This window comes from Thalassotalea sp. 273M-4 (assembly GCF_041410465.1).
Classification (GTDB): Bacteria; Pseudomonadota; Gammaproteobacteria; order Enterobacterales; family Alteromonadaceae; genus Thalassotalea_A; species Thalassotalea_A aquiviva.
This window is the reverse complement of the sequence record NZ_CP166961.1, coordinates 3,054,038-3,284,723: the sequence shown is the minus strand read 5'-3', so window position 1 is coordinate 3,284,723 and position 230,686 is coordinate 3,054,038. Positions and strand designations below refer to the sequence as shown.

Below are 230,686 nucleotides of genomic sequence, written 5' to 3'. Positions count from 1 at the left end.
AACGTGTCGCACGATGTTATCAAATGATATAGGCACCAAAACGAAAACACATTCCTAGTGTTTTCAAACTAATTAATAATCTTTGATTATTGATTTTTTATACTCAAGACATTCTTATTGAATGCGTGAAAATGTCAGACTTTACAACTTTCTCAGAATTAGTCCTCTGAGTTTCAGTTGTTTTACGTAAAGTAAAACTTTTTGGGGTTGTATGGTTAAGTGACTAAGCGTATGTGGTGGATGCCTTGGCAGTTAGAGGCGATGAAGGACGTGTTAATCTGCGAAAAGCTGTGTTAAGCCGATAAAAGGCGTTATAGGCACAGATGTCCGAATGGGGAAACCCACTTGTCGTAAGGCAGGTATCATTAAGTGAATACATAGCTTAATGAGGCGAACCGGGAGAACTGAAACATCTAAGTACCCCGAGGAAAAGAAATCAACCGAGATTTCCTTAGTAGCGGCGAGCGAACGGGAATTAGCCCTTAAGCGGTTTGTAAATTAGTGGAATGCTCTGGAAAGAGCAGCGATACAGGGTGATAGCCCCGTACACGAAAATAAACTTACCGTGAAATCGAGTAGGTCGGGACACGAGAAATCTTGACTGAATATGGGGGGACCATCCTCCAAGGCTAAATACTCCTAACTGACCGATAGTGAACCAGTACCGTGAGGGAAAGGCGAAAAGAACCCCTGTGAGGGGAGTGAAATAGAACCTGAAACCGCATACGTACAAGCAGTGGAAGCCTACTTGTTAGGTGACTGCGTACCTTTTGTATAATGGGTCAGCGACTTATGTTCTGTAGCAAGGTTAACCGAATAGGGGAGCCGTAGCGAAAGCGAGTGTTAACTGCGCGTTTAGTTGCAGGGCATAGACCCGAAACCCGGCGATCTACCCATGGGCAGGTTGAAGGTTGAGTAACATCAACTGGAGGACCGAACACACGTATGTTGAAAAATGCGGTGATGACCTGTGGGTCGGAGTGAAAGGCTAATCAAGCCGGGAGATAGCTGGTTCTCCCCGAAATCTATTTAGGTAGAGCCTCGGACGAATACCATTGGGGGTAGAGCACTGTTAAGGCTAGGGGGTCATCCCGACTTACCAACCCTTTGCAAACTCCGAATACCAATGAGTACTATCCGGGAGACACACTGCGGGTGCTAACGTCCGTTGTGGAAAGGGAAACAACCCAGACCGCCAGCTAAGGTCCCAAAGTCATAGTTAAGTGGGAAACGATGTGGAAAGGCATAGACAGCTAGGAGGTTGGCTTAGAAGCAGCCACCCTTTAAAGAAAGCGTAATAGCTCACTAGTCGAGTCGGTCTGCGCGGAAGATGTAACGGGGCTAAACTATGCACCGAAGCTGCGGATTTGAACTTAGGTTCAAGTGGTAGGGGAGCGTTCTGTAAGCCGTTGAAGGTGTGTTGTAAAGCATGCTGGAGGTATCAGAAGTGCGAATGCTGACATGAGTAACGATAAGGGGAGTGAAAAACTCCCCCGCCGAAAGACCAAGGTTTCCTGTCCCATGTTAATCAGGGCAGGGTAAGTCGGCCCCTAAGGCGAGGCGGAAACGCGTAGTCGATGGGAAACAGATTAATATTTCTGTACTTCTTATAATTGCGAAGGAGGGACGGAGCAGGCTAGGCAAGCATGGCGTTGGTTGTCCATGTGAAAGTATGTAGGCTGAAGAATTAGGTAAATCCGGTTCTTCTTAAGGCTGAGATACGAGACGAGATTCTACGGAATTGAAGTTGTTGATGCCCTACTTCCAGGAAAAGCTTCTAAGCATCAGATTATAAGGAACCGTACCCCAAACCGACACAGGTGGTTAGGTAGAGAATACTAAGGCGCTTGAGAGAACTCGGGTGAAGGAACTAGGCAAAATAGTACCGTAACTTCGGGAGAAGGTACGCTGACTTTGGTGATGGGACTTGCTCCTTAAGCTGAGGTCAGTCGAAGTAACCAGGTGGCTGGAACTGTTTATTAAAAACACAGCACTGTGCAAAATCGAAAGATGACGTATACGGTGTGACGCCTGCCCGGTGCCGGAAGGTTAATTGATTGGGTTAGCGCAAGCGAAGCTCATGATCGAAGCCCCGGTAAACGGCGGCCGTAACTATAACGGTCCTAAGGTAGCGAAATTCCTTGTCGGGTAAGTTCCGACCTGCACGAATGGCGTAATCATGGCCACACTGTCTCCACCCGAGACTCAGTGAAATTGAATTTGCGGTTAAGATGCCGTATACCCGCGGCTAGACGGAAAGACCCCGTGAACCTTTACTATAGCTTGACAGTGAACATTGCTCCTACATGTGTAGGATAGGTGGGAGGCTTTGAAGCAACGTCGCCAGATGTTGTGGAGCCAATCTTGAAATACCACCCTTGTATGCGTGATGTTCTAACCTAGGTCTCTTATCGAGATTGGGGACACTGTCTGGTGGGTAGTTTGACTGGGGCGGTCTCCTCCCAAAGAGTAACGGAGGAGCACGAAGGTTGGCTAAGTACGGTCGGACATCGTACGGTTAGTGCAATGGCATAAGCCAGCTTAACTGCGAGACAGACACGTCGAGCAGGTACGAAAGTAGGTCATAGTGATCCGGTGGTTCTGTATGGAAGGGCCATCGCTCAACGGATAAAAGGTACTCCGGGGATAACAGGCTGATACCGCCCAAGAGTTCATATCGACGGCGGTGTTTGGCACCTCGATGTCGGCTCATCACATCCTGGGGCTGAAGTCGGTCCCAAGGGTATGGCTGTTCGCCATTTAAAGTGGTACGCGAGCTGGGTTTAGAACGTCGTGAGACAGTTCGGTCCCTATCTGCCGTGGGCGTTTGAGAATTGAAGAGGGCTGCTCCTAGTACGAGAGGACCGGAGTGGACGAACCGCTGGTGTTCGGGTTGTCATGCCAATGGCATTGCCCGGTAGCTATGTTCGGAACTGATAACCGCTGAAAGCATCTAAGCGGGAAGCAGGCTTTGAGATGAGTTCTCACTGGGACTTTGAGTCCCCTAAAGGGTCGTCGGAGACTACGACGTTGATAGGTCAGGTGTGTAAGGGTTGCGAGGCCTTGAGCTAACTGATACTAATTGCCCGTGAGGCTTAACCATACAACACCCAAGAGGTTTTGTAGGTTTGACATGAAAAATCGTCGATATAATGCGTTCATCCATGAAGCATATCGACATTTGTACATCCATGTACTTCACGCATTAAGTAAGAATTGAGTAGCGTTTAATATTAGATTTCAAATTGTTTAACAAGTTTTTGTCTAGCGACAATAGCGTTGTGGAACCACCTGATCCCATGCCGAACTCAGAAGTGAAACGCAACAGCGCCGATGGTAGTGTGGGAGTTCCCATGTGAGAGTAGGTCATCGCTAGGCTCCTATTTCTGGAGGGGTTCCCGAGTGGCCAAAGGGATCAGACTGTAAATCTGACGGCTCAGCCTTCGGTGGTTCGAATCCACCTCCCTCCACCATCATTATAAAGCCAGCTATTTAGCTGGTTTTTTTTACTCAATAATTTACATTATTCAACCTCGATTGCGTCTAGTACTGTAATCCCCCTTTTTTAGATCAGATCTCGCTAGAGTTTTCCTTTGATCGTTGTTCATAGATTTTAGCTGGTAGCTCATTGAGTGATTCATGTGCCTGCTCATAATTGTATTCATCAATCCAACTATCGGTTATTTCTCGAACCTGCGTCAAGGATTCAAACAACAAGGATTCAAACAAATAACGGTCTAATATTTCATTTCGAGAAGTACGATTAAATCGCTCTATGACAGCATTTTGTGTTGGCTTTCCGGTTTAATGAAATCAAGCTTAACACCATGCTCTTCTGCCTAGAACTCAAGATTTTAAGATACAAATTCCGCCCCGTTATCAATACGCACTCGCTTTGGGTAGCCTCGATATGCAGCAATTCGCTCAAGTACACGAACAGCATGTGCCGAAGGTATTGTTACCCAGGCATAAATCATATTATTATTAGTTCAAAAATTCTTGTTCACTTTGTTCGGTGACTGAGATTCTCATATTAAATAACTGTTTCCATAACTGGGAAATATCAATCGATGAGAGAATCTCTTTCATCTAAAGCTTAATATAATTCCTATTCGTATTTTCATACTTTTTAATTAGCTTTCTTTTGTGACGAGGTTCTGTCTTATGAAAAGAGATAGGGGCTTTTAGGAAGCTACCGTGGCCGTTGTATGAGGTGCTGGTCTACGCCTGACAGTGCCTCTGATTACAAATAGGGCGAGTAACCCTAGACTTCAGATATTGACCACATGTATCAATGATGAGGAAAACAAGAAAAAAGCTTATCTTAGGTTCTAAAAATTGGCCGCCAATTAATAGGTTTCTTAGTCTTAACTTAGTAAACCATCATATTTGATTTACTATATTTCACCTTTCTTACTCAAAGTGGATCATTTTTAGTAAAGTAATCCACTTTATAAATTTTAATTCATTGAATTATAATACATAAGTATTTTTCAGATCGCTCTGTGTTAGCTATAAAAGTTATTAATAGGTTAGGTGATTTTATGAAGAGTTCTATATTCTTAAAGCACGCAAATGCCTTGACGACTTTAAACTACAGACTAACTTTTTTAGTCTGGTATGGTAGTACTGAAGGTAACTACTCAACTCATCACCTTTCCGAATTGCTTACAATGTCGGCACCTCTTCACATTCTTACCGAGCTTATCAACACTAGTATTGCGCCAATCAGCTAACTCATCAGAGCAATCACAGTTAACTCTAGCTCTCATTTTGGTGGTATTTCTCTCATGCTTGGCAAGTTCCTCAGGTGGCAAGCTTAACCCTACAGCTATAAAACGCTTAACTACTTCTTTTTTGGGCATCCGTTGACGTTCTGACTGTTTGATGCCTTTGCAGGCCTCACAGCCTTTATCACCCCCTCTGAGATAGCTCCATCGAGAACTATGAATCACAGGATTATCCTTATCCCCAGTCCGCTTCGTACAATCGTCACACTGCCAATACACATACCATCGCGGGCCCTTCGTCTCGTTAGGGTCAAATTCGATTCCTATGTATTTGCCTTTAATTTTAGGGTGTTGCTCAACACACTCATGTGCCTTATCCGACATTTCCTTTAGCTTAAGAAAACAATCTTTGACTTTAGTCCAGTACCTGAACTCGTCGCCAACATTTTCGGATAAAATATTATGATAAACCCTAAATGGCTCGGTATACCCGCCGCGTATGAGTTCTTTCATTCGCCTTACTACATCTATTCCTTGACCCCTCATCCCCTTTTTTTCCCGGTGGGTCATAAAAATATTCCATGTCTTGTGCTGCAATTCTTCGGTAAACTCTTTTTTATCTGAAGAGCCTCCACCGGGAATGCTGTTCAGGTTTAGGACGGCCTCATCATATTGCTGCTTTAATTCCTCGGCGTTTTCCCAAGCATTTGCTTCGGAACGCGGAACTAATCCTGTACCAAGTTCTTCTATGACTATATCCACTGAATCAAAGCCGCCATTATTAAGCAAGAACAGAATTACAGCCCTCCCTTTCTTTTTACCGCGCGCTACCGCACTCATCTCTGCTTCGTACTGATTCCACCGATCTTCTTTCACTAGAGAGGTAACTCCACAGTACACTGGCCGTTTCCAGACTCCTTCTTCTAATACCAATTTTTTTCCGATAAAACGGTAACAGATACAGAGATTGCTCTCTTTACGTCGATAAGCATACAGGCTCACTAGTGCTTCAGTATTCAGTCTCATTGGCTGACCACTTTTTAGCTTACCTTCCTTAACTAAGCGGTTGTAGGCTTTTAATAGCCGATTTCCGAAGTCTTTACTCGAACAATCAATATCGTAACGGGGATTTTCCTTCAAAGCTTTAAGAGCATCGGCTGGCTTTGTGTACACAGTGCCGTCGACATCTAGCTCATAATTTTTATTTTCCGGTTTAACATTTGGCTTTGTAGCCATCTTCAAAAGTTCTTGTTCTGTTACCGAAAGGCAAAAGTCGTCTCGATTGGATTTGTGATAGCTCTTAGAGACCCTAGGATTAAACTGATCTAAAGTGCACAAAGAGAGTTCTGAAAAATTAGATAGTATTTTCAGCACCTCAGACTGGCTGTAAGTTTCGCAGTTGACAAAATGATTTGAACTTGATACCTGCAATACAATCGGTTTCGCTTTCTTAGAGGAGATGAGGGGTTGTAACTCATCTTCATCTCGGATGTTCAACAAGTCCTTTTTTTGCAAGCCGCGCTCTTGACGTAGTGCACTGCAATTAGCCTGAAAGGTTCTTTCGGAGGCTAAGTCCTCTCTCTGCGAGTTCAACGCTTCGTAAAACTGGGTCTGTGACGGGTAGCGTACACCATCGAACATCACTGGCGATTGATCTACAGTATTGTGCGACATTGCTATACCTCTTCCATTGCGCGTAGATCATTTTTTATCAAAGCAAAAAATTCATCTAAATCACAATCACCACCGATCTCAAGAAGACTTGTAATGTATTCACGCAATTGAGAACGATTGACTTGATAAATAGATCCGGTACGGCTATGGATAATCTGCAGAGCATACGTCACGCCAGCTTTTATTCGAGCGGATTTTAAGTCTTGAAGCTTTGCTTGTGTTTCTAATTTTTCGGAAAGCTGTTGGATTTTGTTGAACGTCATATATTTGCTCCTGCTATAAGTACAGATACAAATATACAACCGCAAACGAGGCGGGTCAATGGCAATTTAACATAAATAATCTTATACCAACATACATTAGATTGCAAGGGGTATCTAGGAAAAATTGGAAAAATATTTTAAGTGCGCATTTTTACTGGGCTGTAGAAGCGTGGGGGTAGCTAATTACGAATAAAAAATTAAAGCGAAGGCAGCAGAATAATGTTCCCGCAATAACACATTACCAAGCCTTGTCAAAATTGTTGCACCTAATCAAGTTTGGGCGGGGGGATGTCACCTATTTAAAAGCTGGTGTAGATTGGATGTATCCAGCCGTTGTGATGGACTTATATTCTCACCGTATTGTCATGACAACCGACTTGGTAAGTAAGGCAATGATTAAGGCATATAACTTACGTCAACCGCCTAATAGCCTGATGTTTCATAGTGACCGAGGCTCACAATATACGAGTAACAGACTATTGTAGGTTATTTAACAGCTATGGTATTCGAGCGAGCATGGACGATGTTGGCGCGTGTTGGAATAATGCTGTGGTCGAGCGGTTCTTCGATAACATATGAAAAATGATATCAGAGCGTGTATGAGGTATTACAACGTAAAAAGGCCTCATATCGCTAACTAATATATGTCACCAATTAAATATGAAATTTATTATGCAAATTCTTTAAGAAAAGTATTCTGATTCAGTTGCGAAGAACACATCTAACATGAATACAGCCTAGAAGTTTGTTACAACTCGTCTAAAGTCATTGTTAAAACGGAGAATAGTTTTATTGCTAATCATGTTTTACCTGGTAACAACTTAGCATGATTGAATTTTGTAAAGAATCTTTTGGATGATAATTAAATTTTAATTTGCCAAAATAAATCCCTTGGTAAAGTGATCTCGCTTGGTTTCTTTTTTGTTTGGCACTATTAAATACTTCGAAGTCAACAATACTCTGACGATTATCTATTAATGGCTGAATGAATGACTTAATGTCTAAGGGGTAGATTGCAGATAGCTTTTTCTTATAGGCTAACTCCGGCAAAACAACATCTGTAATCCGCTTTAGCTCAGTTAGATTAACACCTAATAATTCAGCGACATGCTTACTAAACATCACCATAGAATTAAGATTATTGCCTTCTTCAACCCGAGTTGTGGCAATACCTTTCAACTTATGGACTATTGGCCAGTTTTTATCATATAAATTTCGAACGAATAGGTTTATCGGAAACAACCGTATTGAATCCGGATAGCCGCAGTTTGATTGGATGATGTTGGTTAGTTCATCAAACCTACTTGGCTTGGATGGCAAGTTTTTCAGTAGCTCCAATCCAGCTCGCAGATTTCGATTGAAGTGATGTGGCTTAATTACTTTATCCCTCTTAATCAGAGCGATGCCTGGGTTCAATAAAAAATAGTGAGCTAATAAGCAATCAAGAGCCTGTTCAAAAGTTAAATTAACAAGTGTTAGTGGAATATTCCTGACTTGTAATCGTTTGCCGCAGTCGGGGTTGGTACAGTATCCGGTTATCAGTCTTTCGCCCCATTCAAGTTGCTTGTCGCAGCAGTGGCAGGTTCCTAGTAGTAAACATTGATGCTTACTACATATTAACACTTCCAAATATTGCCAAGATTGTTTGTAGTATCCGTATTCTTCGATGCATTTAGGACAAATTCTGGGTTGTGAGAATATAGGTACAGCGAACAATGGTGATAGATTGCCTTTATATAATCGAGTTTGTGTGTTGAGCTGGCAACCAGTTAAATTTTGTATGTATTTACTATTAGTTGCAGACAAATGCCCATGCGAAAGACTTGTTGCTATTGATCTTGGTAGCCATTGATATAAATTTTGAAATCCGTTGGCTAGTGAAAGCCGGTAGATATAACCGATCACATTTTCGTCATGTAATTGCTTTGGCCTTATTGAAAGCATCATGTTTTGTTCTTCCAACTATCTAGCAAATCTGTAACCTCTGTATTACTTAATTGCTGAACATCAAAAGGATTTATCGATTTTGAATTGATAGATAACCGGAAGCTATCGTATAGATCGGTAAGGTCTATCGTTGTTTTATCTGCGCGTAGAAAAGAAAATAGCTTATTTACTAGCCCAATCTTACCTTTAGTTGCTATGTATACTCGGTTGAGTAGCTGTTTATCATCTAAAGAGAAGGTTTTGAAAATATACTTACCACAAAAGTAATTAATACAGTCCAACCAAGCTTGGCAACGTTGGGGGATTGGCTCAATCATACGTTCAGCTATAAATCTTCGAGACAATTGTTCTTCGCCATATACTAAGTTGTCTTTGGTACCATACTTTAATGCGAGTAGTCTTGAAGACATTGGTGTGCCAAGCAAGATCATTGGAATCTTTGAGCAATCAATTAAGGCTGCAAATTGTTTTGCCATCCGTTGGGCCATGATACCGTCGATGTCTGGCAAACATTCTTGCACTTCATCAATAATAATTAACTCAACACGGTGCTCTCTAAGTAAGTGTATGAGTCTCTCTTGAATTAAGTACGCTTTGGAGTTTACTTTGTTGGGGATAGCACCGAGCGCTATTATTAATTGCTGCAATAGGTCACTTGCAGTTTTGGTTTGCACTAGTTTGCAATATAAAACAGGAAATATGGCCCTATCGCTTAGTTCGATAGGTGGATTTTGTTCAAAATAATGCTTAGCTAAGAAAGTCTTACCAACGCCTGACTCACCTATTATCAGTAAAGAATACTTTGAGGCTAAGCTTGAATGATGTATCTGTCTTATTACATTTAGGTGTTCTTGCAATCTAGGGTGGTTAAACATAGGTTAATCATCACTTTCAGGCTCGTTCCACTCAGTGTCGTCATAGTATTCATCAAGTTCTAACTGCTGACCTTTGAGGTTATAGGACTTCGATTTAACCGCGCTACTAGCTTTAGTTTCTGGAGCTTTGGTTTTGCTCTTAAGAGGCTCTCTTTTGTTATTTGCCTCAATCACACTTTGGACATCACCATACTTGCCGAACGCTTCCTTTAGATCTCCTGTTTTTAGGGTGCTAGTCCGTCTCGCAGTTTTTTGAGGACGTCGCGTAAAGTGTGCAATATCTGGTGATCTTCGTTTGGTTTCCACTCTGGCTCTGTTCAGCTCTTCAAATGAAATAGCTGTATCACTATCACCTATATCTTGGTGAGGCACTATAATCGGTCGGTAGCAGGAGTCCCCTGGTAATCTGTAAATAACGGTAATTTCGCGCGCATCATCAAGATCTCTTTTAACAATAACATCGGGACTTTTCTTATCGCCTACTAGGCGTAAATCGTTATATACAGCCTTTAATTCAGTGCTTGAGTATGTCTGATAATCAAGGCTTATGTTGCCTCGTTCGTTTAATGTTCTTACTGTTTCCTCCGTTCGGAAGTGGTGCTTAACGTTTTCATATCCAATATTTATTGACGGATGGGTAGACTCAGCATTATTCCAAACAGTTATTGGCGCAAGACCATTTAATTGAGAGTGCGGGCTGGTGACAAAAGTATGTAAATAGTCATTTAAAGCCAGCATAAATTCTGAAATGGTGATTTGAGCAGCCTTTTTGACGTTTTCAATCTCAGGCTTAAGTGAATCTGTATCCGTTCGCTTCCCTAGGTAGCCCAAAACACCTATGTGAATTTGGCCATTTTGGTCTTTACTTACTAGTCCTTCGAAAAACTCTTTTCTAAGGGTATTAAAGAAAGACTCAACAAAAGGCTTTTTCCATGGCTGACCGGTAGGTGTGCGGATATATTCTATTTTTAAATCTTCAGTCAGCTGGTGTGTCGTGGAAGAACTAAATCCAGGACCGTTATCGGCAATTAACTTTTCAGGTTTACCGTATGCATTAACATATTCTTTATTTGGAATGAATATTGATTTTATTAACTTGGCCACACCACGAGTATCTTCAGCGGTTCCAAATTCGACGGTGAGGCCAATGGGCAACCGAGTGAAACAGTCAATTGCAGCGTAAATACTCACACATCCAGTTGGCTGCAAAGTATCATCATCGAGAAGTGATAAATTAAAACTTGCTCTATCTAATTCTACTCGCTCTAATGGCCTTGATGTTTTAATCTTTCTGAGCAACGTACGGATAGCCTTCTGATACTGATTGTGGTTACCGGCCTTTGCTACTCTGTCTATTTCTTTATTAACTTTGATGCGTCGGCGGAAAGTTGATTCACTAGCAATTTTTATATCGTTACTTTGTTTCATATAAGCTTCTTGGGCGAATAGTTTGTATGCCTCATAGCCTCGCGCTATGTTAGGGGAGTTAGCTTTTAGCCAGGTTTCTGTAGCGAAGTGTTCAACGACATCATTGGATGCTTTATCTAGTCTTTTGGGAACTGATGGCGGCCTAGGAAGCGCCTTTTTGATATCATTCCCAGCATCTTTAAATGCTTTCCACCACTTGCCAATAGTTGATTTTCCGGGATGGCGACAAGTACCGTAATCTACCTCTACTTTTTTCTTCAAAAGTTTATAGGTTTCATCCGATGTCGGTTGATGTCCTTCACCTACAAGCCATAAAAGCGAATGCAAATATGGCGCTCTTCTTTCAAAATGTTTCTGCTGATAAGCGTCAAGGTTTTCGATATTTGCAGGTAAGTCAGATACGCGAGCTAATTTTTCTTCTTTTAGTTCGTTTACAAAGTCACTAATAGTAAATGCTAGGGGACTACCAGAGTGACCTTCAGGTTCACAAAAGACTGATGTATCCGAGCAAGTAACTACGCGGAAATGCTCTTCAGCGTTATTTACAAATACAGCGTTTTTGAAAATTTGAGGGTGCATGGTAGCCTTCAATAGCCGGTGCGAACTATTTCGGATTCGTAGCTTAAATTAGAGTATTCAACAGGCGCATATACTTTTTGGGCAACCATTGCCCATGCCTCATGAATCGAGCCCATCGCATTTTTTTCTAGATACATAGCCAGCTTGGCTATTGATGTGTACTCAGGGAAATCTTCATCAATATATATATGGCGAATATCGACATCTAGAAACCGGTACAGCTTATCTAAAGTCGATAGGTTTACTTTCCTTAAGTCTATGTCTGTTTTTAAGACTAAATTTAAGCGGAGCGCTTGCTTGATAGCAGAGTGGTTTAATTGAAATTTTCTAGTGAATTCGTCATCACCATCGATCACGCTGAACATTTTTACTTCGATAAATTCAGCTGGCTTAGATTTGTACATTACTAGAAAGTCTGGCGTATAGCTTCGGCCATGAACATTAATGGTTCCTGGTTGGGTCGTATAGCAAATCACATTACCATCAAACTCTAAGCTTAGGGCAAAGTTACGCTCTAAATTAGATTCACACCAAACATGGCAACCATTTTTTCGGCTGTAAAAATTTATTTGATGCTTCGATTTATGCTTTCTGTGCAGTTTACGTGTATTCACGCTTTAACCTTTCTAACTAGTACAAATTCTAAGAGATATTAATCTGAACTAGAAATTGTTACTAACGGGATCTTTTTCACATACTTAACTACTAAAATAGTATTATATGACTTTAGTAGGATTATAGTATTTAGCAAAGTTTTATATGGTGTGAGACAGTTATCTACTTATAGTAAGGGTAAGTAGATGAATGATTTTGCCAAAAAGCTTGGATTAACAATAAAGCTTGAAAGGACTCGCAGATCTATGAGTCAGGAAGAGCTATCTGATCTAACAGGTATGACACAAAGTCACCTAAGTAAAATTGAAATTGGTAAAGTAAATATTACCGTCATCAAATTAATGTTGATTGCTGAGGCATTTAACTTAAGTATTAGTGAGCTATTGGAACTGGTTGATTCATAAAAAATAATGATAGCCAAGGCTATATTGGACTGCATTTACCCAATGTTCAAAGGAGTTATGAATGGGAAATTACCACAACGATCAACCGATAAATGGAGGGTCTGAAGATCCTGATTTACTAAACAGGTCTGATTTTGCTAATCATTTAGCAAATATACTTCTGCTAAATCATGATGATGATTGTTTGACTGTTTCTTTAGAAGGTGAGTGGGGTTATGGAAAAACGTCAGTAATTAATCTCATAAAATGCGCCTTACATGAAAAAGAATCTGCACCAATCATTATTGAATATAATCCTTGGTTAGCTGGTAGACCTGAATCGCTAATTCAGGATTTTTTGCTCCAATTTTCTTCGCAACTTAATGTCCAGGACAACCCAAGTGTAGCTTCAAAAGCCGCGAAAGAGCTTATTGCTTATTCGAAGCTTTTCAGTGTTGCAAAGCTTATTCCTGGTGCAGAACCTTGGGCTTCAATAGTTGAAAACGTATTATCAACATCAGGAAAAGCAACCGAACAGCTTGCTAAATTAAAAGAACTGGACCTTTTAGGAAAAAAGAAACAGGTTGTAGATGCAATCAAAGAAGTTAAAAACCCTATAGTTGTAATTATTGATGATATTGATAGGTTAACCCCACCTGAAACATTTCAAGTTTTGCGCCTTGTTAAAGCTGTCGCTGATTTTTCAGGCACTTCATTTTTATTAGCTTTTGATGCAAATTACCTCACCTCTGTTTTAGATAATAATGGCATTGTAAATACGTCGGAATATATAAATAAGGTGGTTCAGCTTAGAGTACCTCTTCCTGTTATTTCCGAAAGGGGGATGAGTGAACTTGCTAATGTTGAATTGGAGCGTTTAAGTAATAAACACTTAAACGACAGATTTGAATCTGACCAAGATCGATTAAGCTGGGTTTATCATAAGTACTTCAAACACCTTATTAGAAATCCTAGAGAATTAAAACGGTTTTTCAATCACTTGAGGTTTGTATTAGAGCAAGTTGAAGGGCAAGTATGTTTTACAGATCTTTTTTCATTATCAATTATTTCAACAAAAGCTAACTCTATATATGAGCACATTAAGAGAGTACCAGAAGCATACATAGGAAAAAGATTTTCAAATGATGGGCTTTTAATTGATAAGCCTAAGGATGTTGTTGAATCGTATAATGATGAACGGCTGAAAATTTTACAAGAATTCGATGATAGAGATCGTTATTTATTGACGGGGCTTCTAGGAAGTATTTTTCCGCTTATAAAATCTGACGATATTACAATGTATCAAGTCTCCGAAGCAGATGCAGACTCTGCGGGAAGAGTGTCTGCGCCGCAAAGGCTTCATATTGCATTTCATTATAAAACACCAGTAGGATATATTTCAGATCAAGATATCTTAGGTTTTATTTCTGGAGATATTGATAGAGGTAGTTTTCTTTATCGAGTTACTTCGGAAGGTGCTGAAGAACGATTCTTTGAAATGATAATGAATTATGCAAAAGAATGCAGAACCAATAGCTTTGATATTTTGACATGTATTTATGATACGTTTCTTACATCTCCCAAATTAATAGAGCAGCTAAAAAGCAACTATGGTTTCATTTCTACAGAACTATACAGTCGAATGAACTGGGTTACAAATGCAGTTATAACTAAAAGTGATGATAAATTTACACTTATAAAACAGCTTGTTAATAGGCTAGAAAGTGCTCCATTGGCTGCAGATGTCTTGCGAAAAGTTCGATCTCAAATCTATGGAGAAACAAGTAGTGGCGAGGTTTGGATTTCTAAAAACCAACTTAAACAGCTTGAGGTTGACTATCAACATGTTGCTGTTAAATCATTGAAAGAAAAGAGACACACCGAACATGATTTTGATTCGCATATATTTTACGAGCTATGGAGATCGTCTAAAAACAAGGCTGCACAGTTCTTGTCTGAAACCCTGAATAATGATGATGGAATTATTAGGGTTGCTGAAATCATTGGACATTCAGGCAGAGATTCAACTAATGGCCCTTACTCTCTTATTGATGAAACTAGTTTTAATGGCGTTTTTGATATAGATACTCTTCGAGAACATGCAAGACAAGTAGATATTGCAAGCCAACCCATTCATATACAAGCAACTTTAAATAGTATTCTTGATGGAAAAAAATATTACTTAAGAGATGGTACGGAAGGTGAAAGGTGGTAGCTTTCGCAACCAATGCGATTATTAATTTATCTTTATCCTAAAGATAATGACTTGGTTACTAAAGTTTAAATAACCGAGGATGGAAGAGATTCTATTTTCGGGTGACATATCCCATAACCTTATTGTAACATTCCCATATACCCACCACTTTGTGAGACATTGACCATTGGTGTTGCTGTTAAAAGCTGAAAAAACACTAGCTAATAATCATTAACTCCTTTAATAACAATGGTTTATGCTTTATCGTCGATTTAATTTAAATTTTAAAAGTTTTTACTAATTGTAACAATCATTAACTCGCGTACAATTTGTTAACAGTTACAGGACGTAACTTAGAAATAAAATCAAAAAAAATCAGGATAGTTAGTACGGATGCTATAGGGATTATCAGGGATTGAAAAATTGCGATTAGGATGATCGAACAACATTGAAGTTGTACCCAATAGGGTTATGGACAGTGAATAAAGTGTCAGGATGACCGAAAAGAAAAAATAAGTATGGAAACGTGTCTAAAAGAAGGAACGCGAATTAGGAATTCAGGGCTGGAATACCAGACACTGGCAAAGGTTTGCCGAAAAGCGGTAGTTTATGACTACCGTTTTTTTTATCCATTTTTTACCTTTCACACGTTCAGCGTAAGATTAATTTTTAAGTGTTAGCACTTAGTTCAATAAATAACCCCCTCTTTTAAAGATAAAATTATTGTTTTAACCCCTAATGGCGTAAAATATAGCTATCGACAGACAGCTAGTATATTTAATTATGGCCAGAAGTAAGAAATCACGTAAAGAAGGCGCTTTAATGAAGAAGCTTAATCTAAAGCGCCCTGAAAAAATTGAAAAAGAAGCACGCAAGCGCAAATCGACCGGTAATAAGGCCGGCAGTCGTCAACAGGTTGTGCAATCTAAGACCGACCAAAATCAATCCTCACAGAGTAAAGATCCACGTATTGGTAGTAAAAAGCCAATTGACTTAGGTGTGCAGACGATTGTTGAAAAACCTAAAAACCAATCAAGCAAGGTGCAAACCAAGCAGTCTTCAGTTGCTAAGGTCTATGTTCAAGATAACACAGAAGCGCTAGAGCAAGAGTTATTAGCCATTGAAAATAATATGGAATTGCATGCCTTGTCTGAACGCTCTGAAGCAGGAGAAGAGCTTACTAATGACGAGAAAGATTATCTAGAGTCTAATTTAGCAAGATACCAGCAGCTTCTCGCTCAATTGAATCTTGAACAAGATGATGACGAGGATACCGATACCGACGTCGATTCTGAAGATGATATGTGGGACAAGCTAGACAGCTATAATTTTGATGACTACAAAGATCAATAAGGGTAATTAAGTGGTATACGGTGTTTATTGGCTCATTGCTGGTGTTATTGTGTTGCTTCTGGCTCTTTATGCTGGGCGATTGTTATGGCAATTAAGACAACAAACAATTGCCGAAAAGGCGCAAAAGCAAAAACTACAGGCGAAACAACTTCAACGCGATATTGATGTTCTTAATAGCGTGATTTTAATTGCGAAGGCGATGAATCAACAGCAATGCGATATTTCAGAAGGTTGTTGGCGCTTGTCAGTGCTTATTGAGTCCATGGAAAGTCATGCCGATAGGTTTATTGAGAAATTTCCTGCTATATTTAATTTATATAATGATATCAAACATATGCCTATACTTGACAAACGAAAGGCGCTGTCTAAAAAAGAGCGCTTAAAACTTGATTTAGAGCGCATGGGTATCGAAGAAAAGCTTGAACCTGAAGTCAATAGAAACGTTGAAGGATTGGAGCCTTATGCAATCGAACTTAAAGTAGAGTTGCAAGCGAGGCTAAGTCAAAATTAGATAATAAAAACTAGGATAATAATATGTCGGACCAACTGAAAGTAGCTTTTACCAAACGAATTGTCGATTTACAAAAACGGATCACGGCAATCCATGAGGAGTTTGCTGAGGGGCGTCCGGCTGACTGGTCTGAACAAGCTGGAGAGCGAGAAAACGACGAAGTGTTAAATGCCTTAGAGTCGGAAGCCAAAGTTGAAATCCAGCAGTTATCCGACGCAATCAGTCGTATCGAACAAGGTACCTATGGCTATTGTGTCGATTGCGGTGAAGAAATTGCCCGAGCTAGGTTAAATGTTCAGCCTGCGGCAATTAAGTGCATCGACTGCGCAGACTAAAAAACATTACTCGCTTATGAGTATTTAAGTTGTTAACTGGTTGTATTTTAAACTCTGGTTGTTGCAGATCAAAGTGACAAACAAACCTTTTTACTATAATTATTACAATTGTTTTAAAAAGGTTTATTAGAATGTCATTTAACGAGATGTTTTCTCCAGAGTTGCTTGCGAAATACAATGTCAGTGGTCCACGTTATACCTCCTATCCGACAGCCGTCGAGTTCTCAAACCAGTTTATTGAATCCGATTTGTTAAATGCCATTTCTTGCTCCGAACATAATGAGTTGTCTTTATACGTCCACATCCCATTTTGTCACAGCCTTTGCTATTACTGTGGTTGCAATAAAGTTGTAACCCGTCATTCTCATAAAGCCGATGAATACCTGGAGTATTTATTTAAAGAAATATCATTACGCGCACCGCAGTTTGCAAGCTATACCGTCAAACAACTGCATTGGGGTGGTGGTACGCCTACGTTTCTAACCAAATCACAAATTAGCCAACTGGTCGCCAAACTTAAAGAGACATTTCAGTTTGCTCAAGATATTGAAATGAGTATCGAGGTCGATCCGAGGGAAATTGAGTTAGACGTTGTCGATCACTTATTTTCAGAGGGTTTTAATCGTTTAAGCATTGGCGTTCAAGATACTGATGAAATCGTTCAACAAGCGATTAATCGTGAACAAAGTACTGAGTTTATAACTGCGCTGGTTCATAGAGCAAAGTCGGTTGGCTTTCGCTCTGTTAACCTAGATTTAATCTATGGCCTGCCACACCAAAGCTTAGCAACATTTGCAAAGACTCTCGATGCGGTAAAAATAATGGATCCTGATCGCATTTCATTATTCAGTTATGCTCATTTACCGTCTCGCTTTGCCTCTCAGCGTAAAATTCGTGACGAATGGCTGCCATCGGCCGATGATAAATTTGCGTTATTGCAATTTGCAATCGAAAGCTTTTTGGCTATGGGCTATGAGTTTATTGGGATGGATCACTTTGCGAAACCTAATGATGAATTGGCCATTGCCCAAAAAAGTGGTTCTTTGCACCGAAATTTCCAAGGCTATACCGTGTTAGATGACTGCGATTTACTTGGTCTTGGGGTTTCTTCTATTAGCTCTATTGGCCAAAGCTTTAGCCAGAATGTCAAAACATTGAAAGAATATTATGGATCTATTGATGCGGGTTTAACCCCGTTAGAGAAAGGCATTGTAACGAGCCGAGATGATGTGATTAGAGCGGTGGTTATTAAAGATTTAATGTGTAATTTTAAAATATCAAAAACCAAAATATCAGAGCAATTTGGGATTCATTTTGATCAATACTTTGGTCAGGATATCGCCAGTTTACAGACGTTTATTGATGACGGCCTGTTAACCAACAATGATGATGAAATTAAGGTGGTGCAAAAAGGGCGTTTGTTGATTCGAAATATTTGTATGTCGTTTGATGCTTACTTGCGAACCAAGTTGCATCAACAAAGATTTTCACGAGTTATTTAATCGCTTAGTTCACTGATCAGACATAACCGATAACAAAATCAAGGCCATTGCTTGTTAGATATAAGCAGTGGCCTTGTTGGTTTTTACCCTCTTTTGCTTGCTCTACCCATTGATAAAATACATTTCGATGTATCGATGCATACAAGTTTCTGCGCACGTTTGCTATAAGCTTGCCGTGTTCATCGAAACCTAAATCTTTGGGTTTGGTAATCCATATCTCGTCATCGAGATTGGTCAGTAATTTCAGCAATAATACGTTATTTTGGCTCATCCATTGCCACTGGGTGATAACAAATGGCCGATGTTGAACTCGAATTTTCATTTTCTCAACAGGAGTGACCAAGAAGTAATCCTCGGCTTCTTTGGTCAACACCGACGACAGCAATTTAACTAGGCGCTTGCGCTCAATTTTACTGCCTTGATAAAACCAGTCGCCATTCGCTTTTATCTCAATGTCTATCTCACCACAATAGGGCGGATCCCATTGCTCAACCTGAGGGATTTTAATTTGTTTACTGAATTTTTCTAATGACATATCAGGTTTATACCTACAACAATGAATGCCCGCTATATCTCGATATAGCGACGCCATCGCATGCTTGAGCGACGTGGTTTAAGCCGCATAGTTGGTCACTTTGTTTTTACCCGTGGTTTTAGAAAGGTACATTGCGATATCGGATTTTTTGATCACCGATTCTAAATCGTCATCACTGGTCACATTGGCAATACCCAAACTTATGGTCGTGGTAAATTCATGTCCATCGGCTTTTATCACCGTTTTCTCAATGGCCATCCTCAATCGTTCTGCTAATATTTCGGCATCATCTTTGTGATTATTGTGACACCCGATCATAAATTCTTCACCACCAATACGACCACAAAAATCACTGACCCGAATGATCTGTTTGGTTAATTCGCCAATTATTCGCAGGGTTTCATCACCGGCAGGATGTCCATAGTGGTCATTAATCTTTTTGAAGTTGTCGATATCAAAGGCGATGAAAGACAATGGTTTACCTTGACGCATCGATTGCGCAATCGCCATCGTTGCAAGGTTCATAAATGCACGCCTATTTGGCATTTGCGTAAGCATGTCCGTTCTGGCCTCAAATTCTGCTTGTTCTTTGGCAACTTTTAATTGTTGGTTTTGCTCTTTAACCTGTTCTTGTAAGGCATAGGCTTCTTTATACGCTGAAGCAATGGTATCTAAGTCTTCTTTTGAACCTTCGTAGTAATGTGCTTTGGCTTTGATGTACATGGCGAAAATCAAGCATAGCAATACCGACAATATGCCAATAGTGGGTAAAAACACCATACCCGCATAGGGGTCAACCCAACCCCAAGATTGCATGTTAATTAAGACTAATAAGCCAAATAATAACGTTTGGGCAATGAGCATCGCCGACATTTTTTTCTCACCTTGGCGCGCGGTTAATCCGGCGGCAATGAGAGCAAAGGGGAAAATAAAGACCGCCAGTTGTTGCACCTGCTGTGCTTTGTGATCAAAGCCTAAAATCGACAGAGGTACTGTTGTTAGGGTGAGTATTAACGTTATATAAATTAACTTATCTGTTTTTAACGAATGATAGGCAACATTGGAATAAACCCGCATAAATTGAATACCCGAGGCAATCATTACCGCAAAAGATAGAGTGCCTAAAGGATAAAAATCTAAATTTGGAATATAAAGGTTGATGATACCCGTGGTAAGCCCTAAAGCGGGCAAAGTGCTGATGGCAAATAGGCTATACCAAATAAAAAACTTTTCTTCGAGAAACTTATACGCCATCAAACTAAATAAAGCCGACACCAGTATGAGCGACATCACCATGCCAAAAATAATATGTTCAATATTAGAACTGTGAATTAATACCGGTAACGAGACCAGTTGAAAATTAAGGTATCTTGGTGTGGGCACATCACTAAAGCTTTCAATCAACACTTCACGAGTTTCATTGGGTTGTAATTTTAGTGGCAGTGAAACCCGAGCCGTAGGTAACGCCCTTTTGGTTAAATTATGACGGATGTCGTCGGTGATTTTTTCAAAGTCTAGATTGGAGCCTAAAGGACGGTGATATAGAGCCATAATCGATGGCGTCGTTGTCGGAGACTGTATTTGAATGTCGACAAATTCATCACTGACATTTTTTATTTCTAATTTGAGCCAAACAGAACCCGCAACATTACCGACAAACGCTTTGGTTAAATTGGCTTGCTTCAATGTTTTTAATTCGGTTGAGGCAGATACTTGTTTTGCTGATAATTCAGAGTCCTGGTCAATAATAAAAGAAACGTGGTTGGCTATGGAGGCGATCTTTTGATTGGGAAACAGCTCCAATTCTTCTGCCGATGTGCTTAAGCTAAATAAACATAAAAGGTTTATCAATAAAACGAGGGAAAATGTTTGTTGGTATTGTTTGTATCTCTTCATCGAGCTCGCTCCCTAAAACAGTCCTTGTACACGACGTCAGCAAAATCCATCTTGGGTGATTTTTTATTATCGTTAACTACAATTTAACAGATATTCCAGATTTTTATAGTTAATTGATTAAAAATAAAACGATAATTTGTTTTATGAGTCTTAAATTCGCTTCTTTAGTGTGGTGTTAATGTATTCATTTATATGGTTTTTTATTTTTCATCGAGTGCTAATGTAGGCTGATAAAACGTATTAAGCTTAAATCTTCGGCCAACCCGCTGTGAAACGAATCTGAAATAATGATGTTAATATCATCACGCCAGCGAAAAAATTACCACTTAACGGTAAAAAAGGGCGTTTGAACCTAAAACGCTTCCCTAACCATGTAAAATCCCGTATGTTTTTTTGTTATAAATTTGTTTTAAGGGAATAATAATGAAAAACATGATGTTGTCTTTGTTGGCATTTACCTCCATTTCAGCTGTCGCTAACACAGATCTGGAAATGGCTAATAAAATCCGTGCCGAAGGGTTTTATAATTCGCACGTCATGCATACCTTGCAATACTTAACCGATAATATTGGGCCTCGCCTATCGGGCTCTCCACAAATGTATAAGGCCAATGTATGGACCAAAGAACAATTAGCCGACTGGGGTCTTGAAAATGCCCATCTTGAGGCTTTTGATTTTGGTCGAGGTTGGTCACATGACGCCGCATCAATCGCTTTAACATCACCTCGAAATGTCTCTTTACACGGTATCCCTGTGGCTTGGACACCAGGGACAAATGGGATGATTACAGCACCAGCGGTACTGTTTGATGCAAGCTCCATCGCAGATCTAGAGCGTTATAAAGGTAAGCTAAAGGGTAAAATACTCCTGATGGGAGAGGGACGTACGATAGGCGAACCTAAAAACACCGTTTTTAAGCGCCATAGTGCATCCGATTTATCAAAAATCAAAGAGTTTGATGTAATGCGTGGACCAAGCCATCGCACCGAACGCGCACCGCATCGACATGAATCGACTATGCAGCGTTATTTGTTTAATAAAGAGCTTAATGCATTTCTAAAAGAAGAAGGGGCTCTGGCCGCCGTTTATCGCAGTTGGCGTCAAGGTGGCTTAGTTGGCATTTGGGGTAAATCACATAAAAAAGATAATACGTTCCCCATTCCAGCCATTGTTATTGAAGCTGAGCAATACAACCTCATCACTCGTTTAATGGATGATGGTGATGCTCCAAAGCTGTCGTTAGATGTGAAAGCAACGTTTTATGATAATGATCACAATGCTTATAACACCATCGCAGAAATTCCAGGCAATGCTGAAAATCCAAAAATTGTTATGTTAGGGGGCCATTTAGATTCATGGCATGCCAGCGACGGAGCGGTTGATAATGGCGCAGGGGTCGCTGTTGCAATGGAGGCCGTTCGCATTCTAAAGGCCTTAGACGTTAAACCTAAAAATACCATTCGCATAGCGTTGTGGTCTGGTGAAGAGCAAGGCTTATATGGCTCTAGGGCATATGTTGAAAAACACTTTGCCTCAAGACCAAAACCTGAAGATAAAGTTGAACGAGAACTGCCAAGTTACCTTTGGAAAACGCCGGGTTGGCCTATCAGCCAAAAAGCCGCTTACGATGACTTTTCCGTGTATTTTAATATGGATAACGGTAGTGGCATGTTCCGCGGTATCTATACCGAAGGTAACGTCGCGGTGAAGCCGTTATTTAGCAAATGGTTTGGCCCATATTCTGATCTAAGTACAGGAACGATAAGCAATAAAACAACCGGTGGAACCGATCATGAGTCTTTTGACGATGTTGGCCTACCTGGCTTTCAGTTTATTCAAGACCCTCTTGATTACTCATCACGATTGCATCATACCCACATTGATTCATTCGATCATGTGATTGAGGCAGACATGAAACAAGCCGCGGTGATTATGGCTGGCTTTGTATATCAAGCGGCAATGGCCGATGATGGTGTACCACGTAAGCCTATGCCAACCAAGCCGTCAAAATTACAATTGCAGAAGATGGCTGAGAAAAGTCAAAAAGAGCGTCGTAAACGTGAACGCGACGCCAACCGAGCTCTTGAAACTCAAAGCTTAATCAAAGACTAAGCTGTCACTTATTCATGGGCTAGGACCGCCAATGAAGTAATAGTTGAAGATAGAGGTTAGGTTAACCACATTGTGATAAGGATTGTCTGCTTTACTCCCAAGGATGATCTGTAAGCATAAGTCGGCTATGCAAATAGCCGGCTTTTTCTTTCCTACAACAGAAAATCGGCTGAAGTTGATAGAGCAGGTAGTACTAAGTCCATTAGGTTGTGCACAACAATGAGTGTTATCTGAGGTGCATTAACAAGATAAATCTTTTCGTATAGCCACACTATGGTAATGAAATAGGCATAAAACCATAAGATATGTTGAAATTATCATCAAAAGCAGCGTAAATCGTTTTTTTTAGAAAAATTTACTTGAAATATACGCCTAAAACCCTATAATTCGCGCACTGTTTCTAAGCAGTCGCGCAAAATACGATGGTGGCTATAGCTCAGTTGGTAGAGCCCCGGATTGTGATTCCGGTTGTCGTGGGTTCAAGTCCCATTAGCCACCCCATCTTTTTTATTATCCATGTCTTTAAACATTCGCACCGTAAAGGTGTTTTTTTATGCCCAAAATTTAGGTTTGGCTCTTTAGCCAATCGCGTTTTCCGTCCTTTATCGCGTTATAAAAAAGAATGGTCAAAGTAAGCCCCTAAGATTTAGTGCTAGCTTAAACTTTGACCATCGCAGAATGTGATTATGTCACTAAGCGCTTTTGTTAAAGCACAGGTTTAATGATCTCAGCCGCTTTTTCCACATTGTTTACTGCTTCAGTAATGGAGTCGGCCTTGTTTAAAATCACTCCCATACGGCGGTGACCATTGACTTGCGGTTTGCCAAATAATCTAATTTGGGTATTTGGCATGGCCAATACTTGATCAACTTGAGAAAAGGCGACTTGTTCAGATTTACCGGTCACCAAAATAGCTTTTGAGGCGGCAGGTGCGTACTGATTAATGGCTGGAATCGGTAAGCCCAAAATAGCCCTAGCATGTAAGGCAAACTCGGATAAGTCTTGTGAAATTAAGGTGACAAGCCCTGTATCATGGGGTCTGGGTGATACTTCATTAAAGATCACCTGATCTCCTTTTATAAATAACTCAACGCCAAAGATACCAAACCCACCAAGGGCCGTTGTGATTAACTCGCCAGCCTTTTGCGCATTTGCCAATGCTTGCTCCGACATCGCTTGTGGTTGCCATGACTCTTGATAGTCACCGCCTTCTTGGCGGTGACCAATAGGCGGACAGAAAGATGTGCCATTTTTATGACGCACCGTTAGTAAGGTGATCTCGTAATCAAAGTCGACAAAACCTTCAACAATGACTTTGTCACCCGAACCGCGAGCACCTTGCTGAGCGTATGTCCAGGCATCATCGAGTTGTTCAGGGGTTTTCACTACGCTTTGGCCTTTCCCTGATGAACTCATAATGGGCTTGATCACAAAAGGAAAGCCTATGCTGTCTACAGCTTCTAAGTACTGTTCTTTGGTTTCGGCAAATCGATAGTGACTGGTTTTTAACCCTAATGTTTCAGCCGCTAAACGGCGGATGGCCTCTCGGTTCATGGTTAATTGAGTGGCTTTGGCCGTTGGGATCACGTTGAATCCTTCGGTTTCAAGTTGCGCTAAGGTGTCGGTCGCAATCGCTTCAACTTCAGGCACAATGTAATCCGGTTGTTCTTGTTCAATCACTTGGCGTAAAGCGTTGCCATCGAGCATTGAAATAACGTGACTGCGGTGTGCAACTTGCATTGCGGGGGCGTTAGGGTAACTGTCTATTGCAATGACCTCTACGCCCAGCTGTTGCAGTTCTATTGTTAATTCTTTACCCAACTCACCAGAACCACATAAAAGCACTTTAGTGGCCGAAGGTGAAAGGGGGGTTCCTAAGATGGTCATAAGGTATTCCTTGTTATTAAGAGATATGCGCAATTATAAGTTGTTATAAGGTAACTAAAAACCTTGTTGGTTAATATCGATGTCATTACCTTGATCATTACTTATTTGAGTGTGGTTAAAAAATATCTAGATTTGTCAGACCCATTAATATTGTTTCATGACATTAACCAGATGATTTAACGGATAGTTTTGTTGGCTCGCGTAATAGTGCTGGCGAATTTGCTGCACGACTGACTTTGGGCGAGTCAAGCTCGAGCAATGGGGCGTAATGCTTATGTCAGGATGATGCCAAAATGGGTGTTCTGGTGCTAACGGCTCTTGCTGAAAAACATCAAGACAGGCGCCACTCAGTTTTTTTTGCGCAAGCGCTGTCAGTAAGTCCGCTTCATTTAAGTGATGGCCTCTGGCGACATTGATTAAGTAACAACCTGGTTTTACATGGTTGAACATCTTGGCATTTAATATGCCTATGGTTTTTTTGGTTAAAGGCAATAAACACACAAGAATGTCGGGTTTGGCAACAAAGTCATTGAGTTGATCTCTGGTGTATGAATGTACTCCCTGGATGTGTTTTTCAGACTGTGACCACCCCGAAACTTTGAAACCCAATGAGGCAAATTTTTGGGCGCAATAGGCGCCTATTTCCCCCAAACCCAAAAAGCCGATATGGCATTTGGCAAAAGGTGTTTGACGCTGCCATTGCCAAATGGCTTGGCGTTGTTGTGCTTGGTAAGCCGAGCGGACGCTAAGCCGTTCAGTAACCGCATACAACAAGTACTCGAACATCCCTTGAGACAAATCTTCATCCACAATACGGGTAATAGGAAGCTCAGGAGGCAGAAGTTTATCTTTGAGCAAATGATCTACCCCAGCGCCCATCGAACAAATCACTTTTAGGTTTTTAAACGCTAATAAACTGCCCTCTGGTTGTTGCCAGCAAAGGGCGAGGGTCACTTTTTCAGGAGAGTGGATGTTTGGCCAAACTTCAACGTTGATTTCTGGTGCCACTTGGGCAAAAGCCTTTAACCAAGGGCTTGGGTTTTTATCAGGGCAAATTAAGGCGATGGTCATCTAAATATGTTTTCGTTATTACTGATTATGCAAAAGTAAACGGAATCTATCCAAGTGTCTAGCTTCGGTGACTCGATAAAGCAATTAAGGCTTTATCGGGGCATCGGTGAAGGCGCCTTGTGCGCCGTTTTTATCTAAATCACGACAAATTTCGGTTAACGATGGCCATCTTAGTTGACACCAATCGGGGGCTAATAACATCGGCTTGTTTGCCGTCGCAGAAACGCGATGTAGCACAATGTGTTTGGGAATGTGACGTAACAGATTGCCGGCAATTGAGGCATATTCACACATACTTAAAACGTCTATCTTATTCGCTCGCCAAGCCTTGGCCATGATGCTTCCTTCTACAATATGCAGAGGGTGTAATTTAATGCCATCAACCGGATATTGCAGTACTTTGCTAAGTGTTAAAAGAGCGTCGTGTTCGGTTTCTTGTGGTAAGCCAATTATTAAGTGGGTACAAATTTTGATGCCATAGGATGAGGCACGATTGACCGCATCAACATACGTGGCAAAATTATGACCTCGGTTAATACGTTTTAGGGTGGCGTCGTTTGCGGTTTGTAAGCCTAATTCGAGCCAGACTTCATAACCTTGTTCAACATACTCACTTAACAGTATCAGTACCTCGTCTGGCACGCAATCTGGGCGAGTACCAACACACAAACCAATAACATCACCTTGTGTTAGGGCTTGTTGGTACTTAGTTTTTAAATACGCAACTTCACGATAGGTGCTGGTATAAGCTTGAAAGTAAGCCAAATATTTACGCGCTTTTTGACCATGGTTGACTTTGCCTTGTGCCATTTGTTGGGCGATTGGTTGGGTTTGGTTTTCGCCACTAAAAGAGTCGACGTTGCAAAAAGTACAACCACCACGACCTAAAGTACCGTCGCGGTTAGGACATGTAAAGGCTGCATCGATAGTGAGTTTTTTGACGCGCTCACCATATTTTCGTTTTAAATAGGCGCCAAAGGTATGGACATATTGGTCAAGTTGCATATAGGTTCACAGGCTATGGGTGAATTTTAATTAAGGTAGATTTTTTATGGGCGTGTTAATACGCTACCATAGTGCCATTTTATCATTCGGTAAAAAATGATGCCTAAATCGAAATCAATATATTCTGTAGTTACCTACGGTATATATGAGCAATGGGATAAGTCGAGTAAGGACTTGGCAAAGCTTTTGATGTTTAACACCGAAGTACCCGCGCTTATAGATATTGAGTTTGGCTTTGTGTTAAAAGCAGCAAAGGGCAAGGGTAAAGAACTGAGTTACTGTATTGAGCATTGCGGTATTATTTAAACCCATAAAGCTCGACCTGCGTCGAGCTTTAAGGTGTTACTTGGCACGGGGTTGGGCTTATTGCACCTGTGCTAACGCCGTTTCTGGTTTTAGGTGTTGCTGTAAAAAAACGTCAATCCGTTTCATTGCATCTCTGCGGTTAACCGCACCATCTAAGTTATGAGTGCCAAACTGAAATAGTTCCATTTCTACCGACTTGTTGGCTTCTTTTAATGCCTCGTACATCGCTTCAGATTCTCGATAACTCACCCTTGTGTCTGATTTACCATGAATAAGCAATACTGGCGCTTTGAACTGATGCGCAAAGTTCACTGGAGACAGCTGCTCTAGTTCGTCTTCATTACTGGTGATCGCATTTTCAACATAATTTTTAAATCCTTTCACTTTTAGGCTTTGAACGATTTTGTTCATGTCGGCAACTCCGGCAATCGACACAATACATTTAAATAGCTCAGGTGTTTTGTAACCTGCAGCAAGCGCCGCATAACCACCATAGCTGGCGCCCACAATGCAGGCATTCGAGGTGTTGGCAAGTTCGGTAGACTCAAGCCATTTGAGTGCATCAATAAGGTCAGTTTGCATTTTTTTGCCCCATTGATAATAACCCGCCGTTAAATAGTCGCCACCATAGCCCGTTGAACCACGATAATTCACTTGCAAAACAGCGTAACCTCGGTTGGCAAAAAGCTGAACAAAAGGGTCAAAATATTGGCTATCTCGGGCAAATGGCCCACCATGAGGAAACACCACAACCGGTGGCTTTTCGACATTGTTTGGAAGGGTTAAATAGCCGTATAACATCATTTCATCACGAGCCATAAATTCAAATGGCAACACACTGGCTAAGGTTGCTTGCTCTAAGTCGGGAAATTGTGGGTACCACAAACTGACTTTTTTCTTGTTATGGTCATAAGTAAAGAATTTGCCCGGAGAGCTGTCACTGATGGCATAAAGTAAAAAACGATTATTGCTTTTATCACCATCAAAAAGTGATGATTGTAAGCCATTTTTTGAAAATAAACCGCTGAGTTGCAGATCGAGATTATTGCTAGATTGAGCGAAATATTTGCGTTTAATAAAGTTATCATTGTAACTATAACCCACTAATTTTCTTTTATTATCTTTTAATCTAACAATCGCTGCAGTGATATCAAGAGTGCCAGGAGCTTCGGCAATGAGGTCAAACTTTTCGGATTCTATGTGATAGCGCCATAACGCATCTTTTTGTAATTTATAATCTGAAATGACAACAACAGAATTGCTACTCGGCTCATACATAACCGGATTAAATATGGCATCTTGGTAGGGCTCAAAGCTTCGAATTAATTGCCAATCAGATTGGGGATCTTTACGGGTATAAATGTATTTGGTATCGACATTTCGATCTTCATCTACCGCTATACCGAGTAAGACGTCACCATCGGGGTTTACGCCCCAACTGACAAATCTTTTATTGTTAACCACATATTTTTCAAAGTCACCGGTGTTAATATTGACCTTGAAAATAGAAGAGTAAAAGTTATCACGCTTATCAGATTGCGTAACCAAGATATGATCAGGGTCGCTGTGTAATAAGCTGAGTAAGCGCGGGCTGCTACGATAAGCGTCTAGCTGACTCTGTTTGCGATTGCGCGAGCGCAGTTCAAATACATTTTTGCCTTTAATATCTGACGAATATAGATGAGTGGAACGAACTCGACGCGAAATTTGTTCAAGGTATAAAGGCGATGAGATAGAGACCAATACTCGGTTGTCATTTGCCCATTGTAAGTCGTCAATACGATATTTTTCAGCGCCAAGTTGTAAGATCACCTCCATTTTACTTTTGTCTTCAAATGGAAATATCGCCACCTGGGTGAACTCTCCTTGGTTGATAACTGCCGCGATGTGTTTACCATCGGGAGATATGGTTGGTTGTTCCACCATCGGCATTTTATTAAAGTGCTCTATAGGGATTTGTTGAGGGACGAAAGCAAGACTAACACCACTAACGAGTAGCAAGGACAAAAAGCAAAGTATCTTCTTAAACACAATGAGCTCCTGATTTTATTATAAAATTCCTTTATTTAAATAACCGTACACGTTTTATTGGTTAATTTCTATTCGATTGTTAAATATATTTTTCGTTAATACAAATGTTTTTGGCCGTTGCAAACGAGAGGCCATAAGAACTTTCAATAAATTGATTTATATGCAGATACAAAAAAAGCAGCCGTAGCTGCTTTTTTTTAAATCCCGATTGGGTTTATTTTAACGATGACATGTATTGCGCTAGAGCTTCAATATCTTTATCCGTTAATTTGGCTGCGATACCACCCATCATTGAGTTCATATCGTTGTAACGAGTACCGTCTCGAAACATTGCCAATTGCGACTTTAAGTACTCGACATTTTGATTGCTTACAACAGGGAAACCAGCAAGCGCTGCACCCTTACCATTAACGCCGTGACATGCGATACACGCGGTAATACCACGCTCGGCATCACCACCTTTGTAAAGTTCTTCACCAGCTGCGTTGGCAACAACACCTGTTGCTTTTGGTGCTTGGCTGGCAAAGTAAGCCGCTAAATCTTGCATGTCGGTAGGAGAAAGGCCTGCCACCATACCAGACATCACTGGGTTGTTACGTCCTTCGCCAGCTTTAAAGTCAGCTAATTGTTTAGCAAGGTATTTTTCGTGTTGACCCGCTAAGCTTGGGTACGTAGGGACAAGTGAGTTACCGTCTGCGCCATGACACGATGCACACATTGCTGACTTAGCTTGGCCTGCTTCAACATCACCAATAAATGTTAATTTCGCCGCCGAAGGTTTTTTGATTTCCGCCGAAATAACCGCTGTTGTATCGGCAAAATAAGCACCGATGTCCATAATGTCTTGGTCAGTTAAGTTTTTAGCCACAACATTCATCGATGGATTAACGCGCGAGTTATCTTTAAAGGCGTGCAATTGCTTTTCAATGTATTCAGGGTGTTGGTCGGCAAGGTTTGGATTGATTAATACGTCAGAATTACCATCTTCACCATGACAACCGATACAAGAAGGAATCCCCTTAGCTGGATTACCATTGAGGTATAAGCCTTTACCTGCTTGAGCATCGCCTTTGGCAACAGGGGCAACCGGTGCAGATGCTGTTGTCGTCGTTGTTGCTGAAGCCGAATCTGATGCTGCGCTTAGGCTTTCACCTTGACGAGAGAATGATGCGAAGTATGCGGCTAAGTCGGCCATGTCTTGTTCGGATAAGTTTTTCGCCATTGGTGCCATTAAGGCATCACCACGATCACCAGACTTAAAAGCTTTTAGCTGTTTTACGATATAATCTGCGTGCTGACCTGCTAGGTTAGGGTAGTTATCAGCTAAACCGATACCATTGCTGCCGTGACAAGCGGCACATACTGCCGACTTCGTTTTACCTGCTGCGGCATCTCCGGCTGCAAAAGCGTTGCCCATTAAAGCGCAACCCAACAGAGTTGTTAAAATGATATTTTTCATAAAGTTCTTGCCTTTCATTACATCTGAAATTCAGCGTTTATTAATGATAATTCCACTCACTCGCTCTCTACCAATCGCCTTGTTATCGAGCTTCGCTGGTTTTTATTTATGCCAATTGATAAAGTATGGAAAAGTTTGTCGTATTCTACACAATTCCCACGAAAGTGTAATGGTTATTACTTAAAATTCGAACATTTTGTTCACATTACAAGGGCAAAGTTGGCAATATTCGAAAAAAGAATGCCTTAACGGCAACAAAAGGAGATATAATTGCATAAGATATTTACTCTATTTTCAATAAAGGCTCCTAAGTTTGACTACTTCATCGGTTAATTTACACATAGCAAAATTTCAACTTTCCGCACCTGATATTCGTCGTTTACCTGCCGATAGCGGGATCGAGGTTGCGTTTGCAGGTCGCTCGAATGCCGGAAAGTCAAGCGCCCTAAACACTTTGACCAATCAAAAATCATTAGCCAGAACCAGTAAAACCCCAGGTCGAACCCAGTTAATCAATGTTTTTGATATCGGTGACAATCGTCGCCTTGTCGACTTACCCGGTTATGGTTTTGCCAAAGTGCCTTTGGCAATGAAAGTAAAATGGCAAAAGGCGTTAGCTGAGTATCTTGAAAAACGGATGAGCTTAAAAGGTATCGTGATTTTAATGGACATTAGACACCCATTAAAAGACTTAGATGCCGACCTTATTCAGTGGGCCAATGATTGCCAATTACCTACGTTAGTTTTGCTGACTAAGGCGGATAAATTAAAACCGGGCAAACGCAACTCAGAGGTGCTGCAAGTTCGTAAAAAATGTAATGAAATGCACCCCAATATTAAGGTTCATGCTTTTTCATCATTAACCAAAGTGGGCCTAGAAACGGCTACTGGGGTGATCAGTGATTGGTTTACCAACCTAGAGCAACAAGTACTAGAAGACGCTTCAGAAAGTGATAGTGACGATAGCGCAGAATAATCGTTGATGAGATGAAGCGCTAGAGCTTTTTTAGCAGTAAAAAATAAGGAGAAAGCCCTTATCTTTGGTCGCTTTTCTGTATGATTTTACCGCAACAAATGATACTAAACTCTTAAAGTCCGCCAAAACTAAAAACGTTGGCGGATTTTTTTTTGCATGTTTTTAGGCAAAAAAAAACCGACGCCGCCATTTAGGCAGTGTCGGTAAGAAGCTTATGGGGAAGCTAGAAAACAAAAGTTATTACAACAAGAATTCCCTTAGGAATGATTTTATATTAGAGCCTTAACTCTAGTTTGTAAACCCTTATTTGAAAAAAAACTACAAAAAGCACCAGGTTTTCTGTTTGTTCGTAAGTTTGACCGTAATTCCTGTAATAAAAGTACGGTTATTTGCCCTAAAATGGTGATTCCGCCCCATATTGGGGCATTAATTGACCGTATATTTGTATAAAGGTTTCAGTATATTTACTTAAGTTGTGGGGGGGGCGCGAACGAAAAAGCCGTTGTAAACGGCATTAAGGTCTAGTTTTTTGCTTAAATTAAACAGCCAAACTGGCTTTAGGCTAACATTTTTGAATATGAAACCTGCACGGTATTAACGCCAATGTATAAACATTTAGATTAAGAAAACAATATTTAATATGAGCGGTTGAATGATCAAACTTACGAAATATTCAGTCGATTATGCAAAAAAACAATTGATTGTTAGAGGTTTAGGCAAAAAAAAAACCGATACCGCCATTAAGGCCGTATCGGTAAGAAGCTTATGGGGAAGCTAGAAAACAAAAGTTATTACAACAAGAATTCCCTTAGGAATGACTTTATATTAGAGCCTTAACTCTAAGTTGTAAACCCCTTTTTGAAAAATAATTACACAAAAAAGGGCTGTTTCTGCTATTTTTCGTTTTTTGGGCTTTTTTATGTAATAAAAAAACGTAAATTATTAGAGTTTTCTTTTAGAAATCTCGCCCAAAATATTATCAACTCAAATGTCTTAGCCAAACATAGCCTTAGTGAAAACAATACCCATAAAAAGGCAGTGGTTGCTATTTTTCTGACATTGCAGATAATACTTTTATCTTTCGTCATTTTTTGGGGTCGCCATGACCGACAATTTTCCGTGTATAAAGAGAGTCTGCCAGCCGCGTTTACTCGCGACTTTGGCTATCGTGGCTGCCTTGTTGGCCGGTTGCGCTAGCCCAAATAAATCACCATCGACTGTCGCCCCCGTCAAATATAAAAAATTAAACCATCAAACGGTAGAGCGAGAATTTAGAGCCGCGTGGATTGCCTCTGTTGCCAATATTAATTGGCCTTCCAAACCTGGTTTATCGACATCGGCGCAAAAAGAAGAAATTATTGCTTTACTTAACTTGGTTGAAAAAAACAATCTTAATGCGGTGATATTACAAGTTCGCCCCCAAGCCGATGCTTTTTACCCAAGTTATTTAGAACCTTGGTCTTATTTTTTAACCGGGGAGCAGGGGAAAGCCCCCCAACCTTATTATGATCCCTTAGCCTTTTGGATTGAGCAGGCACACATTCGAGGCATCAAATTACATGCTTGGATCAATCCTTATCGTGCGCACCATGTCACCGGCGGTTTAGTTACTGAAAAGTCGATAGTGAAGACCAAGCCAAATTTAACCGTTGGTTTGGAAAGTGGTTATTACTGGCTTGACCCCACCAACCCTAAAACCCAGCAACATACTCATAAAGTGGTGATGGATATTGTCAAAAGATATGATATTGATGGTATTCATATGGATGACTATTTTTACCCGTACCCGTCCTATAACAATAATAAAGACTTTCCGGACTCTGTTGCTTACTTGGCGTATCGAAAAGGCGGTGGTCAGCTGTCACAAGCAAATTGGCGACGAAAAGCGGTAAATGATTTCGTTAAAAAGCTTTATTTCAGTATTAAAAAAGAAAAACAACACGTTAAATTTGGTATCAGCCCCTTTGGTATTTACCGCCCTGAGCAGCCCAAGGGGATTCGGGGATTTGATCAATATGAAAAGCTATTTGCCGATGCTAAATATTGGCTAAATGAAGGCTGGATTGATTACTTTGCGCCACAGCTATATTGGCCGATAAACCAATTAGCTCAGAGTTACCCTGTGTTATTGGCATGGTGGCAACAGCAAAATCTCCAACAACGCCATTTATGGCCCGGCATGGATATAGCGAAAGTTAGTCAAGACGCTGGTATTGATGAAGCGCTTAATCAAGTAATGATTAACCGCGCTTTATTACCCTCAGCAGGGATGGTGTTTTGGAATATTGGCCATTTACAGCACCAAGGTGAGTTTCACCGAGCGTTAACTCAAAGCGTATTTGCCGATAAAGCACTAATACCGGCCTCGCCATGGCTTGATTCGGTAGCCCCAGAGCCACCCCAAGTGACGTTTAAAGCAAACAACCAAAAGATTGCAGTAAGATGGCAGCATCAACAAAGCGATGATGTTTTTCAATGGCTATTGTATTACCGATATAAAAATGAATGGCGATATAAGGTGCTTACTAAACATCAACGCTCGTTCAACTTACCAGCATTTATTTCAAATTCTGCGCGTGGTACTCAGGTTGATTTACTTAAGGATGTGGCAGTGATTGCGGTCGATAGAAATGGTAACGAAAGTAAACGGATCAATACCTCCATTGTGCCCAGCATCATTAAACAGGCTTTAATGTAACGACTTGGATTACCCAACAAGGGTACTGGATATAAGTACAGTTGTTCGATATACTGATAAAAAACGTAACGGCTGATTTAATGTGAAACTTTATATTGCTGAGAAACCCAGTTTAGGTAGAGCCATTGCCAATGCTTTACCTAAACCACATAAAAACCATAAAACCTATATAGAAGTCGGTAATGGTGATGTTGTGAGTTGGTGTATTGGTCATATTTTAGAGCAAGCCGAACCTCAAGATTATGATCAAAAGTACGCTAAGTGGCAACTTGAGCACTTACCTATTGTGCCAGAAACTTGGCAATTGAAACCCAAATATCAAACCCGTAGCCAACTTTCGACCCTTAAAAAATTAGTCAAACAAGCATCGCTCATTGTTCATGCTGGCGATCCCGACCGCGAAGGACAATTACTGGTCGACGAAGTGATTGATTACCTCAACGTTTCTGCAACCAAAAAAAACAAAATTCAACGCTTATTAATCAGTGATTTGAATATCAGTGCGGTGAAAAAAGCACTGAATTCGATGCAGCCCAATAAGGACTTTGTCCCGCTTTCGGTGTCGGCATTAGCCCGGGCGAGAGCCGATTGGCTGTATGGTTTGAATATGACCAGAGCCTATACCATTTTGGGTAAAAAATCTGGTTTTGAAGGCGTTTTATCGGTTGGACGAGTACAAACACCGGTGTTGGGATTAGTCGTACAACGCGACTTAGACATTGAGCAGTTTGTTAGTAAACCCTTTTATCAAGTACTTGCGACATTGGCCACCCAAGATGGGCAAGTATTCCACGCTAAGTGGCAGCCCAGTCAAGCATGTGCGCCTTATATGGATGAAGAAGGGCGTGTGGTGGTGAAAAAATTGGCTGAGAATGTGGTCGCTCGAATTACGCATCAACCCGCAACGGTTGCCGATGTAAGAGAAAACCTAAAAAAGCAAAATCCGCCTCTTCCTTATAACTTATCGGCGTTGCAAATTGATGCGGCTAAGCGATTTCATTTGAGTGCGAAAATTGTTCTTGATGGCTGTCAGAGTTTATATGAAAAGCATAAGCTGATCACTTACCCTCGATCGGATTGTCGTTATTTACCCAAAGATCAATGGGCTCAATCTAGCGCCATCATCGATATGTTGGCCTCTGGCGATCCGAGCTATGCGGAATCGGCAAAAAAAGCAGATAAGTCATTAAAAAGTAAAGCCTGGAATGATGCGAAAGTGGGCGCTCATCACGCCATTGTCCCCACATTGAAATCGGCAAAAAATATTAGTTTAAGCTCCACCGAGCAACGTATTTATCAATTAATAATACGGCAATATTTGGCGCAGTTTTATCCACCACATCAATATGCGCAAACGGATGTATTAATTAATATTGTTGAAGGTGAATTTAAGGCCAGTGCGAAGGTCGTTAAAGTTATCGGATGGAAGGCTTTATTTCAACACTCTGGCTCAAAAGACAGCAAAAGTTCTGAGGCAAAAGAAGATAATAGTATCAATAAGACATTACCACCGTTGGTAAAAGGGCAGGGATTACAAAGTTTAGAGCCTCAGTTACTGGAAAAACAGACCAAGCCCCCAGCCTCCTTTACCGATGCCAGTTTACTGGCGGCTATGACCGGTATTGCTCGTTTTGTACAAGCTGCTGAGATAAAAAGCATCTTAAGAGAAACCGATGGTTTAGGCACCGAAGCGACTCGGGCTGGGATTATTGAATTATTGTTTAAGCGTGGGTATTTAGAGCGTCAACATAAGCATATCCGAGCAACAGACATTGGCCGAAAGTTAATTCAGGCGTTGCCTTTAAGTGCTCGTTTGCCAGACATGACCGCTCAGTGGGAAGCCAGTTTAAATAACATCGCTGAGCGACAAACCAGCTATCAGCAATTTATGCAGCCATTAACCCAAACGTTAACTCAGTTAATGGGTTTTGCAACAGAAAACCCGCCAACGCAGTTTCAGGGCTTAAAAGCACCGGGAAAACCGGCTTATAGAAAACGGCGACGAAGAGCTGGCGCCAAAGCTGTGAAAAAGGCTTCTTGATATTAATATCATAGCTTGCTTAACACCTAAAGAGAGCCTCGACTCTCTTTAGGTTATGCAACGTTCCTTGCTCATTGACCATTAATGCGCTTGTTGCCAGTTATCACCATGACCCGCTTCTGAAATAAGGGGCACGTCTAATTGCACTGCATTGTCCATAATCGCCACCAACTTTTGCGTTGTTTCGGCCAAAATGTCTTCTGGAATTTCAAAAATCAGCTCATCGTGTACCTGCATGGTCATTTTAATGCGCGGGTCATTGTTTTCCTGTAACCATTGCGCAACAGCAATCATCGCTTTTTTTATGATATCCGCTGCCGTGCCTTGCATCGGTGCGTTAATGGCAGCACGTTCAGCGGCTTTTCGGCGAGCACCGTTGCGCGACTTTATTTCCGGTAGAAATAATCGACGACCAAATAAGGTTTCAACATAACCTTGCTCGTTAGCTAGAGCTCTGGTTTCTTCCATGTACTTTAATACCCCAGGATAGCGTTCAAAGTATTTATCCATATAGTCTTGGGCACGACCTCGAGGTATTTGCAATTGCTTTGCCAAGCCAAAAGCAGACATACCATAAATTAAACCAAAGTTAATGGCTTTGGCGCTACGTCGATGATCACTAGTGACTTCATCTAGCTCAATGTTAAAGATTTCAGCGGCAGTCGCCTGATGAATATCTCGACCTTCAGCAAAAGCACTTAATAAGCCTGGGTCTTGCGACAAATGGGCCATGATCCTTAATTCAATTTGCGAATAATCGATGGCAACAATCTTGTAGCCTTCTGGGGCAATAAAGGCTTGACGGATTTTTTTCCCTTCTTCACTTCGAATAGGAATATTCTGTAAATTAGGATCGGTTGAGGATAAACGTCCCGTTGCGGTGACCGCTTGTTGATAAGACGTGTGTACTCGGCCACTGTCTTTATCAATCATCAAAGGCAGTTTGTCCGTGTAGGTTGACTTTAACTTACTTAAGCCACGATGCTCTAAAATTAATTTTGGCAGTGGGTAATCTAACGCCAGCTCTTGCAACACTTCTTCGGCGGTTGAAGGGGCGCCTTTAGGGGTCTTTTTGATGACCGGAATATTAAGCTCTTCAAACAAAATCGTTTGCAGTTGTTTAGGTGAGCCTAAATTAAAATTTTTGCCAGCAAGTTCATGCGCTTTAATTTCAAGCTCGTCTAAACGTGTGGCAATGTATTGGCTTTGCTGAGCAAGCAAATCGGCATCAACAAGCACACCGGTACGTTCCATTTTTGCCAAAACACTCGATAATGGTAACTCTATTTCAGAGAATACTTTTTGGCGTTTGGGGCAATCGGCCAAAGATTGCCATAATTTATGGTGCAGGCGCAAAGTGATGTCGGCATCTTCGGCGGCATAATGGCCGGCCTTTTCGAGTTCGATTTGATTAAAGGTTAATTGCTTAGCGCCTTTGCCGGCAATATCTTCAAAGTGAACGGTGTCATAGTCGAGATATGTTTTCGCCAATGCATCCATATTATGGCGCGTTGCCACACTGTTAAAGCAATATGACTCTAGCATGGTGTCAAAGCCGATACCGTTTAAGTGAATGCCATAACGCTGTAAAACATTAGCATCGTACTTTAAATTTTGACCGATTTTTAAAATCTCTTGGCTTTCTAAAATCGGCTTCAATTGGTTTAAAACATATTCAAGCGACAGTTGCTCTGGTGCACCGTCGTAGTCGTGAGCGACTGGGACATAGGCCGCTTTGCCAGGTGCAATCGCAAATGAGACCCCCACTAAATTGGCTTGCATGTAGTTTAGGCTGTCAGTTTCGGTATCAAAGGCAAAAAGTTTGCTTATTTTAATTTTCTCAAGCCAGACACTAAGTGCATCTTTATCATAGATAACATCGTATTCTGGGGTTATATCTTCAGGCTTTTCTGTATTTTCACTGCGCTCGGCCGATTCTTTGTTGTTATTCGCGGGAGTGTCGGCTTTGTCTAATTCGGCTAGCAGTCGTTTGAGTTCAAATTTACTGTAGAACTCTCTTAAGGTCTCTACATCGGGGTCTGATTGGGTGATCTCTAACAGGTCTTGCTCTAATTCAACATCCAGTTTAATGGTCGCAAGTTCGTAGGACAGTGGTAATTGCTCGAGTGCCTCGCGCAGGTTTTCACCAATTTTGCCTTTCACTTGGTCCGCATTTTTAATCACATTATCTAGAGTCTGATGCTCTGTTAACCATTTGACCGCCGTTTTAGGGCCACATTTTTGCACGCCTGGAATGTTATCCACTTTGTCGCCAATTAAGGCAAGGTAATCGATGATTTGATCTGGTCTTACGCCAAACTTCTCGATCACACCTGAGACATCCGTAGTGGTATTGGTCATGGTGTTGATTAGTGTGACATGCTCGGTAACTAACTGAGCCATATCCTTATCGCCAGTTGAAATAATGGTTTCTAAGCCATAAGTCGAAGCTTGGTGCGCTAAGGTGCCAATTACGTCATCGGCTTCAACACCATCTATCACTAATAATGGTAATCCCATCGCCTTTATAATGTTATGTAAAGGTTCAATTTGACAGCGTAAATCATCTGGCATGGGAGGGCGGTTCGCTTTGTATTCAGCATAAAGATCGTTCCTAAAGGTCTTTCCTTTAGCATCGAATACCACAATGATTTTGCCGTTAGGGTACTCTTTTTGCAGGCTTTTGATCATGTTTAGTACACCGGTGATAGCCCCGGTAGGGTGCCCATCTTGGGTAGATAAAGCCTGTAAGTAAGGGACGTAATAGGCTCGAAATAGATAGGATGAACCGTCAACTAAGATATAAGGAGATGATTGAGTCATAGGAATGTTTATGTTGCTGAATGTTATCTAGCAATAGGATGCCACAGATGAGCTTAAGTGACCATTTAATTTGCTCTTATTACCTGTAAAGGTATCCACTTTGATTGTGGATAAGTCTGTTAACACAATAGCTAAAGCCACCGTCCATATAACAAATGGAGAGTGTACATTTTACGGAAGACGGGAACTGTTGTGGGATTGCGATATGTCTTTAAACCGTTTTTTATTATTCTTATATATTTTTAGATTGTGGATAAAAATTCATCATTATTGTATTTATGAACACAAAGCGTGGTTGTTTTTTGTCCAGCCATAAGATACTAGCAGAATGATTTTACAAAAAAAACATTTTTCCAACATTTTTTTAAGTTTTTGCTCAGTCGCTGTAATGATTGCCTAAAAAGGTTCATTTGTCCTAATCATTTACAATAAGAATCATTATGGCAAAAGTAGTGAAATAAAGCTTAATGACTCAGGTGCAGATAATAAGAACATAAAAACCGAATATGTTAATGAAAATGCAACATTAATTTTCTAATATAGACTCTCTTTAAATTTTTATATCATCCTAAACTAACAACAAGAGTCATAAAATGAATCGAAAACTATTTGCCTCCATCCACCTCTATTTAGCGACGTTTTTAACCCCAATTTTTTTGTTGATAAGCTTTTCAGGTGGGTTGTACTTGTTCGGTTATAAAGGCGAAACTGAAAAGGTGCCGGTGTATCAAGGCATAGTAAGTTTTAAGCCAACAAGCAGTGATTTAGAACGTCATGTTCGAACATTTTTGGCCGACAGAGGTTTGACTAATGAGTTTGAGTATTTGAAAATATCCGGTAACACCATCTATACCCGACCGATGTCAAAAGATTATTTTGTTTTTAACTTTAATGGCGAGCATCTTGAAGTCGTGCAAGAAAAGCCTGACTGGATTAAAACGATTGTCGAGTTACACAAAGGACATGGTCCAAGTTGGTTTAAAACCTTGCAAAAGTTTACTGCCATCGCGTTAGTCTTTATTGTCTTTTCAGGCTTGATGATGGCGTTGTTGAGCCCAAGGATGAGACCCACGGCCATTAAATTTGGCTTAGCAGGGGTTGTTGCAACTCTGATTGCGGCGATCAGCTAAATGATTACATCTGGTAGGACTTTCGGCCAACAGTGAGTCGCTAATAATATCAGCAACCGATCGATTTCTCGGCGGTTGCTTTTTCCAGTTTGTTCAACACGTTAGCGCATGGTCACAAACTCTTCGGCCGCTGTTGGGTGAATCGCAATGGTGTTGTCAAAATCGGCTTTGGTTGCGCCCATTTTTACCGCCACGGCAAAGCCTTGGAGCATTTCATCACTGCCCAAACCTATACAATGCATGCCGACAATTTTTTCATTCTTACCCTGACATACCAGTTTCATGCGACAGGGCTGACGATGTTGCGTAACCGCGGTATACATAGACGTAAATTGTGATGTATAGATGGTAATGTCGTCATCACCAAATGTTTCTATCGCTTGTTTTTCAGTTAAACCAATCGTACCTATGGTCGGGTGTGAAAAGACCACCGTTGGGATCAGGTTATAATCGAGGTGCTCGTCAGTTTTGCCATTAAATAAACGTTCACTTAAGCGTCGACCTGCAGCAACCGCAACAGGGGTGAGTTGAGCACGGCCGGTGTTATCACCAACAGCATAAATATTGTTCACCGGGGTGTTTTGATATTTATCGGTCTCGATAAAGCCTTTATCGTTTACCTTAAGATCTGCTGCTTCTAAGTTAATGTTATCGGTTGCGGGTTCTCGGCCAATCGCCCAAATGATGGTATCAACGGTGATCGCTTCTCCACTTTCAAGTTCTAGCGTTAAGCTGTTGTCGTCATTTTTAATCACGGCTTTTGGCGTGCATTGAGTTTTAAGGGTTGGACCTTCTTGGGCCATAATTTCAACCAAAGTATCACTGAGCATATCATCAAAGTCGCGTAATGGTTTATGTTTACGAACCAATAACGTGGTGTCGCTGCCAAGGGCGTTTAATACGCCTGCAATTTCAACCGCGATATAGCCGGCGCCGACAACTGCAACACGTTTGGGTTGTTCGGTTAAAGCGAAAAATCCATCAGAAGTTATGCCATGTTCGGCCCCTGGAATGTTGGGCACAGAAGGGCGTCCGCCGGTGGCAATGAGAATATGATCAGCGGTGTATACTTCACCATTCACGGCAATGCTGTTTTTATCGATAAATTGACCAAACCCTTTGATCACCGTAACATTATTTTTTGCTAACACGTTGTCATAAGAGTTATGAATACGAGAAATGTATGCTTGACGACTTTCGACTAATTTAGCCCAATTAAGTTTACCTGAGGTGAGATTAAAGCCGTAATCTTCGCTGTACGAGACCGCATCCGCGATTTGACCAGCATACCACATCACTTTTTTAGGCACACAGCCAACATTGACACAAGTACCACCTAAATCTTTGGCTTCAATAAGCGCGCATTTTTTACCATGCATGGCGGCACGGTTTATCGATGCAATACCACCACTGCCGGCGCCAAGAGCAATATAGTCAAAATGTTTGGTCATTAGATAATCCTTATAAAGTGTGTGAAAAAATAGCCATTATATTTAGGTTAATGAAGGTGATTGAGGCTATTTACAAGGGCTAAGCCCTTTTTTATTCTAGCTAAACTGTTGTTATCGATAATAGACGGTTTTTTGAGGCAAATCATATATTTTACAAACAACCGCAACATTGATCGCCTGAGTAACAATTTCAGCCAAGTTGATGTGCTAAAATGCACCGCCTTTTAAAGATGAGCCTGGGGAGTCTGGAGTCGTAATGTCAGTATCAAATTTAAAACATAACATTGGTTTTCAAGTTATCTTGGCCATGGTCATTGGCGGTGTTACCGGCATGGTTATGGGCGCTGATGCCAGTGTGTTTGCTCCTTTAGGTGCTATTTTTATTCACGCCATCACAATGTTAGTGGTGCCTTTAGTCGCGGTTTCTATTATCAGTGGGGCTGCTAACTTAGGCGCATCACCATCGGCAGGAAAAGTTGGCGTTGGCACTTTATTGTTTTTCTTAGTAACCTCTGCATTGGCTGTCGGTCTCGCCTTGTTACTCGGTGAGGTATTACGTCCTGGGATTGGTGTAGACACGTCTTCTGTTTCCGGTATGTTTGCCAATACATATCAAGACAAAGGTCAAGTTGCAGGTGTATTTGACACCATAGTTGCGATGATCCCAACCAATATATTTTCGTCGTTATCAAGCAGCAACATTCTGCAAATTATTGTTTTTTGTATGTTCTTTGGAATTGCATTGAGCAAAACCAAAGGCGACAAAGCGAAACCTATTTTAGCCAGTATTGATACCATCATTGACGCTTTTGTGTGGATGATTAATAAAGTGATGATCGTTGCGCCACTTGGAGTATTTGGCTTAATGGCCGATGCTGTCGGCACCTTTGGTTTTGATATATTAGGTATCGTGTTAAAACTGGTGATGGTCTTTTTAATCGCTATTTTAATCTTTGGCTACATTATTTACCCATTGTTGGTTCACTTTTTGTCAAATGTTTCCGCCAGTCACTTTATCTCGGTAATGAAAAAACCTCAGGCGGTTGCTTTATCAACAGCGTCATCAATGGCAACCTTGCCCGTTACGATGGAAGTGTGTGAACAAGAAATTGGTGTGAAAAATTCGGTTGCTGCGTTTGTATTACCCTTAGGGGCAACCATTAATATGAGCGGAAACGCGATTTATTATGGCTTAGTGGCAGTGTTCTTTGCGCAAATGTTTGGTATTGATTTAAGCTTAAGCGCCTACGCTGCGATTATTTTTACCTCGACTATTGGTGCGATAGGACAAGCAGGTGTACCCGGTCCTTCGTTTTTGGTGGTAGCTGTGTTGTTAGCCGCAGGCATTCCAATTGAAGGTTTGCCATTATTATTTGCCCTCGATCGCATTTTTGATATGGTCCGCACCGCATTAAATATAACCGGTGATGCGGTATGTGCGGTGATCATGGATAAAGTCGCCGAGCAATAAACACACTTATTATTAGATAAATGTTCAGATACCCTTGAATACTGCTTAAAAAGATCTTATCTCTTTAAGCAGTATTGAATAATAAAGGCGTACCATGAGCAATCCATTATTGAACCTTACTGGCCTACCAGTATTTTCAGAAATTCATCCCAAACACATTCAACCAGCCATCGAAAAACTGATTGCCAATAGTAAATCGGCAATCGAGTCGGTGGTTGCCCAAACCAAACCTCATACCTGGGAGTCGTTGATTACTCCAGTTGAACAAGCGGAAGATGAATTAGAACGAGCTTGGTCGGCGGTTTCTCACATTAATGCGGTAATAAACTCTGACGAGCTTCGAGAAGCACATGATGCCTGTTTGCCGATGCTGTCCGAATTTGGTACTTGGGTAGGTCAACATCAAGGCTTATTTGAAGCTTACGAGCAACTTGCACAAAGCCCTCTTTATCTTGCTTTAAATAATGCTCAGAAGAAAAGCATTGATAACGCATTAAGAGATTTTAAATTATCGGGTATCGCCTTAAATTCAGAAGATAAAAAACGTTACGGTGAAATCCAAACCAAGCTATCAGAACTGTCGTCTAAATTTAGTAATAACTTATTAGACGCTACCGGCGCATTCACGGTGCTTATAGAGCAAGAATCGGAACTGTCGGGGTTGCCTGAAAGCGCATTAGCAGGGGCGAAACAACTGGCGCAAGCGAATGAGCAAAACGGTTGGCTCTTTACCTTAGACATTCCGAGCTATCTACCGGTGATGATGTATGCAGACAATGCCGAATTACGGGAAAAAATGTATAAGGCATATGTTACCAGAGCATCAGATCAAGGTCCGAATGCTGGGGAATTTGATAACAGCGAAATTATGGCTCAAACCTTGGCATTACGCGATGAGTTGGCCAAATTACTGGGCTTTAGCAATTACGCCGAAGAGTCGTTAGCCACCAAGATGGCGGAAAACACAGAGCAAGTATTTGGCTTTTTGGAAGATCTGGCGGTTAAATCAAAAGCCCAAGGCGAGGAAGATCTTGCGCAATTAACCGAGTTTGCTAAGCAGCATTTTGGTAAAGACCAGCTGGCACCATGGGATTTGGCTTATTACAGTGAAAAGCTAAAGCAAGCTAAGTACGCCATATCAGATGAAGATTTACGACCATATTTTCCTGAAGATAAGGTAATTGCTGGGTTATTTGAAGTGGTACAGCGATTATATGGTCTGCAAATCAAACCACGAGATGGCGTGGATGTATGGCATAAAGATGTTAGCTTTTATGACGTTTTCGATGACACTGGCGTCTTACGCGGTAGCTTCTACTTTGATTTGTACGCGCGCGAGAAAAAGCGTGGCGGGGCTTGGATGGCAGACTGTGTTGGTCGTCGTCAATTGCCCAATGGTGAGATACAATTACCGGTCGCCTTTTTAACCTGTAATTTTACCAAGCCAGTAGGCGCTAAACCGGCTTTATTTACCCACGATGAAGTGGTGACTTTATTTCATGAGTTTGGTCATGGCTTACATCATATGTTAACGCAGGTAAATGAAAGCGCCGTGGCTGGTATTAATGGTGTGCCTTGGGATGCGGTTGAGCTCCCGAGTCAGTTCTTAGAAAACTGGTGCTGGGAACCGCAAGCGTTATCGTTTTTATCAAGCCACTTTGAAAGTGGTGAGCCGTTACCGCAAGAAATGCTAGATAAAATGTTAGCGGCGAAAAATTTCCAATCGGCGATGCAAATGCTAAGGCAGTTGGAGTTTAGTCTTTTTGATTTTACCATTCACGCACACTACGAACCTGAAAAAGGTGATCAAATTCAATCGGTGTTAAACGCGGTAAGAGCGAAATATGCGGTGGTTAAAGCACCGGAGTTTAATCGCTTTCAGCACAGTTTTGGCCATATTTTTGCTGGCGGTTATGCGGCCGGTTATTATTCTTATAAATGGGCTGAAGTATTATCGGCGGACGCCTTCTCGCGTTTTGAAGAAGAGGGGATTTTTAACCGCAAAACCGGTAAGGACTTTTTGCAAAACGTGCTCGAAAAAGGTGGTTCAGAGGAGCCGATGGAATTATTTAAAGCATTTCGAGGCCGAGAGCCAAATGTTGATGCTTTGCTGCGTCACAGTGGCATTGGTGTTTAGATAAAAAAAACGGCGCTTAAGGCGCCGTTTTGTTATTACCAACACTCAGTTGACTGCGCACCGTCTGAATTAGTGGCATATTTTTTACTTTGACTGTTAAGGTAAATTTTTGCGCAACTGGCATCGGTACCACCCGCATTAGTTGCCACTAACTCAAAGCTTGTGGTGATGGAGCCGGTAGGGCCTGCAGCAACGGTTAAGGTATAGTTTTGATTGTTGCTGTAGTTGCTTCCAAAATTTAAGCCACTGGCCGAGGTGACATCTTGCGTATAGGTGCCGTTTTTTATAAAGAACTTTTCTTGCTCAACCGCAGCTTCCATTAAAAACTGATTGGCTTCAGAGCGTTTGGCTTTATTTACCGAGTCCATATAACTGGGTACGGCAATCATCGCTATGATTGAAATAATCGCCACCGTAAACATCGCTTCAATGAGGGTAAAGCCCTGTGTTGTTATTGTTTTTTTATTGCCCATTATCTGGTTCCTTATTGTGTGCTGATATCAACCCAAGTGCGACGACCCGGAATAAAATTGGGGCCGACAGTAATGCCAATAGAGCTAATATCGGCTTCCATAATGGTTGGCTCTCCACCGGTTGAGTTTGAATCAATACTGTTTTCACTGGAAACCCCATCTGTTTGTAAAATAAAATCAGGGGTTTTCTCAATAAACTCTTTGAGTTTTTTCAGCTCTTTACCGTTTGCGTCTTTAATTTTTTCACAATCATCTACTTTAATGAGGTTGTCGATACAGTATTGTTCAACGTCCGAAATGTAGGTCAATAGCTCGGTGTAGTTGATGTAACCATACTCATTTTGAAGTTTGGTATAGTATTCTTGAGCCAAAAGTTGCTCCTCGGTCATAGACGCCTCAGCATTTTCGGCGGTAATTTGATCGCGTATGTTTTGCACATCTTGATCATAATTGTCGTTGCCGTAACAAGAACCTTTGTAGTGCCAAAATAGCGTTGACTCATATAAATATCCATTTGCTGGTGCATCGCTTCCTTCGGTACCAGCCGCTCTTAAACCGCCATATATATTTACCCCATCTTTAAGCACAACATCAACGCCATCGACGCTGATGGTGGTGGGTAAATCCTCGGGGACTTGTTGGTGCAACTGACTGATGTTTTTGACCACATTGGCGTCGATAAGCTGGGTGATTAAAGCACCATTGCGCCATCTGCCCTTGGTGATATTAATATCGCCTTTCACACAACCGGTTTGAGTTGGATGTAAGCCCCCTAAGACAATGGTGTACGAGTCAAATGAATTACGTAAGGTGCCACCATTGGCGATGAGTTCATCATAGGTAAAAACGAGCGGATTGCCGTTGTAGTCGAATAAGTTTGAATTGCCTTCAGCATCAAGAATATCTAAGCCTCTTGCTTGTAAGTCGAGTAATTGCACATGCAACATTTTTTGATATTCAACGATGTTATAAACGTGTTGTCCGATCGTGATATGACTAAAAGACGATAAGTCGGCATTCGAAACGGCAACAAAAAATTTGGTGGTTGGTGTTGTAACATCGGTAACTTTTACATGGCCAAAATCATCACCACCAAGGCCAATATTGATATAGTCGACAAAAGGTTGGTTAATTTTTTTGTCGTATTCATGGGTGTGATTGGCGGTGCCATCGCCAAAACCATTATTGACATAAGAGTCGGTGTCAACATCGATATGACCACTTAAGAAGTTACAGTCAAAGGTACAACCAACGGGGTCGGTAACCAATTTAGAATAATTAAAAAACTTGGTGTCGATGCCATTACTAAGTCGCGCCAATAATGGACCCGACATAACCCCTTGGTTTCGCTGCCAAGCAACCGCTATATTAGTGCGTAGTGGGCTACTGTCAACATTGTCGCTGACTTCAAATAAACCATTACCATCAATATCAAAAATGGTTTTGCTTGGCGCGCCACCATTTGAGTATTTTATTTCAAGTAACCAGTTCTCTTGTAAATCAGGATTTGGTTGCGCCAAGGTCATTTGCATTCGCCCATCACGTAAAGTGTGGTTGGTGATCACACGATAGCCGTCTACAAGAGGCACTTTCCAACCGGTGTGAACATCCCAGTCAATGGCATTGTCGGTCATTGTGCGCACGTTTTGTCCGACATGTGTTTTGCTTTCAGAGAGGGTTTGCAGCAACAGATTGTGGGTTGACGGTGTTGTGCCTTTATCCCAAATGCCGTATATGGCTTGTCGAGTTACGTCGTATAAATCGTCTTCGGTGAATATTTTACCGGTGGTAAAGTAAATCATTTTACCACCATTTGGGTGGGTGGCGACACTGGGTTTTACCGTAATCGGTTGGTTTAATTCGGCAGTAAACAATGGCTTAGAATAAACCACCGTTTTCGTCTTTAAATCAAACTTCCATAAATTGCCTTGTAGGTCGCCGGCATAAGCGTAATCGAAAACTTGGTCGCGATCGACGTCGACTAAAGCCGGTGTTGATAGGCCATTCGGACTGTCAACACCCCCTGAAAGTGTATTGATTTTTTGGATTATCCCAGTCTCAACATCAGTAATGGTGAGTATTGCTTGTCCATTAGTGCTGTTATAACCATTACCATTGACGATATAAAATTTATTATCGTCTAATTTAACAAACGACCCTTGACCGTAAGCATCGCCCAAGTCGCTGTCCAGTTCGGCGGTTTGCACCCAAAGCACCTTTTTGTCATTGCCTAGGTTGCTACTTTCTGCGGTTAAATTAGGGTCGGTAATATCTAAGGCAAATCGCTCTTTACCCCCCGCGCCAAGACCACCGTAAAGGACAGTGCGCCACTGATCATTTATTTTTACATCGCTTACTGATATTGAACCATCAACATAATATTCGTGAAAGTATGGATAGGCGACTAAGTTGTCGAGTTTTCGAATCACTGTGGGGGGAATAAACGCATACACTTCTTTACCTGTTGCGGCATCGAATACGTGTAACATGCCATCGTTTGCGCCGACATATATTCGAGGCGCACGATTAAGGTTATCTTGTTGAAATTGAACATAAGCTGAGTCGGTATAATTACGATTAGGCGCGCCAACATAGACCGGATTCGAATGAATAATATCGCCAAGAAGATTATAACGTTTGCGATAATTACCGTTGGGCGATTCATTACTACGATCACCGCGTATAAAATTTAAAATGGGGCTACTGGTAGCAAACGCTTGTGCTTGAGAGAGATCGATTTCATTTTTTTGTTCAGCACTTAAGTTATTCCAGCGAAATGCTACTTGATTGGTGCCATTGTAGGTAATGATTTTGCGCTCGGTATCCCAGTAATTTGGATTTAACGCTTCGGCAGCGTTGAACATTAAGCGTGCTGACCAATTGGTTCCATAATTCGTTGGGGTGGCAGTGCTTAAGTCAATACTGGTTGATACTTGACCAGAAGAAGATATGTCGTATTCGATTAAATCCCCTTGCCAGGCCCCATTTTCAAACCAAGGGCGATAGCCTTTGCCGCCATTTTTTAAATCAAAGGTGCTAAGCGCCATAGGCTGTAAATAGCCTACAGGCTGAGTATTTGGATTAAATGTTTCATAAGCGTTCGCTAGGTTATGCAATAATGCAATAATAGCTAGGCTCGTTGCTTTTATTATTTTCATATTATTGACCCTTACTAACTGTCGCTGCTATGGCATCTCATTGGTTATGTAAACGGACTGCACAACCCGTTGAGTACCTTTTAGGCTGGTGCTTCTGGCGGTGATAACAAAAGAATAAACATGAGAACCTGTGGTCACTAAGTGATCATTGGTTTGCACTTCGTTTTCACCAGGAATTTCTTGTTTACCTCGGTAATGGACTATGTACTTATCGCCTTCGGCGGTAGTCTCCACCTTGGTGTCATCATCCCAATCGATATTGTAGACATCGACCACATCATTTAAGTCATAGTAGCCATCGTTTTCGGTGTTTAAATCAAACAGGCCTGGCTCATTGACTTTGGTATCGATGGCTTCTTCAGCTTGTATGATAGCGGTTTCGGCATCATTGAAAGTGATAATCGCAAGTTGACTATTGGTTGACATTAAAGTTTGGGTAACCGACGTTCTAAAACTGGAAATACCAATAAGAGTGATTAGGACTAAGACAATAAGACTGATAGCCAGCACCGCACCTTGTTGGTTGCGGCGATAGTCATGTTGGTTTCGATGCTGTTTTATGGGCATTGTTGTTGTCATCGTTATGGCTCTATAAGTTGTTCAGCTTATTTCTTATCGCTATTGTTGACGTTAAAAAAAGTCGATAGTAGTTATCATTAGGGGTGAAATTGATGTCACCTAGCTTATACGTCGTCGAATTGGTGTAGGTGTTGTCAGGGCATTCATCTTTGATTAAAAGATAGATGCGAACCGTGCTGATGTTATTCCAATTGGTAACATCATTGGCTGACACATATCGATTTGGGGATAAGTCACCGGTTACGTCAATGCCATATTCAACTTGTAAATTTTCAACCCCCGGTAACAGCATTTCACTGGTTGGTACCCCATCTTTTAAATATTTCCAATACAAAGCGGGTATTACATCGCCTTTGCAGGTGTCACCCGAATCACCAATAAAAAAACTATGGGCGATTAATTGGTGGTTTGTTTGGCTGGCAATTGCAAGGTTGGTATTGCTTGGGTCGGCCTCGGCGTTCCCTAAAAAGATACGTCCTTCAAACAGTGATGAACGCAAATAAAGCTCAGAAGAATCAAACGTATTGACCAGCCAAGGAGAGGCATAGCGCAAGGTTAGAATATCGCCTCTAAGGTATTCTAAGTCGCTAATACAGGCATAACCCAGATTGGTATCATTAAGCCCGTAAATGTGTTGCTCCACCATGGTTGCCCACGAATTACCAAACGGATTACAGGTCCCGTTAGTTGGAGTGGTGATCCCCGCGGTGCCGGTAATATCTCGAATGTTGGCATTACCACCAAAGTAACCGGCTCGTTGAATATCTCTGGCAATGATATTAATGGCAAAACGTCCGGTTTCTTGGATGTTAGCAAGTCGGTTTGTTAAGCGGTTGGTTACCGTGCTGCTGATGTAAAAGCTATACAAGGTTCCGATGATCATGACACCAATGAGTAAGGCCACCATAATTTCTATAATGGTATAGCCTTGATTCTTTTTAGACTTATGAGATATTTTTTTTATCGTCATGCTACAGACCTAAGGTTAAACTTAAGCAATCTAAATCTTGATCCGACTCTACTGGACAGTTTGTTCCGGTTGAACCGCTCATATCTTGATCCCAACGAACTAAAATTGTAATGGTGTCAGTGGTCTGAGTGATTTCTCCAGCGCCAGACGGTAACGTGCCTTTGACCTCTTGTTGCCACTGATATAAGTCGAAAGTGACCATTTCTGCCGCGGTGCAAGCACTGGTTTTACAATCGACAACCGTTGGTAAAACACCATGACCGATAAGATAAAGAGTCCGGCTATCGATGTTTGCCCGAATACGTTCAGACATGTCGTTGATATAAATGGCGGCTATCGAGCCATCTTCTGACTGGTGAGTATTTTTTAGCTGAGTTAATTGCAATGAGGTTAAACCCAGTAAAGCAATGCCAATGATGACGGTGGTCACCAGTACTTCAATTAACGTAAATCCAAGAGACGTATTGTGTTTAGCCATCACTGGATACTCCACAGTTAATTGGGGTGTATCTGTCGGTATTTTTTACACTAACCTTGCCAAAGCGATTAATAAAAATTGATCTGGTAAATTGGCTAATTTGATTGTTTTTACATAGCACCAAATGGCCGGATGTACTTGCGGTACCACTGGGTGAAAAGGTTATTTGACTGTTTAAGCCAGTATGAGACCCTAACAGGGTATAGTTGTCTGTTAACGCTGGGTGTACGGATATAATAGATAGAGCACCATTGTTATTGGCTTCTTTTACTATCCAGCCTTGATCCCAACCTTTGGATAAATCACAATTGTCTTGGCTGGCGTTAATAGCGCAAACGGTAACGTCTTGACCTCGCTTTATTGCTTCACTGCGCGCAATGACGATAGAGCGATGAATTTCATTCGCTTGACTCGACATTTGATTTGACGAAATCATTTCTAAAAAAGAGGGCATGGCTACGCCAGATAAGATTGCGGCAATAGCAACAGTTACCATAGCTTCAATGAGGTTAAATCCCCTGATGTGGCGAGAACTCTTAAACATAAACAACTCGAAGAACCATCCATAAAGTATTCGAAAAACTCACACAAACCTTGCTTATAAAAATGTTGGTATTACAAGGGTTTGCCGATTAAAAGTGTTATCTACTTAAACAAAGCACAAGAATCTGATTTGGTCAAATAATCACCGGTGAAAAACTTATTCGAAAGTGAAAAAGATACGCTGGTCAAAAGCACCATAATCTTTAGTGCGCAGCCATTGTCAGAAGTTAGCGCTCAGCGATTGTCAGAGGTGCTTTTTGCGATGGTCGAAAAAGTTTTAATAGAGGTTTAATTGGTTGGTCATAATCGACTTAGGGTTACTATCCCCTTCTTTGTTTTAGTATACTTTTGCTATTAAATATTAGGTCGTGCAAAGTGGCTGTGTTTTGTCGCTAAGTTGCAAAGGTAGGGAATCGATAGTGGAACACATTCAATCAATTTATCAGCGGGCTGCTGAGCGCAAAGGTGGCAAGGTTCAGCTTGACATTTTGCTAGGGAATTTACCCACACAGCAACAGTCTTATCAGTACTTATCACAACTGGGAAGTGATCGCTATTTAGCCGAATTTAGCAAGAAAGTGTTTCAATCTGGCTTTGTTTGGCGCGTGGTTGAGAATAAGTGGCCAAACTTTGAAGAGCTTTTCTTTCAGTTTGATATTGAAAAAATCTTGATGATGCCGGAAGAGATGCTAGAGCGTAAAGCGCAAGACCCCAAGATTATTCGTAACTTTAAAAAGGTGAAAACCATTAAAGCCAATGCGCAAATGATTTATGACGTAGAGGTCGAGCAAGGTAGCTTTGCTGAGTTTATAGCGCATTGGCCAAGTGAAGATATTATTGGTCTGTGGAGCTATTTAAAAAAACATGGTCAAAGGCTCGGCGGTAACACAGGGCCTTATGCATTAAGAGCGTTAGGTAAAGATACCTTTCTATTGAGCCGTGATGTGGAAGCGTATTTTCGAGGTCATGATTTAATCTCTGGCGGCTTAACCAGTAAAACCAGTTTAACAACCATCCAGCATTGCTTTAATGAGTGGCAGCAACAATCAGGGTTCAGCTTGGCTAAAATCAGTCGCTTAATTGCGTTAAGTACGGGCGATAATTATCTCTTAGAAGAAGTTGACGAATAATCTTTGTTTTCGATCTAAATAAATAGGCAATAATACTCGCGCTAAGTTTCAATTCTGCTAGATTTTAAATTAAGACGAATTCAGGGATTGAATGTCTTAATTTATGCATTGGATAAGTTTTCGTTCAGTCTCAGTGAAAGCATAAAATGCTATCTTTAGCTTACCTTTTCTTCCCTATTCGTTGATATATCTGTTTGACAGAGTCTTGGATCGATTATCTTGATCCATCAAAATCGTTCATTGGCATATAGGTTTATGTTTTTGAACGAGTTATTTATTACATGGAGTGTAAATTTATGCGTGAATTAAACGTAAATGAAGTACAAAAAGTGAATGGCGGTATTGCTGCTGTAGGTTGGATTTTATATGGCGCTTATGTGCTTGTTAGAACCTATCCAAGAGCTTCTGCTATAGGTACTGGAATTGCCGCCGGTTGGTACTCAGAGGCGGAGGATGCTTAAAATGAAAGAGTTAACTCATAAAGAAGTATCAAAAGTTTCTGGTGGTATAGCCCATATCATTATTTTAGGTGATATTGCTGTAGGAATGGCAATTGGTAGTACACTCAAAAAATTAGTCAATAAATATTGGTAATTCTAGTTAGGAGGCAAATCATTTGCCTCCATTTGGAGCAACAATGATTTTAGATATTTTAACCGATTTAGAGATAATACTTGGACTTTTGACGGCAACCTTTATTTATTTTTTTATATTGGTATTTCACAATAAAAACCCCTTTTCATTAGTCACTTTCTTATCTGGGTTGGCTCGAATAGTATGTGCATTTTTATTCATGGCTATCATCATTTGGGTTTTAAAACCGTATTTGGATTCAAATTGGGAATCGGGCATTATTGTCGGTTTGCTAGGTGCTCTTGTTTTTATGGTTATTTACTCTAAGGACTATTATGATCAAGACAAGCGAGAAAAATAACATCGAAATTTATAATAAATGCTTCAGCCTTTTGTAATCTATTAAAAATATGAAATTATCTTTTCTAACAAGCGTTGCCGTTTGTATGTTAATGATTGCTTTAGGAAGTGGGGCGTTATTTTGCCAAGAATTAATCTCCTTTTGGCACACCAATTCACTTAATACGATAAAAGCATTCTTGTCATTTATTATCTTTTTATATTCAGGTTTTATTTTAAAGTTTTTTGCCAACAATAGTATAAAAGCCATTTATGGCTTTATGTCTTTGATGTTATTTATGGGCGGAACATTTTTTATGCGACGACTGCAAATGGTTGATAACATAGAGATCGTTGATTTGGTCATTGCGCTTTCTGTTATTATGCTGGTGGTGAGTGGCCTGTGTTTTGTAAAAACATCATCATCGAACAAGCTTTGGTAAAATAGATTGTTATTTCATCCACAGGTCACTGACGTTATACTTAGTCCACGATATAGCCCAAATAATACAGCCTTATGACCGCACAGCCCCATTGTCTAATTTTTGCCGAGCACTTTCAAAATATTATGCATGCCGAAGACATCGCATCAAGGTGGTCACTAACCTATGGTGGCGAGCTTAAAGACATCAATAAAGTCAAATCGCCGTTTTATTTATTGGTTACCGACGAACGTCTGCAATTACATAAAACAGATGAGCCTAAACTGGATGGCATTACGGTTGATTTTATTGATGGTGCCGTTGGGCATAGACGTAAATTTGGTGGTGGTCGTGGTCAAGATATTGCCAAAGCCGTTGGTCTTAAGCATGGCTTTAATCCGCATGTTCTCGATGCCACAGCGGGGTTAGGCCGTGATGCCTTTTTACTCGCCAGTCTTGGTTGTAAGGTGACCATGATGGAACGCCAAATTCCTGTTGCCGCCTTGTTATATGATGGCCTTGAGCGTGCTAAGCGTGATCCGGAAATAGGCCAGTGGATTGAACAGCGTATGCAGCTAATCAACACTTCATCCATTGAGGCGATGAATCAAGTTGATGACGTGGATGTGGTGTACCTTGACCCTATGTATCCACACAAGCAAAAGTCCGCAGCGGTTAAAAAAGAAATGCGTGTCTTTCAGACCTTAGTTGGTAGCGACCCCGATGCCGACGAATTGTTAGCGCAGGCGCTTGATATTGCCAAATATCGAGTTGTGGTAAAACGACCAAATTATGCTGAGCCATTAGCGGCTAAAGCACCTTCTACCAGCATCAAAATGAAAAAAAATCGTTTTGATGTCTATGTTAAACAAGCCATCCCTAAGTCTTAATAAAGTCTTAATAGCCCCTCAAGCCAACTTGATGTGGGCAATTTGGGCGCTTACATAAAAGACTGGGATGTACACAGTAGCCTCGGCTCGTAAAGTAAGCAGAGCATACTCCATTGCTTGAAAATACTGATCTTTTCATCGCCGAATTAGGTTAAATCAATGAGATTTGTTGATAAATAGCAACATAAAGACAGTAGCAACAAAGAAATTCAGACATCTGTTACTCATCAACTTATAATAGGGGATGAGTTAAACCGCAACAAGGACATAATAAATGATCAAAATAAACGACGCGATACCAGAAGCACAGTTACAACAGCTAACGCAAGACGGTATTAAAACGCATACCACCGAAGATTTATTTGCCAATAAGAAAGTGGTTTTATTTGCGGTTCCTGGCGCTTTTACCCCAACCTGTTCTGAGGCACACTTACCTGGTTACGTCGTTAACTACGACGAATTCAAGGCGAAAGGGGTTGATCAGATTATCTGCACCTCGGTAAACGATGCTTTTGTTATGCAAGCGTGGGGCAAAACACAAAATGCAGACAATATTATGATGTTAGGCGATGGCGATGCTAGCTTTGCAAAGGCTCTTGGACTAAGTATGGAAACCGGAAGTTTTGGTGGCATTCGTTCGCAACGATATGCGATGATTGTCGATAATGGTGTCGTAACCCATTTACATGTGGAAGCGCCGAAAGAATTTGAAGTAAGTAAAGCACAAAGCATACTTGCTGTACTTTAACGAAAGTGAGGAAACGATGTTAAAAGCGCAAATGGTGGAGCAACTAAATGCTCAAATAAACTTAGAATTTTTTTCTTCTAACTTGTACTTACAAATGAGTGCGTGGTGTGAAGACAAAGGCTTCGAAGGAGCGGCTTTATTCCTACGCAAGCATGCCATTGAAGAAATGCAACATATGAATCGTTTATTTAATTACGTAAGCGAAACCGGTGCGATGCCGATTATTGGCGCAATAGAAGCACCTGAGCATGAATTTGATTCGCTACGTTCGGTCTTTCAAGCAACGTATGAGCACGAATGTTTAATCACTGAAAAAATTAATGCATTGGCGCATACCGCTTTTACCACACAAGATTATTCTACGTTTAACTTTTTACAGTGGTTTGTTGCCGAACAACACGAAGAAGAAACCTTATTTAAATCCATTTTAGATAAAATTGCTCTAGTTGGTAGTGACGGTCATGCTCTGTTTTTCGTTGATAAAGACTTAGCCGAAATGGCTAAATCTGGTCCCACTTCGGTTGAGCCAGATCTGAGCGCTTAATTACTGTGTCGACTGAAAACATAGATGTCCTAATCATTGGGGCCGGCGCTGCCGGCCTTATGTGTTCCCTAAATGCAGGATATCGAGGCCGCAATGTGGTGGTGGTTGATATGGGAAAAAAACCGGGCAGAAAAATCATCATCAGTGGTGGTGGTCGATGTAACTTTACCAATCAAAACGCTACGCCTGCCAATTACCTTTGTAAAAACCCGCACTTTGTTAAATCGGCTTTAAGTCGTTACACCCAATACGACTTTATCGATATGGTTGAGCGTCATGGCATTGAGTACCATCACAAAACCTTAGGGCAGTTATTTTGCGACGATAGTGCTCATGATATTGTCGATATGTTAATGACTGAATGCGACTGGTCTGGTGTAAGTGTTCACTATCGTTCTGAAGTTTTAAACGTTGAAAAAAACGACACAGGTTATTTGGTTAGCACTTCTGGTAAAGACTACCAGTGTGAGTCTTTAGTCGTGGCTTCAGGTGGGTTAACCATGCCCAAATTGGGTGCTTCGCCAATTGGCTATAAAATTGCCGAGCAATTTGGATTAAAGGTATTGCCTACATGCGCGGCTTTGGTGCCTTTTACCTTGCATGATAAAGACAAACAGCGCTTTGATGGTTTATCTGGTATTAGCATCGATTGTGATGTCAGCAGTGAAGATGGCACTCAGTTTCGAGAAAATATTTTATTTACGCATCGCGGTTTATCTGGGCCAGCTATTTTGCAAATTTCGTCGTTTTGGCGAGCAGGGCAGGCCGTAACCATCAATCTTTTACCCGATATTGATTTGGCACAAACCCTCCAGCAAATGAAAGGCGAAAGCCCTCAACGTGCATTGAAAACAGCGTTGTCTCACTTATTGCCGAAACGGTTTATCGAAAGGCTTTATGCAAGTAATGACGTGCCCGATAAAGCATTAAATCAGCTTACTCATCAAGACTATCAGCAACTGGCAAACTACTTTCATCAATGGCAAATTAAACCAAATGGAACTGAAGGCTATCGCACCGCAGAAGTCACCTTAGGTGGGGTCGATACCGACGAGCTATCGTCAAAAACCATGGAAGCAAAAAAAGCCAAAGGCTTGTATTTTATTGGCGAAGTTACCGATGTAACGGGCTGGCTTGGAGGGTACAATTTCCAATGGGCTTGGTCGAGTGGTTGGGCTGCTGGGCAAGTCGTCTAATGTTGATTTCTTTAAATTAAATGCTCTATTTGCGTTAATTGTTGAATCTATAGCGTTGAGGTAGTATATATCTACCTCATATTTTGCTTATTTATGTCTCGGAATACGAAGCGAAACTGAATATATTAGGAACAATATAAATATTCCCTCTATGCCCAAAAGGAATACAAATAGTTCAGGGCTTTGATCAAAGTAAATTTCCTGCTGAGATCCTGTAAATCGAGTTATGACATGACCTTTATATAGGCAATAACTAAAATGTAATGAAAAAATACTGAGTAACAACAACCTGCTCAGTAAGGCTTTATAGTTAATGTTTTTCTTCATGCTTTTCATTCCTTGATTTTAAAGCTATTTTCTATAATGACATTGGAAAAGCCAAGTTTTCATTGACTAGGTATTCCATTTTTATCTCTTGGTACTTGTCTCTTTTACTATCCATCATCCTCATCCATCCTAAATAGTTCGGAAGATATTCGGTTCCAACACCATTAAATCTACGGATCCAGCTCCGTAAGCGGCTCATATAGCCATTTACATTTTGTATATGAAACTGGCCTCCGATCACACGCTCACCTTTACTTACAATTGTGCGATAGTGCTGAATATTCTCTTCCTTAGCAAAAGAGCGGTAGGCGTGTGCGCCATCACTACACAATATGCTGTCATGATTGACTATTGGCCTCATTGCCTTATGGATCTCGCTGCTAGAGTGTTCTGCTAGTACAAAGTCAGTCAAACCTCCATTTCTGTCAACTACGATCAATACGGGGATCTTATCATCTACAGTGCGTCTATCGCCCATGCCTCCACGCTTTCTAGGTTTTCGATCATAAATCGTGTGATTTCCTTTAAAGCTCTCCATAAAGAACATTTCATCGGCTTCAATTATTCCTGCTACCTCTGATGGTTTACGTTGAGCAGGAGCTTTAAGGAATCGGTGTCGCCAACGAAACGCTGTAGTCTCTGCAACTTCAAGTAATTCAGCAACTCGCCTTATAGGTAAGCCATCAAGCATATATTCCAAGTTTTTAGCCCACAACTCACGTTTTCTCAGTCGAGCAAGTGGAGTTTTGGTTAGCGCATTGAAAGTTTTGCCGCATGAAGAGCTTTTACATTTGAATCGCTGTAAACCAGCAGCCATACCCCATTTGCCAATTTCTTCATTGCCACAGTGAGGGCATATAACATCATCGCCTTTACATTCATTGATTAAGTTATCTGTATCACCACGTTTGAGGTCTTCAACAACATGATGATGTAGCAATCGCTTCTGGTTGTGTGTTAGCTTAGATAACGACTCAATAATTAATGTAAATTGATTCTTCTTCAATATCCCGACCTCTCTAGCTTTGGGACAATTATTTATAGTACAAATTCAGAGAACAACAATTAACGCAAATAGAACCAAATTAAAACAAGATAACCCTAAGTTAGAAAATAAAAAACCGCATGAGAGATCATGCGGTTTTTTGTTGCGCGGTTGTGGTTACTAGCGCTTTACCGGCACCATAATTTCTTTGCGTACTTGCAGCTCTATGCGGCGGTTAGCTTGATGGGCTTTTTCACTGTTACCTAAATCAACCAGTTGGCGTTCGCCCATAGCAACGGGTTCAACAATCGACTTATCTAGACCATATTCCTGGGCTAAAATATTGGCAATCGAATTTGCTCGTTTTTGTGATAGACGTAAGTTATATGCGTCACTACCAGGAGCGGATGTGTGGCCATAAACCGTAACTTTATCAATGTTGTGCTGGCGAATAAACTGAGCTAATTGCGCCACTTTATCGTGATACTGTTCGCTAATTTCTGCTTTATCGTTAGCGTAATAAATAACCAAGCTTAAAGTGACAGGTTGAGAGGTCATTACCGTACAACCGATCGAGTCTACAGCATAAGCAATGTTGCTATTTGGACATTGATCTTGGTTATCGGTTACGCCATCTTGATCGGTATCTAATAACGGCGCAGGGACAACAGGCGGAGCGACCACAGGTTGCACTGCTGGCTCATTGCTACCAAAGTAATAACGCACACCAATAGAAGCGAGGTTGGTGGTATCTCGGTCAAGCTTAAAGCGCGCAATGCTACCATATACTTGGACATTATCGGTCAGCTTATAGTCTAACTCTGCGCCAAGCCATAGGTCGTTGTCGCTTAGGCTATCTTTACCTACTTCGGTGCGACTATCTACCGAGGTGTAATCACCTTGCCAAGCAAAATAGCCCACTTTAGCCGCCACTTTAAAATTTTCGCTTATCGGCCAAGCCGCTAGGGCATTGATGGTCCAACCCTTGCCGCTTTGAGGGTAAATATGCTCGACATTATCATAAAAGGCTTGTACGTCGGTGGTGCGACCAGAAAAAGCAACAGAGCGATCGCCTAAATTTAAGTAGCCCGCCTCTAGGGCAAAATGGGTATTAAATTGGTAACCTAAAAATAAGCCGCCAGCGATGTCCGTTTTATCAATGTCGATGGCATTGGCTGAAACCCCCGATTGTTGATAAAAGCGATCGACATCGCTTTGTTCTAAACCTGTGTGCGCTAAGCCTAATTCACCACTGATATACCAGTTTACGTGACTATCACATTGTTGATAATTTTTGTCGGCATTTTGACATAAGACCTTAATACGGACATCGCTTTCTTGTGCATATAGCGAAGTCGATAACAAGCAACCCAGAACAACAGCAAACGAGCTTACTCGGGCATTATGATTAACTAGCATGACGAACTCCGTTATTATTAATTCGAACTACCGTGACCGCCAACAGTAGGATTAGTATCCATAAACCATTACTGCCACCAGATGTTTTGCCTTCGACGTGATGAACTTGGGTAATATTTACCTGCCACTGACCTAAGCTTTGGTTGCCTGCGCTATCGGTAACCGTGTAATGAATGATCACAACGCCATGCTGCTCGGGATTTGGCGTAAAGGTTGCCATTCCGTCGCTGGTGAAACTAACCTGATTGTTATCAACAGCCGTTAATGTCAGTTGGTCCTGCTCTGGGTCATTGTCATTTTCTAACAGGTTGGTAGAAATACGGTCACCTTGATTAATAACGCTTTCTTCACCCAATACAGTTGGGGCTGCATTTGGCATGATTTCAATGGTGATTTGAGCCTGATCGGTACCGCCGTTGTTGTCACTAACCCCATAGTTAATGGTGATAGTACCAACATAAGATGGTGGTGCTTCAAACACGATTTGATTGTCGACAATTGTTACCGTACCCATACTGGCATTAGCGGATGTTAGAATTAGCGTATCACCATCTTTATCGGTGGCGTTTTCTAATACATCGATTGTGGTTTCACCATTAACATAAATAGAATGATGTTCATCTTCGGCTTCAGGTAAACTATTGCCGTCGATTAAAACTGAAACGCCTCCTGGGTCAACAACCGTACCGTTAATCTCTGTATCGTCGTCATTTGGACCACCGTCTTCAATAATAAGTTGCACACACCAATGACCTTCGGTTAATCCTGGCGTCCACACGGTTTGCTCATGCTTAGAGTTTGGTGGCGGACAATAACCTGGCTCACCTTGGGTTGACCATAAACTGTTATTGGCATCTTCTACAAAGAAGCCCCATCCGGTTGTTGGATTAAATTTACGATAAACAGCATTGGCCGGAATCGGTTTAAGTTGCGGCAATGTGATTGCAAATGTCATCCCTTCATCCGGTAGTCCATACGCGATGTAGTCAAAAATACCACCGATGTTAATGGCATCTGGATCTGGGATCAGGGCATCGTTTGGATTATTTTCGATGTCGGTAGCGGTGATTTGGGCACCGCCGGTCTCGCCACCTATGGTAAAGTCACCTCGTCTTAAACAAACCCCAGCTTCACTTTCAACTAAGTAGCCATCTTGTCGTCTGGCATTTTCAGGTAGCACGTTACATTCGTTGATTCTGTCGAGGTAATTAGGAATGCCGTCGCCATCGGTATCTTGATAACCTTCTAAGTGATCAGGAATCAAATCGCCGTCACTGTCTTCGTCACCAAGCTGAGCCAAAGACTCTACTACTTCAATGTAAATAGAGGCAATATCTGATTTCTGCGTGGCCGCGCTGTCCGCGACATGCAACTGAATTTTATAAACGCCTACGGCTAAGTTCGCTGGATCAAAGCTAAATTCAGCCATAGAGTTGCTGATATTTACTAACTCAACGTCAGAGTTTGACCAATCGTAGCTAAAGGTATCGGTTAGATTTGGATCGTAAACCTGAGCACTAATCGCCACGATGTCACCATTTTTACTTACGATAAGACGAGTTTGCTGTTGTTGTTGCACATGCAAACTAATCTCTGGTGCAATATTGGACTCGGTAATGGTGCTGTAATGGACAGACTTATTACCTAAGTTTACGGTGTCGGCAAGTTCGATGATTAAGGTTTCATCATCTTCTGTTTGTGTATCCGCTAGAACATCAAAATAGATGTAACCTTCACTGCCCGAAGTTATCACAACCTCTGAGTCTACTAAGGTGTGATCGGTCATATCAGCTACGCCTCTAATACTGTAAGGCACAACCACAGGGTAAACGGGGGATTCGCCATTTAAGTAAACACCTACTTTCGCAGACTCACCTTCAAGCAGAGTTTGATCTTTACCTATAGAGATTAAAGGCATCACACATACGCGTTGCATGGCTGTAGAAGTATTGCCTTCACTGTCAGTCGCTTGCCAAAATGCTTGGTTAAGGCCGGGTGGGAATAACGTTTTACCATCTACCAGTGAAACAGGCACAGGGTTACCAAACCTATCAACTGCACTGGCCTGGCCTAAGTCAACACGAGTGTAGAGTGCATTTGCATTAACGGTTAACTCATCACATAAATCCGCAGGTAAGGTGATAATGGGGCCGTTGTTGATGTTTAATGAAAGATAGACGGTCGCCGTAGCACTGTTATTGTGCGTATCGCTAATGCTATAGCTAATGGTGTAGTCACCTTGAGTCGATGCATCTGGCGACAATACAAGCTTATTATTAACAATGTCTACTTTGCCAAAATCACTGGTGGCTTTGGTGATCGTCAGGTTATCGCCTTCCGGATCGGTATCATTGATTAATACATCAAGTTCTATGGTATCAGCGTAAGCTAAGTCAAAGCTATCATCAACGGCTACAGGCGCTTGATTATGTTTAGCGACTGTAATGACAATGGTTGCTGAAGCTGTTCCGCCATGACCGTCACTCACCACATACTCAATGGTTGTGGTACCCGTAAACCCTTGTTCAGGTGTGAAGCTTAAGCTACCGTCTGGGTTGATAACAACGCTACCATTATTGCTGGTTGCTGAAACAATGGTTAGTTCGTCGTTTTCGGCATCCGTGTCGTTAATCAAAGGGTAGAAAATGACAATATTGTCATTTTGATTGATGCTCACATGATCATCTAAAGGCTGAGGCGCATCGTTGACTTCATTGACGTTAATGCTGACCGTGGCAGCTGCAGAGTCTAGGCTTGAATCGTTCACCACAAAACTAAAGCTATCGACGCCATAAAAGTTACTGTTTGGGGTATAGGTTAGGTTAGGTGCTTCACCACTTAAGTTGCCGTGATTTGGCGATGTGATCACCCGATAAGTCAGTAAATCACCGTCGATGTCTGTTCCTGCTAACGTTATGGTAATAGCGGTATCTTCTGCTGTCGAAAGAGTTTGCTCAATCGCACTTGGCAAATCATTGCCAGGTAATACCGTTATCGTAATTGTTGCTGGCGCTGAATTGTCGCTACCATCATTGACGATAAAGCTGAAACGATCTTCACCAACATAATTTGGCGCAGGCATATAGGTAACAGAGCCACCAGAAATCGAAATAGAACCATGACTTGGGTTACTATCAATTTGATATGTTAACACGTCGCCATCAATATCTTGGCCACTTAAGTTAATCGTTACCGATGTATCTTCAGGTGTCTGCACAGCAGCACCGTTGGCGGTTGGAGCGTCGTTGGTTGGCGTAACATCAATGATGATTGTGGCAATATTCGAATCGGTAATGCCATCATTAACGGTAAAAGAAAAGCTGTCTTGACCCACGAAGTTAGCATCTGGAATATACGCAATATTTTGACCCGTACCCGAAAGGTTGCCGTTAAGCGGTTGACTTGTAATGGTATAGGTTAAAGTGTCTGCGTCTTTATCATCAGCCGTTAGAGAAATATTTAATTCGGTGTCTTCATTTACGGTTAACGATTGGTTGTTTGCCGTCGGTATGTCGTTGACGGCATTGACGATAATTGTAACCGTCGCAGGTTCAGAGCGACCACTTTCGTTATCGGCGACGGTATATTCGAAGCTATCAGTACCGTTAAAGTCTGCCTTAGGGGTGTATTGTACCGTACCATCATCATTAATGGTCAAGTCACCACTTACTGACGCACGAGTGATAACGATAGAACTAATGTCTAATGTGCCATCAATGTCGCGGTCATTGGCTAAAATGGGTAATGATGCACTGGTATCTTCATCCACGTTAAAGCGGTCTGAATTGGTAAACGGTAAATCGTTAACCAGCTCTACAGTGATCGAAACTACTGCGATATTAGAGCGAGCGTCTTGCTCATCGTTAACATAGTATTCAAAGCTATCTTCACCGTAAAAATTTTCATCAGGAACATAACTGATTTCACCTGATTTAGCATCCACACTAACTTGGCCATGTTCAGGCTGTTTGTTAATGGTGACGCTCGTTGCATCTAATCCTTGTTCGATATCGCTATCATTACCTAGAACATTAATTTTGTGAGTAGCGTCTTCTAACAAAATAACGGTGTCGTTTTTAGCGACAGGCGCGTCGTTTACCGGAGTTACAGATACCGTAACAGTCGCTTCATTAGATGTAGCATCATCAACGTCTTTAACGACATAACTAAAACTATCTTGACCGTTAAAGTTACTATTTGGCGTATAAGTAAGTTCACCGGTTAGATTATTTACCACCACTTTACCATCTGCTGGTAAAGCGATAATGCTGATCGAAGTTGGGTCGATATCACTATCAATATCACTGTCATTGATTAACACGTCGATGGTAACTGGCGTATCTTCGTTTACTTTGACGTTGTCATTTACAGCCGTTGGTCTGTCGTTACTACCTTTAACATTGATGGTAACGGTGGCGGCTAGGCCAAGAGCACCTTGATTATCCCCAGCTTGATATGTGAAGGTATCACTGCCGTTAAAGTTTAAATCAGGCGTGTATACAAATTTACCTTCTTCAATGACAACCTGACCTTTACTTGGCGCTGTGACCACAACAAGAGTTGATGCGTCTAAGCCATCGTTTTCATCAATATCAGAATCATTTCCTAAAACATCAATGGTAACTGCAGAGTCTTCATCGACTTCGACTAAATCATTCACTAAGGTAGGTGCATCGTTTTGCGGTTTAACATTAACAACAACGTTTGCTGGTTGTGATGTTTTACCTGCTAAATCCGATACCTGATAGCTAAAGCTGTCCTTGCCGTTAAAGTTATCTTTTGGTGTATAAGTGATCACACCATTACTGGTATTTACACTAACATCACCATGACTAGGCTCTGTAATAATTTCAACGGTGGCAGGGGCTAGCTTGTCTTCTGGGTCAATATCGTTTGCTAGTACATCAATGGCAACCTTGTTATCTTCATTTACTTCAATTGCGTCATCTTCAGCTATTGGTGCATCATTAAATGCTTCTACGGTAATGGTGACGCTTGCACTATTTGAGCGCAAACCATCGCTATCGGCGACGGTGTAAGAAAAGCTGTCACTGCCGTTAAAGTTTTCATTAGGGGTGTAGGTAATCACTCCAGTTGTAGCATTAACTTTCACACTACCTTTCATATCACTTGCATCTGTGATTATTGTCACTGAAGTGTTATCTAGTTGACCCTCAATATCTGAGTCATTATCAAGCACTGCAATGGTCACACTGTTGTCTTCATCAACCTCGGCTGTATCGTCTTTTGCTATTGGCGCATCGTTAATCGCGTTAACGGTAATGGTTACGTTTGCGCTATTTGAGCGAAGAGCATCGCTATCAGCGACGGTGTAAGAAAAGCTGTCACTGCCGTTAAAGTTTTCATTAGGGGTGTAGGTAATCACTCCAGTTGTAGCATTAACTTTCGCACTACCATTGCTTGGACCAGCAGCTATCTTAACTGAAGTGATATCCAGTTGATCGTCAAGATCTGAGTCATTGCTTAGAACGTCAATGTTAACCAAGCTATCTTCATCAACTTCTGCACTATCGTCTTGTGCCACCGGCGCATCATTGATGGGGTTAATGGTTATGTTCACCGTGGCATGAGAGATGGCACCACTTGGGTCTTTAAGGGTATAGGTAAAGCTGTCGGTGCCTGTCTCAGAACCTGTGGCGTTGGCGTTTGGTGTATAAACAACGTGCGCTTTTGTCGTATCCACAACCGCAGTACCGTAGGTAGCTTGGGTCTTGATGCTCACAAATGAGATATCTAACGTATCATCAAGATCTGAGTCATTGCTTAGAACGTCAATGTTAACCAAGCTATCTTCATCAACTTCTGCACTATCGTCTTGTGCCACCGGCGCATCATTGATTGGATTAACGGTAATGGTGATGGTTGCTTTATCAGAGTTTGTGGTACCGTCGTTAACGAGATAATCAAAGGTTAATGGCGCGTTTTCGGGGGTGAAGAAGTTATCAACGGGCGTAAAGTTAACTGACCCCGTTGTTTTATTTACACTCAGCGTGCCTTTTCCAGAAATAGTAACCGAGTTATCTGTGCCACCGACTAACTGATAGGTCAGCACATCATCATCGGCATCAGTGGCTACTAGGCTACCACTTACCGCAACATCTTCATTGGTGGTTAACGTTAAAGAGCTTGCTACTGGAGCGCGGTTACCGACTATCTTAATTGTCACCGTACCGGTCGCTAAGCCTTTTCCATCTGTCACCTGGTAATTAATGCTATCAGTATTACCCACTTGTGCATTGTCTGCGGGTTTGTAAATTAGTGCGTTCTTGTCTTGGCTAATTGTCACATTACCCGTGGTGGCAGAAGCCGTTGCAATCTTTAAGGTGTCACCGGTATCAATATCGGTAAATAGCTGCAGTACCTCGATTGTCTTACCTAAGCTTAATACATCAACATTTTCTGTGCTTGAAGCTGTCGCCTCACCTGATACTACCGTTGGCGCATCGTTAATCGCGTTAACGGTAATGGTCACGTTTGCGCTATTTGAGCGCAGAGCATCGCTATCAGCGACGGTGTAAGAAAAGCTGTCACTGCCGTTAAAATTGTCACTTGGCGTGTAGGTAATCACTCCAGTTGTAGCATTAACTTTCGCACTACCATTGCTTGGACCAGCAGCTATCTTAACTGAAGTGATATCCAGTTGATCGTCAAGATCTGAGTCATTGCTTAGAACGTCAATGTTAACCAAGCTATCTTCATCAACTTCTGCACTATCGTCTTGTGCCACCGGCGCATCATTGATGGGGTTAATGGTTATGTTCACCGTGGCATGAGAGATGGCACCACTTGGGTCTTTAAGGGTATAGGTAAAGCTGTCGGTGCCTGTCTCAGAACCTGTGGCGTTGGCGTTTGGTGTATAAACAACGTGCGCTTTTGTCGTATCCACAACCGCAGTACCGTAGGTAGCTTGGGTGTTGATGTTAACAAATGAGATATCTAACGTATCATCAAGATCTGAGTCATTGCTTAGAACGTCAATGTTAACCAAGCTATCTTCATCAACTTCTGCACTATCGTCTTGTGCCACCGGCGCATCATTGATTGGATTAACGGTAATGGTGATGGTTGCTTTATCAGAGTTTGTGGTACCGTCGTTAACGACATAATCAAAGGTTAATGGCGCGTTTTCGGGGGTGAAGAAGTTATCAACGGGCGTAAAGTTAACTGACCCTGTTGTTTGATTTACACTCAGCGTACCTTTTCCAGAAATAGTAAACGAGTTATCTGTGCCACCGACTAACTGATAGGTCAGCACATCATCATCGGCATCAGTGGCTACTAGGTTACCACTTACCGCAATATCTTCATTGGTGGTTAATGTTAAAGAGCTTGCTACTGGAGCGCGGTTACCGACTATATTAATTGTCACCGTACCGGTCGCTAAGCCTTTTCCATCTGTCACTTGGTAATTAATGCTATCAGTATTACCCACTTGTGCATTGTCTGCGGGTTTGTAAATTAGTGCGTTCTTGTCTTGGCTAATTGTCACATTACCCGTGGTGGCAGAAGCTGTTGCAATCTTTAAGGTGTCACCGGTATCAATATCGGTAAATAGCTGCAGTACCTCGATTGTCTCACCCGAGCTTAATACATCAACATTTTCAGTGCTAGAAGCTGTCGCCTCACCTGATACTACCGTTGGCGCATCATTGATGGGGTTAATGGTTATGTTCACCGTGGCATGAGAGATGGCACCACTTGGGTCTTTAAGGGTATAGGTAAAGCTGTCGGTGCCTGTCTCAGAACCTGTGGCGTTGGCGTTTGGAGTATAAACAACGTGCCCTTTTGTCGTATCCACAACCGCAGTACCGTAGGTAGCTTGGGTGTTGATGCTCACAAATGAGATATCTAACGTATCATCAAGATCTGAGTCATTGCTCAGAACGTCAATGTTAACCAAGCTATCTTCATCAACTTCTGCACTATCGTCTTGTGCCACCGGCGCATCATTGATTGGATTAACGGTAATGGTGATGGTTGCTTTATCAGAGTTTGTGGTACCGTCGTTAACGAGATAATCAAAGGTTAATGGCGCGTTTTCGGGGGTGAAGAAGTTATCAACGGGCGTAAAGTTAATCGCCCCCGTTGTTTGATTTACGCTCAGCGTGCCTTTTCCAGAAATAGTAACCGAGTTATCTGTGCCACCGACTAACTGATAGGTCAGCACATCATCATCGGCATCAGTGGCCACTAGGCTACCAGTTACCGCAACATCTTCATTGGTGGTTAACGTTAAAGAGCTTGCTACTGGAGCGCGGTTACCGACTATCTTAATTGTCACCGTACCAGTCGCTAAGCCTTTTCCATCTGTCACTTGGTAATTAATGCTATCAGTATTACCCACTTGTGCATTGTCTGCGGGTTTGTAAATTAGTGCGTTCTTGTCTTGGCTAATTGTCACGTTACCCGTGGTGGCAGAAGCCGTTGCAATCTTTAAGGTGTCACCGGTATCAATATCGGTAAATAGCTGCAGTACCTCGATTGTCTTACCTAAGCTTAATACATCAACATTTTCTGTGCTTGAAGCTGTCGCCTCACCTGATACTACCGTTGGCGCATCATTGATGGGGTTAATGGTTATGTTCACCGTGGCATGAGAGACGGCACCACTTGGGTCTTTAAGGGTATAGGTAAAGCTGTCGGTGCCTGTATCAGAACCTGTGGCGTTGGCGTTTGGTGTATAAACAACGTGCGCTTTTGTCGTATCCACAACCGCAGTACCGTAGGTAGCTTGGGTATTAATGCTAACAAATGAGATATCTAATATATCGTCAAGATCTGAGTCATTGCTTAGAACGTCAATGTTAACCAAGCTATCTTCATCAACTTCTGCACTATCGTCTTGTGCCACCGGCGCATCATTGATTGGATTAACGGTAATGGTGATGGTTGCTTTATCAGAGTTTGTGGTACCGTCGTTAACGAGATAATCAAAGGTTAATGGCGCGTTTTCGGGGGTGAAGAAGTTATCAACGGGCGTAAAGTTAACTGACCCTGTTGTTTGATTTACACTCAGCGTACCTTTTCCAGAAATAGTAAACGAGTTATCTGTGCCACCGACTAACTGATAGGTCAGCACATCATCATCGGCATCAGTGGCCACTAGGCTACCAGTTACCGCAACATCTTCATTGGTGGTTAATGTTAAAGAGCTTGCTACTGGAGCGCGGTTACCGACTATCTTAATTGTCACCGTACCGGTCGCTAAGCCATTTCCATCTGTCACCTGGTAATTAATGCTATCAGTATTACCCACTTGTGCATTGTCTGCGGGTTTGTAAATTAGTGCGTTCTTGTCTTGGCTAATTGTCACATTACCCGTGGTGGCAGAAGCTGTTGCAATCTTTAAGGTGTCACCGGTATCAATATCGGTAAATAGCTGCAGTACCTCGATTGTCTCACCCGAGCTTAATACATCAACATTTTCAGTGCTAGAAGCTGTCGCCTCACCTGATACTACCGTTGGCGCATCATTGATGGGGTTAATGGTTATGTTCACAGTGGCATGAGAGATGGCACCACTTGGGTCTTTAAGGGTATAGGTAAAGCTGTCGGTGCCTGTCTCAGAACCTGTGGCGTTGGCGTTTGGAGTATAAACAACGTGCCCTTTTGTCGTATCCACAACCGCAGTACCGTAGGTAGCTTGGGTGTTGATGCTCACAAATGAGATATCTAATGTATCGTCAAGATCTGAGTCATTGCTTAGAACGTCAATGTTAACCAAGCTATCTTCATCAACTTCTGCACTATCGTCTTGTGCCACCGGCGCATCGTTAACTGGGGTAACCGTAATAGATACCTCAGCAGAATCAGACGTATTTCCTAAACTGTCGGTTACCGTAAAGGTAAAACTGTCATTGCCGTTAAAGTTTTCATTCGGTTGATACGTTAGGGCCGATTTAATCTTTGTTGAGTCTTCCAATACAGGAGTTGTCGCAAGAGTACCGTTTTGAGGACCTGTAACAATGGTGAAGTGAGCAATGCTAGCATTAACGGCAGAACCGCTGAGAGTGATAGGTTTGGCAATATCTTCTGTTGTTTTGATGCCCTGACCATTGGCAGTGGGTGCTGTAATTGTTTTGGTAAATGCTACTGTGGTACTTTCAGAAATACTTACCCCATTTAAAGTGGCAGTAAGCAAGGCTTCTTCAGCTGTTGTAGAGGAAGTCAGGCTTGCTTGGTAGGTGTTGTTCGCACTATATGTTGTGCTACTGATTGTCCCCTTATCAGAAGCTATCACAACAGTATGACTATTATCTGTGATTAGGTTACCGTTTACATCTTTTAATTGTACAGAGATAAGGGAAGTACTATTACCATCGGCAGCGATACTTGTTGGGTTTGCGGTAATTGATGTTGTCAGAACAGAAGGGGTGTCCGATGGGTTTGAAGTTACACTTTCTAAATATTCATTTAACGCATCAAGCAGACCACTTTGAGCCGCATTACCACCCGATATTTCGCCCATGCTGTAGTCAAAATTACTTGTCGTAGGTTGAAGTAGGTAGGTGATCTTTTTGCTATTGTCTGATACAGGGTAGCCCGTACCATCATTGACTGGTGCATCAACAATCAAACCAATCCCATGTAAAGTATTTCCTTGGGTGTCACGCCAGTTTACCGCTGCATTAAAGCTTGTTACCCTACCGTCGGTAAAGCTAAAGGTGACGAGCACAGCGTAATCATTACCCTGAGTACCACCAAAAAGGCCATTATCAGATTCTTGAGAAATAACAATTTCTCTAACACCTAAGCTTGAGAAGGTTTTAATATTTATAGGTTGGTGAGCATTTTTTGAATATTCTCCAACAACTCCAGATTGAAAACCGACTGAAACTTTTTCTGCATAAGCTTGGGCTGAAATAAATAGACAGCTAACTATAAAAATAAAAGTTAACAAGTGCTTACTTACAAAGCTTGGGAATACAGAGCAAGGACTTTTTTTCATTAAACATCTACCGTTATTAAAGGATCTTGATTTGTAGCAACCTTAAACACTTTTTGGTTACTTATTGCGCGAAGATGTTATCACTATTTACATAAAAAGGGTAGCTGTTAACAAAGAAAGACATTTTTTTACCCCATATTGTAAAGTGAATTTTTGCCGACTGTTGTTACTAGGTTAGGGGAAAGTTAACAGGCGAAATTAGGTCTGAAATTTTAACTGCGAAGTGCCCATTGTCTTAAACAATGAGGCTAAAGAGAGCGGCTTAAAAGGAGCTAAAAATAAAAAGACCCCATCGAAATGAGGTCTTATATTTTGTAAACTATTGTTTACTTCGTTTTCTTAGCTCAAGAGAGAGTTATAAATTCTCACTAAGGTACTAGTGTAAAAGTTTGTCCATTTGAAAACGTCACACTGATGTTGTAGTCAGTAACGCTGTTGCCAGGATACTTCTCTTTAAACACAACTTCTAAACGTTTATGGTCTTCTTTTTTAAGCTTACGCTTGTTTGGATCACTTTCAAAGTCAGCAATGCTCAAGACCGATGGTGAAGTCAGCATTTTAGAGCTTGTACCGACTTTAGCAAAATCCTTCTCCAACTTAATTTTTTCAATAAAGTTATGCTCTGCTGGCCACACAACGGTGATATCGGTTAAGAATAAATCTTCTTTAGACGTATTTTCAAATGTCCAATATAACTTGTCTTCAGTAATCTCAAATTTAATGGCATTAATAACATCGCCATTACTTGGGCCCGCATCTGTTGGGGTAACTTCACCGCTATTCGCTAAATCACATGAGAAGCTACCGTTAACGCCGGTCATACCGTCAAGTAAGAATGAGTTAACTAACCCACTGTTATTGTCTTTACCATTACCTTGAGCGGTACCACAATCATTATTGCCGTCCATGTCAGCATCAGAGCAGCTCTTATGGAATCTTGATGTACCAGTAACTGCACCTGAGATAAATAAGTCGGTATCATTTTCAAGCACATCAAAAGTGATTTTGTTACCGTTTTGCACATTGCTAAATAATTGACCGTTTTCGGTTTCAATATCAACACCACTCGCGCCATTCCATATCATTGACAGGCTTGTAATATCTTTGATGTCACTACAGTCAATTGGTTGTGGAGCAGCTGTTGGTTCAACCACTCCGGTATTATCTAAGCCACAAGCGAAGCTGCCAGTTTCACCGGTCATACCGTCAAGTAAAAACAGATTGAGACGATCGCTATGGTTATCTTTACCATCACCTTGAGCCATACCACAGTCGTTATTGCCGTCCATTTCAGCATCAGAACAACTTCTGTGGAACCTTGATGTACCTGTTACGGCACCGGTTATAAATAGGTCAGTATCGTTTTCGAAGACATCAAAGGTAATTTGATTACCGTTTTGAACGTTGGTAAAGACTTGCCCATTTTCAGTTTCAATATCAACACCATCAGGACCATTCCAAATCATTGATAAGCTTGTAATGTCTTTGATATCACTACAGTCCACAGGTTCTTGTGGAGGTTCTACATTGATGGTCACAAATGAAGATGCTTCACACGTTGCAGCGCTACCTGACACATTAGCCAGTACCGATGAGGAAATAACCGAAGAACCACTAGCTACGGTAGTCGTTTCAGTACTGTATTTCTCATTTGGGGCTAGTAACACAGGCGGCATTTCTAGGATTTCTCCCTGAAGACTGTCAAATAAACTGGTAATTTCAATATTAGTTCCACCCGTGTTGGTAACGGTGTAGTAATTAATGACATCAACAGGAGTGCTTGAAATTACTTCACATGTACTACCTACAGGACCAGGCGTCCCCGTTAATTCCTCAACAAAAGCACCATCTTGGTCTAGGAAATTAACCACATGCCAATTTGGAGATGGGTCACCTTTATCACTGTTTGGTGGGTTTGGTGTGTTGGAATCTAATGGAGCAGGTTGACCCGCAACATAAACCGCCGAGCAACTGGTATGAATGATTTCTTCAACGCCATTAATGGTGATGAAGGTTTGTGAACCTAATGAATCATTCCCAGTTGTGGTTGAGTCAATGGTGTAATTATTTTGGTTAGCAGACGTTAAAGAAGTCACACCAGAGATTAAATCGACATTCGAATAAGTTTCACTGCCACCATCTTTACCAGCAATAGTTACCGTTGCTCCTGAAATTGATGGGCCAGTATATCTTAATGTGGTGGCTTGAATTCTTGCCTGACATAGCAAGTCATCTGATGGTGGCACTTCCACAATGGCACACTGACTGTTTAAAGACAGAGAACATTTTGGCGCCGTGACACAGTTCACATTTGCAGGATCGTCATCCGTCACTTGTTCATCTGTGAATACACCGTTAGCGGTAACCGTTGCGATATTTAATTTGTTGCCAATAGCATCGCATCGATCGATGACAAATAGTTGATCTAAAGTATAAATGGTATCTTTAAAGTCTACGATTACCTCACCGCCTGGTGCTAATTCAAGTCCTGAAAGAGCTTCATTAACTACAACAAGCGCAGGGTCATTTAAGACAATATTTTTTAGAGGTTCATCACCAATATTGCGAATAATATAGCGATAGGTAGCATCTGCACCAATTTGACCTACAGGGACATCTGGGTCAGTACTCTGATCGGCATCGAAAAACGGAGCCCCATCAGTAAGGCTGACTTGGTTTAATAGTTGAATAGCTGGCCCCAGAATACAGCGCACATTGGCAGGGTCATTATCACTAACAGGTGCCTTAGATTCTTCGCCAATGGCATTAACGCTTACAATGTTTAATTTATTTGATGCGTCAGTGCATAAGTTTTGGATAAATAAGCTTTCAAAGCCTTGATCAGTCGAATTTAGCGTTCTGCTTTCACCTACCGCTAAATCAGCAATGTTTACTGTAACTCCGAGGTTTGGATCATTTATCACCACATTAGTCAGGTTTTCGCTACCAATATTGGTAACTATATAGCGATAGTAGCCACTTGCTTGTGCAATAATACCAACAGGTACATCAGGGTCGGTACTTTGATCTGCATCGAAGAAGCTAACCCCATCAAGGCTAACTTGATTGATAATTTTTACTTGGGGTTGCTGGCAAACCACATTAGCAGGATCTGAGCTATTTACTGGAATTGCCGAAATTTCACCGTCAGCAGTCACTTCGGCAACATTTGTAAAGTTACCAATAGAATCACAGATGTTATCTACTGCTAGCTTGTTAAAGTCAGAAGTACCACTAGTGATGATAACTTCGTCATTGGGGCTTAAATTGCCAATGGATAGATTATCAATACCTAACTCTGAGTCGCTAATTAACACATTAATTAAAGTTTCATTACCGGTGTTTTGTACAATTAGGCGGTATTCTGCTTGTGAGCCTAAAACGCCAACAGCAGCCGAACTTTCAGTATTTGCATCGAGGAAAGGACCACCATCGATACTTACTTCTTTACGCAGTGAAATATCCGGTTGCGTGTTACATTTTACATTGGCAGGGTCGTCGTCAGTGACTAGCTGACCACTTGATTCGCCTGTTGCTTTGACTGTTCCAATATTTGGAACTAAACCAGCTACACCATTACAGCGATCGGCAACAAACAATTTATTGTTTGGGTTATTGGGATCAGAATCAAATGTGATTTCAACACTGTCACCTATATTAAGAAAACCAACAGGAACATCTATTGAGCCCAAATAGTCATCAGTAAGCGTTATATTCGTAAGAGCTTCTTGGCCAGTGTTGATAATGACATATTTGTAGGTCGCATCAAGCTCACCTAAAATACCTGCGGGGATAGTTTGTGGGTAAATATCGCATTCATCAGCAGATATATTATCGGCATCAAGGTAATCGACACCATTAATGCTAACTAAAGTACATAAGGCAACGTTAGGTTGTGGATCAAAGCGACCAAGGTTACCTTTAGCATCGCCACTAAAACTGCTGGTAAAGTCGCCGTCAAACGACGAAGCTTCTGAGGACATTGATATGGCGATGATACCACCTGGGTATTCTGTGGCCAATAAACCACCGGTAACACTAAAAGTCATATCATAGTTATCTGTAGTGCCGGAATTGTTGTAACCAAACCCTGTAATTTCACCGGTTAATAAAATGCCATCTTGTCCATTAACTGCGCCTTTTAGCACTAAATCGTCGTTAGGGCTTCCTCCGATAAGCTGACCACTTTCATCCACTTGGATATTAATGGATAGCTTCTTAGGGCCAAGAGAGCTAGTATCGGAAACCGATTTATAGGATCCAGAGATACTTAACACCAAGGGATCAGCTGAAATTCGAAATTCGTTGGTGGATTCGTTATAGGTGGTAGATTTAGTTACGGTGAGATCTTTATCAAAAAAGAATAAAGGTTGTTTGATCTCTACCTCTAATAGGCTGGCTTGGGCGCCGATAGCAAAAAACAAGCAGAGTAATAAAAGTTTGTTTTTAATTAAAGTAATGATTTTTTTGAATGAGTTATTCATAAGAGAAGTCCCTACCTCAAAAAGACAACACGTGATTTTCACGTGTTTCTTCTCCGGCGTTTTATTTGTTAGTTAGTTTTTTGCGAGTACCTAAAGCGATTAGGCCTATAAGCATTAATCCTATCGTGCCAGGTAAAGGCACTGCGAACGTATCTGCAGTAGCGAAGGCGCCGGAAAAATCACCAGTGAAACTGGATACACCATCAAATCCACTGCCACTCATAATTACCCCTGCAAATGCACCAATACCGCCATATAGAACAGCAGCATCACCACCTGTTATTTCAAAAAGAAAATTTAAGTTCATACTCGGACCACCAATCATGGCTAGAGTACCGGTGAGCAAATTACCAGAATTAAAACCTAGTGATGCTATGGTACCGCCAATTTCAAGAGAGCCACTGGCGGTGCCAGCGTTGGCCATTATGTCCGCAGTAATATTGAATGAACCGTCGGTAATGCTAGAACCAACGCCAAGATTAGTTAACCTAACCGCGAGACCACTAGCCGTGAGAGTGCCAGAGTCAGCATCTCCGACATAAGTCGTATTGATAAACGAAGAGGCGATATCTGGGTCTTCTGGGGTTTGGTCTAAAGTGCTATTGATGACACCCGCCTGAGCCTTAAAAGACATCAAAAGCACAACCAATAGTATTTTGAAACCAGTAGTAAATAGCTTGTGTATACCAGTCATGTGTTTAACCTTGTACCCTTTAATTGTAATTAATTTATAAACAGATCAAGGTAAGCAATAATAATGCCGTTTATTTTGTAAATATTAACACTTTGTATGTTGTTGTTTTATATGTGTTTTGTTGGTTTTTATGATGTGGCGTTAATTTGGTTATTTAAAGGCTGTAAAAAAAACTGACAATAAAGACGGCTTAATATCTAGCGCTTTAAGACATTACCAATGTTCGATTGCAGCTTTGGTCTAACGTGTTGATTTATTTTGTTTTATTTTGTCTTGTTAGAGCGGTTTATTGATGGTCTGAGCATTTTGGGCACAAGGTCTTCCTTGCTTATCCTTTATTAAGGTAAACGTAAGAATTTGATGTTTTTTAGGGAGTTTTGCGTATTCATCAAAGGCGCTTCGGTGGATAAAAACGCGTAAATTTTTGTCTAGGGTTTTTATAAAACCAAAGCCTTTATTCTGGTTCCAGTGAATTAATGTCCCTTCAAGCTTCATCTGCGTTTTCCTAACGGTTTTCTCTGATTGGTAGAGAAACTCGGTTAACAAGTGTACAAAAAATGAGTCTAGCTAATTTATTCTACCTAATCAACACTTTAAACCAGATCGATAGAGTAGAGCTATTTCATTAGCAAGTAAGGCTGAAACAAAGAACGCACATTAACTTTGGCTTGTAGTTTTGAGGCTAACATATATAAACCAGCAAGCTTTCGATGTACATAAATCGCATCCATTGGTGGGGTGTGCCACTCATTATGTTGTGATTGTATGGCTAAACCGGCATCTTTGATTTGGCTGGCAATATTGGTTCTACCAAAGTCAAACTCGCCTTCAAAGTGTAAAGGTGTGGTTGCCAATTTAAAAATATCAATAATGCTTTGCTTATGTTCTGTAGCAATGTTGTCTTTGAAAAAGCCAATTTTTTCAGCACTCAAGTGCATTTTTTGATTGTCCTTAATGGCGGCCGCAGACAATAGTTCCCGATAGCCTTGGCTAATATGGTCCGGAATATCTCGCGTTGCGCCAAAGTCTAGAAGAATCAGTTGCTGAGTCTTTGTTTGATATTGGTAATTGGCAAAATTTGGGTCAGACTGAATTAACTGAAATTCAAATAACTCTCTAAAAAATAACGCTATTAAGTCTTTGATAACGGTGTTTCTAATGGATTGCTCGAGCTCCAGTGTCTGTTCAATCTCAATGCCTTCAACAAAGCTCATGGATAAACATTTTTGGCTACTTAGTTGGGTAAATGCTGCTGGCACGATGTATTGGTTGTCATTTTTTAAGTGAGCACGATAACGCTGTAAGAAGGTGAGCTCTTGTTGATAATCGGCCTCAAGTAGCAACTGCCTTTTGGCTTCATCTAAAAAGGGTTTTAATTCAATGTGGTTGGGCACCAGTTTTGACATTTTAAGCAGGGTAGCTACGTTGTCGACATCACTTTCGACGGTTTTGCTTATGCCTGGGTATTGCACCTTAACCGCCAGTTTATCGCCATTAATCGCATGCGCTATGTGAACTTGACCGATTGATGCTGCGGCAAAGGGCTGAAGATCAAAATGACTGAATTTATCGAGCCAATCATCACCAAAATTTTGTTTTAATACCGCAAGTAATTGTTTGTGTGGCATTGGCGTTGCCTCGGATCTGAGTTTGGCCAGCAATTGTGCAAGCTCAGGTGGCAGCAGTTCGCCTGCATCCATAGAGAGTAACTGCCCCATTTTCATTGCCGCGCCACGCAGTTGTGAAAGTTTATCAGCCAGATTTTCAATATTTTTAGGTTGTAACATTAAGTCTTTTAAAGTCGGGCTTTGTCCTCGCCCGATTTGCTTTATGCCATCAACCAGCATATTGGAGGCGACACGAGTTGCCAGCGAACCAAGTTTACCCATACGAGAAAGTCGACTGGTCGGAATGGCTTTCTTAACAATATTGGTCATGGGGGTCTCGATGATATCTAGTGGGGGCGAAGTTGCATTGTTGGTGTAGAACAAACAACAGTTACTAAGGGTTTACGAAGCTGAATTGTCATCAGATCAGGCCGTTTTTGATACGCAAACCTAATCCCATGAAAAAAATAAGGTTATTTGTTATGAAACGGTGGAATATTCTCTTTCGCAAGGCTATCATGGCTAAAAGATGAACAGTTTAACCTTAGTGGTAAAATCAAGGTAGTCTTTAAACGTTGTTAAAATAAGACGATTAAAGATAGCAAAAAGCTCTTTAAGGGGGAGCTATGAATGAGAAGCCAAAGTGGAAGTCTTTATGGACGCCAAGTCATAAATGGTATTTGTTGTGGTTACCCGCAGGTGCCTTTGTTGCAATCTTAGTTGGAGTTATCGGAACCATTGCCTTTAATACCGTGATTCACGCAACCAATAGCAATGCCTTTTGCTACAGTTGCCATGTTGGCATGGATACGATTGTTGAAGAGTATCAAGCGTCAAGCCATTACGATCAGCGCCATGGCGTCGTAAAAGCAGAATGTCATGATTGCCATGTGCCCAAAGAGTTTTTCCCTAAAATGGTGGTCAAGGTGACCGCGATGAAAGATATCTACCACAAGTTGGTGGGAACGGTGAATCTCGATAATTTTGAGTCACTAAGAGGTCATCAAGCGGAAGCCGTATGGCAAGTTTACCGAGAAAATGACTCTAAATTTTGTCGTAATTGCCACAATGTTGAGACCTGGGATCTGAGTTTACAAGAAAAAAGAGCGCGCAAAAAACATGATCCGCAACGTTGGCAAGAGCGAGGAGAAACCTGTATCGATTGTCATAGCGGCATTGCACACAAACTCCCAGAAGATTAACCTTTAATCTTTCTATCTTGGTTTATAGCCACAAGCAGACTCTAGTTTGTGGCTAAACCTTGTTCGTAGTTTTGTAACCTCGAGCCTCGTGCATAACAATGTCGGTGTTATTAAATCGGCGCTTTAGCGATAAAACCATATTGTTAAAATCTTCAGCCTCAACCGATTTTACAGCCATCCGCCTTCGTAAATTCATTGTCGTCCTTTCCTCTTGCTTAACCGAGTCAATTTTTTGCTTTAGATAATAAGTTTCTATTGCGCTTAAGTTACGGTAAAGTTTACTACTTCGACATTTTTTCTAACAATCTAACGGGCCTTCTGATGAAGCTAAAACCATTTTTGATCACTCTGATCATGTTAACCGTGTGTGTGTCTGCTTTGTTTTATTTTAAACAACAACAAAACAAGAATTCAGCTCAGGCAACAATGCCAGAGCCTGTAATGGCAGTAACAGCAACCACTGTGCAGTTACAACCGTTTCAAAAAACAACAGGCTTAATCGGTCAGGGCATAGCAGTGCAACAAGCTGAAATAATGAATGAGCTGGCAGGTAAAATCTCTTACCTTAACGTTGGATCAGGCGACTTAGTAAAAGCTGGCCAAGTTTTATTTGAAATAAATCATAATGAAGAAGATGCCTTATTAAAATCCGCGAAAGCGCAAACAAAGCTCGACCAACAAACGCTCGAACGTTATTTGAGTTTACAAAAAAATGGGCGCATTAGTGATGAACAAGTCGACTTGGCCAGAGCTAAATTAGCCCAGTCGCAGGCAGAGCAGGAACGGATCTCAACCATCATTGACAAAAAGGTTATAAAAGCGCCTTTTGATGGTCATCTTGGCATTCACGATTTGGCGATTGGCCAATTTATAGAAAGTAATACACCTATTACCCGATTAATTGGTAACTCAGATTTTATTTGGGTAGATTTTAATGTGCCACAAACCTATCAGGAACTGGCAATCGGCGCTAACATAAAAATTTCGAGCCAAGCCGGTAAATATGTGGCGACCGCTACCATCGTGTCAAAGTCTCCTTTGCTTAATAGTGTTTCTAGACAACTTAAATACCGTGCCAAACTACCTCTTGCGATGATGAAGCTTAAGCCAAACCAAATTGTTAAAGTTCACTTTCCGGTTAAACCGATTGAAAACGTGGTGATTGTGTCATCATTAGCGGTAAAAAGAGATCAACTCGGTAACTATGTTTTTGCGTTGAAAAAGCATGATGATGGCTATCGCGCAGAAATGGTCAAGGTCACTTTGGGTCCCCGCGTTGACGATAATATCGTGATAGAATCTGGCCTTGAGCCGGGTACTCTTATTGCCTCAGAGGGAGCGTTTAAGTTGTGGCCTGGGGTGAAAACACAGTTTGAACAAGCTGTAGAGCAAGGTTTGTAAGATGAGTAGTCTAGGTCATTCAAATAAAGGTGTTATGGATGCCTTTGTGCAAAAGCCGGTTATTGCCATTGTTTTGTCGCTGTTTATTTGCTTAGCGGGTATATTAGCGGTGAATAAAATTTCAGTATTGCAGTTTCCATTAATGGAAAGTGCCTCGTTGTCGATTTCTACTCAATATACAGGAGCCTCTGCTGCTGTGGTCAAAGGTTTTGTTACGGACCCTATTGAGAAAGCGGCAGCGTCAGTACCCGGTGTAGAGTTTGTCGACTCTAATACCACCTCGGGCAGTAGTACGGTCACCGCTTGGCTTAAACTCAATCAAAACCCAACCGATGCCTTATCTGAGTTGAATACTCGATTGAGTCAAATTCGATACGAACTCCCGCAAGGAGCGGAAGACCCAACGGTCACGATAACCCGAACAGATCGCCCGTACGCAGTGTTTTACCTTAATGTCGAAGCTGAAAATGTGAGCCTTGAGCAACTTACTGATTTTCTGTCGCGTGAAGTCAACCCTCTGATCAGTAACATCGATGGGGTACAAAAAGCCGATATCGAAGGGAAACGGACACCGGCTATGCGAGTTTGGCTTGATTTGGAAAAAATGAACATCTTTGGTTTAAGTGCCGACCAAGTCTACCAAGCCATTAATGCCAATAACCGAATTTCTACTCTAGGTTTTAGTGAAAGCCGACAACAAAAAATTGATCTGGTGGCCAATACCCAGATGTCCTCGGTCAGTGATTTTGAACGTCTTATTGTAAAAAGTGATCATAATGGAACCATTTATCTGCAAGACATTGCCGACATTGCCTATGCTTCAGAACAAGCGTTTACCACTGCTCGATATAACAAGTCAGATACGGTCTATATTTCGGTTTGGGGACTACCCGGAGCCAATGAAATCGCCATTGGCGATGCTTTGTACAAGGTCATTGATCAGATAAACGCCAACAGTAACGGTCAGTTTAATATTAATGTTGCTTACGACGGCACCTTATACATGCGCGATGCTCTGCGTGAAATCGTTACGACCTTGTTAGAGACGGTGCTTTTAGTTGGTATCGTAGTGGTGATGCTAATGGGTTCATTTCGCACCGCGTTGGTTCCTCTGATCACAATTCCTATTTCCATTTTAGGCGCCATTGCGGTTATTTCTCTGATGGGCTTTACCCTAAATTTATTAACCGTTTTGGCCATCGTGTTATCGGTCGGGTTGGTCGTTGATGACGCGATTGTCGTTGTGGAAAATGTTGCCCGTCATATGCGCCAAGGTATGCCGAAAATTCAAGCGGCGTTATTAAGCTCAAGACAGTTGTTGGTGCCTATTATTTCAATGACCATTACTTTGGCGATGGTTTACGCGCCAATAGGGTTTTTATCGGGCTTAACTGGGGTATTGTTCAAGGAATTTGCCTTTACCTTGGCAATCGCAGTGGTTATCTCTGGTGTTGTCGCCACCACCTTATCTCCAATTATGAGCGCCTATGTTTGCCCTGAAGGAGGAACAGAATCGGCGCTTACAATGAAAGTAAATCATCTTTTTGATCGGGTACAAAAACAGTACGCAAAGTTGTTGACGCAGGTGATGAACAACCGAGCAAGTGTGCTTTTAATTGCCGTGGTCGTGGCGTTATTGATTGTGCCGTTTTATCAACAATCAGCAAAAGAGCTGGCGCCAATAGAAGATCAAAGCAGTGTCATTTTAGTGTTACAAGCCCCACCCGATGCGTCGTTATCATACAGTGAAGATAATATGCTCCCTCTGGTTGATAGCTTATTAGCGGTCGATGGTGCGAGAAAAATGTGGCAAATATTGATGCCCGGTGGTGGGTTTGGCGGCTTGGAGCTTGAAAGTGCGGATAAGCGCAGTCAAAGCATCGATCAAATGCTACCTCAGGTTTATGGCGAACTTGCGCGCTCTACTGCATTAAATATATTGCCAGTTCAGCCGTCACCATTACCAACAGCGGGTCAATTTGACGTTGAGTTGGTGGTCAAATCGGCGGCGCCGTTTTCACAAATGAAGCAATATGCTGACAAACTGATGGCGGCAGCCTATCAAAGTGGTATGTTTTTGTATGCCGATACCGATTTAAAAATCGACTTGCCACAAGTCGATTTGCAACTTGATAGAGACAAAATTGCCGATTTAGGACTCAGTGTCAGTGCGGTCAGCGATCAACTATCAACATATTTATCGAGTCATTATGTAAATCGATTTAACGATAATGGTAAAGCGTATCGGGTCATTCCTATGGTGAATGATTATGTCCATCAAAATCCAGAAAAAATACTCGATTTAACAATCAAACTGCCCAATAACGAGCTTATTCCAATCAGTGATTTTGCCCATATCGAGTGGAAAACAGTGCCTAGAGCATTGGGCTCTTTCAATCAATTGAACTCATTTCGTATCTATGGTGGGGTGCTACCTGGGGTGACTAAAGAGCAAGCCTTGTCGGTGCTAGAAAGTAAAGCGAAAGCGATTTTACCCAATAATTACAGCTTAGATTATGCTGGTGAGTCTCGACAAATTCGCCAAGAAGGAAATTCGCTGTTAATGGTGATGGCGATTTCTCTAGTGATTGTATTTTTAATACTAGCCTTACAATTTAACAGTTTCAGAGATCCGCTGGTGATTCTGATCGGGTGTGTGCCATTGGCGTTAAGCGGTGCCATGCTACTGCCATTTTTAGGGTTAACGACCATTAATATCTACTCGCAGATAGGGTTGGTAACCTTAATTGGTTTGATTGCTAAAAATGGTATTTTAATTGTCGAATTTGCCAATCATGTACAGATGCAAGGCAAGTCAAAATTTGATGCGGTTATTGAAGCAGCAACAACACGATTACGTCCGGTACTAATGACCACGGCGGCAACGGTCTTAGGTCACTTCCCATTGGTTTTGGTGACCGGCGCGGGTGCTGAAGCGCGTAACAGTATTGGTATCATTTTGGTGGCCGGAATGATTATTGGTACTTTTTTCACTTTGTTGGTGCTACCTATTTTCTACCTTTGGTTGGCAAAAGAAAAGGTCGCCACTGAGTCAAGTCAACATAGGCAGGCAGAATCACAAATCGCACTAAAATCAGCAAGTTAATTTGGCAAAGTGGCTGTGTTTATTGTTTTGATAATACGTTAAAAATGCAACATGATAATCGTAGAGTTAAAGCGCGGTTGTATCGAGCTTATTTAATAAATCAAACAACAGTTGTTGCTCTGATTCATTTAACTTTGCGACCACGCGCTGTTCATGTGCGAGCGCTATCGGAGTGAGCTTATTGTAAGTCTCACGTCCGGTGGCGGTTAACGCCAACTCAAAGCGGCGGTTGTCGCTTTCATCCATACACTTTTGGATCAGTCCTTTCTCTATTAATTTCTTTACCGCACGTGAAACTGCAACTTTATCCATGGCAATACGATTAGTAATGGCCACAGCCGAAAGCGTATTGGCCTCGCCCAATACCGCCAAAATTCGCCATTCTTGTACACTTAGACCAAATTGCGCTGAATATTGACTGGCCAACGATTGTGAAATCCGATTGGACAATGCTGAAAGGCGATAAGGTAAAAAGTCTTGTAAAGTTAATGTGCCAGTCGTCATAAAGTTTAAGTGACCTAATGGTGTTGATATTGGTTTCATTTGAAACTAATATGGTTGCAATTGAAACTAATAATAAAAAATAATAACAAAAAAAACCAGACAACAATGATTAAAGACCGTCTTTAAATCAATTTTTAGTCGGTTTTATCATCAATCGGTGGAGAGCAACGTGGCAGATTTATTTGAAAATCCAATGGGCCTAGATGGCTTTGAATTTGTGGAGTTTACCGCACCTGAGCGCGGTATCTTAGAACCTGTTTTCAGCTCAATGGGCTTTACCTTGGTTGCTAAACACAAGTCTAAAGCGGTTGAACTATGGCGCCAGGGCGACATTAATTTTATTACCAACTATGAGCCCAAAAGCCATGCATCTTACTATGCCGAGGAACACGGGCCTTCGGCCTGCGGGATGGCGTTTCGGGTTAAAGATGCGCATTTTGCGTACAACGCCTGTCTTGAAAAAGGCGCTCAACCGGTGCATGTTGATACTGGCCCGATGGAATTACGATTACCGGCGATAAAAGGCATTGGTGGTGCAACCTTATACCTTATCGATCGCTACCAAGGTTCTAACACCATTTATGATATTGACTTTGAGTGGATAGAGGGGGTCGACAAACACCCCAAAGGTTGTGGTTTTCACACCTTAGATCACCTAACTCATAACGTCTATCGAGGCCGAATGGCATATTGGGCAAAGTATTATGAAGATTTATTTAATTTTCGTGAAATCCGCTACTTTGACATTAAAGGGGAATACACAGGTTTAACCTCAAAAGCGATGACCGCGCCCGATGGTAAAATCCGTATTCCACTAAATGAAGAAGCGGGCGGTGGTGGCCAAATCGAAGAATATTTAATGCAATACAATGGGGAAGGTATTCAACATATCGCTTTTGCCTGTGATGACATTATTGCCTGTTGGGATAAATTAAAACAACAAGGCATCAAATTTATGACGCCACCCCCTGACACCTACTACGAGATGCTCGAAGCGCGTTTACCGGGTCATGGCGAGCCAGTAAAAGAGCTGCAAGCGCGTGGTATTTTACTCGATGGTACAACCGAAGGCGGACAACCTAAGCTGTTATTGCAAATTTTCTCTGATACTTTGCTGGGCCCTGTGTTCTTTGAGTTTATCCAACGAAAACAAGATGAAGGTTTTGGTGAAGGCAATTTTAAAGCTTTGTTCGAGTCGATTGAACGCGATCAAATAGAACGCGGTGTTATTAAAGCCGAAATCGAAAAAGCGTAGGTGCTCTATGGCTATTAAGCGAATTCATCATGTTGCATATCGTTGCAACGACGCCAAAGAAACGGTGGCGTTTTATCGCGATCTGTTGGGCATGGAATTTTTACTGGCGATTGCTGAAAACGAAGTTCCGTCAACGAAAGAGCCAGACCCTTATATGCATGTGTTTTTAGACGCAGGGCAGGGTAATGTGTTGGCGTTTTTTGAAATTCCCAATTCACCACAAATGGGACGAGATCAAAACACCCCATTATGGGTTCAACATATTGCTTTTGAAGTTGAGAGCATCGCGGAACTTGAAGATACCAAAGCTAAATTGGAAGCTGCAGGCGTTGAAGTTCTTGGGTTGACCGACCATACCATTTTTAAATCGATTTACTTTTTTGACCCCAATGGTCATCGTATTGAATTGGCTGCTAATACAGGTAAACCTGGGATGTTAGAGGAATTGAAACGGATTGCGCCTGACATGCTCGAAGAGTGGTCAAAAACCAAAAAGGCACCACAACATGCTGCTTGGTTACACAATGGTGAAAAATTTACAGGAAAATAATAATGAAACTTGCTTCGATAAAATCAGGTCGAGATGGTGCATTGCACCTTGTTAATAGCGACTTAACGCAAATGGTCAGCGTAAGTGATATCGCCCCTACCTTGCAACTGGCATTGGATAATTGGGGCCAGGTAGAGCAAAAATTAGCGCAAAGATATCAACAACTAGAAGCAGGAGAGCTAGACACTCTAGGGTTTGATCAAAACGCCTGTCACTCGCCATTACCAAGAGCATACCAATGGGCTGATGGCAGTGCTTATGTTAATCATGTTGAGCTGGTGCGAAAGGCCCGTAATGCCGAAATGCCAGCGTCATTTTGGACTGACCCGTTAATGTATCAAGGTGGTTCGGATAGCTTTTTAGCGCCTACCGATAATATTGTTATGCCCCAGAGCGAAGGTTTTGGCATTGACTTTGAAGCCGAAATTGCGGTGATCACCGATGACGTTCCGATGGGCGTTGACCCTAAGACAGCCTTGAATCATATAAAGCTAGTGATGATTGTAAATGACGTTTCATTACGAGGGTTGATCCCAGGTGAGCTTGCAAAAGGGTTTGGCTTTTTTCAGTCAAAACCATCCAGTGCCTTTAGTCCGGTGTGTGTCAGCGTGGATGAACTTGGCGAAGCATGGCAAGATGGTAAATTAGCCTTACCTTTGTATTCAAAATACAACGGCGAATTGTTTGGTAAGCCAGATGCTGGCGTTGACATGACGTTCGATTTTGGTCAGTTAATCGCACACGCTGCTAGAACTCGTCCTTTAGTCGCGGGTACCATTATTGGTTCTGGCACGGTATCGAATAAACTCAATGACGGACCAGGTAAACCGGTTAATGAAGGCGGCGTAGGTTACAGCTGTATTGCCGAAATAAGAATGATAGAAACCATTGAAAACGGTAGCCCGACAACCCCATTTATGGACTTTGGCGACACCATTGAGATGCAAATGTTGGATAAACAAGGCAACAGCATTTTTGGTGAGATTAAGCAACAAGTTGTAAAAACCAGTCACTAGGGAGTGAAAACAGAACCCGAAAAATATAATAAAAAAATGACACGATAAAATAACAATCAAATAAAAATAGGGTTCACCATTAAAACCGCTGGCGATTAACCAGCGGTTTTTTTTATTCGGCTTGTTCGGTTAGGTAATCCTGATAATTGGCCACCCCGAAATAGCGGATGGACTTTTTATGGGTCACTTTTTTGGCAATCAATTGCCCTCCCGCATAAATTTTGACGACTTGTTTGTCACCGTTTTTATCAACATCATAACTGTGCTGGTCATTAAGGCGTAAATTGTCAAACTCGGTTCGCATGATAAGTTTCATCGTGCACTAACGCTCCTCAAATCGGTATTTATTCGAGGATATGGTATCTGGGGTTCTTTGTCTACAATCTGGCTTTGCTGTTATATGCAATATCGCGGGCGCACCAGATAAGCTTGGCGCCACCGATAAACACAGTCGCTTGGCCATAAAAAAGGCCCTTGCAAGAAAGCGCCTTTGTAAATGTAAAGAGCAAAACAAATTTTAGAAATTAATCGTGGTGACGGTTTCCGCTTCGATCACGACATTTTGGCTGGGTTCAATAAAGCTCACATCGTTTGGTGCTAAGGTGTCATTGGAACAACTCATAACCGCGGTATATGTTATGCCCGCCATAATGTAGCCAATCTCATAGCTAAAATTATTGGCGCCATCAGAGAGTATATTGGCTGTTGCATACGGTGGGTTTGAGCCTTCTGGATCTGAAATGTCACTGATCTCGGTTATGGCAACATCAGCACCTTCATATAAGTAAACCGTACCAACGCTTTCACCCTCGGCCTGGCCGGTTGTACAGCCACTTGCTAAGGCGGCCTCTGAGTTTAAAAATTCAACCGAAACAGAACCTGATAATGTGCCGACTTCTGTGTTATTGACTAAGCGGATGCCTGTGGGCTTGAGTTTATAGCCTTCTTTACCCTTGGCATTTACCATGGATTTTTTTAAGTCAAATTCGAGGGTATAAGCCGCGTTTCCACCTTGAGCAAAGGTCAGGGTATTAACCAGCTTTAACTCATTAGAAGGCACCTCAACAGGGATTTCTTCGCCGGTAACGGCATCAATGGCATAAGATCCTGTGCTCATCACCACCCGCATTTTGTAGTCACCCGGTAGGATTTGCGCATCTTGAACCAAGGTTTGAGCGTCATCACCAATGAAATCCATAACATTGATTCCGCTCGTATTGGTTGCATCTGGGCAGATACTGTTGGCATTGATCATCTCTGAATTATCACCAACGGTTAAAACAACGTCTTCGCCTTCACCTGTAGGCTTAAGTTCGACAGAACTAAAACAAATAAATAAATCGCTGATTTCATCAACAGGCGCATCACTGACACCTAATGAAAAAGAAGCGAATTCAGTATTATCGCTATCATCGTCGCTTGAACACCCAAGCAACAGGGTTAAAGAAGAGGCTAAGGCTAGAGAAAGGTAGAGCTTATTGGTTTTAAGTGAACGCATAACAAAATCCCGCTAATTTTAATCACAATCCAATTATAGTCTAGTGTGATTAAACGCTGAATCATAGCGCTACTCTGTTTCTATATTGTTGCTTGCCTTAAATAACAAAAAGCAAGGTAAAGCCAAGCTACTTATTATTTTTTTTGTTCGAGCGGGTGTTGCTACTAATAAATGCACTAGGCAACAATTCAACTCCCACAGATGATGCAACTTTGATCAGAATGGGAATGGTTATGGGGGCGAACGGTAAAATTGCAAACACCCCTAATCCGACCCCTTTTAAGAGGTCAAAAAATTGCTGATTCGCGGCTTTAATTTCACTGTCGCTGGCTTGGCGCTGAGTATACTTGTGGTATATTTTCAGCATGTCTTTGGTTTCTTGTTTTTCTTGGTTTAACGCAAACTTCAGGGCGATCATTTGGCGCTTGAGTGTATACACACTGCGTTTTCGTTTAAGCCTGATGGTCCGAATTGGAGCTTTTAAAATGAACGCCCTGAGTTTCATATAATTACTTTTTCACTCGCGTAAAGGCTAATGTGAATAAGCCTGCCAATAGCCAAAAGTTAAGACTACCACCTGAAGAGTCTTTGTCTTCATTGGTATCACTGGTCATTGGTGGTAGCTCAGGTTGGGTATCAACATTACTATTAACCACAGTCACGGATTCAATCATCACTAAGTGCTCATTGGTGATCTTTTCATCTTCAGCCGGTTCGGTTTGCAATGGTAGCGCCGCTAATGCTCCGCCTAGGTTATAGGTTTTTAGGTTATTAATAGCGTCAATAATTTCCATACCTTGCTCATCAACTACGCCAAATACGGTAAAACCGCCATTTTGATAGTCTAAGTTACCACTGTTATCATCCATATTAAAAAACCACTGGTTGGTAGCGCTGTTTTCTTTTCCTCCCAGTTTCGCCATCGCAATGGTGCCTCTAACGTTAGAAAATACTGGCTCGTTAACCACAGGATCGTGAGATTCAACATTCTCTAGTTTATTGTCTTCTTGGTTAAAGACAAAACCACCACCTTGAGTGATAAAGCCATCCACTGAGCGATGAATTATGGTGTTGTTATAGGCTTGCTCATTGACATATTGAAGAAAGTTTTCAACTGTTTCTGGAGTATGGTTATCAAGCAGATTTACTTCAAAATCGCCTTGTGAAGTTTTAAATAATACAATGGTCGCTTGGGCTGAATGAGTCCAAGCAAAGGCTAAAAGCAATAACGAGGTTATTGCAGAGAATCGTGATAATTTCATTTTGTTTACTACCTTATGGATGAAATCTTAGATGTCATCCCGTTTTGCATGGGGCAAAAATAGGGGGTATGACAACTATTTATTAGTATCAGCACGGAGCTTATATGATATTGAATCTTGAATCTAGCTTGTTACCATCAGATTACACTTAATTACAGCTAACAAATGTAAAGACTATCATCCACAGATCTTTGGGTCTTATATGTATTGGCATCATGTTGGCTGTTAGCGCTATCCATTTTCAGCATCAACTAGGGTGCTTAATAGGTTGTTCTACACTTTGCACTCAGGCATAGTTAGGATGTTTTTTTCAATTGCTAATAGATAGGTGTTTCTAATGTCTTCAACTACTTATGTTCCAACTAGCCTCAAAGGCTTTGCTTTAAACCTGATCGAGGATATGGAAGCCGACATCGAGCAAAGATTAAATTTCACCACCAAGCCATTACCGGTACTCAAACCTGGCCAAGTTTTGGTGAAAATGTTGGCCTCACCGGTAAATCCATCCGATTTGGTTTACTTAATGGGGCAGTACGGCTTACCGTCACAACACGACAAGATTGCGGGTTTTGAAGGTTGTGGAGAAGTCATTGACGCCAATGCCGGGATCTATGGAAAATGGCTATTGGGTAAACGCGTCGCCCTCTCAGCAGAGCCTGGTGGCGATGGTCTGTGGAGTGACTATGCGATTACCCAAGCGAACTATTGCTTACCGGTACGCAAAGATATTTCAGATCAACAAGCATCGACGTTAATTGTCAATCCATGCACCTCCGTATGTTTGGTAGAAAAGGCAATTGAACTGGGTAGCCCAGCCATTGTGTTAAATGCCGCCGCGAGTCAAGTTGGCAAGGGGGTGATTCGTTATGCCAAAATGAGAGGGCTTAAAACTATTGCCACTGTTCGCTCGGAAAAAAATAAGCAGGTGTTAGAGCAATTGCAGGCTGATGTTGTTATTAATACCCAATACCCAGACACTGAACAGCAGTTATCAGAAGCCTGTCATCGCTTAAATGCGACCGTCTTTTTAGATGCTGTTGCCGATATAGATACCGCCAAGACATTATCTTGTATGCCGAAAAACTCAACGGCCATCGTATATGGTCGGTTAACCGAAACACTCAGCCCTTTTGGCGGTCAATATGGGGTCGGGGATTTGATTTTTAGAGGTCAACGAATTGAAGGTTTCTGGCTCGCCACACATATGCGAAATGCCAAGCCATGGCAAATATTAAGCCTGAGCCGCAAAGTGCAAAAGTTGTTTGCACAAGGCGTTTTTAAAACCGACATCTATGGGGTGTTTAATCAAGCGCAGTTTATCGAAGCACTCAGTCATTACAGTAAGCATAAAAGCGATGGTAAAGTTATTTTAAGGTTTGATTAAATCCTTTGAGCTTCACTGGCTAACTTTTGTAAAGTGATTTTTGCTTGTTAAAAATCACTTTGCACCTTTGCACCTTTGCACCTTTGTACTTTGTACCTTTGTACTAACGTTTTCATTTAAATTTGGCTGTCGTTCATTCAGTTACCTGTGTGAATGCTTATGCCATTAATTTGTCTTTCTATTCTTTTTTGGGTGTTGTTGTCGAGGCGCTAACACGCTATTAAGTAGCGAAGCAAACTTGAATTGTTGTCATAAATTTTTACATTATTTATTTTTCTTCACGTTAACCATACATTAGAGCCTGGTAGAACGGCAGTTGGCGTGGGTGGAATGATTTTTGCTTTCATCCGATTTGAACACGATTGTTCACGAGAAACTATTGAATAAAATAATAATACTTGGTGTTAGTGCTGAATAAATAATCATAAGTTATCATTAACATCGTTAGTTTAGCTCAGGGACTTGCCAGCATTTTTATTGGATTATCACAAAATTAACGACTTTAGCCTTCGTATTGTTATTTGCTGAATTTCTAATTTCTCGAAAACTTCAATTATTTCGGAGAATTTTAATGATAGGCAAACGACATCTCTTCACCACGATGAAGGGTATTAAACAGGTACCTATAATTAGTGCCACTTTAATTTGTTCACTAGCGTTTAATTTGGCCGCGGCCGATTTATCTGTATCAGAACATAAATTTAGCTCCCAAAGCGTACTGATCCCTAGTGAAAATATTGTAAAAGGACAACCCGTTACCTCAGGTGGTAAAGATACGTACATTGTCCGCCTTAAAGACCCTGCGATTGCCAGTTATCAAGGTGATATTGAGGGTTATGACGCCACTAATGCAAAAGCATCGGGTAATTTCTTTATAGATGGCAACGCCAAAGCCACTAAAAAATATCATAAATACTTAAAATCAAAACAAAAGAAGTTTCTCGAAAATAGTAAACAAGCTATTGGGCGAGAATTAAAAGTCAAATATACCTATCAGCATGCCTATAATGGCGTCGCTATGGAGCTTTCTGAAGTGGAAGCAAAACAATTAGCACATCAACCAGACGTCATTTCGGTTGTCAAAGAAAGAGTTGAGTATCCGACAACAGATGCCGGTCCAGCCTGGATAGGGGCGCCAACTCTGTGGAATTCCAACGATCCAAACCGCAAACAAAAAGGGCTTAAGGGCTATCAGCATAAACCCGATTTTCGCTTTGGTTCAAAAGGCGAAGGTAGCGTTATCGCTATCTTAGATTCGGGCATTAATCATGATCACCCGTCGTTTGCAGATATTGGTGGTGATGGTTATGACCATACCAATCCTTTAGGCAGTGGCAATTACATCCCTGATAGTTATTGTGATGTGGTTAATCCAGACTTTTGTAATGATAAATTAATCGGTGCATGGGACATGGTGCAGTCTCCTTTTGATCCTAATGCTCCTGAAGACAGTGATGGGCATGGCAGCCATACCGCCAGCACCGCGGCTGGTAACGTGCTAACCGATGCCACTATTTATGCACCTACAACCGAACTAGAAAGTGAAATTTCAGGGGTGGCACCACACGCCAATATTATTGCTTATGATGTCTGTATCGACTCCTGTCCAGGCTCTGCATTATTGGCTGCAATTAATCAGGTGGTGATTGATTCTTCATACTTACCCAATGGTATTCAAGCATTAAACTATTCGATTTCTGGCGGAGGCGATCCGTATTCAGATCCCATTGAATTGGGTTTTTTAAATGCCAGTGCTGCGGGAATTTATGTAGCCGCATCTGCGGGTAACTCTGGTCCAGCGGCCAATACCGTGGCTCACTTAGGTCCGTGGGTGAGTACGACAGGAGCAATGACCCATAATCGAGCTATCGTAAATGTCTTATCAGGTTTGATTGCTGATAACGGTAGCCTTGATGCCATTACGGGCGCAGGATTTACCAGTGCTTATGGTCCTGCCCCTATTGTCTATGCTGGTGATTATCCAACGACTAATGGAAGTGCTAATGATGTTGAGCCCGAGCAATGTCTTGAACCCTTTCCTGCAGGCACATTTTCCGGTGAAATAGTGGTTTGTGATCGCGGCTCTATTGCTCGGGTTGCTAAGGGTGCCAACGTACTCGCTGGTGGTGCTGGTGGCTTTATTCTAGCCAATGACCCAGGCAATGGAGAATCGGTTGTTGGCGATGCGCATTTTTTACCGGGTATCCATATTGGCCATACCGATGGTAGCGCGTTAAAAGACTGGATAGCGAATGCCGAAAACCCAATGGCTCAAATAGATGGCTTTTCAGTCAATTTAGATCCAAGCAATGGCGATATTATGGCTGGTTTTAGTTCCCGAGGTCCTAATACTAAAATCAGTGTACTAAAGCCTGATATCTCAGGTCCAGGAGTCGGTATTAAAGCCGCAATAAATACCAGCAATGAAGCTGAACCTGCTGAATTTGGCTTCTTGTCAGGCACTTCGATGTCGAGTCCTCATAATGCCGGCAGTGGGGCTTTAGTCAATAGTTTGACCGATTGGACACCTTTTGAAATTAAGTCCGCCTTAATGATGACATCTAAAAGCCAAGATACGTTTAAAGAAGATGGTGTTACGCCTGCCGATTGGTTTGATTTAGGCGCCGGTCGAATTGATTTAGAAAAAGTTTTAAATGCGGGTTTAGTTTTAGATGAAACCCCTGAAAACTTCCTTAATGCTGATCCGAGTATAGGCGGTGATCCAAGCACCTTAAATCTTGCAAGTATGCAGTCAAATTTGTGTGTTGGAGAGTGCACGTGGACACGAGTTGTAACAAATGCCACAGACAAGCATCAGGTCTGGCATTTAAATGGTCAAAGTGATTCTATGGACATTAGCGTTTATCCCAAGAAGCTAGCATTAAATCCAGGAGAAGATGCGACCATTACCATTACAGCCAATACACTGCAATCACCCGAAGGTTGGAATTTTGGCCAAATAAATTTAATCCCAGCAAGAAATCATCTGAGTGACTTACATATGCCAATAGCTGCAAATGTCGCAAGATCGACCAGCATCAATTTGGCTAAAACCGTCAGTAGCGAAAACACATTACAAGGTGATGTTGTTACTTATGAAATCAGTGTGACTAATGGTCAACTAGCCGATCCGATTGATATTTTTGATCAGTTACCTGAAGGCGTTGTCCCTGTGCCCGACAGTCTTTCAACCTCTATTTTAAATGGGGTTGAATTGTCTGCTGCTATGATGGCTGAAGATTCTGTCACCTGGCAGGTACAATTAGACACCGGCAATATGTCTTTGGTGCCCAGTCCTGCGCCATTTGGATTTTATCCATTAAGTTGGCTTGGTGTTGCACCGCTGAGTTTACCTGGGAATTGTGATGATGGGGGATCAATTTTTCAAGGACTGCCTAGCTTTGATTTTGCGGGTAACAGTTATTCATCCGTTATCATGTCGGTTAATGGTGGCATTGAAGTTGGAACAGCATCAAGTCAAGCGTTACCAGCATCACCGCAATTGTTACCAGATCCTGCGGTGCCAAATAACATCGTGGCGCCTTATTGGACGGATTTGAATCTATGTGATGGCGGTAACTGGTATGTCGCCGTGCTCAATGCGGGTCCTGCTCAATTTATTGTCTTCGAGTGGGAGAATGTGCCTTTTTATAACAACCCAAATACAGCCTCATTCCAAATTTGGATATTGGTGGGCTCTGAACAGATGTGGATTGCCTACGGTGATGTAGCATCAAGCCCTTACCCTGTTAGCGTTGGTGTAGAAAATGATAATGGTACTCTAGGCGGCTCTTATGAAGGGGAGCCTGGTTTAGAGGCGTTGGCTTTATCCCGAAGCATAGGGGGCACAGCCACATTAACGTTTGATGCCACCATCGAAAGTTGTGATAAAAAAGAACCGTTTAAAGTTAATAATGTCACGCTGACTAGCGCGGATGTGATTGAAAAAGCGTATGCAACATCTGGGTGTAGTGACACTGAACCAAAACAAAAATAAGGTGATCCTTAGTAGGTGCAATGCGTTTAACTAAAAAGGGCGCCTATATGGCATAAAAGAGGCTTGTGTTTATCCACAAGCCTCTTTTTTATTTAATAAAACGCCTGCAGACCCGTTTGCGCTCGGCCTAGAATCAAACCGTGAATATCGTAGGTACCTTCGTAGGTATTAACGGTTTCTAGGTTGATCATATGACGACAGACATGAAACTCATCACAAATTCCATTGCCTCCATGCATATCTCTGGCATGGCGTGCAATTTCAAGCGCTTTGCCACAGTTATTTCGTTTAATTAACGAGATCATACTGGGCTCAAATGTTTTATTATCAATTAATTGGCCTACTCTAAACGCGGCTTGTAGCCCTAGAGTGATTTCAGTTTGCATATTGGCCAGTTTGGTTTGAAAGAGTTGCGTTTGTGCTAATGGGCGACCAAATTGACTGCGCTCTAGACCATATTGGCGAGCTCGATGCCAACAATCTTCGGCAGCGCCCATAACCCCCCATGCAATACCATAACGCGCCATATTTAAACAGCTAAAAGGACCTGTTAATCCGCGTACATCTGGAAACATGTTCTGTTCAGGAACAAAAACATTATCTAATACGATTTCGCCGGTGATCGACGCTTTTAGTGACATTTTGCCGTTTATTTTTGGGGCAGATAAACCCGGCATGCCTTTTTCTAAAATAAAACCACAAATTTGATTATCGTGAGCTTCACTTTTTGCCCATACAACAAACACATCGGCGATGGGGGCATTGGTGATCCAGGTTTTATTGCCAGTTAATTGATAACCACCAGCAACCTTTTTGGCGCGAGTGGTCAAACTATTAGGATCAGAACCGGCATCGGGTTCGGTTAAACCAAAACAACCGATTAGCTCACCAGTAGCCAGCTTGGGGAGATATTTTTGCTTTTGATAGTCGCTGCCCCAAGTATAAATAGGGTGCATCACCAAGGAGGATTGCACACTTAAAGCGCTACGATAAGCGCTATCAACGCGTTCGACTTCACGCGCAATAAGGCCGTAGCTAATGTAAGAGACCCCCGCACAACCATAATCATCAATCGTTGCGCCGAGTAAGCCAAGTTCACCAAACTGACGCATTATCTGAGGGTCAAAGTGTTCGCGTCTGTTTGCTTCAATAACCTCTGGTTGCAGTTGCTGCTGGCAAAAGTCTCTGGCCATGTTTTGGATCATCCGCTCATCTTCAGTAAGCTGTTGGTCTAAAAGCAAAAGGTCTTGCCAATTTGACGTTACGACGTTCATCTTTAAGTCTCTTATTATTATTGTTTGGTCGATATTAGCGTATTGTTTTCGAGTTGTTAATTGAAAGTTGCACGCTGTTTGATGGTTATCAAATTTGTCTGTAAATGCGGGGAAATACTCATTAATGCTTTATCGAATAAACTGTATATTCACGCTTACTGAGCAAAAACTTAGTGGGATTGGTATTTGGCAAACGTTAGGTAAACAAAAGGGCGCTCAATAGCGCCCTTATTTATATAATACAGTCAGCTATGAGCTGTATTATTTTTTCAAGGTCTCAAAGACAAATTCTTTCGGTGGCGTCGCGCCCATTAAGTGTTTAACAAAATAATCCCAACGCTTGCGCATCATAAACGGCTCGCGGGCAAAACCATGACCACGATTTGGCAACATGATCATATCAAAGTCTTTATTGGCGGCGATTAGCGCTTCAACAACCACCAAGGTGTTATAAGGTGGTACATTGGTATCAGTGGTGCCATGAGCAATTAATAATTTACCTTTTAGGTTTTCAACGTCAAGTTGGTTGGCTTGGCTGTCGTAATTGGTGCTACCGTCTTCGTTGGTTTCTAATAAACCATGCCATTTTTCGCCCCATTCATCGGCGTAGTTGCGATTGTCATGGTTACCGGCTTGAGAGACCGCCACACTGTAAAAATCAGGGTAAGTTAATAAGGCTCGAGTAGAAGCGAAGCCACCACCAGAGTGTCCCCAAATCCCAACTTTGGTTGCATCAATGTAGTTGTGTTTTTTCGCCAATTGTTTAATCGTGGCAACCTGATCTGGAATACCACTATCGCCCATGTCACCATAATAAAATTCATGGAAGCTCTTGCTACGACCAGGGGTACCCAAGGCATCAATTTCAATTACTATAAAGCCCAGTTCCGCGATGGCTTGGTTATCACCACGAGCGGCTCTAAAGTGACGACCTCGGATTGAGCCTACTTGTGGCCCAGGGTATAAGTAATTAACGACGGGATATTTTTTGCTAGGGTCAAAGTTTGACGGTAAGTACATTAATCCATAAATGTCTTCTTGGTTATTTCTATCTTTAACCACAAATGGTGTTGGTGGTTGCCAACCTGTATTGGTTAATTTGCTGATATCCATCGTTTGCACAATAAAGCTGTGGTTATCTTCGATGCGACCAACAGAGCTAATTTCGGCTTCGTTGTAGGTGGATGCGCGATCCAAAAAGTACTTGCCATCTTTACTCAAACTGATTCGATGATGCTTTTTTTCAGGTGTTAATAAGGTGATTTTAGCGTCATCAAGATTTGCTTTATACAGGTAATGAAAATAAGGGTCTCCACCTTCACGGCCAGCGCCGATAAACGTGATATTGCCCGTGTTTTGATTAACATCGAGCAATTCAATAACAGTCCAATCGCCTTGCGTCAGTTGTTTTTTGACCTTACCTGTTTTGGCGTCAATCAAGTAGAAGTGGCCCCAATCCGAGCGTTGTGAAAACCATAATATTTCATTGCGTTGATCAAGGTAACGCCAACTGATGGCATTAACCCCAGACTCGAAAAATGTGGCTTCTGTTTCGGTAAAAACAGTGTTCACTTTACCGGTGCTGGCGTTGGCAAATTTAAGCGTTGCTTGTTTGTGATCGCGAGAAGATGAAACAAAAGCAAAGTGGCTACTATCTTCAGACCAGTCAATATCGAACAAGGTGCCATCCCAATCGGCGACATGGTCAGTGATGGTCGAGCGATGCTCGTCAGCAGGCATATCAAGCGGGATCACTTTCGCGTTGTCCACATCAATTACGACTCGATGAATTTTAAAAATGTGTTCATCGCCAGGTAATGGGTATTTCCAAACATCAATGTCTGGGTGACCAACAGATGTAGAGACAACGGCCATGTCTCCAACGTTGCGACCATCGTGCTTAAAGGTGGTGAGCTTTTTGCTATCTGGTGACCACTTTAATACTGGCTTATTGCTTCTGATCCAACCCGCATTGTTGGTGCCGTAGCCAAAATTTTCTTCCCCATCTGTGGTTAGCTGAGTAAGTTCTTGGTTGGTTAAGTTTTTCAGCCATAAGTTATTATCTTTGATAAAAACCGACTTGCTGCCATCGGGAGATACGAACTCATCGGCATTGACTTCGTGGCTATCTGGCTGACAGACATAGGCGCTTAAGTCACATAAAAAACGGTCTTTGTTGATTCGAACTTTCAGTTTGCCTTGTTTATCTAACATAACTTGGCGTAGTGGTAACTTATTTTGTGCAACCTCAGAGTTACTAATATCGGCAAGAGCGCTTGCAAGTTTGGCATGATCAAAGGCTAGTGATTGCTGCTGAGATTTTGCATCTACGCGATAAAACCGATAACCATCTTCAATATTGGTGCGATAGTATAATTGGTTATCTTGTGTCCAACGAGGGTAATCTAAGGTACCGGTAACCAATTTATTGGTATTGACGGCGAGTGTTTGTTCTGCTCGTTGATAGTCTTGTTCGGTTAATTGCTTAGCAAAGGCGCTACCACACAATAAGGCGTTTAGCGCTAATAAAGGCAATAATTGTTTCATTTTAGGAACCTTTTATTGTTGTCATTTTTTCTTCAAAGCTTATCAGATGCACTACTATGCAAGCATTGTGAAGAGTATGAGTTTGATGCTACCACAATTGGCGTAAAAAATAATGCAATGGTTACGTGGATGTTGCTAACTTGTTTTTTATTTAACGTCAAACTGGTTAAATCCTTATCAGCCATTGCCCAGCAAAGAACTTTAAGGGTAGTGAGCAATCGACGGGATAATTCATGGTAATAGGTAAACAAAGTATGGTAAGTCTATTACTCTAGTGCTCAATATGTATTAAAGCAGCAAAGAATATAAGCGCATCAGTTTAAAGACCGATTGGTGCGCGTTAAATCATCGCTTTGAAAAGGTTCAAATAAGAGAAAGGTAATGTTAAACAGACAACGAGAGATCACGTTAAGATTTTTAGCCGAGCCACAAGACGTTAATTTTGGTGGTAAAGTTCATGGTGGGGCGGTAATGAAATGGATTGATTTAGCCGCCTACGCATGCGCCGCAGGTTGGAGTGGTAAGTATTGCGTTACCGCTTACGCAGGTGGGATTCGGTTTATTGCTCCCATTCACGTCGGTAGCTTGGTTGAAGTCAACGCCAAGGTTATTTATACCGGTAACTCATCGATGCATATCGCGATTGAAGTAAGTGCAGGTGACCCAAAATCGGCGGCGCGTATTACCACCACCAACTGTATTGTGATTATGGTAGCGGTTGATGAGCAAGGTCAAAAAGCTCGAATCGAACAATGGATACCGGTTACCGAAGAAGATAAACAGCAACATCAAACCGCCATTAAACTGATGGAAATGCGCAAGCAAATCAGTGAAGAAATGCAAATATTTTCCTAATCGTCTGAGCACAACAAGTTTTTATGGTTTGCTACTTTTGCTCTTTGGTTAAAAAAACATAAACAATTCAATGGTGGATATAAGGTTTAAAAAAGCATGCAAAATAATGCAGTAAACCAAGTTTTGAGTTTTATAGCGCACATAACCAAAGAGCAGGGCAGCAATAGATAAAATCGCTAAAGTAGCAATATCGTATTGAATATGAATCATGGTGAACACCAAACTGGTGACAATAATGGTCCCTGTTACCCCAAGGCGTGTGTTAACCAAACGTCCGTACGCGAGTCCCCTAAAAATCAACTCCTCTACGATTGGGGCAATGATACATACCGCCAAGATGGTCGCGAATAAGTCAAAACCTGTATTAACCTGGGCCTTTAATTGCAACATGAAAGCCGGCATGTCTAGCGCGAATATATGATAGAGCGCACTTTCCAGCCCATAACAGACAACCCCAACCGCCAATACTTTCATTAAGGTGCGGCTATTGATCGGTTTTATCGCCAAAAACTGCAAGGGAAATGCTTTATTCGAAGGTCCCATGGCGACTTTTAAAAAAGGTAAAGTGCATAGCGCCGATAACACTCCAATTGACGCCATGAACGCTGGGCTGAACGTTACTTGTTCAATGTGCGGCGCACTAAATCCATAAACACTTAAGCCAATGGTAAATAGCAAGGTAAAAATAATTTGAATGCCAAAGACTAAAAATAGCACCCACAAGAGCGTGGTAAACGGGGAATACTGTTGGTGAGTTAAGTTGCTCATCTGATCGTCCTTATCTGAGTCACTATGTGTCATTACATTTTGTGTCCATTTAACTAATCTTTATGCTAAAACGATATAAAAGCAAGGCATTGAAAACTTTTAAATGAGAATAATGGCTTATAGCGCATCGATGATTTTAGCTCAATGTATCTTGAGACTAAAAACCGTTCAACTTTTCAGCGGACCTATTGAGCGCAATTTAGTATCAATTGAGTTAGGGGCATGGTACTTGATAAGAAGCAAAAAATGAAAGTTACAACAACACGAAATAATTAAAATAACCTTATAGGGAACGCTAGTGAAACGAATTAAATTAAGAACCATCGCCTCATGTGGCTTGGTTGCGGTGACTATCCCATTGCTCAATGCCTGTGGTGGCAGTAGCAGCAAAGAAGAGACGCCACAGCCTCCCACACCTGCTGTCGATACGCGAGCACCTGTTATTGAATTAAGTGGCGGGTCAGCAATAATGCACGAACAAGGGCATGACTTTCTTGACCCTGGAGCCAGTGCTATCGATGAAACCGATGGTGACGTTACAATAAGCGTCAGCGGTACGGTCGGCGTTGCGCCAGGTGATTACACCCTAACCTATACGGCAACGGATGCGGCAGGTAACACCAGTAGCATAACTCGGGTAGTGACGGTTGCTGATACCACCATGCCGGTGATTACGTTAACTGGTGCGGCGAGTATTGAAATCGCTCACGATCAAACCTTTGTTGACCCAGGCGCGAGCGCGACCGATAACATTAATGGTGACTTGTCAGTTACCATAACGGGGACTGTTGGTCGAGATGCTGGTGAATATGTATTAACCTACACTGCCGCCGATGCGGCGGGTAATCAGGTTGCGATTACCCGCACAGTTACCGTATTAGCTGCTCCTAGCGAGGTGATACCGCCACCGGCATCCGGTGATGATTATCAGGTACTAAGTGCAGGTCTTGTTGATGCAAAGTGGGATGCAGGCATCAAAGCGTTTGATTCTGTCTTAGACTGGAGTGATTGTGGCTTTAGCGGTGGCACACCATGTGAAAGCATCAGCTGGCAGGTGGTAGATGATGCTATACGTGGTCAAGTATTATCGGTTAAACACTCCGCTTCAGGAGATATGGCGGGGCTTTTTGTTGCCGCCACCGATGGTTTGGATTTAACTGATTACCGTTCAGGCGATTTAGAGTTTGACATCAAAGTGGTCTCTGGTGATAGCAACATCACCGTAAAACTTGATTGCCATTTTCCATGTACATCAGGTGAAAAGCAAATTGGCTCAATAGGGGCCAACGGTTGGCAAAGCGTAACATTACCTGTGGCGGACTTTATTGCTAGCGGCCTAGATATTCGCAAAGTAAATACTGGCATTGTAATTTGGGCAACAAATCACACCGACACCGAGTTTTTACTCGATAACGTGCGCTTTACCGGCTTTGTTGAAGGCGGTGGTGAGGTTGTTCGACCGCCAGTCAATGTAAATTATACCTTAATGCACTATGGTGCCGGTAATGTGTCGGACACCATCAACCCAGCAAGCTATCGCTGTGTAAATGATTATGGTAGCTGGATTTACAACGCCGGTGTTGTCGAACCCGGCATTGCTGCTTGTGATAGCAATACAGGTATTCCAACGGGCACACCAACACCTATCACCCCACAATTAACGGGCGCGGCGAAAGATAAACCAACACCAACGCACAAATGGTGGGGCTCTATTCCATTTATGGGTGAAATGCGGGTAGGTGATGCCAATACGGCATCTTACATTACCCCAGATCCTCTTATGGCACGTGTCACCGAGCGAGGTGTGCGCTTGATGGGTATTCCATCGGGGCTATCTGTGTTAGGTAACGAGTTTGGTTACCGCATCCCAGATCCATTTGAAGAAGTCTTTGACGGCGTAGCGATTGCCAACAGTGCCCACAGTAATATGGATGCAATGTTAAAAGACTACAGCGACGGCAGTGTGACGGTCGCCTGGTTTAGTGGCAATACTGAAGTAATGGAAGCGACCTTTGTTCATGGTTCTCCTTATGTTTACTTCAAATCATTTGATGGTGATATTGTATTAAAAACATTACGCCCAGATGGGGGTGAAAAAGGCATTTTCTACCAGCAAGACAATAGTCTTGGGGTGTGGACCAGTGTCGCTGGAAGCACCAATTATTACTTACTGACCGGTGAAGGTGAAACCCAATTTACTAACATCGAAGGCAATGAAATTATCATTGCTAATTCAGCTAAAGAGCTCACCCTAAGCTACTTACCTACGCAAGCGACACCAGCGGACGCTATGGTGCAATTTTTTGAGCGACATGCACGTAATGTGGTGGCAACAGTGAACATTGGTTATGATGTCAATCGTGATAACAATGAAGTGACGGTAAGCCACCAATACTTAGATACAAACGGTTTACCTGTGACCACAGTAACGGGTATGCACCCTCTGCATTGGAAACACGCTCAGCAAGTAACCTCAGCGTATCAAACGCGTTCTGCGCGTGGCATCATCAAGTATGTGGAGCAATCAGGTTTTGATTATCAAATTCCTTACATTGGTGTGTTGCCAAGCTTACCAACCATTGATCAAAGTTTTGACAATGCAAGCTTAACAGCGTTAGTTGATGACTTCATTGCGCAAGGTGAGGGCAACTGGAATACCCATACCGACACCTATTGGGCAGGTAAGAATTACGGTAAAGTGGCAGAGCTTATTGCTATTGCCGATCAAGTCGGCTTAACCGCGCAAGCAACGCAATTACGCAACTGGTTAAAAGCCGAGTTAGAAGATTGGTTTACCGCCGAAACGGATGCGCAATTAGACCAAGTGAAGTACTTTGTGTACGACGATACCTGGAACACTTTACTTGGACTAGAAGAATCGTTTATGAGCCACCAAATGCTCAATGATCATCACTTTCATTACGGTTATTTTGTTCGAGCTGCGGCTGAAATTTGTCGTGTTGACCCCCTATGGTGTGGCGATGATCAGTTTGGTCCCATGGTGGATTTATTAATTCGTGATTATGCCGGTAGTAAAGACGATGAGATGTTTCCATATTTACGTAACTTTGACCCAGCCAATGGTTTCTCATGGGCATCCGGGAAACTGAACTTTGCCCGAGGCAACAATAATGAGTCAACTTCAGAGGCGGCTAACGCTTACGGTGCGATTGTGTTATATGGGATGATTAAAGGCGACCAAGAATTGGTTGAAAAAGGCATGTACATGCACGCCTCAACGACGGCGACTTATTGGCAATACTGGAACGACATTGATGGTTATAAAACTAATGATGCCGAGATGCGTAATTTCCCTGCGGGTTATGACAAAATCACCACCTCCATTATTTGGGGCGACGGTGGGGTTTTCTCAACGTGGTTTAGTGGCGCACCTGCACACATTCTAGGTATTCAAGGTTTACCGATTAACTCATTAGTTTTCCATGTTGGCTTATATGAAGAGTACATGAAAGATTACGTCACCTTGGGACTGACCGATTCAAGCAATGGCAAACCATCTGGATTAGTTGAAGATCACTGGCGTGATATTTGGTGGAACTTATGGGCATTAAATGATGCTCCAGCAGCTCTAGCAGATTATCAGTCGATGGCGCATTACAATCCAGAAGCGGGCGAAACCAAAGCGCATACCTATCACTGGCTACATACCATGAACCAACTGGGTCATGTAAAAGCTTATGATGTCAGCGCCGATCACCCGGCTGCGGTAGTGTTTAGTAAAAACGGGGTAAAAACCTACGTCATTTACAATTACACCAATGATAACCTGGTGGTGAAATTCAGCGATGGCCACTCGGTTACCGCAAACCCTAACGGCTTTACGGTTGAATCAAAATAATGCGATAAGCTTTTAACGCATTTAGGCGCTGATTACGTCAGCGCCTTTTTTATTCGACACTGTTTAAAAGCGTTTCTATCTGCTCAAAAATATTTACCGAAAGTTGATCTTCAGGTTCTATCCAACAGCCATTGGCATAGCTTTCAAAATGTAAAATAAAGTGCCCTTGTTGAAAGCGAAAGCGAAAGTATTCTCTGTCCGCCCCTATCACATGCTCTGATATTTTAGCCGTTGGTAATTTGGCAAATATCTGTTGTGATAACGCCTCAATGTCTTCTTGTTGCCACCAACTTGAAAACCTAAGACCAATGACCTCGTTATCTTGGCGCTCTATTGACATTAACTGCTGCATGAAATTTCCATATGCTTGCCCCATTGTGGTGGCGGTTCGGCAAATCGTTGATCTTCAGGTCGTTGAGTATACGGTGTTTCCAAAACCGATAATAGGGTATTAAGTTCACTGTAATCGCCAGCTTCAGCGTGCTCTATAGCTTGTTGAGCAAGGTAATTTCTTAATACGTACAAGGGGTTACTTTGATTCATTTGTTGCCAACGTTGCTGGTCGGTTAAGGTCTCTTTACGAAGACGCCCGCGGTATAGCTTTAGCCATTCAAATATATCATTAGTGTTTGAAAATAAAGCTAAAAATTGTGGGCAGTGATGATTGTTGTGATCGTCAATGCGAATTTGATTCAAGTATCGAAAGGCAAGGGTATAATCGACTTTATCATTTCTTAACAAACGAAGAAATTCAGACAACAGCGGTCGGTCATCATAATTATGCTGAGCGAGACCAAATTTGGATTGCATCAAGGCAAGGTAGGTGCGAACTAAGGTCGGCTCGTAGCGGCTTAATGCGGTTTCGATCTGCTCTTTCTCTAACCAGCCTGAAAAAGTATAAGCCAGCGCATTGAGGTTCCATAACCCAATACCCGGTTGCTGATCAAAAGCATAACGACCGGTGTGGTCGCTGTGATTACAAACAAACTCAGGCTCATAATCGTCGATAAAAGCAAAGGGACCATAATCAAGTGTATGCCCTAAAATAGACATGTTGTCGGTGTTCATCACGCCATGACAAAAACCAACAGCTTGCCATTTTGCAATCATTATCGCAGTGGCGTTTATAATCTGCTCTAACAACGCAAGTTTTGGATGTTTCGCACTCTGACAATCCGGGTAATGGTGGCGAATGCAAAAATCCGCTAACGCATTGAGTTCATCTTGTTTATTCAAATAAAACCAGTGTTCAAAGTTACCAAAACGAATGTGCGATTGGGCTAAACGGGTCATGACGGCACCTGTTTCAACTTGCTCACGATAAACGGCTTGCGCACTACCTACAATACATAAAGCGCGTGTTGTCGGGATGTCTAATGCGGCCATGGCCTCACTGGCGAGAAACTCGCGAATGGTCGAACGTAATACCGCCCGCCCATCGCCCATGCGAGAATAAGGCGTTTGTCCAGCTCCCTTTAAGTGAATGTCATAGCCATTAACTTCGCCAATGAAAATACTGCGTCCATCACCTAATTGACCAGCCCAGTGACCAAATTGGTGCCCAGAATATACTTGGGCGATATGGTGCCCTTGAGCGGGAATCACTTGGCCACTAAAAACATTTAAAAAGTCATCGGTATGTTGAAAACCTTTGGGTAAGTTGAGTAATTTAGCCGCTTGTGAGCTAAAGGTAATGAGCTTGCTTTGGGTTAAAGGCGTGGCCTTAACCTTTTCATAATGATTAGGTAACTCATTGAAAAATTTATTATTAAATTCAAAAACAGGTTGTTTGTACATAAAGTAATCGATTTCTTGTTCAGTCCTGTATATTATAACAACAGGAACATATGGGAATGTACTCTAACGTTGTTGACGTGGATATGTTGGAGTCAGTACGATTGTATACGTGTTCACCTTAGTAGATGATCATAATCATTTGGTAATATTGAAAATAATCGCAGACAGTCTGTGCTTTTTTCCATATAATTACGATAAATTTATCCACAATTAAAGAGTAGGTACTATGAAAAAATTAACACTAGCTTTAGCTGTTAGTGCAGTGATGGCCGCTCCGGCTATGGCAGCAGATATTGACGCTGGTAAAGCAAAATCAACTATGTGTGCAGCATGTCACGGCGCTGAAGGCGTATCAGCGATACCAACATACCCAAATTTAGCTGGCCAAAAAGAGATGTATTTAGCCAAGCAACTTAAAGATTTTAGATCGGGTACTCGCAAAGATCCGGTTATGGCGCCTATGGCAATGCCATTAACAGATGAAGATATTGCAAACTTAGCGGCATACTACGCAAGTTTAAAATAACGATTACTCTTCTAAGAAAAGCGCTTTTCTAGCGCTTTTTTTTAACCTGATTTTACCTATCATGACCAAATATTCTATTGCCAGCTGCCTACTGTTAAGTTTGGCATCTTCGGTGTATGCAACCGAAACTCAAAATGCAGAACAAACAACACAACCCGCTAAGTCACCTTCAACAAACATTGAACAACAGGTGGTAACAAAAGCACAGACTGCAACGGACACGGTCGAGGCCGAAGCTCAAATCGACAGAGCTCAACTTGAAGCAATGAATCAGCGTCGTCAGACCTTAGTGGCTTTTTGTGCGCCTTGTCATGGAGCTGAGGGGATATCGCCATTTGCCATTTATCCAAATTTAGCGGGTCTTGAGCAACGCTATATTTACCAGCAGTTGCAGGACTATAAAGCGAAAAAACGTGAAAATGACATTATGCAAGGCATGGTGCAACGCCTGTCAGATCAGGATATGAGGTTATTAGCTCAATACTATGCACAAAAGCGCGCACCACAGCCTAAGCCCGAACCGGACAAGGGTGAGCCTAGCCAACACGATGTAGAGCATTAATGCCTAGTATCCACTCTATTTGGGTAAATTTTCGCGTCAGTTAAATTGCTCTTTGAATCAAAGTTTTGCTAGAGTATCCTATTAAACAAGTTATTTTTAATAAATTTTTCAAAGCATTATGGAAGTAGCGTGAACTTTTGTTGACCATTATGCCAACTTAAGATGACGACAGTGCAATGACAGATTACCAACAACAATTTTATCAATTACAGCAACAACATCGGCAATTGGAGTATATGCATTCAGCGCTGCATAAAATTACCGATCTTGCATACCATTGCCAATCGCTCAATGATTTTTATCACCAGCTTCATCAAACGGTTGCTTCACTGATTGATGCAAAAAACTTTTTTGTCGCTTTGATCAACCATGAAACCGAGCGATTAGACTTTGTTTTTCATCAAGATCAAAAAGATCAATGCCCTAGCAGTCAGACTCAAGAAGATATTGAGGGAAGTTTGTCGGCATTGGTGTTAAAGCGAAAAAAGCCACTTTTAGTGACACCGAAAAAAGACAAGAGGTTAATGGCTAAGGGTTTGGTTCAACTAAGAGGCTCTGCCGGTGTTGATTGGTTAGGCGTACCTTTACTCAAAGATGGTGAAGTTTTGGGTCTTATGGTGGTACAAAGTTACTCCAATAACGTGCGTTATCAAAAGCGCGACAGTGTCTTTCTTGAATTTGTCGCCAGTCATGTGATCACCGCGCTTGATCGCTTAAAAAGTAAAGATGCATTACAAAAAGCGGTACAACAGCGAACCCAAGAATTAGAACAAAAGTTAACGATCATTCGTCAAAATGAACGGTTAAAGCAAGTCTTATTTGATATTTCAGAACTCACCAGTACCCAACTAGACATGGGCCTGTTTTATCAAGGTCTGCATCAAATTATTGGGCAGTTGGTGTCTGTTGAAAACTTCTTTATAGCTCGTTTTGAGCAGAGCAAAAATCGGGTGCGATTTGAATATTATGTTGATTCAATGACCCCAGATTTAAATCAACATAAACGACAAACCAGCCACAAAGGCTTTACCGAGTATTTAATCGAACAAAACAAACCCTTGTTGTTAACGCGAGATCACATGCAAATGCTCGTGGCACAAGGCAAGGTCAACCACACACAGATTCAAGCCTACTCTTGGTTAGGGTTACCATTAAAACAGAACGATCAGATTGTTGGTGCGATGGTGGTTCAAAGTTATCAAGCTGATATTGTATACAGCGATAAAGAACTCGAGCTGTTAACCTTTGTCTCTCATCATGTGTCAACGGCGTTACTGCGCAAGGAAGCCGCCGATTATTTACAAAAGTCGCAAAACTGGCTAGAAGCGACGGTTAATCAGCGAACAGCCGCTTTGCGCGAAGAAATCGCTCAGCGCCAGCGCATCGAAGAAGAATTAAAATACTCCGCCACTCATGATGCCTTAACGGGGTTGCGTAACCGAAGTTTTTTTTACGAACAACTCAACAGTAAAATCGCCAAGCAGCACGTTGATGGGGCCTATGGCTTTGCCATTTTATTTATCGACCTTGATCATTTTAAAAAAGTGAATGATAGCCTAGGACACCATATTGGTGACCTGTTATTAAAGCAAGTGGCTGAGCATATTGAACCCTTTATTCAACAGCAAGATACGATAGCGCGCTTGGGTGGTGATGAATTTGCCATTATTTTGGATAACTTGGATGATTTTAACGCACCAATTAACGTCGCCAAACGCATCATCAAAGAGCTCGAACAAACCTTTTACATCAACACCAGTCGTATTCATATTGGTGCCAGTATCGGTATTTTATTCAGTGACAAACGTTATCAGGTTGCCGAAGAAATGCTGCGCGATGCCGATACTGCCATGTATCAAGCCAAAGACAAAGGCAAGGGGCGTTGTGAAATCTATGATGCGCATATGCATCAAGCTTTATTGGCTTCTATTCAGCTCGAAGCAGATATTATCGATGGGATTAACAAAGGCGAATTTTTGCCTGATTTTCAGCCGATATTTGATTTAACTTCCAATCAAATTATTGGTTATGAAGCCTTAGCGCGTTGGCACAATAAGCAAAAAATTATCATGCCAGATGATTTTATTGAGGTTGCGGAAGATACTTTGTTAATTGAAAAAATCGATTTGCAAATTCTTGATAAAGCCGCCCAAGCTGTTGGAACTTGGCGTCGATTAAACCCCGAAAGCGCCCTCTATGTGTGTTGTAATCTATTTAGCAGTCACTTTTTAAAGTCAGATATTGTTCCACAAATACAAGACATTATGTTAAGGCATCAACTGCCGTTAGGGGCGTTAGCGATAGAGTTGACCGAGCGCGTATTAATTGAAAATAACAGTACCGTGTTGGCCAATATGACAGCATTAAAAAACATCGGAGTACGCTTATTCTTGGATGACTTTGGTACGGGGTATTCATCTTTAAGTTACTTGTATCGTTACCCTTTTGATGTGCTGAAAATTGACAGCTCGTTTATTAATAACTTATGTCGCAGTAAAAAACACACGGTCATTGTAAAAACGATCATTGAAATGGCGAAAAATTTAGGTATGGAAACCGTGGCCGAAGGACTGGAATTCGAACATGAGTGCCAAATCCTCAAAGATATGCAATGCCCATATGGCCAAGGCTATTATTTATCGCCACCGCAAAGCTATCAACAAGTATTAACCTTCTTAAAAAGCAATACCATCGAGGCATAAAAGCCGTCAATACGCTGGCCGCTAAAGCCATGACAGGAGCCGAAGCAAAAGCATGGCTTAAGTCGAAAAACTATGTGTTACATCCGTTGTGAACAATGCCGGCTAGCAGGTAAACAAGAGGCTGAGCCTCAAGCCATTTACCAATTATGTTGGACAAATATCTATCCTACATAAAACTTGTTGCAGTAAGTATCGCGTTATTTGACTTTGCCTTCGATATCGTTGGGATAGACTTAAGCAAGCGGCAGATTAACTTCCGCTTTGAGCGATTTAGAGCCCTTTATGATATTAGAAAAATATATCCGTCATTGCGGCGCAGGCCGCAACCTAGTTTAGTAAAAGTGTGCCTCTTAATTCGTAACATTTATTTCTACAAAGTAAATATCCTCTATAATTGAAGCTCTCTTTTTGAAAAGGACTTCAATTATGAAACAACCCGCTATCTATATTCTTTCTAACACACGAAATACTGTTATGTATATTGGTGTGACTAGCAATTTAATTCAGCGAATTTATCAACATAAACAAAAAGTAATTAAAGGCTTTAGTGCCAAATACAACCTAACTAAATGAGTTTATTTTGAGATTTATAGTGATATGGAAAACGCTATTGTGAGAGAAAAAAGATTAAAGCAATGGCATAGACCATGGAAAGAGCGGTTGATAGGGGAAGTGAATCCCGATTGGCGAGATTTGTACTTTGATCTTATTTAATTATGCGATTTATAGAGGCACTGATGAATCAACGGGGTTGCGGCCTTCGCCGCAATGACGGTGCTCTTTTTCTGAAAATGTGAACAACTCTAAATTCGAGTCACTTCGAAACTGATAAAGATCCCACCCAAACACATGGTGGGATGACGTGCACGGATGCACTAACGCAGGAAGGCTCATGGATGAGCGTATTCTTTCTGTGACGTGCACGGATGCACTAATGCAGGAAGGCTCATGGATGAGCGTATTCTTTCTGTGACGGTGCACTGTTTTCGATAGTGTGCGTGCTTCTTTGGTGCTATTTTTCTAATTATGTGAATGATTCTGAATGGCACAAAGCGGTCATAAAAAGAAGGGCTATAAATTATTAATTCATAGCCCTTTCATTAATATTTACTCTTATATTTGCGCATCAAAAAATGCACACAAGAGGTTAATAGCTTGGCTGACCCTCTTTTTATCTTTGCCCGTTAGCCGAGCAATTGTCTTATCTATAGCTCAATCTGAGCACGGGCGCCTAAACCCGGACCGTAAATCATTGCATTTAATAACAATCTTGCGGTGCCTTTGGTTGCACCCCGAAATGTAGGGCTGTCGGCAAATAAGATAATTTGACCTTTGCCGCTGGCTTCACGGGTTAAGTAGGCCGTATTGGCAATGCGTTGGGCTGCTTCGGGCCAAACAAGACCACTCATTCGAACATACAAGTCTTTACCTTGGGGAATGGTGCTCCAGCCAATCATTTTCTCTTGAGCTTTTGGGTTATCGACTAAAACCCCATAACGAACCACGGCTTGTGCCCCTTGATTAACCATAAATAAAGGGCCATTAGAAGTTAACACGGGCAGTTGTTGCTCTACGCCAAAGGTTAGCCAATGTTGCTGATCTGTTCGGGTTGCAATCATCGCACCTGAGGGCATAAAGTTAGCAGACCATGCTTCCCATTGTTCAAGCTGTTCTTTGCTCATTGGTTTCAATTCATCATTACCAGCCCATGGAAACCAAACGTCATCTGGTACTTTATGATTTGCCACCAAGGTTTGATTTGAAATATTGTCTTGCTCGGCCAACCATTCACGATAAAGTGCAATATTAAACTCTTGGGCTTTTTCTAAGCTGGCTTTTAGTGGCTTAACTTTAGATATCCCCTCTTTAGCAATAAATTGATTTGCTGAGTTACCCATCACAATTAAGGTGCCACCTTGCTTAGTCCAAGTATCTAGGTTAGTTACAGATGCTTTCGATAAAGAGCCGTACCAACGACCCGGTATTACCAATACGTTATATTGACGTAAATCAGAGCGCGCTAATAAATCGTTAGCAAGATGAGAATGACGGATCCCCAGTTCGGTATCTATCATATGCCAAAGAGAGCCAAAATCACCCGGTGAAATACCATTTTGAGTGATCAAACCAAGTTGTGGTTTGGTCAGCAACCTGAAATGGCGCCCCCCAATATCAGGTAAATCGCCAGCGCCTAAACCTTGATTGATGGCTATGGCTTTGGTTTTGGTCTCTTGCGCTGTTGTTTCGACTAACCGAACCAAGGTTTGCTCATCCATTAAATTGTCATGGTGGGTCACAACCACGGTGCCTCGGTTAAACGATTGATTGTTAAAACGGGCTTCTTTATCCAATACGCGCACCTTTATGTCTTGCTCCATTAAGCGAGCCGCAAAGGCAACGGATTTATCGGATGCGCCGTCCACTAAATACGCAATCGCATTATCGGTATTGCTCAGACCAGGGTTGTAGCTTGGAGATTCTTTGGTTAAGTTATCACGGATGTGTTCATTCACTTCAAGGGCCGGTAAACCAAACATCATCGACAAATTCCAGGCTGTCGAGTCGTACATGATGGAACCACCATTGCGCAGAGTTTTTTGTCGCTCTTCTAATAATACGGCTTCGGATATTTCAGCATCAAACTCCATGATGGCAGCAATTAACGGCGCTTCAAATTGACGATTAGGGATCACCACAGACCCCTTCGGGATGTTGGTGTCTTTGATTTGACCTAGATGGTTTTTGGCATCATCCAGTTTCATCTCTTTAGTGGTAAAGAAATAATCAATATTTTGCAGACGCAATAAATCGAGTAAGTTAGCTAATCTGGCGTGATTATCGGTTGGTAAAATAACAAAACTCTTATTGGCATAAGGGCCATTGCTGGCGATGTTTGCTCGTCTGTTTTTAACAAAATCGGCGAAGATTTGCTGACGATTTTGTTGCAGTGTTTTTAAGTTTGCCAGCGAGCTAACAAATTGATGATCGGCAGATTGTTTGTATGAACGAATGCTCCCATTTGCCAAACGTACGCCATCTTCCGCGGTGCGAGCTTGTTCGTAAAGAATATGAATAGAACCTCGGTATTCGGCATAATTTGAATAACCAGGGTAGAGATTCTCAAACCATTCACCGGTGTAGTATGGCCATTGGTTTTGATCAAATTGTGCGGCTTGATCGGTGGCAAATTTATCACTCCAACGTTTGATGCTGCTAGCGATATGTTTGTTAATGGGTTCTCTTGGTGGACCAAATAAAAAGTTATCTAAGGCGCCCATTTCATGGCCATCAATCATTAAAAGGGGATACCATTGATTAATTGCTTTAATCCGGCCTCGTGATTCAGGGTTTACAGCGAAGTAGAAATCACGATTTAAATCAAACATGTAATGGTTTGTGCGACCGAAAGGCCAAATCCCTGAATGAAGCAAAGATTGGGTATCAAAATTAGGGGCAGTAGCGCGATGTTCTTGTAAGTTTTTACTAAATCTTGCCCGCCCATCTGGGTTCATAAGAGGATCGACGAGAACAATTAACTGGTCAAGCATTGCCACCACATCGGTATCGGTAGAGGCCAGCAGATGATAAATTAACGCTAAGGCCCCATCGGCCCCCGAAGTTTCATTACCATGAATACTATACGCCATCCAAGCGGTTGCTGGAGTTTGCTCAATGAGCGTTTTCGCTTGCGCATCAGAAAGCTTACTCGGATGACTAAGGCTTGCAATGTTATCTTTAATTTGCGCTAAATTGTTTAAATTCTCAGGTGCAGAAATCACCAAATAATGCAATGGGCGATCTTCGTACGAGCGGGCGTATTCGACAATGTGCGCGCGCTCACTTTCACTCGCCCATAGGGTAACTAACTCGGTTATTTGTTCAGGCGTTGCGGTTCTTTCACCCACCTCAAAACCTAAAATAGCTTCGGGCTTGGTGATGTTACTGTGGTAGTTGCCTTTTAAAATCGCTGGGTATTGAGCTTCCGGTAAAGGCGTAGGCTTCATAACCACAGCGGCCACAGCCCATGTACTGCTTAAAGAAAAGCAAGCAATTGAACACCATCGTAGGATGCGATTGCGCATATAGAATTCCTTTTTGTTGTTATTTTGTCCACTTACTATATGGATAATCTATTGAAAATGAAAGCAAATGTTAAATTCTAGCTAGACCAAAACGAGGTTGGTGTTTAATTAACACTTTTGCTTGAGCCCTTTAAAATTAAAGTCTATAGAGCAAATATCAAGTTATAAGCTAGGCTTTAGCTCTATACCCATATGCGGTTTGTAAACTTAATATGACCAAAGAAATTAGCCATACAAATGGGGCCGTTGGTGATTTAGCACCTTGGTTAATATTGTGTTTACGTTTGGGTGGATAACAACCAAGCCGACACCGGCTAAGGAGAAACACCATGAAAGTCGTTTTAAGCTCATTTGTTTTGTTTATTTTTACCTATATATTAAGCAGTCACATCAGCCAAGCAGCCGAAGTTGAAAATCAGAGTACGTATGTTTATGCGACTTACTTTAAATGCGATCCTGATGCCGAGCAGTCAGTCGACAAATTAGTAGAACAAAAATATGTCCCTATTTATCAACAAGCCGTAAAAGATAAAATCATCAGTGGTTATGGCTGGCTTAGTCATCACACCGGCGGTGAATGGCGAAGATTATTGGTGTTTTCTGCGCCAACGGTTGAACAACTCTTTAAATCTCAAATTCAAATTCAAGATCGCATGAGCAAAGCCTTTGGCGATGGCAGTGATGCATTATCATCTGGGTGTCGAAGCCATGAAGATTACGTTTGGCAAATGGTGGCCGGTAGTGCAATGGAAAAGGATGCGTTGCAAGCGCGAGGCGAGGCGACTATGTCGGTGTATATGGAATGCGATATCAGCATGGAAGATCAGGTCGATGAGATTGTGCAAAATGACTTTGCCCCGATTTATAATCGTTATGTAAAAGAGGGAAAATTGGCTTCGTGGGGCTTTTTAACCCATGTTATTGGCGGTAAATACCGAAAACTGTCAACCATGTCGGCATCAAGCTATGAGCAATTATTAAAAGCCAGAGCAAGCCTAATACAAGAAATTTTTTATCAAGGTAATAACTCGGCAGCGAGTCGTTTTAGTGAAATCTGTGGCGCTCATCGAGATTACTTATGGACCATTGAAAAGTCATCTTAAGCACCACCAATGTTGATTTTAGCTCTGTTTAATCTCTTTATTAACCCAGCGGGCAATATCGGATAAACAGAGCTAAATGAAATGCTAGGGTGTCTTATAAAAAGGCAAAAGCATCGGCGTACATATGGTCAACGTTGGCGCCTTGTTCAATAAACTCATTACGTAAAAAACCAACCATATCAAATCGGCCAGCCATATAGATATCGTAAGCAGATAAATCGTCAAACCTATCGAGAAGTGGTTGGTGTACTTTACCAACTTCCCCTTGCCAACTGCCATTGGCGGTTTCAACTACAGGAATAAAACTGCCCTGAGGTAATTGCGCCACCATTTTAGCGGTGTCTTCGAGTTGATAACACGCCGATACATCTCTAAGTCCCCAATATAAAAATACCTGTTGTGGTACTTGGCGACGGACTAAATCGCCAAGAATTGATTTTACATAAGAGAAGCCCGTCCCGCCGGCTAATAAGATGATCGGACGGGGGCTGTTGGCTCTAACTTGCGCATTACCAAGTGGGATTTCAATTTTGACGCTGTCATTTTGTCGCATATGATCAATCACTTGCATTGCCCAACTGTCGGCAGCAAAGGCACCAATTTGCAACTCGATTTGGGCACCGCCTGGACTTGATGCGATAGAAAATGGGCGCTTATCATCAGCGCTCATAACCACATTCAAATATTGACCTGCTTCATAGTCAACCGGTTCTGGAGTCTTTAACAGAATTTGATAAACCGTTTCTGTTAACGGGGTAATAGATTCTACCTTGCAATCAATGGTATTCATTATGTTGTCTTTTCGTTAAGGTTACTGCTTGTTAAAGATGTTGAGATCATCCCAAATATCATCAACTTGATCTTTTATTTCTTGTTTCATTACGATGGGTTCACCCCATTCGCGATCGGTCTCTCCGGGCCACTTATTGGTTGCATCCATGCCCATCTTTGAGCCTAAGCCAGATACTGGCGAAGCAAAATCAAGATAATCAATAGGGGTATTTTCCACCAAGGTGGTATCGCGAGCAGGGTCCATACGTGTGGTCATTGCCCAAATGACATCTTTCCAGTCACGTGCATTGACATCATCATCACAAACGATGACAAATTTGGTGTACATAAATTGGCGTAAGAATGACCAGACCCCCATCATGACTCTTTTCGCATGACCTGGGTATTGCTTTTTCATTGTCACCACCGCCATGCGATAAGAACAGCCTTCTGGTGGTAAATAAAAGTCAACAATCTCAGGGAATTGCTTTTGTATTATAGGCACAAATACTTCGTTTAATGCGACCCCTAAAATAGCCGGTTCATCAGGTGGACGGCCAGTATAGGTACTGTGATAAATTGGGTCTTTACGACACGTCATGTGAGTGACGGTAAAAACCGGAAAATCATCTACTTCATTATAGTAACCGGTGTGGTCACCATAGGGTCCTTCAGCAGCCATTTCTTCAGGGTCGATATACCCTTCAAGTACGATCTCAGCCGAGGCAGGTACCTCTAAGTCATTACTAATACATTGAACAACCTCGGTTTTACTACCACGTAATAAACCGGCAAAAGCGTATTCAGATAAAGAATCTGGAACCGGGGTAACGGCGCCTAATATAGTGGCAGGATCGGCTCCTAATGCCACCGTTACAGGGAACTTTTCACCAGGGTGTTTTTGCTTGAACTCTTGAAAGTCCAATGCGCCACCACGATGTGATAACCAACGCATTATAATTTTGTTTTTACCGAGCAATTGCTGACGATAAATACCTAAATTTTGACGCTCCTTTTCAGGACCTCGGGTAATGGTTAAACCCCATGTTATTAAAGGAGCGACATCGCCCGGCCAGCATGTTTGAATTGGCAGTGTGGTTAGATCCACCTCATCACCAGTAAACACTTGTTGTTGGCAAGGGGCTTTTTTCAGACGCTTGACGGGCATGTTAAGTACTTGCTTAAACACCGGAATTTTATCGATGGCGTCTTTAAATCCTTTTGGTGGCTCAGGTTCTTTTAATAACGCCAACAATTTACCGACTTCTCTTAATGCCGCCACATCTTGTTGCCCCATCGCTAAAGCTACGCGTTCAGGGGTACCAAATAAGTTGGTTAATACTGGAATGTCGTGACCAATCGGGTTTTCAAACAGTAATGCTGGGCCTTCTGCACGCAATGTCCGATCACTTATTTCGGTCATTGTCAGATCGCAGGAAATAGGCTGTGAGATCCGTTTTAATTGGCCAAGTTTTTCGAGTTGGTCAATAAAATCTCTTAAGTCGTTATATTTCATAGAAGGTTATGTTGTGTTGTTTGTGTGGATTATATACTCAATTGGTCTAATTATGCGAATTTGAGACCGCGTTTGCAGGCTAAAGCGAGGAAAAATGCCGTCTTGTCTTTTCATCGTCGTTTTATCTTATTGGACGACACACATTTTTAACGCTGGTGTTTTCTTTGATTAGCATAATATTTACGACCAGTAACCATGACTTTAACCATTGTGGTTGTTAGCATAATCTCGATTCTAAAATAAAAAACTTAAGAGATATCATGACTAAGAGAACGTTTAATAATGCTCTATTAACCTCTGTAAGCTTACTTGCTGTATCCATGTTAATGGCATGCGGTGGTAGTGAAGAGGCTAAGAAAGAGCGCGACCCGATGGTGGAGATTAATCCCGATCCGTTTCCCAGCACATACAAAGCCTTACCGAGCGAGCCGACATTAATTACCAATGTCACGTTAGTTGATGGTATTGGTGGGCTTCTTGAAAATGCGTCCATTTTATTGGCCGATGGGAAAATTCAAGCGATTGGTCAAAACCTTGATGCCAGTAATGCTAAGGTGATCGATGGTAAGGGCAAGTGGGTCACACCTGGTATTATAGATGTACACAGTCACTTGGGCGTCTACCCATCGCCGAGCACAGGTTCACACTCTGACGGCAATGAAATGACCAAACCGGTCACCGCGGCCGTGTGGGCTGAGCATTCTATTTGGCCACAAGATCCTGGCTTTCGTCGCGCGTTAGCCGGTGGTGTGACCTCGTTACAAATACTCCCAGGTTCTGCCAATCTTGTCGGTGGTCGTAGCGTAACCGTTAAGAATCTACCAAACCGGGTTATTCAAGATATGAAGTTTCCTGATGCACCTTACGGGTTAAAAATGGCCTGTGGTGAAAATCCAAAGCGGGTATACGGTAAAAAAGGTGGCCCATCAACGCGTATGGGGAATGTGGCTGGTTACCGCCAAGCTTGGGCCGATGCACAAGCGTACAAAGCCAGTTGGGAAAAGTACCAAGCCGATTATGAAGCCGGTAAAGACGTTACCCCCCCTAAGCGTGATTTAAACAAAGATACCTTAGCCGGGGTTTTAGACGGTGATATTTTAGTGCATATGCATTGCTACCGAGCGGATGATATGGGCACCATGATGGATGTGATGAAAGAGTTCGATTATCAAATCGCGTCATTTCAACATGCGGTTGAAGCCTATAAAATTGCTGACAAGTTAGCCGAAAACAATATTTGTTCGGCGATGTGGGCCGATTGGTGGGGTTTTAAAATGGAAGCTTTCGATGGTATCCGCGAAAATATCCCGATGGTCGCTAAGGCGAAAGCGTGCGCCATTGTTCATTCAGACAGCGCCACAGGTATTCAACGTTTAAATCAAGAAGCCGCCAAAGCATTATCCGACGGTCAACGTGCAGGGCTTGATTTTAGCAAAGCCGATGCGTGGACTTGGTTAACGGCAAATCCTGCCAAATCATTGGGTATTTTTAATCAAACCGGTTCGTTAGAAGTAGGGAAAAATGCCGATGTAGTGTTATGGACGACGGATCCGTTTTCAACCTATGCTCAAGCCGAATTGGTGTTCATTGACGGTGGTTTAGCGTATGACTTAAACAATCCGAAATCTTGGGCGATCAGTGATTATGAATTAGGGCAAACGGGTGAAGGAGATCACAAATGAGCAAGCTATCTTTGAGTGTTTTAGCCACTGCGATGGCGATATCTGTATCGGGCGTGGCTTTAGCCGAACAAATTGCGATAACAGGCGCCACTGTCCATACCATGGCTGAGCAAGGTACATTGGATAATGCCACGGTATTTATTCGCCATAATAAAATTGAAAAAGTCGTCGCTGGTGATGTCAAGGTTCCAACAGACTACCGGGTCATTGATGGCCGTGGCAAAGTGGTAACACCGGGGTTGATTGGTGCATATACATCACTTGGTTTGGTTGAAGTACCTTCTTGGGCTGGGATTAATGATTCAGGTGTGAGCAAAGCTGGGATCAGTGCTGCGCTTGATGCCAGTGATGCCATCACCCCAGACACCAGTTTACGTGATGTCACCCGCATTGAAGGTTTTACCAGTGCGGCTTCAGCGCTAAGCAGTGTTGATGCGATGTTTAAAGGCCGTGGCGCAATCATTACACTCGGTAATGATGATATGCCGGTGCGTAAAAAACATGCGTATATGGTGGTCGACTTGTCCAGCTCAGGTGCTCATTATAGTGGTGGTAGCAGAGCCGCAATGTGGGGGCAATTTAAAGCCGCTCTTGAGGAAGCAAAGTACGCGAGCAATTTTAACTTTACCCCACAAACCGAATGGCATGGTAGCCTTTCGAAAGCCGATGCGAAAGCGTTAGTACCAGTATTAAATGGCGACATGCCGTTATTGGTTAGCATTCATCGAGCGCCTGATATTCGTCGTTTAATCGAGTTAAAATCTGACTATCCAAAACTTGATATTACCCTAGTCGGTGCCACCGAAGCTTGGCGTGTTGCCGATGACATTGCTCGAGCTGGTTTTGAGGTGATCATCAACCCAGAGTTTAATTTGCCAAGTAGCTTTGATCAAAACGGCGCGACCTTAGCCAATGCTGCTCGCTTAGAGCAAGCAGGGGTTGATGTTGCCATAGGCATGGGCAGTCACAATATTCGTTTAGCAACGCAAAATGCGGGTAATGCCGTGACTCATGGCTTGTCATGGCAAGCGGGACTAGCGTCTTTAACTACCGTTCCAGCAAAAATTTATGGTATTGACGACCTGGTTGGCCGTTTAAAAGCGGGTATGCAAGCAGATATTGTTGTTTGGCAAGGCGATCCACTTGAAGTCATGGTGGCACCTGAGCATGTCATCATTAATGGGGAAGAAGTGCGATTAGAGTCACGTCAAACTAAGTTACGAGACCGATATCTTAATCTTGATAGCGATAAACCCATGCAATACACCCGGCCGTAACGGTTTCTCGCCATAAGCTTTGCCGAGCTTAGGTATAGGTGACATTAGAATAAGCCAGAACCTTAATTGATTGGGGTTCTGGCTTTTTTTTGATGAAGCAACGTTCTGTACTTAGCTATCTGTTTTGCTCTTTTTTAACCCAAGTTTGCCAGATAATCGATTGCCTGTAGCTTTGTTACGATTTACATTATTGCTGCTCGTTTTATAACTACCCGGTTTTTGCTCTTTGGGTCTGAAATCACGAATGATGCGCTTTTTACGCACCGGCTTTGTGGTGCTAGCACTGTCTTGTGTCTTTAAGTTTTCGCCATCATGGTTAACAGGTTCTAGCGGCTCACTGGCTACCTTGCTGCTTGCTGGAGTCTCATCGTTGGCCACGGCTGTTTTTCGCGAATAGGCAACAGCGGCATTAATTTCCTGCATTTCTTTACGGGATAAATTACGCCATTGGCCAGGTTTTAAACCATCAAGAGACACCGACATAATACGGGTGCGCTTGAGTTTGGTAACTTCATAACCGAGGTATTCACACATCCGGCGGATTTGGCGGTTTAAACCTTGGGTTAAAATGATTTTAAAAACATATTTGCTGACCACGCTTACTTGGCAGGGCTTGGTCACTGTACCCAAAATTGGCACCCCTTTGGCCATACGCTGGACAAAGCGTTCACTGATAGGCTTATCGACCGTAACGATATACTCTTTATCATGTGCATTTTCGGCGCGTAAAATTTTATTCACAATATCGCCATCACTGGTCAAAAAGATTAGCCCTTCAGAGGGTTTATCTAGGCGACCAATGGGGAAGATGCGCTGCTTGTGATTGATTGCATCTATAATATTACCGCGCACGTGACGCTCGGTCGTACACGTGATGCCAATGGGTTTATGATAAGCAATATACACTCGATCCGACTTGTTTTCGGGCATGGCGCCTATGACTTTGCCATTGACTTTAACGATGTCACCGTCTTGTACTTTGGTGCCTAGCTCAGGTGATTTATCATTGATCGTGACGACGCCATCGGCGATAAGCTTGTCGGCTTCTCGACGAGAGCAAAAGCCAGATTCACTGATGTATTTATTGAGGCGTTTGCCTGTGGTTTGGTTCAAACAAAATTCTCAAGGTAAAAAACGAATAGCCCAATTATCGCTTAAAATAAGCAAAGATGCTGTAAAAAACGCAAGCCCAAAGCGAAAAATACAGCCTAATAAGGTATTTGTTTTTGCGACTGAAAATGACTTGGTGAGAGTGGCTACCACAACAGCAACAAAAAACCCGGTAAAAACCGGGTTTCAATTAATCAAAGCATGTTATTGAAAAGTGCTTTATTTCGTCGCGCTATGGATTATTTGCGCTTCATCGAATCGAAAAATTCGTTATTGGTTTTGGTCATTGCCAGTTTATCAATCATAAACTCCATGGCATCAATTTCACCCATTTCATGGACGATTTTGCGCAAAATCCACATTTTTTGCAGTTCGTCTTGAGCCGTTAATAGCTCTTCACGACGAGTACCAGAACGGTTAAAGTGAATAGCAGGGAATACACGTTTTTCAGCAATTTTACGTGACAAGTGCAGTTCCATGTTACCGGTACCCTTAAATTCTTCGTAAATCACTTCATCCATCTTCGAACCGGTATCGACCAATGCCGTTGCGATAATGGTTAAGCTACCACCTTCTTCAATATTACGGGCCGCACCAAAGAAGCGTTTTGGACGATGTAATGCATTCGCATCAACACCACCAGTAAGGATTTTACCCGACGAAGGAATAACCGTGTTGTATGCACGCGCTAAACGGGTAATCGAGTCAAGTAAGATAACCACGTCTTTTTTGTGTTCGGTTAGGCGTTTGGCTTTTTCAATTACCATTTCAGCAACTTGTACGTGACGACTGGCCGGTTCATCAAAAGTTGATGCAACCACTTCACCTTGAACCAAACGTTGCATCTCGGTAACTTCTTCAGGACGTTCGTCAATAAGTAATACCATTAACTCACATTCTGGGTGGTTATGCGCAATACTTTGGGCGATGTTCTGTAGTAACAAGGTTTTACCAGCTTTCGGTGGTGCCACAATCAAACCACGTTGACCTTTACCAATTGGCGACGCCAAATCAAGAACACGGGCGGTGATGTCTTCGGTAGAGCCATTACCGCGTTCCATGGTTAGACGTGAATTCGGGTGAACTGGCGTTAAGTTTTCAAATAATATTTTGTTGCGCGAGTTTTCTGGTTTATCAAAGTTAACTTCATTAACTTTTAATAAAGCAAAGTAACGTTCGCCGTCTTTTGGTGGACGAATTTTACCGAAAATGGTGTCACCGGTACGTAAACTAAAACGTCTAATTTGGCTAGGCGATACGTAAATATCGTCTGGACCCGCTAGGAAAGATGAATCCGCTGATCGTAAAAATCCAAAGCCGTCCTGTAGAATTTCCAGAACGCCACCACCGAAAATATCTTCGCCACCTTTGGCGTGGGCTTTTAAAATAGCAAAAATAACATCTTGTTTGCGCGTTCTTGCCAAGTGTTCAAGCTTCATTGATTCGGCTAACTTGATGAGTTCGCTTATAGATTTTTCTTTGAGTTCAATTAGGTTCATATTGATGGGTCTTTGTGCTTTATTTTGTATTAGCTAAGGTTGTAATGTTATGTGCTGCCGAATGGCTGTACAGAACGAAAAGATTTAGAAATAAGATATGTTATGAATCTTTAAGTTAGCATTAAAATTCGCATTGGTAAAGATACATGAGTGTAACAAGGTGATTAATGTCAATAAAAATGAAAAAAGGCCGGTATACCGACCTTTTTGCTTATAAGTTTGCGTCTAAAAATTCTTTTAATTGATTTTTAGATAATGCACCTACTTTCGTGCCTGCAATCTCGCCGTCCTTAAATAGTAATAAGGTTGGGATACCGCGGATACCGTATTTTGGTGGGGTGTCAGAGTTTTGGTCAATGTTAAGTTTTGCAACCGTTACTTTGCCGTCGTACTCTTCTGCAACTTCAGATAAGATTGGAGCGATCATTTTACAAGGTCCACACCATTCTGCCCAAAAGTCTACCAGTACAGGGCCTGTGGCATTAATCACATCTGCATCAAAGCTGTCGTCAGTTAGCTGAACAATTTTATCGCTCATTATTTTCTCCGTTGTATTGGCCGATTGCCAAATTTAATTGCATTTTTTAATCGATTTTTTGCTGAATTGCAAGCAAAACACCAGATTACGTAATAAGTTAGTAGTATATAAAGTAATTTCTGAATATAAAGAGATAATACTTAATACCCTGCGTAGTTAGTGTTATTCTAATTGGTATGAAAAAAACACACTTAACCGAAATTAAATTCTCAGATCTGGGTCTGGCTAAACCCGTTGTAAACGGTCTAGAGACTATGGGCTTTCACCTTTGTACTGAAATACAGGCAAAATCTCTACCGGTTTTATTATCAGGTAAAGACATCGCTGGTCAGGCACAAACGGGTGAAGGTAAAACAATTGCCTTTTTAGCAGCAACTTTCCACCATCTGTTAAAGCAACCTAAGCCGGAGCATAACCAACCGAGAGCCATCATTATGGCGCCTACTCGAGAGCTCGCTATCCAAATCCACAATGACGCCAAAACCATTGCTCAAAGCTGTGGCTTGCGTCTTGCCATTGTATATGGGGGCGAAGGTTATGAAAGTCAACGTCAAGATTTGGAAAAGGGTGTTGATATTGTCATTGGTACCTGCGGTCGTTTAATTGACTACTTAAAGCAGGGCGTTTATAGCCTTGATAAAATTGAAGCCGTGGTTCTTGATGAAGCTGATAGAATGTTTGATTTAGGCTTTATTAAAGACATTCGCTATATGTTTCGCAAAATGCCAGCGGCGAATTCGCGCTTAAACATGTTGTTCTCGGCAACGTTGTCTTTTCGAGTTAAAGAGTTGGCATTTGAACACATGAACGATCCGGTCAGTGTCGAAGTTAAGCCAGAGCAAAAAACCAATGTGCGTATCACCGAAGAGTTATTTTATCCGTCAAACGAAGAAAAAATGGCTCTTTTGCAAACATTGTTAGAAGAAGAGTGGCCAGATAAAGCCATTATTTTTGCCAATACTAAGCACACCTGTGAGCGAATCTTTTCTCACCTAGAAGCCGATGACATTCGTGTGGGTCTGTTAACGGGTGATGTGCCGCAGAAAAAACGACTGAAAATACTTGAACAATTTACTCAAGGCCTCCTTGATGTGCTGGTAGCAACCGATGTCGCAGCCCGTGGTTTGCATATTCCAAGTGTTACTCATGTCTTTAACTATGATTTACCAGATGACTGCGAAGACTATGTGCATCGTATTGGTCGTACCGGACGTGCTGGTGCGAGTGGGCATGCGATCAGTTTAGCGTGTGAAGATTATGTCTTTAACCTACCTGCAATAGAAGAATATATTGATCATTCTTTACCTGTAAGTAAGTATGACAGCACCGCGTTGTTAACGGATTTACCAAAGCCAAAATATCGTCCTCGTCGTCATCATGGCTCGGGCAATAAAGCGAAAAGTGGTCAGCGTCCTAGCGCTAATCGTCACCATCGTCGGCCACACCCACCACGCTCTTAACAAGGAAGAGTTATATGTCAAAAAATCTGTCTCCGTCTTCGCAACCTTTGTATGCGGTTATTGATTTAGGCTCTAACTCTTTTCACATGCTGATTTCCCGCCTCGTCGCTGACAGCGTCCAGGTGGTTGATAAAATCAAGCGCAAGGTTAGGTTGGCAGCCGGATTGGATGCCAACAATTTTCTTGATGATCGAGCGATGGCTCGAGGCTGGGAGTGCTTAAGCTTTTTTGCCGAAAGACTTCAAGATATCCCCCCAGAAAACATCAAGATTGTGGCGACTGCGACCTTACGCCTAGCACAAAATTCGGACGAATTTATGCAGATTGCCCAGCGCATTTTAGGCCATAAAGTTCATTTAATTAGCGGTGAGCAAGAAGCCGAGTTAATTTACCTTGGGGTCGCACATACCAGCAGTTGCGCTGACAAACGTTTGGTTATTGACATCGGTGGTGCCAGTACCGAATTGATTATTGGTGATGGTTTTGACCCCATTAAAGTCTGTAGCCTCGACATGGGGTGTGTCACCTTTAACAGTAACTATTTTGCCTGTGGTGAATTTTCCGAGCAAGCTTTTGGCGATGCCATTGCCAAGGCATCGCAACAATTGGACAGTATCGCTGGCAGTTACAAACAAGCGGGTTGGGATGTCGTGCTTGGTGTTTCTGGTACCATTCAAGCGGTTGCCGAAGTCATTCAAGTACAAAAATTACAAGGTGGTATTAGCTTAAGTAACCTGCTGGCTTTAAAGCAACAAGTAATCGCCTGCCAAGTCATTGAAGAACTCAATATTCATGGCTTAGAAGCTGAACGCAAACCGGTATTTGCCCCTGGTCTAGCGATTCTCATCGCCATTTTCCAGTGCCTAAGTGTTCGCGATATGTTTGTCTCTGGTGGCGCCATTCGTGAAGGCTTATTGTATGAACTGTTGCCCGATATGCGCGACATTGGTATTCGAGAGCGTACGGTTAACGGTTTAATCAATCGTTATTCCATTGACCAAGTACACGCGAATAAAGTTGGTGAAGTAGGAAAGGCCATTTTTGCCCAATTACAAGAACCTTGGCAATTAAATGATGCCAGTGCTGAACTTTTGAGCAACGCCTGCTCGTTACACGAAATTGGTTTATTGTTGGAATATAAAGGCAACAAACAGCACGCCAGTTATATTATTGAACATACGGATTTAGCCGGTTATTCAGCGCTAGAACGAGGCTGTTTAAAAGCCTTGGTGAGCAATTATAAAACCGATCTTAACTTTGAATCGATAGAGCAACAGGGCTTGTTGGCCCCGGCACAAATGCGTCGTCTCATTGTGCTCTTGCGCCTAGCGGTTATATTATCAAAACGACGAAATGACTCGGCAATGCCAGAAATAACCTGCTTGGCAGAAGAACATAATATTATTGTCCAGTTATCGCAACAATGGCTTGATCGACACCCGTTGATTTTTGCCGAGCTCAATCAAGAAATTGAATTTTGCCAACAATTGGATATTTTCCTTACCATCCAAGGTTATTCATAACGCTCTAAACATTTCGTTACGATAGAAGATGATGTTAATCGTCTTCCTCTTTTCTAGGGGCTGGTTTTAACGCAATAAAGCTCGTACTAATGACCAGACCTGCACCCAAAATAATGTACCTATCGATAGGTTCATTGAGCAATATAAAAGCCGCAAAAATACCATAAATAGGCTCTAAATTTATACTGATGCTGGCGATAAAGGCATTTAATTGCTTTAGGGAATGAATTAGTAGGGTGTGCGCTAATGCTGTAAAGATAATGCCCATCAGCAATAATTGCGCAAACGTAGTGAGCTCAGGCCAGGCTGTTGAATTGTAAACCCAAGGCAATAATAAAAGGGCGGCAAATCCATTTTGATAACAGGCAATCTGAGTTCCAGATAGCCGTTGGCTAAATTGTCGATTACACAAGGTTAATAGAGCAAACGTTAGGGCACTTAGCAAACCCGTGGCGATGGCGTCAGGTTGAAAGACTAAGGATTGCGAAGGCCAAATTGACACCGTGACCCCCAGCGCACTTAATACAGCGATGAACAGTGGCTTGATTAAGCTCGGTGGCGGCTCAAAAAATACTTGCAGTAAGGCGACAAATACTGGGAAACAGGCAAATGTAATTAAGCCTAGGGTGACGGTGCTCACTTGTATGGTGTAAAAGAAACTCCACCAATGTATTGCTAGCAAAGCGCCGCTGGCAAAAAGCTTAACCACCATTGGGTATTCAAGACGCAGGCTACGAGCGCTAAAGAGACAAAATACGACAAGGCTTAAACAGGCAAACAAACTGCGATAAAACACGATGCCTTGGGCATTCATATCAACCCATTTACCAAATAAAGCGCACAGAGCAAACAGTAAGATTGCTCCGTGCAAACTGGCTAACGCATTGAGGTTTAGCCTTCTTTTAACCAACGGGCAACCTGTTTTGCAAAGTAGGTTAAGATGCCGTCTGCACCAGCGCGTTTAAACGCCAATAACCCTTCCATCACACAAGGCTTTTCGGCTAACCAACCATTTTGAATGGCAGCCATATGCATGGCATATTCGCCACTGACTTGATAGGCGTAGGTCGGTACCTGAAAATTATCTTTTACTCGACGAACCACATCAAGATAAGGCATCCCAGGTTTAACCATAACCATGTCCGCACCTTCTTCGATATCTTGGGCTACTTCATGCAAGGCTTCATTGGTATTGGCAGGGTCCATTTGGTAGGTGTACTTGTTGCCACCTTTAATGTTACCCGCTGAGCCTACGGCATCCCGAAATGGGCCATAGTAGTTTGATGCATATTTCGCGCTGTAGGCCAAAATTAGAGTATTAACATAACCTTGCGCTTCTAGTTCGTGACGAATTGCGCCAATTCGACCGTCCATCATGTCGGAAGGGGCAACCACATCCGCACCGGCTTTTGCATGGGATATGGCTTGCTTAACCAAGATCTCTTTGGTGATATCGTTAAGAACATAACCGTCATCATCGATGATGCCATCTTGGCCATGCGTGGTAAATGGATCAAGAGCGACGTCGGTGATCACCCCAAGCTCTGGGTATGCTTGTTTTAGAGCACGAACAGCACGTTGAGCTAAACCGTCATCATTGTATGCCTCTTCGGCCATCAGAGACTTTTTATTTGCTGGGGTAACAGGAAATAGGGCAACAGCAGGGATCCCAAGTTCGACCAACTCTTTCGCTTCTTCAAGTAACAAGTCAATACTCTTGCGTTCAACTCCTGGCATCGAGGGTACAGCTTCACGTTGGTTTTCGCCTTCAAGAACAAAAACAGGGTAAATTAAATCGTCTACCGTTAATTGATGCTCTGACATCAAGCGACGTGAAAAGTCGGCTTTACGCATTCTTCTCAATCGACGCGCTGGGAATTTTCCAAATTGGTTAACGTTGTTCATAAGTGTTCCTTGTAAAGCTTTGCATCACAATGGGATGGGTAAATTATTGTTATAAATTAAAAAAGGTTTTGCTGTTCGCCCGGGTTTGCTCAATAATTTTTGCTTCTTCAACCTGCATTGCTTGCGCTAAAGTGCTCGCCACATACGGTAAATACTTAGGTTCATTACGGCTACTTTTTGGCCTTGGGCGAATGTTTCTAGGGGTCAAGTAAGGTGCATCGGTTTCTATCATTACTCTATCAAGCGGGATATAACGCGCGATATCGTAAAGCTCTTGACCGCGCCTTTCATCACATATCCAACCAGTGATGCCAATATACAGCCCCATATCAAGGCATGCTTTGAGCTCGCGCAAATTACCGGTAAAACAATGGCTAACCCCATTGGGTAACTGGGCAAGCTGTGATTTTAAAATCTCAGACCAAGGATCAAAAGCATCTCTTTGATGCAAAAAAACGGGTAATTGCAGTGTGGTTGCAAGCTCAAGTTGTTCGGCAAATACGCGTTGTTGATTGTCTGGGGTTGAAAAATTGCGATTAAAATCCAGACCACATTCACCAATCGCCACCACTTTATTGTTACTGGCAATATCTTGCAGCGTTTCGAGGTAATTGGTAGATACCCCATCGGCATCATGTGGGTGCACCCCTGCGGTACAATACATATTGGGATAGAGCTGACAAAGGGCAACCACTTGCTGGCTTTCAGCAATACTGGTGCCGGTTAAAATCATCGTATCAACACCAGCGTGTTTAGCTGCAAGAATGACTTCATCACGATCTTTGTCAAAGCGCTTATTGCTTAAATTCACCCCTATATCAATCACGTTAAGGCCTTACTTTAAACGACGTACTTTGTAGGTGCGATTAGAATTTTCCAGCGCCATAGTAAACGAATTTAAAACACCACGGCGGATGGTTACTTTTTGCTCTGTTTTAAATGAACGCGAAGTGCTGGTAATGGTGCGCCATTGTTGGCCATTATCAAACGTTAGAGTCCAATAGCCGTGCAAAGACTTTTTCACCCCGACAATGGTTAAGGTGACTTCATTTACATCCGAATTGGCGGCTTGTTTATGTTCTAGGCCAAAGTCATCACGGCTATTGGCTGTACTTTGGGCGGCGGTTGTGGCGACTGTCGCCGCTGCTGTGGTAGAGGTCGTCGAAGATTTATTGGCAATTGCTTTTTTAAGTCCAGGTTTAGGCTCTGGCACTTGGCTGATATCCGCTGTGTTAGCCTTAATCTTGGCTTCTTTTGCTACCGCATCTGGGGCGTTAAGGTTCTTACTAATCGCATCGAAACAGGCAAGACGTAAGTGGTCGGTATTGATCCCAGCACACTCTTTTAATTGTTGCTCAATACTTGCATGCGCATGCAATATCGGGGTTAACGACATCACACCTAGGGTCAATACTTTAAGCGTCGTGAGTTTGCTCTTCATTATTATTGTCTTCTTCTCGATTTTTATAAAAAGATGCAATGATGATCCCAACTTCAAATAACAACCACATAGGAATGGCCAATAAAGTTTGTGAAATCACATCTGGTGGGGTTAAAAGCATGCCAATTACAAATACCCCAACGATAACATAAGGGCGTTTGTTACGCAGACTTTCAACCGTAGTAAAGCCAGTCCAACACATCAAAATAATGGCAATGGGGATTTCAAAGGCCGCACCAAAGGCAAAAAACAGTTTAAGAACAAAGTCGAGGTAACTTGAAATATCCGTTGCGACCGTTACCCCTTCTGGTGCGAAGTTACTAAAAAATTCAAAGGCAACAGGAAAAACCACAAAGTAGGCAAAGGCAATACCGGCGTAAAATAATATGCTACTGCCAAACAATAAGGGCGCGACTAACTGCTTCTCGCGCTGATACAAGCCAGGTGCGACAAAGCTCCAAATTTGATACAAAATATAAGGGATTGCCAAAAAGAAAGACACCATCATGGTTAATTTAAAAGGCGCTAAAAACGGTGATGCAACATCGGTTGCAATCATACTGCTGCCTTCAGGAAGTACCGCGATGAGTGGTTGTGCCAAATATTGGTAAATGTCTTGCGCAAAGTAAACCAGCGCGCAAAAAATAAGCAGCACGCTTAAGATCATTCTTAACAGTCGGTTTCGCAGCTCCAACAAGTGTTCAAACAAGGTTGAACCCGCATTATCATCATGACTCATTGGTGTCTTTGCCTTGGTTATTACTTTGTACGGATTTGCCCGTTTCGGATTTCGTGGGCTCTAAATGGTTGGCTTTGCTTTGGGTTTGCTCGTAAGGACGGTTGGCTTGTTCTGCCGCCTGTTTTAAGCTGTTATAGGATTCTTCAAGCTCCGGTGACAGGTTTTTAAGCCCTTGTTGCTCGGCTTTTTTTAAATTGCCATGCAACTCATGGATTCTAAGCTCTTCTTTGAGTTCTGTTTGTACGTTTTGACTGAACTGACGAATATTATTAACCCAAGTACGTACCGTGCGAATAGCCGTTGGCATTCGCTCCGGTCCTAATACCACCAACGACATGACGGCAATGATTATCAGCTCCCAAAAACCAATATCAAACATGGTTTAGGCCTGATCTTTTTCTTTCTGCTTAGCCGCTTCGTTTTCAGACTTTTGCGGTTGATCCAACTTTTCAGTATCTTCTTTATCGGTCTCTTTATCTTCACTGACGGCTTTTTTAAAGCCTTTTACTGCCGAACCTAAATCACTGCCAATATTACGCAGTTTTTTGGTACCAAAAAGCAAAATGATGATGGCAAAAACAATTAACAATTGCCAAATACTGATCCCAGCCATGTGACTATCCTGTAAGTTCTGAACTAAAGCCTCATTATAAACCTAATTGCTGTTTAGATGCGAGTATTGACTAAATTCTCAGCGCTAATTAATCAAATTAAAATGCATTTGAATGATTGATTTATTTCATAAAATTGATAAATGTTGATAATTAATATGCTAAGTTAACAATTGCATAGACAAGAATTTTCATCGCTCTGGTTATGATCAAGGTGGCATTATTATTTTTTCCAAGGCTGCAATCGTTCTAGGATTGGTTATGATGGTTTGTCCTCTGCTGCTCAGTGCGCAGGAAGACACACCTGAAGTTGAGCATATTATTGTGCATCCGAACGACGATGACGATTGGTTATATGGCTTTCATGACACCATCAGTGATTCGGTGTTTGGCACAGCGAAATGGTTTGATAGTTTTTTTGGTGCCGATGAAATCGAAGAAGTTGGGGTTGAGTCATTAGCTCGGATTCAATTAGGTTGGGAACCTCGAGCGCGAGATTTTGACGTGTTTTCCCAACGTTTTCGGGTGCGAGTTAAATTACCAAACTTAAAAAATAAAGTTGATTTGATATTTTCAGACGATCTGGATGATGAAAGCATTAACAAACAGTTTTCAGAAGCCCGATCGCCCCAAAGCGATCATAAAGAAGACTCTTTTAGTGCTGCGATTCGAGTGATTAATGCAGACAAATTGTCTAAGTTTATTGATACCCGATTAGGGATTACAGGCGGGGATGTGTTTGTTAAAACCCGCTATAAGTGGGATAAAGTTTATAACGACAAGCATCATTTCGAAGTACAGCCTTCGCTCTATTACTACCTTGATGAAGGTCTTGGCAGTAAGTTGTTTTTAGAGTACGAATATGGCTTAGCAGCGGATAAGCAACTGCGCACTTCCTACAGTGTTAAGGTATCGGAATCTTTTAGCGGTAACAAATGGCGGCATGGCTTTTATTACTTACATCAACTCGATCACTTAAGAGCTACTTCGTTGGGGGTGGTCATTAAAGGGGAAGATAACAGCGAAAAAGGCTATAACGTTGAAAACTACACGTTAAGTTATCGCTATCGTATCAATGCATATCGTAAGTGGTTATTCTTTGAAATCGAGCCATTTTTTGAATGGCCCGAAGATGAAGATTATAAGTTTACTCCGGGCATTGCGTTGCGCGTTGAAGGGTTCTTTAAGCGCAGTGAGTAGGCGATTTACTTTCGTAAACCGCTGACAATCAATACGACGCCCATGAAAGCGCTGACACTGGCCGCAATGGTTTGCTCATCAATCAGTAAAATGGTACCAATAATTGCCAACACCCCACCAATAATCACCAAGTTTAAACCCGTATTTTGAGCGCGTTGTTGCTGTTGCCACTGAGACAACATGTGTTGCTGGCGAGCGTTTCTATCGCGGTTTGCTTTTAAATAATCGTAAACTAAATCGGGTAACTCAGGCAGTTTTTCGCCCCAAAACGGTAAGTTTTCTTTAATGGCCGCAATCAGCGCTTTAGGCCCCATTTGTTGTTTTACCCAGTCCTCTAAAAATGGTTTAGCGGTTTGCCACAAATCGAGCTGCGGATAAAGTTGACGACCTAAGCCTTCAATATATAGCAGGGTCTTTTGCAATAGGACCAATTGCGGTTGTACTTCCATATTAAACTTACGGGCAGTATTAAATAAGTTGATCAGTACATGACCAAATGAAATCTCCGAGAGTGGTTTTTCAAAAATAGGTTCACATACTCGGCGTATTGCCACTTCAAATGCATCCACGCTGGTATCGGGTGGAACCCAGCCAGAATCAACATGCAGTTGCGCGACTTTTTGATAGTCACGATTAAAAAAGGCGACAAAGTTTTCGGCTAAATAACGCTTATCTTCTTTGTTTAAAGTACCGACAATGCCAAAATCAATGGCTATCCAGGTTGGATCGTCTGGGTTGCTGACATCGACGAATACATTGCCTGGGTGCATATCGGCATGAAAAAAGCTATCGCGAAACACTTGCGTAAAGAACACTTCGACCCCACGCTCGGCCAATAACTTCATATTGGTATTGACGCTTTCTAGTTTATCGATTTCGGCTACCCCAACACCATAAATACGTTCCATCACCATAACCCTAGAGCTACAGAATTCACTGTAAATTTCAGGCACATACAGTACATGGTCGTTCTCAAAATTACGTTTTAGTTTGATCGCATTAGCGGCTTCACCTAATAAATCGAGCTCATCAATAATGGTTTTACGATATTCTTCGACCACTTCCACCGGTCGCAAGCGTTTCCCTTCAGAAAAAAAGCGACAAACCAAGCGGGCAAAGCGTTGCATGACTTTGATATCAGCAAAGATGATTTTTTCAATACCTGGGCGAATGACTTTTATCACCACATCTTTACGGGTATCGCTATCGTCTGGATGTAAGGTAGCGCAATGCACTTGCGCGATAGAGGCAGATGCTAGGGCATTTTGTTCAAAGTGACTAAAGTGTTGGCGAAACTTTTCCTCGCCTAAGGCTTCAATGACAATGTTTTTTGCCAGTTCACCATCAAAAGCCGGCACTTTATCTTGCAGTAGGGCCATCTCATTGGCCAACTCTTTTGATAATAAATCACGACGGGTAGACAACATTTGGCCAAACTTAATAAACACTGGCCCAAGAGATTCAATCGCGAGTCGAAAGCGTTGCTCTATCGGTTTGTCTTTGTGTTTATTGCGTAGCCAAAACAAGGAAGCTCGAGCAATTTTGGCCGACATTGGCAATTTTTCAGCTGGAATAAGCTCATCTAAGCCAAAGGTAAGGAAGGTTTTTACGATGGTGTATAAACGTTTACTGGCCACGGATCATCCTTTGTTAGCCTGAGTGCAAAGCGATTGTATGCGCTGTTCTAATTCTGTTACTTGCTGTGCTAGGTTTTTGACACTGTGATTAAATACCGACAACTCACTGTTGCTTACGCACAGTCGCTGTTCATGCAACAGAAACTCGCTAGCATCTTGGCTAAATTGTTGCTGTTTAATCCCCAGTTTCTGTTTTGCCGCCTTGCCCAGTTGAGTTAATTTGTAGGCAGGGACATCACCTAAGTTATTGGCCAAGTGTTGTTCCCAGTCGATCGCCAAATGTTCGCCTACTTGAGCAAATTGTTGCGCGATTTTCGGATCGCCTTCAATATCTAATTGGCCGGTTTTAATGAGTTGGGTTAATAACGAGGATTGCCGTAACTTAGGCAGGACTTTAAGCGAAGTATCGATATGACATTCTTCGGCTTTATTGTCTGATAACACATAAACCTGTTGGTCTTGCACCCGAAAGCTCAGAATAAAGCCGAGCTCGTGCAGATATATCGACAACGCCTGTCCATTAAGAGGAGCCATTAACTGAGAAGCATTGGTACTTAATACCAATGCTTTATTAATGCTCGCTTCTAATACCGAGGCGAGAACTTGCTTGGGCATCAGTTGGGCAATCGAAAACATTTAAAATTTGAAGCCTTTATGCAGAGCGACAATACCACCGGTTAAATTGTGGTACGTTGTTTGTTCAAAACCGGCTTGTTCCATCATCGACTTTAAGGTTTCTTGATCTGGGTGCATGCGAATCGATTCCGCCAAGTATTGATAACTCTCACCATCTTTCGCCACCAAATCGCCCATTTTAGGCAGAATATTAAACGAGTAGAAGTCGTAGGCTTTATTTAATAAGTCGTGCTCTGGCTTAGAAAACTCTAGCACCAACAAACGCCCTCCAGGCTTAAGCACACGATAAATTGAGCGTAAAGCTTTGTCTTTATCGGTAACATTACGCAGACCAAAAGCGATGGTCACAATGTCAAAGCTGTTGTCTTCAAAAGGTAACGCTTCTGCATTTGCTTGGACATAATCGACATTACCCACAATGCCCATATCGCGCAGTTTATCGCGACCAACATTGAGCATTGACGAGTTAATATCGGCCAGGATCACTTTACCTTGGGGACCTGTTAATTTTGCAAATTTTGCGGTTAAGTCACCCGTACCACCGGCTAAATCAAGGACTTTGTTACCAGGGCGAATACCACTGGCATCGATGGTAAAGCGTTTCCACAAGCGATGAATACCAAAAGACATCAAATCATTCATGATATCGTATTGTTTGGCAACCGAATGAAATACACTTGCTACCATGTTTTCTTTGTCTTCGGTTTTTACGGTTTTATAGCCAAAATGGGTTGTGTCAGTCTTATAAGTGTCCATTGATATACTACTATATGTGCTACTGATGAAAGTGAAAGTATCGCCTAGTGTACGTTTTTCTACCTGCAAGCTCAACTGAAGAGCGTAAAGCGTAACGATAAATCTATCGGGGTAAAGCGGTCTTAGGCGTTGGAATATTTTTCTTTGCTACCAAGCCAGCGATTTATTAAACGCTGGGCCACATCCGGTGATTTCTGCCAAAGTAGGTAGGCTTTTTGCTGAATATCTGGGATTAACTCGCCATCTCGAACTAAATCCGCAATTTTCAAATCGGCAAGACCGGTTTGTTTGGTACCTAAAAGTTCACCTGGTCCGCGAATTTCAAGGTCGCGTTGGGCAATTAAAAAGCCATCGTTGGACTCACGCAAAACCCCTAACCGTTTGGTGGCGGTCTTTGATAATGGACTTTTGTACATAAGTACACAGTGCGAAGCAATGGAACCTCGACCAACGCGGCCCCGTAATTGGTGCAATTGGGCTAATCCTAAACGCTCAGGGTTTTCTATGATCATCAAACTGGCATTAGGTACATCAACCCCAACTTCAATAACCGTTGTTGCCACCAATAAGTCAATGTCGCCTGCTTTAAAGGCATCCATAATCTCTTGTTTTTCAATCGGTTTCATACGACCATGTACCAAACCGACTTTAAGCTCCCCTAATTGCTCTTGCAAATAGGTTGCGGTATCTTCTGCCGCTTGACATTCAAGCACTTCCGATTCTTCAATTAAGGTACAAACCCAGTAGGCCTGACGATTATGTTGCAAACAGTTTGCTTTAACCCGTGCGATAACATCATCGCGTCTTGAATCGGCGATGGCCACCGTCGTAATGGGGGTTCGTCCCGGTGGTAGCTCATCAATGACCGAAGTATCTAAGTCGGCGTATGCGGTCATTGCTAAAGTTCGTGGGATTGGGGTTGCTGTCATGATGAGCTGATGTGGATAACAATCGTTTATTTTGCCTTTTTCACGCAATTCCAACCGTTGGTGCACACCAAAGCGGTGTTGCTCATCAATAATGATTAAACTCATATTGTGAAACACCACTTGCTCTTGAAACAGGGCATGCGTACCCACCACCATTTGCATGCTGCCATCGGCAATAGCCGCAAGCGCATGTTGTTTAACTTTGGCCTTACTTTTACTGGCCAACCAGCCGACTTCAATGCCCAAAGGTTTAAACCAGTTACCAAAGTTAATCGCGTGTTGCTCAGCTAATATTTCAGTCGGTGCCATTAACGCGACCTGATAGCCTTGGCCTATCGCGGTAAGGGCTGCCAGCGCTGCCACCAAGGTTTTACCGGAACCAACATCGCCTTGTACTAATCGCATCATAGGCAAGTTTTTAGCTAAATCATCTCGTAATTCTTTGACCACACGTTGCTGCGCATTGGTTGGCGAAAACGGTAATTGCGCTAAAAACTTTTGCTCAAGTTCACGATCAATATGTAAGGGAATTGCGGGGTGTTTATCACTCGATTGGCGCAACTTTAACATGCTTAAATTATGCGCCAGCAATTCTTCTTTTATCAGCCTTAACTGAGCAGGGTGACGGCCTTCTTCTAGTAGGGTCACCGCCACATCGGGTGGGGGCTGATGAATGGTTAATAAGGCTTGTGCCAAACTGATGGCTTCGGGAAAAAAGCCATCTGGGAGTAATTCTTCGACCCGACCCTGTCTGAGTTTATCTAATGCTTGCTCACTAATTTTACGTAAGCTGATTTGACGTAAACCGTCGGTGGTTGGATAAACAGGGGTAAGTGTTTCTTCGACTTGAGGCGTTTGCAGATCGGCTTCCATGGTTTTGTATTCAGGATGAATGATCTCAAAGCCCCGAGCGCCACGCTGAATTTCGCCAAAGCAACGAAGCATGGTACCTTTGCTAAGGTTATTTTTTTGGGCGGCAGAAAAATGGAAAAACCGCAAGGTGATTTCGCCACTGCCATCATGCAACTTTACCAACAGCATGCGACGACGACCAAAGGTTATTTGGCTGTCGGTTACTTCACCAATAACACTGGTGTGCAAGCCTGGCATCAGATCTCGGATCATATAAACCCGCGTTCTATCCTCATAACGCAAGGGTAAATGAAACAGTAAATCTTGCAGGCTTTCTAATCCCAACTTTTGCAGTTTAGCCGCAACGCTTGGGCCAACGCCTTTTAATACGGTGATCGGAATCGTTGCCAGATTTTGCAATCCTTCGCCCAGCGCCATATTCATCGATTATTGGTCCAGATTTTCCCATGACTCTTTGGTCATTTGCATTTTATTCCACCAGTCCTGGTCGGCAACAATTTCGCCGTTATCATCGACATGAGGGTAGGGTAAACCTTTGCGCTTGCAGGCTTTCGCAAAGATGGGGTGGCCACCTTCGAACAACACTTTATTGCGTTGCTCAGGCGTTAAATCTGACGGACTGTCATACATGCCTGCCAGTTGGCGTTGTCTTTGGGCTTCGTATAAGGTCACCGCACAGGCCACCGACACGTTTAATGATTGCACCATGCCAACCATTGGAATAACAATATCTTGATCGGCCATCGCCAGCGCTTCATCTGAGGCGCCAAATTTTTCTTGCCCTAAAATGATTGCCGTAGGCTTGGTGTAGTCGATTTCACGAAAATCAACGGCCGTATCTGACAAATTAGTGACTAACACTTGCATCCCTTGCTCTTTCAAACGGGTTATTGCATCTGTGGTGTTACTGTGATTATGCACGTTTACCCAGTTTTGCGAGCCTACAGCACTACCGCCACCGAGTCGCATGGTTTCATTTTTCCAGATCGCATGCACATCATTTACACCAATAGCATCACAGGTGCGAACGACTGCGGCTAGGTTGTGGGGTTTATGAACGCCTTCCATGCAAACGGTTAAATCAACTTGACGTTTGTTTAGCATGTTAAGAATGCGTTGTTGTCTTTCAGGGGTCATATTTGGCTAACTCTAATAGAATGCAGGCTTTTAGGGTCGTTAAGCCTGCGGGTTGTCAATTAATGGGTACTTGGGACTTCCATAATGCCATCGATTTCAATGTCTACACCCTTTGGCAACTGACTCACGCCAATCGCTGCTCGAGCAGGGTAGGGCTGAGTGAAATACTTGCTCATAATGGTATTTACTTGCGCGAAGTTATCAAGGTTGGTCATGTAAATATTTACTTTGACCATGTCGTTAAGGCAACCGCCTGCCGCTTCACAAACAGCGGCTAAGTTTTTAAACACTTGCTCTGCTTGGGCTGCAAAATCACCGCTAACAACTTCCATGGTTTCTGCTTCTAAAGGTATTTGACCCGATAGATAAACGGTATTTGAAACTTTTACGGCTTGGCTGTAGGTACCAATAGCACTTGGTGCATCCGTGGTTGAAATGATGGTTTTCATGTCCTGTCTCTTGTTGTTTTTGCTTTGTTTCTTTAATAATAGATCCAATCGTCGCAGCGATCCTTGATTAAGGATTATTTTCTTGGTCTTGTTACTCGCTGAACATCTGGCATGATTTTGATTTTACGTATGATATTGGCGATATGTATGCGATCTCGACACGTTAGCTCAATGGTGATCATATATAAATTCGAATCTTTTTCTTCGGTATTTAGGGTGCGTATATTGGATTCACATTGACTAATAACGGAGGTGATTTTTGCTAACACACCTTGATGGTTAATGATTTCAATGCGCAAACTGGCAATAAACTCGTTGTCTACCTCAGTATCCCATTTAACGGGGAAGAACTTACCCAATTCTTTTTCACGACCACTGATATTACGACAACCATCTTGGTGCACCATCAAGCCTTTTCCGGAACTGATATAAGCAATAATGTCGTCGCCAGGGATAGGGTGGCAGCAGCGACCATAGGTTACCAGCATTCCTTCTGAACCTTTGATTGGCATTTTGGCTTTACCGTACGAGGGTTCAACATCGTCTTTTGAAAATTCACCGGTAAGTCGACGAGCAATACCAATACTCAAGGCATTACCTAAACCGATGTTGATTAATAACTCATCAAGACTGTGGTAGCCGGTATCGCTAACCACCTCGGCCACTTTCTCTGGACCAATATCCGCGAGCTTTGTTTTGCCTAAGGCGTGGGTAAGTAAACGCCGACCAAGGTTTAATGATTCACTTTGTTCCATTGAACGTAAAAAGTTTCGAATTTGCATTCGCGCTTTCGCGGTTACCACAAAGTTTAACCACGTTGCGTTGGGACGAGCGCCCACAGAGGTTATCACTTCTACTACTTGCCCTGAAAGCAATGGCTTTCTTAATGGGTAAGGTTTGCGCTCCACTTTGGCACCGACACAGGTATTACCAACATCGGTATGAACAGCGTAGGCAAAATCAACCGCGGTTGCGCCCATGGGCAATTCAATGATCTTACCTTCAGGGGTAAAGACATAAATCTCTTCTGGGAATAAGTCAGTCTTAACGTTTTCAATAAATTCAAACGAGCTGCCGGCGCTTTGTTGCAACTCTAATAACGACTGCATCCATTTACGCGCTCTAACTTGCGCGGTGGTGCCACTGCTGTCTTCGCCATCTTGTTTGTACAGCCAATGGGCCGCGACCCCTTTATCGGCCATTTGATCCATTTCTTGGGTTCGAATCTGAATTTCAACAGGTATCCCATGAGGACCGATTAAGGATGTGTGTAACGATTGATAGCCGTTACTTTTGGGAATTGCTATGTAATCTTTAAAACGGGTTTCAATGGGCTTAAACAGGTTGTGTACTGCCCCCAGTGCGCGATAGCAGGTATCAAGTGAGTTATCGACTACAATTCGAAAGGCATAAATGTCCATCACTTCATTGAACATCAGCTCTTTGTTCAGCATTTTTCGATAAATCGAATACAGGTGTTTTTCACGACCAAACACTTCAGCATGAATCCCCGATTCTTCAAGGCGACTTTCTATTTCGTCTTTTATATTGGCAATGATTTCTTTACGGTTACCACGCGCATGCACCACCGCTTCTTTTAGGGCTCTTGAACGCATTGGATATAAGGCTTCAAAACCTAAAACTTCGAGCTCATTTTTAATCCCATGAATACCCAAGCGATTGGCTATTGGGGCATAAATTTCGAGCGTTTCACGGGCAATACGACGACGCTTGTCTGGGCGTAAAGAGCCCAAAGTACGCATGTTATGGGTGCGATCGGCCAATTTAATTAAGATCACGCGAATATCTTGCACCATCGCCATGATCATTTTGCGAAAGTTTTCAGCTTGTGCTTCTTTTACATTACTAAAATGCAGTTTATCAAGCTTACTTACCCCTTCGACAAGTTCAGCAACGGTATTACCAAATAACTCGGCCAGCTGATCTTTGGTTAAATCGGTATCTTCAATAACATCGTGTAATAGGGCGGCCATTAAGGTTTCATGGTCGAGATGCATATCGGCAAGATTGCGTGCCACCGCTACTGGGTGGGTAATATAAGGATCGCCACTTGAGCGCATTTGGCCGTCGTGGGCATCATGCGCGACAACATATGCCTGTTTCAACGATTCGATTTGATCGGCAGGTAAATATGTTTCGGCTTGTTTTTTTAATGGTTCAAAAAGGTACACCTACAACTCCCAGAAGCCTCAAATTACCTGCAATGTTTGATATCTAAACTATGGAAAATGGTTTGCAGGAAAGCGACAATAAATAAAAATATAGACTCAACCCTTATTAATATGCCAGTCTCGAGCGACTAAAAAAAGGGTCGTATAGAGGTTTTTGAGCAAACCCTATTGATTCAACACAAAGAATCTAAATTCGATTCAAAATTGGTCAAACATAGGTGTTTTAGAGCCTTACCTCTGTATTAAAAATGTTTGTTAAGTTGTGATTATACAATAACTTAAAAACATTTAACAAAAAAGCCAATGACTTGGTCATTGGCTTTTTCATATTGTATGTTTTATTTTGGTGAAACCAAAATTACATTAACCTTGGTTACCAACAATGGCGGCAACGGCTGCAAGTTCAGCAGACTCTTGTTGCACTTGTTCCTGACGTTCGGCATTGTCCATGATCTCAGAGTTGATCAAGTCGGCTTCAATTTCACGAAGCGCTAGTACCGTTGGCTTGTCATTTTCAAGTTCTACCAAAGGATCTTTACCACCAGTAGCGATTTGACGCGCACGACGTGATGCGATCAATACCAAATCAAAACGATTACCTACTTTTTCAACTGCATCTTCAACAGTAACGCGAGCCATGTACTTACTCCAGGAAAAATAAAATTTTAAATAAGTCTAGCATTTTACTAAATGCTTAAACTTTATGCTAGTGGATTGGCTATTCTATGCCAAAATTTTGCAAAGATCTTGATCTTTTTGTGTCTAAAACACCAATTTACACCAAGAAAAGCATAAAAAGCGCCTTTCTCTTATTAATCTTCCGACAATAATTGTTCAAACAGCGCCTGATGTTTGATTTTTTGTTGTGCCAATTTTAGTCGTTGGTTTTTAACAATGATGGTGATTTCAGCCAATGCGCGATCAAAATCATCGTTGACCACAATATAATCAAATTCTTGATAATGTGAACACTCAGATTGCGCGCGCGCCATGCGACCTGCAATCACTTCTTCACTGTCTTGACCTCGTTTGTGTAAACGTTGTTCGAGTTCGGCTTTGCTTGGCGGGCAAATAAAAATGGTGGTGACATTGGGTTTTTTCAGGCGAACTTGTTGCGCGCCTTGCCAATCGATATCTAAAAATACATCAATACCACGGTTAAGCTGTGCGTCAATGGCCGCTTCAGACGTACCATAGTAGTTACCGAATACTTCAGCCCATTCGTAAAACGCATCTTCTTCGATCAGTTGTTTAAATTCTGCAACCGTCACAAAGTGGTAGTGCACACCATCAATTTCGCCTGGACGTGGTGCGCGGGTGGTATGAGAAACAGAAACCTGTAGTTCGCGTTCGCAACCTTGCTCTAGCAAGCCTTTGATTAGACTGGATTTACCTGCACCACTTGGCGCGGAGAGAATAAAAAGATTACCTGGAACTGTCACCTGGGCTCCTAAAATTGTTGTCATCGATGGATAAAAGCTGGCTATTCTAAACGAAATTTAACCAACACCCTATAATTAATTTAGCCTATTTTGTTGTTGTTCTGTTACTCGTCAACGTGCAAACGCTGTTGATACATTTGCTGATAAAAGACTTGGCTTATTTGCACCACGTCTTGTTGTTGTGAGGTTAAGTGAGCAAGCAACTGTTGTTTTGACTCAGCTCTTGCTGGCGCTTTAAAGCCAGTTGAGCTTTCGACATTTTGATACCAATGCTGAGCCCAAACCCCATCGCTCTCTCGTCGACCTTGAGGCCAAGACAACATGTTGTTGCTAAAGGGCAATTCGAGTTTGGCACAAAGGCTAGATAATATCGCCTTGGGGTTTTGCAGTACATCGTCGCCATCAATTATCGGGATCTGCTGACCGGTTAGCACACTAAGGTGTTGGTATAATTTAAACTGGCGTACAATACCGATGTCTTCAAGGTTGACACTGGGCATTTTTTTTAAGTAAGAAGTCACCACGTAAAGCGGATCTCTAATTAAAAAACAATGGCTTAATGATTTGCACCAATCAAGTTCGATGTCATCGAGCATATGGTGGGTCATATGCTTTTGGTAAAAAATATGTTCAGGCTTGGGCGCTAAAAGCTGGCTGACAACATCTGACCAATGGTTGGGTTGTGCTGCTAGAACATCTTCTTTCACCGGGTGCTCAGCCTGAGTTTGGGCTAAATAGTAAGCGTAAAACGGTTCGTCAATAACATCGGTGTCAGGGCGGTTTTCCCATGCTCTCATCATCGCGGTTGAAATGTTGCGAGGACCAGACCACATGGCAATACGTCGTGTCATTTTGGTTTCCTTTTTATTGGCTGGCAATCAATTGCAGGTACCACTTTTGCAGTTGTAACACCATCGGGCCAGGCCCTGATTGTTGTTCAAATTCGCCAATAACACGGCCATCGACTTGTTTAACTGGTGTAACCCCAGCAAACGTGCCGGTAACAAAGGCTTCATCGGCACTGTACACTTCGGCTAAAGTGAAGTTCTTTTGACGCACCACGATATTATGCTGCTGACACAGCCTAATTACGGTTGCCCGGGTAATACCATCAAGACAATAATCACCCGTTGAGGTCCAAACTTCACCTTCTCTGACAATAAAAAAATGGGTCGAATTACAGGTCGATACAAAGCCATGAGGATCTAACATCAGGCCTTCATCGGCACCGGCTTTTGTTGCTTGAATACAGCCAAAAATGCAATTAAGTTTGGAGTGGGTATTCAGCTTTTGATCCTGAACATCGGGATAACCGCGTCGTACATAAACGGTATAAAGATTCAGTCCAATATTAAATGTTTCGGGATTGGGTTGTTTATATTCGGGAATTATGACGATGGTGGGTTTTGATATGGTCACCCTAGGATCTTGATAAGGCGTTGATTTTATACCTCGAGAAACCATCAGACGAATGTGGACATGGTCAGACATATTGTTGGCTTCACAGGTCGCATAGATCCGGTCAACCAAGGTTTTTTTACTTATACCTATGTCCATATCAAGCGCTTTCGCACCATCGAATAAACGCTTGATATGACGGTCAATAAACGCCAATTTACCGCGATGCATGCGTATACCTTCCCACACCCCATCACCGAGAATAAAGCCAGAATCAAAGACCGATATTTTGGCCTCGTCACGGGCAAATAAATCGCCGTTTATATTAACTTTAATATCAAGGTTACGCTCGTCATTGCTACTGTGGTGACTTCCTTTACTCATGCCATTGCCTGATTAATTATTCAACAGTTAGAATAACTTATCTGGGAATTGGGGTTTTAGCAAGCTTCGGGTTGGTTAAATAGCGAACAAAAAAGGGCCTAAATTAGGCCCTTTTAATGATTCACTCGAATGCTAATTATAGCACTTTGGCAATAGATTGAGCGAGGTAGTCAACATTATGGTTAGAAATACCCGCAATGCTCATACGCGAAGAGCCCACCATATAAATACTGTATTCATCTTGTAATTGTTGTACCTGTTCAGGGCTAATGCCTAAGAACGAAAACATACCTTTTTGCTCGGTAATAAAACTAAAATCACGCTCCACACCTTGTGCTTTAATTTTGTCAACAATCAACTGACGATTACCGTTGATCCGGTTGCGCATAACAGCAAGCTCTTGGTACCACTGTTGACATAATTCATCAGAATTTAAAATGGTTTCAACAATAGCAGCACCGTGTGCTGGTGGCATTGAATATATTGTACGTACCACACTTAATAATACTGAGCTGGCAATATCCGTGGTAGCCGCATCTTTACCAACGATGGTGCAGGCACCAATGCGTTCACGATACAGACCAAAGTTTTTTGAACATGAGCTACACAACACCATTTCATCAACTTTAGATGCCATTAAACGTAGGCCGTATGCATCTTCGTCTAAACCATCACCAAAGCCTTGATACGCCATATCAATCAGTGGCGTAAAGCCTTGTTCAACTGCTAAATCAACCACTTGTTGCCACTGCTCTTTGTTTAAGTCCATACCACTTGGGTTATGACAACAAGCATGCAGTAATACCACATCGTCTTTACCTACTTTGCTTAACGTCGCGATCATTTCGTCAAACTTTAAGCTTTTGTTTTGGTAGTCGTAGTATGGGTAGGTTTTAACGTTTAAACCAGCGGCTTTAAATAAGCCCGTGTGGTTAGCCCAAGTCGGGTCGCTGACCCAAACCGTGGCATTGGCTTTACAGGCCTTTAAAAATTCTGCGGCAACTCTTAGGGCACCGGTACCACCTGGCGTAGAAACGGTTTTTACTCGGCCTTGATTAATGATATCAAGATCGCCAAAAACTAATTTGCTCATTAAGTCGTTAAACAATGGTGAGCCAGCAGGACCGATGTAGACTTTGCTATCTTCAGTATCTAAACGAAACTTTTCAGCTTTTTTAACACAATCCAAAATGGTTGTGCGACCTGTGTCATCTTTGTAAACGCCAACACCTAAATCGATTTTATTGGGATTGTCATCGGCTCTGTATTTCGCAAGTAACCCTAAAATAGGATCGGCCGGTAACGCTGATAAATTAGCAAACATAGTGATTTCGCCTTTTAAGTACTGAAATGCAAGTATAAAGTATTATTAGAATCTGCAAGCATATACCACATAGGCGAGAAAATTAAGTAGCTTGTGGTGAAAATCGGCGGTTTTTTTATGGATTGTCAAAACAATTAAGAGCGTGTTGTGAGCGGATTGTTTAACGCCAAAAATAAAGCAGAAAAAAGGATGAAATAATGGGCAGTTTTTAGGGCTAACATGCGCTTACCTGATCACTTTGAATTAAGTGATCAGGTAGAAAAATGCAATTTTACAGTACGTAAGCACCCACCAAGCCGATAAGACCACCAAACACGCCACCCCAAACGACCAGCCAACCTAAGTGTTTTCTGATCATTTGCTGAATGATTTCTTTAACCAGTTCAGGGGTTAATTCATCCAAGCGCTTATTAATAATATCTTCCACTTTGTGTTTCATTGACCCCAACACTTGTGGTTGCTCAAGTTCTTCTTTTAAGACTTCTTTAAACGATTCACTCTCGGTTAATTCGGTTAACGTGACGCGCATTTTATCGATAAACGAATCTTTTAATGGCATTAACGCTTCGCTACCACCAAACATCGACAACATAGAACCAAATGATGACTCTTCAACCGTAACAACAAGCGAGTCAAACGCTGGTGCCAAGTCAACTTTATGAATCACCGGGGTTAAATCGATGCCACTTGCCGAGCCAGAAGAATCGGATAGAAATTTATCAATGTTTTCATCGGTAAAAAATTGCTCCATCATCAAAAGACGAATGCCCGCTTTAAAATCTTCAAATCGTGCTGGGATCACGCCAGAGCCGTATAAGCCAGGCACTTTTTCGAACAACATATGAATGGCGAGGGTGTTGGTAATAGCACCTGAGAGGGCAAACAAACCGACATAGAACATCCAGTTTATATCAAGACCAAAACCTGTCAGGGTTAGGACTAGGGCGAGGATATTGGTAACAACACTTTTATTCACAGCGACTCCCGTGAGAACAGTAAAACAGTTAATAAAATAAGGCTGGCATTGTAGCAAGCTTCAATTACCCTGTTCAATATGTGACTTAATAGAGGCTGTCTTCTGTTCAACGAATTGGTGTGGTTTTTTGCGGGTTAAAAAGTAACTCTTTTTTTATTTCAAAAACTTAGTGGGGTTGGTATAAAAATGCCAGGGAAGGTTAAATAAATTGCACAAATATGCTTAAAAATTGATCACAGACAAATTACATTTTGATAACCTTAATGCTGTTGATAATCATTCTTATTTAGATTAGTATGTGGAAAATTTATTCAACAGAGACGTATTATGTTTGTTTGTATTTGTCATGCAATCACCGAAAAAGACATTGAAAATGCGGTTGCCAACGGTGCCGGCAGCATGAAAGCGTTACGCGAACAACTTAATGTTGCTAGTCAGTGTGGTAAGTGCAGTCAATTTGCCAAGTCGGTTTTAGACAATCATCTCTTTAACTACGATTTAGCGGTTGAAGCCAAACGCGTTGCTTAGGGCGACCCAGTACCAAGCAACGTTAGCACTGCCCTTAGTCATCATCCATTTGTGACTGCAAATAGTTTTCAATCCCAGAATGCGCGATTAAATACTGTTGGGCTTCAAGCCAGTCAATTTGCTCTTCCATATTTTCTAAAATATCTTCCAATATATCTCGACTAATAAAATCCGTCGCTTGTTCGCAATGCGCAATCGCGGCAACAATAACGTCATGAGCCGATAATTCATAATCAAGATTCGCCTGGATCATTTCTTCCGTATGTTGGCCTATACGTAAGCGCCCAAGGTGTTGCAAATTGGGCAGCCCTTCAAGAAATAAAATACGCTCTATTAAGGCATCTGCGTTTTTCATTACCTGAATAGAGCGCTTGTAATCGGCTTTGTTAAGCTGCTTTAAGCCCCAGTTTTTGAACATTCTGGCATGCAGAAAATACTGATTAATAGCGATTAGCTCATTGGCCAGAACATTATTAAGATGTAAATTGACTTCTTTCGAACCTTTCATAAACGTGCCTTGTTAAATATTCAATGTGATGGTGGCTATAACTTAATGACTACGCCCAGCTTGGGGTGATTTACGTTGCCGGAGCATCTCCCATTTGCGATTGGGTATAGTTTTGCAGGCCGACTTTTTCAATTAAGCCCAATTGTTGCTCTAACCAGTAGACATGATCTTCTTCGGTGTCGAATAACAGTTTTTCTAAAATCTCTCGACTTTGATAATCCTGCTCTTGTTCACAAATGCTGATCACATCGCGCACCGCTTGCACCACTTCCATTTCGAGGGTTAAATCGTTGGCCATCATCTCAGGTATATTGCGGCCAATAATCAAGTCACGTCGTTTGACTAAATTTGGGGTTCCTTCAAGGAACAAAATCCGTTTTATAATCCAATCGGCGTGTTGGGTTTCTTCTTCACGTTCATGTTCTAAGCGGTGATAAAGCTTATGTAAGCCCCAGTCGTCGTACATTCTTGAATGAATAAAATATTGGTCAATGGCAGCAAGCTCATTGGCTAAAAGCATATTGAAGCCATCGATAACTTTTTGGTTACCTTGCATAGGTCCTCCGTAGGTAAGCAATGCAAATAATAACAATTCTCATTCTAAACCAAAGGTTTAGATAAATTTGAGCTGTTTTAAGAATAGATTAAAAATGCCCTAACAACAGGTAAATACTAAATAACGTTTGGGAAAAACTGCGAAGACGAGTGCAAAAAGAAATTATAAAAGCTAAGAAAACAGCGTATCCCCAATACCTTATGCCAGATTTATGGAAGCTATATTGGGGACAGCAAACGGAACGAATTTGCGCTAATCCGCTATTGCAAATTAGCGTCTTTGTCGATGTATTTTAAGGTTTGATTATTAACACACTGGGTAAATGAACGCTGACGCTCTTTGCGTGACAATTGCTCAATGGCTTGTTCAACGCTGGCCATTTGATTGTTTTGCTGCTCTGTTGGTAATTGACTCATTTGGTCGATAAAACACCCTTTAATGCCAAAATTTAAAGCGGTGTCGGAAGCCAAATTGTCATCCCCTAAACACTGAATTAAATTCTCTGCCAAAGTCGTTTTATCCATCTCGACAATTAACTGCTCAAAACTGTATTGAGGTGTCGCTTCTAGGTTACAACCATAAAACATATCGGCAATCGCAACTTTGGGCATCAGTGCCTGATGACGATTGGAAAACTCTGCCAGCATATCTTGCATTCCCGGTGCTGGTCGGGCTGTGGTTGTTGCTTCGGTGGTTTGTGGGCTGAGCTTGGCTGTTTGTTCAGAGCTTATGGCCTTAGCGGCAAAGCAACAAAGTAAAAAAATAAAAGTTTTATGCATAAAACACTCGTCTATATGGATGAAGGTATATCATACCCAATGTTGGTTAAAGTTATAACCACAATTGCTATTCAATCAAATACCGGCGACCGGTTTAACGTTAGGGCGCTTAAGGTTGGCGACTACTTTGTGGGTTGGTGACGGCGCAGTTTGAATCGAGATAATCTAATACCGAGCGCACCATTTGTCGCTGTTGTGCAAGTTGGTTCGTCGCCTTGGTCTTATCTAATGAAGAAGACTCGTTAACCGATAGGGTTTCAATATTTAAATAACGAACATTATGCTGCTGGGCGTAAACCGATAACGAACCATCATCAAGCTCGGGCAACGTGGTCACGTTGGCGCTTTGCAACACCAAATTTAATCCAAGCTTTTGTAATTGCTTAAAGTCATGGTTATCGGTAATGAACAGCAAGTCATCTAAGCCAAAGTCGCCAAGGTAGGTATCTGCAACAAAGCTCTTGGGCATATTAGCGATGACTTGATAGCGACTCATATGTACTGTCCCTAAGCCCTTTTGTCCATCATTATAAAATCCTTTTTTATTATTGTGCATGGCGACAATCGCGCTGGCGTTAACGGGGTTTAGGTGTTTTAAAATAAACTGACTTAACAGCGCTGCTTTGTCTAAGGCTTTAGCAAAAACAGGGGTGTCGTACGATAAACTTGAATTTAGTTGCAAAATAGAGCGCTGGCGTCCCTTAACGCTAAAAATGCGATTGGGATCTATGGCTATCTGTTGGCCTTGAACGTTAAGGTAAACGTGACGTTGCCCACTTTGTCTTAGCTCTACAAAAACACCACCTCGAGTCCTTAATGTTTGCTTTAACCAACGATTATGATCAACTTCGTCTTGGTGCAATGAGATATATACGGGCGTGTTAGTGCATTGACCAAACTGACTGACATTTAAAGAAATATCCGGCTGGTCATGAAATAAGATGCTTTGTGTTAATAATAAAGCCAGTAACATTCAACGCACACTCCAAAGCAGGTAATCAATAATTATTGCACACCGAATTGAAGAGCAAAAGAGGGTTGTTGAATAACCCGCCGGTATTTGTCAGTATGGATAGATTATTATAAAAGTTAATAGGTTATCTTGTTTATGGAGTGGTATACGGTAATCCCGCCATTGGTTGCTATTGCGGTAGTGCTTTGGAAAAAGGAAGTCATTTTGGCTTTACTCTTGGCCATATTTACATCGGAAGTATTACTGACCGGGCTGTCAATCGAGGTGTTGTTTACCGGTATCATTGGTACCTTTGAGCGCATCATTAGTATTTTTGGTTCCGCTGGTAATGCACGAATTTTGTTATTCAGTTTGCTTATTGGTTCTGTGCTGGCGTTTATGCGCCATAGTGGCGGGGTGACTGCCATGGTGGAATACGTTATTAGCAAAGGTATCGGTCGCAGTAAACGACAAGCTGCCTTTATGGCCAACTGTACCGGAATGGCCATTTTTATTGAGTCGAATTTGTCGGTTTTAACCGCGGGTATTATCTCTCGGGGTCTATTTGATAAATACCAAATGAGTCGAGCAAAACTGGCGTTCATCATTGACAGTTCAGCCGCGCCCATTTGCATCTTAGTATTGTTAAATGGTTGGGGAGCTTTTGTTCTTGGTTTGCTGAGTAACTACGAGTTTGAGGTCAGTGCGGCTGAAGTGTTATGGGGCACCGTGGCATTAAACTTTTATCCCATTTTAGCTTTGATGATGGTCTGGTATACCGCCTTTACCGGTAATTTGCATGGACCATTAGCACGATCCGAAGCTCACGCCATAGAAGAACTCGAACATAAACATGAGTTTAAGCCAACCAAAGCGCGCTTTATGTTAGTACCACTCATCACTTTGGTGGGTGGCATGTTGTGCTTTATGTATTGGACGGGTAACGGTGTGCTCGCCAATGGTAGTGGCTCTAAATCTGTGCTTTATGCCACCGTATGTTCAGCCCTTGTTGCCTACATTATGATGTTGGCCAGTGGCCGTTTTGAGCACCGGCAGTTGGTTAAAATTGGTTTTGATGGGATGTCAGACTTATTGCCATTGGTCAGCATTGTGCTGTTGTCATTAGCCTTGGGCGCCAGTCTAAAAGTTCTTGGCACAGGGGTTTATATCGCTCAACTGGTGGGCGATAACTTGCCCATATTTTTAATTGCCCCGATGCTGTTTTTAACCGGTGCAATTATTGCGTTTTCGACCGGCACCTCATGGGGAACTTTTGCCATTTTAATTCCTATCGGGGTACCGCTTATTCAGTCATTAGGGTTACCACCATCATTAATTGTGGCGGCAATTTTAGGAGGGGGCGTCTTTGGCGATCATTGTTCACCAATATCCGATACCACTGCGGTGTCGGCACTCGCGTCGGGTTGTGACTTACTTGAGCATGTTAAAACTCAGCTGCCATACGCCTTATTTGGCGGTGGCATAACGTTAATTGCCTACACCATATATGGCTTGTTGGTGTTGTAACGTTATTTACATAAAAAAGCAGTCAATTCACAAGGGATGTTATGAATTTTAAAGTTGTTTTCTTTACTCTATTTATCGTTAGTCATGCAGTTGCTAACGCCAAAGAAGCCGCGGTTGCCATGCCTGATCGTTTCAGTGCCGATGTGGCCGCTAATATCTTAACGCAAGGGGGTAATGCGGTAGATGCTGCCATTGCCGCCCAATTTGTGTTGGCGGTTACCTTACCCGAAGCGGGTAATATTGGCGGTGGTGGCTTTATGTTAGTGCGTCACAATGGTAATAACGACTTTATTGATTATCGTGAAAAAGCGCCTTTACTCGCCGATAAAGACATGTACTTAGACGAAAACGGTGAGGTCATCGCCAATAAATCTGTTTATGGTATTTTTGCCAGTGGTGTGCCTGGAACGGTGTCGGGTATGTGGTTGGCACATCAGCGTTATGCCAACCTTAGCTGGGAAACCTTATTACAGCCAGCGATTGACTTAGCCCAACAAGGCTTTGTGGTCCCTGATAAGCTGGCTGAAAATGTGCATAACTACATCCAAAAAATCAACAGCCGAAACCTTGATGTTAACTTTGCCGATTATTTTGCTCACCTTAAAGCGGGCGACGTGTTTAAACAGCCGGAGCTTGCTGCGACCTTAAGGCGCATTCAGCAGCAAGGTCTTGACGGTTTTTATAAAGGCCAAACAGCCGATCACATTGTTAAGTTTATGAATCAACATGGGGGCTTAATTAATCATCAAGATTTAACTCAGTACCAAGCCGTTGTTCGAACCCCAATCAATCAGCCATGGCGAAACTTTCAAGTGTTGTCATCGCCACCACCAAGCTCTGGTGGTATTGCCATTATCCAATGGCTAAAAATGTATGACAAGGTCACTGAATCGGGCAAAAAACCCAAGCACAATGACAGTGTTTATATGCATTTGTTGGCCGAAGCCGGTAAACGCGTATTTGCCGATAGAGCCAGGTATTTAGGCGATCCTGACTTTTACCCCGTCCCGACCAGCAAATTACTGGCCCCTGATTATATTGCGCAAAGAGCCCAAGGTATTTCAAGGGCACAAATCTCCGCAACCGAAGCGATAAAGCCTGGACTTAACGAAAGTGAAGAAACCACTCATTTTTCGATTATTGACGCTTGGGGCAATGCGGTTGCCAATACCACCACCATCAATTTAAGCTTTGGTTCGGGGATGGTGGTCGAAGGTGCAGGGTTTTTACTTAATGATGAGATGGATGATTTAAGTGCCAAACCCGGAGTGGCCAATGTATTTGGTGCGCTTGGTGGTAGGGCCAATGAAATTGAGCCTGAAAAAAGACCGTTAAGTTCGATGACTCCAACCATGTTATTAAAAGATGGTAAAGTCTTTATGGTGACCGGATCGCCCGGTGGAACCACCATAATTAGCTCGGTTTACCAGTCGCTACTGAATGTGGTTGATTATAATATGAGTGCCGAACAAGCCGTGAATACTCCAAGGTTTCATCATCAACTATGGCCTAAGGATGTGATCCGCCATCATCCCGGGATCAAAGAGGAAGTCAAAGACGCACTGTCAAAAATGGGCTATAGCATGGTTGAGCGTCGCTTTGGCGATATGCATGTGATTATATCAAAAGAGGGCAAACTAGATGCTGGCTCTGAACGTTCGGGACGAGGCAAATCGTTGGTTATCAAGGTTGATGTTAAGGACAAATAAGGCACAACAGCATGCTATTACTAAATTGTGATTTAGGTGAAGGCTTTGGCCGTTGGCAACAAGGTCAAGATGACAAGGCCATGCGACACATTGATATTGCCAATATCGCTTGCGGTTTTCATGCTGGCGATCCGCTGCTGATCCAACAAACTTTAACATTAGCGAAAAAATATGGGGTTAAAGTTTCGGCGCATCCATCCTACCCAGATTTAGTGGGTTTTGGTCGTCGTAGCATGCAAATTGCTAGCGCTGAACTTTACGCAATGATCCAATATCAAATCGCTGCCATGGCGGGCATGGCGGCCACGCAGGGGCTGACCATCGAGTATGTAAAACCACATGGCGCTTTATATAACGATATGATGAAAGAATCGCGTATTTTATCCACCATAATGCACGCGGTAAGCGATTTTCATTTACCCTTGACCTTGGTCATTCAAGCCGATAGTCAGCAATCAGAGTATTTGCAACAAGCGCAGGCGCTTGGTTTACCTTTGTATTTTGAAGCGTTTGCCGATAGGCGTTATTTAGCGAATGGTGCATTACAACCACGGAGCGAGCACGGTGCCGTACTAAAAGGACCACAGATATTGGCGCAAGTGAAGCAACTGTTAGAAACGGGGACCGTCACCAGTGCCTCGGGACAACCATTGGCCCTCAATGCCCAAACATTGTGTGTGCATGGCGATAATGACGCAGCCATAGACACGATTGAGCAAATTAAGCTATTGATTAAAAGATGAAAATAGACGTTGTCAGCGATGAAGCCATTATCTTGTATGTCAGTGAGCAGTTTAATGAACACGCATGTGCTATGGTGCAGTACTTAAGCGAGCAAATTGCAGCCTTGCCTGAACTTGTCGTTTACGACCTTATTCCCGCATATCATAGCCTGATGGTTATATTTGACCCATTTCAACATCAGCATTTTCAGGTCATAAACGCCGTTAACAAGCTCCTGCAGCAAGCAAAGACCCAAACAGCATTGGCGCAACTTGCCAGCGGTCAAGCTTCAACAAAAGAAATTATTTTACCCGCCTATTATGGCCAAGAGGTTGGTTGGGATTTAGCCGCAGTTGCCACCACCCTTGGATTAACTCAGCAAGAGGTTATTACTCTTCATCACAAAAGCCGTTATCAAGTGTTTGCCATTGGCTTCGCCCCTGGTTTTGCCTATTTAGGTAAGCTTGATAAAGCCTTGTCGATCCCAAGGTTAGCCAGTCCTCGGCTGAAAGTCCCGCAAGGCGCGATTGCTATTGCACAAAGGCAAACCGCGGTTTATCCGCAACAATCCCCTGGTGGTTGGCATATTATTGGTCGTTGCCCGCAACCACTATTTAACCCAAACATGAGCCCACCGATCCCATTTTCGGTGGGTGATACCGTCAAGTTTCGCCCCATCGACCAAGATGAATACATCGCACTTGGGGGGACACTATGAGTCAGCTAGGCACATTAGAGGTTACATCTTCTGGGCCTTATTCGATTCTCGTGGATAGCGGGCGCAGAGGCTTTCATCATCTGGGTTTGACTCGAGGTGGCCCGATTGATTTGTCAGCCTTTACCCTTGCCAACAGGCTTTGCCAAAACGATATCGATGCGACAGTGATAGAAGTAACTTTAGGCGGCTTACAGGCAAAAGTGCATGCCCCTTGTGTGATTGCACTGACTGGTGCCTGTAACAACATCTTAATCAATGGCCAAGCTAAGCCTTTGTGGTGTACTCATCAGCTTGAAGCAGGCGATAACATAGAACTGACGATGGCAAGTTCGGGCTTACGATCTTATTTGGCCATTGCTGGCGGTTTTCAATTGGCGAAAATGTTTAATAGTACTAGTACCGTGTGTCGAGAACATGTGGGAGGGTTATCGGGTGATAAACTAAAAGTTGGCGATCATATTTCTTTTCTTCCAAGTCACTTTTATGCAACTTCGTCCACTAAAAGCGCCACCACCATCAAACGTCGCCCCCAACAACTTGCGCTGAACGCACAACAACGTATTGAGCAAAGGTATCAACAAACCAAAATTAACTTAAGACTGATCCCAGGTTATCAATACCAAGATTTTGATCGAGTGCAGCGCGCGTTATTTTTTAACAGCGAGTTTGAAGTCTCAAAAGACTTTGACCGAATGGGGTATCGCTTATTAGGTCAACGTATTACCACCGATAAAGTGTTAACTGAATCACAGGCGCTGTGTTTAGGGGCGGTGCAAATACCATCAAATGGTGAGCCTATTGTGATGTTACATGATCACCAAACCATTGGTGGTTACCCGAAAATAGGCACTGTGATAGAACCCGATTTAGCTTTGTTAGGACAAAGTCGGGCAGGGGTAAAGGTTCAATTTACAGCCATTGATGTAGCACAGGCTCACGGCATAAGGTTGTTGCAAAGAGACAAATTATGTCGCTTGCAGCTGTCTCCTTAATGGTCTTTAAAGAGTCACCTGGAACAAAAGTTTGGCGAAGGTTTTGGTGTTGCGTTAAAAGGGGTGAGCTGAGTCTTTTAAGCATAAGCTCCGTCGCCTTAAATCAGCTTGGTGAAAGGATAAAAACTTTCGGACAAAAAAAAAGCTCCGGCACATAAGTACTGGAGCTAAAAGGGATATCTCAGGGAGAGATATTCCATAATAAAAATCAAACCATCCTCACTTCAATAAAAACACTACTTAGATCCTTATTGTTATTGATCGCAAGCCTTGATTTTGCTAGCTTATAGCAATTCCTGAAATCACTAGGATTAACTCAGAATAACTTTCTTATACTGTGAATAAAGTTGTTTTGGGTTGGGTTCTGGGGTGGTTTCTTGGGGTTTAGATAAACAAAAAGCGGAAGGTGCTAGCGACACTTTCCGCTTCTCTAACCAAAAATGTTATAAGGAGTAACATAAATGGCTACCTCTAAGTATAAATTAAAGCAGGGCTTCACAAAAGATGGTTCTAAAGAACTTACATTAACCGCAACAGGTATTAAGGCACTACAGCCTAATTGCTTTATCAAAGATGAAAGCAACAAGGGTTTAAGGCTCAATTATAACCACAATAAAACATATAGTTGGATTTACCACTACCGCACCAAAGAAGGTAAAAAAGGACAAGTAAAACTTGGAAGCTACCCTGCATTAAGTATTAAAGAAGCCAGAGATGAGTTGAGTAAGTTCCAAAAAGTAAGGGATCAAGGTGGCGACCCTGCACAAGCCAAAAAAGATGAAATTAAAAAGCAATCTCAAAAAGAGCTGACGGTTGCTGATATAGTAGAAAATTTTATCGAAAAGCATGCAATTCCAAAACGTAATGAACGCAGTTTAATACAAACTAGAAGCTATCTAAATAATCATATTGTAAAACCACTAGGTAAAAGAATTGCTAAGGATATTAGCCCTTGGGAGTGGGACGATCATTTATTTACCCTTGCTACAAATTCCAAATCAGCATGCAAAAAAGTGGTTACGGATATCCGCAAGGCATACCAACTTCTCATAGACAACAGAAAGTTGGATCTTATTCATAATCCAATAATATTTAAGGCTAACTATACGCCTGATCCAGCCAAACAACGTGCCCTTGATGATCAGGAATTAACATACTTTTTCCCTTGGGTTGAAAGAGAACTGAGTAAGAATGTAAAAGATGCCTTATTGCTAACTTTATATACTTGTGCACGAAGTGGTGAGATTGTTCAAGCTAAATGGAGTGATATAAATCTTGAAACTAAAACATTACTTATACCGCAAGAAAATGCTGAAAAAGTAAATTATGACAGGTACATACAGCTATCAGAGCAGGCCGTTGAGATAATCAAATCTCGCATTGGTTTAAGCAAAAGATATCTATTTCCGAGTCCTAAAAACACAGGTACACATTTACTACAGACTTCCCTTTCAAAGCCGTTAAGAGAAAAGGCTATTGCTTCATACAATCCACCTAATGCAAAGAATTTAAAAGTTAAGGAATGGACGCCACATGATATGCGTCGTACTTGTCGGACAGGTCTAAGTCGCCTTGGGTGTTATCAAGAAATTGCAGAGAAGATAATAGGGCACACCCCCGATAAAAAAATAGTTACTGTATACGACAAAGAACATCGTTATGACGAGCAACGACAATGGTTGCAGAAATGGGCTGATCATCTTGATACATTGCGAGGTGAACAATAATGTCTAATGAAATGCCCTACGAATTGAGTTGTAAAGCTAATTACCTAAAAGCACTCGAAGGAGACAAAACAAGTCAATACTTTCTACTTTGGAAACTAATAGAAAAGCTCGAATTTAAAGGGCTCGAGCCTATGCCAGATGATGTCGCAGACTATCTTATGCAGGTGCTTATCAACTTAGCAGACAGTCGGTTGCATGGTAGTAGTGCGACTAATAATCTATTTCCAAACAACCCGAGAAATCCAAAGAATTATGTTTTTAAGCACAAGGTTTACGAATACTACGAAAAGACCAAAATCGAACTGCGACAGCAACAAGTAACTGATTCTCACAACAAAGCAGTCGAATTAACAAGCGATGAATTTAACATTTCAGAAAAAGCTGTAGAAAAGCATGTAACTGAAATGAAAAAACATTTTTCACGCGTCTTTGAGTAATCACTACCCTACTTCTTCAGCGTGAAGAAGTAGGGTGATTAATGTCACTACCTTTCATATGTTTAACGGTAATAGATAGCAGTTATTCGCAGGGGTAGTGAGATATGAAATCAGATTATACAGTTAAACAATTTAGTGAGCTTTTAGGTGTAACTCCAATGACTATTTATCGAATGATAAATGCTAAGGAGTTAAAGGCATACAAAGTCCGAACAGCGACCCGAATCCCCAGTACAGAATACGAACGGTTGAGTCATGAAAACAGCTGTGGGGCATAGCTATATCTTCTTCAAAGATAAAGCTAGGTCAATAAAATAAAGGGGTGTAGGTGATTTATGCAGTAGAGCCCTACCTATAAGCCACCAGAAATGAAAAAGCACAGCAAGATTTCGACGTCAGTGCTGTGCTTTTGGAGAAAAATTTATGTTACAGAAGAATAATACCGTAACAATGTCGTCATTATCAAACGATGATGCTGAAAACCAAAATAAGTTAAACAACTTCAATAAAGCATATGAACAAGGCTCAACAGAATTAAATCATCGTTATCTAAAAGAGCAAAAATATTTTATTAACAGAAAGGTATTGGTTGATAGTGGTGTTAGGTTATTAAGAGATCCAAATGATAATGCTTATTTATATTATCCATTAAGGACTTTTGACTCGGACAAGCCAGTACAGTTTCAAGCTATTTATGACGTACCGAATGCAAAGGGGCAATTTAATAAAGCATTCCATTGTAGTGCTAATGGAAAACCTGTTTTTAGCGTGATAGGTGGTAATGAAAATTATAATCCTTCCGATGTTGAAATTATTGTATTAGCTGAATCATTAACTAAAGCTACTGCTATCTATCAAGCATTAGAACCAGAGGGGCAATATTACGCATGTGTTTTAAATTGTATATCACTTCAAAACATGGCAAAAGTAGCTACTTTTCTAGGTGGCATTGATGATTATAAATCTAAAGTTGTAGTTTGCGCTGATAATGATTCTGCTGATACGAGCTTAATAATTGACAAAGTTGTCAGCGACAAAGGCTTGAGGATTTGTCGTCCGCGTGACGGGTTTAAAGACTTTGATGATTTTTATAACTGTAATATTCATGCTCCTAGCGAGATAAACGACCTGATCAAAGGTGCCAAAACAAGAGTAACAGGTCTAAATCATACAGCTTATAAACTACATAATGCTTTTGATGGTTGGAATGATGAAGAAGATATGTTGATAGATGGTCTTCTACCAAAAAACTCTTTTGGCCTTTTATTTGGTTTACCAGGCTCATATAAATCTTTTTTAGCCATAGCTATTGCTTGTTGTATTTCTGAGGGAAAAAAGTTTAATGCTGAGTTTGTAGAGCAAGCTGATGTGCTTTACATAAGTGCAGAAGGTAATGGTGCGATTGGTCGTAGGTTTAAAGCATGGGCTGAGTATAATGGTATTCAATCACTTGATAGACTAAAAACAATAAGGCAACCAGTACCACTAACATCAGCAGAAGCGGTGACAGAATTTATCAGCTTTATAAAAGCGGAAATTAATAAAAGTAAGTTGAATTTTGGGGCGATTATTGTTGATACGCTATCTCGTTGTTTTGGTGGTGAAGATGAAAATGCAACTAAGGCAATGTGTGCTTTTATCGCTGGGTGTGATGAATTGAAAGCTGAATTTGGTGCAACAGTAATAGTTGTTCACCATAAAGGAAAAACAGACAAAAAAGTGGCTAGAGGAAATTCTGCATTATTTGGTGCCGTTGATTTCGAATATTACGTTAAGCGACCAGATCCGGAAACCCGAAATGAAGTTGTTCTAGAGTGCACCAAGATGAAAGATGGTGATCCGCCAGAACCTACACTATTTAAATTGGAAAGTGTGTCAATGGGTCTTACTAAGCGAGGAAAAGCTAGAACAAGTCTGTATTTTGATGATGATGGTATTCCTTATAAAGAAGAATCAGTGCAGAGTGTTTTGGACGAGTGTGAGCAAATAATGATTGAATTAGTGAGCCAAGAAGAAGAGGGGAAGAAAAGTCAGGAATTTAATGATGATTTCTATCATGCAATGTGCCCAGAAATAAATAAATTTGATAAACCCGAACGAGACAAACTTAAAACTAAATTTAGACAACGAAAGAAAAGAGCAATTGAAAAACTTATTGATAAGGGATTAATTATACAAGATAGAGAAGGTGTAATTAATCTTAGTGGTTGCTCGTGACAATGTCACAGAGCGTGACACAATCATGTAACGAATATTGTGACGTGACATACTCTGTGTAAGGTGATCATGTCACGTCACACTCTCCCCACTAATTCTTTGCTCGAAAAATAGACTCTTTTGAGGTGTTTTTGCTGTGACGTGACACAAACTCCTAAGCCAATGCTTGTCACGTCACAAGATCACATTAATTGTTGATAAATTGTTTTTATGTTAGATATTTGAGCTTGGTGTTAGTTAATTACTGGTGTACCGTATAGAGTATAATTATTAAGAATAGGGATATAAAAAATGAAAATAACAAAAACAACAACTCTTATGGCGCTTCTTGCTATCTCAGGGTGTGTGGCTAACGACGCGTCAGTATCTACAACAGTATCTCCCATAGATGGTAAATCAACGACAGTCATAAATGGTTCGGCTTTCTCTACGAGCTATATCTACCCTATATCTGGAACAGGATTAGGAATGGAAGTAGCAGGCGGAAGCGTAACGAATAAAGATATAGCTTCGATTGTTTTTGAAGCCTCTTCATCTGTTGGTTTTCGCGAAGCATTTTTTAAAGCAGATGGTATTACTTACGACTTAAAACCTACAAAAGCATTAACTAATTTTGAAACTAATGGATATGGGACAATAGCAACAAAAGAATTTCTCTTATCATGTAGTGATATACTTAATGTTTCTCAAAGTTCAGAGGTTTACTTAAGGGTTACTTTCGCTGATGGTTTTGTAGACTACGATGTTTCAAAATCTAAAAATGGAACAGATGGATTCGCCATGATTAAGAAAATAGCTTCTTACTGCAAATAGCAGAGTATTTATTGTTAACGCTAGCAATAACTTCAGAGGTGAGCTTAACAAGAATATCTTTTTAGTAGATTCAGAGAGCCCCAAAAATAGTGGGGTTCAAGCAAACCCCATATAAAACCTAACCTAGTACCTACCCTTATTAAACAAAAGTAGATTATTTTTATACTAAACTAGACTTAATAAACCTAATGGAATAGGACAAAATTACATGGATATTACCCGTCACACTCACCTAATAAGCAAACTGATCACCGATAACCTAACACTTGGCGAGATTAACGAACTTAATCAGCTTAACCAAGAGCTTGATCACGAGTTAGAACCATTAAGGCCGTTTGATGTTTATAGTGGGATGGAAGGGGACAATATAAGCTAAAAGGCTGAGCTCATAATCTAACTGCTCATGAGGGGAAAATTTAGCAATCATTACAATGATAATGTATTTTGTTAGCTAATTAAGCTCATATTCGATCATTTATGCTCGCTACTTTTTAAAATTGACAAGAGTAGTTGAATTTATCAATAATTTTATTATCAAAGAACCAATAATTGTATTTAAAAGTACCTATAAGCAAGGTGGATATCAATAAATGTTTAATATTTTACAAGAACACGTACGGCAAAAACTATCTGTTGATGACTCGCTATACTTATTGGTTAAAAAAGAGATTGACTGTAATTATATTGATCAAACACTATGGGCTAAAGCTCTAGCTCATTCTGATTATGACGAGCTTAAAGCTAAAGGTTTTTATTCTAGAGAAAGAGTAAAATATTTAAATAAAGATAAAGAAAGAATATCAAGGTTAATATATTCGTATATAGAATATAAGAATTCAGAAACTAATTTATCTATCCCTAAATCTGAATTAGAAGACAAATCTAATCATCTCAAAAGTAAGTTAAATATAGAAAGAAAAAATTTAGCTTTGAAAAGTTTTTCGTCAAAGTCTGAAAAGGAGAAATTAGAACGCATAAGACGTGAATTAAAAAGAAAAAGTTATACATTTACTTCATTTTTTTTGTTTCTAATCACTTTTTTTATATGTACTTTAGTCCTCATTTTTAGTGTTGCTAGTTACAATGTTTATGTTCTTCTTTTTAATATTTTCTTAGGCGCTGTGGGGTACTTAATTTGGTTTAAATATGTGGATAAATTAATAAACCATGAAGAAATAATCATCCAACAAGAATCTATCGTTTCTAATTTTAGGGATGAGTTAAGAAAAGGGTTAGATGATATTAAACAAATAAAAGATGAATTAAGTGAAACAGACTTAAATATTAGAAAGCTAAATTTAAAAGAAGCCGATGCAGTAAAAGCCAAGAATAATTATCTAACAATAAAATCTTGTCTAAATGCATATTTTCCATATGATTTCGAAAAATTATTTGATGAATAAAAAGTAAGTCAAAATTATTTCTGCAATAAAAGCTTAAACAGATAATATTGATTATGAAACAGTACCATGTTAATTTTTCAAAAGATGATTTTAGCTTTTTAGCATAGCATCAATATCAAAGTTTTCAGAGAAGAGATCTTTATAAACAAATATTTCTGAGTCCAAAAAGCCAAATTCATACTTAAATTTTTCAACGACTTTCTCAGGATTAGGGTCAAGTATTTTTATTTTGGGTTTGTTAGTGCGCTTCATTAGCGCATCAACAAATAGCTTTGTACTTTTAATATCTGTTTTAGGAAATGAATAACCAATTAAAATAATCTCTTCTGCTACTTCAATCGCTTTACCTGTTTTTGACCACAAGTTTTCAAATAAATTACCATATAAATTATATTTCTTTTCTTTTACTGGTGGAATGATCAAAGGTATAGTAGGTACACCATCACTTGGAGCCTTCCCTTTAGCTACATGAGGTTTAGGTGGATTGAAAGTAACTAATGCCTTTCCATCCTTACCGTAAGCGACCATATCTAAATTAACAGGATAATAACCATAAGAAAGGCGGTCATATCCATCCATAAACCTTCCTCTATGACACGAATATGGTTGTTCTGTATACTCATAAATGTAGACATCTTCAGGTTTAACGAATTGCTTCATTGTCGTGAAATCGGAAAGTAATGATGGATGTACCGTTAACCAGTTTGTTGAACCATGCAATTTATATAGTTGGGTTGTTTTAGTGTTTTGACTCTTATTGTTACTCCAACCATTTCGATAAATTGATTTAGGTGAAAAACCATAACCATTATCAGTTGTCCACGACTTTGTTTCTTCCAAAGCCTTTTCCATTAAAGTATCCCAATTAAAAGTAGCAACAACATCATCTTTTTCTATATATTTAGCCAGTTTCAAGTGAGCGGTAGACGTTGGCCCATTTTGAATTTCGTTAATTACTGAAGCAAATAAATATACTAATTCGTTATAGGAAGATTGAAGAAAGATTGTCTCTGGTTGTTTTTTTTGGGCTATAGCCTCTATTAAATCTACCTCAATTGAAGAATGAAAATCTTCTATATTTATACCTGAACGAAAGTATAAATATGGATCAACGTGATATTTTTCAATTGCAAATAGATTAATTTTACCTTGAAGAACCCAAAGATTACGGGATATATCGAGCTTATAAAACGTATCAAAGAAGTCACAAGCTATAGGCATTTTAATGCCGGTTTTTGATTGGTCATATGCCTTTGAAGCACCAGCTCCAAGAATAAATAATTTCATCCAAATTGCTTTTAAAAGTTAATATTTTTTTACGAGAAAACTTCGAATATTTCTACCTTGATTTTGCCCTTGCATCAAATAAAGAGACGCCTGAAGGTAGCTTCGGGATAATAATTTTTTATTGATAATATACCCTATAATAATCATAAGGTTAAATGATTAAATACTTGGTTTAAATGACAATGGGACGACCTAAGGGATCTCGAAATAAACTATCAACAACCTTTACGAATAAGGGACATCGGTTGCTAAATAATTTAATGGATAAAGCACTTAACGGTGATATGGAATGTGCTAAGCTCGTGTTGCCATTTCTACCTAAACCCAAGCTATATACCGCACCGATTAAGGTAGACCTACCGAAGAACGCCACACCAGAAGATTGTGCAAACGCTTTAACGAAATCAATATTTAATGGCGAGGTTGATCCAATGGTTGCCTGTAACATCATTAACGCCATGTTTAACGCTACTCGATTTATCGACATTCACGACATTATGGAAATGTTAGGGAAAGAGGTTGAAGAAGTACAAAGACTTAAAAGCGAAAGCCCAAGATCTCATTAAGCAATCAAAAATGGCGAGAGGGGCGATTCCAAAGCCTAGATCTTATCAAACGGATTCACTTTATTATGACAATATCTTTTACGAACTTATGACTAAAGAGCAGTCTTTTAGTGATTGGATCAAACGTAAAGGGTATGACATAGACAAAGATGATTTTGTTGTAATTTTTAATCCTGCTGAAACTTATTTAAAAATGAAAGCCAGATATGACCGCATGGGTGTGGAGTTAGATCTTAAATATCACCAGAAGTTTAAAAAATTGAAAAACAAATGAAAGTTCATCAATGTTTTATGTTTGTTATTTGAGTGATTGGAATTCACTTTATAAGTTTATGGTGGGTTCTAGGTTGGGTAGGCAAAAAAAAGCTCCGGCACATAAGTACTGGAGCTAAAAGGGATATCTCAGGGAGAGAAAATAAATGAAAGACTCATTTAATGTTTGTCAGTATATCGAGTTTAAAAAATAAATCCGTTAACAAAGTGTAACTTTGAGTGTAAGTTTACAACCGGTTGATTAAGATCAATCTTCGGCTCTGTAAAAAATCATTACGCCTTTGCAAAGCCTAAGTTTTCGACAAATAAGCCCAACTATTTATCGGAAACCATCTTACAAATCCTCAGCACTTTTATGTCGCCACCATCACTTGATTTTCATATAGCAAAAGATGCACATAGTGAAATAACAGATGAATTTGTTATATTAGGTGGTTGTTTTTCGCTTACTAAGTGTTTTTTGAATGTGAGGCTATGTTGAATTTTATTATTGGTTTGGCAGTGTTGTTGATATTTCAACTGCTCGGTGAAGTGGCCGTGGCTTATTTTGAATTGCCAGTAACAGGGCCAGTGGCAGGGATGTTGCTGCTATTTGCATGCCTAGTCATTCGTGGCAAGGTAGGAAAAAAGCTTGGTAGTGCCTCAACCCATTTATTGAGTCACCTTTCATTGTTATTTGTCCCTGCAGGTGTTGGCTTAATGATGTACTTTCAAATATTGCAACAACATTGGCTGGCCATTGTGGTCGCGTTGGTATTAAGTACCATTATTATGTTGGTGGCGAATGCGCTTATTATGCAATGGACCACACAGTGGTTTAAGGGTAAAGAGGAGTAATGTCAGCAATGGTAGGTACAGAAGTGATGACTATCATACTAACCTCGCCTTTATTTGGCTTGGCTTTAACCTTATTGGTTTATGCGCTGGCATTAAAGGCCTATCAACATAGCAATCATAACCCTTTGGTGAATCCGGTCATCGTGTCGATCGCGGTTATTATAAGTATTTTAACCTTAACCAATACCCACTACGCTGACTATTTTGCCAGTACCGAGCTGATTCATTTTTTCTTGGGCCCGGCCACGGTGGCACTGGCTATTCCTTTGTACCAGCAAGTGCATCGGATTAAAAAACTGTTGCTACCGATTGTCATTACTTTGTTGGCATCGATTGTTATTGGTTGCTTAAGTGCGGTGAGCATTGCGGCATTATTGGGGGCAAGTGTTGAAGTTCAATTGTCATTGGCTCCTAAGTCGGTGACCACGCCAGTGTCTATGGGGATTTCAAACTACATCGGTGGTATTGAGTCGTTAACGGCAGGGTTAACCGTATTAACTGGTATTTTAGGCGCGATATTAGGAACATGGATCTTTGCTTTGTTAAAAATTAAAGACGATGCGATAAAAGGAATTGCTATGGGACTCACATCTCATGGTATTGGCGCTGCTCGGGCTTTTAACATCAGTAATGAAATGGGCGCATTTGCTGGGCTTGCGATGGCCTTAGCCACATTTTCAACCGCCTTGATTTTACCACTAGTAATGTCTTGGTATGGTTTACTGTAATAGACCTCGGATTTAGTCCACAAAAAAGGCTGAGTATCTGCTCAGCCTTTTTGTTAAATCGTTAGCCGATTATAATTGAACTTGTACCGTTTGTACGGCGTTCGCTTTAATGACCACATCAGCAACATTTTCACCAATTTGTAGTTGGTAATTAATTGGCTCTTTGGTGGTATTAAGCAATTGCACACTTAATACGTTGTTATCGTTTACCGTTGCGCTAGCGTGCAGTGCATCGCTGTCTAAACCTGCAAGAATGGTTTCCGTTTGTACCGCTTTATCGCCAGGGCGTATGGTTTGACTAAATTGCGATAACACATGGAAGATAGGGGTGTAGTACACTTCTTTGGTGTTGGTATCAATCATAATTGGTGCGCCACAGAAGTTACCTACATGGTTAGGGCCACCGTTGTGATCAAGGACAATGTTCCAGTCAATCCAACCGTTCATGTAATTATTGAAACTTACAATGATATTACGAGCATAACGGTGTACAGGGGTGTAAATTGGGTGATCTTCGGCATTTGGCGCCCACTGTGCAGTGTATGCCCAGTCTGTGGCGTTTTTATTCCACCAAAACGCATCGTTATTAAACCAGCCAGACTCTTGGAATTTTTCTGGATCGCCAATACCGCCACCAGCAGGTTTACCTAGATCATCAATGGTTGCTTCGGTGTTGATGATGGCATAGTCAGGAAACTTGTTATGGGCTTTAACCAATTCGTCTTCAAATACATTTTCTGTACTTGCATACCAGTGTACGGCCGTGCCGTATACGTATTGACTGGCTTCTTCATCACCTAAAATAGTGTCTACCCAGTGACCAAGGTCATTTCGGTTTTGATCGTAAATTAATAAAGCAACGTCTTTAAAGTCGCTGTTTTGTAATTTTGGACCCAAATGCTTAGCGATAAAATCACGTTGGGTTTCAGGGGTAAAGTGCATGCTTTCCCATTGCCCGCTATTGCCATGAGGTTCGTTTACTGGTGTTAAACCCCAAATGTCGATACCTTCTTTTTGGTATTCTTCAAGATACTTCAGCAAGTAGTCGGCATAGGTTGATACGTATTCTGGTTTTAATTCACCACCAGTACCTTGATAGTTGTTCTCAGGCGCACCTGGAATAAAGTAGGTTTCAATGTCTTTCATCCATGCCGGTGCTGTCCAAGCAGACGCCACGGTATAAAGTTCTTTGTCCGCTTGCGCATTTTTAATAGCATAAGCTTCTTTGATCATCGGTAATAAGTCGTAGCTTTCATCAACAATATTAGGATATTGCTCTTTATCAAAACCTTCTACATCGCGGGCAAGGGTAAATGTTTCAAGCTTAGTATCGCCTGCTTCTTCAACATACGAGTACTTACCTTCAACGGAAAAGTCAGTTGCCCCAATATGCGTACGGGCCATCGCAAAGTTCGCCCCCTTGTCGGAATAAACGTCTTGCATGATTTGCATACGTTGTTCTTTTTCAAGGTGAGCAAGAACAAATGCTGAAGACTCGGTAAATGAAGTGCCCACACCTAACATGGTTTGTTTAACCACCTCTGGGTTAATAACAACCTTGGTGCCACTAGCTTGGCCTGGCTTAAACGCCACATTGGCTTGTTCAGCAATTTTATCTCCGGCTTCAGAGGTAATAAGGATACGACTGGTGGACGTTAGGTTAAATTGTTCTGTTTCAGGCGCTTTTGGCGCATTATCTGAACAGGCAGTAGCAAATAATGCCAGTAATGTCGCCTTAGCAGATAGTTTCATTAAGTGTTTCATACAAAATCTCATCATTGTGTATTCAGTGTTAAATAATCCTAACGAGTAAAAGCGAGCAAATCTAGGGTGAAAATCCTTGTCGTCTTATCGTTAATCCGACTGGTCGATTTTGCCCTAAAAAAGAGCTTTAAGCAGACAAAAGAAAGAGTTAAAAATGTGAACCAAGCTCAAAAGCATCTTGCGAAAAAATAAATCGTAAGCTAACCGCTACATTATCGCCTAACTTTATTGCGGGCATCCACTAAGGCATCAGCTAGAGTCTTGCTTACCTCCATTATCGCCTGTTTTTGTGAATGCGAATTATAAGGGTACGTCACTCCACTCCAATAATATGGTGTTGCTTCGTTATTTAGCAAAAACGCATACACTTCGGCTACAGTTTGTTTGTTGGGATCAAAAGCGGGGGTTTTATTTTGCTGAAAATCAACGAAGGCCGGCAAATCATTATGAGGTTTGGGCTGCGCCAGGGGCAAAGTGAGTTCGCCGAGGCGATTTTCAGGCGTTACCATTAAAACCACTAACGCATTGCGCGCATTGGCTTTGTCTCGAATCAAATCGGCACTGGTATTAGTCACCCCTAAAATATCTTGGTAACTGGTATATACCGGAAAGCCTTGGTCTAACAATTCAGACTTAAGGCTTTCTTCAAAGAGCATCCGTAAATCTGAATTTTTACTGTAGCCAACAATGTATATCCCAGATTGTTTGGTTGTATCTATCGTACGAACCTGCACATTGTTGCTGCAGCCAGCCAGACTAAACAGTAGGAAAAAACAAAAGCAAGATTTTAGCGAACACGATATCGGCATATAGACACCTGCATTTTAGGTTTATTTTTAATGGTTTAGAGCTAATTAAAAGATAGACCCAATTACCCATACAGGCAAAAAATGCGAATATCGAGATGAATGGAAAATGGTCGAAAGTTAATGTAGATCAAAAATGACTATTTGAACCACCATAACTCGCCAACTTTACTCTATTCATATAAACGGCTTTAAGAAGTTTTATTCAAGCACTTCTGATAACCTTTCAACAAGATCATTGAGTCTTTTTACTTCGGCTTCTAAAGCTTCCACTCGTGATTGTAAAGACGAATTGTCTCTGTGAACCGAACCACTCACCATTGCGTCAGCGTCTTCTGCTTTTATGGCATCAAATAGGTTTGGGTCATAACAAGTAAATAAATGCACATACCGAGCTTCGCGTTTTCCCGGTTGCTTGGGTAGCTTTTTGACCAAACCTTGGTTGTTAAACTGACTTAAATGTTGAAGACAATCTTCGACTTCAGTAACGTCGTTAAATTCAGCTAAACGGTTGGTGCGAGTTCTTAACTCACCGGGTGTTTGCGGGCCACGTAGTAAGAGTACCGTTAAAATGGCTTTTTGCTGTGGGGTAAACTGAAAACTACTAAATTGAGTGTTACAAAAACGATGTTGAAACTTATCAACTCGGCTTGCACCACTTCTTATTACTAAAATTTGATTAAGTTTGATTAACTCATCAACAATATTTTGAACTTCGGTCTCTGTTAAAGACATCACCGGATCTCGGTTGCTTTTTTGATTACATCCAACAGTCAAACCATTTAGAGACAATGGATACTGATCAGGGGTGGTGATTTCTTTTTCTAACATCACTCCAATAACACGGCATTGGTTGGCAGTAAGTTCAATCATTATAGGTATGCTCCAAATACAAATAAACCTTAACAAATAAGGTAACAACTACACATAGTATAAATAGTGGCACAATAGTGACACAGTAAAACAGATTAATGGCAGCCTAAACCTACTTATTCATAAGCATCGGTTTCAAACAGAATTTAAAAATAAAGCTTATTTAGGCCGATTAGTAAAGTTATTGTGATCTTTTTGTTGTTGTTTTAGGCCTTTCGTACAAAATACACCCAATCAGCCCTGTTTTTATATTTTTTAGCAAAAAACAGTTGACGGCATCCTAAAAATCTCTAGAATGCGCATCCACTTCCACGGGGTTAGGCAACAAGGTTGACAAGCCAAGTGTGAAGGGGGTTTTAAGCAAATCCTGCTTTAAAAACTTTTTCAAAAAAGATTTTAAAAACGGTTGACTTTGAACTTCAGATGCGTAGAATGCGCATCTCGCTTCGGGCAAGGCCCAGAGCACAGCAAGAGCAACGAATGAGATTGCCTTGTACGTTTAAAAACGTTCTTTAACAATTAGTTATCATGCAATTTGTGTGGGCACTCACATTAAGATTGACTTACAAAGCTACTAAGTATTTATACCGGTAGCACATTAACTTAATGATGATGACACACAAAATATATACATATGTTTTATGTAAAGTTTGTTTTTACTTTTAAAGTGAAAACAACCAGCAAATTCATTGAGTCGATTCTTCGGAATCAAAAAAACAACTTTTTAATTGAAGAGTTTGATCATGGCTCAGATTGAACGCTGGCGGCAGGCTTAACACATGCAAGTCGAGCGGTAACATTTCTAGCTTGCTAGAAGATGACGAGCGGCGGACGGGTGAGTAATGCTTGGGAATATGCCTTGAGGTGGGGGACAACAGTTGGAAACGACTGCTAATACCGCATAATGTCTACGGACCAAAGGAGGGGATCTTCGGACCTTTCGCCTTTAGATTAGCCCAAGTGAGATTAGCTAGATGGTGGGGTAAAGGCCTACCATGGCGACGATCTCTAGCTGGTTTGAGAGGATGATCAGCCACACTGGGACTGAGACACGGCCCAGACTCCTACGGGAGGCAGCAGTGGGGAATATTGCACAATGGGGGAAACCCTGATGCAGCCATGCCGCGTGTGTGAAGAAGGCCTTCGGGTTGTAAAGCACTTTCAGCGAGGAGGAAAGGTTAGTAGCTAATATCTGCTAGCTGTGACGTTACTCGCAGAAGAAGCACCGGCTAACTCCGTGCCAGCAGCCGCGGTAATACGGAGGGTGCGAGCGTTAATCGGAATTACTGGGCGTAAAGCGTGCGTAGGCGGATTGTTAAGCGAGATGTGAAAGCCCAGGGCTCAACCTTGGAACTGCATTTCGAACTGGCTGTCTAGAGTATTGTAGAGGGTGGTGGAATTTCCAGTGTAGCGGTGAAATGCGTAGAGATTGGAAGGAACATCAGTGGCGAAGGCGGCCACCTGGACAAATACTGACGCTGAGGCACGAAAGCGTGGGGAGCAAACAGGATTAGATACCCTGGTAGTCCACGCCGTAAACGATGTCAACTAGCTGTTTGTGTCTTTAAGACGTGGGTAGCGCAGCTAACGCGATAAGTTGACCGCCTGGGGAGTACGGCCGCAAGGTTAAAACTCAAATGAATTGACGGGGGCCCGCACAAGCGGTGGAGCATGTGGTTTAATTCGATGCAACGCGAAGAACCTTACCATCCCTTGACATCCAGAGAAGTCGCTAGAGATAGCTTCGTGCCTTCGGGAACTCTGAGACAGGTGCTGCATGGCTGTCGTCAGCTCGTGTTGTGAAATGTTGGGTTAAGTCCCGCAACGAGCGCAACCCTTATCCTTATTTGCCAGCACTTCGGGTGGGAACTTTAAGGAGACTGCCGGTGATAAACCGGAGGAAGGTGGGGACGACGTCAAGTCATCATGGCCCTTACGGGATGGGCTACACACGTGCTACAATGGCAGATACAAAGGGCAGCAAGACCGCGAGGTGGAGCGAATCCCATAAAGTCTGTCGTAGTCCGGATTGGAGTCTGCAACTCGACTCCATGAAGTCGGAATCGCTAGTAATCGTGGATCAGAATGCCGCGGTGAATACGTTCCCGGGCCTTGTACACACCGCCCGTCACACCATGGGAGTGGGTTGCAAAAGAAGTAGCTAGTTTAACCTTCGGGAGGACGGTTACCACTTTGTGATTCATGACTGGGGTGAAGTCGTAACAAGGTAACCCTAGGGGAACCTGGGGTTGGATCACCTCCTTACCTTAAGTAGACAACTTAATGAGTACGAAAGTACTGCGAGTGTTCACACAAATAGCATGATAACAATTGATGAAAACTTAAAGATAAGCACTAATGCTTATCTTTGAGTTTTCACTCACATAACTGCCGAATGTGCGCAGATATGACATCTTTAACAATTTGGAAAGCTGATATTAAACCCGGTGTTTTTATCGATAACAACGTGTCGCACGATGTTATCAAATGATATAAGCACCAAAACGAAAACACATTCCTAGTGTTTTCAAACTAATTAATAATCTTTGATTATTGATTTTTTATACTCAAGACATTCTTATTGAATGCGTGAAAATGTCAGACTTTACAACTTTCTCAGAATTAGTCCTCTGAGTTTCAGTTGTTTTACGTAAAGTAAAACTTTTTGGGGTTGTATGGTTAAGTGACTAAGCGTATGTGGTGGATGCCTTGGCAGTTAGAGGCGATGAAGGACGTGTTAATCTGCGAAAAGCTGAGTTAAGCCGATAAAAGGCGTTATAGGCTCAGATGTCCGAATGGGGAAACCCACTTGTCGTAAGGCAGGTATCATTAAGTGAATACATAGCTTAATGAGGCGAACCGGGAGAACTGAAACATCTAAGTACCCCGAGGAAAAGAAATCAACCGAGATTTCCTTAGTAGCGGCGAGCGAACGGGAATTAGCCCTTAAGCGGTTTGTAAATTAGTGGAATGCTCTGGAAAGGGCAGCGATACAGGGTGATAGCCCCGTACACGAAAATAAACTTACCGTGAAATCGAGTAGGTCGGGACACGAGAAATCTTGACTGAATATGGGGGGACCATCCTCCAAGGCTAAATACTCCTAACTGACCGATAGTGAACCAGTACCGTGAGGGAAAGGCGAAAAGAACCCCTGTGAGGGGAGTGAAATAGAACCTGAAACCGCATACGTACAAGCAGTGGAAGCCTACTTGTTAGGTGACTGCGTACCTTTTGTATAATGGGTCAGCGACTTATGTTCTGTAGCAAGGTTAACCGAATAGGGGAGCCGTAGCGAAAGCGAGTGTTAACTGCGCGTTTAGTTGCAGGGCATAGACCCGAAACCCGGCGATCTACCCATGGGCAGGTTGAAGGTTGAGTAACATCAACTGGAGGACCGAACACACGTATGTTGAAAAATGCGGTGATGACCTGTGGGTCGGAGTGAAAGGCTAATCAAGCCGGGAGATAGCTGGTTCTCCCCGAAATCTATTTAGGTAGAGCCTCGGACGAATACCATTGGGGGTAGAGCACTGTTAAGGCTAGGGGGTCATCCCGACTTACCAACCCTTTGCAAACTCCGAATACCAATGAGTACTATCCGGGAGACACACTGCGGGTGCTAACGTCCGTTGTGGAAAGGGAAACAACCCAGACCGCCAGCTAAGGTCCCAAAGTCATAGTTAAGTGGGAAACGATGTGGAAAGGCATAGACAGCTAGGAGGTTGGCTTAGAAGCAGCCACCCTTTAAAGAAAGCGTAATAGCTCACTAGTCGAGTCGGTCTGCGCGGAAGATGTAACGGGGCTAAACTATGCACCGAAGCTGCGGATTTGAACTTAGGTTCAAGTGGTAGGGGAGCGTTCTGTAAGCCGTTGAAGGTGTGTTGTAAAGCATGCTGGAGGTATCAGAAGTGCGAATGCTGACATGAGTAACGATAAGGGGAGTGAAAAACTCCCCCGCCGAAAGACCAAGGTTTCCTGTCCCATGTTAATCAGGGCAGGGTAAGTCGGCCCCTAAGGCGAGGCGGAAACGCGTAGTCGATGGGAAACAGATTAATATTTCTGTACTTCTTATAATTGCGAAGGAGGGACGGAGCAGGCTAGGCAAGCATGGCGTTGGTTGTCCATGTGAAAGTATGTAGGCTGAAGTTTTAGGTAAATCCGGAACTTCTTAAGGCTGAGATACGAGACGAGACTCTACGGAGTTGAAGTTGTTGATGCCCTACTTCCAGGAAAAGCTTCTAAGCATCAGATTATAAGGAACCGTACCCCAAACCGACACAGGTGGTTAGGTAGAGAATACTAAGGCGCTTGAGAGAACTCGGGTGAAGGAACTAGGCAAAATAGTACCGTAACTTCGGGAGAAGGTACGCTGACTTTGGTGATGGGACTTGCTCCTTAAGCTGAGGTCAGTCGAAGTAACCAGGTGGCTGGAACTGTTTATTAAAAACACAGCACTGTGCAAAATCGAAAGATGACGTATACGGTGTGACGCCTGCCCGGTGCCGGAAGGTTAATTGATTGGGTTAGCGCAAGCGAAGCTCATGATCGAAGCCCCGGTAAACGGCGGCCGTAACTATAACGGTCCTAAGGTAGCGAAATTCCTTGTCGGGTAAGTTCCGACCTGCACGAATGGCGTAATCATGGCCACACTGTCTCCACCCGAGACTCAGTGAAATTGAATTTGCGGTTAAGATGCCGTATACCCGCGGCTAGACGGAAAGACCCCGTGAACCTTTACTATAGCTTGACAGTGAACATTGCTCCTACATGTGTAGGATAGGTGGGAGGCTTTGAAGCAACGTCGCCAGATGTTGTGGAGCCAATCTTGAAATACCACCCTTGTATGCGTGATGTTCTAACCTAGGTCTCTTATCGAGATTGGGGACACTGTCTGGTGGGTAGTTTGACTGGGGCGGTCTCCTCCCAAAGAGTAACGGAGGAGCACGAAGGTTGGCTAAGTACGGTCGGACATCGTACGGTTAGTGCAATGGCATAAGCCAGCTTAACTGCGAGACAGACACGTCGAGCAGGTACGAAAGTAGGTCATAGTGATCCGGTGGTTCTGTATGGAAGGGCCATCGCTCAACGGATAAAAGGTACTCCGGGGATAACAGGCTGATACCGCCCAAGAGTTCATATCGACGGCGGTGTTTGGCACCTCGATGTCGGCTCATCACATCCTGGGGCTGAAGTCGGTCCCAAGGGTATGGCTGTTCGCCATTTAAAGTGGTACGCGAGCTGGGTTTAGAACGTCGTGAGACAGTTCGGTCCCTATCTGCCGTGGGCGTTTGAGAATTGAAGAGGGCTGCTCCTAGTACGAGAGGACCGGAGTGGACGAACCGCTGGTGTTCGGGTTGTCATGCCAATGGCATTGCCCGGTAGCTATGTTCGGAACTGATAACCGCTGAAAGCATCTAAGCGGGAAGCAGGCTTTGAGATGAGTTCTCACTGGGACTTTGAGTCCCCTAAAGGGTCGTCGGAGACTACGACGTTGATAGGTCAGGTGTGTAAGGGTTGCGAGGCCTTGAGCTAACTGATACTAATTGCCCGTGAGGCTTAACCATACAACACCCAAGAGGTTTTAAAGATTGTATGTCTGACAAACATTCGTCGATATAATGCGTTCATCCATGAAGCATATCGACATTTGTACATCCATGTACTTCACGCATTAAGTAAGAATTGAGTAGCGTTTAATATTAGATTTCAAATTGTTTAACAAGTTTTGTCTAGCGACAATAGCGTTGTGGAACCACCTGATCCCATGCCGAACTCAGAAGTGAAACGCAACAGCGCCGATGGTAGTGTGGGAGTTCCCATGTGAGAGTAGGTCATCGCTAGGCTCCTATTCTAAAAGCCCGCTTATTTAAGCGGGCTTTTCTCGTTTTTGGGCTTACTGTTCCTACTACGTAGGTCACAGATAAAAAGCATTCATCCATGAATTTATCTGCATTTGTGCATCCATGCACTTCATCGCTAGGCTCCTATTTAAAGAAAGGCTGTCCACTGGGCAGCCTTTTTTGCATTTCAGAATCAGTGAAGTGCCACTCGATCTACTACGTAGTTATCGAAAATTGCCTCCCTGCATTTTCGATATTCACCACATCCATGTGGCTTATCGCTAGGCTCCTATTTAAAGAAAGCCCTTAGCTAACGCTAAGGGCTTTTTTACGTTCTGGGGATTGAAACATTCAACCACCTCGCACCCGGTGGAGGTCCCATCCTCGGCAACTGCTCCTGCGTTGCTCTACCTCCTTCATCCATGCAGTCGTAAAACATGATTCAAACAAAGGTAAATCTAAGACCATAGAATAAGACCAAAAGGTCAACTAGCTTTAGCTAAAGTGTATACCTTGACCTAGTAGTTCTAGATAACTAGAATTTTTTAAGCTGGTGATTTAAAGGCAACTTGCGGTCGGCATATAAAATCAGCTAAAGCGTAAACATTTCTTTATGCTCTTGCGTGCGTTGCCTTAGTTATTGGCATTTAACTAGGCGGTCTTTATGAATTCACACGTTTCACAAAAATCCATTCAACAGTCAATTAAAGACCAAGATGCCATATGTATTAATTGTCGTTATTACGTGCACGCCATTGGTGTAGGGTTTGGCATTCGGTGTAACCATCAAACCAATCAATGTTTAAACGGTTTTCCAAGCCTAATACCATCTCGTTATCACAGCTGTGAGCATTTTAAATTGAAGTAATTGACCGTCTTTTAGGTTACCCGACAATCATCGGGTGTTAATCTAAAATGTTTTTTGGCGCTTAATTGAACAATGGCCATTTATCCTTGGTTTGTGCATACGTATGCGCAGTAAATTTGTTATGCATACGTATGTAGTCATTTGCCTTGAAAGGCCAAAGTAACGTAACGTTATCACAATTATATAATTCCTAATTTTTCACCGTGATACAGGCAAAAGTACATATCGTTCTGATTGCATAGGGTCATTACCCTCAGAACGTGAAATAAGTGGCTTTACAAGTGATGGCCCCCTAAACAGGCAAGTTTCTAACTATGGCAACATCAAATATAAAGACGCCCACAACGGCGCAATTTAAACAAAAAGTTTTACAGCATTTAAATTTCACCTGCTCACAACAGGACTTTCAAGACAATCCAGCTGCAGTGCAGCGTGCTGTGTGTATGGCTGTTAATGAAGTGGTTTACGAGAAATTATCTCAAACCAACAACTATCATAAAGAACATAAAACCCGCTCTATCAACTACCTTTCTTTAGAGTATTTGATGGGGCGTATGCTATCGAATAATCTGCATAACCTAAATTTATTTGATGTCGCGAAGCAAGCGGTTGCTGAGCTTGGTTTTGAAATTGAAGACATCTTTGAAGAAGGGCATGACTTAGCCTTAGGTAACGGTGGTTTAGGACGTTTGGCAGCGTGCTTTCTTGACTCCTTAGCGACCATGGACTTAAACGCTTACGGCTACGGAATCCACTATAAGCACGGTTTGTTTAAGCAACAGTTTCACCATGGGCGCCAAATTGAAACGCCAGATGAATGGCGTGAATACGGCAATGGTTGGGAAGTCTGTCGCCCAGAGGCTGTGCAAACCATCGGTTTGTTTGGTCGTGTCGAAACACAGGTCAATGTTGATGGCAGTGAAAAGAAAGTATGGCACCCAGGGCAAACCATCAAAGGGGTTCCGTGGGATGTGCCAATTGTAGGCTACAATGCTAAAGCGGTAAATACGCTGCGCTTGTGGGAGTCTCGTGCTTCAAGCTTTTTTGACTGGGATAAGTTTAATTCCGGGGCTTATCAAAGTGCACACGCGGCGCAAAATGCCGCCGAAACCATTTCTAAGGTTTTGTATCCAAATGATGAAACCGAAGCCGGTAAAGAGTTGCGCTTTATTCAGCAGTACTTTTTCTGTGCTTGCTCAATTAAAGACATTATTGCCCGTTATCAAAAAATGCATGGTAATGATTGGTCACACTTTGCTGACAAAATGGTGATGCAACTTAACGATACGCACCCAACCATCGCCATTTTAGAGTTGATGCGTATTCTTATCGATGAAAATGATTTTAGTTTCGCCGATGCGTTCGCCTTATGTCGTCAGTGTTTTGCATACACCAACCACACTTTATTGCCAGAAGCTCTTGAAAAGTGGTCGGTACATTTGTTCCAACGCGTATTGCCGCGCCATTTAGAGATTTTGTATGCGATAAACGAATTCTTCCTAAATGAAGAAGTGTCGGTCATGTGGCCTAACAACCACCATATGCGCCGTCGCCTTTCATTAATTGAAGAGGGTGAAACCCAAATGGTACGGATGGCCCACTTGTGTGTGGTGTCGTCATTTAAAGTGAACGGGGTTGCTCAAATTCACACTGAGTTGGTAAAAAGTGACTTATTCCCAGAATTTCATCAACTTTACCCAGGTAAATTAACCAATGTGACTAATGGGGTTACCCCTCGTCGTTGGTTAAAGGCGTGTAATCCGCAATTGGCCAAACTACTGGACAGCAAAGTCGAAGCCGATTGGGCGAAACACTTATCAAGCTTACGTGTTGTTGCTAACTTTGCAGAGGATGCTGATTTTCAACAGCAATTTATGCAAATTAAGCATGCCAATAAAGTGAAACTGGCCGACGAAATCTTAAAATCCACCGGTGTGGTGGTCAATCCAAGCGCCATTTTTGATGTTCAAATTAAGCGTTTGCATGAATACAAACGTCAGCATCTAAACTTTTTGCATATTTTAGCTTTATACCGTCGTTTGCTAGAAAACCCAGATTTAGACATGCATCCTCGGGTGTATATTTTCGGTGCCAAAGCCGCTCCAGGTTATTATTTGGCCAAAGAAATTATTTATGCGATCAACAAAGTTGCCGAAAAAATTAATAACGATGGCCGTATTAAAGACAAATTAAAAGTGGTCTTTATGCCTAATTATCGGGTGACGTTGGCGGAAAAAATTATCCCTGCAGCCGATGTTTCAGAACAAATATCGACGGCCGGCAAAGAGGCTTCTGGTACGGGTAACATGAAGTTAGCGTTAAACGGGGCGGTTACCCTAGGTACCCTTGACGGTGCTAATGTTGAAATTGCTGAAGAAGTTGGCGATGACAATATTTTTATTTTTGGTCATACCGTTGAGCAAATCAGAGCCTTAACCGCGCAAGGCTATAACCCTCATCATTATTATCAAAACAATGAAGAGCTTAAAGCGGTGATTGATTGGTTATATACCGACTATTTCACCCCAGGTAAGCCGGGTGAATTAAGCGCCATCGCCAACAGTCTGCTAGATCAAGGTGACCCGTATTTTGTACTGGCTGACTTTGACTCATATTGTCAGGCCAACAACGCGCTTGATCAAGCCTATAAAGACAAACCTCGTTGGGCCAAAATGGCCATAATTAATACCGCCAAAATGGGGAAATTTACCTCAGATAGGTCAATTCAAGATTATGTCGACAATATTTGGCATTTAGAACCGATTAAAGAGTAAGGCACTAAGGCTGGTTTGCGACCAGCCTTTCATCATTTATGCGATTAAATAAAACTTGTCATGGAAACTATCGAGCAAGGACATAACCGATGCAACAGCAAATAAACGCTATTTTACAAGCCTGCCATAACAACCCGTTTGGTTTTTTAGGTATGCACGCAAACGAGCGAGGCTATTTGCAAGCCAATTGTTTTATTCCCGGGGCAATGTCGGTTAGTGTTATTGATGGCGCTGGTAAAGTCGTTGCTCGCCTTAAAAAACTTAATGAGGACGGTTTCTTTTCAAAAACCACGCGTCGCAAAAAGCCGTTTGACTATCGCCTTAAAGCGGTGTTTGAACAGGACGAAAAAATTTTTATTGACCCGTTTTCATGTGAGCCGGTATTGGGTGACTTAGACCTTTATTTGTTTAATCAAGGAAAGCACAAAAAACCATACCAAAAGCTTGGTGCCCATTTTATAAAGCATCAAGGTGTTCAGGGCGTGTCTTTTGCTGTCTGGGCGCCCAATGCATCACATGTCTCTGTCGTCGGCGACTTTAATCACTGGGATGGGCGTATGCATCCGCTTAGAAAGCGACTAGAGTCTGGTCTTTGGGAAATCTTTATCCCCCTTGCCAGTTCGCCTCAGCCTATTGAACCTGGTTGCAAATATAAATTTGAAATCAAAGATAAAGACGGTCAATTATTACCCTTAAAGGCCGACCCTTATGGGGCTCAGGCGCAGTATCGCCCTGGCAACTCATCGGTGATTAGCGCACCAAGCGACTTTAAATGGCAAGATCAACAATGGCTCAGTCAGCGTCAACTGCGCAATAACCGAGATCACGCCATTGCCATTTATGAAGTGCATCTTGGTAGTTGGCAACGCGATAATAATAATGAGTTTTTAAACTACCGTGAAATAGCCGCCCGCCTTATTCCTTATACCCTTGAAATGGGCTTTACCCATATTCAATTAATGCCGTTGAGTGAACACCCATTCGACGGTTCTTGGGGCTATCAGCCGGTAGGTCTTTTTGCCCCAACAGCGCGCTTTGGCAATGCAGACGATTTTAAATATTTTGTCGATGCCTGTCACAGCGCAGGGCTTGGCCTAATAATTGACTGGGTGCCTGGGCATTTCCCTGTCGACGCCCATGGTCTTAGTCAATTTGATGGCACCTGCTTGTATGAACACCAAGACAAAAGCAAAGGCTTTCACCCTGACTGGAACACTTTAATTTACAATTACGGTCGTACCGAAGTGGCTAATTTTTTACGCGCGAGTGCGATGCATTGGCTCGACACCTATCATATTGATGGTATCCGAGTAGATGCAGTGGCTTCTATGCTGTATCTAGACTACAGTCGCAAAGACGGGGAATGGTTGCCCAATGAACATGGTGGCAATGAAAATTTAGAGGCCGTGGCTTTTTTGCAGCAGTTTAATGAAGAACTTTATGCCGATTATCCCGGAGCGTTTACGGTAGCAGAAGAGTCCACTTCTTGGCCTGGTGTGTCAAAACCAACGTCGATGGGTGGTCTAGGTTTTGGCTATAAGTGGAATATGGGTTGGATGAATGACACTCTGCAGTACATGCGCCGTGAACCGATTCATCGTCAATATCATCATAACGAAATCAGCTTTGGCTTAGTCTATGGGTTTGATGAAAACTTTATTCTACCGTTAAGTCACGACGAAGTTGTGCATGGTAAGGGTTCGTTAATTGGGCGAATGCCAGGTGATGAGTGGCAACGTTTTGCTAACTTACGTTGCTATTTTAGTTTTATGTGGACCCATCCGGGCAAAAAGCTTTTGTTTATGGGCGGTGAATTTGGCCAGCAGGCGGAATGGAATTTTGATCAAGCGCTTGACTGGCATTTACTTGAACACCCATTCCACCAAGGTGTGCAAGCGCTAATAAAAGATCTCAATAGTTTGTATAAAAGCGTGCCAGCATTGCATCAACTTGACTGTGAACCAGAAGGTTTTCAATGGGTTGAGCATGATAACGAACAACAATCTATATACAGTTATATTCGCCATGGTAAAGACGGGGCTAACCCAGTTATTGTGGTATGTAACTTTACCCCAGCGGTGCACTACAACTATCGCCTTGGGGTAGCGCGGTCAGGTTATGCCAAAGAAATTTTTAATTCGGACTCGTCATCTTACGGTGGCAGCAACGTTGGTAATCTTGATGGGGTGCAAACTCAAGCAATAGCTTCTCATGGTTTTGCGCAGTCAATTAACATTACCGTGCCACCATTAGCGACAGTGGTGTTTGAATTACAATAAAGCATTGCAAAAATGCGATGTCGTTATACAGATTAGCAAACAAAGCCTGGTTCAAAGCAAATATTGCAACAGGGCATTATTTTTAATACGGCTGACGTAGAAACTCAACTTGATGATCAAGCAATCATTGATACCGAGCTAAGTGTCGACCACCAGCACCTGTGTGCTGACATAAAGAGAAATTGATATTTAGGAAAGATATTATGACTCCAATACAAAAGCTTGCCGAACAAGTGGGTTTTCACTCAAGTTATAAGGATTGTTTTAACAATACGGTACATGCAAACCCACAAGCGTTACACGCTTTGTTAGAGGCGATGGAATACGACTTGTCTTCTGAGCATGCTATTTTAGCCGCGGCAGAAGAATTAAAGCACGGTAATTGGCGACACTTATTAGCGCCTTCGTATGTCGTTAATGCTGAACTTAGCCAATACAGCGTCCCATTGAGCGTTAATAATCGTGATAAAGATCAGCCTGTGATGTGGCAATTGGCATTGGAAGATGGGCAAGTGCATCAAGGGCAGAGTGACTTGCACGCGCTTGAGATCATTGGTGAAGGAAACGTTGGTGACGAGCATTTTCAAAAACTTGCCCTAGTGTTGCCTCACGTAGCTCAAGGTTACCATCAACTAACCGTTACCTTGGCTGAGCAATCGGCACAATGTCACGTAATTGTGGCCCCTAAAACCTGTTTATCCCCCAATGAAGTGGCAGATTATCGAATGTGGGGCTTGGCGGCTCAACTTTATTCACTAAAGTCCGACAATAGCTGGGGCATGGGCGATTTTGGCGACTTAAAAAGTTTGGTAAAACAATCGGCTGAACGTGGCGTAAGCGCCATTGGTTTAAACCCATTGCATCCGTTATACCCGAATAACCCAGGTCATATCAGCCCTTATTCACCAACCAGTCGTTGCTTTTTAAATACCTTATACATTGACGTTACGTCGGTAGATAACTTTGCCAGTTGTAAAGCCGTGCAGTCGTTAGTTGACTCTGCCGAGTTTAAACAGCATGTCAGCGCCGCTAACCACAAAGAGTTTATCGATTACCCATACTCCGCACATCTTAAATATCAGGCGCTTGAATTGTTGTATCAAGACTTTTTAGAAAATCACTTAGCAAGGAGCAGCGACTTTGCCCAAGCGTACAGTTTGTTTGTGAACACTATGGGAGATGACTTATTTGAGCTGGCAACGTTTGATGCTTTATATGAGCACTTTCGTAAAATAGATCAACATGCCTATGGGTGGAAGGCGTGGCCAGAAGAATTTCAAGACCCTCATAGCCCAGAAGTCGAAGCCTTTAAACAAGAGCATGCCGAGCGCATTGGCTATTTTCAATTTTTACAGTTTGTCGCCGATCGTCAGTTAGGAGAGGCCGCGCGCGAAGCAAAACAGCATAATATGCCCATTGGTCTTTATATGGACTTAGCGGTAGGTTGTGATGGCTCTGGTGCCGAAGTGTGGGCCGACAAACACAGTTATGTTGCAGGCGCCGCGGTTGGCGCGCCACCAGATGCGATGAATACACTTGGCCAAGACTGGGGGCTAACCCCCATTAATCCGGTGGCGTTAAAAGAAAAAGGCTATATGCCTTTAGTCAAAGCCTTGCGCAGCAATATGCGCCATGCTGGCGCCCTAAGAATTGATCATGTACTTGGTTTAATGCGTCAATACTGGGTGGCTCCTGGAATGGCCGCTGACCAAGGGATTTATATTACCTTCCCGCTTGAAGATATTTTTCGCATTATTGCATTAGAATCGCGCCGTAATAATTGTGTGGTTATTGGCGAAGACCTTGGCACCGTGCCAGAAGGTTTTGGCGACATTATGGCCGAATACGGCTTGTTGTCATACAAGGTGTTGTATTTTGAGCGTTGGGACTCAGGGTTGTATTTTCGTCCCGAGTTGTACCCAGAGCAATCGATGGTAACGGTATCAACCCATGACTTACCTACTCTTACCGGATGGTGGACAGGTAATGACTTAAAATGGCGTCAGCAGTTAGACCTTTATCCAAATGAGCAAATGGGCATGAATGAGCGAACAGAGCGGGTGTCAGATAGAGCCCAATTGTTGGCAGCCCTCGAATACGAAGGTGTTTTGTTAGCTGATGAGTTTCCAGAGACCAAACCGGCCACAATGAATCATGCCTTAGGACGAGCGGTACAAGCGTATTTAGCCAAAGCACCAAGTCGGGTGTTATTGGTACCGGTGGAAGACGCCTTGGGCTTACTTGAGCAAGTGAATATTCCAGGAACGGTAGATGAACATCCAAATTGGCGTCGACGCTTGCCGCTTAATATCGAGCAATTTTGGCAAGATACCGATATGAGCAATTTGGTGACAGTAATGAATCAAGAGCGCCCAAAGGGAGCCTAGTGCTCCTTTTAGGCCATGATGGGGAAAGCAAATGAATAAAATAATAACAATATCTTCTGCCGTTAGTTTGGCGTTATCGTTACTTGCCTGTTCACCGGCAACCGATGAGAGCAGTAAAGTTGAGGTCAAAGCCGCGGCTAAGACGAGCAGTGAAGTAAATATTGCGCCAATTAGCACGCAGTTACCGCATTATCTTGAGCGTGATATTCGTGATGAGGTGTTTTACTTTGTGATGCCAGATCGCTTTTATAATGGTGATACTCGTAATGATTTAGGCAATGCCAATAAACCCGAATCTTATGGTGGTTTTGAGCCCAGCAGTAAAGGCCATTATCATGGTGGTGATATGAAGGGGCTAAAAGAAAAACTACCTTATTTACAAGAAATGGGCATCACTTCGATTTGGATGACGCCAATTTTGCGCAACCAAGCGGTGCAAGGTGACAGCTCGGGTTACCACGGTTATTGGGTACTGGACTTTACCGAAATAGACCCACATTTAGGCACCAATGATGATTTGGTGGAACTGATTGATGCCGCTCATGCGATGAACATCAAAGTGTTTTTCGACATTATCGCCAACCATACCGCCGATGTGATTAAGTTTAAACAATGTCACGGTGAAAACGGTGATCAATGGCTGCATAAAACACCTGGATTGTGTGACTATAAAACCAAGGCTCAAGTAGCCAATGGTGACGCTTATCAGTTCTTTATTCCAAAAGGGAAAGAGAACCTTAAAGTACCGGCTTGGTTAAACGATCCGAAATACTACAATAACCAAGGCGATAGCATGTGGGAAGGCGAAAGTGCAATCTATGGTGATTTTGCCGGACTGGATGATATTAATACTGAGCACCCAGAAGTGGTAAGTGGTTTAATCGATGTGTTTAAAGACATTGTCACCAAGTTTAAACCCGATGGTTTTCGTATTGATACGGTAAAGCATGTGAACTTAGAGTTTTGGCAACAGTTTTCGCCCGCTTTGTTAAAACACGCCAAAGAGCAGGGGATTGAGCAGTTTTTCATGTTTGGTGAAGTCTACGATGGCGACCCTAAAAACTTAAGTACCTTTGTCACCAATGGCAAATTGCAATCGGTATTAGATTTTGCGTTTCAAGGCGCCATTTATCGAACCTTAATTGATAATCACGGCACCGATGAGCTTGAAAAACTGTTTGCCCAAGATGCGCTCTACGATGGCGAATATGGCAACGCATCGACACTGATTAATTTTACCGGTAATCATGACATGGGGCGTTTTGCTTTTATGCTAAACGACAAGCACCCCAATATGAGCGAACAAGAAAAGCTGGCGCGGATTAAATTGTCGAATGCCTTAATGTATTTTTCTCGTGGTATTCCCGTGGTTTACTATGGTGATGAACAAGGCTTTGTCGGTGATGGTAACGATAAAGATGCGCGTCAAGATATGATGCCATCGTTAGTATCAAGCTACAACGATGATGACTTACTTGGCACCAATAAAACCACCGCCGATGATAACTTTGACCAAAGCCATGTGTTGTATCAAGACTTAGTTGATTTAGCGAATATTTACAGCGCCCATAAAACGCTACGCTATGGTGAGCAAGAGGTGGTTTATGCCCAACAAACCCCAGGTATGTTGGCATTAACTCGTACCGACGATAACTATCAATATTTATTGGTGGCCAATACCGCGACCGAAAGCCAAAGCTTAAGTTTGCAAATGAGCCAGCAAGATTATCGCCCGGTAGTATTGGCAAAAGATAAAACCGAGCTATCAGGTGCGATTGATATTCGCCTTGCGCCATTATCGTATGCGATTTATCGAAGTGCGAAGCAATAGCTTTCTTCACGACTAAACCACCAAAGAGGAAATCGCGATAAGGCGATTCCTCTTTTAATTTTACTTTAGCGCTATTTACCCTCATCTAAGAGCATAAACTGAGTTGTCACTGGTATTACTTACGGTGCTCTTTTACTCGGCTCCAGCATAAAGCCGACAGCGCTAAGGCCCCTGTGGCGATATAAAATATGGCGCTTTTATCATCGCTTTGGGAAATAAATAAACCAATACCTAAACTCACCAATAGTTGCGGTAGCACCACCGACAAGTTAAATAACCCCATATACATACCCATTTTATTTTGATCGATTTTCTCGGTCATAATGGCAAAAACCAATGAAATAATTGACGACCAACCAACCCCTAATATCGCCATCAATACATATAAGGTGTATTGATTGTTGGCCATCATGGCAATGGCTAAGTAACCCAGCGCCATTGATGCAATAGCCATGGTATGAACACGTACTCGACCAAAGCGCCTTGCCATTGGCTCTAATAATAAAGCGGGTAAGTAGGCCGCAACGATGCTCAATATTAAAAAGGCAATAGAGATCACCTGTCCGAGCTCTTTATCACCAATGCTTGGCATTTTGTCCTGTAAAAAAGCAAACATAAACACAAACATGGTTTGAACCCCAACCCAACTAAATGAGTGAGCCGCCAACACTTTACGAAAACCTATTAATCCGGCTTCACTGTCGGTTTTGTCGTCTTCTTTGGCAACTAGGGTCTGCAAGACAAAGAGTACGGTTAAAAGCAAACAAACGATTTCAGCCCAGTAATGGGTAACTTGTTGGCCCGATAGTTGGCGAATTAAGGCGTAAAGATCATAAATAATAAACCCCCAAAGCGGGCGAATATTAATCATCACTTCGATAAAGGATAAGGAGCCTTGTTGGTCTTCATCTTTAACCGGTAACGTCTTTGGCTCGGTAATAAAAAAAGGTGGGATCAACGACAGTAACAACACCAGCACCGCGCCAAAATAAATCAACACATAGTTGCCCCAAATGGCACCAATGGCATAGGCAAGAATACCAAAAGTGCCCGAAACAGTTTGCATCCATGTATAGCCTTGGGTGCGTTTATTACCTTCAGGGGTGACATCAGCGATGATCGAGCGAGTCGGATTAAAGCTGACATTAATCGCTAAATCCAAGGTCAGAGCAATCACGATGGCCATGGTTAATAAGTTTTCAATGCCCATGGCCGACGACACAATATCAATGCTTGGTAGGGCCAATAACATTAAGCCGGCCAGCGCCCCGCCAATAACAATAAACGGACGACGTCGGCCATTCCAGAGCCAAACTTTATCGGAAATAATGCCAATAATAACTTGCCCTAGTATGCCGGCGATGGGGCCCGCGGCCCAGACTAAGCCTACTTCGTGAATGTCTAAGCCATATTGAGTTGTTAAAATCCAGCTCAGGGCGGCGATTTGTACAGATAAAGCAAAGCCCATCGCGGTAGAGGGTAAGCTTAATAACGCATAAAAGCGTTTTGATAGGTGTTTTTGTATTTCTAACATAATGGTGCTTTATTATTTTGTTTTAATTGTTATACCCCAGAGCCATGAGCAAAAACTAGAGGTTAGCTAAAAATTGATCATGGCTTGGCATGTTTTTCACACTGTGATCAATGAGCACTTTTAAATTTGCCATCAATTCATTCAGTTGTTGCGGACTCAGTTGGTCGGCGAGGCCATTGTATTGCTCAGGGATCATGCCTTGACCAATTAACACTTGTTGCCAAGCAATTTCGGTAAACAAGTCATCTTGCTCGCGAAACAGTTTCCCAGTTGTTTTAAACAGGGCTAATTTGCGGGCTAAGGTTGCCGGGATGTCCATTTGACGGCAGTGGCGCCAAAATGGGCTATCGTCTCGTTGCGTGACCTTATAATGCAAAATAATAAAATCACGAATACGTTCTATTTCAATAATCGACTGACGGTTATATTCGTCAATATGACTGTTGCTAATGCCAAAGTGTGGGAAGGTTTTAATCAGCCGAATAGCAGCCGTTTGAATTAAATGGATGCTGGTGGATTCAAGGGGTTCCAGAAAGCCGGAAGACAAACCTATACTGACCACATTTTTATGCCATGCTTTGGTACGACGGCCGGTTCGAAATTGAATGCGTTTGGGTTGGGTAAGCGGTTTACCGTCTAATTTATTTAACAATAATCTTTCGGCTTGCTCATCGCTCATAAATTTACTGGAATAAACAATGCCATTACCAATACGGTGTTGCAGCGGAATGCGCCATTGCCAACCACTGTCATGCGCGATAGAGCGAGTGTAAGGGGTAATAGGTTCGACGCTTTCACACTGAACAGCAATAGCCCGATCGCAAGGCAAGTAATGCGACCAATCAACAAAGCCTGTATTTAAGGTTTTATCAATCAGCAAGCCGGCTTGGCCCGTACAATCGATAAATAAATCTCCCGTAATATGCTCGCCATTCGCTAACGTCACCGCATCAATAAAGCCATTACCTTCATTCACCCGTATTTGCTCGACTTCACTGATGATGTGCTTTACGCCCTGTTGCTTGGCGTAGTCTGCTAAAAAGTTTGCGTACAGGCCAGCATCAAAATGATAAGCATACGTGATGCCTGGTAATTGGGTGCCTTCAATATGGCGTAATTTGGCAAATTTATTGGCTTTACTGGTTTGGTAATTTAATGAAAAGTCGCCAAAATCATAGTGCTGATCACCTTGTTGTTGGTGTCTAAGCCAATAATGATAAAATTCGCAAAATGGAAAATCTTTACCGATACCGCCAAAGGCGTGCATGTAGCTATCACCTTGTTGTTTCCAGTTTTCAAACTCAATGCCGAGCTTGATGGTGCCTTTGGTGGCGTTTAAAAATTCGCTTTCATCAATGCCAAGGGCTGCATTTAAGCTAATAATGGGGGGGATAGTCGCTTCACCGACGCCAACGGTTGGGATTTTGTCTGACTCAATTAGGGTTATATTAATGACTTTACCTAAAATACGAGCCATCAACGATGCTGTGATCCAACCTGCGGTACCACCACCAACGATCACCACGTTGGTTACATTTGTTGTCATGATTTTGTTACCTTTTAAATACAGTATTAAGGTGGTTCTTTACGACTATGGGCAAAAATTACCTTAATACGATACTCGCTTGGTGGTTGAATGATTGTGGAAAAAAAGCCCTTGCAATAGGAGATACAAGGGCTTTGCTTATCGGGTAATGCGAATTACAGTTTGTAGCTTAACGCTAGCATGTAGTTGGCACCGTAGTCTTGGAAGTCACGAACTTGCAGTGGATTCCCATCGGTTGTTGACTTAAATGGTTCTTCCGTTAAGTTGTAACCTTGTAGGAATACAGATAAACCTTCAAGAGCGGTGTAGCCAGCTTCACCAAAGTCGTAGCCAATTTGGGCATCTACGATGGTTTCACCTTCAATATCAACTTGTTGGGTACTAAAGCCAACGCCGTAGACATCGCCTTTAAAGTCGTCACGATTACGCATGCTGACACGAATTTGTAAACCGTTGTTCTCGTAGTAACCGGTAACAGACGAGATGCTTTCGGATAAACCTGGTAGTACATATTCGTTACCGTTTGGATCTTCAATATCTTGTTCAACCCCAGTGTAGGAAGCGATAACACCAAAGCCATCAAGCGATGCTGAGAACATGTTCATTGGTAAGGTAACAGATAGTTCGTAACCCCAAAGAGAGCCGTCGCCACCGTTTACTTTACCTGAACCTGTTGCCGTTGTGTGGCTAGGGTCAACCGTAACCCCAGATGGATCTTGAACGCCGGTCATATCGGCTTCGTACTGACCATCAAAGATCCAATTATCTAGGCTCTTGTGAAATAGTGCCGCCGCAAAATACCCTTCCTCTGAGAAATAGTTCTCGTAGGTTAAATCAAGACCAATTGCTTCTTTTGGCTCAAGATTTGGGTTACCACCTGATACTGACCAGTAGTTACCGTTTTCGTCTGGTTGTTGTGGGTTGTATGACGTGCTAATTGAAGCATTCATTTCATCCATACGTGCGCGTGAAATTGTTTTTGCTGCGCCAAAACGTAATGTTTGAGTATCATCAAGTTGCATTGACAAGTTTAAGCTTGGCAATAGGTGCGAGTAAGAATGCTCGATATCGGTTGGCGTCGTTTTTACTAAGCCGTTTTCGGTTGTAATGGCGGCACCTTGAGATGCTTGAGTTGTGTCAACATAACGTAAACCCACATTACCTGTTACCGGCAAGCCAGCAATTTCAAGGTTTAAGTCAGCCATAACAAATAAAGAAAGCACTTCTTCTTGTACGTTAAATGACTTGGTTTCATGGCTAGGGTCTGTTAAACGCTCAGACAATAAGTCGTAGTAACCATCTTTTACTAACGCTTTTGAGTCATACGCGATCATATCGCCCATGCCAATAAAGTCTAAATTAGCAGTACCTAAACGGTACTCCTGTGGCACATTCATTACCCCAGGGTTGTCGAGTGAGAACGATGATACGGTTAAGAAGAAACCGTCTGAATTTTTGCTCTTTTCACGATCTTTGTACGATACACCGTAAGTTACGGCGCTAACAAAATCGTTGTCGATAACCTGAGTGGCCGCAAGTTTCAGTGCGCTTAGCTCATCATCAACACTTGGGGTGTTTAAAAAGCCGTCTTGCGCTTGGTTTTCATATTCGGTGCCAACCAAACCGTATTTTTCATTAAGGGCGGCTGACCAACCCCATGACAATGGACCACCAAGTTGAATTAGATTGTAGTCTGAGTAGTCTAGTTCGTGGCTGAACATGGCACCTTCATTACTACCGTCTAGGTTGTAGCCAATGTTATCGGCAACACCGCGAGCGTCGCCACGACCTGTACCAGAGTACGATTCCATTGACCAAATTTGACGCTCAACTTTAGAGTGCGACGCATCAAATTCTACAGACCAGTAGTCGTTAAGGTTATATTCAACATTTAAGCCAAATGAGTTTAATTTCGCGTTACGCTCTTCGAAGTCGTTACGAACAACGACGCGTTGCCCCATGGTCGTTGCTTGACTAACAAAACCGGTGTCAGGGTCAACCACAGCTGTTGCTGGATCGATAGAGCCTTGACCCCAAGCAAATGGGATCTCAATACCACGAAGAATCTTTTCATCAGAAAAATCAACGTAAAGGGCATCAAGGGTAACGTGTAATTGATCTGATGGTGCCAGTTCTAATACCGCCATCGCCGTATCGCGATTTAACATCGATGAACGTACGAACGGTTTTGCCCCACCTAAAATAGAGTAGGTATTACCTTGAGTGTCATTAAATTCTGGGAAGCCCCATGAATTCCAACGCTTTTCTTGGTTAGGTGATTCCATCGTTGAAAGTGCAACGGCAACACCCACAGTGTCATCCGCGAACTTGTCCATATATGAGAAAGTACCACGGAAACCTTTGTTGTCGGCATCAGGGTTTAGTTTTTCAAAGGATGTTTGCTCGGTTGTGGTGTTAAATTGAATAACACGGTCACTTTGAGACAGTGGGCGAACCGTTTGTAAGTCGACAACACCAGCAATACCTTCACCCTCGATAGTGGCATCAGGTGATTTATAAACCGTTACGCCACTCATGATTTCTGATGGGTATAAATCAAATTGTACGCCACGGTTATCGTCAATAGACACTTGTTCACGACCATTAAAGGTGGTGGCTGATTCGTTTTCACCAAAACCACGGATACTCACTTTTGAAGCGCGACCGTCAAGGCGTTGTGCCGTTAAGCCGGGTAGACGAGCAATCGACTCGGCAATTGATGAGTCTGGCAATTTACCAATGTCTTCTGCTGAGATAGCTTCAACTACGCTTGATGAAAAACGCTTGGTATTGATTGCTTTAACGAGTGAACGACGAAAGCCTGAAACTTCGATAACTTCAATATCTTGTTCGCTAATTTTTTGTTCGTTTTTTACTTCTTCATTGGCAAATGCCATTGAACTCATAGAAGTAAGGCCGGCGGCAAGCATTGCCATAGCCAATTTATTTCTTTGGAATGTAAGCATGTTTTAGTTCCCCATACCTTCCTGGTGATTAATATTGACTCTTTATCCGCACAGAGCCTTATGTTGTTTTGTTGCACTACTTGGTTGTTTTCATCGTGACTGGCAGCAAGTAGTTAAAAGATTGTAATTATTGTTTGTCGTAATATGAACACTCTGCATACGTATTCACACTTTATTACCTATGCATAAATTCGAGGTTAATTCTAAAGGTTAAATGCCCTCGCAGTAAGCGTTTGCATACGTATTCATGTTGATTTTTTCTGGGCTTCATAAAGTTGATGTTTGGCCATTAAATGGCCAAAAAGCAGGTTGACTGGTTATTGCATACGTATGTAGTTGATTTGAAATGCCGACTGTAACATTCTAATCGTGTTTACAATATAAAGTGTGTGTATGGCGAAAATGCAAAATAAAATAATGACCAGCCTGTTCCTTGCCGTAGCGTTAAGCGGTTGCAACAATGAAGGAGCAAATCGTGACCATAAAACGCCGATAACCTCATTACAAACGGCGCTAATCAGCGAAAATCGAGGCCATTTCTTTGGCGATAATCGTTTGTTTTACTACGGGCAATTACAACCTAGCGATAAGGTTAGCCTAGTGTCGATGTCTGACTTAACAACGTACCCATTAAGCCAAAGCGAACTAAGCGACATTGAGCAGCAGCAATTTGTCCATTTTGTGGGGCAAGGACAAGCGTTTACTGTTACCAAGGCATTAACACCAGAGCAGCAAAAGCAATTACTTAAACACCCCTTAGCCTTGTTGGTTGAAAATAACCAAGGCGAGATCATACACCTGACCGGTGTCCAAATAGGCTTTGGTCTTGATGCCTTGTATACGCCAGGTGACAATGATGCCGATGAAGTGAATGACTTAGGCAGTGTGATTAGTGACCATGCGACTCAGTTCAAATTATGGGCACCGACGGCACGACAAGTTGACGTTCTGTTGTTTGACCAGCAAAAACAACCATTAGACAATACCAATGTGGCAATGCAGTTTGACCCGACGACAGGGGTTTGGCAAACCCGTATTGCGCAAAACTTAGAGCATGTTTTTTATCAATATCAAATTGAACTATACCACCCGCAAAGCCAGCGTGTCGAAACGCTGATCACCACTGATCCGTATTCGTTAAGTTTATCGACCAACAGTGAATATTCTCAGGTTGTTGATTTGGCGGCGCAAAATACCAAACCAGCCGGTTGGGATAAACAGCCCAAGCCAGTGGTGGCGTCGCCAGAAGATAATATTTTTTATGAGCTTCATATCGGTGACTTTAGCGCCAAAGATGAGGCCTTATCAACCCCATCCGTACGCGGCAAATACGCGGCTTTTAGCGAAACCCACAGTCATGGTATTCAGCATTTAAACACCTTAAAAGAAGCTGGCCTTAACAACATACATTTACTGCCAAGCTTTGATATCGGCACGGTAAATGAAGATAGCCATCGGCGGGTGACCTTAAATGATAATGTTGAAAAACTGTGCTCGTTAAAAGCAGACTTGTCCTTTTGCGCCAATAATGAGCTTGATAAAAGCCAATCCATTGAGCAACTGTTGGCAAGCTTTAAGCCGCAATCATCAGAGGCGCAAGCATTGGTCAGCCAAATACGAACCATGGATAACTATAACTGGGGATACGACCCATACCACTACACCGTACCTGAGGGCAGTTATGCGCAAAATCCTGATGGGGTAAGTCGGATCAAAGAGTTCCGCTCGATGGTGCTGGCGCTGCACAATATGGGGTTTCGGGTGATCATGGATGTGGTGTATAACCATACCCATCAAGCGGGCTTAGAGGCGACTTCGGTGCTGGATAAAATTGTTCCAGGATATTATCAACGCCTTAACCCTGTAACCGGTGCGGTTGAGCAATCGACCTGTTGTGATAACACCGCAACAGAGCGCAAAATGATGGCGAAATTAATGCAAGACTCGTTAGTTGTTTGGGCCCGAGACTATAAAATTGATGGTTTTCGTTTTGACTTAATGGCGCATCAACCCAAAACGGTGATGATCAAGGCACGCCAAGCGGTACGCGCTGTCGATGCTGACACCTACTTTTACGGTGAGGGGTGGAACTTTGGTGAAGTCGCCAATAACCAACGCTTTGAACAAGCCAGTCAGTTAAATTTAGCCGGCAGCGAAATTGGCACGTTTACCGACCGACTTCGTGATGCCGTGCGAGGTGGTGGCATGATGGCGTCAGGTAACGATATCCGTAAAGAGCAGGGTATAGGAAATGGCTTGTACACCCTGCCTAACGAGCTTCGCAGTAAGCAAGACTCGTGGCAACAATATTTGTTGTACGCTGACCAATTGCGTATTGGTTTGGCGGCTAACTTGGCCAATTTCCCACTAGCCGATCGTAACAATAATGCCGTTTTGGGTGCCGATATACCTTATGGTGACCAACCCGCCGGATACGCGCTCGACCCAGCCGATACCATTAATTATGTGTCAAAACATGACAACCAAACACTGTGGGATAATCATCAGTATCGAATCGCATTTGATACCTCGGTTGACGATAGAGTACGCATGCAGGCGTTGTCATTGGCATACGCTATGTACGCTCAAGGCATTCCGTTTATTCATATGGGATCGGAGTTGTTACGCTCAAAATCATACTTAAGAGACAGTTACGATTATGGCGATTGGTTTAATGCCGTTGATTTTAGTAAGCAAAGCAATAACTACAATGTGGGGTTACCACCAGCAGAAAAAGACCGCCAAAATTGGGCCGTGATAGGGCAGGTGATTGCTGGCAATCAAGGCCGTGATAACGTGTCGCCTGAGCATATTCAGTTTATGAGTGAACGGTTTATCGAGCAGTTAAAGATTCGTTCGTCGTCGCCTTTGTTTCGCTTAACAACGGGGGCAAACATTTTATCGCAAGTGCAATTTTTAAATACCGGCAGTGAGCAAGTGCCAGGGTTAATTGCGATGCAAATCAATGATAACGACAATATAGACGCCAATTATCAGCAAATTATTGTGTTATTTAACTCGTCACCACAAAGCATTGAGTTTGCCTTTGCGCAAGCCGAAGACTTTCGTTTGCACCCGGTTTTAGCCAACAGCAATGACCCGCTGGTAAGGGCACATAAAGTCAATGCGAAGAGTTTGCAAGTTGCAAAGTTTAGTGCCGCGGTGTTTGTTCGCGAGTAATTTTTTGAAGAGGAATATGATGAAAAGCGCAATCAAAAGAATAAGCCTGTCACTTGCGGTATTGTGCGTAGCACCGCTGAGTTTGGCAAAGACAGTATCGGTCTCATCACCTAATGGTGAGCTTACTTTTAGCCTGTCAGATACACAGTCATTAGTTCAATATACCTTAGATTTTCAAGACCATAGGGTGATAGAAAAATCTGACCTTGGCTTAATGCTAAAAGGAACCCCTGGTTTAACCGAAGGATTTAAAATTGACTCAATAACACAAAACAGTCAAAAGCAGCAATGGCAACAGCCATGGGGTGAGCGCAAAACCGTACTGGATCACCACAATGAAATGCTGGTGACTTTGCGGGCCGATCGTAAAATCGCCAAAGAATTTCAACTGAGAGTGCGAGTATTTGATGACGGTATCGGCTTTCGCTACGAAGTCAATAAAAGCTCGGGTTTAGATAACGTTGAGATCATTAACGAGTTAACTCAGTTTAATTTAGGTCAACAAGCCCTAACCGATGCAACCGCATACTGGATCCCAAGTCGAGGTTGGAATCGATATGAGTATGTTTACAATACCAGCGATATTGCCAGTGTTGATAGAGCGCATACACCTTTTACCTATAAGTTAGGCAGTGGTGTGCATGTGAGCATTCATGAAGCCGCCTTGGTGGATTACGCTGGGATGTCACTTGATCAGCGCCGACCAGGGGTCTTTAAAGCCGATTTGGCACCGTGGTCTGATGGCATTTTGGTCAAAACAAAAACCGACTTTAAAACCCCATGGCGTACCATTCAAGTGGGCGATAGAGCGACCGATTTAGTAAATTCTGATTTGATTGTTAATTTAAATGAGCCGAATAAATTAGGCGATGTGAGCTGGATCAATCCAGGTAAATACGTTGGTATTTGGTGGGGAATGCATGTTGGTGAAAACACCTGGGGCAGTGGCGAAAAACATGGCGCGACAACCAGCGAAGTGAAACGCTATATGGATTTTGCCGAAAAATATGGCTTTGATGGCGTATTGGTCGAAGGCTGGAATATTGGCTGGGACGGTGATTGGTTTTCTAACGGCGATGTGTTTAGTTTTACCAAACCTTACCAAGACTTTGATATTAAGGCGATAAAACAGCACAGTGCGCAAACGGGGGTAAAGCTTATTGGCCATCATGAGACCTCAGGCAATGTGACCAATTACCGAAACCAAATGCAGGATGCCTTTGCTTTGTACGCCGACATAGGCGTTGCGCAAGTAAAAACAGGATACGTTGCCGATGGTGGTAATATTAAACGAGTTGACGATAACGGTGTGGTTTATAAAGAATGGCACGACGGTCAATTTATGGTTAATGAGTACTTACACAATATTGAGTTGGCGGCCAAGTATAAACTGAGTATAAACACCCATGAACCCGTTAAAGATACCGGTTTACGTCGTACTTACCCTAATTGGATTGCGCGTGAGGGCGCGCGAGGGCAAGAATACAACGCTTGGGGCAACCCACCCAACCCACCAGAACATACTGCGATACTGCCTTTTACCCGGATGTTGTCTGGACCAATGGACTTTACTCCAGGTATCTTCAATATGGGCTTTAATGGTTTAGACGAAGAGGCAAATCGCCCACAAACAACGCTAGCCAAGCAACTGGCGCTTTATGTGGTGATTTACAGCCCTATTCAAATGGCTGCGGATTTACCTCGTCATTACGAAGCCAATTTGCCGGCGTTTCAGTTTATTCAAGATGTTAGTACCGACTGGCATGAGTCTATTGCCTTAGACGGTGAAATTGGTGATTATGTGGTGTTTGCACGCCAACAACGTGATAGTGAACAATGGTTTGTGGGTGGGTTAACCGATGAACAACCGCGTCGCTACACCTTAAACTTTAACTTTCTTGATAAAGATAAAACCTATGTTGCTGACATTTATCGTGATGGTGAAAACGCCCATTGGGTTGATAATCCATACGACATTAAAATTGAGCAAAAACAAGTACGCTTTGGCGATACATTAGAGCTACCAATGGCAGCCAGTGGTGGCTTTGCAATTCGCTTAAGAACAATACAACAATAATAATTTAAAGAAGCGTAAATACATGACTAAAACAAAACCGCAATTATCTTTTTGGCAGATATGGAATGTTAGCTTTGGCTTTCTTGGGGTGCAATTTGGCTTTGCCTTGCAAAACGCCAATGTTAGCCGAATATTATCTGACTTAGGTGCCGATTTACATTCGTTATCGTTATTTTGGCTAGTCGCGCCTATTATGGGGCTAATCGTGCAACCGATAGTTGGGGCCGCATCGGATAGAACGTGGAATAGAATGGGACGTCGAAAGCCCTACATTTTAGCGGGGGCCATTGCTGCCGCATTAGGTATGGCGCTGATGCCAAATGCCTCTATGGTGGTGGCGTTTATGGCACCAATGTTATTTGGGGCTGTTATTTTAGCGTTTATGGACGCGTCTTTTAACTTAAGTTTTCAACCCTTTCGCTCGTTGGTATCGGATATGGTACCCGCATCGCAACGTAACTTAGGCTACTCAATTCAGTCGTTATTGATCAACATTGGAGCCGTTATTGGTTCGATTTTGCCGTTTGTCTTAACCAATGTCATTGGTCTTGATAATACCGCTAAGGTGGGCGAAGTTGCACCTTCGGTGACTTGGGCTTTTTACCTAGGAGCGACAGTATTATTGGGCTCTGTGCTGTGGACGGTTTTGCGTACCAAAGAATATGAACCCAAAGAATACTATGCTCATCGCGGTGAAGATTACCAACAAATTGCCTTAGAGCAAGCCGAGAAAAAGAGCCTTTTTGAACGATTGGGGGCGTTTTGGCAATTAATGAAAACCATGCCCGATACCATGCGCCAATTGGCTGTTGTGCAGTTTTTTTCATGGTTCGCCTTATTTATTATGTGGGTCTATTCGATGCCGGCCATTACGCAGTATATTTGGGGTGTTGAAGCGAAATGGTTTGATCCCAGTTACTTAGAATCGGTAGGCGTAGTACCACAACATATTGCTGCTGCCAAAGGCGCTGCTGGTGATTGGGTGGGGATTATTTTTGCGGCCTATTCACTGTTTGCTGCGGTTTTCTCGGTGGTGTTGTCGAAGCTTGCCGATAAATTTGGTCGTAAATTAGTGTATTCTTTATCGCTTCTTGCCGGCGCTTTCGGTTACTTTGGGTTTATTGTCTTTGACAATCCACAACCTGTAAATGTTGACTTGCTTATTGTTGCAGTCGAAGTACCCGCCGGTGCCGTTGGCTTATTATTGCCAATGATTGGGGTTGGGATTTCATGGGCTGCAATTTTGGCCATGCCTTATGCTATTTTAGCGGGTTCTTTACCCGCGAGTAAAACTGGGGTGTATATGGGAATTTTTAACTTTACCATTGCCGCGCCACAAATTGTTTCGGGCTTATTCTCTGGCTGGATTTTAAGCGCGGTCTTTGACAATCAGGCGATTTACATCATCATGCTAGCGGGTGTGTCGATGATATTTGCCGCCCTTTCAGTGTTTTGGGTAAAAGAGCAAGACGATTAAAAAGCCATCAAGGCTAAGCATTTTAAAGCCAACGCTTAGCCTTCTTTCCTCTATAGCAAAAGCTATACAAGCAACACTTTCTCGGTTATTATCTGATCACTTAGTCGTTGTGGTTTAGAGTTGTGAAATCTGGTTTTAAAGCTACATCTTTTGATATTGCCTACCGAGCTGGGGTATCCCAGTCAACCGTATCGAGAGCATTGCGTAATAGCCCCTTAGTAAGTGAGGCGACCCGAAAACGCATACAAGAAATTGCCAAAGAGCTTAATTATAAAGTCGATAAAAACGCCAGCAGTTTGCGTTCACAAAAAAGCTATACCATAGCCCTGCTTTTATTCGAAGACCCCACCTCAGATGACTCCCTTATTAATCCGTTTTTTATGACCATGCTTGGTAGCATTACTCGGGCGTCGGCAAAGCGTGGTTATGATTTGTTGGTTTCTTTTCAACAAATGGACAGCGATTGGCATTCAGATTACAAGGATACCAATAAAGCCGATGGTATTATTTTACTAGGCTATGGTGACTATGTTGATTACCAAGAAAAACTGGTGCAATTAGATGCTCAAGGTACCCATTTTGTTCGTTGGGGCGCCAAAGTAGAAGACTTAAATATAGTTACCTTAGGGTGTGACAATCACCATGGCGGTTATCAAGTTACCCAGCACTTGTTATCACAGGGACGAAAACAATGCGCGTTTATTGGCACCGCATCACGTCATGCCCCTGAATTTTTTGACCGCTATAAAGGTCACAGCCAAGCGATTATGGATGCGGGCTACACGGTTGATAAAGACTTACAGCGCCATGCTATTTCTACCGAACAAGCAGGCTTTAACGCCACGATGGAATTGCTCAATAGTGGTAAGGCTTTCGATGCGTTATTTGCCGCCAGTGATTTAATCGCCATTGGCGCGATTCGAGCCATTCGAGAACAAGGTTTACGTGTTCCGGATGATATTGCGGTTGCTGGATTTGATGACATTGCGATTGCACAATTTACGCGACCAAGCTTAACCACCGCCAAACAAGATACCTTAATGGCCGGAGAAATGCTGGTCGACAGCTTGCTTGCCTTAATCGATGGCAAACCGGCCAAAACTACCTTATTACCAAGTCAGTTGGTGATACGCGACTCATCTGTGATTAAATAATTAAGACATCGCAACGAAGGTTATAATCTTTAAAAAGGCCCAGTAAAACTGGGCTTTTTAGGGTTAACTTAACAGTGATTTTAGTTATTCAATTGCCTTTTATGGTGAGCCAACGAGCAAATTGACTATTTTAGCCGATTAATGCACTACCGGTTCAGTTACATTAGGGCTATAGCCTTCACAGTACATCGGACTGGCATAGGATGTCTCTGTTTGTTCAGTTGTTGCACGAGGCCATACAGTAGTTGGGTCATTAATATCCAGCGGTAACCAAATTAAGCCCTGACTCAAGTTTAACGGTGGCATATCTGTTTCTAATACGTACATACCCATTTCAACTGAGGTTAAACCATGCTCTGCCGCCTGTTGTTTTGCTTTATCTGAGTATCTTAATCCCCACATATCAAAATAGGGGGTCCAGTTTTCTTTGGTCAAGTAACTTAGACTTACTAACATAAAATCGTTACCAGGGATCTTGCTCATGTCAAAGTCGTTGGTGCCATCACCATTGAAGTCCTGCTGGAAGCTAAACTGTTCAAAGCCTAGCCTCAATTTATTAGCCTCCCAATCAGTTGTATTAGCGTATTTACCAAAAATACGTTGATGCTGATACAGCATTGGGAAAATCTCGTAACCATTGGTTAGCTTTGTGCCATCACGTAAGACCTTATTGTGCATGCGCAACGCAAGCTGTAAATAAAAGCCCATACGATATCGGTTATCATGTACATATCCATTGCTCTTCCAAGGTGCTTCAAAACGCGATGTAGCCGTTGGCGTCGTGAATAAATTACAGTCGGAATCCAACACCACTCGGTTACCATTTACATCTTGCATCTGCAGCGCATCTGACATAAATGCATCAAATAAATGCTTATAGTGCACGTGTCCATCAAATCCAGTGTCGGTGTTACCGTCACGAACATGATGTTTCCACCATTTTACATAGTAAGGGAATATGTTATTCGAGTTTTCTGCTGCTCGGCTTGAATATTTGGTCCAGTTGTTTTTATCAGTTTCAGGGACATACGAAACATTCAAACGATTAACTTGCAAATTATGACCTAATTCGTGGTTATCTAACCAACCTGTCGGCGTAACATTTCCGCTAGAATCCCATGGGTTACCAGAACACCCTGAGCCACAGTGAGCATTTTGATCATAGTTTGCGTGTTGAATACGACTACGATTATGCAGTTTGCCGTCCAAACAATCTTCTTCACCAAACACCGTTAAACAGGAGTTATGCACATTTGACCATAGCGAGTTAGCCATTTCTTTACCCGGCACTTGTAAGCCAGCCAATGAATACACATTGGTTAGGTGATCGCCAACAATACCGTCTAATAGAGCGGAAGTTGATGGATACTCAGCTCCAATTGCATTGGTAAAACGGTCGCGGCGCATATGTAGCTCAGCACTGCTTGAACGTAAATCCACATGAGGTACTTCAGTCGTATCTAAAAGATGCTCGAATTTTGCTATTTGCTCTGCACTACTAAAATCCATAATGCTTGGATGTTCAGTAACACCATCTGCCACTAATGTGGTGTTAAATACCGTTTCTGTACTCTTTCCTTTATACACAGTTAAATAGATTGGGCCACCATAAGGGGTAGAGAACGTTACCGAGCCATTTGGCGGAATAACTAAACGCTCCGTTTTTATTTCTAGTGGTGTTTTATAATTTCCCGAGTGCGAGCGGTTGGTGTTAGAACGATGATAATTCAGCATTACTTTGGTCTCGTGCAGACCACTATCCGTTCTTGTCAGGGTAATTTGCTTACCAGGTAAGGCATACCAACCTGTTGTTGTCCACTGACTAGCTTCATTCACAACGATAGTTTTTGTCACAGCATTAATTGTCGCAGGGTATTGGTAGTGAGCGTTTTCGCCTTTAAGAACAAGTGATGCATCCCAAACAAACTCACCGAGATCCGGTTGTGCTTGGTTATTTTTACGCGCATAGTTCACCAACCAGTCAGCAAACATCGCTTGATACCACTGTGTGGGCTGGGCAAAGGTGATTGGATAATCAATTTGTGCGCGGTATTTATCTGCTAACAATATGTTTGACTTGATAAAATTATAACCGGGTAAGTCAAACGCGTCAGTTCCATTACTATCAAGCTCGATAACGCTATTTCTAAAGATATTAGCACCAGTTCTAAAGTAGTCATTCCACTCTGGGGTGTTACAGCTATGTAAGAAATTACCTTTAGATAAGCACGTCTCAAATGCAGTACCAGGGTTATTTGAATTTGCGCTTTCTCCGGTTTTAAAGGTCTGTTCTTTAAGGTTATTTAACAGGCTAATTTGCAGATCATTATTCTTTGCATTTGCATCAAGCATATCTTCTTTGGTTAGGCCGTTAACTGTGCCGCCGCCACCCCAATAATTAATGTAGTAACCCACGTTCGCATAGGAAAAAAGCCCCGTTTGATAAGAGTTCATACTCCAGTGATGGGATAAGAATAAAACTGGGATCTTATTTCGCTCAGCAAAGTCCATGGCTGAACGAATAGACTCGAAATCTTTAGAGTTATATTCTCTATTACCAACAATTAAAATGTCTGGTTTTTGCTCTAAACATGTTTGTAATTGTTCATGATCACAAGTCGTTTCCGCGTTTACCTGATATGCATCAGGGTAGTTGTTATTAAGCCAGGTCGTTAATGCCGTATAGTATACTTGCTGTGCCGCCACAATCTTCAGCGGAGCCGTCGCAGAAGCGACTTTATCAGCGGTTAACCAGGCAATCGTATTTCGTAAGAACTGATCAACACTGCCATCTGATGGTCTTGCATAAGCAAACATATCACCACCTAATGCAACATATTGCGCGCCACTTTGCTTATAACCAGCGACGGCAAAATAGCGATAAGTATTACTACCTTTAATAATGGCAAAATTATTTTCTGAGTTAACAGAGGCACCCCCACGAGCAATCTTATGGAACATATAAGAAGCTTTGTTTGTTGGCTCCCAAGTTATGCCCGCGTCTATCCCAGCATAAAATTTGTCTAGGATGGTTTGATACTTATCGTACCAAGCTTGTTTCTCTGCAACCGCATAATCAATGAATTCAACGTCAGAGGCATAGCTGTGATCTCGCATTTGGATCGCTTTGTCGACGTTTGAGATAAAGTTTGTGGTGATCTGACAGTTAGCGTTAATAACACCCGTGGTATAAATACCATTTGTTAAGACACCATTACAGCCTTCTACAGATTCAATGATATAACCTTCATTAGGGGTAATTTGAAATTCTGCTGTGTTACCATCAAGAACGGCTAGCAATTCCGGTGATACCGTGCCACCAGAATTTACACGGGTATCAATAGTCCAAAGTACCTCAGGAGTAAATGTGACATTAAGATCACAAAATGCAGTCACCGGCTCAGTAGTAAAAGTATTACCATCCAGTAAACCTTCACAACCGGTTACCAATTCAATGTTATAACCCTCTGCGGGAGTAATCGTAAACTCTTGTGATGTACCATAGACCACATTAACATTTTCAGGTGATATCGTGCCGCCTTCACTCGCTGTGGTGGTTAAAGCAAAGGTTTGCTTTTCAAACGTTGTCGTCACTGTACAGGCAGCCGTTACTGGGGCCGTAGTAAAGGTATTGCTATTTAGTGTACCAGCACAACCGATTACATCAGCAATTTGGTAACCCAATTCAGGGGTAATAATAAAGTCTTGTGTTAAGCCATAAGTAATATCGGCCATTGCAGGTGTAATCGAACCACCTTCAGCAGCAGAGGCTGTTACCTTATGAACTGTCTTCTTAAACGTTGCCTTCACTGCACAGGCAGAGGTTACTGGGGCCGTAGTAAAGGTATTGCTATTTAGTGTACCAGCACAACCGATTACATCAGCAATTTGGTAACCCAATTCAGGGGTAATAATAAAGTCTTGTGTTAAGCCATAAGTAATATCGGCCATTGCTGGTGTAATCGAACCACCTTCTGCAGCAGAGGCTGTTACCTTATGAACTGTCTTCTTAAACGTTGCTTTCACTGCACAGGCAGCCGTTACTGGGGCCGTAGTAAAGGTATTGCTATTTAGTGTACCAGCACAACCTGTTACATCAGCAATTTGGTAACCCAATTCAGGGGTAATAATAAAGTCTTGTGTTAAGCCATAAGTAATATCGGCCATTGCAGGTGTAATCGAACCACCTTCTGTAGCAGAGGCTGTTACCTTATGAACTGTCTTCTTAAACGTTGCCTTCACTGCACAGGCAGCCGTTACTGGGGCCGTAGTAAAGGTATTGCTATTTAGTGTACCAGCACAACCGATTACATCAGCAATTTGGTAACCCAATTCAGGGGTAATAATAAAGTCTTGTGTTAAGCCATAAGTAATATCGGCCATTGCTGGTGTAATCGAACCACCTTCTGCAGCAGAGGCTGTTACCTTATGAACTGTCTTCTTAAACGTTGCCTTCACTGCACAGGCAGAAGTTACCGCGCCTGTGGTAAATATATTGTCCAGTAACGTACCTTCACAACCGGTTACCGATGCAATCTTATAACCTGTTTTTGGCGTAATGGTGAACGTATGGGTCAGACCTTCTTTAACGCTTACAGTGCTTGGATTGATGTTACCACCAACACCAGCCGTTGCCGTTACATTATAGTAAACTCCGGGGTTTGTACCTGTATCAGGGTTTGTACCTGTATCCGGGTTTGTACCTGTATCCGGGTTTGTATCTGTATCAGGGTTTGTATCTGTATCAGGGTTTGTATCTGTATCAGGGTTTGTATCTGTATCAGGGTTTGTATCTGTATCAGGGTTTGTATCTGTATCAGGGTTTGTATCTGTATCAGGGTTTGTACCTGTATCAGGGTTTGTATCTGTATCCGGTTTATTTTGGATTTCAGCGAACGTTACATTAACATCACAGTCATTGAAAGCCTCATTCGTGGTAAATACGTTACCAACGAGCTTACCTTCACAACCTAATATGCGGTCAATTTCAAATCCCGCTTTAGGGGTAATTGCAAAACTACCCGTTTCGCCTTCTGCAACGGTAATTTTTTTAGGTAATACAATACCTTGCTCTAGGTTAAAGTTCGCGCTGATGTCATAAGACACTGCAGCATCTTCTTTTGCAAAGTAAGCAACAACATCACAAGCTGATTCTACATTGTGAACCACAAATGTCGTCTCGGTTTGCGTATTTGGAGTAAACTCTCCGCTACAACCTTCTATGGTTTCAATGTAATAGCCTTGTTTTGCTATTACATTAAATTCAACCGACTCGCCTTTTCGCGCAGAAATAAAGCCTGGGTTTACAACACCACCAGCAGGGTTACCGCTGATACAGACTACGCCATTATTTTTCTCAATAATCGCTAAAGAGCCTTGTAACTCGGTTTTGTTCAGTTGCTGTATCGTAACACCAGGTACGATTTCTTCGGTCTTTTTATCGGTTACTGCCGTTAAAAGTGCGCTCACTTTAATAAGCGTACCTGCAACATCAACCGATTCAGTTAAGCTATTTTCATCTAAGCACAGTTTGCCTGTATTACACACGTTCAGCGTATTAAATACGGTTTCAAAGGTGATTTTTGCTTGCTCAGCTTTGGTCTCACCTAAATCGGCAAGTACTTGGTTATCTTCTTTGTTATAGATGTTTAAAACCGCGGCCTCTTGTGTAACATCTGTCTGAACAGCTAATTTATTGCCATCAAACGTGCCTAAGGTTATATCATTACCCAATCTACAGGTAACTTGTTGAGAGCGCAGATATTCGAAGTAACCTTGCCCATCAACAGGGTTACCATTACATTTCACATCACCGGTGATTGGTGTAAATGTTGCGTTACTGCCCTGAGTCTGTGCCGAAGTAACTGGGCTGTCGGTAAAGACACCGATTTGAGCTCTTAAGACATATTCTACTGGCAGACTGTTGTTGGTGTTATCGCGATCAAAACACCCTGTAAGGGCTAGCGTCAAAAAAGTCGCCAAAGGAAGCCGATTCTTTTTAAAAATATCCATGACTGTCTCACATTAAAAAGTACAATAAAAACCCAGATAGCAATGTTTTACTTTTAAGCCCATTAAGGCTCTGTGTTGCAAATATTGATTTGGCTGGAGCGGGGGAAATCCCAACAAAGAAAGCTAAATAATTGATAGGTTTGCTGTTTATTTTATATAAAGATTAAAGAAGCCTAACTATACCCGTCAAAATAGCAGCTCAGGATTATCCTTTATGTGCAAATGTGAGGCAACGCCTTATTTGTGATCTAGAGCAAAAAAGAACGTAAATAACATATAGATAGCAAAATAGTTGGTATTTTATATGATTTGATAGACCGTAAGTGCTGGCGGAAATCGCAGAGATTATTTATCGTCGTTTAGTCCTTTATTCATTGTGCTCAGAGTGTCATCAAAAAGAATGCAAAACGATAGGTCAAGGTAGCATATGGGATATATAGGAAAAGAGAAAAAACAAAAAAACTTGCCAGCCAATGCTCAACGTTTTAAACCGGAAAATGGATTTCCAATCGAGGCAAACAACCGTGAAAGGCTTAAATGGCAGTGTCCAACATGTTCTTATATTTTTTATTGTAACGGACAACTAAATTTGGAGACATGTTTAGGCACTAAAAACACAAAAGCCCAGTATGACTGGGCTCTAGCGGAGGTGTTTGGACTCTAATGGATATTATTCTATATTTTGGATCTTAATGTGTGCCTCATTGTGATTCTCAATAAATACAGTGATTTATTTTGAATTTTAAAGATTTTTACGATTCTACTCACCAATACACCCACCAATCAGATCTCGATATTGTTACTACCAGATTTTTTTAGACGATCTAATTCATGGTCGATAATCTTTTCTATTACTTCGCTAAGCTTTTTATCGGTAATACGTGCAATAGTATCAAGCTTATTTTTTGCGTCTTGAGAAATGACGAAACTGTAAGCTTTTTTATCTCCTCGCTTATCTCTATGTTTCTTTTGACTCCATGCTCGCTTAGCTTTACTCACTATTTGTTCAAGAACAGCAAAATGATCATGCCAAGTATCAAAAGCACCGACAATAGCTAAATACTGCTCTGTAACAGATGTTGGCTGCTGAGTGTAATGAAATATATTACGAGGTAGGTGGTCCCAAGCCCACTTGATTTGTTTTTCATTGTCTTGCTCTAACCAAAGGTGAAACTTATTAAACTCAAAACACCTAGCCCATTGTGTCTTCATTTTCTCAAGGTATTGTCTTTTGTAATTCGCATCACCCGGGAAATTAAAATCAAAAACTCGAATGACTTGATCGATTCGTTCCTGTGAATTTGTTGGGTAAACAGGGTCTATAGTGGATCCATAGTCTAGTATAGGTTTAACTTGTTGTAATGGGGGGCGAGTATAGCGTGGCATGTAGCGGGAATACTGATTTGGTTGTATTGGTTGGGGGGGGAGTAGGGGAAACTTGTTCACATACAACCAAGCCCAGTAACACATTCTAGGGTTATTTTTATCCAACCATTCAAATTCTTGATCTTTAAGTATTGACTGCTTGCATAATATTTTGATATCTGAACAAAGTTTTGAGCTTTCTTCTTTCGTAATATTCTTACCATACTGTTGCCAATTATCGACGCAACTATCGAGTATTCGGCCTCTATCTTTAACGCTCGCATGAGCTTGAAGCTGGTCGATAGAATGTTCAGAGATAAAGTACATCAGTATCCAATAGCTTTCTCGTTCACAGATATCGGAAAACCATTTTGAATTAAACCCCTTTACAGCCATCTTATCTCCCTTAATCTTTATTACTGCGTAACCTTGTAGTGATTTGATGGTATCTTTTCAGTTGGGTTATGGCAAGTTTAATGTTGTATATCAGTAGCTTGTCCGTAGGTGGTTAGTTGTTTTTATGTAGTGTTGATTTTCAAAACTCTAATAAAAATGTAACCTTCAGGAGTGTGATGGAACTTTATTGTGAGTGAATGAAGTGATTTTGATTGAAAGGGGGTGAGAGTAGCCTCATCCCCTTTGTTTGGTTTATTTACCCTTTGGTGGGTTGTTGCCGCGGCCAGGACCTGAAGGGTTACCTGTTTTACTTGGCCAGTTTGGGTTTTGTCCCATGAGACTTCTCCTATTTTGAATGAAAATGAATTATTAATTCCTGACTAACGGCTCAAATATCAGTATATTTGAGTACATACAAGGATTTATTATTCAACAAATCTCTTGATGACTGAATCGTAATAGCTACAGCCTATTCTAACCATGAAACTTTCTGCTCCCCCCTTTTTGGGAAGATATTTTTATGAGGGGGGACACGATATTTCATATTCACTGAGAGCTGATGATGCAATTATTAAGAGAATTAGATTTGATAAGGATTACAAATGAGCAGCATTCCATCTTTTGAATCAATACTTTTACAGGTGCACCAGAGTCTTGAGTTACCACCTTATACAAGCAAACAGAAATCTGCGTTTGCAAAGTTAAAGCGACCGTTGAAAAAACATCATGAGCAATTCGAAGAAATTATGGATGGAATATTTAGAGCCTTGGAAATTAATAAGGATAGAGATGCTTGTATAGATTTGATGGGCAACATGGAAAATTTTGCTCAATTCCAAAAAGAGCTAGAACATAAAATATGGACATTTAATGCCAATAGTAAGCAAGTTGTCTGGCAGCTAGTTAGCCATTCTTATATTCCCGGTATTGCCCGATTCGTAGCGAACTGGAGCTTTGAGGATATCATCGATGAAGGAATGCCTGGTGGTTATTTTTGGTATCTCCCCACAGAAACAGAAGATCGTTCACGTGTAATGATGCCTGTGGAGCAAGTCTGTACATGGTTGTTGGATCTGCTAGGTCTACGGCTCGAGCAACTTCGAAATTTAAATGTGGAAAACACTAATACAGAGAGTGTTATTAGAAATATCTATAACTGGAAAAAAGGTAAAGTACCGCGCTTGGAAACTATCAAACAAACGTTTTCTGATGATAATCAGCTAGAGTTTAAAGGTTGTTTACGTGTAGATAAAAATTTAGATGAAAAAAAACAACTACAGCAGGTCCTTGCATTTATAAAGCACAAAAATCTAACAGTTGACTTACTAGCTCATGAGATTCCAATTACTGACACCGGTATTATTGAAAAAATTATAGAGGGCAAAGGAAGTAGTGATCAAAACCAAAGCTTTATTAAGCTTATGGCTATTAGATACGCTCAGCCCACTTTTAAAATTATCCGCCAGCGTCTTTATCTTGCGAAGGCTATCCAAGATGGTTATAAACGACTTTTAAAATTTTTATGCCCTGAAGTCGACCCGATTTGCGCTGATGTTAATAAAAATAAAGTGCTGCAACTTTGTCATATGTACAAGTACGTTTATAACTTAACTATTGAAGCATCTCGTTTAAATCATGGACAGTATGCTGAGAATAAATGGTTTGATGAACACTTATTAGAGATAGATAAAAATGGTTTGTTCTTGTCCATTGCCCCTTCCCGATTTGCACATTCTTCCTCGTTATTAGGAGACCTACTTACAAAACGATTTGAGCGAATGAATTGTGAACAACCGCTCCCTGATCTCTTTGATTCAAATCCTGAAGCAAACTTGGATGTATTTAAGCAAAAAATGATTGAGCAAAAATTATGGGCTGACGAAACGAAAGCTGAAAAGGAATTAGAAAAACTGCTTCGAAAAGGGGCTCCTTGGCGGGCTTTTCAAAAAGAAAATAACTACTGGGTTATATCGAAATTTGCAAATGATAACTCATACGGTTACCGCATCAAGGAAGCTGCTATAAAAAGACTTTATGAAGTTGCTAAAACATCGCTCCAAGAAGCGGGAGCTATATTGCTTGAAAGCGGCTATATTTTAGATCTACCGAAAAACAAAAGACCAATCGATAGTCAAAAAGTGATATCAAACCTGCTTGATAACATCGAACAACATGCAGGGTTTGATGCTTGGGAGGCACCGCTCCTCTGCGCTAAGGCAAAACATTTTATTGCTTTAAATGACTTTAAAGCCGCATTAAACCTGTTTAAGCAAGCATTGCATGCTTGCGAAGAAAGAGGTTTTGGTCCTTTAAGAGGGGCTATAGCCAGAGATACATTTGCAACATTGTTACAAACAGAGAAATTGAATTCCAATAATCATGAGATGTATTTACGAGAAATGATGGCCTTTGGTGCTTTCGAAACAACCTCTGCTTTTGTGGAAATCAGACTTGAATCAGTTGCAGCTGATTTGCATACTTATTTTTGGGGTGAGCTGTATAAACCCTATCATGGAGTTAAGAAGCTCTATCCTTCAACGAAACAATCGTAAATGTTTTGCAGTTAATCCATGTCATATTACTTTGATTGATCTTCAGTTGTTCCCATGCACTCTTAGCTCATTAACAGAGTTCAAAAATACAAATATTAATAAGTCTTCACCGCTATTTTCGTGCATTAGCCAGGTGTATGTAGAATCAGATATTGTAGGTATGTAGTAATATACATAAGCAAATAGTAGACACTGCTACCTTTGATAGTTAGCTGCTTTTCAATTAATTTTTATCGCTTCGCAATACCTTATGTAATTCACAACATAAGGTTTATCATGAGCAGTACAAACTTACCAAAACATTATTCTCTTCACCATACACCTTTATTTGAAGGGCTACCGGTAAATATCGAAAAAGGTCCTCTACTTGTCGGTTGCTTAAAGGCAATGAAGAAAACAATTGACTACGCTTTGAGTGACTATAAGCAAACTTTTGCTTTTCGACTCGATCTAAGGTTTTGTAGCGACTTCGATGCTACAGATAGCAAATTCATATCTCGATTTGAGAGCTCAATTAAAGCGCAGATTTATGCTGATGAGCAGCGCCGCATTAAAGCTGGTGTTAGGGTTCACCGAACAAAAGTTAGAGTTATATGGGTGAAGGAGTGGGGTTATAGTTCCAAAGGGCTTAAGCCACATTACCATCTAGCTATTCTACTTAATAAACAGGCTTATAGAACATTAGGAGACTTCAAGCGAGTATCAGGAAATATGGCCGCTAGATGTCGAAAAGCGTGCGCAAGTGCACTGAATAAGAAACTATGTGATGTGACTCAGCTAGTGCATTTTCCTGAAAAAGGCGTATATATAATCGGTAAAAGATCACCTGAGGATATTGCTCAGTTAAAAGCATTCTTCTTTAGGATCAGTTACTTTGCAAAGTTACGACAAAAAAAATATGGAGGAGAGGGGAATATGTATGGAGCCAGTCGAAAGTAAATTGGCTTTTTAGGATTGGGCCTGACTACCTTCAGGCCCATAACCATTTTATCCCCAATGCCGCCAGGTATTGGCACCAAGGTAGCTTTTCGCTTCATCTTTTAACATCCACATAAACGAGCAGGCGTTATGTAAATCACCATTTAAGCAATAGGCAGAAAACTGATGGCAGTTATTTGATAGCGTGTTGTATTCTGTTTTTGTACCGAGCATATCAAGTGCTCGTTCAGCCACATCTTCATCACCACAGGCATACTCATCTTTGGCAGATACGTAGATGTTCAGAGCGGTGGTACCATCGGTGAAACCTGTAGGGTTAACTTGTTCAATAACCCCCTTGCCATTTAAATGGATGATTTGGTTATTACCCACATAAATGCCACTGTGATCGGCGTAGCCACAACACATGTCACAATAAACGACACTGCCTATCTTAGGGGTTACGCTATCGCGAAATTCATCGACGAGGCTTTCAACCAGATTAATCGCTGGAGCGAGTAAAAAATATTTAAACATAGAGTATTCCTTATTAGATTTCGAGTTCAACAAAGTCAGCATCGATTTCGGCTTGGGTCATGCCGATGTATCTGAGCGTGACGGCCTCAGAGCTGTGCCTGAGCATCTTCATCACTCTGGCGATGTCTTTGGTGTTTTTATACAAGTGATAACCACGGGTCTTACGCATACTGTGGGTACCAAGTGATAAGCCAAGTTCTTCACCAACTTGTGCGAATGCTTTAGTTACTGCGCGTCTACTTAGCGGCTTAGGATTTTGGTTGTCCGTACCTTGGCTTCGATGGGATTGAAACAGGTAAATATGCGAAGGGTGCTTCTCTTTGATTTTACTGATGGTTTTCAGCGCTTTGTTGTTAAGTTGGATATTGGCAACTTTGCCGGTCTTGCCTTCTTTAAGGATAAGCCTATCGCCTTGTATGTCGGAAAACTTAATCGATAGTAAATCCGATATTCGAAGAGCCAGGTTTAAACCAATGTTCCAAATGTCCGCCATTTGTTCACTGCAACGAATCGACAGCAGATGGCTTATCAGATGGACTTTTTCAAATTGCGTGATCGCTTGAACTTCGGCCATATTTCAGGTTCCTTTTTTGCTGTATTTGTAGAAAATGGGAACTTCAGCGGAGGTATGTCGCTGAAGGCCTTGTTTTTACTGGGGTGTCAGGTTCCCAAAATGCCAAAATGGGAACCTGAGGTTTTGGAATCAGTCGATGTAGGCGGCGGTGCGATAAACGCCCATCGCGTAGTATTCTACGAAGTTATTTATCAGCATCGATAGCAGCTCTTGTGAATCACCGCTATCTAGCCACCCAGTAAACATGCTGTAGGCTTTATTGGTGGTAAAACAGATCTCAATTTCTTTTACCAAGTCGTTTGATGAATCTTGGTAAGCGTAATCGGATATTGAAACTAGTCTCCACTCATTCATGTTTTTAACTAAGCCAACATTCACAGGGTGATAACCACCCGTTTGAGCACAATAACCTGGGTCTAAAAAATTCAGGGTAATGCGCTTGGCATCTTCATCTGGTTTACCCACATCGATGATCTCTTTTTCGATTAACTGGTAAAACGTACCAGGTAACGATAATTCAGTACTTCTCTTTATTTTCACCTCCATAGCCATACCTCACAGTAATCCTTTTTCTGCAAACGACACCGGTGTTTCTGCCACGATAATATGGTCCAGCACCCGCACATCAATTAAACCAAGCGCCTTTACTAGGCGCTCAGTAATATTTTTATCGGCAATAGACGACTCAGAAATGCCAGAAGGGTGGTTGTGGGCAAATACTACAGCAGCTGCATTGGCTTCAAATACCGCTCGCACTACTTCGCGAGGGTAAACGGTTGCCGCATCTATGGTCCCGAAAAATAACTCTTTGTATTCGATCAGGTGATGCTGGCTATCGAGCAGCATGACAGAAAACACTTCTTGCTTATATGTGCCTAGCTTACACATCAAAAAATCTTGGGTGGCGCTAGAGCTGGTAAACGCCTGACCTTTTAAATAACAGCGTTCGATGATCTTGGCGGCTTTTTCTAGTACACGAAACTCATGCAATGGACGATGAGACTTGTATGTCTCAGCTAATGAACTGTGCATAACGTTCTCCTTAATGATTAAACATGTTTATGCACAGGGGTGATATATGTCTGAAATGTTTTTATATCGTTTTTATGCCCTAAAAAATAACTGGCCTTGCGAATCCTTTGAACATATCCAGAGGATTTAAAAATGCGTTTTATTAAATTAGATGAAGTTAAGAATTTAACCAGCTTAAGTCGTTCAGCAATTTACAAATTTATGAAGGAAGATCGTTTTCCAAAGCAGGTGAAATTAAGCTCAAATTGTGTTGTTTGGGTGGCAAGTGAAGTTGAAGATTGGATAATGGTAAAGATAGAAGGCAGAGGCTAAATAGTTAAAACGAACCACCGTTATTTTGAAACGAAGTCTTTGTAAAGTTAGTTATTTAAATCATAAGGGTAAAGATGATGTAATAGCGGAAAGGCTTCTTCAAGTGATGACAAACCTTCGTTGACGATTCCTCAATTTTCCCATATTCTCTCAATAACTCTTTTGATTAAAAATCAACAAAAATAACTAAATGACAGACCCAATATTAACCTTGAAAGAAGTAGCGGCGTATTTAAAGTTAGCAGAAAAGACAGCTTACCGCTTGGCTAGCGAAGGTAAGTTGCCTGGTTTTAAAGTTGGTGGTAGCTGGCGTTTTAAACGCGAAGATATTGAGCAATGGATTGAAGAAAGCAAAGGGAGCAACGTTAATTGATTACTGATTACCACGCGAAATATTTTGCACATGAACTATCAATTCTACATAGCAATAATGGTGTAGACAGGCTATCTCAGTCATTGTTTGATGCTAGTGTAGATCTTAATCCTCATCAGATTGAGGCGGCTTTGTTTGCATTAGATAACCCACTGAATCAAGGTGTTGTGTTGGCTGACGAAGTGGGATTAGGGAAAACTATTGAAGCAGGGCTTGTTCTCTGCCAGTACTGGGCGGAAAGAAAGCGTAAGCTTCTTATTATTTGCCCTGCATCTTTGCGCCGCCAATGGGCGCAAGAATTATTGGAAAAATTTAATCTCCCTTCTCAAATACTAGACGCTAAAACGTTTAACCAGTTACAGAAATCAGGTGTCTACAATCCATTAAACAACAAGCAGGTAGTGATTATGTCTTATCACTATGCTGCTAGGCTTGAAGATAGGCTCGTTGGTGAAATGTGGGATCTGGTTGTTATAGATGAAGCGCATAAACTACGTAATGCACATCGTGAAAGCAATAAGATGGGACAGGCGCTTAAAAGAGCGCTTCATGGTCGAAAGAAACTATTGTTAACAGCAACGCCATTGCAAAATTCTTTAATGGAACTGTATGGTATGTCGACGTTGATCGATGAACATATTTTTGGCGACGACAAAGCGTTTCGTAAACAATTCATGCAGGGCGATAGTGATCAGCAAGAACTAAAGGAGCGACTTGCAAGCTTTGTAAAGCGTACACTGCGCAAACAAGTGCTTGAGTATGTGAAATATACCCAGCGCAAAGCTATTACTGTTCCCTTTACTCCATCTGACCAAGAGCAAGCTTTGTATGATGCCGTTTCTGCGTTTTTAGAAAAGGATGATAGCTATGCGCTACCTAGAAGACAAAAACATCTCACAGGCTTAATTCTAAGAAAGCTACTCGCCTCAAGTTCGTTTGCCGTTCTAAATACGCTGCAAGTGATGAAAAGTCGTCTGGAGCAACTAAAACACCAAAAGGTAGAACATGATGACGATTTACTCCGCACTATTATCGAAGATGATGATCTAGAAACAGATTATCTTGATGAGGACGATATAGATGATTTGCTTGACGACGAAGCGGCTAAAGAAGTTATTGATGAAAAAAGGTTATCGCTTGAAATTCAGGAGCTAGAAGGCTTTATAAAGCAGGCTGAAGGTATTCAGAACGACGAAAAAGCCAAGGCATTATTAAAGGCACTCGATTTAGGCTTTATCCAAATGGCCGAAATGGGAGCTGCCCAAAAGGTCATTATTTTTACTGAGTCTAAAAGAACTCAAAGTTACTTAGCGGCATTCTTAGCTCAACATGGCTTTAAAGACAAAATCGTTACTTTTAGCGGCTCAAATACACATCCGGAAGCAACTGAAATTTATAAGCAGTGGAAAATAAAAAATGAAGGTTCAGATAAGGTAACCGGATCGCCTCAGGTTGATAGAAGAACGGCTCTTATTGACCACTTTAAAGACCATGCCGAAATAATGATCGCCACAGAAGCGGCAGCTGAAGGTGTTAACTTACAGTTTTGTTCATTACTGATAAACTACGATTTGCCTTGGAACCCACAAAGGGTTGAACAGCGTATTGGGCGTTGTCATCGATACGGTCAAAAGTTTGATGTGGTTGTGATTAACTTCATGAACCAGCGCAACTTGGCTGACCAAAGAGTACTTGAATTACTGACTGATAAATTCACTCTTTTTGACGGTGTTTTTGGCGCTTCTGATTCTGTGCTCGGTAGTTTAGAAAGTGGCGTAGACTTTGAAAAACGTATTCAGCAAATCTATCAAGAATGCCGATCACCACAAGAAATTGAGCAAGCTTTTACCTCGTTGCAAAAAGAGCTAGAAGACGATATCAGTTCAAAAATGCAACAAACACAAGAGGCGTTGTTAGAGCATTTTGACGAAGATATTCACGACCTACTTAGAATTAAATTAGATCAAGCCAAGGAACGCTTAGACAAAGTTTCTAGATGGTTTTGGGCTGTAACAGTGCATCAACTTCGCAATCATGCACTTTTTAATGAGAATAACTACAGCTTCACGTTAACCGATAAAATTTCCGGTTTCGCGAAAGGAAAATATCAACTTATTCGTAAAGGAAAGCAGGCCGAAGCTGAAACGGCACAGGTGATTGAAGAACACGCACATAAGTACCGAATTACTCATCCACTAGGCGAGCATGTAATTGAATCGGCGAGAAAACAAGCTACGCCACATAAAGAGGTTATATTTGACTATCAAAGCCATCAAACGAAAGTTTCTGTGGCAGAGCAACTGCAAGGTCAGTCTGGTTGGCTATCACTAAACTTATTGCGCATAGAAGCTTTTCAAACAGAAGAGTATCTTGTTTTCACAGGTATGACGGATAGAGGTCAACTCATTGATGGCGAGGCTTGTAAAAAGCTGTTTAACGTTGGTAGTAAAAGTGTTGAAGAGGTAAGTGTTTCTGTTCCTGAGCGTTTGCTAGAGAACCAGACCAGACAACTAGATGTAAAACTTGCTGAAGCAATGGACTTAAATAATAAGTACTTTCAAGACGAGAGAGATAAACTTGAGAAGTGGGCGGACGATAAAATTTTATCTGCCGAGCAAGCACTTGTTGACACCAAGAACCAAATCAAATCGCTGAAACGAGAAAGCCGTCACGCAGTTTTTGTTGAAGCGCAACAACAGATGCAAAAACAGTTGAAAGATTTAGAACGTAAACAACGAAAGCAACGAGCTGAAATATGGGATGTTGAAGATGAAATCGCTGAAAAACGGGACGAGCTTATAGCGGCATTAGAAGCTCGGATGAAACAAAAAACTGAAATAGAAGAATTGTTTACGATTCGTTGGGCAGTCGTTTAGGAGAAGAGCATGCTAAAAAGAATAATATTAGAAAACTTTAAAGTATGGGAAAAATTAGATTTAGATATTGGTAGGGTAACCGGAATTTTTGGTACGAATAGTTCGGGTAAAAGCAGTTTAATACATATGCTGTTGATGTTGAAGCAAACTAAAAACAACTCGGATCGTGGTATTGCACTAGACTTCGGTAGTGAAGAAAAGCTAGCTGACCTAGGTACTTATCATGATGTGGTTTCTCAACATGAAGAGAGTCGAAATTTATCTTTCACTCTTTCTTGGCAGCTAGTCGATGAATTAAAAATTCAGAATATAGAGGAAAGCTCCAGAAGCGTTTTATTTAATGGTAAAGATCTTGAACTGTCTTCCAATGTAGGACTGAAAGGTAAACTCCTTGAAGTTAAAAATTTAAGCTATAAATTTGCCGGATCAAACTTTTCTATAATCCCTAAAGAAAATAAATCTAATGAATTTGAACTGAAAGCTGAAGTTCCAGATGATAAAAATAAATTTAGATTTATACGAACATTAGGGCGAAACTGGAAGCTTCCTCAAGCAACTAAATATTACTTATTTCCTGACCAGGCAAAAACTTATTATCAAAATGCTGACTTTTTAAGTCAGTTTGAAAGCGCCTTGGAAGAGTGTATGGATAATATTTATTACCTTGGTCCGTTAAGGAGCTTTCCAAAAAGAAGTTACCAATGGTCAGGAACAAGTCCTTCTGACGTTGGTCAGCAAGGGGAGCTCACTATCAATGCGATTCTTGCAGCAACCTTAAAAGGCGAAAAACGAAACTTAACTAAAGGTACACGTTATAAAACTTTTCAAGAAATGGTAGCATATTGGTTGAAAGAGCTGGGACTTATCCATAATTTTCGGGTTGAGGAAATAGCTCCTAATTCAAACCACTTTAAAACTTATGTTCAGAAAGAAAACGGTAGTGCTGAAGTAGCAATTACTGATGTCGGCTTTGGAGTTTCGCAAATATTACCAGTAATAGTGTTGCTCTATTATGTAGCTGAAGGCTCAACTGTGTTATTAGAGCAACCTGAAATTCACTTACACCCAGCTGTTCAGAGTAAATTAGCTGATTTGATTTTGACAGTATCCCAAACGAGAAATATTCAAGTCATAGTTGAAAGCCATAGTGAGCATTTTATTAGAAGACTACAGCGGCGAGTAGCAGAAGATAAAGCTGAAAGTAGTGATTTGAAACTGTATTTCTTTTCAACTAAACGAGGTAAAGCAAGTTACAAGCAACTTGAACTTGATGATTTTGGTGCAATTCATAATTGGCCTGATAACTTTTTCGGAAATGAAATGGAAGAAATATCAGCAACTCGCAAAGCTGCATTACTAAAACGAAAAGCAGCTCAAGAGAGTCAAACCGAAAATGCCTAAGGTGATAGATACTAATGTATTAGTAGTAGCAAATGGAAAAAGTAATCAAGCATCTATCGATTGTGAATTATCGTGTATTGAATTTATAGAAACCTATAAGAATCTTACTATAGCTCTTGATCATACAGGCTTGATTATGGATGAGTATGAAATTCATTGTAGTTATAAAGGCTCACCTGGTTTAGGTGATAAGTTTTTTAAGTATCTTTATGACAATCAATATGATCCGAGCAGCAACATCAACTTGGTCAATATAACTCCCTGTGACGATGAAGCCAAATCGTTTGAAGAATTACCCGATAATGAATTTGATCGATCCGATAGAAAACTGTTAGCAACTGCAGTAGTCGCAAATGCAGATGTAGTAAATGCGACAGATAGCGACTGGATTGAGCAGAAAGAACTAATGCAGCAATTAGGTGTGACAGTAACTCAGTTATGTCCAGACTGTTGTGATAGACATTAAATAAGAGACTAATAATGAGCAAATATAACGACTTAGTTAAAAAACTAAAGGAAATTTTCCAAATCGATAAACCGGAATTAGATTTCGGTATTTATCGTATCTTGAATGCCAAAGCGGATGAGATTAACAACTACCTTGAGAACACACTAATGAAAAAAATTAGTGATGCGTTGGCTTCGGCGGGTAATGCCAATAAAGAAGAATTGGAACGCCAATTGGCAGAAGCTATTAAAAATGCAGAAGGTGCTGGGTTTAATCCAGATGATAGCCCAAAAGTAAAAGACCTTCGAGTACAAATCGCAGCTTCATCGCAAGGTGCCAACGAGCATGAAAATGCGGTATTTACTCATTTGTTAACCTTCTTCTCTCGTTATTATGACAGTGGAGATTTCGTCAGTAAGCGTCGTTATAAAGGTGACACTTACGCTATCCCTTACGCTGGTGAAGAAGTGATGCTTCACTGGGCTAATAAAGACCAGTATTACATAAAAAGCGGCGAGAATTTTTCTAATTACTCTTTCAAACTTGAAGACGGTCGCAAAGTAACCTTTAAGCTGCTTGCGGCAGACACTGCGAAAGACAATAGAAAGGACAATGATGCAGACCGCCGTTTCGTGTTAGTCGAAGAGCATACGCGCATTAAGTATGACGATGATGGCCTAGATTACGAAGAAGAAGTATTGCCTGTCGTTGTTGATAGCTCTGGTGATAAAGATGAATTAATCATTCAGTTTGAATACAAGGCAGTTAAAAAAGGTACTAAGCAAGAAGCATTAGTGAGCCAGGCGCTAGATGCGATTTTGTCGAATAATAACATTCAAAGTGATTGGGTTGATGTGACGAAACGCGAACCAACTGAAAAAAATCCAAATCGTACTTTGCTAGAAAAGCATCTTACTACCTATACGCAACGTAACACCGCTGACTATTTCATTCACAAAGACTTAGGTGGGTTTTTATCTAACGAACTCGACTTCTATATTAAAAATGAAGTAATGAATCTAGATAATGTACAGAATGCCGAAGTGTTTTCAGATATTGAAAAACAGCTAAGAATGATTCAATGCCTTCGTTCTATTGCAACTGATATTGTTAGGTTTTTAGCCCAACTGGAAAATTTCCAAAAGAAACTTTGGACAAAGAAAAAGTTTGTTGTCGAAAGTAATTATTGTATCAATTTACAATTTATAGATGACTCATTTTATGAGGCCTTGTTATCTAAGGAGCAAATAGAAGAGTGGGCTTCCTTAGGGTTTATAGAAAACACAAATATTGATGCTAATTTCTTAAAACAGAACAAGCAACTTATTATTGATACAAAAAATTATTCTTCCGAAATAAAAGAAAGAATACTGTCACAAATTAGTTTGCCTCAAAATAGGCAAATTCCGTTGTGTATAAAATCTGATAACTACCAAGGGTTGAGGCTTGCTCAAAACTGCTTTAATGAGACTGTAGGACAGGTTTATATTGACCCTCCTTATAATACAGGAAGTGACGGTTTTATTTACAAAGATTCATTTAAGTCATCAAGTTGGTGCTCATTTATGTATGACAGATTAATGCAATCTAAACTTTTATTAGAAGAAAAAGGTGCGATTTTCGTAAGTATTAATGAAAGTGAGCGGCATAATTTAGAGGGTATCTTAAATTTGGCCTTTGGAAACAAGAATCGAATAGAAGAAATTATATGGGCACGAGATACTGTTAGTAATAATGCAACAGCATATTCTACTAATCACGAATATATTGAAGTTTTTGCAAAAAATAAAAACGAAATCCTTAGAGATAAATCTAAATTTAGAGTTCAAAGAGAGGGTTACAAAGAAGTCACTAACCTCCTAGACGAACTTAATAAAGCTTTTCCTGAAATAGAAGCAATAGAGTTAGCCATTAAAAATTTATATAGTGCTCATAGAAATGAGCATATAGAGGAAGCTGTCGCACAAGGTTTATCAAAAGAAGAGGCTCAGAAAACAGATCCTTGGAAGGGGCTTTACCCATATAAATTTGTGGAATATAGAGATGCTTTAGGCAAATTTATTGATCAAAAAAACGCAAAAGAGCGCAACGCCAAAATCTGGTTATTTAGGGAAGTTGAGCCTTCTATGCCAGCCGGAAAACAGGCGGATACAACAAAAGATCCTGATTCTGAGAACTATCGCTTTTATTCTGTAGAGAATCCTCTTACAGGTGAAACGGGCGTGGCACCAAGGGCTGGCTGGGCATTTCCTAGGTATCCTATTGGAAAAAGACCATCTTTCGAAATGCATATGAAAAATTCCAGAATAAAGTTTAAAGGTGAAGGTAAAATCCCTCAAATTAAGTACTTTTTACATCAAGTCGAATCAGTTATTTCAACCTCTGTGATTAGGCAATATGCTGATGGAGAGCCGAAGCTTGAAGCAATGTTTGGTCAAAAAGGCTTAATTGACAATCCTAAACCACCTGCTTTGATTGCTAAAATATTGGATCAAATAGCGGATGATGAATCTGTCATTTTAGATTTCTTTGGTGGTTCAGGTACTACGGCTGCAGCTACAATAGATTTTAATTATGAACGCAATAAAGATATTTCTTACTTTCTTATTGAGCAAGGTAGTTATTTTGATAACGTCTTAATTCCTAGAATTAAAAAAAGTTACTTATCTGGTAGTTGGAAAAATGGTAAGGCGTTAGAACTAAGGAAAACAAATAAAAAAGTAGTTTTTAAATACTTAAATCTAGAAAGCTACGAAGACACGCTGAATAACTTAGAACTCAGAAAACCACAAACTACAGGCGATTTATTCGACTCAATACCCGAGCAAGCAAAATCCGATTACTTACTCAACTACATGTTGGAAACCGAAAGCAAAGGTTCGTTATTAAGTACTGATGATTTCAAAAAACCGTTTGATTATAAAATGAAAATTGCAGTGGATTCTGCGGGTGCTTTTGAAGAGAGAAATATCGATTTAGTTGAAACCTTCAACTACTTGATTGGTTTGCACCTGAAAACTGTTGAGTCAAATATTGAGCGGGGCTACGTACGCGTTGAAGGTGATCTACCAAGTGGAGAAAAGGCGCTTGTTTTATGGCGCGACTGCGAAAAAATTGGTTATGACGATTTCACTAAGTTTGCCAATCGTTTTGATTTGTTTGCCAAAGAGAAAACCTTTGATGTCATCTACGTAAATGGTGACCACAACTTACCAACCGCGTTTACAAGCGATGAGGGAGAAGTTACTCGTACGTTAAAGCTTCGCCAAATTGAGCCTGAGTTTCTTGAGCTAATGTTTGCTCCTGATGAGTTAGCATAAGGAGTAAAAAAACATGGCAGTTGGAAAGGCAACCAAAAAGCAAACTAAGAAAAAACTAAGCTTTCATCAACAGTTAGTCTTAAACCGCTTTATGTTCCGCTTTTTAAAAGGGGAAACATTACAAGATTTAAAAACGCGGTTAGGTGAAGATCGTTTTGAAGGTATTCATGACGATGGACAAACTCACTTTTTTCATGAGATTAGCAATAACTTATTTGAGAGTGAGTTAGTTGATATTGACGATTTGCGTCGATATGACATGAATATCGTCGCTCATTGGCAACAAATCACTGAACAACGCAATAGAATAGAAGAAACAGTAATGAATATGAAGTATTTCCAATACTTGTCGTTACTGTTTACCGAAATCTATTTAGATTGGTACTTCAACAACAAGCAGCAATTACTTGATGGCTTAAATGCAGAGCTAACCAAATATTGTGGTGAGCAGAAACCAGCAGACCATTTCAAAACTTATGTGTTAGATGAGTTAAACAAACTTGCTTACTGGAATGCTACTGGTTCAGGGAAAACTTTATTACTGCATGTGAATATTTTGCAGTATTTGCACTACTTTCAAAACGGCAATACTCATGTTTATCCTGATAAAATTATCTTACTAACTCCCGACGAACGACTATCGGCACAGCATTTTAAAGAGTTACATGACTCAGGCTTTGACCATATTCGTCTTTTTGATAAAAGCGGCATAACACCATTCAAAGGTACTATCGAGATTATTGACATTAATAAGCTTGCCGATGATATGGGTGATAAAACTGTCGCCGTTGAAGCGTTTGAAGGCAATAACTTAGTTTTGATTGATGAAGGCCACAAAGGTACCGGTACTGCTGCTGGTGCTTGGATGAAGCGGCGTGATGCAATTACTCGAACTGGCTTTGCTTTTGAATATTCTGCTACATTTGGACAAGCAGTAAGTGATGGAAAAACTGCGGATGCCGTTGAACTTGATATTCAAAAGAAAAAAGCCAAAATGCTATTCGACACAACAGCAATAAACAAGTTAGATGATGAGCAAAAAGCTAAGCTGGTGCTTGATGAGGGTGAACGGCGCGATGCCAGAATTCAGGCAACAAGAGAAGTCTATGCTAAGTCAGTGTTGTTTGATTATTCGTATAAGTTTTTCTACGAAGATGGATACGGTAAAGAGTCGTTGATACTTAACTTAGGCGACGACAAAGACGAAGAGCGTCGCTATGAATACTTTACCGCTTGCTTGTTAAGCTTCTATCAGCAGCAATATTTGTACTCAAAAAATCAGGAAAAACTCGCCGAATTCAATATTGAAAATCCGCTATGGGTATTTGTCGGTAGTTCTGTTGCTAAAGAAGACTCAGACATTCAGCAGGTTGTTAAGTTTTTAGCCTGGTTTCTAAATAATGAAAATCAGGCCAAGGCTTGGATTAAAGACCTCGTAAAAAATAATTCGCGTATTTTGGATACTAAAGACAGAAATATTTTTGATAAACGATTCTTGCCTCTAGGTGATACGGGGAAAGATGAAAGCCAGATTTATCAAAACATCATGGAGCGCTTATTTAATACAAGCCATACAGGACAACGACTGTCCGTAGTTAACTTAAAAGGAAGTAAAGGTGAACTGGCTCTGCGTGTGGGCACATCAGAACCTTTTGGATTAATTAATGTGGGTGATTCTTCAAAGCTTTATAAAGCATTAGATGAAGAACCGTCATTTGATTATATGTCAGATGATTTTGCAAAAACTTTGTTTAATACCATTAACAATCAAGACTCTAAAATAAACATTCTTATTGGTTCTCGAAAGTTTACTGAAGGCTGGTCAAGTTGGCGTGTTTCGACAATGGGCTTGTTGAACATAGGTAAAGGCGAAGGCTCGCAAATTATTCAGCTATTTGGTCGCGGAGTTCGTTTAAAAGGACAGGGCTATTCCCTTAAACGAAGCACTCCGGCACAGCGTCCTAAAGGGTTAAACTTAGAGAAGCTTGAGACACTGAATGTTTTTGGTGTTCGTGCTGATTACATGGCGACATTTAAGCAATACCTAGAATCTGAAGGAATTACACCAAGTGATGAAATATTAGAGCTTGATTTTGAGACACGGCCATCGTTACCTAAATCTAAGTTAAAAACACTTAAACTAAAAGAGGGCTACAAAGACAATCAAAAGAAAGGCTTTAAACGAGTTCATTTTCCAAGCTTGTATGAAATACCTGAAGCGTTTGAAGGTAAAATTAAAGAGCCACATGTTAAGTTGGATCTCTACCCAAAAATTGAGGCATTAAGCACTACCGATTCAGGTGATAAAACACCTGCGCATGACAGGCTTCCAAGAAAACTAAAAGAAGAAGTTATTGCTGTATTTGATTTTGAGCGAATTTACCTGGCGATCCAAGATTTCAAACTACAACGTGGCTGGAGCAATCTACGTTTAGATAAAGCCAAATTGACTGAATTTTGCTTGGGTAAAACATCAGCCGCTAATTTTTGGTACACATTGTTAATACCTGAACAAGAGTTAGAAATTAAGTTGTTCTCCGATGTGCGTAAGCAAGAAGACATCATGATCCGATTGCTTCAGGACTACACCGATAGATTCTATAAAGCGCTCAAAAATGCTTATGAAGGCCAGTTCTTTGAAGTCACCCATGTTCATGAAGATGATCCAGGGATGCTTAAAGTCTATCACTTTGAAATTGAAGATACTGAAGATGGTTTTTCTTATTCAACTCGCCTGGAACAATTACAGAAACTAGTTGTTGCTGGTGAGTTAGGGAAAGCCAAAGACTGGGACGCGCCGGGCATGGTGGCTATTACGTTCGATAAGCATCTTTACTACCCGCTTATGTCGATTGAGCACAATGCTTCCGTTCCGCTTAAGATGCGTCCAACGGCGTTTGATGCACCTAGTGAAGTTCAATTTGTTAAGGACCTAGAAGAGTTCCTATCAACACCGAAAGGGCAGTCAGTTATTGGTGATAAAAGCATCTACTTATTAAGAAATGCTGATACCAAAGCAAAAGGCTTAGGCTTTGCTCTCGCCGAGAATTTCTATCCAGACTTTTTACTATGGCTTGTCGACGATAAAACTGGTGAGCAGTGGCTTAGCTTGATAGATCCAAAAGGAATACGCCAAATCGACTTAAATAGCGGTAAATTTGGATTGTACAAAGAGATTAAGAATTATGAGCAAGATAATCTTAATTTAAGCTCGTTTATTTTATCAGCGACAACTTTTTCAAGCTTAATTAACGTTAATAAAACGAAGGACGAGTTAGAGCAAGCAAATGTTGTCTTTATGGAAGATGGAAAAGATATTTACCTCGAAAAAATAATCAGAGGTATGGTGGCGTAAGTGAAATTAGTTGCGAATGGAATCAATAATAATTTTTTGGAGAGTTGCTTACCATCTAAAGAAGTTGCCGTCGACGGGGTGCTGGCGGCAATAGCTTATGGTAGTGATAGAGGCGATACTCCTAAGCTAATCAAGAACTGTTTAGAAAACAAACGACGTTTAGATATTTGGATGCGCTACGATCATACCGTACCTGTTTCGCCTAGTCTTCTAGAGACGCTATTAAGGAATGAGCGCAACAATATTTTCTGCAAGTTAATACCTGATATGCTTCACTCAAAGATTATTTGGTGGCAGGGGCATGGTGTTTACATCGGTTCTGCTAACCTAACCGATAGGGCTTGGTATTCAAACATTGAAACAGGTGTTTTTATTTCTGATATTGAGATGAAAGATTCGGGTATGGATTTACAAATTGAATCATTCTTTGAAGAGCTGTTTGACTTAGATAAGTCTTTACCTTTGACTAAAGAAATTATTAAAGAGCAGTCAGAGCTTGCTGCTTTACATAAAAAGAAAAAGCAAGAAATTGATGATGAGGCAAAACGTAAAAGGCACATTGATGAATGGGAAGGGGTTAATTTCATCCCTGATAAAAAAAGAGTAGACAGGAAAAAACAACGATTCGGAGAAGAATGGAACGAAACATTATCTTTTATTCGAAATATTGCAAGTCAAATCAATGATTACAGGCCTAAATGGGTGGATGAAGATGTTCCTTTATTTTGGCAGGTGGATCAATTTTTACATGCATACTACTACAATCAAGTGCGCCAGCCAGATAACACTTATCCATTTGAAGAGTATTTTCAAAAAAATCATTCAGATCCTCAAAAGGCATTGATTGCTGCTATGAAATGGTGGAGCGAGACAGAAAATGCTCCAACCAGTGAAAGCATAACGTTGTATGAAAATGCTCCCAATATTAGACGTATATTGTCAAAAGCTAACATTAACAACATAGATGAAAACGATTTATTGACTCTATGCTCTGCGACTCATGCGACGTTGGATCACGTAATTAAAATGCCTACCAGTGTATTAGGTAAGCCAGAAATTCTAAGTTTGAGCAGAGATGAACGTTTGCCTTTATTTGCACATTTACTGTTTAAACTTAGAAATTCAAAAGGGCAATCGATAGTTGAAGTTCTTGACTACGTTCTCTACGGTGGAAAAGACCAAAATCTATGGCAAAGATTGTATGAGGTAGGTAAGCTTTCTGAATATAGGATAAAGCACTATGGAATTAACTCTATCGCTGAAATTGTAGGATGGGCTAGACCTGAGGCAACACCGCCCCGAAACGGGAGAACCAATAAAGCCTTAAGGGCGTTAGGCTACCGTGTCAAAATTTATATTTAACAGCGTATCTATTTAAATCAGTAGGGGCGAATTTCTGCCCCTATGACGTATTTTACTTGGTTATACAGATTGTGTTACAGGGCTTTATAGCCAATGTTTAGGAATTTGAATATCAAACATTTTGGCGACATAACCTAAAACAGTGATAATGTCGCTGTGCCTTTTTTTTATCGAAAGGTTGATTTTTTTGCTTAAGCTCAACTATTTCTTTTAATTCAATTAAATCAAACATTTCTAATTTGTAGAAATTATTCCACGTTGGTTCACCGAATAAGTTATAAATAACTTTAGTATCATCTCTTTCACTAGCCAGACGCTTTGGTTCACCAATTTTAGCTAAGGCTGCTTCACCTTCTTCTTTTGTGTCGTATGTATTTAATTGTTTCATCTGCTTATTTCTATGTATTAATGATCTGAGAAGTGGATTTAGCAAGAGAAGTTAAAGCTTCTTTGCGTTCATTTAAGTAGTCATACTGATCATAAATGCCTTCTACACCTTTTAATTTGTGATTAAGGCACCTTTCAGCAACATGGCCAGGCGTACCTTGTTTGGCTAATAAGGTACGACAAGTACGACGCAAATCATGAACTGTAAAATGAGGCATGTCACCCATTAAGTTGGGTGGCTGCTTTTTTTTGCCGGCTTCATGGCCAAATAGTTTCGTAATGGCTCGGTTTAGTGTATCTGCGGCCATATGAGGAGTCTTACTGCTTCTGCGGCTAGGAAATACGTACTCTGAATCAAAGGCTCTTACTTGAAGCTCCTCAAGCCATTTGAGCACTTCTGGAGCTAGCGGTATGGTAAAGCCTACATTTGTTTTACTACGCTCTGCTGGTAAGTGCCAAAGCCCTTTCTCTAATTCAAACTCATCCCATTTCGCCTCGCAAAGCTCTGATTTCCTTACACCTAAACAAACCAATAATGCACAAGCTAAATAGTTATCTCGGCTAAAACTATCACTATGTTTTCTGGCTGTTTGAAAGAATTGCTTCAATTCAGCTTCGGTTAGTGCTCTGTCTTTGCTTTTTTCTATACCGCCAGCATCTCTGAAGGTAAATGCAGAGGCAGGGTTAAGAGGAAGCAAATCAAGCTTAATACCATGATTAAATAATTGCTTACAGTAACCTAAAGCATCGTTAGCAATAGTAGGTCTTCCGGAATCATTAATGCTGTTAATAACGCCTCGAATATCCCTAGCGGTAACTTGATCTAATTTGATATCACCGATGTGTGGTGCAATATCTTTGCTATAAACACGCTGTGGGATTTTAGGGTGCTTTAATCTTTTCTCAAGAGTAGGGTACCAGTCTTGGAATAGGTCATTAACGGTTTTAATGCTTTCTTGATCTATTCGTTTTCTGGTAACTAAGGGATCAGCGCCGGCACGAAGCTGCTTCATTTTTGAAGCAGCTTCTAGGCGAGCATCTTTTAAGGATAAATCACTTGCTTTGGCGAGTGTCATTTCCTTGCGCTTTTTATTGGATGTATATCGCAACATCCAATAAGGCTTACCTGGTCCGGATGTAGACTTCGGCACCACATAATACAAGCCATCCCCATCAGAGTATTTGCCCGGCTCTTTTAATGCTTTCGATTCCAGCATTCTCGCATTTAACTTACCCATAATAATCCTATCAAACTATTTACCCACCACTGGTGTTTTCAAGTTTTAAGAATACTACCCATTTTACCCACCGTAAAGTGGTGGATTGTGGTGGGTAGTTATGGATTTCTATGGATGCAGTAAATGTTAAATCTCTTTATTTATATGGTGTTATGCATAGATAAGGATGATTATGGACTCTATTCGATATTTTGGATCTGCTCACGCATTTGCTCAATTAATACCTTTAGCTCAACAGCGGCTGCAGTGATGTCGGTGTTGATTGATTTTGAGCCTAATGTGTTGGCTTCGCGGTTGAACTCTTGCATCATAAAGTCTAGTCTGCGACCTTGAGCGCCACCTTTTTTTAGGATTTTATTGGTTTCTTTTACGTGACTAAATAGGCGGTCGATTTCTTCGTCAACGTCCATTTTTTGCGCCATTAATACCAGCTCTTGCTCTAATCTGCCTGAGTCTGGTTCGATGCCTGCGTCATTGAACTTTTCAATAATCCGTTCACGTTGCCATTTTATGATGTCTGGCATTTGTGCTTTGACTTGCTCTGCTTGTTCTGTGATGCCATCGAGGCGCTGAACAATAAGCTCGGCCATGTTTTTGCCTTCGCTGGCTCTGGCTTTAATAAAGTCGGTTAGAGCTTGATCAAAGCCTTGTAAAAGCTCAGCGGAAATCGCATCCATGTCGGCTTCTTCGGCTTCCATAACTCCTGGCCAGCGCATAATATCAACTGGGTTTAAGCTACTGTTACCGGCTTGGTCGTTAATCCATTTGGCGCTTTCAATTAACTGCTCGGCCAGTTTGGTGTTAATGCTTAAATCGCTTTTGGTCGCTGGGTTGGCATTAAAACGCAGGTTACATTCAACCTTACCGCGGTTTAATTGTTTGCGAAAACGTTCACGTAGTACTGGCTCTAGGGCGCGAAATTGCTCTGGTAGACGAAAATAGGTTTCAAGAAAGCGTTGGTTTACCGAGCGGATTTCCCAAACGGCGTTGCCCCAATCGCCTTTGATTTCAACGCGGGCAAATGCGGTCATACTGTGGATCATAATAGCTACCTTTATAAGTGTTAATGAAGCTATCTAAGCTCTATGGCAGAAACGTTGCTCTGTCTTAGATAGGCTTTTGATTATGCACCACATAAGGGTATTGAGCAATAAAGCATAGAGCTTGTTATCTCGTATTTGGCCTGGTGCTTTTTAAATTACGGACCCTAACAAGAGAAACCGTGAATGAGGGGAGGCGCTCGTAGGTCGAGCGCCAGACGTGATTAAATTAACTTTTCAGACGCTTTAACATCTGCTCAGCCACCCTAAACGCGTTGGCGTAAATGGTGTAAGTGTAGGGTACCGAACCACCCGTTGGCATAAATGAGCCGTCGGTAACGTATAAGTTATCGACATCGTGCGCTTTACAGTTGCGATCCAGTACAGAGGTTTTGGGGTCGTCACCAAAGCGGCAACCGCCTGCTTGTAAGTTCGCTGGCGGGTAAGAGCTGACCGAAGAGCTTACATTTACCGCGCCCATCGCTTTTAATACATCTTCTGCTTTGGCAGCTAAATATTCGCCCACTTTAACATCATGCTCGTGTGCGCCAATTCGCACTTTTGCTACCGGGTCGCCCCATTTGTCGGTGTGCACAGGGTCCAATTCTACATAGCAGTTATCATTTGGTAGCCAATCGTTAAATACTTCAAAACGCAGGGTTTTACCAAAGTTAAACGCGGTCATTAAATTGCTTTTTAAGGTTTCACCCCAAACCAGTTGGCCGTCATCATCCCATTTTTCAGAGCTGGCTTTAGCGATGGGGTTTTGGTGAAATAAAAAGTCGATGGTGCCACCTTTAGCGCGGGGTGCTGAGTTGCGATTACGGTCAAAGTCTTTATCGTTAATTTGATACCAGTCTTGTAAAGCGCGGTTAATGAATGGGCCAACCACTCTAAGCTGTGCTTCTTTGTCTTTACCAATATCATTAAATAAAAAATCGCCTCGGCCAGTGCCACCGGCTGAAAACACCATATTTTTACCTACTTGGCCAGTGCTATTGGCCACGCCTAATGGATAATGCTCGCTGGTTGAGCTTAGCAATAAGCGGCTGGTTTCAATGGCTTGGCATGCAACCACATACATTTTTGCGTGAACTTGCCGTTCGCGGTTTCGCTTGTCGTAATACCAAACCCCAGTAATTTGACCGGCTTTATCAGAGGCTAATTTAAAGACTTTGGCGTGCGGTACTATGGTGCAATTACCCGTGGCAACGGCATGGTTTAACAGCGCTGCTCGGCCACTGCCTTTGGCTCCCGTGCTGCAACCATAGCTTGAACAATAGCCAGAATATTCACAGCTTTTTCGGCCCATGGCTGGGCGTGATAATACCGCTCGCGGTACTGGTATCGGGTGCAAGCCCATCTTGGTTGCCGTTGTATCTATCCACGATGAAATCGGGTGTTCAGCGGTTGGTGGAAATGGGTAGTCGCTTTTATGTGGTTCAAGGTGAGGATGTTCGACCACCTTACCCGAAACACCAACAACCTTGTCTACCATGTCGTAATAGGGCTCTAATTCGGCATAAGAAATTGGCCAGTCGACGACATTCGCCCCGTCAATTTCGCCAAATTCCGATTTCAAGCGAAAGTCTATGGGCTTTAAACGATGAAAATAGCCACTCATCAAGTTTGATGAGCCGCCCACCATATTGCCATTCCAAAAGTCCCAGCCAGATTCGCTTGTTGCTTCACCTTGCCAGTAGCTAGAGCCGTCGTTTTTTACGTACTCTTCTTCAATAACATGTTGCTCATCCTCTAATTTTGGCGAATAGGTGGTGCGACGACAACAGGCCATTTCATCCTTAAAAAAATCTTCTTCGGTTAGCCAAGGGCCTTTTTCCAATATCAATACTTTTTTACCGGCTTTAGCTAAGGTGTAAGCCACCGGAGATGCACCAGCACCAGAACCAACAATACATACATCATATTTCATTACAGTGCTTTTCCT

Annotated in this window: 166 protein-coding genes, 2 tRNA genes, 5 rRNA genes and 2 pseudogenes (1 of these 175 only partly in view); 87 read left to right on the top strand and 88 right to left on the bottom strand. The window is 41.8% G+C overall.

The features are described 5' to 3' along the window. Positions 1–213 precede the first annotated feature (213 nt). From ACAY00_RS14525 to ACAY00_RS14515, 3 genes are all read left to right on the top strand, one after another. A 23S ribosomal RNA gene (locus ACAY00_RS14525) occupies positions 214–3,103 on the top strand. Positions 3,104–3,263: 160 nt separating this feature from the next. After that, positions 3,264–3,378 (top strand): 5S ribosomal RNA (gene rrf / locus ACAY00_RS14520). A 10-nt stretch (positions 3,379–3,388) separates the two neighbouring features. After that, a tRNA-Tyr gene (locus tag ACAY00_RS14515) sits at positions 3,389–3,473 on the top strand. A 97-nt stretch (positions 3,474–3,570) separates the two neighbouring features. Here ACAY00_RS14515 and ACAY00_RS14510 read toward each other — a convergent pair. From ACAY00_RS14510 to ACAY00_RS14500, 3 genes are all read right to left on the bottom strand, one after another. Then, positions 3,571–3,744: an integrase core domain-containing protein gene (locus ACAY00_RS14510; RefSeq protein WP_371379760.1), complete on the bottom strand. Its 174-nt coding sequence runs from the start codon at positions 3,742–3,744 to the stop codon at positions 3,571–3,573. Between the two features lie 899 nt (positions 3,745–4,643). After that, positions 4,644–6,404, bottom strand: coding sequence for a hypothetical protein (locus ACAY00_RS14505; protein WP_371375270.1), 1,761 nt, complete (start codon positions 6,402–6,404; stop codon positions 4,644–4,646). 2 nt (positions 6,405–6,406) lie between these two features. Further along, positions 6,407–6,667, bottom strand: coding sequence for a hypothetical protein (locus ACAY00_RS14500; RefSeq protein WP_371375267.1), 261 nt, complete (start codon positions 6,665–6,667; stop codon positions 6,407–6,409). A 259-nt stretch (positions 6,668–6,926) separates the two neighbouring features. On the opposite strand from ACAY00_RS14500, the pseudogene ACAY00_RS14495 reads away from it, so the two are divergent. Continuing rightward, a pseudogene (locus ACAY00_RS14495) lies at positions 6,927–7,308 on the top strand (DDE-type integrase/transposase/recombinase); the annotation flags it as partial. Positions 7,309–7,462: 154 nt separating this feature from the next. Here the strand turns inward: ACAY00_RS14495 and ACAY00_RS14490 are convergent. From ACAY00_RS14490 to ACAY00_RS14475, 4 genes are read right to left on the bottom strand one after another with little or no spacing between them, the layout of a single operon-like run. Next, positions 7,463–8,614 (bottom strand): TniQ family protein, encoded by a 1,152-nt coding sequence (locus tag ACAY00_RS14490; protein WP_371375265.1) that lies wholly within the window; start codon positions 8,612–8,614, stop codon positions 7,463–7,465. After that, complete coding sequence (locus tag ACAY00_RS14485) at positions 8,611–9,489, bottom strand: AAA family ATPase (RefSeq protein WP_371375262.1); 879 nt, start codon at positions 9,487–9,489, stop codon at positions 8,611–8,613. Before ACAY00_RS14485 ends, ACAY00_RS14490 begins: the two co-directional genes overlap by 4 nt. 3 nt (positions 9,490–9,492) lie before the next feature. Next, a complete protein-coding gene (locus ACAY00_RS14480) occupies positions 9,493–11,496 on the bottom strand; it encodes a hypothetical protein (protein WP_371375259.1) in 2,004 nt (667 codons plus the stop codon). Positions 11,497–11,504: 8 nt separating this feature from the next. Continuing rightward, positions 11,505–12,110 carry a hypothetical protein gene (locus ACAY00_RS14475; protein WP_371375257.1) on the bottom strand — a complete coding sequence of 202 codons (606 nt, stop codon included), beginning with the start codon at positions 12,108–12,110 and terminating at the stop codon, positions 11,505–11,507. Between the two features lie 186 nt (positions 12,111–12,296). Here ACAY00_RS14475 and ACAY00_RS14470 point away from each other — a divergent pair, with 186 nt between their 5' ends. The 6 genes from ACAY00_RS14470 (at position 12,297) to hemN (ending at position 18,389) form a co-directional block, all read left to right on the top strand. Next, the gene (locus ACAY00_RS14470) at positions 12,297–12,515 is read left to right on the top strand and encodes a helix-turn-helix domain-containing protein (RefSeq protein ID WP_371375254.1); all 219 of its coding nucleotides are present in this window, start codon (positions 12,297–12,299) and stop codon (positions 12,513–12,515) included. Positions 12,516–12,576: 61 nt separating this feature from the next. Beyond that, a complete protein-coding gene (locus tag ACAY00_RS14465) occupies positions 12,577–14,709 on the top strand; it encodes a P-loop NTPase fold protein (protein ID WP_371375251.1) in 2,133 nt (710 codons plus the stop codon). A 762-nt stretch (positions 14,710–15,471) separates the two neighbouring features. After that, positions 15,472–16,041 (top strand): Der GTPase-activating protein YihI, encoded by a 570-nt coding sequence (gene yihI / locus ACAY00_RS14460; RefSeq protein ID WP_371375248.1) that lies wholly within the window; start codon positions 15,472–15,474, stop codon positions 16,039–16,041. A 10-nt stretch (positions 16,042–16,051) separates the two neighbouring features. Beyond that, a complete protein-coding gene (locus tag ACAY00_RS14455) occupies positions 16,052–16,552 on the top strand; it encodes a DUF2489 domain-containing protein (RefSeq protein ID WP_371375245.1) in 501 nt (166 codons plus the stop codon). Positions 16,553–16,575: 23 nt separating this feature from the next. After that, positions 16,576–16,887: a TraR/DksA family transcriptional regulator gene (locus ACAY00_RS14450; RefSeq protein ID WP_371375242.1), complete on the top strand. Its 312-nt coding sequence runs from the start codon at positions 16,576–16,578 to the stop codon at positions 16,885–16,887. Positions 16,888–17,048: 161 nt separating this feature from the next. Then, on the top strand, positions 17,049–18,389 hold the full coding sequence (gene hemN, locus ACAY00_RS14445; RefSeq protein ID WP_371379756.1) for an oxygen-independent coproporphyrinogen III oxidase: 1,341 nt from the start codon (positions 17,049–17,051) through the stop codon (positions 18,387–18,389). Between the two features lie 16 nt (positions 18,390–18,405). On the opposite strand, the gene ACAY00_RS14440 is transcribed toward hemN, so the two are convergent. After that, positions 18,406–18,924, bottom strand: a complete 519-nt coding sequence (locus tag ACAY00_RS14440) for a DUF1285 domain-containing protein (RefSeq protein WP_371375239.1) — start codon at positions 18,922–18,924, stop codon at positions 18,406–18,408. A gap of 78 nt (positions 18,925–19,002) precedes the next feature. Then, entirely contained in the window at positions 19,003–20,820 is a 1,818-nt protein-coding gene (locus ACAY00_RS14435) for a diguanylate cyclase (protein ID WP_371375236.1), read from the bottom strand. Between the two features lie 423 nt (positions 20,821–21,243). Here ACAY00_RS14435 and ACAY00_RS14430 point away from each other — a divergent pair, with 423 nt between their 5' ends. After that, complete coding sequence (locus ACAY00_RS14430) at positions 21,244–22,932, top strand: M20/M25/M40 family metallo-hydrolase (RefSeq protein ID WP_371375233.1); 1,689 nt, start codon at positions 21,244–21,246, stop codon at positions 22,930–22,932. Positions 22,933–23,357: 425 nt separating this feature from the next. Further along, positions 23,358–23,433, top strand: a tRNA-His gene (locus tag ACAY00_RS14425). Positions 23,434–23,637: 204 nt separating this feature from the next. On the opposite strand, the gene purT is transcribed toward ACAY00_RS14425, so the two are convergent. The 3 genes from purT to ACAY00_RS14410 form a co-directional block, all read right to left on the bottom strand. Next, a complete protein-coding gene (purT, locus tag ACAY00_RS14420; RefSeq protein WP_371375230.1) occupies positions 23,638–24,819 on the bottom strand; it encodes a formate-dependent phosphoribosylglycinamide formyltransferase in 1,182 nt (393 codons plus the stop codon). Between the two features lie 144 nt (positions 24,820–24,963). Next, entirely contained in the window at positions 24,964–25,890 is a 927-nt protein-coding gene (locus tag ACAY00_RS14415) for a 2-hydroxyacid dehydrogenase (RefSeq protein ID WP_371375228.1), read from the bottom strand. 84 nt (positions 25,891–25,974) lie between these two features. Beyond that, entirely contained in the window at positions 25,975–26,895 is a 921-nt protein-coding gene (locus ACAY00_RS14410; RefSeq protein WP_371375225.1) for a TIGR01212 family radical SAM protein, read from the bottom strand. 96 nt (positions 26,896–26,991) lie between these two features. Here ACAY00_RS14410 and ACAY00_RS14405 point away from each other — a divergent pair, with 96 nt between their 5' ends. Next, positions 26,992–27,201, top strand: coding sequence for a DUF3859 domain-containing protein (locus ACAY00_RS14405; protein WP_371375222.1), 210 nt, complete (start codon positions 26,992–26,994; stop codon positions 27,199–27,201). A gap of 57 nt (positions 27,202–27,258) precedes the next feature. Here ACAY00_RS14405 and ACAY00_RS14400 read toward each other — a convergent pair whose 3' ends face one another. The 3 genes and pseudogenes from ACAY00_RS14400 to ACAY00_RS14390 all read right to left on the bottom strand — a co-directional run. Then, positions 27,259–29,232, bottom strand: a complete 1,974-nt coding sequence (locus ACAY00_RS14400) for an alpha/beta hydrolase family protein (protein ID WP_371375219.1) — start codon at positions 29,230–29,232, stop codon at positions 27,259–27,261. 214 nt (positions 29,233–29,446) lie between these two features. Beyond that, entirely contained in the window at positions 29,447–30,070 is a 624-nt protein-coding gene (locus ACAY00_RS14395; RefSeq protein WP_371379753.1) for a cytochrome c, read from the bottom strand. Positions 30,071–30,109: 39 nt separating this feature from the next. Next, a pseudogene (locus ACAY00_RS14390) lies at positions 30,110–30,649 on the bottom strand (c-type cytochrome); the annotation flags it as partial. 355 nt (positions 30,650–31,004) lie between these two features. Between ACAY00_RS14390 and yihA the strand changes: the two are divergent. The 3 genes from yihA to ACAY00_RS14375 all read left to right on the top strand — a co-directional run bounded on the left by yihA (position 31,005) and on the right by ACAY00_RS14375 (position 36,406). Then, positions 31,005–31,667, top strand: a complete 663-nt coding sequence (yihA, locus tag ACAY00_RS14385; protein WP_371375216.1) for a ribosome biogenesis GTP-binding protein YihA/YsxC — start codon at positions 31,005–31,007, stop codon at positions 31,665–31,667. Between the two features lie 1,102 nt (positions 31,668–32,769). Then, positions 32,770–34,365 carry a glycoside hydrolase family 10 protein gene (locus tag ACAY00_RS14380; RefSeq protein ID WP_371375213.1) on the top strand — a complete coding sequence of 532 codons (1,596 nt, stop codon included), beginning with the start codon at positions 32,770–32,772 and terminating at the stop codon, positions 34,363–34,365. Between the two features lie 82 nt (positions 34,366–34,447). Continuing rightward, positions 34,448–36,406: a DNA topoisomerase III gene (locus tag ACAY00_RS14375; protein ID WP_371375210.1), complete on the top strand. Its 1,959-nt coding sequence runs from the start codon at positions 34,448–34,450 to the stop codon at positions 36,404–36,406. Positions 36,407–36,487: 81 nt separating this feature from the next. On the opposite strand, the gene polA is transcribed toward ACAY00_RS14375, so the two are convergent. Beyond that, on the bottom strand, positions 36,488–39,235 hold the full coding sequence (gene polA, locus ACAY00_RS14370; RefSeq protein ID WP_371379750.1) for a DNA polymerase I: 2,748 nt from the start codon (positions 39,233–39,235) through the stop codon (positions 36,488–36,490). 587 nt (positions 39,236–39,822) lie between these two features. Between polA and ACAY00_RS14365 the strand changes: the two genes are divergently transcribed. Then, positions 39,823–40,359 (top strand): PepSY-associated TM helix domain-containing protein, encoded by a 537-nt coding sequence (locus ACAY00_RS14365; RefSeq protein WP_371375207.1) that lies wholly within the window; start codon positions 39,823–39,825, stop codon positions 40,357–40,359. Positions 40,360–40,460: 101 nt separating this feature from the next. Here ACAY00_RS14365 and gorA read toward each other — a convergent pair whose 3' ends face one another. Beyond that, the gene (gene gorA / locus ACAY00_RS14360) at positions 40,461–41,810 is read right to left on the bottom strand and encodes a glutathione-disulfide reductase (RefSeq protein ID WP_371375204.1); all 1,350 of its coding nucleotides are present in this window, start codon (positions 41,808–41,810) and stop codon (positions 40,461–40,463) included. A gap of 256 nt (positions 41,811–42,066) precedes the next feature. Between gorA and ACAY00_RS14355 the strand changes: the two genes are divergently transcribed. Both ACAY00_RS14355 and prlC read left to right on the top strand, forming a co-directional pair. Then, positions 42,067–43,281 (top strand): dicarboxylate/amino acid:cation symporter, encoded by a 1,215-nt coding sequence (locus ACAY00_RS14355; RefSeq protein WP_371375201.1) that lies wholly within the window; start codon positions 42,067–42,069, stop codon positions 43,279–43,281. A gap of 94 nt (positions 43,282–43,375) precedes the next feature. Continuing rightward, positions 43,376–45,418, top strand: coding sequence for an oligopeptidase A (prlC, locus tag ACAY00_RS14350; RefSeq protein ID WP_371375199.1), 2,043 nt, complete (start codon positions 43,376–43,378; stop codon positions 45,416–45,418). A 35-nt stretch (positions 45,419–45,453) separates the two neighbouring features. Here the strand turns inward: prlC and ACAY00_RS14345 are convergent, their stop codons facing one another. Genes ACAY00_RS14345 through ACAY00_RS14320 form a run of 6 tightly spaced genes read right to left on the bottom strand, consistent with a single transcriptional unit; the run spans position 45,454 to position 51,620 of the window. Beyond that, positions 45,454–45,891: a type IV pilin protein gene (locus ACAY00_RS14345; protein ID WP_371375196.1), complete on the bottom strand. Its 438-nt coding sequence runs from the start codon at positions 45,889–45,891 to the stop codon at positions 45,454–45,456. An 11-nt stretch (positions 45,892–45,902) separates the two neighbouring features. Next, on the bottom strand, positions 45,903–49,049 hold the full coding sequence (locus tag ACAY00_RS14340; RefSeq protein ID WP_371375193.1) for a pilus assembly protein: 3,147 nt from the start codon (positions 49,047–49,049) through the stop codon (positions 45,903–45,905). Between the two features lie 27 nt (positions 49,050–49,076). Further along, positions 49,077–49,628 carry a PilX N-terminal domain-containing pilus assembly protein gene (locus tag ACAY00_RS14335; RefSeq protein ID WP_371375190.1) on the bottom strand — a complete coding sequence of 184 codons (552 nt, stop codon included), beginning with the start codon at positions 49,626–49,628 and terminating at the stop codon, positions 49,077–49,079. Between the two features lie 10 nt (positions 49,629–49,638). Further along, positions 49,639–50,598, bottom strand: coding sequence for a PilW family protein (locus tag ACAY00_RS14330; protein ID WP_371375186.1), 960 nt, complete (start codon positions 50,596–50,598; stop codon positions 49,639–49,641). 1 nt (position 50,599) lies between these two features. Further along, positions 50,600–51,076, bottom strand: coding sequence for a type IV pilus modification protein PilV (gene pilV, locus ACAY00_RS14325; protein WP_371375183.1), 477 nt, complete (start codon positions 51,074–51,076; stop codon positions 50,600–50,602). Next, a complete protein-coding gene (locus tag ACAY00_RS14320; protein ID WP_371375180.1) occupies positions 51,069–51,620 on the bottom strand; it encodes a GspH/FimT family pseudopilin in 552 nt (183 codons plus the stop codon). The genes pilV and ACAY00_RS14320 overlap by 8 nt, the downstream gene beginning before the upstream one ends. A gap of 418 nt (positions 51,621–52,038) precedes the next feature. On the opposite strand from ACAY00_RS14320, the gene ACAY00_RS14315 reads away from it, so the two are divergent. The 9 genes from ACAY00_RS14315 (at position 52,039) to ACAY00_RS14275 (ending at position 57,461) form a co-directional block, all read left to right on the top strand. Continuing rightward, on the top strand, positions 52,039–52,749 hold the full coding sequence (locus tag ACAY00_RS14315; protein WP_371375177.1) for a DNA-3-methyladenine glycosylase I: 711 nt from the start codon (positions 52,039–52,041) through the stop codon (positions 52,747–52,749). 296 nt (positions 52,750–53,045) lie between these two features. Further along, the gene (locus tag ACAY00_RS14310) at positions 53,046–53,210 is read left to right on the top strand and encodes a hypothetical protein (protein ID WP_371375174.1); all 165 of its coding nucleotides are present in this window, start codon (positions 53,046–53,048) and stop codon (positions 53,208–53,210) included. A 1-nt stretch (position 53,211) separates the two neighbouring features. Then, complete coding sequence (locus ACAY00_RS14305; RefSeq protein ID WP_371375170.1) at positions 53,212–53,343, top strand: class IIb bacteriocin, lactobin A/cerein 7B family; 132 nt, start codon at positions 53,212–53,214, stop codon at positions 53,341–53,343. Positions 53,344–53,386: 43 nt separating this feature from the next. After that, on the top strand, positions 53,387–53,683 hold the full coding sequence (locus tag ACAY00_RS14300; protein WP_371375167.1) for a hypothetical protein: 297 nt from the start codon (positions 53,387–53,389) through the stop codon (positions 53,681–53,683). A gap of 85 nt (positions 53,684–53,768) precedes the next feature. Continuing rightward, the gene (locus ACAY00_RS14295; protein ID WP_371375164.1) at positions 53,769–54,104 is read left to right on the top strand and encodes a hypothetical protein; all 336 of its coding nucleotides are present in this window, start codon (positions 53,769–53,771) and stop codon (positions 54,102–54,104) included. Between the two features lie 125 nt (positions 54,105–54,229). Continuing rightward, complete coding sequence (locus tag ACAY00_RS14290; protein WP_371379747.1) at positions 54,230–54,973, top strand: class I SAM-dependent methyltransferase; 744 nt, start codon at positions 54,230–54,232, stop codon at positions 54,971–54,973. 274 nt (positions 54,974–55,247) lie between these two features. Then, positions 55,248–55,721, top strand: coding sequence for a peroxiredoxin (locus tag ACAY00_RS14285; protein ID WP_371375161.1), 474 nt, complete (start codon positions 55,248–55,250; stop codon positions 55,719–55,721). A 16-nt stretch (positions 55,722–55,737) separates the two neighbouring features. Further along, complete coding sequence (ftnA, locus tag ACAY00_RS14280; RefSeq protein ID WP_371375159.1) at positions 55,738–56,265, top strand: non-heme ferritin; 528 nt, start codon at positions 55,738–55,740, stop codon at positions 56,263–56,265. A gap of 59 nt (positions 56,266–56,324) precedes the next feature. After that, on the top strand, positions 56,325–57,461 hold the full coding sequence (locus ACAY00_RS14275) for an NAD(P)/FAD-dependent oxidoreductase (RefSeq protein ID WP_371379744.1): 1,137 nt from the start codon (positions 56,325–56,327) through the stop codon (positions 57,459–57,461). Positions 57,462–57,819: 358 nt separating this feature from the next. Here ACAY00_RS14275 and ACAY00_RS14270 read toward each other — a convergent pair whose 3' ends face one another. The 7 genes from ACAY00_RS14270 to ACAY00_RS14240 form a co-directional block, all read right to left on the bottom strand. Then, positions 57,820–58,794, bottom strand: coding sequence for an IS1595 family transposase (locus ACAY00_RS14270; protein WP_371375157.1), 975 nt, complete (start codon positions 58,792–58,794; stop codon positions 57,820–57,822). Between the two features lie 159 nt (positions 58,795–58,953). Further along, positions 58,954–60,192: an OmpA family protein gene (locus tag ACAY00_RS14265; protein WP_371375154.1), complete on the bottom strand. Its 1,239-nt coding sequence runs from the start codon at positions 60,190–60,192 to the stop codon at positions 58,954–58,956. Continuing rightward, the gene (locus ACAY00_RS14260) at positions 60,182–71,161 is read right to left on the bottom strand and encodes an Ig-like domain-containing protein (protein WP_371375151.1); all 10,980 of its coding nucleotides are present in this window, start codon (positions 71,159–71,161) and stop codon (positions 60,182–60,184) included. Before ACAY00_RS14260 ends, ACAY00_RS14265 begins: the two co-directional genes overlap by 11 nt. 368 nt (positions 71,162–71,529) lie before the next feature. Beyond that, positions 71,530–75,645, bottom strand: coding sequence for a hypothetical protein (locus ACAY00_RS14255; protein ID WP_371375149.1), 4,116 nt, complete (start codon positions 75,643–75,645; stop codon positions 71,530–71,532). A gap of 61 nt (positions 75,646–75,706) precedes the next feature. Further along, positions 75,707–76,339 (bottom strand): hypothetical protein, encoded by a 633-nt coding sequence (locus ACAY00_RS14250; RefSeq protein WP_371375145.1) that lies wholly within the window; start codon positions 76,337–76,339, stop codon positions 75,707–75,709. Between the two features lie 276 nt (positions 76,340–76,615). Continuing rightward, positions 76,616–76,834, bottom strand: coding sequence for a cold-shock protein (locus ACAY00_RS14245; RefSeq protein ID WP_371375142.1), 219 nt, complete (start codon positions 76,832–76,834; stop codon positions 76,616–76,618). Between the two features lie 122 nt (positions 76,835–76,956). Then, the gene (locus ACAY00_RS14240; protein WP_371375139.1) at positions 76,957–78,276 is read right to left on the bottom strand and encodes an ABC1 kinase family protein; all 1,320 of its coding nucleotides are present in this window, start codon (positions 78,274–78,276) and stop codon (positions 76,957–76,959) included. A 296-nt stretch (positions 78,277–78,572) separates the two neighbouring features. Between ACAY00_RS14240 and ACAY00_RS14235 the strand changes: the two genes are divergently transcribed. The 3 genes from ACAY00_RS14235 (at position 78,573) to ACAY00_RS14225 (ending at position 83,655) form a co-directional block, all read left to right on the top strand. After that, positions 78,573–79,148: a NapC/NirT family cytochrome c gene (locus tag ACAY00_RS14235; protein WP_371375137.1), complete on the top strand. Its 576-nt coding sequence runs from the start codon at positions 78,573–78,575 to the stop codon at positions 79,146–79,148. A 321-nt stretch (positions 79,149–79,469) separates the two neighbouring features. Beyond that, positions 79,470–80,549, top strand: coding sequence for an efflux RND transporter periplasmic adaptor subunit (locus ACAY00_RS14230; protein ID WP_371375134.1), 1,080 nt, complete (start codon positions 79,470–79,472; stop codon positions 80,547–80,549). 1 nt (position 80,550) lies between these two features. Continuing rightward, on the top strand, positions 80,551–83,655 hold the full coding sequence (locus tag ACAY00_RS14225; protein ID WP_371375130.1) for an efflux RND transporter permease subunit: 3,105 nt from the start codon (positions 80,551–80,553) through the stop codon (positions 83,653–83,655). Between the two features lie 66 nt (positions 83,656–83,721). Here ACAY00_RS14225 and ACAY00_RS14220 read toward each other — a convergent pair whose 3' ends face one another. Further along, on the bottom strand, positions 83,722–84,198 hold the full coding sequence (locus tag ACAY00_RS14220) for a MarR family winged helix-turn-helix transcriptional regulator (protein WP_371375127.1): 477 nt from the start codon (positions 84,196–84,198) through the stop codon (positions 83,722–83,724). Between the two features lie 130 nt (positions 84,199–84,328). Here ACAY00_RS14220 and hppD point away from each other — a divergent pair, with 130 nt between their 5' ends. From hppD to ACAY00_RS14205, 3 genes are read left to right on the top strand one after another with little or no spacing between them, the layout of a single operon-like run. Then, positions 84,329–85,414 (top strand): 4-hydroxyphenylpyruvate dioxygenase, encoded by a 1,086-nt coding sequence (hppD, locus tag ACAY00_RS14215; RefSeq protein ID WP_371375124.1) that lies wholly within the window; start codon positions 84,329–84,331, stop codon positions 85,412–85,414. A 7-nt stretch (positions 85,415–85,421) separates the two neighbouring features. Continuing rightward, positions 85,422–85,964, top strand: coding sequence for a VOC family protein (locus ACAY00_RS14210; protein WP_371375122.1), 543 nt, complete (start codon positions 85,422–85,424; stop codon positions 85,962–85,964). Positions 85,965–85,966: 2 nt separating this feature from the next. Further along, complete coding sequence (locus ACAY00_RS14205) at positions 85,967–86,980, top strand: fumarylacetoacetate hydrolase family protein (protein WP_371375120.1); 1,014 nt, start codon at positions 85,967–85,969, stop codon at positions 86,978–86,980. Positions 86,981–87,092: 112 nt separating this feature from the next. Here ACAY00_RS14205 and ACAY00_RS14200 read toward each other — a convergent pair whose 3' ends face one another. From ACAY00_RS14200 to ACAY00_RS14185, 4 genes are all read right to left on the bottom strand, one after another. Further along, positions 87,093–87,296, bottom strand: a complete 204-nt coding sequence (locus ACAY00_RS14200; RefSeq protein ID WP_371375118.1) for a hypothetical protein — start codon at positions 87,294–87,296, stop codon at positions 87,093–87,095. A 201-nt stretch (positions 87,297–87,497) separates the two neighbouring features. Next, positions 87,498–88,478: a DUF4382 domain-containing protein gene (locus ACAY00_RS14195; protein WP_371375116.1), complete on the bottom strand. Its 981-nt coding sequence runs from the start codon at positions 88,476–88,478 to the stop codon at positions 87,498–87,500. 127 nt (positions 88,479–88,605) lie between these two features. Continuing rightward, a complete protein-coding gene (locus ACAY00_RS14190) occupies positions 88,606–88,917 on the bottom strand; it encodes a hypothetical protein (protein ID WP_371375113.1) in 312 nt (103 codons plus the stop codon). A 70-nt stretch (positions 88,918–88,987) separates the two neighbouring features. Continuing rightward, a complete protein-coding gene (locus ACAY00_RS14185; protein WP_371375111.1) occupies positions 88,988–89,740 on the bottom strand; it encodes a peptidylprolyl isomerase in 753 nt (250 codons plus the stop codon). Between the two features lie 337 nt (positions 89,741–90,077). Here ACAY00_RS14185 and ACAY00_RS14180 point away from each other — a divergent pair, with 337 nt between their 5' ends. Further along, positions 90,078–91,124 carry a zinc-binding dehydrogenase gene (locus ACAY00_RS14180; protein ID WP_371375109.1) on the top strand — a complete coding sequence of 349 codons (1,047 nt, stop codon included), beginning with the start codon at positions 90,078–90,080 and terminating at the stop codon, positions 91,122–91,124. 571 nt (positions 91,125–91,695) lie between these two features. After that, positions 91,696–95,121, top strand: a complete 3,426-nt coding sequence (locus ACAY00_RS14175) for a S8 family serine peptidase (RefSeq protein ID WP_371375107.1) — start codon at positions 91,696–91,698, stop codon at positions 95,119–95,121. Between the two features lie 92 nt (positions 95,122–95,213). Here the strand turns inward: ACAY00_RS14175 and ACAY00_RS14170 are convergent, their stop codons facing one another. Together ACAY00_RS14170 and ACAY00_RS14165 are read right to left on the bottom strand one after the other, a co-directional pair. Beyond that, positions 95,214–96,395: an acyl-CoA dehydrogenase gene (locus tag ACAY00_RS14170; RefSeq protein ID WP_371375105.1), complete on the bottom strand. Its 1,182-nt coding sequence runs from the start codon at positions 96,393–96,395 to the stop codon at positions 95,214–95,216. 261 nt (positions 96,396–96,656) lie between these two features. Next, positions 96,657–98,942 (bottom strand): DPP IV N-terminal domain-containing protein, encoded by a 2,286-nt coding sequence (locus ACAY00_RS14165; RefSeq protein ID WP_371375103.1) that lies wholly within the window; start codon positions 98,940–98,942, stop codon positions 96,657–96,659. 381 nt (positions 98,943–99,323) lie between these two features. On the opposite strand from ACAY00_RS14165, the gene ACAY00_RS14160 reads away from it, so the two are divergent. Then, complete coding sequence (locus ACAY00_RS14160) at positions 99,324–99,797, top strand: acyl-CoA thioesterase (protein ID WP_371375100.1); 474 nt, start codon at positions 99,324–99,326, stop codon at positions 99,795–99,797. Between the two features lie 48 nt (positions 99,798–99,845). Here ACAY00_RS14160 and ACAY00_RS14155 read toward each other — a convergent pair whose 3' ends face one another. Then, positions 99,846–100,565, bottom strand: coding sequence for a CPBP family intramembrane glutamic endopeptidase (locus tag ACAY00_RS14155; RefSeq protein WP_371375098.1), 720 nt, complete (start codon positions 100,563–100,565; stop codon positions 99,846–99,848). A 298-nt stretch (positions 100,566–100,863) separates the two neighbouring features. Here ACAY00_RS14155 and ACAY00_RS14150 point away from each other — a divergent pair, with 298 nt between their 5' ends. After that, on the top strand, positions 100,864–104,424 hold the full coding sequence (locus tag ACAY00_RS14150; RefSeq protein ID WP_371375096.1) for a glycosyl hydrolase: 3,561 nt from the start codon (positions 100,864–100,866) through the stop codon (positions 104,422–104,424). 49 nt (positions 104,425–104,473) lie between these two features. Here the strand turns inward: ACAY00_RS14150 and ACAY00_RS14145 are convergent, their stop codons facing one another. Both ACAY00_RS14145 and ACAY00_RS14140 read right to left on the bottom strand, forming a co-directional pair. Beyond that, the gene (locus ACAY00_RS14145; RefSeq protein ID WP_371375093.1) at positions 104,474–104,776 is read right to left on the bottom strand and encodes a DUF3630 family protein; all 303 of its coding nucleotides are present in this window, start codon (positions 104,774–104,776) and stop codon (positions 104,474–104,476) included. Beyond that, positions 104,764–106,221 carry a YdiU family protein gene (locus ACAY00_RS14140; RefSeq protein WP_371375091.1) on the bottom strand — a complete coding sequence of 486 codons (1,458 nt, stop codon included), beginning with the start codon at positions 106,219–106,221 and terminating at the stop codon, positions 104,764–104,766. Before ACAY00_RS14140 ends, ACAY00_RS14145 begins: the two co-directional genes overlap by 13 nt. A gap of 226 nt (positions 106,222–106,447) precedes the next feature. On the opposite strand from ACAY00_RS14140, the gene ACAY00_RS14135 reads away from it, so the two are divergent. From ACAY00_RS14135 to ACAY00_RS14120, 4 genes are all read left to right on the top strand, one after another. Continuing rightward, on the top strand, positions 106,448–106,747 hold the full coding sequence (locus ACAY00_RS14135) for a cytochrome c (protein ID WP_371375088.1): 300 nt from the start codon (positions 106,448–106,450) through the stop codon (positions 106,745–106,747). Positions 106,748–106,808: 61 nt separating this feature from the next. Next, positions 106,809–107,309 carry a cytochrome c gene (locus tag ACAY00_RS14130; protein WP_371375086.1) on the top strand — a complete coding sequence of 167 codons (501 nt, stop codon included), beginning with the start codon at positions 106,809–106,811 and terminating at the stop codon, positions 107,307–107,309. 176 nt (positions 107,310–107,485) lie between these two features. Continuing rightward, positions 107,486–110,011, top strand: a complete 2,526-nt coding sequence (locus ACAY00_RS14125) for an EAL domain-containing protein (RefSeq protein ID WP_371375083.1) — start codon at positions 107,486–107,488, stop codon at positions 110,009–110,011. Between the two features lie 426 nt (positions 110,012–110,437). Next, the gene (locus ACAY00_RS14120) at positions 110,438–110,584 is read left to right on the top strand and encodes a GIY-YIG nuclease family protein (protein ID WP_371375081.1); all 147 of its coding nucleotides are present in this window, start codon (positions 110,438–110,440) and stop codon (positions 110,582–110,584) included. 632 nt (positions 110,585–111,216) lie between these two features. On the opposite strand, the gene ACAY00_RS14115 is transcribed toward ACAY00_RS14120, so the two are convergent. After that, a complete protein-coding gene (locus ACAY00_RS14115) occupies positions 111,217–114,093 on the bottom strand; it encodes a M14 family zinc carboxypeptidase (RefSeq protein WP_371375078.1) in 2,877 nt (958 codons plus the stop codon). Positions 114,094–114,422: 329 nt separating this feature from the next. On the opposite strand from ACAY00_RS14115, the gene ACAY00_RS14110 reads away from it, so the two are divergent. Then, positions 114,423–115,196, top strand: a complete 774-nt coding sequence (locus tag ACAY00_RS14110; RefSeq protein ID WP_371375076.1) for a hypothetical protein — start codon at positions 114,423–114,425, stop codon at positions 115,194–115,196. Between the two features lie 94 nt (positions 115,197–115,290). Here the strand turns inward: ACAY00_RS14110 and fre are convergent, their stop codons facing one another. Together fre and ubiD are read right to left on the bottom strand one after the other, a co-directional pair. Further along, entirely contained in the window at positions 115,291–115,986 is a 696-nt protein-coding gene (gene fre / locus ACAY00_RS14105; protein WP_371375074.1) for an NAD(P)H-flavin reductase, read from the bottom strand. Positions 115,987–116,007: 21 nt separating this feature from the next. Next, positions 116,008–117,483, bottom strand: a complete 1,476-nt coding sequence (gene ubiD / locus ACAY00_RS14100; RefSeq protein ID WP_371375071.1) for a 4-hydroxy-3-polyprenylbenzoate decarboxylase — start codon at positions 117,481–117,483, stop codon at positions 116,008–116,010. Positions 117,484–117,743: 260 nt separating this feature from the next. Here ubiD and ACAY00_RS14095 point away from each other — a divergent pair, with 260 nt between their 5' ends. Beyond that, the gene (locus ACAY00_RS14095) at positions 117,744–119,165 is read left to right on the top strand and encodes an amidohydrolase (RefSeq protein WP_371375069.1); all 1,422 of its coding nucleotides are present in this window, start codon (positions 117,744–117,746) and stop codon (positions 119,163–119,165) included. Then, positions 119,162–120,442, top strand: a complete 1,281-nt coding sequence (locus tag ACAY00_RS14090; protein WP_371375065.1) for an amidohydrolase family protein — start codon at positions 119,162–119,164, stop codon at positions 120,440–120,442. The genes ACAY00_RS14095 and ACAY00_RS14090 overlap by 4 nt, the downstream gene beginning before the upstream one ends. Positions 120,443–120,553: 111 nt before the next feature. On the opposite strand, the gene rluF is transcribed toward ACAY00_RS14090, so the two are convergent. The 3 genes from rluF to trxA form a co-directional block, all read right to left on the bottom strand. After that, positions 120,554–121,555 carry a 23S rRNA pseudouridine(2604) synthase RluF gene (rluF, locus tag ACAY00_RS14085; protein WP_371375061.1) on the bottom strand — a complete coding sequence of 334 codons (1,002 nt, stop codon included), beginning with the start codon at positions 121,553–121,555 and terminating at the stop codon, positions 120,554–120,556. 236 nt (positions 121,556–121,791) lie between these two features. Beyond that, positions 121,792–123,051 carry a transcription termination factor Rho gene (gene rho / locus ACAY00_RS14080; protein WP_371375058.1) on the bottom strand — a complete coding sequence of 420 codons (1,260 nt, stop codon included), beginning with the start codon at positions 123,049–123,051 and terminating at the stop codon, positions 121,792–121,794. A gap of 211 nt (positions 123,052–123,262) precedes the next feature. After that, on the bottom strand, positions 123,263–123,589 hold the full coding sequence (trxA, locus tag ACAY00_RS14075; RefSeq protein ID WP_371375055.1) for a thioredoxin TrxA: 327 nt from the start codon (positions 123,587–123,589) through the stop codon (positions 123,263–123,265). Between the two features lie 176 nt (positions 123,590–123,765). Here trxA and rhlB point away from each other — a divergent pair, with 176 nt between their 5' ends. Further along, positions 123,766–125,049 (top strand): ATP-dependent RNA helicase RhlB, encoded by a 1,284-nt coding sequence (rhlB, locus tag ACAY00_RS14070; protein ID WP_371375052.1) that lies wholly within the window; start codon positions 123,766–123,768, stop codon positions 125,047–125,049. A gap of 14 nt (positions 125,050–125,063) precedes the next feature. Continuing rightward, positions 125,064–126,572 carry a guanosine-5'-triphosphate,3'-diphosphate pyrophosphatase gene (locus tag ACAY00_RS14065; RefSeq protein WP_371375050.1) on the top strand — a complete coding sequence of 503 codons (1,509 nt, stop codon included), beginning with the start codon at positions 125,064–125,066 and terminating at the stop codon, positions 126,570–126,572. A gap of 34 nt (positions 126,573–126,606) precedes the next feature. Here the strand turns inward: ACAY00_RS14065 and ACAY00_RS14060 are convergent, their stop codons facing one another. The 7 genes from ACAY00_RS14060 to tatA are packed head-to-tail and all read right to left on the bottom strand — an operon-like array spanning position 126,607 to position 131,270. After that, entirely contained in the window at positions 126,607–127,482 is an 876-nt protein-coding gene (locus ACAY00_RS14060) for a DMT family transporter (RefSeq protein WP_371375048.1), read from the bottom strand. After that, the gene (gene hemB, locus ACAY00_RS14055; protein ID WP_371375046.1) at positions 127,464–128,477 is read right to left on the bottom strand and encodes a porphobilinogen synthase; all 1,014 of its coding nucleotides are present in this window, start codon (positions 128,475–128,477) and stop codon (positions 127,464–127,466) included. Before hemB ends, ACAY00_RS14060 begins: the two co-directional genes overlap by 19 nt. A 49-nt stretch (positions 128,478–128,526) precedes the next feature. Beyond that, on the bottom strand, positions 128,527–129,303 hold the full coding sequence (locus ACAY00_RS14050; protein WP_371375043.1) for a TatD family hydrolase: 777 nt from the start codon (positions 129,301–129,303) through the stop codon (positions 128,527–128,529). Positions 129,304–129,312: 9 nt separating this feature from the next. Next, on the bottom strand, positions 129,313–129,918 hold the full coding sequence (locus tag ACAY00_RS14045; RefSeq protein ID WP_371375040.1) for a hypothetical protein: 606 nt from the start codon (positions 129,916–129,918) through the stop codon (positions 129,313–129,315). Next, a complete protein-coding gene (gene tatC / locus ACAY00_RS14040) occupies positions 129,893–130,657 on the bottom strand; it encodes a twin-arginine translocase subunit TatC (protein ID WP_371375037.1) in 765 nt (254 codons plus the stop codon). The genes ACAY00_RS14045 and tatC overlap by 26 nt, the downstream gene beginning before the upstream one ends. Then, positions 130,647–131,036 (bottom strand): Sec-independent protein translocase protein TatB, encoded by a 390-nt coding sequence (tatB, locus tag ACAY00_RS14035; RefSeq protein ID WP_371375034.1) that lies wholly within the window; start codon positions 131,034–131,036, stop codon positions 130,647–130,649. The genes tatC and tatB overlap by 11 nt, the downstream gene beginning before the upstream one ends. Before the next feature lie 3 nt (positions 131,037–131,039). Beyond that, positions 131,040–131,270, bottom strand: coding sequence for a Sec-independent protein translocase subunit TatA (gene tatA / locus ACAY00_RS14030; RefSeq protein ID WP_371375031.1), 231 nt, complete (start codon positions 131,268–131,270; stop codon positions 131,040–131,042). A gap of 259 nt (positions 131,271–131,529) precedes the next feature. Between tatA and ACAY00_RS14025 the strand changes: the two genes are divergently transcribed. Further along, positions 131,530–132,468: a hypothetical protein gene (locus tag ACAY00_RS14025; protein WP_371375028.1), complete on the top strand. Its 939-nt coding sequence runs from the start codon at positions 131,530–131,532 to the stop codon at positions 132,466–132,468. A gap of 5 nt (positions 132,469–132,473) precedes the next feature. Here ACAY00_RS14025 and ubiB read toward each other — a convergent pair whose 3' ends face one another. The 13 genes from ubiB to ACAY00_RS13960 form a co-directional block, all read right to left on the bottom strand. Continuing rightward, on the bottom strand, positions 132,474–134,105 hold the full coding sequence (gene ubiB, locus ACAY00_RS14020) for a ubiquinone biosynthesis regulatory protein kinase UbiB (RefSeq protein ID WP_371375024.1): 1,632 nt from the start codon (positions 134,103–134,105) through the stop codon (positions 132,474–132,476). A 3-nt stretch (positions 134,106–134,108) separates the two neighbouring features. Then, positions 134,109–134,741 (bottom strand): SCP2 domain-containing protein, encoded by a 633-nt coding sequence (locus ACAY00_RS14015; RefSeq protein WP_371375021.1) that lies wholly within the window; start codon positions 134,739–134,741, stop codon positions 134,109–134,111. After that, a complete protein-coding gene (gene ubiE / locus ACAY00_RS14010; protein ID WP_371375019.1) occupies positions 134,742–135,497 on the bottom strand; it encodes a bifunctional demethylmenaquinone methyltransferase/2-methoxy-6-polyprenyl-1,4-benzoquinol methylase UbiE in 756 nt (251 codons plus the stop codon). A 122-nt stretch (positions 135,498–135,619) separates the two neighbouring features. Beyond that, positions 135,620–137,716: an ATP-dependent DNA helicase RecG gene (recG, locus tag ACAY00_RS14005; RefSeq protein ID WP_371379741.1), complete on the bottom strand. Its 2,097-nt coding sequence runs from the start codon at positions 137,714–137,716 to the stop codon at positions 135,620–135,622. Between the two features lie 9 nt (positions 137,717–137,725). Beyond that, entirely contained in the window at positions 137,726–138,436 is a 711-nt protein-coding gene (trmH, locus tag ACAY00_RS14000; RefSeq protein ID WP_371375016.1) for a tRNA (guanosine(18)-2'-O)-methyltransferase TrmH, read from the bottom strand. A gap of 59 nt (positions 138,437–138,495) precedes the next feature. Further along, positions 138,496–138,885: a RidA family protein gene (locus ACAY00_RS13995; protein ID WP_371375014.1), complete on the bottom strand. Its 390-nt coding sequence runs from the start codon at positions 138,883–138,885 to the stop codon at positions 138,496–138,498. Positions 138,886–138,959: 74 nt separating this feature from the next. Continuing rightward, positions 138,960–141,077, bottom strand: coding sequence for a bifunctional GTP diphosphokinase/guanosine-3',5'-bis pyrophosphate 3'-pyrophosphohydrolase (gene spoT / locus ACAY00_RS13990; RefSeq protein ID WP_371375011.1), 2,118 nt, complete (start codon positions 141,075–141,077; stop codon positions 138,960–138,962). Between the two features lie 363 nt (positions 141,078–141,440). Beyond that, positions 141,441–141,716, bottom strand: a complete 276-nt coding sequence (rpoZ, locus tag ACAY00_RS13985) for a DNA-directed RNA polymerase subunit omega (protein ID WP_371375008.1) — start codon at positions 141,714–141,716, stop codon at positions 141,441–141,443. Positions 141,717–141,889: 173 nt separating this feature from the next. Then, on the bottom strand, positions 141,890–142,543 hold the full coding sequence (gene gmk, locus ACAY00_RS13980) for a guanylate kinase (RefSeq protein WP_371375005.1): 654 nt from the start codon (positions 142,541–142,543) through the stop codon (positions 141,890–141,892). A gap of 80 nt (positions 142,544–142,623) precedes the next feature. Continuing rightward, positions 142,624–143,370: an HAD family hydrolase gene (locus ACAY00_RS13975; protein WP_371375003.1), complete on the bottom strand. Its 747-nt coding sequence runs from the start codon at positions 143,368–143,370 to the stop codon at positions 142,624–142,626. A 13-nt stretch (positions 143,371–143,383) separates the two neighbouring features. Beyond that, positions 143,384–144,301, bottom strand: coding sequence for an aminotransferase class IV (locus ACAY00_RS13970; RefSeq protein WP_371375000.1), 918 nt, complete (start codon positions 144,299–144,301; stop codon positions 143,384–143,386). A gap of 136 nt (positions 144,302–144,437) precedes the next feature. Beyond that, on the bottom strand, positions 144,438–145,625 hold the full coding sequence (locus ACAY00_RS13965) for an amino acid aminotransferase (RefSeq protein ID WP_371374997.1): 1,188 nt from the start codon (positions 145,623–145,625) through the stop codon (positions 144,438–144,440). A 271-nt stretch (positions 145,626–145,896) separates the two neighbouring features. Then, positions 145,897–146,601, bottom strand: a complete 705-nt coding sequence (locus ACAY00_RS13960) for a DUF445 domain-containing protein (protein WP_371374994.1) — start codon at positions 146,599–146,601, stop codon at positions 145,897–145,899. 327 nt (positions 146,602–146,928) lie between these two features. Between ACAY00_RS13960 and ACAY00_RS13955 the strand changes: the two genes are divergently transcribed. Beyond that, entirely contained in the window at positions 146,929–147,129 is a 201-nt protein-coding gene (locus tag ACAY00_RS13955; RefSeq protein ID WP_371374991.1) for a bacterioferritin-associated ferredoxin, read from the top strand. Positions 147,130–147,163: 34 nt separating this feature from the next. Here the strand turns inward: ACAY00_RS13955 and bfr (ACAY00_RS13950) are convergent, their stop codons facing one another. The 4 genes from bfr (ACAY00_RS13950) to ACAY00_RS13935 all read right to left on the bottom strand — a co-directional run bounded on the left by bfr (ACAY00_RS13950) (position 147,164) and on the right by ACAY00_RS13935 (position 149,945). After that, positions 147,164–147,637 carry a bacterioferritin gene (gene bfr, locus ACAY00_RS13950; protein WP_371374989.1) on the bottom strand — a complete coding sequence of 158 codons (474 nt, stop codon included), beginning with the start codon at positions 147,635–147,637 and terminating at the stop codon, positions 147,164–147,166. A gap of 70 nt (positions 147,638–147,707) precedes the next feature. Further along, positions 147,708–148,193 (bottom strand): bacterioferritin, encoded by a 486-nt coding sequence (gene bfr, locus ACAY00_RS13945; protein WP_371374986.1) that lies wholly within the window; start codon positions 148,191–148,193, stop codon positions 147,708–147,710. Positions 148,194–148,453: 260 nt separating this feature from the next. Continuing rightward, positions 148,454–148,972: a hypothetical protein gene (locus ACAY00_RS13940; RefSeq protein ID WP_371374984.1), complete on the bottom strand. Its 519-nt coding sequence runs from the start codon at positions 148,970–148,972 to the stop codon at positions 148,454–148,456. Between the two features lie 109 nt (positions 148,973–149,081). Beyond that, positions 149,082–149,945, bottom strand: coding sequence for a hypothetical protein (locus tag ACAY00_RS13935; RefSeq protein WP_371374982.1), 864 nt, complete (start codon positions 149,943–149,945; stop codon positions 149,082–149,084). A gap of 135 nt (positions 149,946–150,080) precedes the next feature. Here ACAY00_RS13935 and ACAY00_RS13930 point away from each other — a divergent pair, with 135 nt between their 5' ends. The 12 genes from ACAY00_RS13930 (at position 150,081) to ACAY00_RS13875 (ending at position 162,190) form a co-directional block, all read left to right on the top strand. Then, the gene (locus tag ACAY00_RS13930; RefSeq protein WP_371374979.1) at positions 150,081–151,451 is read left to right on the top strand and encodes a Na+/H+ antiporter NhaC family protein; all 1,371 of its coding nucleotides are present in this window, start codon (positions 150,081–150,083) and stop codon (positions 151,449–151,451) included. Between the two features lie 41 nt (positions 151,452–151,492). Continuing rightward, positions 151,493–153,160: a gamma-glutamyltransferase gene (ggt, locus tag ACAY00_RS13925; protein WP_371374976.1), complete on the top strand. Its 1,668-nt coding sequence runs from the start codon at positions 151,493–151,495 to the stop codon at positions 153,158–153,160. Between the two features lie 11 nt (positions 153,161–153,171). Further along, on the top strand, positions 153,172–153,903 hold the full coding sequence (locus ACAY00_RS13920) for a 5-oxoprolinase subunit PxpA (protein ID WP_371374974.1): 732 nt from the start codon (positions 153,172–153,174) through the stop codon (positions 153,901–153,903). Beyond that, on the top strand, positions 153,900–154,601 hold the full coding sequence (pxpB, locus tag ACAY00_RS13915) for a 5-oxoprolinase subunit PxpB (RefSeq protein WP_371374972.1): 702 nt from the start codon (positions 153,900–153,902) through the stop codon (positions 154,599–154,601). The genes ACAY00_RS13920 and pxpB overlap by 4 nt, the downstream gene beginning before the upstream one ends. Continuing rightward, a complete protein-coding gene (locus tag ACAY00_RS13910; RefSeq protein ID WP_371374969.1) occupies positions 154,598–155,593 on the top strand; it encodes a biotin-dependent carboxyltransferase family protein in 996 nt (331 codons plus the stop codon). Before pxpB ends, ACAY00_RS13910 begins: the two co-directional genes overlap by 4 nt. 461 nt (positions 155,594–156,054) lie before the next feature. Further along, on the top strand, positions 156,055–157,320 hold the full coding sequence (locus ACAY00_RS13905) for a tyrosine-type recombinase/integrase (protein WP_371374967.1): 1,266 nt from the start codon (positions 156,055–156,057) through the stop codon (positions 157,318–157,320). After that, positions 157,320–157,757, top strand: coding sequence for a hypothetical protein (locus tag ACAY00_RS13900; RefSeq protein WP_371374964.1), 438 nt, complete (start codon positions 157,320–157,322; stop codon positions 157,755–157,757). Before ACAY00_RS13905 ends, ACAY00_RS13900 begins: the two co-directional genes overlap by 1 nt. 104 nt (positions 157,758–157,861) lie before the next feature. Next, a complete protein-coding gene (locus ACAY00_RS13895; protein WP_371374961.1) occupies positions 157,862–158,035 on the top strand; it encodes a helix-turn-helix domain-containing protein in 174 nt (57 codons plus the stop codon). A 145-nt stretch (positions 158,036–158,180) separates the two neighbouring features. After that, entirely contained in the window at positions 158,181–159,974 is a 1,794-nt protein-coding gene (locus ACAY00_RS13890) for an AAA family ATPase (protein WP_371374959.1), read from the top strand. A 291-nt stretch (positions 159,975–160,265) separates the two neighbouring features. Continuing rightward, the gene (locus ACAY00_RS13885; RefSeq protein WP_371374956.1) at positions 160,266–160,787 is read left to right on the top strand and encodes a hypothetical protein; all 522 of its coding nucleotides are present in this window, start codon (positions 160,266–160,268) and stop codon (positions 160,785–160,787) included. Between the two features lie 208 nt (positions 160,788–160,995). Beyond that, positions 160,996–161,163, top strand: coding sequence for a hypothetical protein (locus ACAY00_RS13880; protein ID WP_371374953.1), 168 nt, complete (start codon positions 160,996–160,998; stop codon positions 161,161–161,163). A gap of 214 nt (positions 161,164–161,377) precedes the next feature. Continuing rightward, the gene (locus tag ACAY00_RS13875; protein WP_371374950.1) at positions 161,378–162,190 is read left to right on the top strand and encodes a hypothetical protein; all 813 of its coding nucleotides are present in this window, start codon (positions 161,378–161,380) and stop codon (positions 162,188–162,190) included. Positions 162,191–162,280: 90 nt separating this feature from the next. On the opposite strand, the gene ACAY00_RS13870 is transcribed toward ACAY00_RS13875, so the two are convergent. Next, positions 162,281–163,477 carry an SIR2 family protein gene (locus ACAY00_RS13870; RefSeq protein WP_371374946.1) on the bottom strand — a complete coding sequence of 399 codons (1,197 nt, stop codon included), beginning with the start codon at positions 163,475–163,477 and terminating at the stop codon, positions 162,281–162,283. Positions 163,478–163,737: 260 nt separating this feature from the next. On the opposite strand from ACAY00_RS13870, the gene ACAY00_RS13865 reads away from it, so the two are divergent. The 4 genes from ACAY00_RS13865 to ACAY00_RS13850 all read left to right on the top strand — a co-directional run bounded on the left by ACAY00_RS13865 (position 163,738) and on the right by ACAY00_RS13850 (position 165,881). Further along, positions 163,738–164,043, top strand: a complete 306-nt coding sequence (locus ACAY00_RS13865) for a hypothetical protein (RefSeq protein WP_371374944.1) — start codon at positions 163,738–163,740, stop codon at positions 164,041–164,043. After that, complete coding sequence (locus tag ACAY00_RS13860; RefSeq protein WP_371374941.1) at positions 163,997–164,317, top strand: hypothetical protein; 321 nt, start codon at positions 163,997–163,999, stop codon at positions 164,315–164,317. Before ACAY00_RS13865 ends, ACAY00_RS13860 begins: the two co-directional genes overlap by 47 nt. A 473-nt stretch (positions 164,318–164,790) precedes the next feature. Next, entirely contained in the window at positions 164,791–165,153 is a 363-nt protein-coding gene (locus ACAY00_RS13855; RefSeq protein WP_371374938.1) for a CidA/LrgA family protein, read from the top strand. Beyond that, positions 165,153–165,881 (top strand): LrgB family protein, encoded by a 729-nt coding sequence (locus tag ACAY00_RS13850; RefSeq protein ID WP_371374935.1) that lies wholly within the window; start codon positions 165,153–165,155, stop codon positions 165,879–165,881. Before ACAY00_RS13855 ends, ACAY00_RS13850 begins: the two co-directional genes overlap by 1 nt. 69 nt (positions 165,882–165,950) lie before the next feature. Here ACAY00_RS13850 and ACAY00_RS13845 read toward each other — a convergent pair whose 3' ends face one another. The 3 genes from ACAY00_RS13845 to ACAY00_RS13835 form a co-directional block, all read right to left on the bottom strand. Then, positions 165,951–167,645, bottom strand: a complete 1,695-nt coding sequence (locus ACAY00_RS13845; RefSeq protein ID WP_371374932.1) for a glycoside hydrolase family 30 beta sandwich domain-containing protein — start codon at positions 167,643–167,645, stop codon at positions 165,951–165,953. Positions 167,646–167,857: 212 nt separating this feature from the next. Then, a complete protein-coding gene (locus ACAY00_RS13840) occupies positions 167,858–168,379 on the bottom strand; it encodes a hypothetical protein (protein WP_371374929.1) in 522 nt (173 codons plus the stop codon). A 273-nt stretch (positions 168,380–168,652) separates the two neighbouring features. Next, positions 168,653–169,324: a YceH family protein gene (locus ACAY00_RS13835; protein WP_371374926.1), complete on the bottom strand. Its 672-nt coding sequence runs from the start codon at positions 169,322–169,324 to the stop codon at positions 168,653–168,655. 725 nt (positions 169,325–170,049) lie between these two features. Between ACAY00_RS13835 and ACAY00_RS13830 the strand changes: the two genes are divergently transcribed. The 7 genes from ACAY00_RS13830 to ACAY00_RS13800 all read left to right on the top strand — a co-directional run bounded on the left by ACAY00_RS13830 (position 170,050) and on the right by ACAY00_RS13800 (position 185,306). Next, positions 170,050–171,589, top strand: a 16S ribosomal RNA gene (locus ACAY00_RS13830). A gap of 412 nt (positions 171,590–172,001) precedes the next feature. Further along, a 23S ribosomal RNA gene (locus tag ACAY00_RS13825) occupies positions 172,002–174,891 on the top strand. A gap of 164 nt (positions 174,892–175,055) precedes the next feature. Beyond that, positions 175,056–175,170: ribosomal RNA gene (gene rrf / locus ACAY00_RS13820) — 5S ribosomal RNA — on the top strand. Together the 16S, 23S and 5S rRNA genes form the textbook arrangement of a ribosomal RNA operon. Before the next feature lie 1,179 nt (positions 175,171–176,349). Then, positions 176,350–178,809, top strand: a complete 2,460-nt coding sequence (locus tag ACAY00_RS13815) for a glycogen/starch/alpha-glucan phosphorylase (protein WP_371374922.1) — start codon at positions 176,350–176,352, stop codon at positions 178,807–178,809. Between the two features lie 89 nt (positions 178,810–178,898). Further along, positions 178,899–181,088 (top strand): 1,4-alpha-glucan branching protein GlgB, encoded by a 2,190-nt coding sequence (glgB, locus tag ACAY00_RS13810; protein WP_371374919.1) that lies wholly within the window; start codon positions 178,899–178,901, stop codon positions 181,086–181,088. Between the two features lie 203 nt (positions 181,089–181,291). Continuing rightward, entirely contained in the window at positions 181,292–183,475 is a 2,184-nt protein-coding gene (gene malQ / locus ACAY00_RS13805; protein WP_371374917.1) for a 4-alpha-glucanotransferase, read from the top strand. Positions 183,476–183,506: 31 nt separating this feature from the next. After that, a complete protein-coding gene (locus ACAY00_RS13800; RefSeq protein WP_371374915.1) occupies positions 183,507–185,306 on the top strand; it encodes an alpha-amylase family glycosyl hydrolase in 1,800 nt (599 codons plus the stop codon). A 115-nt stretch (positions 185,307–185,421) separates the two neighbouring features. On the opposite strand, the gene ACAY00_RS13795 is transcribed toward ACAY00_RS13800, so the two are convergent. From ACAY00_RS13795 to ACAY00_RS13785, 3 genes are all read right to left on the bottom strand, one after another. After that, the gene (locus ACAY00_RS13795; protein ID WP_371374912.1) at positions 185,422–186,840 is read right to left on the bottom strand and encodes an MFS transporter; all 1,419 of its coding nucleotides are present in this window, start codon (positions 186,838–186,840) and stop codon (positions 185,422–185,424) included. Positions 186,841–186,895: 55 nt separating this feature from the next. Then, on the bottom strand, positions 186,896–188,386 hold the full coding sequence (locus ACAY00_RS13790; RefSeq protein WP_371374910.1) for a tryptophan halogenase family protein: 1,491 nt from the start codon (positions 188,384–188,386) through the stop codon (positions 186,896–186,898). Between the two features lie 155 nt (positions 188,387–188,541). Beyond that, a complete protein-coding gene (locus ACAY00_RS13785) occupies positions 188,542–191,352 on the bottom strand; it encodes a TonB-dependent receptor (protein WP_371374907.1) in 2,811 nt (936 codons plus the stop codon). 393 nt (positions 191,353–191,745) lie between these two features. Here ACAY00_RS13785 and pulA point away from each other — a divergent pair, with 393 nt between their 5' ends. The 4 genes from pulA to ACAY00_RS13765 all read left to right on the top strand — a co-directional run bounded on the left by pulA (position 191,746) and on the right by ACAY00_RS13765 (position 199,240). Next, entirely contained in the window at positions 191,746–194,532 is a 2,787-nt protein-coding gene (pulA, locus tag ACAY00_RS13780) for a pullulanase-type alpha-1,6-glucosidase (protein WP_371374903.1), read from the top strand. 16 nt (positions 194,533–194,548) lie between these two features. After that, positions 194,549–196,609, top strand: coding sequence for a glycoside hydrolase family 97 protein (locus ACAY00_RS13775; protein ID WP_371374900.1), 2,061 nt, complete (start codon positions 194,549–194,551; stop codon positions 196,607–196,609). A gap of 22 nt (positions 196,610–196,631) precedes the next feature. After that, positions 196,632–198,086, top strand: coding sequence for an MFS transporter (locus ACAY00_RS13770; protein WP_371374898.1), 1,455 nt, complete (start codon positions 196,632–196,634; stop codon positions 198,084–198,086). Between the two features lie 122 nt (positions 198,087–198,208). After that, the gene (locus ACAY00_RS13765; RefSeq protein ID WP_371374895.1) at positions 198,209–199,240 is read left to right on the top strand and encodes a LacI family DNA-binding transcriptional regulator; all 1,032 of its coding nucleotides are present in this window, start codon (positions 198,209–198,211) and stop codon (positions 199,238–199,240) included. A gap of 138 nt (positions 199,241–199,378) precedes the next feature. Here the strand turns inward: ACAY00_RS13765 and ACAY00_RS13760 are convergent, their stop codons facing one another. Next, the gene (locus ACAY00_RS13760) at positions 199,379–205,210 is read right to left on the bottom strand and encodes an ImpA family metalloprotease (protein WP_371374892.1); all 5,832 of its coding nucleotides are present in this window, start codon (positions 205,208–205,210) and stop codon (positions 199,379–199,381) included. Between the two features lie 469 nt (positions 205,211–205,679). Here ACAY00_RS13760 and ACAY00_RS13755 point away from each other — a divergent pair, with 469 nt between their 5' ends. Further along, positions 205,680–205,916, top strand: coding sequence for a hypothetical protein (locus ACAY00_RS13755; protein WP_371374890.1), 237 nt, complete (start codon positions 205,680–205,682; stop codon positions 205,914–205,916). 119 nt (positions 205,917–206,035) lie between these two features. Here the strand turns inward: ACAY00_RS13755 and ACAY00_RS13750 are convergent, their stop codons facing one another. Beyond that, positions 206,036–207,013: a hypothetical protein gene (locus tag ACAY00_RS13750; protein WP_371374887.1), complete on the bottom strand. Its 978-nt coding sequence runs from the start codon at positions 207,011–207,013 to the stop codon at positions 206,036–206,038. Positions 207,014–207,615: 602 nt separating this feature from the next. Between ACAY00_RS13750 and ACAY00_RS13745 the strand changes: the two genes are divergently transcribed. After that, positions 207,616–209,565: a hypothetical protein gene (locus ACAY00_RS13745; protein ID WP_371374884.1), complete on the top strand. Its 1,950-nt coding sequence runs from the start codon at positions 207,616–207,618 to the stop codon at positions 209,563–209,565. Positions 209,566–209,841: 276 nt separating this feature from the next. Continuing rightward, positions 209,842–210,504, top strand: coding sequence for an inovirus Gp2 family protein (locus ACAY00_RS13740; protein ID WP_371374881.1), 663 nt, complete (start codon positions 209,842–209,844; stop codon positions 210,502–210,504). Positions 210,505–210,552: 48 nt separating this feature from the next. Here the strand turns inward: ACAY00_RS13740 and ACAY00_RS13735 are convergent, their stop codons facing one another. From ACAY00_RS13735 to ACAY00_RS13720, 4 genes are all read right to left on the bottom strand, one after another. Continuing rightward, on the bottom strand, positions 210,553–211,020 hold the full coding sequence (locus ACAY00_RS13735; protein WP_371374878.1) for a lecithin retinol acyltransferase family protein: 468 nt from the start codon (positions 211,018–211,020) through the stop codon (positions 210,553–210,555). Between the two features lie 13 nt (positions 211,021–211,033). Then, positions 211,034–211,594 carry a tyrosine-type recombinase/integrase gene (locus ACAY00_RS13730; protein WP_371374875.1) on the bottom strand — a complete coding sequence of 187 codons (561 nt, stop codon included), beginning with the start codon at positions 211,592–211,594 and terminating at the stop codon, positions 211,034–211,036. 129 nt (positions 211,595–211,723) lie between these two features. After that, complete coding sequence (locus ACAY00_RS13725; RefSeq protein WP_371374873.1) at positions 211,724–212,134, bottom strand: DUF2787 family protein; 411 nt, start codon at positions 212,132–212,134, stop codon at positions 211,724–211,726. Between the two features lie 15 nt (positions 212,135–212,149). Further along, positions 212,150–212,626: a JAB domain-containing protein gene (locus ACAY00_RS13720; RefSeq protein ID WP_371374871.1), complete on the bottom strand. Its 477-nt coding sequence runs from the start codon at positions 212,624–212,626 to the stop codon at positions 212,150–212,152. Between the two features lie 132 nt (positions 212,627–212,758). Between ACAY00_RS13720 and ACAY00_RS13715 the strand changes: the two genes are divergently transcribed. The 8 genes from ACAY00_RS13715 to ACAY00_RS13680 all read left to right on the top strand — a co-directional run bounded on the left by ACAY00_RS13715 (position 212,759) and on the right by ACAY00_RS13680 (position 226,073). Then, positions 212,759–212,938, top strand: coding sequence for an AlpA family transcriptional regulator (locus ACAY00_RS13715; RefSeq protein WP_371374869.1), 180 nt, complete (start codon positions 212,759–212,761; stop codon positions 212,936–212,938). Between the two features lie 190 nt (positions 212,939–213,128). Further along, a complete protein-coding gene (gene mads1, locus ACAY00_RS13710; RefSeq protein WP_371374866.1) occupies positions 213,129–213,311 on the top strand; it encodes a methylation-associated defense system helix-turn-helix domain-containing protein MAD1 in 183 nt (60 codons plus the stop codon). After that, positions 213,308–216,187, top strand: a complete 2,880-nt coding sequence (locus tag ACAY00_RS13705; RefSeq protein WP_371374864.1) for an SNF2-related protein — start codon at positions 213,308–213,310, stop codon at positions 216,185–216,187. The genes mads1 and ACAY00_RS13705 overlap by 4 nt, the downstream gene beginning before the upstream one ends. A gap of 9 nt (positions 216,188–216,196) precedes the next feature. Continuing rightward, positions 216,197–217,588, top strand: a complete 1,392-nt coding sequence (locus tag ACAY00_RS13700; protein ID WP_371374862.1) for an AAA family ATPase — start codon at positions 216,197–216,199, stop codon at positions 217,586–217,588. Next, positions 217,581–218,054, top strand: a complete 474-nt coding sequence (locus tag ACAY00_RS13695) for a hypothetical protein (RefSeq protein ID WP_371374859.1) — start codon at positions 217,581–217,583, stop codon at positions 218,052–218,054. Before ACAY00_RS13700 ends, ACAY00_RS13695 begins: the two co-directional genes overlap by 8 nt. 14 nt (positions 218,055–218,068) lie before the next feature. Continuing rightward, positions 218,069–221,356 (top strand): DNA methyltransferase, encoded by a 3,288-nt coding sequence (locus ACAY00_RS13690; RefSeq protein ID WP_371374857.1) that lies wholly within the window; start codon positions 218,069–218,071, stop codon positions 221,354–221,356. Between the two features lie 91 nt (positions 221,357–221,447). Beyond that, positions 221,448–224,711 carry a DEAD/DEAH box helicase family protein gene (locus ACAY00_RS13685; protein WP_371374854.1) on the top strand — a complete coding sequence of 1,088 codons (3,264 nt, stop codon included), beginning with the start codon at positions 221,448–221,450 and terminating at the stop codon, positions 224,709–224,711. Next, a complete protein-coding gene (locus tag ACAY00_RS13680; protein ID WP_371374851.1) occupies positions 224,712–226,073 on the top strand; it encodes a phospholipase D-like domain-containing protein in 1,362 nt (453 codons plus the stop codon). A 112-nt stretch (positions 226,074–226,185) separates the two neighbouring features. On the opposite strand, the gene ACAY00_RS13675 is transcribed toward ACAY00_RS13680, so the two are convergent. The 5 genes from ACAY00_RS13675 to ACAY00_RS13655 form a co-directional block, all read right to left on the bottom strand. Beyond that, positions 226,186–226,461, bottom strand: a complete 276-nt coding sequence (locus ACAY00_RS13675; protein WP_371374848.1) for a hypothetical protein — start codon at positions 226,459–226,461, stop codon at positions 226,186–226,188. 10 nt (positions 226,462–226,471) lie between these two features. Beyond that, positions 226,472–227,698, bottom strand: a complete 1,227-nt coding sequence (locus tag ACAY00_RS13670; protein WP_371374845.1) for a tyrosine-type recombinase/integrase — start codon at positions 227,696–227,698, stop codon at positions 226,472–226,474. 179 nt (positions 227,699–227,877) lie between these two features. Continuing rightward, on the bottom strand, positions 227,878–228,741 hold the full coding sequence (locus ACAY00_RS13665) for a YicC/YloC family endoribonuclease (protein WP_371374843.1): 864 nt from the start codon (positions 228,739–228,741) through the stop codon (positions 227,878–227,880). A 226-nt stretch (positions 228,742–228,967) separates the two neighbouring features. After that, positions 228,968–230,671 carry a GMC family oxidoreductase gene (locus tag ACAY00_RS13660; protein ID WP_371374840.1) on the bottom strand — a complete coding sequence of 568 codons (1,704 nt, stop codon included), beginning with the start codon at positions 230,669–230,671 and terminating at the stop codon, positions 228,968–228,970. Then, positions 230,671–230,686 carry the final stretch of a gluconate 2-dehydrogenase subunit 3 family protein gene (locus ACAY00_RS13655; protein WP_371374838.1) on the bottom strand. The gene runs 641 nt beyond the window's last position, so 16 of the gene's 657 nt are visible here — the last part of the coding sequence; its start codon lies off the right edge, out of view — the gene reads right to left on this strand; the stop codon is at positions 230,671–230,673. Before ACAY00_RS13655 ends, ACAY00_RS13660 begins: the two co-directional genes overlap by 1 nt.

Bases quoted from the DNA above. Each gene is read 5' to 3' on its own strand.
- ACAY00_RS14410 (WP_371375225.1), bottom strand. From the start codon at position 26,895: ATGCAACTTGACCAATATGTCCATACCTTTGGCGCCTATTTAAAACGA.
- ACAY00_RS14140 (WP_371375091.1), bottom strand. From the start codon at position 106,221: ATGTACAAACAACCTGTTTTTGAATTTAATAATAAATTTTTCAATGAG.
- ACAY00_RS13890 (WP_371374959.1), top strand. From the start codon at position 158,181: ATGTTACAGAAGAATAATACCGTAACAATGTCGTCATTATCAAACGAT.
- ACAY00_RS13905 (WP_371374967.1), top strand. From the start codon at position 156,055: ATGGCTACCTCTAAGTATAAATTAAAGCAGGGCTTCACAAAAGATGGT.
- ACAY00_RS14480 (WP_371375259.1), bottom strand. From the start codon at position 11,496: ATGCACCCTCAAATTTTCAAAAACGCTGTATTTGTAAATAACGCTGAA.
- ACAY00_RS14265 (WP_371375154.1), bottom strand. From the start codon at position 60,192: ATGCTAGTTAATCATAATGCCCGAGTAAGCTCGTTTGCTGTTGTTCTG.
- tatC (WP_371375037.1), bottom strand. From the start codon at position 130,657: ATGAGTCATGATGATAATGCGGGTTCAACCTTGTTTGAACACTTGTTG.
- ACAY00_RS13850 (WP_371374935.1), top strand. From the start codon at position 165,153: ATGTCAGCAATGGTAGGTACAGAAGTGATGACTATCATACTAACCTCG.
- ACAY00_RS14285 (WP_371375161.1), top strand. From the start codon at position 55,248: ATGATCAAAATAAACGACGCGATACCAGAAGCACAGTTACAACAGCTA.
- ACAY00_RS14110 (WP_371375076.1), top strand. From the start codon at position 114,423: ATGAAAGTCGTTTTAAGCTCATTTGTTTTGTTTATTTTTACCTATATA.
- ACAY00_RS13845 (WP_371374932.1), bottom strand. From the start codon at position 167,645: ATGAAACACTTAATGAAACTATCTGCTAAGGCGACATTACTGGCATTA.
- ACAY00_RS14165 (WP_371375103.1), bottom strand. From the start codon at position 98,942: ATGAAACAATTATTGCCTTTATTAGCGCTAAACGCCTTATTGTGTGGT.
- ACAY00_RS13935 (WP_371374982.1), bottom strand. From the start codon at position 149,945: ATGTTACTGGCTTTATTATTAACACAAAGCATCTTATTTCATGACCAG.
- ACAY00_RS14505 (WP_371375270.1), bottom strand. From the start codon at position 6,404: ATGTCGCACAATACTGTAGATCAATCGCCAGTGATGTTCGATGGTGTA.
- ACAY00_RS13730 (WP_371374875.1), bottom strand. From the start codon at position 211,594: ATGGCCGAAGTTCAAGCGATCACGCAATTTGAAAAAGTCCATCTGATA.
- ACAY00_RS13685 (WP_371374854.1), top strand. From the start codon at position 221,448: ATGTTCCGCTTTTTAAAAGGGGAAACATTACAAGATTTAAAAACGCGG.
- ACAY00_RS13715 (WP_371374869.1), top strand. From the start codon at position 212,759: ATGCGTTTTATTAAATTAGATGAAGTTAAGAATTTAACCAGCTTAAGT.
- ACAY00_RS14260 (WP_371375151.1), bottom strand. From the start codon at position 71,161: ATGAAAAAAAGTCCTTGCTCTGTATTCCCAAGCTTTGTAAGTAAGCAC.
- ACAY00_RS14290 (WP_371379747.1), top strand. From the start codon at position 54,230: ATGCATGCCGAAGACATCGCATCAAGGTGGTCACTAACCTATGGTGGC.
- ACAY00_RS14200 (WP_371375118.1), bottom strand. From the start codon at position 87,296: ATGAAACTTATCATGCGAACCGAGTTTGACAATTTACGCCTTAATGAC.
- fre (WP_371375074.1), bottom strand. From the start codon at position 115,986: ATGAATACCATTGATTGCAAGGTAGAATCTATTACCCCGTTAACAGAA.
- ACAY00_RS14045 (WP_371375040.1), bottom strand. From the start codon at position 129,918: ATGAAGAGCAAACTCACGACGCTTAAAGTATTGACCCTAGGTGTGATG.
- purT (WP_371375230.1), bottom strand. From the start codon at position 24,819: ATGACCATCTTAGGAACCCCCCTTTCACCTTCGGCCACTAAAGTGCTT.
- ACAY00_RS13930 (WP_371374979.1), top strand. From the start codon at position 150,081: ATGGAGTGGTATACGGTAATCCCGCCATTGGTTGCTATTGCGGTAGTG.
- ACAY00_RS14180 (WP_371375109.1), top strand. From the start codon at position 90,078: ATGTCTTCAACTACTTATGTTCCAACTAGCCTCAAAGGCTTTGCTTTA.
- ACAY00_RS13875 (WP_371374950.1), top strand. From the start codon at position 161,378: ATGTTTAATATTTTACAAGAACACGTACGGCAAAAACTATCTGTTGAT.
- ACAY00_RS14090 (WP_371375065.1), top strand. From the start codon at position 119,162: ATGAGCAAGCTATCTTTGAGTGTTTTAGCCACTGCGATGGCGATATCT.
- ACAY00_RS14125 (WP_371375083.1), top strand. From the start codon at position 107,486: ATGACAGATTACCAACAACAATTTTATCAATTACAGCAACAACATCGG.
- ACAY00_RS14240 (WP_371375139.1), bottom strand. From the start codon at position 78,276: ATGACCAATATTGTTAAGAAAGCCATTCCGACCAGTCGACTTTCTCGT.
- ACAY00_RS14295 (WP_371375164.1), top strand. From the start codon at position 53,769: ATGTTAATGATTGCTTTAGGAAGTGGGGCGTTATTTTGCCAAGAATTA.
- ACAY00_RS13995 (WP_371375014.1), bottom strand. From the start codon at position 138,885: ATGAAAACCATCATTTCAACCACGGATGCACCAAGTGCTATTGGTACC.
- ggt (WP_371374976.1), top strand. From the start codon at position 151,493: ATGAATTTTAAAGTTGTTTTCTTTACTCTATTTATCGTTAGTCATGCA.
- ACAY00_RS13835 (WP_371374926.1), bottom strand. From the start codon at position 169,324: ATGATTGAACTTACTGCCAACCAATGCCGTGTTATTGGAGTGATGTTA.
- tatA (WP_371375031.1), bottom strand. From the start codon at position 131,270: ATGGCTGGGATCAGTATTTGGCAATTGTTAATTGTTTTTGCCATCATC.
- recG (WP_371379741.1), bottom strand. From the start codon at position 137,716: ATGGCGCTGGGCGAAGGATTGCAAAATCTGGCAACGATTCCGATCACC.
- ACAY00_RS13800 (WP_371374915.1), top strand. From the start codon at position 183,507: ATGAATAAAATAATAACAATATCTTCTGCCGTTAGTTTGGCGTTATCG.
- ACAY00_RS14415 (WP_371375228.1), bottom strand. From the start codon at position 25,890: ATGACCATCGCCTTAATTTGCCCTGATAAAAACCCAAGCCCTTGGTTA.
- ACAY00_RS13775 (WP_371374900.1), top strand. From the start codon at position 194,549: ATGATGAAAAGCGCAATCAAAAGAATAAGCCTGTCACTTGCGGTATTG.
- ACAY00_RS14380 (WP_371375213.1), top strand. From the start codon at position 32,770: ATGACCGACAATTTTCCGTGTATAAAGAGAGTCTGCCAGCCGCGTTTA.
- ACAY00_RS13665 (WP_371374843.1), bottom strand. From the start codon at position 228,741: ATGATCCACAGTATGACCGCATTTGCCCGCGTTGAAATCAAAGGCGAT.
- ACAY00_RS13895 (WP_371374961.1), top strand. From the start codon at position 157,862: ATGAAATCAGATTATACAGTTAAACAATTTAGTGAGCTTTTAGGTGTA.
- ACAY00_RS13910 (WP_371374969.1), top strand. From the start codon at position 154,598: ATGAGTCAGCTAGGCACATTAGAGGTTACATCTTCTGGGCCTTATTCG.
- ACAY00_RS14220 (WP_371375127.1), bottom strand. From the start codon at position 84,198: ATGAAACCAATATCAACACCATTAGGTCACTTAAACTTTATGACGACT.
- ACAY00_RS14340 (WP_371375193.1), bottom strand. From the start codon at position 49,049: ATGAAAATAATAAAAGCAACGAGCCTAGCTATTATTGCATTATTGCAT.
- ACAY00_RS14095 (WP_371375069.1), top strand. From the start codon at position 117,744: ATGACTAAGAGAACGTTTAATAATGCTCTATTAACCTCTGTAAGCTTA.
- ftnA (WP_371375159.1), top strand. From the start codon at position 55,738: ATGTTAAAAGCGCAAATGGTGGAGCAACTAAATGCTCAAATAAACTTA.
- gmk (WP_371375005.1), bottom strand. From the start codon at position 142,543: ATGACAACAATTTTAGGAGCCCAGGTGACAGTTCCAGGTAATCTTTTT.
- ACAY00_RS14470 (WP_371375254.1), top strand. From the start codon at position 12,297: ATGAATGATTTTGCCAAAAAGCTTGGATTAACAATAAAGCTTGAAAGG.
- ACAY00_RS14435 (WP_371375236.1), bottom strand. From the start codon at position 20,820: ATGAAGAGATACAAACAATACCAACAAACATTTTCCCTCGTTTTATTG.
- ACAY00_RS13720 (WP_371374871.1), bottom strand. From the start codon at position 212,626: ATGCACAGTTCATTAGCTGAGACATACAAGTCTCATCGTCCATTGCAT.
- ACAY00_RS14310 (WP_371375174.1), top strand. From the start codon at position 53,046: ATGCGTGAATTAAACGTAAATGAAGTACAAAAAGTGAATGGCGGTATT.
- ACAY00_RS13670 (WP_371374845.1), bottom strand. From the start codon at position 227,698: ATGGGTAAGTTAAATGCGAGAATGCTGGAATCGAAAGCATTAAAAGAG.
- ACAY00_RS13965 (WP_371374997.1), bottom strand. From the start codon at position 145,625: ATGTTTGCTAATTTATCAGCGTTACCGGCCGATCCTATTTTAGGGTTA.
- ACAY00_RS13700 (WP_371374862.1), top strand. From the start codon at position 216,197: ATGCTAAAAAGAATAATATTAGAAAACTTTAAAGTATGGGAAAAATTA.
- ACAY00_RS14335 (WP_371375190.1), bottom strand. From the start codon at position 49,628: ATGACAACAACAATGCCCATAAAACAGCATCGAAACCAACATGACTAT.
- bfr (WP_371374989.1), bottom strand. From the start codon at position 147,637: ATGAAAGGTTCGAAAGAAGTCAATTTACATCTTAATAATGTTCTGGCC.
- ACAY00_RS13675 (WP_371374848.1), bottom strand. From the start codon at position 226,461: ATGAAACAATTAAATACATACGACACAAAAGAAGAAGGTGAAGCAGCC.
- ACAY00_RS14230 (WP_371375134.1), top strand. From the start codon at position 79,470: ATGAAGCTAAAACCATTTTTGATCACTCTGATCATGTTAACCGTGTGT.
- ACAY00_RS13660 (WP_371374840.1), bottom strand. From the start codon at position 230,671: ATGAAATATGATGTATGTATTGTTGGTTCTGGTGCTGGTGCATCTCCG.
- ACAY00_RS14465 (WP_371375251.1), top strand. From the start codon at position 12,577: ATGGGAAATTACCACAACGATCAACCGATAAATGGAGGGTCTGAAGAT.
- ubiD (WP_371375071.1), bottom strand. From the start codon at position 117,483: ATGAAATATAACGACTTAAGAGATTTTATTGACCAACTCGAAAAACTT.
- mads1 (WP_371374866.1), top strand. From the start codon at position 213,129: ATGACAGACCCAATATTAACCTTGAAAGAAGTAGCGGCGTATTTAAAG.
- ACAY00_RS13750 (WP_371374887.1), bottom strand. From the start codon at position 207,013: ATGGCTGTAAAGGGGTTTAATTCAAAATGGTTTTCCGATATCTGTGAA.
- ACAY00_RS14175 (WP_371375107.1), top strand. From the start codon at position 91,696: ATGATAGGCAAACGACATCTCTTCACCACGATGAAGGGTATTAAACAG.
- ACAY00_RS13900 (WP_371374964.1), top strand. From the start codon at position 157,320: ATGTCTAATGAAATGCCCTACGAATTGAGTTGTAAAGCTAATTACCTA.
- ACAY00_RS13970 (WP_371375000.1), bottom strand. From the start codon at position 144,301: ATGAGTAAAGGAAGTCACCACAGTAGCAATGACGAGCGTAACCTTGAT.
- ACAY00_RS13740 (WP_371374881.1), top strand. From the start codon at position 209,842: ATGAGCAGTACAAACTTACCAAAACATTATTCTCTTCACCATACACCT.
- ACAY00_RS13955 (WP_371374991.1), top strand. From the start codon at position 146,929: ATGTTTGTTTGTATTTGTCATGCAATCACCGAAAAAGACATTGAAAAT.
- yihI (WP_371375248.1), top strand. From the start codon at position 15,472: ATGGCCAGAAGTAAGAAATCACGTAAAGAAGGCGCTTTAATGAAGAAG.
- hemB (WP_371375046.1), bottom strand. From the start codon at position 128,477: ATGAACAACGTTAACCAATTTGGAAAATTCCCAGCGCGTCGATTGAGA.
- prlC (WP_371375199.1), top strand. From the start codon at position 43,376: ATGAGCAATCCATTATTGAACCTTACTGGCCTACCAGTATTTTCAGAA.
- ACAY00_RS14170 (WP_371375105.1), bottom strand. From the start codon at position 96,395: ATGAACGTCGTAACGTCAAATTGGCAAGACCTTTTGCTTTTAGACCAA.
- ACAY00_RS14440 (WP_371375239.1), bottom strand. From the start codon at position 18,924: ATGTCATTAGAAAAATTCAGTAAACAAATTAAAATCCCTCAGGTTGAG.
- ACAY00_RS14305 (WP_371375170.1), top strand. From the start codon at position 53,212: ATGAAAGAGTTAACTCATAAAGAAGTATCAAAAGTTTCTGGTGGTATA.
- ACAY00_RS13870 (WP_371374946.1), bottom strand. From the start codon at position 163,477: ATGAAATTATTTATTCTTGGAGCTGGTGCTTCAAAGGCATATGACCAA.
- ACAY00_RS13815 (WP_371374922.1), top strand. From the start codon at position 176,350: ATGGCAACATCAAATATAAAGACGCCCACAACGGCGCAATTTAAACAA.
- glgB (WP_371374919.1), top strand. From the start codon at position 178,899: ATGCAACAGCAAATAAACGCTATTTTACAAGCCTGCCATAACAACCCG.
- ACAY00_RS13795 (WP_371374912.1), bottom strand. From the start codon at position 186,840: ATGTTAGAAATACAAAAACACCTATCAAAACGCTTTTATGCGTTATTA.
- ACAY00_RS14235 (WP_371375137.1), top strand. From the start codon at position 78,573: ATGAATGAGAAGCCAAAGTGGAAGTCTTTATGGACGCCAAGTCATAAA.
- ACAY00_RS14065 (WP_371375050.1), top strand. From the start codon at position 125,064: ATGTCAAAAAATCTGTCTCCGTCTTCGCAACCTTTGTATGCGGTTATT.
- malQ (WP_371374917.1), top strand. From the start codon at position 181,292: ATGACTCCAATACAAAAGCTTGCCGAACAAGTGGGTTTTCACTCAAGT.
- ACAY00_RS14205 (WP_371375120.1), top strand. From the start codon at position 85,967: ATGAAACTTGCTTCGATAAAATCAGGTCGAGATGGTGCATTGCACCTT.
- ACAY00_RS13735 (WP_371374878.1), bottom strand. From the start codon at position 211,020: ATGTTTAAATATTTTTTACTCGCTCCAGCGATTAATCTGGTTGAAAGC.
- trmH (WP_371375016.1), bottom strand. From the start codon at position 138,436: ATGACCCCTGAAAGACAACAACGCATTCTTAACATGCTAAACAAACGT.
- ACAY00_RS14155 (WP_371375098.1), bottom strand. From the start codon at position 100,565: ATGAGCAACTTAACTCACCAACAGTATTCCCCGTTTACCACGCTCTTG.
- rhlB (WP_371375052.1), top strand. From the start codon at position 123,766: ATGAAAAAAACACACTTAACCGAAATTAAATTCTCAGATCTGGGTCTG.
- ACAY00_RS14405 (WP_371375222.1), top strand. From the start codon at position 26,992: ATGATGCCTAAATCGAAATCAATATATTCTGTAGTTACCTACGGTATA.
- ACAY00_RS13940 (WP_371374984.1), bottom strand. From the start codon at position 148,972: ATGCATAAAACTTTTATTTTTTTACTTTGTTGCTTTGCCGCTAAGGCC.
- ACAY00_RS14115 (WP_371375078.1), bottom strand. From the start codon at position 114,093: ATGCGCAATCGCATCCTACGATGGTGTTCAATTGCTTGCTTTTCTTTA.
- ACAY00_RS14490 (WP_371375265.1), bottom strand. From the start codon at position 8,614: ATGATGCTTTCAATAAGGCCAAAGCAATTACATGACGAAAATGTGATC.
- ACAY00_RS13975 (WP_371375003.1), bottom strand. From the start codon at position 143,370: ATGACACGACGTATTGCCATGTGGTCTGGTCCTCGCAACATTTCAACC.
- ACAY00_RS14255 (WP_371375149.1), bottom strand. From the start codon at position 75,645: ATGAATAACTCATTCAAAAAAATCATTACTTTAATTAAAAACAAACTT.
- ACAY00_RS14245 (WP_371375142.1), bottom strand. From the start codon at position 76,834: ATGAAGCTTGAAGGGACATTAATTCACTGGAACCAGAATAAAGGCTTT.
- rho (WP_371375058.1), bottom strand. From the start codon at position 123,051: ATGAACCTAATTGAACTCAAAGAAAAATCTATAAGCGAACTCATCAAG.
- ACAY00_RS14355 (WP_371375201.1), top strand. From the start codon at position 42,067: ATGTCAGTATCAAATTTAAAACATAACATTGGTTTTCAAGTTATCTTG.
- ACAY00_RS14185 (WP_371375111.1), bottom strand. From the start codon at position 89,740: ATGAAATTATCACGATTCTCTGCAATAACCTCGTTATTGCTTTTAGCC.
- ACAY00_RS13790 (WP_371374910.1), bottom strand. From the start codon at position 188,386: ATGACAACAAATGTAACCAACGTGGTGATCGTTGGTGGTGGTACCGCA.
- ACAY00_RS14145 (WP_371375093.1), bottom strand. From the start codon at position 104,776: ATGCAGCAGTTAATGTCAATAGAGCGCCAAGATAACGAGGTCATTGGT.
- ACAY00_RS14450 (WP_371375242.1), top strand. From the start codon at position 16,576: ATGTCGGACCAACTGAAAGTAGCTTTTACCAAACGAATTGTCGATTTA.
- ACAY00_RS13690 (WP_371374857.1), top strand. From the start codon at position 218,069: ATGAGCAAATATAACGACTTAGTTAAAAAACTAAAGGAAATTTTCCAA.
- pilV (WP_371375183.1), bottom strand. From the start codon at position 51,076: ATGGCTAAACACAATACGTCTCTTGGATTTACGTTAATTGAAGTACTG.
- ACAY00_RS13755 (WP_371374890.1), top strand. From the start codon at position 205,680: ATGGGATATATAGGAAAAGAGAAAAAACAAAAAAACTTGCCAGCCAAT.
- ACAY00_RS14160 (WP_371375100.1), top strand. From the start codon at position 99,324: ATGTTAAACAGACAACGAGAGATCACGTTAAGATTTTTAGCCGAGCCA.
- ACAY00_RS14195 (WP_371375116.1), bottom strand. From the start codon at position 88,478: ATGCGTTCACTTAAAACCAATAAGCTCTACCTTTCTCTAGCCTTAGCC.
- ACAY00_RS14135 (WP_371375088.1), top strand. From the start codon at position 106,448: ATGAAAAAATTAACACTAGCTTTAGCTGTTAGTGCAGTGATGGCCGCT.
- ACAY00_RS14210 (WP_371375122.1), top strand. From the start codon at position 85,422: ATGGCTATTAAGCGAATTCATCATGTTGCATATCGTTGCAACGACGCC.
- ACAY00_RS13885 (WP_371374956.1), top strand. From the start codon at position 160,266: ATGAAAATAACAAAAACAACAACTCTTATGGCGCTTCTTGCTATCTCA.
- ACAY00_RS13770 (WP_371374898.1), top strand. From the start codon at position 196,632: ATGACTAAAACAAAACCGCAATTATCTTTTTGGCAGATATGGAATGTT.
- ACAY00_RS14485 (WP_371375262.1), bottom strand. From the start codon at position 9,489: ATGTTTAACCACCCTAGATTGCAAGAACACCTAAATGTAATAAGACAG.
- ACAY00_RS13785 (WP_371374907.1), bottom strand. From the start codon at position 191,352: ATGCTTACATTCCAAAGAAATAAATTGGCTATGGCAATGCTTGCCGCC.
- ACAY00_RS14330 (WP_371375186.1), bottom strand. From the start codon at position 50,598: ATGACGATAAAAAAAATATCTCATAAGTCTAAAAAGAATCAAGGCTAT.
- ACAY00_RS13695 (WP_371374859.1), top strand. From the start codon at position 217,581: ATGCCTAAGGTGATAGATACTAATGTATTAGTAGTAGCAAATGGAAAA.
- ACAY00_RS14130 (WP_371375086.1), top strand. From the start codon at position 106,809: ATGACCAAATATTCTATTGCCAGCTGCCTACTGTTAAGTTTGGCATCT.
- ACAY00_RS14250 (WP_371375145.1), bottom strand. From the start codon at position 76,339: ATGACTGGTATACACAAGCTATTTACTACTGGTTTCAAAATACTATTG.
- ACAY00_RS14300 (WP_371375167.1), top strand. From the start codon at position 53,387: ATGATTTTAGATATTTTAACCGATTTAGAGATAATACTTGGACTTTTG.
- ACAY00_RS14500 (WP_371375267.1), bottom strand. From the start codon at position 6,667: ATGACGTTCAACAAAATCCAACAGCTTTCCGAAAAATTAGAAACACAA.
- pxpB (WP_371374972.1), top strand. From the start codon at position 153,900: ATGAAAATAGACGTTGTCAGCGATGAAGCCATTATCTTGTATGTCAGT.
- ACAY00_RS14225 (WP_371375130.1), top strand. From the start codon at position 80,551: ATGAGTAGTCTAGGTCATTCAAATAAAGGTGTTATGGATGCCTTTGTG.
- rpoZ (WP_371375008.1), bottom strand. From the start codon at position 141,716: ATGGCTCGCGTTACTGTTGAAGATGCAGTTGAAAAAGTAGGTAATCGT.
- gorA (WP_371375204.1), bottom strand. From the start codon at position 41,810: ATGACCAAACATTTTGACTATATTGCTCTTGGCGCCGGCAGTGGTGGT.
- ACAY00_RS13865 (WP_371374944.1), top strand. From the start codon at position 163,738: ATGGATAAAGCACTTAACGGTGATATGGAATGTGCTAAGCTCGTGTTG.
- ACAY00_RS14015 (WP_371375021.1), bottom strand. From the start codon at position 134,741: ATGTTTTCGATTGCCCAACTGATGCCCAAGCAAGTTCTCGCCTCGGTA.
- bfr (WP_371374986.1), bottom strand. From the start codon at position 148,193: ATGCAAGGTAACCAAAAAGTTATCGATGGCTTCAATATGCTTTTAGCC.
- ubiE (WP_371375019.1), bottom strand. From the start codon at position 135,497: ATGGACACTTATAAGACTGACACAACCCATTTTGGCTATAAAACCGTA.
- ACAY00_RS14025 (WP_371375028.1), top strand. From the start codon at position 131,530: ATGATGGTTTGTCCTCTGCTGCTCAGTGCGCAGGAAGACACACCTGAA.
- ACAY00_RS13880 (WP_371374953.1), top strand. From the start codon at position 160,996: ATGGATATTACCCGTCACACTCACCTAATAAGCAAACTGATCACCGAT.
- ACAY00_RS14430 (WP_371375233.1), top strand. From the start codon at position 21,244: ATGAAAAACATGATGTTGTCTTTGTTGGCATTTACCTCCATTTCAGCT.
- ACAY00_RS14320 (WP_371375180.1), bottom strand. From the start codon at position 51,620: ATGTTTAAGAGTTCTCGCCACATCAGGGGATTTAACCTCATTGAAGCT.
- pulA (WP_371374903.1), top strand. From the start codon at position 191,746: ATGGCGAAAATGCAAAATAAAATAATGACCAGCCTGTTCCTTGCCGTA.
- ACAY00_RS14395 (WP_371379753.1), bottom strand. From the start codon at position 30,070: ATGGACATCGGTGCTTATTTTGCCGATACAACAGCGGTTATTTCGGCG.
- ACAY00_RS14120 (WP_371375081.1), top strand. From the start codon at position 110,438: ATGAAACAACCCGCTATCTATATTCTTTCTAACACACGAAATACTGTT.
- ACAY00_RS14345 (WP_371375196.1), bottom strand. From the start codon at position 45,891: ATGGGCAATAAAAAAACAATAACAACACAGGGCTTTACCCTCATTGAA.
- ACAY00_RS14365 (WP_371375207.1), top strand. From the start codon at position 39,823: ATGAATCGAAAACTATTTGCCTCCATCCACCTCTATTTAGCGACGTTT.
- tatB (WP_371375034.1), bottom strand. From the start codon at position 131,036: ATGTTTGATATTGGTTTTTGGGAGCTGATAATCATTGCCGTCATGTCG.
- ACAY00_RS13745 (WP_371374884.1), top strand. From the start codon at position 207,616: ATGAGCAGCATTCCATCTTTTGAATCAATACTTTTACAGGTGCACCAG.
- ACAY00_RS14275 (WP_371379744.1), top strand. From the start codon at position 56,325: ATGTGTTCCCTAAATGCAGGATATCGAGGCCGCAATGTGGTGGTGGTT.
- trxA (WP_371375055.1), bottom strand. From the start codon at position 123,589: ATGAGCGATAAAATTGTTCAGCTAACTGACGACAGCTTTGATGCAGAT.
- ACAY00_RS13920 (WP_371374974.1), top strand. From the start codon at position 153,172: ATGCTATTACTAAATTGTGATTTAGGTGAAGGCTTTGGCCGTTGGCAA.
- ACAY00_RS13855 (WP_371374938.1), top strand. From the start codon at position 164,791: ATGTTGAATTTTATTATTGGTTTGGCAGTGTTGTTGATATTTCAACTG.